This window comes from Ureibacillus yapensis (assembly GCF_003515775.1).
Classification (GTDB): Bacteria; Bacillota; Bacilli; order Bacillales_A; family Planococcaceae; genus Ureibacillus; species Ureibacillus yapensis.
The window spans coordinates 1-230,686 of record NZ_QWEI01000001.1 but is presented as its reverse complement, the minus strand read 5'-3'; the positions used below and the strand labels follow the sequence as shown (position 1 = coordinate 230,686).

222 protein-coding genes, 1 other RNA gene, 2 pseudogenes and 5 riboswitches are annotated in these 230,686 nt (G+C 40.5%); of the genes and pseudogenes, 183 read left to right on the top strand and 42 right to left on the bottom strand.

The window, feature by feature from the left end; all coding sequences use genetic code 11:
- The first annotated feature begins 56 nt into the window (after positions 1-56).
- The 7 genes from D1B33_RS01135 to D1B33_RS01105 are packed head-to-tail and all read left to right on the top strand — an operon-like array spanning position 57 to position 5,764.
- Entirely contained in the window at positions 57-530 is a 474-nt protein-coding gene (locus D1B33_RS01135) for a flavin reductase family protein (protein ID WP_118874490.1), read from the top strand.
- A gap of 12 nt (positions 531-542) precedes the next feature.
- Positions 543-1,316: a 2-keto-4-pentenoate hydratase gene (locus D1B33_RS01130; RefSeq protein WP_118874489.1), complete on the top strand. Its 774-nt coding sequence runs from the start codon at positions 543-545 to the stop codon at positions 1,314-1,316.
- Positions 1,317-1,344: 28 nt separating this feature from the next.
- Positions 1,345-2,220: an acetaldehyde dehydrogenase (acetylating) gene (locus tag D1B33_RS01125; protein ID WP_118874488.1), complete on the top strand. Its 876-nt coding sequence runs from the start codon at positions 1,345-1,347 to the stop codon at positions 2,218-2,220.
- A gap of 12 nt (positions 2,221-2,232) precedes the next feature.
- Positions 2,233-3,255 (top strand): 4-hydroxy-2-oxovalerate aldolase, encoded by a 1,023-nt coding sequence (gene dmpG / locus D1B33_RS01120; protein ID WP_118874487.1) that lies wholly within the window; start codon positions 2,233-2,235, stop codon positions 3,253-3,255.
- A gap of 13 nt (positions 3,256-3,268) precedes the next feature.
- Complete coding sequence (locus D1B33_RS01115) at positions 3,269-4,060, top strand: 2-keto-4-pentenoate hydratase (protein WP_118874486.1); 792 nt, start codon at positions 3,269-3,271, stop codon at positions 4,058-4,060.
- Between the two features lie 14 nt (positions 4,061-4,074).
- Positions 4,075-4,281 carry a 4-oxalocrotonate tautomerase gene (locus D1B33_RS01110; protein ID WP_118874485.1) on the top strand — a complete coding sequence of 69 codons (207 nt, stop codon included), beginning with the start codon at positions 4,075-4,077 and terminating at the stop codon, positions 4,279-4,281.
- A gap of 7 nt (positions 4,282-4,288) precedes the next feature.
- Positions 4,289-5,764 (top strand): aldehyde dehydrogenase, encoded by a 1,476-nt coding sequence (locus tag D1B33_RS01105; RefSeq protein ID WP_118874484.1) that lies wholly within the window; start codon positions 4,289-4,291, stop codon positions 5,762-5,764.
- Positions 5,765-5,909: 145 nt separating this feature from the next.
- Here D1B33_RS01105 and lexA read toward each other — a convergent pair whose 3' ends face one another.
- Positions 5,910-6,530, bottom strand: coding sequence for a transcriptional repressor LexA (gene lexA / locus D1B33_RS01100; protein ID WP_118874483.1), 621 nt, complete (start codon positions 6,528-6,530; stop codon positions 5,910-5,912).
- A 172-nt stretch (positions 6,531-6,702) separates the two neighbouring features.
- On the opposite strand from lexA, the gene yneA reads away from it, so the two are divergent.
- Together yneA and D1B33_RS01090 are read left to right on the top strand one after the other, a co-directional pair.
- Positions 6,703-7,044: a cell division suppressor protein YneA gene (gene yneA, locus D1B33_RS01095; RefSeq protein WP_118874482.1), complete on the top strand. Its 342-nt coding sequence runs from the start codon at positions 6,703-6,705 to the stop codon at positions 7,042-7,044.
- Positions 7,041-7,700, top strand: coding sequence for a YneB family resolvase-like protein (locus D1B33_RS01090; RefSeq protein ID WP_118874481.1), 660 nt, complete (start codon positions 7,041-7,043; stop codon positions 7,698-7,700). The genes yneA and D1B33_RS01090 overlap by 4 nt, the downstream gene beginning before the upstream one ends.
- 69 nt (positions 7,701-7,769) lie before the next feature.
- Here the strand turns inward: D1B33_RS01090 and D1B33_RS01085 are convergent, their stop codons facing one another.
- The 5 genes from D1B33_RS01085 to D1B33_RS01065 all read right to left on the bottom strand — a co-directional run bounded on the left by D1B33_RS01085 (position 7,770) and on the right by D1B33_RS01065 (position 11,285).
- Positions 7,770-8,291 carry a metal-dependent hydrolase gene (locus D1B33_RS01085; RefSeq protein WP_118874480.1) on the bottom strand — a complete coding sequence of 174 codons (522 nt, stop codon included), beginning with the start codon at positions 8,289-8,291 and terminating at the stop codon, positions 7,770-7,772.
- A 325-nt stretch (positions 8,292-8,616) separates the two neighbouring features.
- Positions 8,617-9,462: an energy-coupling factor ABC transporter ATP-binding protein gene (locus D1B33_RS01080; RefSeq protein WP_158582895.1), complete on the bottom strand. Its 846-nt coding sequence runs from the start codon at positions 9,460-9,462 to the stop codon at positions 8,617-8,619.
- A gap of 11 nt (positions 9,463-9,473) precedes the next feature.
- On the bottom strand, positions 9,474-10,253 hold the full coding sequence (gene cbiQ, locus D1B33_RS01075; RefSeq protein WP_118874478.1) for a cobalt ECF transporter T component CbiQ: 780 nt from the start codon (positions 10,251-10,253) through the stop codon (positions 9,474-9,476).
- On the bottom strand, positions 10,253-10,540 hold the full coding sequence (locus D1B33_RS01070; protein ID WP_118874477.1) for an energy-coupling factor ABC transporter substrate-binding protein: 288 nt from the start codon (positions 10,538-10,540) through the stop codon (positions 10,253-10,255). Before D1B33_RS01070 ends, cbiQ begins: the two co-directional genes overlap by 1 nt.
- 1 nt (position 10,541) lies before the next feature.
- Positions 10,542-11,285, bottom strand: coding sequence for an energy-coupling factor ABC transporter permease (locus D1B33_RS01065; protein ID WP_118874476.1), 744 nt, complete (start codon positions 11,283-11,285; stop codon positions 10,542-10,544).
- Positions 11,286-11,391: 106 nt separating this feature from the next.
- A riboswitch (cobalamin riboswitch) is annotated at positions 11,392-11,568 on the bottom strand.
- Between the two features lie 112 nt (positions 11,569-11,680).
- A riboswitch (cobalamin riboswitch) is annotated at positions 11,681-11,859 on the top strand.
- 270 nt (positions 11,860-12,129) lie between these two features.
- Here D1B33_RS01065 and cobJ point away from each other — a divergent pair.
- The 22 genes from cobJ (at position 12,130) to D1B33_RS00955 (ending at position 34,202) form a co-directional block, all read left to right on the top strand.
- Positions 12,130-13,776: a precorrin-3B C(17)-methyltransferase gene (gene cobJ, locus D1B33_RS01060; protein WP_118874475.1), complete on the top strand. Its 1,647-nt coding sequence runs from the start codon at positions 12,130-12,132 to the stop codon at positions 13,774-13,776.
- A 10-nt stretch (positions 13,777-13,786) separates the two neighbouring features.
- Entirely contained in the window at positions 13,787-14,554 is a 768-nt protein-coding gene (gene cobK / locus D1B33_RS01055; RefSeq protein WP_118874474.1) for a precorrin-6A reductase, read from the top strand.
- A complete protein-coding gene (locus D1B33_RS01050) occupies positions 14,547-15,221 on the top strand; it encodes a precorrin-8X methylmutase (protein ID WP_118874473.1) in 675 nt (224 codons plus the stop codon). Before cobK ends, D1B33_RS01050 begins: the two co-directional genes overlap by 8 nt.
- Positions 15,196-16,338, top strand: a complete 1,143-nt coding sequence (locus D1B33_RS01045; protein ID WP_118874472.1) for a cobalt-precorrin-5B (C(1))-methyltransferase — start codon at positions 15,196-15,198, stop codon at positions 16,336-16,338. The genes D1B33_RS01050 and D1B33_RS01045 overlap by 26 nt, the downstream gene beginning before the upstream one ends.
- Positions 16,313-17,515, top strand: coding sequence for a precorrin-6y C5,15-methyltransferase (decarboxylating) subunit CbiE (gene cbiE, locus D1B33_RS01040; RefSeq protein ID WP_118875187.1), 1,203 nt, complete (start codon positions 16,313-16,315; stop codon positions 17,513-17,515). The genes D1B33_RS01045 and cbiE overlap by 26 nt, the downstream gene beginning before the upstream one ends.
- The gene (gene cobI / locus D1B33_RS01035; RefSeq protein ID WP_118874471.1) at positions 17,508-18,215 is read left to right on the top strand and encodes a precorrin-2 C(20)-methyltransferase; all 708 of its coding nucleotides are present in this window, start codon (positions 17,508-17,510) and stop codon (positions 18,213-18,215) included. Before cbiE ends, cobI begins: the two co-directional genes overlap by 8 nt.
- On the top strand, positions 18,215-18,997 hold the full coding sequence (gene cobM, locus D1B33_RS01030; RefSeq protein WP_118874470.1) for a precorrin-4 C(11)-methyltransferase: 783 nt from the start codon (positions 18,215-18,217) through the stop codon (positions 18,995-18,997). Before cobI ends, cobM begins: the two co-directional genes overlap by 1 nt.
- Positions 18,990-20,114, top strand: coding sequence for a cobalt-precorrin 5A hydrolase (locus tag D1B33_RS01025; protein WP_118874469.1), 1,125 nt, complete (start codon positions 18,990-18,992; stop codon positions 20,112-20,114). The genes cobM and D1B33_RS01025 overlap by 8 nt, the downstream gene beginning before the upstream one ends.
- Positions 20,115-20,123: 9 nt before the next feature.
- Positions 20,124-21,482 (top strand): cobyrinic acid a,c-diamide synthase CobB, encoded by a 1,359-nt coding sequence (locus D1B33_RS01020; RefSeq protein ID WP_118874468.1) that lies wholly within the window; start codon positions 20,124-20,126, stop codon positions 21,480-21,482.
- Between the two features lie 58 nt (positions 21,483-21,540).
- The gene (cobA, locus tag D1B33_RS01015; RefSeq protein ID WP_118874467.1) at positions 21,541-22,305 is read left to right on the top strand and encodes a uroporphyrinogen-III C-methyltransferase; all 765 of its coding nucleotides are present in this window, start codon (positions 21,541-21,543) and stop codon (positions 22,303-22,305) included.
- Positions 22,302-22,862, top strand: coding sequence for a nitroreductase family protein (locus tag D1B33_RS01010; RefSeq protein WP_118874466.1), 561 nt, complete (start codon positions 22,302-22,304; stop codon positions 22,860-22,862). The genes cobA and D1B33_RS01010 overlap by 4 nt, the downstream gene beginning before the upstream one ends.
- 10 nt (positions 22,863-22,872) lie before the next feature.
- Positions 22,873-23,412, top strand: a complete 540-nt coding sequence (cobO, locus tag D1B33_RS01005; RefSeq protein ID WP_118874465.1) for a cob(I)yrinic acid a,c-diamide adenosyltransferase — start codon at positions 22,873-22,875, stop codon at positions 23,410-23,412.
- The gene (locus tag D1B33_RS01000) at positions 23,412-24,893 is read left to right on the top strand and encodes a cobyric acid synthase (RefSeq protein WP_118874464.1); all 1,482 of its coding nucleotides are present in this window, start codon (positions 23,412-23,414) and stop codon (positions 24,891-24,893) included. The genes cobO and D1B33_RS01000 overlap by 1 nt, the downstream gene beginning before the upstream one ends.
- 95 nt (positions 24,894-24,988) lie before the next feature.
- Positions 24,989-25,870: a class I SAM-dependent methyltransferase gene (locus D1B33_RS00995; RefSeq protein ID WP_233549353.1), complete on the top strand. Its 882-nt coding sequence runs from the start codon at positions 24,989-24,991 to the stop codon at positions 25,868-25,870.
- A complete protein-coding gene (locus D1B33_RS00990) occupies positions 25,821-27,032 on the top strand; it encodes a CbiX/SirB N-terminal domain-containing protein (RefSeq protein ID WP_118874463.1) in 1,212 nt (403 codons plus the stop codon). Before D1B33_RS00995 ends, D1B33_RS00990 begins: the two co-directional genes overlap by 50 nt.
- Positions 27,033-27,143: 111 nt before the next feature.
- Positions 27,144-28,097, top strand: coding sequence for an adenosylcobinamide-phosphate synthase CbiB (gene cbiB / locus D1B33_RS00985; RefSeq protein WP_118874462.1), 954 nt, complete (start codon positions 27,144-27,146; stop codon positions 28,095-28,097).
- Complete coding sequence (locus tag D1B33_RS00980) at positions 28,072-29,145, top strand: pyridoxal phosphate-dependent aminotransferase (RefSeq protein ID WP_118874461.1); 1,074 nt, start codon at positions 28,072-28,074, stop codon at positions 29,143-29,145. The genes cbiB and D1B33_RS00980 overlap by 26 nt, the downstream gene beginning before the upstream one ends.
- Positions 29,129-29,737: a histidine phosphatase family protein gene (locus D1B33_RS00975; protein WP_147370369.1), complete on the top strand. Its 609-nt coding sequence runs from the start codon at positions 29,129-29,131 to the stop codon at positions 29,735-29,737. The genes D1B33_RS00980 and D1B33_RS00975 overlap by 17 nt, the downstream gene beginning before the upstream one ends.
- Positions 29,738-29,862: 125 nt before the next feature.
- Positions 29,863-30,093, top strand: coding sequence for a DUF896 domain-containing protein (locus D1B33_RS00970; protein ID WP_118874459.1), 231 nt, complete (start codon positions 29,863-29,865; stop codon positions 30,091-30,093).
- Positions 30,094-30,224: 131 nt separating this feature from the next.
- Positions 30,225-32,219, top strand: a complete 1,995-nt coding sequence (tkt, locus tag D1B33_RS00965) for a transketolase (protein ID WP_118874458.1) — start codon at positions 30,225-30,227, stop codon at positions 32,217-32,219.
- A gap of 403 nt (positions 32,220-32,622) precedes the next feature.
- Complete coding sequence (locus D1B33_RS00960; RefSeq protein ID WP_325049384.1) at positions 32,623-32,844, top strand: aspartyl-phosphate phosphatase Spo0E family protein; 222 nt, start codon at positions 32,623-32,625, stop codon at positions 32,842-32,844.
- A 425-nt stretch (positions 32,845-33,269) separates the two neighbouring features.
- The gene (locus D1B33_RS00955; RefSeq protein ID WP_118874457.1) at positions 33,270-34,202 is read left to right on the top strand and encodes a hydroxymethylglutaryl-CoA lyase; all 933 of its coding nucleotides are present in this window, start codon (positions 33,270-33,272) and stop codon (positions 34,200-34,202) included.
- A 537-nt stretch (positions 34,203-34,739) separates the two neighbouring features.
- Here D1B33_RS00955 and D1B33_RS00945 read toward each other — a convergent pair.
- From D1B33_RS00945 to D1B33_RS00925, 5 genes are all read right to left on the bottom strand, one after another.
- Entirely contained in the window at positions 34,740-35,372 is a 633-nt protein-coding gene (locus D1B33_RS00945) for a response regulator transcription factor (RefSeq protein WP_118874455.1), read from the bottom strand.
- Positions 35,373-35,394: 22 nt separating this feature from the next.
- The gene (locus D1B33_RS00940) at positions 35,395-36,447 is read right to left on the bottom strand and encodes a sensor histidine kinase (RefSeq protein WP_118874454.1); all 1,053 of its coding nucleotides are present in this window, start codon (positions 36,445-36,447) and stop codon (positions 35,395-35,397) included.
- Positions 36,444-37,124, bottom strand: coding sequence for a cell wall-active antibiotics response protein LiaF (liaF, locus tag D1B33_RS00935; protein WP_118874453.1), 681 nt, complete (start codon positions 37,122-37,124; stop codon positions 36,444-36,446). The genes D1B33_RS00940 and liaF overlap by 4 nt, the downstream gene beginning before the upstream one ends.
- Positions 37,125-37,205: 81 nt before the next feature.
- Complete coding sequence (locus tag D1B33_RS00930; protein WP_118874452.1) at positions 37,206-37,859, bottom strand: PspA/IM30 family protein; 654 nt, start codon at positions 37,857-37,859, stop codon at positions 37,206-37,208.
- Positions 37,860-37,880: 21 nt separating this feature from the next.
- Complete coding sequence (locus D1B33_RS00925; protein ID WP_118874451.1) at positions 37,881-38,237, bottom strand: lmo0954 family membrane protein; 357 nt, start codon at positions 38,235-38,237, stop codon at positions 37,881-37,883.
- Between the two features lie 338 nt (positions 38,238-38,575).
- Between D1B33_RS00925 and sirA the strand changes: the two genes are divergently transcribed.
- Both sirA and D1B33_RS00915 read left to right on the top strand, forming a co-directional pair.
- Positions 38,576-39,004, top strand: coding sequence for a sporulation inhibitor of replication protein SirA (sirA, locus tag D1B33_RS00920; protein ID WP_158582893.1), 429 nt, complete (start codon positions 38,576-38,578; stop codon positions 39,002-39,004).
- 216 nt (positions 39,005-39,220) lie between these two features.
- Positions 39,221-39,439, top strand: coding sequence for a YneF family protein (locus D1B33_RS00915; protein ID WP_118874449.1), 219 nt, complete (start codon positions 39,221-39,223; stop codon positions 39,437-39,439).
- Positions 39,440-39,533: 94 nt separating this feature from the next.
- Here the strand turns inward: D1B33_RS00915 and D1B33_RS00910 are convergent, their stop codons facing one another.
- The 6 genes from D1B33_RS00910 to D1B33_RS00885 all read right to left on the bottom strand — a co-directional run bounded on the left by D1B33_RS00910 (position 39,534) and on the right by D1B33_RS00885 (position 45,989).
- Complete coding sequence (locus D1B33_RS00910; protein ID WP_118874448.1) at positions 39,534-40,520, bottom strand: alpha/beta hydrolase; 987 nt, start codon at positions 40,518-40,520, stop codon at positions 39,534-39,536.
- A gap of 273 nt (positions 40,521-40,793) precedes the next feature.
- Positions 40,794-41,561, bottom strand: a complete 768-nt coding sequence (locus tag D1B33_RS00905; RefSeq protein WP_118874447.1) for a 3-hydroxybutyrate dehydrogenase — start codon at positions 41,559-41,561, stop codon at positions 40,794-40,796.
- Positions 41,562-41,610: 49 nt separating this feature from the next.
- A complete protein-coding gene (locus D1B33_RS00900; RefSeq protein ID WP_118874446.1) occupies positions 41,611-42,948 on the bottom strand; it encodes a GntP family permease in 1,338 nt (445 codons plus the stop codon).
- A gap of 92 nt (positions 42,949-43,040) precedes the next feature.
- On the bottom strand, positions 43,041-43,700 hold the full coding sequence (locus D1B33_RS00895) for a CoA transferase subunit B (protein ID WP_118874445.1): 660 nt from the start codon (positions 43,698-43,700) through the stop codon (positions 43,041-43,043).
- A 3-nt stretch (positions 43,701-43,703) separates the two neighbouring features.
- The gene (locus D1B33_RS00890; protein WP_118874444.1) at positions 43,704-44,405 is read right to left on the bottom strand and encodes a CoA transferase subunit A; all 702 of its coding nucleotides are present in this window, start codon (positions 44,403-44,405) and stop codon (positions 43,704-43,706) included.
- 243 nt (positions 44,406-44,648) lie between these two features.
- Complete coding sequence (locus tag D1B33_RS00885; protein WP_118874443.1) at positions 44,649-45,989, bottom strand: sigma-54 interaction domain-containing protein; 1,341 nt, start codon at positions 45,987-45,989, stop codon at positions 44,649-44,651.
- A 207-nt stretch (positions 45,990-46,196) separates the two neighbouring features.
- On the opposite strand from D1B33_RS00885, the gene D1B33_RS00880 reads away from it, so the two are divergent.
- Complete coding sequence (locus D1B33_RS00880) at positions 46,197-46,466, top strand: YqkE family protein (protein ID WP_118874442.1); 270 nt, start codon at positions 46,197-46,199, stop codon at positions 46,464-46,466.
- Between the two features lie 70 nt (positions 46,467-46,536).
- Here D1B33_RS00880 and D1B33_RS00875 read toward each other — a convergent pair whose 3' ends face one another.
- The 3 genes from D1B33_RS00875 to D1B33_RS00865 all read right to left on the bottom strand — a co-directional run bounded on the left by D1B33_RS00875 (position 46,537) and on the right by D1B33_RS00865 (position 49,775).
- Complete coding sequence (locus D1B33_RS00875; protein ID WP_118874441.1) at positions 46,537-47,871, bottom strand: amino acid permease; 1,335 nt, start codon at positions 47,869-47,871, stop codon at positions 46,537-46,539.
- A gap of 189 nt (positions 47,872-48,060) precedes the next feature.
- Positions 48,061-48,138, bottom strand: a riboswitch (glycine riboswitch).
- 249 nt (positions 48,139-48,387) lie between these two features.
- Complete coding sequence (locus tag D1B33_RS00870) at positions 48,388-48,879, bottom strand: VanZ family protein (RefSeq protein ID WP_118874440.1); 492 nt, start codon at positions 48,877-48,879, stop codon at positions 48,388-48,390.
- A complete protein-coding gene (locus D1B33_RS00865; protein ID WP_118874439.1) occupies positions 48,876-49,775 on the bottom strand; it encodes an aldo/keto reductase in 900 nt (299 codons plus the stop codon). The genes D1B33_RS00870 and D1B33_RS00865 overlap by 4 nt, the downstream gene beginning before the upstream one ends.
- 82 nt (positions 49,776-49,857) lie before the next feature.
- Here D1B33_RS00865 and D1B33_RS00860 point away from each other — a divergent pair, with 82 nt between their 5' ends.
- The 13 genes from D1B33_RS00860 (at position 49,858) to D1B33_RS00800 (ending at position 63,142) form a co-directional block, all read left to right on the top strand.
- Positions 49,858-50,406 carry an NUDIX hydrolase gene (locus D1B33_RS00860; RefSeq protein ID WP_118874438.1) on the top strand — a complete coding sequence of 183 codons (549 nt, stop codon included), beginning with the start codon at positions 49,858-49,860 and terminating at the stop codon, positions 50,404-50,406.
- 83 nt (positions 50,407-50,489) lie between these two features.
- The gene (locus D1B33_RS00855) at positions 50,490-51,017 is read left to right on the top strand and encodes a hypothetical protein (protein WP_118874437.1); all 528 of its coding nucleotides are present in this window, start codon (positions 50,490-50,492) and stop codon (positions 51,015-51,017) included.
- Between the two features lie 102 nt (positions 51,018-51,119).
- Positions 51,120-51,572 carry a ferric iron uptake transcriptional regulator gene (gene fur, locus D1B33_RS00850; protein ID WP_118874436.1) on the top strand — a complete coding sequence of 151 codons (453 nt, stop codon included), beginning with the start codon at positions 51,120-51,122 and terminating at the stop codon, positions 51,570-51,572.
- Between the two features lie 311 nt (positions 51,573-51,883).
- Entirely contained in the window at positions 51,884-52,786 is a 903-nt protein-coding gene (gene xerD / locus D1B33_RS00845) for a site-specific tyrosine recombinase XerD (protein WP_118874435.1), read from the top strand.
- A gap of 235 nt (positions 52,787-53,021) precedes the next feature.
- The gene (deoB, locus tag D1B33_RS00840) at positions 53,022-54,200 is read left to right on the top strand and encodes a phosphopentomutase (protein WP_118874434.1); all 1,179 of its coding nucleotides are present in this window, start codon (positions 53,022-53,024) and stop codon (positions 54,198-54,200) included.
- Positions 54,201-54,213: 13 nt separating this feature from the next.
- Positions 54,214-55,518, top strand: coding sequence for a pyrimidine-nucleoside phosphorylase (locus D1B33_RS00835; protein ID WP_118874433.1), 1,305 nt, complete (start codon positions 54,214-54,216; stop codon positions 55,516-55,518).
- A 249-nt stretch (positions 55,519-55,767) separates the two neighbouring features.
- On the top strand, positions 55,768-57,492 hold the full coding sequence (locus D1B33_RS00830) for a SulP family inorganic anion transporter (protein WP_118874432.1): 1,725 nt from the start codon (positions 55,768-55,770) through the stop codon (positions 57,490-57,492).
- Between the two features lie 423 nt (positions 57,493-57,915).
- Positions 57,916-58,269, top strand: coding sequence for an STAS domain-containing protein (locus D1B33_RS00825; RefSeq protein ID WP_118874431.1), 354 nt, complete (start codon positions 57,916-57,918; stop codon positions 58,267-58,269).
- Positions 58,262-58,705 carry an anti-sigma F factor gene (gene spoIIAB, locus D1B33_RS00820; protein WP_118874430.1) on the top strand — a complete coding sequence of 148 codons (444 nt, stop codon included), beginning with the start codon at positions 58,262-58,264 and terminating at the stop codon, positions 58,703-58,705. Before D1B33_RS00825 ends, spoIIAB begins: the two co-directional genes overlap by 8 nt.
- Before the next feature lie 173 nt (positions 58,706-58,878).
- Positions 58,879-59,670 carry a SigF/SigG family RNA polymerase sporulation sigma factor gene (locus D1B33_RS00815; RefSeq protein WP_118874429.1) on the top strand — a complete coding sequence of 264 codons (792 nt, stop codon included), beginning with the start codon at positions 58,879-58,881 and terminating at the stop codon, positions 59,668-59,670.
- Complete coding sequence (locus D1B33_RS00810) at positions 59,667-61,127, top strand: spore germination protein (RefSeq protein ID WP_118874428.1); 1,461 nt, start codon at positions 59,667-59,669, stop codon at positions 61,125-61,127. The genes D1B33_RS00815 and D1B33_RS00810 overlap by 4 nt, the downstream gene beginning before the upstream one ends.
- A 102-nt stretch (positions 61,128-61,229) precedes the next feature.
- Entirely contained in the window at positions 61,230-62,549 is a 1,320-nt protein-coding gene (lysA, locus tag D1B33_RS00805) for a diaminopimelate decarboxylase (protein WP_118874427.1), read from the top strand.
- A gap of 221 nt (positions 62,550-62,770) precedes the next feature.
- Positions 62,771-63,142, top strand: a complete 372-nt coding sequence (locus tag D1B33_RS00800) for a GNAT family N-acetyltransferase (protein WP_118874426.1) — start codon at positions 62,771-62,773, stop codon at positions 63,140-63,142.
- A 51-nt stretch (positions 63,143-63,193) separates the two neighbouring features.
- Here D1B33_RS00800 and D1B33_RS00795 read toward each other — a convergent pair whose 3' ends face one another.
- Complete coding sequence (locus D1B33_RS00795; RefSeq protein WP_118874425.1) at positions 63,194-63,703, bottom strand: DUF309 domain-containing protein; 510 nt, start codon at positions 63,701-63,703, stop codon at positions 63,194-63,196.
- Between the two features lie 98 nt (positions 63,704-63,801).
- On the opposite strand from D1B33_RS00795, the gene D1B33_RS00790 reads away from it, so the two are divergent.
- The 14 genes from D1B33_RS00790 to D1B33_RS00730 all read left to right on the top strand — a co-directional run bounded on the left by D1B33_RS00790 (position 63,802) and on the right by D1B33_RS00730 (position 77,711).
- On the top strand, positions 63,802-64,581 hold the full coding sequence (locus tag D1B33_RS00790; protein ID WP_118874424.1) for a segregation/condensation protein A: 780 nt from the start codon (positions 63,802-63,804) through the stop codon (positions 64,579-64,581).
- Entirely contained in the window at positions 64,550-65,134 is a 585-nt protein-coding gene (gene scpB / locus D1B33_RS00785) for an SMC-Scp complex subunit ScpB (protein WP_118874423.1), read from the top strand. The genes D1B33_RS00790 and scpB overlap by 32 nt, the downstream gene beginning before the upstream one ends.
- 38 nt (positions 65,135-65,172) lie before the next feature.
- Positions 65,173-66,165 carry a D-alanyl-D-alanine carboxypeptidase family protein gene (locus D1B33_RS00780; protein WP_199677330.1) on the top strand — a complete coding sequence of 331 codons (993 nt, stop codon included), beginning with the start codon at positions 65,173-65,175 and terminating at the stop codon, positions 66,163-66,165.
- A 298-nt stretch (positions 66,166-66,463) separates the two neighbouring features.
- Complete coding sequence (locus D1B33_RS00775; protein ID WP_118874422.1) at positions 66,464-67,198, top strand: pseudouridine synthase; 735 nt, start codon at positions 66,464-66,466, stop codon at positions 67,196-67,198.
- A 113-nt stretch (positions 67,199-67,311) separates the two neighbouring features.
- On the top strand, positions 67,312-67,857 hold the full coding sequence (gene resA / locus D1B33_RS00770; RefSeq protein ID WP_118874421.1) for a thiol-disulfide oxidoreductase ResA: 546 nt from the start codon (positions 67,312-67,314) through the stop codon (positions 67,855-67,857).
- Between the two features lie 5 nt (positions 67,858-67,862).
- On the top strand, positions 67,863-69,509 hold the full coding sequence (locus D1B33_RS00765; RefSeq protein WP_118874420.1) for a cytochrome c biogenesis ResB family protein: 1,647 nt from the start codon (positions 67,863-67,865) through the stop codon (positions 69,507-69,509).
- Positions 69,506-70,693 (top strand): c-type cytochrome biogenesis protein CcsB, encoded by a 1,188-nt coding sequence (ccsB, locus tag D1B33_RS00760; protein ID WP_118874419.1) that lies wholly within the window; start codon positions 69,506-69,508, stop codon positions 70,691-70,693. Before D1B33_RS00765 ends, ccsB begins: the two co-directional genes overlap by 4 nt.
- A gap of 179 nt (positions 70,694-70,872) precedes the next feature.
- On the top strand, positions 70,873-71,589 hold the full coding sequence (locus D1B33_RS00755; RefSeq protein WP_118874418.1) for a response regulator transcription factor: 717 nt from the start codon (positions 70,873-70,875) through the stop codon (positions 71,587-71,589).
- Positions 71,582-73,357, top strand: a complete 1,776-nt coding sequence (locus D1B33_RS00750) for an ATP-binding protein (RefSeq protein WP_118874417.1) — start codon at positions 71,582-71,584, stop codon at positions 73,355-73,357. The genes D1B33_RS00755 and D1B33_RS00750 overlap by 8 nt, the downstream gene beginning before the upstream one ends.
- 118 nt (positions 73,358-73,475) lie before the next feature.
- Entirely contained in the window at positions 73,476-74,024 is a 549-nt protein-coding gene (locus tag D1B33_RS00745) for an RNA polymerase sigma factor SigX (RefSeq protein WP_118874416.1), read from the top strand.
- Positions 74,014-75,255 carry a hypothetical protein gene (locus D1B33_RS00740; RefSeq protein ID WP_118874415.1) on the top strand — a complete coding sequence of 414 codons (1,242 nt, stop codon included), beginning with the start codon at positions 74,014-74,016 and terminating at the stop codon, positions 75,253-75,255. Before D1B33_RS00745 ends, D1B33_RS00740 begins: the two co-directional genes overlap by 11 nt.
- Positions 75,256-75,351: 96 nt before the next feature.
- Positions 75,352-75,523: riboswitch (FMN riboswitch) on the top strand.
- A 269-nt stretch (positions 75,524-75,792) separates the two neighbouring features.
- Positions 75,793-76,371 (top strand): ECF transporter S component, encoded by a 579-nt coding sequence (locus D1B33_RS00735; RefSeq protein WP_118874414.1) that lies wholly within the window; start codon positions 75,793-75,795, stop codon positions 76,369-76,371.
- A 182-nt stretch (positions 76,372-76,553) separates the two neighbouring features.
- Positions 76,554-76,688, top strand: a complete 135-nt coding sequence (locus tag D1B33_RS18710) for a hypothetical protein (RefSeq protein ID WP_267897012.1) — start codon at positions 76,554-76,556, stop codon at positions 76,686-76,688.
- Between the two features lie 354 nt (positions 76,689-77,042).
- Positions 77,043-77,711 carry a peroxiredoxin family protein gene (locus tag D1B33_RS00730; RefSeq protein ID WP_118874413.1) on the top strand — a complete coding sequence of 223 codons (669 nt, stop codon included), beginning with the start codon at positions 77,043-77,045 and terminating at the stop codon, positions 77,709-77,711.
- Positions 77,712-77,752: 41 nt separating this feature from the next.
- Here D1B33_RS00730 and D1B33_RS00725 read toward each other — a convergent pair whose 3' ends face one another.
- The gene (locus D1B33_RS00725) at positions 77,753-78,529 is read right to left on the bottom strand and encodes an enoyl-ACP reductase FabI (protein WP_118874412.1); all 777 of its coding nucleotides are present in this window, start codon (positions 78,527-78,529) and stop codon (positions 77,753-77,755) included.
- 226 nt (positions 78,530-78,755) lie between these two features.
- Between D1B33_RS00725 and D1B33_RS00720 the strand changes: the two genes are divergently transcribed.
- On the top strand, positions 78,756-79,097 hold the full coding sequence (locus tag D1B33_RS00720; RefSeq protein ID WP_118874411.1) for a PadR family transcriptional regulator: 342 nt from the start codon (positions 78,756-78,758) through the stop codon (positions 79,095-79,097).
- The gene (locus tag D1B33_RS00715) at positions 79,081-79,749 is read left to right on the top strand and encodes a DUF1129 family protein (protein WP_233549352.1); all 669 of its coding nucleotides are present in this window, start codon (positions 79,081-79,083) and stop codon (positions 79,747-79,749) included. Before D1B33_RS00720 ends, D1B33_RS00715 begins: the two co-directional genes overlap by 17 nt.
- Positions 79,750-79,803: 54 nt before the next feature.
- On the opposite strand, the gene D1B33_RS00710 is transcribed toward D1B33_RS00715, so the two are convergent.
- Positions 79,804-80,052 (bottom strand): ferredoxin, encoded by a 249-nt coding sequence (locus tag D1B33_RS00710; protein WP_118874410.1) that lies wholly within the window; start codon positions 80,050-80,052, stop codon positions 79,804-79,806.
- A gap of 106 nt (positions 80,053-80,158) precedes the next feature.
- Between D1B33_RS00710 and D1B33_RS00705 the strand changes: the two genes are divergently transcribed.
- The 24 genes from D1B33_RS00705 (at position 80,159) to D1B33_RS00590 (ending at position 106,707) form a co-directional block, all read left to right on the top strand.
- The gene (locus D1B33_RS00705; RefSeq protein ID WP_118874409.1) at positions 80,159-81,202 is read left to right on the top strand and encodes a YpbB family protein; all 1,044 of its coding nucleotides are present in this window, start codon (positions 80,159-80,161) and stop codon (positions 81,200-81,202) included.
- Complete coding sequence (locus D1B33_RS00700; RefSeq protein WP_118874408.1) at positions 81,192-82,640, top strand: RecQ family ATP-dependent DNA helicase; 1,449 nt, start codon at positions 81,192-81,194, stop codon at positions 82,638-82,640. Before D1B33_RS00705 ends, D1B33_RS00700 begins: the two co-directional genes overlap by 11 nt.
- Positions 82,641-82,795: 155 nt before the next feature.
- Positions 82,796-83,491 carry a LysM peptidoglycan-binding domain-containing protein gene (locus tag D1B33_RS00695; protein ID WP_118874407.1) on the top strand — a complete coding sequence of 232 codons (696 nt, stop codon included), beginning with the start codon at positions 82,796-82,798 and terminating at the stop codon, positions 83,489-83,491.
- 479 nt (positions 83,492-83,970) lie between these two features.
- Positions 83,971-84,732: a metallophosphoesterase gene (locus tag D1B33_RS00690; RefSeq protein WP_233549351.1), complete on the top strand. Its 762-nt coding sequence runs from the start codon at positions 83,971-83,973 to the stop codon at positions 84,730-84,732.
- A gap of 259 nt (positions 84,733-84,991) precedes the next feature.
- Complete coding sequence (locus D1B33_RS00685) at positions 84,992-85,960, top strand: YpdA family putative bacillithiol disulfide reductase (RefSeq protein ID WP_118874406.1); 969 nt, start codon at positions 84,992-84,994, stop codon at positions 85,958-85,960.
- A 704-nt stretch (positions 85,961-86,664) separates the two neighbouring features.
- Positions 86,665-87,726 (top strand): phosphotriesterase family protein, encoded by a 1,062-nt coding sequence (locus tag D1B33_RS00680; RefSeq protein WP_118874405.1) that lies wholly within the window; start codon positions 86,665-86,667, stop codon positions 87,724-87,726.
- Between the two features lie 58 nt (positions 87,727-87,784).
- Positions 87,785-88,771 carry a phosphotriesterase family protein gene (locus D1B33_RS00675; protein ID WP_118874404.1) on the top strand — a complete coding sequence of 329 codons (987 nt, stop codon included), beginning with the start codon at positions 87,785-87,787 and terminating at the stop codon, positions 88,769-88,771.
- A gap of 97 nt (positions 88,772-88,868) precedes the next feature.
- Positions 88,869-90,032: a thiolase domain-containing protein gene (locus tag D1B33_RS00670; protein ID WP_118874403.1), complete on the top strand. Its 1,164-nt coding sequence runs from the start codon at positions 88,869-88,871 to the stop codon at positions 90,030-90,032.
- Positions 90,033-90,035: 3 nt separating this feature from the next.
- Positions 90,036-90,452, top strand: a complete 417-nt coding sequence (locus tag D1B33_RS00665) for a Zn-ribbon domain-containing OB-fold protein (protein ID WP_118874402.1) — start codon at positions 90,036-90,038, stop codon at positions 90,450-90,452.
- A gap of 118 nt (positions 90,453-90,570) precedes the next feature.
- A complete protein-coding gene (locus D1B33_RS00660) occupies positions 90,571-92,274 on the top strand; it encodes a CocE/NonD family hydrolase (protein ID WP_118874401.1) in 1,704 nt (567 codons plus the stop codon).
- A gap of 49 nt (positions 92,275-92,323) precedes the next feature.
- Positions 92,324-93,271, top strand: coding sequence for an MBL fold metallo-hydrolase (locus D1B33_RS00655; RefSeq protein ID WP_158582892.1), 948 nt, complete (start codon positions 92,324-92,326; stop codon positions 93,269-93,271).
- Between the two features lie 60 nt (positions 93,272-93,331).
- The gene (locus D1B33_RS00650) at positions 93,332-94,027 is read left to right on the top strand and encodes a 3-oxoacid CoA-transferase subunit A (RefSeq protein ID WP_118874399.1); all 696 of its coding nucleotides are present in this window, start codon (positions 93,332-93,334) and stop codon (positions 94,025-94,027) included.
- A gap of 13 nt (positions 94,028-94,040) precedes the next feature.
- A complete protein-coding gene (locus tag D1B33_RS00645) occupies positions 94,041-94,691 on the top strand; it encodes a 3-oxoacid CoA-transferase subunit B (RefSeq protein ID WP_199677345.1) in 651 nt (216 codons plus the stop codon).
- Positions 94,692-94,700: 9 nt separating this feature from the next.
- Complete coding sequence (locus D1B33_RS00640) at positions 94,701-95,450, top strand: GntR family transcriptional regulator (protein ID WP_118874397.1); 750 nt, start codon at positions 94,701-94,703, stop codon at positions 95,448-95,450.
- A 174-nt stretch (positions 95,451-95,624) separates the two neighbouring features.
- Positions 95,625-96,743, top strand: coding sequence for an FAD-dependent oxidoreductase (locus D1B33_RS00635; protein WP_118874396.1), 1,119 nt, complete (start codon positions 95,625-95,627; stop codon positions 96,741-96,743).
- 294 nt (positions 96,744-97,037) lie between these two features.
- Positions 97,038-97,967, top strand: coding sequence for an alpha/beta hydrolase (locus D1B33_RS00630; RefSeq protein WP_118874395.1), 930 nt, complete (start codon positions 97,038-97,040; stop codon positions 97,965-97,967).
- 346 nt (positions 97,968-98,313) lie between these two features.
- A complete protein-coding gene (locus D1B33_RS00625) occupies positions 98,314-99,174 on the top strand; it encodes an alpha/beta fold hydrolase (RefSeq protein ID WP_118874394.1) in 861 nt (286 codons plus the stop codon).
- A 22-nt stretch (positions 99,175-99,196) separates the two neighbouring features.
- Positions 99,197-100,396 carry an acyl-CoA dehydrogenase family protein gene (locus D1B33_RS00620; RefSeq protein WP_118874393.1) on the top strand — a complete coding sequence of 400 codons (1,200 nt, stop codon included), beginning with the start codon at positions 99,197-99,199 and terminating at the stop codon, positions 100,394-100,396.
- A 42-nt stretch (positions 100,397-100,438) separates the two neighbouring features.
- Positions 100,439-101,431, top strand: coding sequence for a VOC family protein (locus D1B33_RS00615; RefSeq protein WP_118874392.1), 993 nt, complete (start codon positions 100,439-100,441; stop codon positions 101,429-101,431).
- A 150-nt stretch (positions 101,432-101,581) separates the two neighbouring features.
- Entirely contained in the window at positions 101,582-102,061 is a 480-nt protein-coding gene (locus D1B33_RS00610; protein WP_118874391.1) for a flavin reductase family protein, read from the top strand.
- A gap of 18 nt (positions 102,062-102,079) precedes the next feature.
- Positions 102,080-102,871, top strand: a complete 792-nt coding sequence (locus D1B33_RS00605) for a 2-keto-4-pentenoate hydratase (protein WP_118874390.1) — start codon at positions 102,080-102,082, stop codon at positions 102,869-102,871.
- Complete coding sequence (locus tag D1B33_RS00600; protein ID WP_118874389.1) at positions 102,868-103,746, top strand: acetaldehyde dehydrogenase (acetylating); 879 nt, start codon at positions 102,868-102,870, stop codon at positions 103,744-103,746. The genes D1B33_RS00605 and D1B33_RS00600 overlap by 4 nt, the downstream gene beginning before the upstream one ends.
- A gap of 12 nt (positions 103,747-103,758) precedes the next feature.
- Complete coding sequence (gene dmpG, locus D1B33_RS00595; RefSeq protein WP_118874388.1) at positions 103,759-104,766, top strand: 4-hydroxy-2-oxovalerate aldolase; 1,008 nt, start codon at positions 103,759-103,761, stop codon at positions 104,764-104,766.
- Positions 104,767-105,510: 744 nt separating this feature from the next.
- A complete protein-coding gene (locus tag D1B33_RS00590) occupies positions 105,511-106,707 on the top strand; it encodes an MFS transporter (protein WP_118874387.1) in 1,197 nt (398 codons plus the stop codon).
- An 8-nt stretch (positions 106,708-106,715) separates the two neighbouring features.
- Here D1B33_RS00590 and D1B33_RS00585 read toward each other — a convergent pair whose 3' ends face one another.
- A complete protein-coding gene (locus D1B33_RS00585) occupies positions 106,716-106,934 on the bottom strand; it encodes a hypothetical protein (RefSeq protein ID WP_118874386.1) in 219 nt (72 codons plus the stop codon).
- Between D1B33_RS00585 and D1B33_RS18845 the strand changes: the two are divergent.
- The 15 genes and pseudogenes from D1B33_RS18845 to tcuA all read left to right on the top strand — a co-directional run.
- Positions 106,934-106,984: pseudogene (locus D1B33_RS18845) on the top strand (hypothetical protein); the annotation flags it as partial. The gene D1B33_RS00585 and the pseudogene D1B33_RS18845 overlap by 1 nt on opposite strands.
- 16 nt (positions 106,985-107,000) lie before the next feature.
- Positions 107,001-107,825: an SDR family NAD(P)-dependent oxidoreductase gene (locus tag D1B33_RS00575; RefSeq protein ID WP_147370368.1), complete on the top strand. Its 825-nt coding sequence runs from the start codon at positions 107,001-107,003 to the stop codon at positions 107,823-107,825.
- 629 nt (positions 107,826-108,454) lie between these two features.
- A complete protein-coding gene (locus D1B33_RS00570; RefSeq protein ID WP_118874384.1) occupies positions 108,455-109,411 on the top strand; it encodes a VOC family protein in 957 nt (318 codons plus the stop codon).
- A 26-nt stretch (positions 109,412-109,437) separates the two neighbouring features.
- Positions 109,438-110,226, top strand: coding sequence for an FAD synthetase family protein (locus D1B33_RS00565; RefSeq protein WP_118874383.1), 789 nt, complete (start codon positions 109,438-109,440; stop codon positions 110,224-110,226).
- A gap of 11 nt (positions 110,227-110,237) precedes the next feature.
- Positions 110,238-111,134, top strand: coding sequence for an isocitrate lyase/PEP mutase family protein (locus tag D1B33_RS00560; RefSeq protein WP_118874382.1), 897 nt, complete (start codon positions 110,238-110,240; stop codon positions 111,132-111,134).
- Positions 111,131-112,552 carry an FAD-binding protein gene (locus D1B33_RS00555; protein WP_118874381.1) on the top strand — a complete coding sequence of 474 codons (1,422 nt, stop codon included), beginning with the start codon at positions 111,131-111,133 and terminating at the stop codon, positions 112,550-112,552. Before D1B33_RS00560 ends, D1B33_RS00555 begins: the two co-directional genes overlap by 4 nt.
- Before the next feature lie 16 nt (positions 112,553-112,568).
- Positions 112,569-113,297: an SDR family NAD(P)-dependent oxidoreductase gene (locus D1B33_RS00550; RefSeq protein ID WP_118874380.1), complete on the top strand. Its 729-nt coding sequence runs from the start codon at positions 112,569-112,571 to the stop codon at positions 113,295-113,297.
- Between the two features lie 24 nt (positions 113,298-113,321).
- Positions 113,322-113,771 carry a GlcG/HbpS family heme-binding protein gene (locus D1B33_RS00545; RefSeq protein WP_118874379.1) on the top strand — a complete coding sequence of 150 codons (450 nt, stop codon included), beginning with the start codon at positions 113,322-113,324 and terminating at the stop codon, positions 113,769-113,771.
- A gap of 2 nt (positions 113,772-113,773) precedes the next feature.
- Positions 113,774-115,171 carry an FAD-dependent oxidoreductase gene (locus tag D1B33_RS00540; protein WP_118874378.1) on the top strand — a complete coding sequence of 466 codons (1,398 nt, stop codon included), beginning with the start codon at positions 113,774-113,776 and terminating at the stop codon, positions 115,169-115,171.
- 21 nt (positions 115,172-115,192) lie between these two features.
- Positions 115,193-116,035, top strand: coding sequence for an aspartate/glutamate racemase family protein (locus D1B33_RS00535; RefSeq protein WP_118874377.1), 843 nt, complete (start codon positions 115,193-115,195; stop codon positions 116,033-116,035).
- A gap of 362 nt (positions 116,036-116,397) precedes the next feature.
- Complete coding sequence (locus D1B33_RS00530; RefSeq protein WP_118874376.1) at positions 116,398-118,254, top strand: XylR N-terminal domain-containing protein; 1,857 nt, start codon at positions 116,398-116,400, stop codon at positions 118,252-118,254.
- Positions 118,255-118,477: 223 nt separating this feature from the next.
- On the top strand, positions 118,478-119,671 hold the full coding sequence (locus D1B33_RS00525) for an acyl-CoA dehydrogenase family protein (protein ID WP_118874375.1): 1,194 nt from the start codon (positions 118,478-118,480) through the stop codon (positions 119,669-119,671).
- Between the two features lie 112 nt (positions 119,672-119,783).
- Positions 119,784-120,746: a VOC family protein gene (locus D1B33_RS00520; protein ID WP_199677328.1), complete on the top strand. Its 963-nt coding sequence runs from the start codon at positions 119,784-119,786 to the stop codon at positions 120,744-120,746.
- Positions 120,747-120,769: 23 nt separating this feature from the next.
- Positions 120,770-121,609, top strand: coding sequence for an alpha/beta fold hydrolase (locus tag D1B33_RS00515; RefSeq protein WP_118874374.1), 840 nt, complete (start codon positions 120,770-120,772; stop codon positions 121,607-121,609).
- Positions 121,610-121,634: 25 nt separating this feature from the next.
- Positions 121,635-123,140 (top strand): FAD-dependent tricarballylate dehydrogenase TcuA, encoded by a 1,506-nt coding sequence (gene tcuA, locus D1B33_RS00510; protein ID WP_118874373.1) that lies wholly within the window; start codon positions 121,635-121,637, stop codon positions 123,138-123,140.
- A 225-nt stretch (positions 123,141-123,365) separates the two neighbouring features.
- Here the strand turns inward: tcuA and D1B33_RS00505 are convergent, their stop codons facing one another.
- Entirely contained in the window at positions 123,366-123,824 is a 459-nt protein-coding gene (locus D1B33_RS00505) for a lipocalin-like domain-containing protein (protein ID WP_233549349.1), read from the bottom strand.
- Between the two features lie 183 nt (positions 123,825-124,007).
- Here D1B33_RS00505 and D1B33_RS00500 point away from each other — a divergent pair, with 183 nt between their 5' ends.
- The 6 genes and pseudogenes from D1B33_RS00500 (at position 124,008) to D1B33_RS18840 (ending at position 126,923) form a co-directional block, all read left to right on the top strand.
- Entirely contained in the window at positions 124,008-124,877 is an 870-nt protein-coding gene (locus D1B33_RS00500) for a LysR family transcriptional regulator (protein ID WP_118874372.1), read from the top strand.
- A 347-nt stretch (positions 124,878-125,224) separates the two neighbouring features.
- A complete protein-coding gene (locus D1B33_RS00495) occupies positions 125,225-125,701 on the top strand; it encodes a helix-hairpin-helix domain-containing protein (RefSeq protein WP_118874371.1) in 477 nt (158 codons plus the stop codon).
- A gap of 338 nt (positions 125,702-126,039) precedes the next feature.
- On the top strand, positions 126,040-126,213 hold the full coding sequence (locus tag D1B33_RS00490; protein ID WP_118874370.1) for a Fe3+ hydroxamate ABC transporter substrate-binding protein: 174 nt from the start codon (positions 126,040-126,042) through the stop codon (positions 126,211-126,213).
- 265 nt (positions 126,214-126,478) lie between these two features.
- Positions 126,479-126,580, top strand: a pseudogene (locus D1B33_RS00485) (cold-shock protein); the annotation flags it as partial.
- Positions 126,581-126,666: 86 nt separating this feature from the next.
- The gene (locus tag D1B33_RS00480; protein ID WP_118874369.1) at positions 126,667-126,864 is read left to right on the top strand and encodes a cold-shock protein; all 198 of its coding nucleotides are present in this window, start codon (positions 126,667-126,669) and stop codon (positions 126,862-126,864) included.
- Between the two features lie 8 nt (positions 126,865-126,872).
- A complete protein-coding gene (locus D1B33_RS18840) occupies positions 126,873-126,923 on the top strand; it encodes a hypothetical protein (RefSeq protein ID WP_407656698.1) in 51 nt (16 codons plus the stop codon).
- A 207-nt stretch (positions 126,924-127,130) separates the two neighbouring features.
- Here the strand turns inward: D1B33_RS18840 and D1B33_RS00470 are convergent, their stop codons facing one another.
- Positions 127,131-127,859 (bottom strand): YwaF family protein, encoded by a 729-nt coding sequence (locus D1B33_RS00470; protein ID WP_118874368.1) that lies wholly within the window; start codon positions 127,857-127,859, stop codon positions 127,131-127,133.
- Between the two features lie 226 nt (positions 127,860-128,085).
- Here D1B33_RS00470 and D1B33_RS00465 point away from each other — a divergent pair, with 226 nt between their 5' ends.
- The 3 genes from D1B33_RS00465 to D1B33_RS00455 all read left to right on the top strand — a co-directional run bounded on the left by D1B33_RS00465 (position 128,086) and on the right by D1B33_RS00455 (position 130,763).
- On the top strand, positions 128,086-128,868 hold the full coding sequence (locus D1B33_RS00465; RefSeq protein WP_118874367.1) for an alpha/beta fold hydrolase: 783 nt from the start codon (positions 128,086-128,088) through the stop codon (positions 128,866-128,868).
- Positions 128,869-129,278: 410 nt separating this feature from the next.
- Positions 129,279-129,989 carry a DUF421 domain-containing protein gene (locus tag D1B33_RS00460; RefSeq protein WP_118874366.1) on the top strand — a complete coding sequence of 237 codons (711 nt, stop codon included), beginning with the start codon at positions 129,279-129,281 and terminating at the stop codon, positions 129,987-129,989.
- A 264-nt stretch (positions 129,990-130,253) separates the two neighbouring features.
- A complete protein-coding gene (locus tag D1B33_RS00455) occupies positions 130,254-130,763 on the top strand; it encodes a YfiT family bacillithiol transferase (RefSeq protein ID WP_118874365.1) in 510 nt (169 codons plus the stop codon).
- A gap of 212 nt (positions 130,764-130,975) precedes the next feature.
- Here the strand turns inward: D1B33_RS00455 and D1B33_RS00450 are convergent, their stop codons facing one another.
- Together D1B33_RS00450 and D1B33_RS00445 are read right to left on the bottom strand one after the other, a co-directional pair.
- Positions 130,976-132,532: a sodium/solute symporter gene (locus D1B33_RS00450; RefSeq protein ID WP_118874364.1), complete on the bottom strand. Its 1,557-nt coding sequence runs from the start codon at positions 132,530-132,532 to the stop codon at positions 130,976-130,978.
- 15 nt (positions 132,533-132,547) lie between these two features.
- Complete coding sequence (locus D1B33_RS00445) at positions 132,548-132,889, bottom strand: DUF485 domain-containing protein (protein ID WP_118874363.1); 342 nt, start codon at positions 132,887-132,889, stop codon at positions 132,548-132,550.
- Between the two features lie 436 nt (positions 132,890-133,325).
- Here D1B33_RS00445 and D1B33_RS00440 point away from each other — a divergent pair, with 436 nt between their 5' ends.
- Together D1B33_RS00440 and D1B33_RS00435 are read left to right on the top strand one after the other, a co-directional pair.
- The gene (locus D1B33_RS00440) at positions 133,326-134,915 is read left to right on the top strand and encodes a long-chain-fatty-acid--CoA ligase (protein WP_118874362.1); all 1,590 of its coding nucleotides are present in this window, start codon (positions 133,326-133,328) and stop codon (positions 134,913-134,915) included.
- 527 nt (positions 134,916-135,442) lie between these two features.
- Positions 135,443-136,711 (top strand): OFA family MFS transporter, encoded by a 1,269-nt coding sequence (locus D1B33_RS00435; protein WP_118874361.1) that lies wholly within the window; start codon positions 135,443-135,445, stop codon positions 136,709-136,711.
- A 110-nt stretch (positions 136,712-136,821) separates the two neighbouring features.
- Here the strand turns inward: D1B33_RS00435 and D1B33_RS00430 are convergent, their stop codons facing one another.
- Both D1B33_RS00430 and D1B33_RS00425 read right to left on the bottom strand, forming a co-directional pair.
- Complete coding sequence (locus D1B33_RS00430; RefSeq protein WP_118874360.1) at positions 136,822-137,904, bottom strand: alpha/beta hydrolase; 1,083 nt, start codon at positions 137,902-137,904, stop codon at positions 136,822-136,824.
- A 416-nt stretch (positions 137,905-138,320) separates the two neighbouring features.
- A complete protein-coding gene (locus D1B33_RS00425) occupies positions 138,321-140,231 on the bottom strand; it encodes a sigma 54-interacting transcriptional regulator (protein WP_118874359.1) in 1,911 nt (636 codons plus the stop codon).
- A gap of 318 nt (positions 140,232-140,549) precedes the next feature.
- Between D1B33_RS00425 and D1B33_RS00420 the strand changes: the two genes are divergently transcribed.
- The 5 genes from D1B33_RS00420 (at position 140,550) to D1B33_RS00395 (ending at position 146,453) form a co-directional block, all read left to right on the top strand.
- Complete coding sequence (locus tag D1B33_RS00420) at positions 140,550-141,794, top strand: dicarboxylate/amino acid:cation symporter (protein WP_118874358.1); 1,245 nt, start codon at positions 140,550-140,552, stop codon at positions 141,792-141,794.
- A 32-nt stretch (positions 141,795-141,826) separates the two neighbouring features.
- Positions 141,827-142,888: an alanine racemase gene (locus D1B33_RS00415; protein ID WP_118874357.1), complete on the top strand. Its 1,062-nt coding sequence runs from the start codon at positions 141,827-141,829 to the stop codon at positions 142,886-142,888.
- A gap of 36 nt (positions 142,889-142,924) precedes the next feature.
- The gene (locus tag D1B33_RS00410) at positions 142,925-143,965 is read left to right on the top strand and encodes a threonine aldolase family protein (protein ID WP_118874356.1); all 1,041 of its coding nucleotides are present in this window, start codon (positions 142,925-142,927) and stop codon (positions 143,963-143,965) included.
- 243 nt (positions 143,966-144,208) lie between these two features.
- Complete coding sequence (locus D1B33_RS00400) at positions 144,209-145,315, top strand: threonine synthase (RefSeq protein ID WP_233549348.1); 1,107 nt, start codon at positions 144,209-144,211, stop codon at positions 145,313-145,315.
- Positions 145,316-145,346: 31 nt separating this feature from the next.
- Positions 145,347-146,453 (top strand): D-TA family PLP-dependent enzyme, encoded by a 1,107-nt coding sequence (locus D1B33_RS00395; protein ID WP_118874354.1) that lies wholly within the window; start codon positions 145,347-145,349, stop codon positions 146,451-146,453.
- A gap of 121 nt (positions 146,454-146,574) precedes the next feature.
- On the opposite strand, the gene D1B33_RS00390 is transcribed toward D1B33_RS00395, so the two are convergent.
- The 4 genes from D1B33_RS00390 to D1B33_RS00375 all read right to left on the bottom strand — a co-directional run bounded on the left by D1B33_RS00390 (position 146,575) and on the right by D1B33_RS00375 (position 151,401).
- Positions 146,575-147,768: a NupC/NupG family nucleoside CNT transporter gene (locus tag D1B33_RS00390; RefSeq protein ID WP_118874353.1), complete on the bottom strand. Its 1,194-nt coding sequence runs from the start codon at positions 147,766-147,768 to the stop codon at positions 146,575-146,577.
- 134 nt (positions 147,769-147,902) lie between these two features.
- A riboswitch (purine riboswitch) is annotated at positions 147,903-148,004 on the bottom strand.
- A 262-nt stretch (positions 148,005-148,266) separates the two neighbouring features.
- Positions 148,267-149,889 carry a YndJ family protein gene (locus D1B33_RS00385; RefSeq protein WP_158582891.1) on the bottom strand — a complete coding sequence of 541 codons (1,623 nt, stop codon included), beginning with the start codon at positions 149,887-149,889 and terminating at the stop codon, positions 148,267-148,269.
- A complete protein-coding gene (locus tag D1B33_RS00380) occupies positions 149,876-150,490 on the bottom strand; it encodes a DUF4166 domain-containing protein (protein WP_118874351.1) in 615 nt (204 codons plus the stop codon). The genes D1B33_RS00385 and D1B33_RS00380 overlap by 14 nt, the downstream gene beginning before the upstream one ends.
- An 8-nt stretch (positions 150,491-150,498) precedes the next feature.
- On the bottom strand, positions 150,499-151,401 hold the full coding sequence (locus D1B33_RS00375; protein WP_118874350.1) for a DoxX-like family protein: 903 nt from the start codon (positions 151,399-151,401) through the stop codon (positions 150,499-150,501).
- A 371-nt stretch (positions 151,402-151,772) separates the two neighbouring features.
- On the opposite strand from D1B33_RS00375, the gene D1B33_RS00370 reads away from it, so the two are divergent.
- Together D1B33_RS00370 and D1B33_RS00365 are read left to right on the top strand one after the other, a co-directional pair.
- Positions 151,773-152,150, top strand: a complete 378-nt coding sequence (locus D1B33_RS00370; RefSeq protein WP_118874349.1) for a RidA family protein — start codon at positions 151,773-151,775, stop codon at positions 152,148-152,150.
- Positions 152,151-152,164: 14 nt separating this feature from the next.
- The gene (locus D1B33_RS00365) at positions 152,165-153,265 is read left to right on the top strand and encodes a threonine synthase (protein WP_118874348.1); all 1,101 of its coding nucleotides are present in this window, start codon (positions 152,165-152,167) and stop codon (positions 153,263-153,265) included.
- A 478-nt stretch (positions 153,266-153,743) separates the two neighbouring features.
- On the opposite strand, the gene D1B33_RS00360 is transcribed toward D1B33_RS00365, so the two are convergent.
- Positions 153,744-154,763, bottom strand: a complete 1,020-nt coding sequence (locus D1B33_RS00360) for a copper amine oxidase N-terminal domain-containing protein (protein WP_118874347.1) — start codon at positions 154,761-154,763, stop codon at positions 153,744-153,746.
- An 874-nt stretch (positions 154,764-155,637) separates the two neighbouring features.
- On the opposite strand from D1B33_RS00360, the gene D1B33_RS00355 reads away from it, so the two are divergent.
- The gene (locus tag D1B33_RS00355; protein ID WP_407656697.1) at positions 155,638-157,020 is read left to right on the top strand and encodes a M28 family peptidase; all 1,383 of its coding nucleotides are present in this window, start codon (positions 155,638-155,640) and stop codon (positions 157,018-157,020) included.
- A 454-nt stretch (positions 157,021-157,474) separates the two neighbouring features.
- Here D1B33_RS00355 and D1B33_RS00350 read toward each other — a convergent pair whose 3' ends face one another.
- Positions 157,475-158,446, bottom strand: a complete 972-nt coding sequence (locus D1B33_RS00350) for an asparaginase (protein ID WP_118874345.1) — start codon at positions 158,444-158,446, stop codon at positions 157,475-157,477.
- A 77-nt stretch (positions 158,447-158,523) separates the two neighbouring features.
- Here D1B33_RS00350 and prsW point away from each other — a divergent pair, with 77 nt between their 5' ends.
- The 6 genes from prsW to rpsA all read left to right on the top strand — a co-directional run bounded on the left by prsW (position 158,524) and on the right by rpsA (position 164,301).
- Positions 158,524-159,213, top strand: a complete 690-nt coding sequence (gene prsW / locus D1B33_RS00345) for a glutamic-type intramembrane protease PrsW (RefSeq protein WP_233549347.1) — start codon at positions 158,524-158,526, stop codon at positions 159,211-159,213.
- Positions 159,214-159,339: 126 nt separating this feature from the next.
- Positions 159,340-160,128, top strand: coding sequence for a spore cortex-lytic enzyme (sleB, locus tag D1B33_RS00340; RefSeq protein WP_118874344.1), 789 nt, complete (start codon positions 159,340-159,342; stop codon positions 160,126-160,128).
- 12 nt (positions 160,129-160,140) lie between these two features.
- Positions 160,141-161,436 (top strand): PepSY1/2 domain-containing protein, encoded by a 1,296-nt coding sequence (locus D1B33_RS00335; protein ID WP_118874343.1) that lies wholly within the window; start codon positions 160,141-160,143, stop codon positions 161,434-161,436.
- A gap of 136 nt (positions 161,437-161,572) precedes the next feature.
- The gene (locus D1B33_RS00330) at positions 161,573-162,232 is read left to right on the top strand and encodes a flagellar brake protein (RefSeq protein WP_118874342.1); all 660 of its coding nucleotides are present in this window, start codon (positions 161,573-161,575) and stop codon (positions 162,230-162,232) included.
- A gap of 137 nt (positions 162,233-162,369) precedes the next feature.
- Positions 162,370-163,044 carry a (d)CMP kinase gene (gene cmk, locus D1B33_RS00325; protein ID WP_118875178.1) on the top strand — a complete coding sequence of 225 codons (675 nt, stop codon included), beginning with the start codon at positions 162,370-162,372 and terminating at the stop codon, positions 163,042-163,044.
- Between the two features lie 111 nt (positions 163,045-163,155).
- Complete coding sequence (rpsA, locus tag D1B33_RS00320; protein WP_118874341.1) at positions 163,156-164,301, top strand: 30S ribosomal protein S1; 1,146 nt, start codon at positions 163,156-163,158, stop codon at positions 164,299-164,301.
- A gap of 14 nt (positions 164,302-164,315) precedes the next feature.
- On the opposite strand, the gene D1B33_RS00315 is transcribed toward rpsA, so the two are convergent.
- Entirely contained in the window at positions 164,316-164,495 is a 180-nt protein-coding gene (locus D1B33_RS00315) for a hypothetical protein (RefSeq protein WP_147370367.1), read from the bottom strand.
- A 182-nt stretch (positions 164,496-164,677) separates the two neighbouring features.
- Between D1B33_RS00315 and der the strand changes: the two genes are divergently transcribed.
- From der to D1B33_RS00165, 29 genes are all read left to right on the top strand, one after another.
- Complete coding sequence (gene der, locus D1B33_RS00310) at positions 164,678-165,988, top strand: ribosome biogenesis GTPase Der (protein ID WP_118874339.1); 1,311 nt, start codon at positions 164,678-164,680, stop codon at positions 165,986-165,988.
- A 184-nt stretch (positions 165,989-166,172) separates the two neighbouring features.
- The gene (locus tag D1B33_RS00305; protein WP_118874338.1) at positions 166,173-167,183 is read left to right on the top strand and encodes an NAD(P)H-dependent glycerol-3-phosphate dehydrogenase; all 1,011 of its coding nucleotides are present in this window, start codon (positions 166,173-166,175) and stop codon (positions 167,181-167,183) included.
- A 362-nt stretch (positions 167,184-167,545) separates the two neighbouring features.
- Positions 167,546-167,806 carry a DUF2768 family protein gene (locus D1B33_RS00300; RefSeq protein ID WP_233549346.1) on the top strand — a complete coding sequence of 87 codons (261 nt, stop codon included), beginning with the start codon at positions 167,546-167,548 and terminating at the stop codon, positions 167,804-167,806.
- 53 nt (positions 167,807-167,859) lie between these two features.
- Positions 167,860-168,615 (top strand): hypothetical protein, encoded by a 756-nt coding sequence (locus tag D1B33_RS00295; RefSeq protein WP_118874337.1) that lies wholly within the window; start codon positions 167,860-167,862, stop codon positions 168,613-168,615.
- Positions 168,616-168,807: 192 nt separating this feature from the next.
- A complete protein-coding gene (gene spoIVA / locus D1B33_RS00290) occupies positions 168,808-170,286 on the top strand; it encodes a stage IV sporulation protein A (protein ID WP_118874336.1) in 1,479 nt (492 codons plus the stop codon).
- A 404-nt stretch (positions 170,287-170,690) separates the two neighbouring features.
- Positions 170,691-170,963, top strand: coding sequence for an HU family DNA-binding protein (locus tag D1B33_RS00285; RefSeq protein WP_118874335.1), 273 nt, complete (start codon positions 170,691-170,693; stop codon positions 170,961-170,963).
- Between the two features lie 497 nt (positions 170,964-171,460).
- Positions 171,461-172,030, top strand: coding sequence for a GTP cyclohydrolase I FolE (gene folE / locus D1B33_RS00280; protein WP_118874334.1), 570 nt, complete (start codon positions 171,461-171,463; stop codon positions 172,028-172,030).
- Positions 172,031-172,092: 62 nt separating this feature from the next.
- Positions 172,093-172,314, top strand: coding sequence for a trp RNA-binding attenuation protein MtrB (gene mtrB, locus D1B33_RS00275; RefSeq protein ID WP_118874333.1), 222 nt, complete (start codon positions 172,093-172,095; stop codon positions 172,312-172,314).
- A gap of 284 nt (positions 172,315-172,598) precedes the next feature.
- Positions 172,599-173,342, top strand: coding sequence for a heptaprenyl diphosphate synthase component 1 (locus D1B33_RS00270; protein ID WP_118874332.1), 744 nt, complete (start codon positions 172,599-172,601; stop codon positions 173,340-173,342).
- 134 nt (positions 173,343-173,476) lie between these two features.
- Positions 173,477-174,181, top strand: a complete 705-nt coding sequence (locus tag D1B33_RS00265; protein WP_118875176.1) for a demethylmenaquinone methyltransferase — start codon at positions 173,477-173,479, stop codon at positions 174,179-174,181.
- Positions 174,182-174,199: 18 nt separating this feature from the next.
- Positions 174,200-175,174, top strand: coding sequence for a heptaprenyl diphosphate synthase component II (gene hepT, locus D1B33_RS00260; RefSeq protein WP_118874331.1), 975 nt, complete (start codon positions 174,200-174,202; stop codon positions 175,172-175,174).
- 415 nt (positions 175,175-175,589) lie between these two features.
- A complete protein-coding gene (ndk, locus tag D1B33_RS00250; RefSeq protein ID WP_118874329.1) occupies positions 175,590-176,006 on the top strand; it encodes a nucleoside-diphosphate kinase in 417 nt (138 codons plus the stop codon).
- Between the two features lie 126 nt (positions 176,007-176,132).
- Positions 176,133-176,393: a hypothetical protein gene (locus D1B33_RS00245; protein WP_118874328.1), complete on the top strand. Its 261-nt coding sequence runs from the start codon at positions 176,133-176,135 to the stop codon at positions 176,391-176,393.
- A gap of 113 nt (positions 176,394-176,506) precedes the next feature.
- Positions 176,507-177,277 (top strand): CheR family methyltransferase, encoded by a 771-nt coding sequence (locus D1B33_RS00240; protein WP_118875175.1) that lies wholly within the window; start codon positions 176,507-176,509, stop codon positions 177,275-177,277.
- 269 nt (positions 177,278-177,546) lie between these two features.
- Entirely contained in the window at positions 177,547-178,728 is a 1,182-nt protein-coding gene (gene aroC / locus D1B33_RS00235) for a chorismate synthase (protein WP_118874327.1), read from the top strand.
- A 2-nt stretch (positions 178,729-178,730) separates the two neighbouring features.
- Entirely contained in the window at positions 178,731-179,822 is a 1,092-nt protein-coding gene (gene aroB, locus D1B33_RS00230; protein WP_118874326.1) for a 3-dehydroquinate synthase, read from the top strand.
- On the top strand, positions 179,819-180,208 hold the full coding sequence (aroH, locus tag D1B33_RS00225) for a chorismate mutase (protein ID WP_118874325.1): 390 nt from the start codon (positions 179,819-179,821) through the stop codon (positions 180,206-180,208). Before aroB ends, aroH begins: the two co-directional genes overlap by 4 nt.
- A 70-nt stretch (positions 180,209-180,278) precedes the next feature.
- Positions 180,279-181,379 (top strand): histidinol-phosphate transaminase, encoded by a 1,101-nt coding sequence (gene hisC, locus D1B33_RS00220; protein WP_118874324.1) that lies wholly within the window; start codon positions 180,279-180,281, stop codon positions 181,377-181,379.
- Positions 181,376-182,473: a prephenate dehydrogenase gene (locus D1B33_RS00215; protein WP_118874323.1), complete on the top strand. Its 1,098-nt coding sequence runs from the start codon at positions 181,376-181,378 to the stop codon at positions 182,471-182,473. Before hisC ends, D1B33_RS00215 begins: the two co-directional genes overlap by 4 nt.
- A 29-nt stretch (positions 182,474-182,502) precedes the next feature.
- Entirely contained in the window at positions 182,503-183,801 is a 1,299-nt protein-coding gene (gene aroA / locus D1B33_RS00210) for a 3-phosphoshikimate 1-carboxyvinyltransferase (RefSeq protein WP_118874322.1), read from the top strand.
- A 144-nt stretch (positions 183,802-183,945) separates the two neighbouring features.
- Positions 183,946-185,181: a tetratricopeptide repeat protein gene (locus tag D1B33_RS00205; RefSeq protein ID WP_118875174.1), complete on the top strand. Its 1,236-nt coding sequence runs from the start codon at positions 183,946-183,948 to the stop codon at positions 185,179-185,181.
- 16 nt (positions 185,182-185,197) lie between these two features.
- Positions 185,198-185,755, top strand: coding sequence for a ReoY family proteolytic degradation factor (locus tag D1B33_RS00200; protein ID WP_118874321.1), 558 nt, complete (start codon positions 185,198-185,200; stop codon positions 185,753-185,755).
- A 238-nt stretch (positions 185,756-185,993) separates the two neighbouring features.
- Complete coding sequence (locus tag D1B33_RS00195) at positions 185,994-186,443, top strand: YpiF family protein (protein WP_118874320.1); 450 nt, start codon at positions 185,994-185,996, stop codon at positions 186,441-186,443.
- Positions 186,444-186,600: 157 nt separating this feature from the next.
- On the top strand, positions 186,601-187,104 hold the full coding sequence (locus D1B33_RS00190) for a QcrA and Rieske domain-containing protein (RefSeq protein ID WP_118874319.1): 504 nt from the start codon (positions 186,601-186,603) through the stop codon (positions 187,102-187,104).
- 20 nt (positions 187,105-187,124) lie between these two features.
- The gene (gene qcrB / locus D1B33_RS00185; protein WP_118874318.1) at positions 187,125-187,799 is read left to right on the top strand and encodes a menaquinol-cytochrome c reductase cytochrome b subunit; all 675 of its coding nucleotides are present in this window, start codon (positions 187,125-187,127) and stop codon (positions 187,797-187,799) included.
- A gap of 46 nt (positions 187,800-187,845) precedes the next feature.
- Positions 187,846-188,649 (top strand): menaquinol-cytochrome c reductase cytochrome b/c subunit, encoded by an 804-nt coding sequence (locus D1B33_RS00180; RefSeq protein ID WP_118874317.1) that lies wholly within the window; start codon positions 187,846-187,848, stop codon positions 188,647-188,649.
- A gap of 159 nt (positions 188,650-188,808) precedes the next feature.
- Positions 188,809-189,411, top strand: a complete 603-nt coding sequence (lhaT, locus tag D1B33_RS00175; RefSeq protein ID WP_118874316.1) for a lipoprotein heptaprenylglyceryl N-acetyltransferase LhaT — start codon at positions 188,809-188,811, stop codon at positions 189,409-189,411.
- Positions 189,412-189,470: 59 nt separating this feature from the next.
- Positions 189,471-190,145: a zinc metallopeptidase gene (locus D1B33_RS00170; protein ID WP_118875173.1), complete on the top strand. Its 675-nt coding sequence runs from the start codon at positions 189,471-189,473 to the stop codon at positions 190,143-190,145.
- A 150-nt stretch (positions 190,146-190,295) separates the two neighbouring features.
- Positions 190,296-192,491, top strand: a complete 2,196-nt coding sequence (locus D1B33_RS00165; RefSeq protein WP_118874315.1) for an outer membrane protein assembly factor BamB family protein — start codon at positions 190,296-190,298, stop codon at positions 192,489-192,491.
- A gap of 73 nt (positions 192,492-192,564) precedes the next feature.
- Here the strand turns inward: D1B33_RS00165 and D1B33_RS00160 are convergent, their stop codons facing one another.
- Together D1B33_RS00160 and D1B33_RS00155 are read right to left on the bottom strand one after the other, a co-directional pair.
- Entirely contained in the window at positions 192,565-192,858 is a 294-nt protein-coding gene (locus D1B33_RS00160) for an RNA polymerase alpha subunit C-terminal domain-containing protein (RefSeq protein WP_118875172.1), read from the bottom strand.
- Between the two features lie 27 nt (positions 192,859-192,885).
- Positions 192,886-193,734 (bottom strand): YitT family protein, encoded by an 849-nt coding sequence (locus D1B33_RS00155; protein ID WP_118874314.1) that lies wholly within the window; start codon positions 193,732-193,734, stop codon positions 192,886-192,888.
- Positions 193,735-194,145: 411 nt separating this feature from the next.
- Here D1B33_RS00155 and dapB point away from each other — a divergent pair, with 411 nt between their 5' ends.
- The 8 genes from dapB to panD all read left to right on the top strand — a co-directional run bounded on the left by dapB (position 194,146) and on the right by panD (position 201,677).
- Complete coding sequence (gene dapB, locus D1B33_RS00150; RefSeq protein WP_118874313.1) at positions 194,146-194,943, top strand: 4-hydroxy-tetrahydrodipicolinate reductase; 798 nt, start codon at positions 194,146-194,148, stop codon at positions 194,941-194,943.
- 15 nt (positions 194,944-194,958) lie between these two features.
- Positions 194,959-195,363 carry a methylglyoxal synthase gene (mgsA, locus tag D1B33_RS00145; RefSeq protein WP_118874312.1) on the top strand — a complete coding sequence of 135 codons (405 nt, stop codon included), beginning with the start codon at positions 194,959-194,961 and terminating at the stop codon, positions 195,361-195,363.
- Positions 195,364-195,528: 165 nt separating this feature from the next.
- Positions 195,529-196,665, top strand: coding sequence for an N-acetyl-alpha-D-glucosaminyl L-malate synthase BshA (bshA, locus tag D1B33_RS00140; protein ID WP_118874311.1), 1,137 nt, complete (start codon positions 195,529-195,531; stop codon positions 196,663-196,665).
- Positions 196,662-197,846: a CCA tRNA nucleotidyltransferase gene (locus tag D1B33_RS00135; protein ID WP_118874310.1), complete on the top strand. Its 1,185-nt coding sequence runs from the start codon at positions 196,662-196,664 to the stop codon at positions 197,844-197,846. Before bshA ends, D1B33_RS00135 begins: the two co-directional genes overlap by 4 nt.
- Entirely contained in the window at positions 197,824-198,807 is a 984-nt protein-coding gene (locus D1B33_RS00130; protein ID WP_118874309.1) for a biotin--[acetyl-CoA-carboxylase] ligase, read from the top strand. The genes D1B33_RS00135 and D1B33_RS00130 overlap by 23 nt, the downstream gene beginning before the upstream one ends.
- Positions 198,808-199,601: 794 nt before the next feature.
- A complete protein-coding gene (gene panB / locus D1B33_RS00125) occupies positions 199,602-200,438 on the top strand; it encodes a 3-methyl-2-oxobutanoate hydroxymethyltransferase (protein ID WP_118875171.1) in 837 nt (278 codons plus the stop codon).
- A complete protein-coding gene (gene panC, locus D1B33_RS00120; RefSeq protein ID WP_118874308.1) occupies positions 200,438-201,301 on the top strand; it encodes a pantoate--beta-alanine ligase in 864 nt (287 codons plus the stop codon). The genes panB and panC overlap by 1 nt, the downstream gene beginning before the upstream one ends.
- Positions 201,294-201,677: an aspartate 1-decarboxylase gene (gene panD, locus D1B33_RS00115; RefSeq protein ID WP_118874307.1), complete on the top strand. Its 384-nt coding sequence runs from the start codon at positions 201,294-201,296 to the stop codon at positions 201,675-201,677. The genes panC and panD overlap by 8 nt, the downstream gene beginning before the upstream one ends.
- Before the next feature lie 500 nt (positions 201,678-202,177).
- Here panD and D1B33_RS00110 read toward each other — a convergent pair whose 3' ends face one another.
- Positions 202,178-203,086, bottom strand: a complete 909-nt coding sequence (locus D1B33_RS00110; RefSeq protein ID WP_118874306.1) for an SDR family oxidoreductase — start codon at positions 203,084-203,086, stop codon at positions 202,178-202,180.
- Positions 203,087-203,313: 227 nt separating this feature from the next.
- On the opposite strand from D1B33_RS00110, the gene dinG reads away from it, so the two are divergent.
- The 7 genes from dinG to D1B33_RS00075 all read left to right on the top strand — a co-directional run bounded on the left by dinG (position 203,314) and on the right by D1B33_RS00075 (position 211,142).
- The gene (gene dinG, locus D1B33_RS00105; protein WP_118874305.1) at positions 203,314-206,130 is read left to right on the top strand and encodes an ATP-dependent DNA helicase DinG; all 2,817 of its coding nucleotides are present in this window, start codon (positions 203,314-203,316) and stop codon (positions 206,128-206,130) included.
- Between the two features lie 27 nt (positions 206,131-206,157).
- Entirely contained in the window at positions 206,158-206,643 is a 486-nt protein-coding gene (locus D1B33_RS00100; protein WP_118874304.1) for a cell wall elongation regulator TseB-like domain-containing protein, read from the top strand.
- 15 nt (positions 206,644-206,658) lie between these two features.
- The gene (locus tag D1B33_RS00095; protein WP_118874303.1) at positions 206,659-207,852 is read left to right on the top strand and encodes a pyridoxal phosphate-dependent aminotransferase; all 1,194 of its coding nucleotides are present in this window, start codon (positions 206,659-206,661) and stop codon (positions 207,850-207,852) included.
- A gap of 136 nt (positions 207,853-207,988) precedes the next feature.
- Complete coding sequence (gene asnS, locus D1B33_RS00090; RefSeq protein ID WP_118874302.1) at positions 207,989-209,284, top strand: asparagine--tRNA ligase; 1,296 nt, start codon at positions 207,989-207,991, stop codon at positions 209,282-209,284.
- A gap of 118 nt (positions 209,285-209,402) precedes the next feature.
- Positions 209,403-210,122, top strand: a complete 720-nt coding sequence (locus tag D1B33_RS00085) for a DnaD domain-containing protein (RefSeq protein WP_118874301.1) — start codon at positions 209,403-209,405, stop codon at positions 210,120-210,122.
- Between the two features lie 11 nt (positions 210,123-210,133).
- A complete protein-coding gene (nth, locus tag D1B33_RS00080) occupies positions 210,134-210,799 on the top strand; it encodes an endonuclease III (protein ID WP_118874300.1) in 666 nt (221 codons plus the stop codon).
- Positions 210,792-211,142, top strand: a complete 351-nt coding sequence (locus D1B33_RS00075) for a YpoC family protein (protein WP_118874299.1) — start codon at positions 210,792-210,794, stop codon at positions 211,140-211,142. Before nth ends, D1B33_RS00075 begins: the two co-directional genes overlap by 8 nt.
- 163 nt (positions 211,143-211,305) lie before the next feature.
- Here D1B33_RS00075 and D1B33_RS00070 read toward each other — a convergent pair whose 3' ends face one another.
- Together D1B33_RS00070 and recU are read right to left on the bottom strand one after the other, a co-directional pair.
- Entirely contained in the window at positions 211,306-214,008 is a 2,703-nt protein-coding gene (locus tag D1B33_RS00070) for a PBP1A family penicillin-binding protein (RefSeq protein WP_118874298.1), read from the bottom strand.
- A 23-nt stretch (positions 214,009-214,031) separates the two neighbouring features.
- Positions 214,032-214,649, bottom strand: a complete 618-nt coding sequence (gene recU / locus D1B33_RS00065) for a Holliday junction resolvase RecU (protein WP_118874297.1) — start codon at positions 214,647-214,649, stop codon at positions 214,032-214,034.
- Between the two features lie 250 nt (positions 214,650-214,899).
- Between recU and D1B33_RS00060 the strand changes: the two genes are divergently transcribed.
- From D1B33_RS00060 to D1B33_RS00005, 12 genes are all read left to right on the top strand, one after another.
- Positions 214,900-215,127, top strand: a complete 228-nt coding sequence (locus tag D1B33_RS00060) for an endonuclease (RefSeq protein WP_118874296.1) — start codon at positions 214,900-214,902, stop codon at positions 215,125-215,127.
- 19 nt (positions 215,128-215,146) lie between these two features.
- Positions 215,147-215,518: a YppE family protein gene (locus D1B33_RS00055; RefSeq protein ID WP_118874295.1), complete on the top strand. Its 372-nt coding sequence runs from the start codon at positions 215,147-215,149 to the stop codon at positions 215,516-215,518.
- Positions 215,508-217,784: a DEAD/DEAH box helicase gene (locus tag D1B33_RS00050; RefSeq protein ID WP_118874294.1), complete on the top strand. Its 2,277-nt coding sequence runs from the start codon at positions 215,508-215,510 to the stop codon at positions 217,782-217,784. The genes D1B33_RS00055 and D1B33_RS00050 overlap by 11 nt, the downstream gene beginning before the upstream one ends.
- 5 nt (positions 217,785-217,789) lie before the next feature.
- Positions 217,790-219,046 (top strand): ribonuclease H-like domain-containing protein, encoded by a 1,257-nt coding sequence (locus D1B33_RS00045; protein WP_118874293.1) that lies wholly within the window; start codon positions 217,790-217,792, stop codon positions 219,044-219,046.
- 167 nt (positions 219,047-219,213) lie between these two features.
- A complete protein-coding gene (gene gpsB, locus D1B33_RS00040; protein ID WP_118874292.1) occupies positions 219,214-219,513 on the top strand; it encodes a cell division regulator GpsB in 300 nt (99 codons plus the stop codon).
- Positions 219,514-219,595: 82 nt separating this feature from the next.
- Positions 219,596-219,978: RNase P RNA component class B (gene rnpB / locus D1B33_RS00035), an RNA gene on the top strand.
- 415 nt (positions 219,979-220,393) lie between these two features.
- The gene (locus D1B33_RS00030; RefSeq protein ID WP_118874291.1) at positions 220,394-221,530 is read left to right on the top strand and encodes a THUMP domain-containing class I SAM-dependent RNA methyltransferase; all 1,137 of its coding nucleotides are present in this window, start codon (positions 220,394-220,396) and stop codon (positions 221,528-221,530) included.
- Positions 221,531-221,687: 157 nt separating this feature from the next.
- A complete protein-coding gene (locus tag D1B33_RS00025; RefSeq protein ID WP_118874290.1) occupies positions 221,688-223,589 on the top strand; it encodes an ATP-dependent DNA helicase in 1,902 nt (633 codons plus the stop codon).
- Positions 223,590-223,849: 260 nt separating this feature from the next.
- Entirely contained in the window at positions 223,850-224,863 is a 1,014-nt protein-coding gene (locus D1B33_RS00020) for a TRAP transporter substrate-binding protein (RefSeq protein ID WP_118874289.1), read from the top strand.
- A 57-nt stretch (positions 224,864-224,920) separates the two neighbouring features.
- Positions 224,921-225,406, top strand: a complete 486-nt coding sequence (locus D1B33_RS00015; RefSeq protein WP_118874288.1) for a TRAP transporter small permease — start codon at positions 224,921-224,923, stop codon at positions 225,404-225,406.
- Positions 225,403-226,677 (top strand): TRAP transporter large permease, encoded by a 1,275-nt coding sequence (locus D1B33_RS00010; RefSeq protein ID WP_118874287.1) that lies wholly within the window; start codon positions 225,403-225,405, stop codon positions 226,675-226,677. The genes D1B33_RS00015 and D1B33_RS00010 overlap by 4 nt, the downstream gene beginning before the upstream one ends.
- 123 nt (positions 226,678-226,800) lie before the next feature.
- On the top strand, positions 226,801-229,992 hold the full coding sequence (locus tag D1B33_RS00005; RefSeq protein ID WP_158582890.1) for an AfsR/SARP family transcriptional regulator: 3,192 nt from the start codon (positions 226,801-226,803) through the stop codon (positions 229,990-229,992).
- Positions 229,993-230,686: the final 694 nt, after the last annotated feature.

Below are 230,686 nucleotides of genomic sequence, written 5' to 3'. Positions count from 1 at the left end.
GGTGAACACTGTGATATATATAGTTGGCTAGATGGCTATATATATCACAGTCTACTATGGAGGATCGATTATTTCGAAATGCGATGGGGAAGTTTGCTACCGGTGTAACAGTCATTACAACCACACTCGATGACGAAACATATGGCATGACGGCAAATGCTTTTATGTCTGTCTCGCTCAATCCACCCCTTGTCGTTGTGTCAATTGGGGAAAAAGCGTCCATGCTGAGCAGAATTGAGCAAAGCAATACATTTGCTGTCAGTATTTTAGAGGAAAATCAGAAAGCTTTATCGCAGCATTTTGCTGGTCAACGCCAAGAAGGGCAAGAAATTCCTTTTGGGGAATTAGAGGGCTATCCAGTGATCGATGGTTCGGTGGCTCAAGTTGTTTGTGATGTTGTCTCGACCCATGTAGAGGGAGATCATTCATTATTCATTGGAAAAGTAAAGGCAATCCATATCGAGGATTATAATCCACTCTTATTTTTCAATGGTGGCTACAAAAAACTTGCAGTTGACGAGCTTGTATAAGGAGGAACTAGAATGAACGAAACAGCCATTGCTCATGAATTGCTTGAGGCGTATAAAACACGCTGTCCCATACAGCCGTTAACGACAAACTATCCAACAATCAGTGTAGATGAGGCATATCGAATTCAACTGGCACAGATTGAAAGCCGAATTGCAAATGGCGATGTGATTGTCGGCAAAAAGATTGGTTTGACAAGCAAAGTGATGCAGCAAATGTTTAATGTAACAGAACCGGATTATGGCCATATTTTAGCTTCCATGGTGCTTCCGGATGGTGAGGAAATCGCAATTGAACAAATGATCCAGCCAAAAATAGAATTCGAGATCGCATTTGTTTTAAAAGAGGATGTAAAGGGACCAAATGTAACGGAAGAACAAATAGTCGCTGCTACGGAGTATGTTGTGCCGGCATTTGAAATTATCGACAGTCGAATTGAAGATTGGAAAATTCGGTTTGAAGATACGGTTGCTGACAATGGATCATCAGCTTATGCCATTTTAGGCGGCAAACCGACTCGTATAGAGGATGTGGATTTAGAAACAGTAGGCATGAATATTTTAAAAAATGGCCATTTTATCGACCATGCAGCAGGGGCAGCCGTCATGGGGAATCCAGTTCGGGCAGTAGTATGGCTGGCGAATGCCCTTAGTCGATATGATATTGGTTTGAAAAAAGGCGAGTTCGTATTGGCCGGAGCACTGACAGCGGCCTTGCCAGTTGAAGCAGGCGATACATTTACAGCCGATTTTGCTCACCTCGGTACAATCCAGGTGTCCTTTAAGTAACTTCAATAAACATTCAGGAGGGGCGATTATGAAAAAATTGAAAGTAGCGATTATCGGATCCGGCAACATTGGTACGGATTTAATGTATAAAATCGAACGCTGCGACCATTTGGAAATGAGTGTCATGGTTGGAATTGACCCACAATCTGAAGGGTTGGCGCGTGCAAAGGATCGCGGCTATTTAATAATTGAAAACGGCATCGATGGTTTATTGGAACACCCAGAAAAGTTTGATATCGTTTTTGATGCAACGACAGCCAAGGCACATAAAGAGCATACGGAAAAGGTGGAAGCCCTAGGCAAGCGTATGATTGACCTAACACCGGCTGCAATTGGACCTTACGTTATACCAGCTGCGAATTTATCGCAACATTTGGAAAAATCGAATGTCAATATGGTGACTTGCGGTGGGCAGGCAACAATCCCAATCGTATATGCCATCAATGAGGTTGTTCCACTGGATTACGCAGAAATTGTTGCAACAGTTGCGAGTAAATCTGCGGGACCTGGAACACGTGCTAATATCGATGAATTTACACAAACAACAGCTAATGCCATCGAACGAATTGGCGGAGCGAAAAAAGGAAAAGCGATTATTATTTTAAATCCAGCGGTGCCGCCGATTATGATGCGTGATACGATTCACGTTTTGACATCCGAACCGGGACATGAAGAAGCAATTACTGAGGCAATTTACGCTATGGTCAAAAAGGTGCAAGAGTATGTACCGGGCTATCACTTGAAAAATCGGCCAATTATCGATGGAAATCGTGTAACCGTAACGGTTGAAATAGAAGGGGCAGGCGATTTCTTCCCGCCATATTCCGGTAACTTGGATATCATGACGGCAGCAGCAGCCAAAGTCGCAGAAGAAATGGCAAAATCATTGGTAGCGACTACATAGGAAGGAGAATGGATGATGAATAAAGAAATTACAATGTTAGATGTAACATTGCGGGATGGCAGCCATTCCATGCGTCATGCTTTTACGGAGCAACAAGTTCGGGATGTTGCAAGGGGTTTGGAGAAAGCAGGAATTCCCTATTTTGAAGTATCGCATGGTGATGGTTTGGGCGGATCGTCTTTGCAATATGGTTTTTCAAGAGTGGATGAACTTAAATTAATTGCTGCTGCCAGGGAAGAATCAGCCAACTCAAAAATTTCCGTTCTTATTTTACCGGGTATCGGCACAAGAAAAGATTTGGAAAATGCAGCAAGTGCCGGCGCCAATATGGTGCGGGTGGCGACTCATATCACAGAAGCGGATGTGGCAAAACAACATATTGAGTTAAGCCGCAACTTGGGCTTGGAAACGGTCGGGTTTTTAATGATGGCCCATATGGCTCCGACTTCGGTGTTAATTGAACAAGCGAAGAAGCTGGAAAGTTACGGTGCCGAAATCGTCTATATGACGGACTCGGCAGGTGCATTGCTGCCTCACGAAGTAACGGAGAAAGTAACTGCATTGCGTGAAAATATCAGCTGCAAAATTGGCTTCCATGCTCATAACAACTTGTCGCTGGCAATGGCAAACACGATAGCGGCTGTAGAAGCAGGTGCCGAGTTTGTGGACGGCAGTCTTCGGTGCTTAGGTGCCGGCAGCGGCAATACACAAACCGAGGTAATGGCGGCTGTATTTAGCCGGTTGGGATATAAAACAGGTGTCGATTTGTATAGCGTGATGGATGCAGCAAATGATGTGGTCGCAAAATTTATGCCACGTCCACAGGAAATTACAGGATCTAGTTTGATCATGGGGTACTCCGGTGTGTATTCAAGCTTCTTATTATTTGCACAAGAAGCAGCAGAGCGCTATGGGGTGGATGAGCGCGAAATTTTAGTCCAGCTTGGCCAAATGCAAGCGGTGGGTGGCCAGGAAGATTTAATCTTCGAAGTCGCCCAGCAAATCGCAAAAGAACAAGCAATGCTAGTGAAGTAAAGGAGGTTTATGCATGCTGAAAGTGGATGTGCTCGAAGAAATGACGGATATCTTGTTTCGAGCTGAGAAAGAGCGCGTTGAAATAAAAAAACTGACCGAACAATATCCAGAGTTAACGATTGAAACAGCATATACCGTGCAGGAATCGTTAGTCGAGCGGAAGCGCCGCGAAGAAGGAACATCCTTTTCCGGATGGAAGCTTGGTTTAACGAGTAAAGCAAAGCAGCGGATGATGGGAGTTCATGAACCGTCTTATGGAAGGCTGCTAAGCAATATGGAAGTAAATTTAGAAGATCCGATTTCAGTAGCTCCATTTATCCATGGCAAAATTGAGCCGGAAATTGCGTTTGTAATGAAAAGAGATCTGGATGGGCCGGTTGTAACGGTAGCAGATGTGTTGAATGCAACGGAGTATGTCATTGCAGCAATGGAAATTATCGATAGCCGTTATGAAAATTTTAATTTTACCCTACCGGATGTCATCGCGGATAACTCTTCTTCTTCCCGTTATATTTTAGGAAAAGTTAAATGTGATGTGAGAGAAATAGATTTAGAACGTATGGGGTGTGTGTTTAAGAAGAACGGAGAAGTCTGCTCTACCACAACAGCTGCTTCGGTCATGGGAAATCCGGCCCGCGCAGTGGCATGGATGGCTAATAAGCTGCTTACGCGCGGACAAAAAGTACGGGCGGGTGAAGTGGTACTTAGTGGTGCATTGACGGGAGCAGAAACATTTAATGAGAATGATACGTTTTCCATTCGATTTGATGGGTTAAGCGGTTTTGATGTGACATTTACAAAATAAAGGAGGGGTATAATTTGCCATTTCTACAAGTAACGATGATTGAAGGCCGTCCAGCAGAAAAAAAAGAACAATTAATCGCTGAACTGACGAGCACGGTGAACAAAGTATTGGATGCACCATACGAAAATATTCGCGTATGCATTAACGAAGTGCCGGCAAATCATTGGGGCATTGCGGGTCAATCCGTCCAAAAACGATCAGAAGAACAAGGGAAGGTGTGATAGGCTTATGACTGAGGTAGCAACATCCATTCGAGAAGTCAAACTGTTTATAAATGGAGAATATGTAGAATCTTCCGATCACCAGCAGTTCGAAGTGAAAAATCCGGCGACGCAAGAGGTTATCGCAAAAGTCCATGAAGCCTCATATGCGGATGTAGATCGTGCATGCCGTGCTGCTCGCCAGGCTTTTGAAGAAGGTCCATGGCGCACAATGTCTGTTTCTGAGCGGTGCGCTAAAGTTCGTCGTATGGCGGAAATTATACTAGAACGCAAAGAGGAACTTGCACGCTTGGAAGCCCTTGATGTAGGGAAACCTTATCAAGTTGCTGTGGAGCGTGAAATCCCGCGAGCAGCGGAAAACCTGAAGTTCTTCGCTGATTTTATGGAAAAACAGGGTGGCGAGGTCTACCCGATGGATGATGAGTTTTTAAATTACACCCGCTATGAGCCAGTAGGTGTGGCTGCATTAATTACACCTTGGAATCTGCCATTCATGCTAACAACTTGGAAGCTTGGTCCATGTTTGGCAACCGGGAATACAGCAGTTATCAAGCCTGCTGAAGTGACGCCGCTAACAGTGTCTTTATTAGGCGAAATTGCGAAAGAAGCCGGTATTCCGGATGGGGTTGTGAATGTTGTCCATGGATTTGGCGGTGGATCTGCAGGGGAATATATGACAACTCATCCAGAAGTAGATTTAATTTCCTTTACTGGTGAAACGACTACAGGGAAAACGATTATGAAGAGTGGCGCGGACTCGCTAAAGAAGGTATCATTCGAACTTGGCGGCAAAGCAGCCAATATTATTTTCGAAGATGCCAATCTTGAAAAGGCAATTCCTGTCTCCATTCAAGCTGCATTCATGAACTCAGGCCAGGTATGCTTGGCAGGATCGCGTATTTTAGTGCAGCGTACAATATTAGATGAGTTTTTGGAACGCTTTAAAGCCGCTGCAGCGGAACTTGTTGTGGGTGATCCACAAGATCCAAAAACGAATATGGGACCAGTGGTAAGTGAAGAACATTATGAAAAAGTGTCAAGCTACCTTGATATTGCAAAATTCGAAAATGCAACATTGATATATGGGGGAAAACGGCCGGAATTACCGGAAAATTTAAGCACCGGCTATTACCTGGAACCAACCATTTATTTGCAGGAAAACCCGAACGCTCGAATCTGCCAGGAGGAAATCTTCGGTCCGATTGTAACGATCATTCCTTTCGATACAGAAGAAGAAGCGCTGGCAATTGCGAATGGTACGGATTATGGGCTGAATGGCATTATTTGGACTGAAAGTTTAACGCGTGCACACCGAATTTCCCATCATGTGCGTGCAGGTACGATTTGGGTGAATTGCTGGTTTGTTCGTGATTTACGTGCCCCATTCGGTGGTTTCAAGAAGAGCGGTGTTGGGCGTGAAGGCGGACATCATAGTTTGGAGTTCTTTACGGAAGCCAAAAATATTTGTATTGCTTTAAAATAATAGAAATTAAATAAATCGATTTGCCGCAATGCGTATGGCAAGTCGATTTTTTCTATGTGAGGACTATAGAGTTGTAGTTTGCATGAGTGGCACCGACAGACCTCAACAACCGAACTTTGCCGGTTGTCGGGTCACTAACTATTTTTTAATGAATATTTCTATATAACCCTACGACTTTACCCAAAATCGTCACTTGATTTACGAGGATTGGGTCCATACTTGAGTTCTCGGGCTGCAGACGGAAATGCGTTTTTTCTTTAAAGAAACGTTTGACTGTCGCTTCATCTTCCTCTGTCATCGCGACCACGATTTCCCCGTTTTCGGCACTTGATGCTTGTTTAACGATTACATAATCTCCATCCAAGATTCCCGCTTCAATCATGGATTCTCCCATTACTTCAAGCATAAATAGTTTTTCGTCACTTGTCCCATATGTATTTGGAAGAGGGAAGTATTCCTCGATGTTTTCGATAGCCGTAATAGGAAGCCCTGCCGTTACTTTCCCTACTAAAGGAACGTGAACAACCGGTTGTTTTGGAATCATGAGATCTTCCTGCTCCAACACTTCAATGGCACGCGGTTTCGTAGGGTCGCGGCGAATTAAACCTTTGCTTTCCAGACGCGCCAAATGGCCATGTACAGTTGAACTAGAGGCAAGACCAACTGCTTCGCCAATTTCCCGGACAGATGGCGGATAACCTTTTGTACGAACTTCTTCCTTGATGAATGTTAAGATGTCTTCTTGTCTTTTTGAAATCTTTTTCAACTCTATCACCTCTTTTTGTGAATATGTATCTCTATTGGTTACATATAGTATAGCAGTGGGAAAACGAAAATGCAAACATAGGTTCGAAAATGGTGTTGACAAAAAACAAATGTTCGGTTTAAAGTAAGAACATACATTCTACGAACAAACATTCGGAAAAGGGGTTATATTGATGATGAAATGGCTACAAAACAACACATATATTGTTCTACTATTCTTTGCATTCACTGCTATGGGCGCTTTTTTGCTCATAACAGATCATGGCGAAACAACATACGAACAAATTGAAATCGAACAAGGCGATACTTTATGGACTCTGGCGGAACGATATCGTGGTACAATGACAACGCAGGAATGGGTTGACCATGTAAAACGCGAAAATGGATTAACAGCAGAAATGATTGTGGCAGGACATGCCTTGACTGTTCCAATCAATGAAAATAGCATTCATATTGCAAATTTGGAGAATGAAGAAGAGCTTCATTCGGTAGAGGTAGCGATCAAGAACCAATGAGTAAAAATAACAAAGCAGTCATTTATGCACGGGTAAGTACCGAAAAAAATACGCAGGAAACTTCTCTTGTGAGGCAGGAAGAGGAATTGCGGAAATATGCCGCGTCCATGAAGTATCAAGTGTTGGAAGTTTTCAAGGATCAGCACAGCGGTTATGAAGTGGAGCGGGAAGGTTTACTTGAAATGCTGGATTACATAAAAGAAAAAAATGCAACCGCCCTTTTTGTGCAGGATGAAACACGACTGGGACGCGGAAATGCACGGATGGCCGTCTTGCATTTGCTTCAAAAAAGCGGGACAACGGTTTATTCACTGAACAATGCCGGTCCATTGACATTGAATGAAATGGATTCGATGCTACTTGAGATTTTGGCGATTGTGGAAGAATATCAGCGCAAAATTCATAATGCCAAAATTAAAAGGGGCATGAGGCGGGCAATAGAAAATGGCTATCGTCCGGAGTTGAACATTAAGAACCGCCACAATCATGAAGGACGCGAAAGAATAGAAGTGCCTATTGAAGAAATCGTGAAACTTCGCGACAAAGGGCTTACTTTCCAGGAGATTGCTTCCACATTAAGAGGGCTTGGCTTTCAGGTCAGCAAAGCAACTGTTCACCGAAGATATACAGAATATATAGAGGGGCTTGAAGGATAAAGGAAAAGAATAATATAGGATCGTACATTACATATTAAATTTTTAGTATGTAATGTACTTTTTTTATGCTCATTTTAAAAGAAAGACAATTAAAATAGCGCATCCTATGATAGAGATGGTATCGCCCATGCCACCGCCTTTAAAGTTGGCAATGCGAAAACTCTTTTTCGTAATTGGATAGAGGAGAGGGATGCCTCTTCTCGTCATCATGTCCAAAAGCAGATGACTCCACATCCCAGCGCTTAATCCCATGATAAAGTAACTGGATAAAACTTGGGATTGTCCTGTTAATTCCTTGGAAAAAAAGTAAAGCAGTGCTGAAAAAGCAAAGATGACCAATGGAGTATGTATGACGCTTCGATGTCCCAGTGTCTTGCTGATAATGAAAGAAGCGACTTTCAGCTTTCTGCCGATATAGCTATTGCGATGATCGATATCCGGGAGAAGGGACCCTAATAGTGCTCCGCAAAGTACAACTCCACCACTAACCATTGCATCTGTTAGCCCAATTTGTGGAACTGTTGATTCGATGTTTTTTAAAACAGCAATACCTGCCGTTAAACCACCCATTAAATGTGCCGGTTTATTCATATGATGCCTCCTTGAAATAAAAAAGATGGTCTGCCCATATTGTATACGAAAATATGTTCTGTGCCTTGAGTTTTATCAAATTTCTAAAATTGAGAATTTATAAATGGAGAGGCTGGCGGAATTTAATAGTTTGTTTTTAGCTATATTACTAAGAAACTTATAAATAGTAATACGAGGAGAATTAGTTAGAACAATAATTTCGTGGAGTTAATTGTGTGGACAATTAAGGGGATACTCTGAGATAAAAGAGCGTATTGGAGAACTTCTATAAATACACAATCGCACCCTCAAGTAGATAATTGAGAGTGCGTTAATGATGAAACAATTAAGGATTTTTAATGATGTTCTTTTCTTGAATCAACTTAAATAATTCGGCTTTATTAGAGGGAGGTGCAAATACTCCTGAATCTTTAACCAGCTCTTCATATACTTCAAATAACCAAGGTTTTTCAATATGTGCAAGTTGAAGCATATCATTATTTGAAAATAAACCTTGAGCGTTCCCTTCGTAAATAACTTTTCCATCGTGAAGCACAATATAATAATCAGCCCAGCCATATACCAAGTTAATTTGATGAGTGGCAAACAAAAATGTTCGATTATCATCCAAAAGAAGGTCTAAATACTTCATTAGCTGCTTGGAAAAATAATAATCCAAGCTGCTTGTGGGTTCATCCAAAATGAAAACAGAAGGATCCATGGCATATACTCCAGCAATCGTTGCTCGTTTTTTTTGCCCGCCGCTTAAAAAATGGACGGGTCGTTCTGCCAAAGGTGTTAGCTCTGTAAACTGGAGAGCCTCTTCAACTTGCTGTTGTATTTTCATTTTTGGCCATCCCAGATTAATTGGCCCATACATGACATCTTGCTCGACTGTTGATGCAAATAGTTGGTGATCCGCTTCTTGAAAGATTAATCCCACTTTTTGTCGAAGTAAAGAAGTTGTTGTTTTTTTATAGTTTAATGGACTGCCTTCGAAAATAATCTCCCCATGCGTAGGAGGAATCAGGCCCATCAATAATTGAAAAAGCGTGGATTTTCCCGATCCATTTTGACCGAGAATGGCGATTTTCTTATTTTTCGGTATAGTAAAGGTACAATTTGATAAGGCCATTGTACCATCAGGGTAGCAATAACCTACATCGTTCAACTGGAAATAAGGTGCTGTCAAGTAAACGCCTCCTAACATAGCAAGAGTAATAAGGTAATGGTAGTATACATTGCCATCACCCATCTCAGTTTTTTACAAGCAGCTTTCTTCTTGTAAAAGACTTGTGGAATTAAAAAAGAGTCGATATTTCGAGCTTTCATTGCCAATATCATCTGGCCGTTTCGCTTAAAAATCTCCCTGGCCAGTGCTGCAATCAGGAATGACAAAGCAAGAAAGCTGGATTTTGCTGTTTGATAACCTAATCTCGTTTTTTGGGCTATATAGATTTTTTGCATACAATCCAAAAATATAAATATAAAATGATAGGTTAAAGTCATTAGTTCAACGATTACATCGGGTATACGCAACTTCTTTAGAAAATGATTTATCTCATACATTGGAGTAGTTAAAATACAAAAATATAAACAAGCAACCATTCCAAATGCCGTATAAAATAATTGAAATGCCCGAAGAAGATTACTAGATAAGATAAAGATTTTTATCTGAAATATAGAGGTAACCCAAATAGCTTCACTAGGCAAGGTAGAAGCTAATGTAAATGAAATAGCGACTGCAAGAACCCCCAAAAGACAGAAGCTCGCTGGAGCCAATAATAACAAAAGGTAATAGCGAAAAGGGATTCGTGCAATACATACAATCAGAAAGGACATAAGCAGAAATGTCCATAAGGCAACGGCAAAATCACGTGTCAGCCAAACACATAAAAGAGCGCCAATTGATAAAACGATTTTTTGATTTGCGTTGATTGAAGCTAATTTATTGATATGCGCATATTGATCAATCGATAGCATTACGAATCAACCTTTGAATTTTTTGAACGCCCACGCATAAATCCAATGAAATATCCAATAAAGCCCGCCCCGATTATGGCCTGCAAGACAAATAATAAACTTTCCACTTCACCGCTTGGGGGTTCCCAAATTGCATGGAACCATGGTTCATAACTAACGGCAATGTCTGTAATTGCTTCTTCCGCTTTTCCATCGGCTCCATCAAAGTCCGCATCCTGTAAAAAAATAAGTGGAAATATTGTTAAAATTACAACAAAGGAAAATAGAATTATATTTTTTCTCCACATACTAATTCTCCTTTACTTTCAAAATATTTAGGGCAGTTAATTCCCGCTTATTGTATAGTTGCAGGAAATTCATAACAATAACGGTTAATATACCTTCACTAACTGCCAATGGAATTTGCGTTAAAGCAAAAATACCACTGAATTTTTGAAAAGAAGCAAAGAAACTGCCAACTTCAGAAGGGAATGCGATTGCCAATTGGAATGAAGTCATAATATATGTACCTATATCACCTAGCATAGCCGCCAAAAATACTGCAACTGAAAAAGATGCTCCAATTTTTGTTGCTCCTTTGAAAATGCCATAAGCAATGAATGGTCCGACGATAGCCATGGAAAATATATTTGCTCCCAAAGTAGTAAGGCCGCCATGGGCAAGCAGTAATGTCTGGAATAAAAGAACGATGGATCCCATAACACTCATGATAAAGGGGCCAAATAAAATTGTTCCTAATCCTATACCTGTGGGATGAGAAGAACTGCCGGTAACTGAAGGGATTTTTAACGCGGATAAAACGAATGCAAATGCACCCGATAAACCTAACAACATTTTACTTTCAGGATGTTCCTTAACCGTTTGCTGAATCGAACGTAAACCTATGAACAAAAATGGCAAACTTAACAGAAACCAAAAAATTGCCCATCCAGGAGGCAAGAATCCCTCCATAATGTGCATCGCATAGGCTTGTTGTGGAATAAACAATAATGCTATCCCAAAATAGAATAGTTTTGAAGTAAAGCTTTTCATGATTATCCTCCTCTTAAGCATTTGACGAAAAAATTTTGGAAGAAAAGTGCATGAAAGAAAGACACATTATTTTATATGCCTTTGTCCATACCTATCCTCGTAGGCTGAATTTACTTGATTATTGGCAGGTCTCCTGACTTTTCATCAACGCGTTCCAAACCTTCCCGTTATTAAAAACAGTGGTCATGTTGGGTTGCTCCGAATTACAGTTGCGGGACAGTGACGGAATTGCACCGTGCTTCCCTATTAAGCTAAAAATAGCGCCAAAAATCATTCAAATGTCGTCATATGGACATAATAGCAGTTATTCCATGCTGAATCTATATTTACCTAAATTTTTAAAAAATGGTTTGATTCTTAAATTTAATATGTTATAGTTTTCATAATTTAATATTAAAGTTTGAAAATTATTAAGTGCTCATAATTCAAATGAGGTAAAAGGGAAACTAGTGAAAGTCTAGTACAGCCCCCGCTACTGTAAGGCAGATGAACCCACAAAACCACCATAGCATTGGGAAGGTGTGGCAGTAAAATGAAGCCGAGTCAGGAAACCTGCTTAATAATGATAGTTATACTTTTCGGAGGGAAAAGATAAGGCTAGAGTTTTGTTAATTACATGAAGGTATTTAACTTTTTTGTTATGCCCACGTGATTTAAGCCTGTATTCCTTAAAAGAGTACAGGCTTTTTTATTTTCCCCAACATTTTTAACCTTCCAACCAGAGCGGAACAATCTAAGGAACAAAAAAGATTCCCTATTTTAAACCGGGGGCTGTTCGTGATGAGCACTTTCATGCAAGGAGAGAGCAAGTTTTCAGATAATTTTATAGTTTAGGAGGAGCGTTATGAAGAAAGGGAAAATTTATGTCGTTGGCTTTGGACCAGGCGATTATGAACATATTACCAAAAGGGCCGTTGATGCCTTGCAGGAAAGCGAGTATATCATCGGCTATAAAACATATGTGGAGTTAATTGCACATTTAGTTACAGCGAAATCGATCGTCAGCACGGGAATGACCGAAGAGGTTTCTCGTGCACAGGAAGCGGTTCGCCAAGCGGAACTAGGCAATATTGTATCTGTTATTTCCAGTGGTGATGCGGGTGTTTATGGAATGGCGGGACTTGTCTATGAGGTGCTCATAGAACTTGGTTGGACGCAAGACACCGGCATAGAAGTCGAAGTCGTACCCGGGATATCGGCGATAAATTCTTGTGCGAGTTTACTTGGTGCTCCCGTTATGCATGACTCCTGCACCATTAGTTTAAGTGACCATTTAACACCATGGACAGTCATTGAAAAACGGATTGAAGCCGCTGCCATGGCGGACTTCGTCATAGCATTTTACAATCCCAAAAGCGGCCGCCGTACAAGACAAATTGTTGAAGCACAGCGGATATTATTGCAATATCGCTCTCCGGCCACACCGGTTGGTCTAGTGAAAAGTGCCTTTAGAGAAAAACAACACATTGTCATGACCACTCTAGCAGAAATGTTAAACCATGAAATTGGCATGTTAACGACGGTTGTGATAGGGAATTCCTCCACATTTTTCTATGATAATAAAATGATTACACCTCGTGGGTATCAACGGAAATATACATTGGGGGAAGAGAAACAACCATTGAAACCACATCAGCGTTTGAAAAAAGAAGCTGAACCATGGGCGCTTGATCAGGAAACAGGTTATGCAAAAAGTGGTTTTGAAAAAATCGTTGTTAAAAAAAAGACTAATGAATCACCCCTTGAACTAGCCAATGAAGCATTGGCACTTGTAGGTGGACAACGGAATGAACCGTCAAAAGGACAGACTTTAGCAAAGCCAATTGTACAGCAGAAAATCGAATCCATATTCGAGATTGGAGTAAGTCCAGGCGTTGCGAACAAATTTTTTACCCCTGAACAAATGCGTACTTTGGCAGATGTCATCGGCGAAAACGGCACCATGGAATATACACCTGATCATAAAATTCATCTAAAGATCCCTACAGAAAATCCTCTCGAAATTATCGGAATCTTGGAAAATGTCGGATTCTTACTTGCTCCAACCGGTGATTATTTAAATCTAAAAGCATGTGATTTTTGCTATGGCGAAAAAACGGATGCTATTCCATATGCAGAAGCACTTCAACGAGATTTAGGCGGAATGAAATTACCCAAGGAATTACATATCGGCTTTAATGGGTGCGGCATGGCATGCTACCGGGCTGTATTTGATGATATTGGCATTGTCTACCGGAAGAAGAAGTTTGACTTGTTCATTGGGGCAAAGCCGGTCGGGCGTACTGCTCACGCAGCGCAGCCTGTTGCGGAGGGAATCGAGCCAGAGGCATTGGTTCCATTAGTGACAAGAATCATTGAGGAATATAAAGAAAATGCCCATCCAAATGAACGTTTGTTCAAATATTTTAAACGTGTTAAACGCATTTTGAATTACGACTATCAGGACATGAGCTGCAAAATAGAAGTTGAACCGGCACCATGCGGAGATTAGGAGGAATAGCATGATACTTTTCTTGGCTGGTACAAGTGATGCAAGAGAGCTTGCAGTTTATTTGCAGCAAAACGGCTTCTCTATACTTGCAACGGTTGTCACGCAATCTGCCGCTGATAGCTTACAGCAGGCGGGGATTAAGCATCATATTGGTCGATTGAAAATAGAAGAGATGCAGCAGCTCGCCACTCATATCGGTGCCAAAATTATTGTCGATGCCTCGCATCCATTTGCCGAAGAAGCTTCCAAAACAGCCATTGAAACAGCAAAAACTATTGGAATTCCGTACTTAAGATATGAGAGGGAAAACAGTGTTTATGATCACAAACTTATTACGGAAGTAGAGTCATATGAACAAGCTGCACTCGAGGCGAAAAAAAGGGGCGGCAACATCATGCTAACGACAGGCAGTAAAACGTTGGCAACCTTTACGAAACATTTATTGAATGAGGATATGAAATTATACGCTCGTATGCTGCCCAATGTAGAGAACATGCAAAAATGTGCAGATTTAGGGGTTCCTCAGAAGAATATCATTGCGATTCAGGGACCTTTTTCAAAAGAGTTAAATCAAGCTCTTTATAAACAATACGGTGTGACTTTGATGATTACAAAAGAAAGCGGGCAAGTTGGTTCTATGGATGAAAAAATTGAAGCAGCAATCGAACAGCATATAGAAGTAATCTTAATCAAACGGCCCCGCATTCATTACGGCCAGAAATATTCCACGAATGAAGGAATATTAAATCATTTAAAAGGAGAGTTAAACAATGGCTAATACAAATTTCAATACAGAGTTCACGCCTTTAACTGTGAATCCTGACAAAATTTATGATTATAGTTTTTCAATTATTGATGAAGAGATGGGTGCACACTCTTTTTCAGAGGAACAATGGAAAGTAGTTCGCCGTATTATACACGCGTCGGCGGATTTTGAATTGGGCCGCAGCGTATTAATCACGCCGGATGCTATAGAAGCTGGGATTCAAGCGATTCTGAAGGGCCGTCATGTTATTGCGGATGTCCAGATGATCCAAAGCGGTTCCGGACAAAAACGATTCCAAAAACATGGAGGGGACTTGCATTGCTATATCGCGGACCCAGATGTGGCGGCAGAAGCCAAAGAGTTAGGGACAACACGTGCCATTATTTCCATGCAAAAAGCAGTACGCAAACATGAAGGGGGCATTTATGCCATCGGGAATGCTCCGACAGCATTATTGGAATTAATCCGGCTTATTAAAGCGGGCATTGCAAAACCTGATTTAATTATCGGGATGCCGGTTGGATTTGTATCAGCAGCAGAGTCAAAAGAAGAGTTGGCGAAGCTTCAAGGAATTCCATATATTACGAATGTGGGGCGAAAAGGCGGCAGTACCGTAACAGTTGCTGCATTGAATGCCATTTCGATTTTAGCGGATGAACGTGCAAAAGAAAACAAATAAAAAAGATCCGAAAGATATGCGTCACGGCTATACAACGGGTGCCTGTGCAACCGCTATGACAAAAGCTGCTTTACTTACTTTGGTTACAAACGTAAAGCAAGAGCAAGTCACCATTTTTCTGCCTGCCGGGAAGTTTGCCACTTTTGAAATATCGGAGACAATGATCGCTCACGATACTGTTAGCTGCACAACGATTAAAGATGCAGGGGATGACCCGGATGTCACCCATTTGGCACGCATCGTTAGTTCCGTAAGATTTTTGGACGAACCGGGGATTCATCTTGATGGCGGGGTTGGCGTTGGACGTGTAACAAAACCGGGGCTGCCTGTGCCGGTTGGTGAAGCTGCCATCAACCCGGTGCCGCGAAAAATGATTTTGGAAGTCGTTCAAGAGTTGGTCAATACCTATCATATAGAAAAAGGAATTGAAGTCGTGATCTCGGTTCCTGATGGGGAAGAACTGGCAAAAAAAACATTGAATGGACGGTTGGGTATTATCGGAGGCATTTCGATACTGGGTACTCGTGGAATTGTGGTGCCTTTTTCAAGCTCGGCCTATATGGCAAGCATTGTACAAGCGATCAGTGTAGCGAAGGAAGTCGGTTGTGATCATTTAGTACTCACAACTGGCGGCAGAAGCGAAAAATTCGCGATGAAGCAATATCCGGACCTTCGTGAAGAAGCGTTTATTGAAATGGGGGACTTTGCCGGTTTTACCTTAAAACATATTAAGAAAAAGCAAATTTCAAAAGTTTCTCTTGTCGGCATGATGGGAAAATTTTCGAAGCTTGCCCAGGGAAATATGATGCTTCATTCAAAAAGTGCACCGGTTGACTTTGGCTTTTTGGCAGAAATCGCAAAACGAGCCGGTGCGTCGCAGGAAATACAACAGCAAATTAAAGAAGCGAATACAGCTTCTCAAGTTGGAGATTTAATGAAAGCTCACAACAATATTACATTTTTCGATTATTTATGCCGTAATTGCAGTTATCATGCCATTTCCCATGTTAAAGGAGATCTGGCTGTATCCACTGCATTTTATTCCATGAATGGTGAATGTTTGGGGAAGGTGGAGCATCTTGACACAATTGATGAAGATGATTGGTATCGGGGATAACGGGGCTGCCGGTTTGTTGCCTCAGTATATCGAATGGGTTGAACAAAGTGAAGTTTTGGTTGGTGGAGAACGCCAACTGGATTTTTTTCCATCCTATACAGGTCAAAAAATCGTAATTAAAGGGGGCTTGTCAAGACTAGTTGAACAATTGCAGGCAGAACAAAGGAAGACGGTTATTCTGGCATCCGGCGACCCTCTTTTTTATGGGATTGGAAGCTATTTATCGAAAAAAATCCCCTTGGAGATCTACCCATATGCAAGTTCACTTCAGCTTGCGTTTTCCAGATTGAAGGAATCGTGGCAAGATGCGTATATTGTTAGTTTGCATGGCCGTACAATAAAGGGTCTGGCCCAGAAGATAGATGGCCGCCAAAAGGTCGCGATTTTAACGGACGAGGACAACTCTCCCATTGCCATTGCGAATTATTTAAAGCATTTCGGCATGACGGAATACGAAATGTTTATAGCCGAAAATTTAGAAGGCGAACATGAGCAATGCCGGTTAATGACATTAGATGAAGTTACGGAGAGTTCATTTTCTCCATTAAATATTGTGATTTTGCGCCAAACAACGAGAGGTCCCGTTTATCCATTGGGGATTGAAGATGAGGAATTTTCACAACGCAAGCCAGATAAAGGCCTGATTACTAAAAAGGAAATTCGTGTTTTAAGTTTGCAGGCTATGAATCTTGAACCGACCAGTATTGTTTGGGATATCGGAACCTGCACAGGCTCCATGGCGATTGAAGCTGGCAAACTGGCGAAAGAAGGAGCAGTTTTTGCCATAGAAAAAAATGAGGGAGATTTGGCGAACTGCCACGAAAATCAGCAAAAATTCCGTGTCGATATCACGGCTATCCACGGGAAAGCACCTGACCGCCTAGAGGAGTTTCCAGATCCAAATTCAATCTTTATCGGTGGATCCGGCGGAGAAATGCAGCAGTTGCTGACTACATGTATTGAAAGGCTGCAGCCAAACGGTCGACTGGTTATGAATTTGGCTACAATCGAAAATTTATATGAAGCTGTCAATTGTTTAAAAGAATTGCAATGTGATGTTTCGATATTGCAGGCCCAACTTTCGCGCAGTAAGCCTATTTTACATATGACAAGGTTTGTACCGTTAAATCCAATCTACATTATCACGGCAAGTAAGAAAGGAATCGAAAATGCATAATTTAGGGAAATTATATGGATTGGGCGTTGGTCCGGGAGATCCAGAACTCATTACAGTAAAAGCATTCCGCATGTTAAAGGAGTGTCCGGTTATTGCTTATCCCAAAAAACTGCGTGGGAGCAAAAGCTATGCACACCGAATTATTGAAGTATACATTCAGCCGGAGGAAAAAGAAATGCTTGGATTAGTATTTCCAATGACAAAGGATGAAGAGACATTGGCAAGAGAATGGTCCAAGTCCGTGGAGCTGATTTATGCTTCATTGGAAAAAGGGAAAGATGTTGCCTTTGTAACGGAAGGTGACCCGATGTTATATAGTACATTCATTCATCTCATGAAGTTGATGCGGGAAAAATACCCGGCGGTTGAAATTGAAACAATCCCAGGAATTTCTTCGTTCAATGGCTCCGCTAACCGGTTGGGTATTCCCTTGGCTGACGGAGAGGACCATGTGGCGATGATTCCGGCTACAGATGATTATGAAAAAATGAAAAAGGCTTTGGAAGATCATGATGCCGTTGTTTTTATCAAGGTTGCGAAAGTAATGGATATGATGCTGGAGCTGCTAAAAGACATGAATCTATATGAAAAAGCTGCAGTGGTAACAAAAGTGACGTCAGATGAAGAAATCATTTGGAAGCTGGATGAGTTGGAAGGTGTCGAACTGAATTATTTATCGTTAATGGTGGTGCGCAAATAATGAAAAAAATATGGATTATTGGAGCCGGCCCAGGTGACCCGGATTTAATTACGGTGAAAGGCCTTAAGCTTATGCAGCAAGCTGATGTTGTGATGTATACGGACTCACTCGTCAACGAAGAGTTAGTTGCAATGGCAAAGCCGGGCGCGGAAATTATTCGTACAGCGGGTATGCATTTGCAGGAAATGGTTGATTGTATGGTTGGATTCGTGAATGAGGGGAAAATGGTCGTGCGCATGCATACAGGAGACCCGGCAATGTACGGAGCAACAATGGAACAAGTAGCTCTATTGAAAGAACATGGAATTGGCTACGAGGTAGTACCGGGAGTTAGTTCGGTATTTGCTTCGGCAGCTGCTGTTGGAGCCGAGTTAACCATTCCCGATTTAACTCAAACGCTGATTTTGACGCGTGCGGAAGGGCGTACCCCTGTTCCGGAACTTGAAAAATTACGTTTACTTGCAAGCCATCATTGTACAATTGCATTATTCTTAAGTGCAACATTGACCAAGAAAATAGTCAAGGAATTGCAAGAGGCAGGCTGGGCGGATGATACACCCGTCGCAGTCATTCAAAGAGCTACATGGCCGGATCAAAAAATTGTTCGTACAACGTTGATTGAACTTGATGAGGCGATGCGTGTAAATGGCATACGAAAGCATGCAATGATTTTGGCTGGTTGGACTTTGGATCCGGCGATTCATGAAAAAAACTATCGTTCTAAACTTTATGACGCTACTTTTACCCATGGTTTCCGAAAAGGTGTGAAAGTCGATGATTGAATTGCAGGAGGGGGTAATTCCTGAAATTGAAGTGACAAAGCCTTACGCATTAGTGGCCATTACCAAGCATGGTGTTCAAAAAGCGCGCCAAATGTTGCAGGATTTTCCTCATGTCGATTTGTATTATATGGAAAAATTCGAGCACGGCGACGAACAAGCGAAAGGCATTCAATTATTTAAAGGAACAGTTCGTTTGTTATTGCCGGCCTTATTTAAAAAATACAAAGGACTGATCTTAATCATTTCATTGGGTGCCGTCGTTCGCATGATTGCCCCTATTTTGGAAGATAAAAAGAAAGACCCGGGCGTGTTGGTGATCGACGATAAAGCAGAGCATGTTATTAGTGTATTGTCGGGACATATTGGGGGTGCCAATGCGTTAACGCATGAAGTGGCCAATGTGATTGGGGCAAAACCTATTATTACAACAGCTTCGGATGTGCAAAAAACGATTCCCGTTGACTTATTTGGGGCGCGGTTTGGATGGGTTTGGGACTCTGATGAAAAATTAACGCCGGTCAGTGCTGCTGTCGTTAATGAGGAGCATGTGGCGATTGTACAAGAAACTGGAGAGACAAATTGGTGGATGCATGATACACCAATACCTTCATCTATTAAACAATATCAAACGATTGAGCATGCCATAGAGGCCAAGCCGGATGCAGCCCTAATAGTTACGGACCGTATTTTGGAGAGGGACGAAGAAGTCATTTTAACGAATGGAGTCATCTACCGGCCAAAATCGATCGTGCTTGGAATGGGCTGCAACAGGGGAACATCTTTCGACGAGATAGAAGCAGTTATTGACGAAACGTTAGCTGAGCTAAAGTTATCGAAAAAAAGTGTCAAAGCCTTGGTGACAATTGATCTAAAAAAAGACGAACAAGCCTTGATCGATATTACGAATCGGTACGGGTGGAAGTTTGTCACATATACACCTGGGCAATTGAATGAAATGCCATTGCCCAATCCATCTGAAACCGTCTTTAAATATACCGGTGCATATGGAGTAAGTGAACCGGCTGCAATGAGATATGCCAATACGAGCGATTTATTGCTGGAAAAAAAGAAGAGCGGCAATGTGACGATTTCTATTGCCAGATTGAACTTTTGTTAGGGGGGAATTATGGTAAACCGTTTTGTGATTGCCGGAACAGGCAGTGGAGTTGGCAAGACGACATTCTCCATTGGTTTAATGAAAGCATTGTTGAATAAAGGGCTGCGTGTCCAAGGATTTAAATGCGGCCCTGATTATATAGATCCTTCTTATCATACAGCCGTTACCAAAAGAGTTTCGCGCAATATTGATAGCTGGATGTTGTCCCATGATGTGGTCAAAACCATTGTAAGCCGGGCAAGCGAACAAGCAGATGTGGCCATTATTGAGGGCGTAATGGGCTTTTATGACGGGAAAAGTCCGTTAAACGATGAGGGCTCCACAGCTGACATCAGCCGAATTACTTCAAGCCCCGTTATATTGGTCGTAAATGGTGCGAGCATGGCAAGAAGTGTAGCAGCGGTTGTAAAAGGATTCCAAACCTTTTCGCACGATGTCAATATCGTCGGGGTTATTGCCAATCAATTAGGCAGTAAAAGCCATTATGAAATTGTAAAAGCCGCCATTGAACAGGAATGCCAAATCCCTGTAATTGGCTACTTGCAAAAAGGAGCGGTACCTCCTTTGCGCAGTCGCCATTTAGGACTCATTCCAGCCATTGAAAGAGGCGAACTGGATCCATACTTTGAGGAACTTGCACAAGCAATTGAAGCAACCGTAGATTTGGAGCTATTGCTGTCGTTAACGGAGGCGCCGCAATTAGAGCAAACCACTGTACTCTTCAATCCGCAACAAAAGGAAAAAGTTCATCTTGCTGTTGCAAGGGATGAAGCTTTCAACTTCTATTATCCGGAAAACTTAGAATTGCTGGAGGCACACGGTGCTGTGCTGCATTATTTCTCTCCTTTAAGAAATGAAGCGGTACCCGAAATCGCCCAAGGGTTGTATATCGGTGGCGGGTTCCCGGAGGAATTTGCAGAGCAGCTATCCAAAAATGAACTTACCAAAGAATCGATTCGCAAAGTCATTGCGGCTGGTATACCGACTTTGGCGGAATGCGGAGGCTTTATGTATTGTACGGAAGCCATCGAAAGAAGAGATGGTGAACAATTTAACATGCTCGGTGTTATCCCGGGCAAAGTGGTCATGCAAGATAAATTAGCTGCCTTGGGATACCGGGAAATAACAGGGGTAGAAGGGAACTTTTTAATTAAAGCACAGCAGCAAGCGAAAGGGCACGAATTTCATTATTCGACTTACCAAGGCGACCACGGTTCCCCAGCCTATTTTTCCAAGGGAAGATTCCGTGCGCAGCAAGAAGGCTATTTAGGCAAAAATTTAGTGGCAGGTTATACTCATTTTCACTTTGCCTCTAATATCCAACTCGTTGAAAACTGGTTAAATGCATGTCTGGAGGAAACAAAATGAATCATTGTGAACAATGCGATAAATATGTCTGGAAAATCTCAACAGGAGTTCAACAAATATGACAGGTAAGGTTTATTTAGTTGGCGCAGGCCCGGGCGATCCGAAGTTAATAACCGTTTATGGAGCCGAATGCATAAAAAAGGCGGATATCATCGCTTATGACCGGTTGGTAAACAAAGAGTTGCTGAACTATGCCAAGGAAACGGCCGTACTCGTCTATTGCGGCAAAGAACCGGGTAAGCATTCTTTGATACAGGATGAAATACATGAGCTTTTGGTAAAGGAAGCAACCAAAGGAAAAATGGTTGTTCGATTAAAAGGGGGAGATCCTTTTGTATTTGGTCGTGGGGCGGAAGAGGCTGCTATTTTAAGAGAAGCAAATATCCCATTTGAGGTTGTTCCGGGAATAACTGCCGGTATTGCAGCAGCGGCTTATGCCGGAATTCCTGTCACACACCGCGACTACGCGACGAGCTTTGCCATTGTAACCGGTCATGGTCGTGCCGAAAAGGGAAATGACTTTTTACATTGGGAAGCCCTGGCGAATGGGATTGATACGCTGGCGTTTTATATGAGCGTCGGAAATATTGGACATATTGCAAAGCAGCTTATTGCCCATGGCCGGAATGAAAATACGCCAGTCGCTGTAATAGAGCGCGGTACAACTGTAAATCAGCGGACATTTACAGCAACATTATCAAACATAGATGAAAAAATTCAACAAGAAGAAATCGTCAATCCAGCATTGATCCTGGTAGGGGATGTCGTGAACGTTAGAGAAAAAATCGCCTGGTTTGAACAAATGGAGGAATCTATACGATGACACTCTACGAATCATTAAAAAAACGCCGTGCGATCCGACAATATAAAAATATACCCATAGAAAAACATAAAATTGAACAATTGCTTGAAGCAGCAACATTTGCACCAAATGATCGCAATCGTGAGCCATGGCATTTTTATGTACTGCAAGGAGAAGCATTAAAAAAATATGAAGAAGTTGCCACGGAATATTTAGTAGAACGTTTTCCAACAAAACCAAATTTGGTTGATAGTTCATTGAAGGTTATTCAAACCACGCCACTTGTTATTGTCGTAACTTCCGAAAAAGTCGAGAATGATGAAGCTGCTACAAAAGACAATGTATTCGCCGTTTGCAGCGCCATTATGTCAATGTGGCTGATGGCTGAGGAACTGGGTTTAGGTTTTGTATGGCGTACAAGAGGAGTTGGCCTGGTTCACGATGAGCGGCTGCAGACATTTATTGGGGCGAGTCAAAGCGAGCAGATAGTAGGAACTCTTTTTATTGGATATCCAGAGGACGAAAAATTGCCAGAGAAAAAGCGTACTTCATTTAAAGAAAAAACCACTTGGCTTTAGGAGGGGAAAAATGGACAAACGGGGTCTGATACTTGTTTATACCGGTGAAGGAAAGGGAAAAACGACTGCTTCACTTGGGCTAACTCTACGTGCAATTGGCCGAGGTATGAAAGTACAATTTCTGCAATTTATCAAATCGCCGGAGCGTACCTATGGCGAGCAAATAGCTTTACGAAAACTGGGTGTAGAAACACAGCAATTAGGCATCGGTTTTACGTGGACAAAAACACCTGAAGAGCATCGGGAAGCGCTCAACAAAGCTTGGCAAAAAGTAAAAAAAGCACTTCAGGATGAATCCGTCGACTTGCTGGTGCTGGACGAATTGAATAATGCCTTGGCCATCCAAAAGTTTCCGATTGATGATGTACTCCCTTTATCCGAGGTAATTGAGGCCATTAAAAATCGCCCTCCCCATATGCATGTAGTTGTAACTGGACGTGCAGCCCATTCAGCATTAATCGATATTGCCGATTTAGTATCTACCATTGAGCCTACAAAGCATTATTATTCAGATCAAAATATTTCAGCGGTTAAAGGACTGGAGTTTTAATGGCTAAAGCGATTATGGTTCAAGGGACGGCTTCAGATGTTGGGAAAAGTTTAATATGTACGGCATTATGCAGGATTTTTGCAAACGATGGGTATCGAGTAGCCCCATTTAAATCTCAAAATATGGCGTTAAATTCATATATCACAAAAGACGGCGGGGAAATAGGCCGTGCTCAGGGTGTACAAGCGGAAGCAGCAAGAGTGGATGCGACGACTGATATGAACCCCATATTATTGAAGCCAAAGGGTGAAATGATGTCGGAAGTAATTGTTCATGGGAAACATCGACAAAACATCGATGCAAAAACGTATCGTGAAAACTTTGTTGAACTGGTAATGCCGGAAGTACAAAAATCTGTCGAAAAACTCCAGCAGCAATATGACATACTCCTATTGGAAGGGGCAGGAAGTCCGGCAGAGATTAATTTAAAAGACCGGGATATTGCAAATATGAGGATGGCTCATTTGGCGGACGCTTCCGTGATTTTAGTAGCGGACATAGACCGTGGAGGCGTTTTTGCTTCAATCATCGGGACACTGATGTTGTTGGATGAGGACGAAAGAGCAAGGGTCAAAGGAATTATTATCAATAAGTTTCGAGGTATGGAGGAATTATTGACGAGCGGCATCGAATGGCTTGAAGAGAAAACAAATATTCCGGTGCTGGGGGTTATTCCTTATTTGGATGTAGCAATCGACGCGGAAGATTCTTTGGCGTTATCAAGTTTACATTTAAAAAAACCAAAACAAGACGAATTGAGTATTGATGTAGCCATGATCCGACTTCCGCATATATCGAATTTTACGGATGTGGATCCTTTTTATGATGAGCCGGGGGTGGGTGTTAGATTAGTAACAAATCTTCACCAACTTCTAACACCGGATTTGCTTATTCTCCCGGGCACAAAAAATACGGTAGAAGACTTGAACTGGCTGAAACATTCGGGCTTTGCACAGGCAATTCAGGTATTGGCAAGCAGAGGAACAAAAATCTTCGGAATCTGTGGCGGCTATCAAATGCTGGGAGAGCTTCTTATTGATTCAGAAGCCGTTGAAGGGAACGGTGGCATCTTTGAAGGGCTTGGGTTGCTCCCAATCGAGACAACGTTCGTTCATCAAAAGCAAGCTGTTCAAACAAGGGGCGTTTTAATGGATGGCCAGCAAGTTTCAGGATATGAAATTCACCTGGGGCGTTCTAAAAAAACAGCGGACATCCGTTCTTTCATTCGATTGAAAGATGGTCGCAGCGATGGCGCAATAACAGAAAATGGCCAAGTTATCGGCACTTATTTACACGGAATTTTTCATAACCGTTTATATACCCGAAAGCTGATCAATGAGTTGCGACAGCAAAAAGGATTGCCTCTACTTTCGGAGGATGTAAAAAGTGATGGAGAATTGCGGGAAGAAGCATATGAAATGCTTGATTATCATGTAAGGAAGCATCTGGATATGGAAAATCTCTATTCATTGATTCAGTAAAAAGATTCGTGGAAGTAAAGAGTCGGCTTTTGTGTTTATTATACATTAAAGGCGTGCTGTATGGATTGAACCTGCTTATGACTGGAGGGGATTTTTTGAGAGGGCCATTAGCAATAAATTTTGAATCATTATGGCAAGAGGGAATGCATGACTGGCAAGGTAATATGCCGGAACGAATGAAGGACGATACATTGGAGGAAGCTTTTTGGCGACAATCAATTGCCAAAAAAATCATTCGCCAAATAGATGACCATGCAAAACCAATTTTTGAAATCATTCAGCAATACATTCATCCAACTGATGAAGTACTTGAAATTGGTCCTGGGTGGGGAAATTATACATTTCCATTGCAAGCTTATGCAAGAAAAGTCACGTGTGTCGATAGTTCGGAGGCTGTACTGGATTATTTGAAAATGTGTTTCCAGGAAGCACAAAATGTACATTATGTTTATGGCAAATGGGAACAAGCGGATGTGGAGGCCCACGATATTGTTGTTGGCGTCAATTGTTTTTATCGCATGTATTACATGTTAAGTACCTTGAAAAAGATGAATGCACTGGCAAAGAAACGCGTCATTATCGGCATGACAACAGGTCCCATCCAGCCTCACTATAAAGTTCTGGATGAGGAATTCGGCTACGAAATTAAATATCCGCGGAGAGATTATATTCAAATCGTTAATATGCTTTACCAGTTAGGGATTTTTGCAGACTGCCAAATGTTGCAGTTAGAACGCACGTACCATTATGCAACGAAAGAAGAATTAATAGCAGCACAAAGCAAAAAAATCTTAAGTGGGCATTATGACCCGAAGCATGTTGAACAAGCATTGGAGCCATTTATCACTGTCGATGCAGAAGGCTATCATTATAAGCATACATTTAATGCAGCAGTTATTTCTTGGAAACCTGTAAAGGAGGTACTTAATGACGACGTGGAATTTGCAAGGAATGCAAAAACATTTGCTCATTTGTAACGGCAGTACATGCATGGGTGCCGGTGCAGAAGAGATTACATTGGCCATCCGTGATGAAATTGCTAAGCACAAATTGGATGAACAAATTCATACATCCAGAACACGATGCAACGGAAGATGCCGCGATAAATGTATCGTTATTTCTTATCCTGAAGGAAATTGGTTTAGTGTCCCCAACGACAATGTAGCAAGAGGAATTGTCACCGACTCAATTGATGAGGAACATAAAATTTATACGATGGGGCAGGATGGATTACAGCAAGTCAACGGCCAATATGGCAAAGGGATTTCGAAAAGCAAACACAGACAAAGAAAAAATGGGAAACAAACTGAGAAAAAAGCGGTGTTATTTGTTGGCCATGGCAGTCGACTTGAAAGAGGAAATGAAGAAGTTCGTGAATTTATCAAAAGAATGAAAAAACTTCTAGGTGCGTCTATTTTAGTAGAAACTTGCTTTTTGGAATTTGCATCGCCGAATATCGAAGAGGGCATTGAAATTTGCGTTGAAAAGGGTGCGCAGGAAATTCATGTAATCCCGATAATTTTACTTCATGCTGGGCATTCCAAGTTACATATCCCTGCTGAAATTGAGCATGCAAGAGAGCATTTTCCGGATGTCTATTTTACTTATGGCCAAACAATCGGTATTCATGATGAAATATTTGAAATCTTGAAAACTAGATTGATGGAAGTTGGTATTGATCCCGAAGCCAGATATGAAGAAACGGCCATCTTATTAATAGCACGCGGAAGCAGTGATTCAGGTGCAAAGGACGACTTTTACAGCATTTCACGTTTATTATGGGAAAAACTTAATATCCAATGGGTCGAGAGTGCTTTTATGGGAGTAACTACACCAACAGTAGAAGAAGGCATCGAGCGTTGTATAAATCTGGGGGCAAAAAGAATTATTATGCTGCCATATTTCTTATTTACGGGTATTTTAATGGAAAGAATGAACCAAATGCGGGAGAAATTTGCGGAGCTGAATCCACAAGTTGAAATTGAAATCGCAAGTTATTTCGGTTATCATGAAAAGCTTCAGCATATTTTGGTTGAGCGTGCCGAACAGGCAATGAACGGTACGTCAACAGGTATGCAAGATTTGGAAAATTATCGGGCCTATGCAAAAGAACATGGCCCGGTCCACCACCATCATTAAATATAACAAGGTTTTAAGACAAAGTTGAAGAGACTTTGTCTTACTTGCTTTTAACAAACTAATACAAAATTAATAGAATACAGTAGAATATATGATACAAGAGGTACAAGTATGAATGTAGTTATCTGTCTCTTCGCGTTGCTGATTGACCGGATCTTCGGTGATCCCCAAAAATGGACACATCCAGTCATTTTTATCGGCCGTTTGATAGAGAAACTGGAACAGAAATTAAATACCGGCCACCAGGGGAAATGGAAAGGGCTAATCTGTGTTATCGCAGTAATTGCAACGACTGCGGCAGTGGTTGGGATTGCGGTTTGGTTAAGCTACAAAATTCATTTACTGATGGGGGTACTGGTTGAAATTGTTCTGATCAGTTTAGCTCTTGCCCAAAAAAGTTTGCAGCAAGCTGCAATGCTGGTTTACGATGCACTCAATCAAAATGATTTCCAGACGGCACGGGAGAAATTAAGCTGGATTGTTGGTCGAGATACCGGGCATTTGGACGAGCAAGAAATTGTTCGGGGTGTTGTTGAAACAGTCTCGGAAAATACCAGCGATGGGGTAACGGCACCATTATTTTATGCGCTGCTTTTTGGTGCAACCGGTGCCTGGGTTTACAAAGCAATCAATACTTTGGATTCGATGATTGGCTATAAGAATGACAGATATGAACATTTTGGTTTTTTTGCTGCAAAAATCGACGATGTTGCCAATTATATTCCAAGCCGTATCACTGGATTTCTCATTTTATCTTTTACCAAACAAGCAAAACGGCAATCGTTCGTAAATCGATTTAAAAACTGGCGTAAGGATGCAGCCAAACACCCAAGTCCCAATAGTGGCTATTTGGAAGCTGCCACCGCTATTCAGCTCGGTATTCAATTGGGCGGCGAAAACCAATATGGAGGCATCAAGTCATTTCATGCTGTAATGGGAATGCCATATTTTCAACTGAATCGGCAGCATATTGTAGGTGTTATTCATCACATGTATGTGGCTACATTACTTTTTTATTTATTGATCGGAGGGATCCTCATTGCAATTACCATCGCATGGAGCTAATCCTGGCAAATTATATGAATCATTCAATATGGAAGTTCCTCAGAAAATTATTGACTTAAGTGAAAATGTGAATGCTCAAGGACTGCCCTTGGAGATTCAGGAAATGTGGCCTCAATTGGCCGATCTGCTACCGAGTTATCCGGATGAGCTGGCAGACCCCCTCAGAACAAAGCTCTCAGCGCATCATCGATTGCCGGTGGAAAATGTTCTTGTAAGCAATGGCGCATCAGAAAGCCTGGCGGTAATAGCAAGGTACTTTAGAGGAAAAAAAGCGTGCATCTTGCAGCCTTCTTTTTCCGAATATGAACGGACTTTATTGGCCGCAAATGTACAAGTGAGTTCTTTGCTTGTGGATGATATAACCCATTATTCCTTTTCCATTACAAAGGCTAAGCAAGCCATGAATGAGGCGGAGGTCTTATACATATGCAATCCAAATAATCCAACAGGTGTTTTAATTGAAGCGGATATAATTGAACAATTGTTGGAGTATGGGCAGAACAACAATTGTGCGATTGTGGTCGACGAGGCTTTTATGGATTGGGCAAATGAAGAGGAAACGATGATTCGTTTTGTCTCGGCTTATGAAAATTTAATAATTGTACGCTCCATGACCAAAATGTACAGCCTAGCTGGAATCCGGATTGGTTATATCTTGAGCCAATTAGCACCAAGTTTAAGACAGTTTTTGCCGCATTGGAATGTAAGCAATGTTGCCATAAGCATCGGTGAGCGTTGTTTGGAGCTGGATAATTTTGTTCAGCATTCTGTGCAATTGAATGAGAGCTGGAGAGAAGAGCTGAAAGCATTTTTAAAGCAATACAATTGTGAAGTATCCAATAGCCGGACAAATTATCTTTTATTTAAACTGCCTGAACCATTTCATCCTGATGACTTTTTCAAAGCGCTCTTAAAGCAAGGAATTGTCTTGCGGCACACTTATAATTTTATTGGTCTAGACGGACAATGGTTCCGTATAGCTATTAAAACACCTGCAAAGCTGTCAAAATTTAAAATTGCTTTTACTAATTATGTGCAAAGTCGTTAGGGTTTACCGCCACGGAGAAACTTTGTGGAATAAAGCAGGAATTCTGCAAGGTTGGCTCGATTCTCCCTTGACGGATAATGGTAAAAGGCAAGCTGAAAACCCCAATTTCCAGCCAGAGATTGTCTATGCAAGCGATTTAGGCAGAGCACTTCAGACGGCACAATTGATGTTTCCCGAGGTCGACATCAGAATCGATTCAAGATTGAGAGAAATAAATCTAGGTGAGTGGCAAGGGGAGAGCATACTCAATTTACAGCATGATCTGCACTATCAAATGTATTTGCAGCATCCGGAAAAGTTTATCGCAAATACCCAAGAAACATTTGGGCAAGTAACGGAAAGAATGCAAAGCTTTCTGGATTTCCTTATTCATAGACCTGAAAATAAAATTGCTGTCATTTCACATGGGGTGGCTATTGCGTGTTTATGTATTGCTTTGCAAAATAAACCTCTGTCCTCTTTGTGGGATGAAGGAATGTTAACAGGTGGGCAAAGTGTGACTCTCATATTCGATAAAGAGGGATGGACGATCCAATCATCGGGAAATATGAATAAAAATAAAACTTCCTGCGTTTATAGCAGCGATAGCTAGAGTTGTTTTTACTTGCACTCTCACCCTTTTTTCCTTACCTTTAAAGAGTTAACAATCATCATTAGTTTAATAAGAAGTTTAAAATATTCTTATCCTCAATGATTAAAATAGAAAGGTGAGAAACTATGTTATCACAAGAAAAAATTGCGCGGATCAATGAACTTTCCAAAAAGGCGAAAGAAGGCAAATTAACGGAAGCCGAAGCAAAGGAACGCAGCAGCTTACGCAAAGAATATTTGGACTCTTTCCGCAGTTCATTCCGCAATACTATCGAGAACGTCCAAATCGTTGATGCCAACGGAACAGACGTAACACCGGAAAAAATCAAAGAAATTCAACGCAACAAATTAAACTAAAGTGATATTGTGTCATAATTCAAAAAAGAGCGACAGAAATTTCGAAAATGTCCGGTGTTGGGATTGTTTTCTTAGAAATTCTTGTCTAAACTGTAAAAGAACAATATAAGCACGAGAAAGGATGTCACAACATGGCACAAACTGCTGATCTTTTAGCAATTAATGCAATACGAACATTATCAATCGATGCAATCGAAAAAGCAAACTCCGGTCACCCAGGATTACCGATGGGTGCAGCACCAATGGCTTATACGCTATGGACGAAACAATTGCGTCATAATCCACAAAATCCAAAATGGACGAACCGCGACCGCTTCGTTCTTTCGGCTGGTCATGGGTCGATGCTCCTATATAGTTTACTTCACTTAGGTGGATATGGACTGGACATGGAAGAAATTAAAAGCTTCCGTCAATGGGATTCAAAAACACCTGGACATCCAGAATATGGCCATACAGTTGGCGTGGAAGCGACAACCGGTCCACTTGGACAAGGGATTGCCATGGCTGTAGGGATGGCAATGGCTGAACGTCATTTAGCTGCTACATACAATAAGCCAGGCTATGATGTTGTGGACCATTATACGTATGCGCTATGCGGTGACGGCGATTTAATGGAAGGTGTTGCAGCAGAAGCGATTTCATTGGCTGGGCACTTGCAATTGGATAAATTAATCGTTTTATACGATTCGAACGATATTTCGTTGGACGGCGATTTAGAAAAATCCTTCTCGGAAAACGTACAAAAACGTTTTGAGTCTTATGGCTGGAATTACATCCATGTTGCAGATGGAACAGACATTGAAGATATCAATACGGCAATTGAAAAAGCGAAGCAATCCGAAGGCAAACCAACGCTAATTGAAGTGAAAACGGTAATCGGCTATGGTTCGCCAAATAAATGCGGTAAAGCGGATTGCCATGGTGCCCCACTAGGTGCGGATGAAGTGGCGTTAACAAAAGCGGCTTATTTATGGGAACACGAACCATTCCAAATTCCAGAAGAGGTATATACAACGTTCAAAGAAGCTGCCGAAAAGCAAGGGGTTCAACCAGAAGCTGAATGGAATGCAAAATTTGAAAGTTACAAAGCGGAATTCCCTGAACTGGCTGATCAATTCATCAAAGCGATGAACAATGAACTTCCTGCAGATTTTGATGCGGAAGTACCTGTTTATGAAGCAGGAAAATCGGTTGCAACACGCTCTTCTTCAGGTGAAGTAATCAACGCATTAGCGAAAAAAGTGCCATCCTTCTTTGGCGGAAGCGCGGACCTTGCCGGTTCAAACAAAACAACAATCAAAGGCGCTGGCGACTTCTTCCCGGACACACCGGAAGGCCGCAACATTTGGTTTGGTGTACGTGAATTCGCAATGGGTGCTGCATTAAACGGTATGGCGCTGCATGGCGGGTTAAATGTTTTCGGTGGAACATTCTTCGTATTCTCCGATTACGTTCGTCCAGCAATTCGTTTATCTGCATTAATGGGCTTGCCTGTAACATATGTATTCACGCATGACTCCATTGCAGTTGGGGAAGATGGTCCAACACACGAACCAGTTGAACATTTAGCATCTTTACGTGCGATGCCGAACCTTTCTGTAATCCGTCCTGCTGATGCAAACGAATCTGCTGAAGCTTGGAAATTAGCGGTATCATCGAAGGATGTACCAACGATTTTAGTTCTTTCCCGCCAAAACTTGCCAGTACTTGAAAAATCAGCAGAATTGGCTAAAGACGGTGTGGCAAAAGGGGCATACGTTGTTTCACCGGCATCAAAAGAAACACCGGATATGATTCTAATCGCTACAGGTTCTGAAGTTTCGCTTGCTGTAGAAGCGCAAAAGCAATTGTTGGCAGATGGAATTGATGCATCAGTCGTGTCGATGCCATCAATGGATCGCTTTGAACAGCAATCAGCGGAATACAAAGAATCCGTGTTGCCAAAAGCAGTTACAAAACGCTTGGCCATCGAAATGGGCTCTACATTCGGCTGGCATAAATACACTGGCTTCGAGGGCGATATCCTTGGAATCGACCAATTCGGTGCAAGTGCGCCTGGCGAAATCGTAATCGAGCAATATGGTTTCACAGTAGAAAACGTTGTAGCGAAAGCGAAAGCATTATAATTTTAGATGAATTAGAAAACCTTCGTGAACTTGCTTCACGAAGGTTTTTTCAGTGCTTGAAGATTAATTGCTGATTAAGCATAATGGGGCATGAGTAATAGAGCTCTGTTGAATCAATTTTTAATTTCTGGATAATATAATTCTTTACGTAGACAAACTTCACGGTGAGCCAGTGTTCCACCTTTAAATCGTATCCAAATTTCGTCATATGTCCATTACACCGTGCGTTTTAAGACCAAAACAAGAATGGCTATCATTGTCCTGATTGTGAGTCGGAACATATCGTTCGCTTTGGTAAATATTCAACAGCTAAATAAAAATATTATTTGATAACTTATATTTCAATTTTCCAGATTATTTAATATAATGAGTTTATTACATTTTATTGATTACGGGGGAATAAATGGTAATGATATCTTCTGAAGATCTATTGTTAATAGATCAAATTGTTGAGTTACAAAAGCATTTGATAGAGGTGGGTACCTCGAAGGGACTTGACCACCCCGAAACGTTAAAGTGTAGTGAAGAGATGGATCGGCTCTTGAATAAATTTAGAAGTATTTATTGGGAATCCCCGAATTATTTTCAACAACTGCTGGAAATAATTAAAAGTAAAGTACATTAAAAAGCAGATTTTTTTCTGTTTCTTAATGTGCTTTTTTGTTTGATGATACATATCAAATTGTGATTTGACGTTGATTCGATCATTTAACCTTTTTCATTCTTTTATGAATGCATTGCATCTTAAATCTGTAAGTTTATTATAATTAAATGGTTTTAAAGAATAAAGAATTTAATATGGCATTTAGAAGTAACTTTGCAAATTCCCACTTTTTCATTTTGGAAAGTATCAATTTTATTATTAGTAAGTTGATTGTTTACCAGTAATCAAGGAGAACCTACTCATTAGAAATCCCATAAAGGCCCGCTTTTCAGTAAGCTGACTCAAAAAAGTTTAATATACGAAGTACTTTAAATCACCCCCAACCATCCCCATGTAGAATGACTGAAAGCGCCCCCTCATATACATAAACTAGAAGGGGGTTGTACATGGTAAAAGACAGTCAGTTCAAAGGAAAAGTTCGTATAAAAGAAGTGGGGCCACGCGATGGCTTGCAAAATGAAAGAACTTTTATTTCAACCGCCGATAAGATTCATTTGATTGAAAAGTTATCGGAAAGCGGTCTTGATTATATTGAAGCAAGTTCCTTTGTCCGGCCAAGCTGGATTCCCCAACTGGCAGATGCATCTCCTGTCCTTACTAGATTAATTAGACGAAGGGGAGTCATGTATGCAGCACTTATACCTAATTTGAGGGGTCTCCAAAGAGCGTTGCACGTATCAATTGATGAAGCCAACATTTTCATGTCCGCCTCGGAAGGGCACAACAAAGCGAATATCAATAAAACAATAGAGGAGACTTTTCCGATACTTGAAGAGGTTGTAAAAGAGGCACAAGCAAATCATCTGACTGTTCGGGGGTATGTGTCCACGGTGATTGCCTGTCCTTATGACGGACCGGTGCAGCCGGAACAAGTCCTGTATGTAGTGGACCGATTGGTGGAAATGGGTGTCACGGAAATTTCACTGGGTGATACGATCGGTGTTGGGGTACCTCCGCAAATTGAGAGATTACTTGAACTGCTGTTGGAAAAATATCCTCCGACACTGTTCGCCATGCATTTTCACGATACTTATGGAACGGCAATTGCCAACATTGTGAAGTCGCTTGAAATGGGCATCAGGATATTTGATAGCTCGATCGGCGGTCTTGGCGGCTGCCCTTATGCAAAAGGAGCAACCGGCAATGTGGCTACCGAAGATGTGAATTACCTTTTGACGGCAATGGGCTATGAGACAGGCTTAGATCATGGGAAATTATTGGAGGCAGCTTTTTTCATTGAAAGCAAGCTAGGAAAGCCGCTTAAATCACGGCAATTGGAGATGGCCCGCGGTGAGGTGAAAGTGGATGAGTCTTGTTGAAATAGAGCGTTATGGTAAGCATATTGGGAGATTAAAATTAAACCGGCCAGAAGCTTTAAAATGCTTTGTCGTGTGAACTATTGCAAGAGTTCAACCGCTGTATTTTTGAAATATAACAAGTTTTTCAACACGGGTAGTCATTTTGACTGCGGCTGGAGATAAAGCTTTTAGTGTGTGGTCTGAGTTAAAAGAACACAAAACGCTGCCGCTATGCTGTTCAAAGCATTGGACAAACAGTTACCAATTTGGAAGCGCTGCCTCCGCCCGTGATTGCAGTAATGAACGGCGCAGTTTTCGGAGGAGGACTGGAACGAAAATCGCAAATAGAAAGTGAATTCGTAAATAGAAATGAGAAAATCGCAAATAGACGATAAGAATTCGCAAATAAAAATAGGAAAATCGCAAATAGAAAGTGAATTCGCAAATAGAAATAAGAAAATCGCAAATAGAAATCAAGAATTCGCAAATAGACATACAAAATTCGCAAATAGAACAGCTATCTCCCAATTAGCCAAAAACCATCATCCTAGAAATGCTCTACTTCACAAGTCCATTCTGAAATGCATAAACAACCGCCTGGGTGCGGTCCTGAACCTCCAACTTCGCCAAGATGTTGCTTACATGGGTTTTCACGGTTTTTAACGCAATAAATAATTCATCGGCAATGTCTTGGTTTGTTTTTCCTTGCGCTACCAATAACAAGACTTCCATTTCCCGTTCCGTTAGCTGTTCATAAAGGGGAGATTGGTTATGGTTTCTCATTCGGCTGATCATTTTCGTTGTTACTTCGGGTTCCAGTACTGTTTCCCCATTCATTGTTTTGCGAATGGCATCCGCAATTTGTTTGGCGTTCGATGTTTTCAAGATATAGCTGACAGCACCGGCTTCCAGCGCGGGGTAGACTTTATCATCATCTAAAAAGCTCGTAACCATCATGATTTTCGCTTGGGGCCAGCTTTCCAGAATTTTTGCTGTTGCTTCCGCGCCCGTCATGATGGGCATTACGTTATCCATCAATATGATATCCGGCTTTAGCTGGAGTGCTTTTTCAACGGCTTGTGCGCCATTTTCCGCTTCTCCCACGACCGTCATATCCGGTTGAGCGGTAAGGTAGGCAGCAACGCCGATTCGCACCATTTCATGATCATCCGCAATCAAAATTTTAATCATGCTTTTTCCTCCAATTCATCAATTAACCCAACTGCTTCTGTTCGTCCGTTTTTTCGCGATTCTCTTTGTTTCCAAGAGGGACCTTCACTTCCACGATGGTACCTTCGCCGGGCACCGAAACAATTTTGTACGTACAGCCGATTTCCACAGCGCGTTCCACAATATTTTTTAGCCCATAAGATGTGGATTTGTCGGTCTCCATATTAAAGCCTTGACCGTTATCCTGAATGCGCAGGATGCCCACTCCATCTCTTGCAATCAACAATAATTCCACTTCCGTCGCTTTAGCGTGACGCAATGTATTCGACAACCCTTCTTGTGCAATTCGGAACAAGTGGTCTTCTTCGGCTTTGGATAATACAATTTCTTCAATCGTATATTCAATATGAAAATACACTTTTTGCTGCAATTCGAGAATCAATTCGGTTAATCCTTGTGCCAGTGTATTGTTTCTAAGCGCAATCGGACGTAAATGGAGCAATAATGCACGCATTTCAAGTTGAGCCTGCTGCACGATTTTTTCAACTTGCTGCAATGTAGGTTTCGCCGTGCCGAGTTCATCTTCCTGCTCGGCAATGGCAGATAAAAGCATGGATGCCGCAAAAAGCTGCTGTGAAACCGAATCATGCAATTCACGGGCAAGTCTTTGGCGTTCCGCAATGATTCGTTCTTGAATGATTTTATCGCTTGCTTCAGCCTTTTCATTTGTCATGCGCTGCAAGCTATTGCGCTGAGTTTCGATTAATTCATTCGCTTGCAGCAATGCTTTTTTAAGAGGACGGGACACGGTTTTCTTTTTCACTGTAAAATCAGGTTCGATTAATTGTTTGACATGGCGAGTTGCTGAAAGTTCCCTTGATCTGCCGATAGCACCCATCCATAAACTGATAAGAAGGGATACAAAAAGTACACAAATCAAAATAATGGCAATCAATGGCGGTTGATTGGCATCGAACTCATATAAAAAACGCCACTCCGCTTCAAGAGGAGAACCTAAGAAAAGAAACAAAATCCCGAATGTCATGCTGCCCAGCAATAAAAATAAGGTGATAATACGGAAAGTAAACGAAATCATTTGCGAATCACCTCCACATCCCCAAGCCACGTTGCAACATGAATGATTAATTTCCGTTTGGCCTCGCTTGCCTCGCCATCTTCAAATACAAGTTTTTCATTAATCAAGCGCTTGGATGCTTTGCCAAACACTTTTGCTTCTCCTAAAATCGTGGAATATTGTAGCTTTAACGGTATTTCATAAGGCAAAATAATGGTTACTTTTCCGATGGACTGGCGAACGGAAATGACGGAAGTTCCAGCAGGCAAAATGGTATCCGTGACATCCAGCGTAATATCCCCAATTATTTTTTGAATTTGTACATCATTCCACTTATAGCTTTCAAGCGGGGAAGAAGTATTGCCTATTAGTTCATTTTGCGCAATGGTAGCTTCTAGATCGTGCATTTGTAGAGTGACCACTTTTTGTTCTTTCGTAACATGTTTATATAATATGTAGATGAGCACCCCGGCAATTAATAAACGCAAGCTCCAAATGCTCAGGATGGCAATAAAGACAAAGAAAATGCCGGCCCACAATAAATACTTCTTTCTTTTGGAAAAACTGAAATAGAGCAGAAGTGCGCCGAAAATCAGTAAAAAGGCGCCACCATTATTGAAAATTGTAAGCTCTACGAACACGATGAATAACAAGATGATCGCTAGAATCGTTAACTGGTTCGTACTGAATCTGTTCATAGATGGTCCTCCTTTTTACGTGTTCGCACAACACTAGAGGAGAAGACAATCGCCTTCTCCCAACAAATGTCATTATACCATTTACTTAGCTTCTATGGCTTCTTCTTTCGTTTCGATTGAAAGAGTTTGTGGTTGTGCTTTTTCAAGTTGAGCCAACCGAGCTTCCAATTGCGTTCGTTCATAATCTTCTTCGATTTTCTCGGCTAAGTTGTCAATATAAGTTGAAAGGTCGTCAAATGTGGATTCGTCTTTTGATTTTAGCACTTCATCCATTTTATGATGGGCGCGCGTGACATTTTCCTTGCCCATTAACTGCAGCTGGCGGACTTTCATATCCTTGATTTTATGTTTCATCGACTCGAACTTTTGTTCCAGCTCGACAAATTCCTTCGTTGTATTGGCGATTGATTCTAAAAGAGTGGATTGGCGTGTTCTGTAATTGTTTACTTCCTGGGAAGCAAAAGCAACCAAATCAAGTTCGTTTGCTTTTTCAGCCATTTCCAACTGTTTTGTTCTTTTTTCAAGCATGTTGGTTGTTTCTTTCAACTCGTTTTCAAGTTGTTCTTTTAATTGCGATTGTCTGTGAAGCAATTTGCCTGTTTGTTCAGTTTGTTTTTCTGCTTCTCGAATATATTGGTTCAGCATAGCGATTGGATTTTTTCTTTCTTTTTTGTCAAACATTTCATGCAGGTCCGCCTGCACCGTGTATTTAAATCTTTGTAATAAACCAACCATTTTTTTCTCGCTCCTTTAATATTATTTTGTCAACTTTGCCCATTCTGCTTCAAAGTTTGTAAATGGATCATCTTCCTTGATGATCGGGGACTTGCCAAATGAGATTTCTTCGTTGTTCCATTTTTTATATAGAACGTAAATCAAGTAAATTGCAGCCAATCCGATTAATGCAGGGACATTGGAGATGCTTGCAAAGATTCCAACTAATCCAACCGCAATCCAGAATACCTTGGCAAGAGTGGATTTTGCTCGCACATAATAGTGCATTCCCAAGAATACAAGCAATGCAGAGAATGCAAATGCAACCAATGGGCCCATTAGGCTTAGTGCAACAATTGCAGCAATACCTCCGACAACAATCAAGAATAATTTTTTCACTATTTCTCGCTCCTTTCACAATTTTTTTGCTCTTAAGAAAAAACAATGGTAATTTCATTTCTTTATGCCATCATGTTTTCTAATAACTTCATGTTACTCTTTTGGCAAATTTCCTAAAACGGCCTTCATCTGCATTTTCATCTAGGTCTCGGGGCTGAGAGCGCGTAGGTTCAAAAAAAAAAAACCATAGTTTGCTCTCTGTAAAATAGGGAAGGTTTATAGTAAGTATTATGGTTTCTCTTTAATGTGACAAAAATAGTGTAAGAATTACTCCGCCATTTGACAAAATATTCAAAATTTTTATTTTATAATACTTGGTAATGGGAGGAGGACGAAAGATGAGAACCTATTCAATCTTTAATATAAAAAAAGAATATCAATCTTTTGTATTTGGAAGAGAAAGATTGCTTCTTGAAATGGTAGCGACAAAAGAGCAAGCTCTGGAGTCCTCTGTTGGCAAGCAGCTTAGCTATTTGTGTGAACCGATTCAAGGTAAGATGGTACAAGGCTTCATATTTGAGCATCTGAAGAAAAGCTTTCCGACAATGGAAGCGGTGGACGAGTATTTGCAATTTGAACACCAATTTAAAGGTGGATTAAAATTAAAAGTCTATCCTTATCATATAGAAGCAATTTGTGAAGGGTCGCGTATGTTGGATCTCGATTTGTTCCATAGCTTAAGCCAAATGAATGATTCGTTTATCGCTTTCAATACAGATGAAGCGGAATGCGGTTGGCTGAAACCGATTAAACATGCCTCATATTAGGCGAGAGATAAGTTTTGCTATACAAATTTTTTGCCGAAAACACTAGAAAAAACGAGTTCAAAAGCTAGTAACAATGCCGTTTATAGTGTATAATCCTTCATGGGATGTTACAGATTTCTTGAGAGAAAAGAACAAATATTTTCTCGAAATCTGGACGCAATTACGTCTAGCGTAGTTAATCCGTAGTATACAGGCAGTGGAGGAGGTAGGCAGAAAATGGCTACATGGGTATGGATTCTCATCGTAATTATCGCTCTAGCAGGGGGCGTTGCATTAGGTTTCTTCTTGGCACGTCAATATATGATGAAATATTTAAAAGAAAATCCACCAATCAATGAACAAATGATTCGTGTAATGATGGCGCAAATGGGACGTAAACCATCCGAAAAACAAGTTCGCCAAATGATGGCACAAATGAACAAATTCCAAAAATAATGCAAGTTTATAACAACAGTTAAACCCAACTGTTGTTTTTGTTTTTAGACACAAAATAAAGGGAATGGCTCTTTGTAGCCATTCCCTTTAATCATTAGGAAATCTCTTTTTCATCTATTGGAAAGTTCTCTGAATCGGGCGGCATTTCCGGCTCTTTTGTATACACGTATTTTTCCAAGAATTCTGCAACGATCTGTTCATATTCTTGCGGGTTGACATTGAAGGATTCCGCATGGCCGCCTTTTTCAAAGAGTTTCAGCATTTTGGGCCCTTCTTTTTCTTCATACATTTCTTTTGTCATATAAGGCAAGATAAAGTCATCTTCTAAACTATGGATAAACAGAACAGGGGATTTTATATTTTTTACCGCTTCTTTTGGTGTCACGCTTTTAAATGAATAGCCATCTCGTATGCGCAAAAAAAGATTGGCTACGTGTACGGGGATCTTTGTTCGCAAAGCGGTTGCTCTATGGACAATTTCGGAAATCAGCTGCGCAAAATTCGAAAAGCCGCAATCCGCAATATAAAAGTCGGCACCATCTTCAATTAACCCGGCATATAAAATCATGCTCGCCGCGCCCATCGATTCACCCTGAATCCCGATAATGGCCTCTTCTCCCACAATGGATTTTAGGGTCTGGACCACGGCAGCGACATCAAATTTCTCATAATATCCATAACTTGTTGTCTTGCCGCCCGATTCACCATGTCTGCGGTGGTCAAAAACAAACGTATTGTAGCCAAGTCTTTCAAACATCCGTGCATACTTGACCATGCTTATTTTATTTTCAGTAACGCCGTGGCAGATGATGATGGTATTTTTTGTTTGGAGGGGTTTTAAGAATATGCCTTTTATAAAATAGCCATTGGGAGAATCGATCGTCATTTCTTCTTTTGGACATTGATTAAACCAGTTTTCATCAAAACGCTGTGCTTTTAATTCACGATCATAGACAAAATCGACGTCTTTTTTCTTGATATACATCAGGCGATTGGTCGCGGCAAAACCGAAGACAGCAGCGCTAGTAGAAAGGATGGTTGTAAGAATACTGGAAACCCACAGGAATTTTTTTCGTTTCATTAAAAACACCTCGATTCTTCTTTAGTATTTATCATAAATTTAACACTATTCACCAATTTTGATTGTACCACTAACTTTTGCATTTTTAGTGTGGCACGTTTTGAATTTTGTAGATGAAAGAAGGTGAAGGGACGCGTTAATACAGTATATTTTGGATTTTCCCATTTTGTTCATGCGCTTTGTACTTCAATCCTTAATTGTCCTGTTTATTAAAGATGGGCGCAAAAAAAGCGCCTCTTTACTAAAAGGCGCTCCTCAAAAATACATTTAATATTACTGAATCGTATAACCGCCATCCAATACAACTGCCTGGCCGGTCATTCCTTTGGATGCATCGCTTGCGATGAAGAGAGCCAGGTCCGCCACCTCGGACACGTCAAGCAGCCGTTTTTGCGGTACGAGCGGGTAAATCACTTCCTCGAGTACATTTTCCAATGGCACGTTTCGCGTTTCGGCTAAGTCCTGCAGCTGGTTGCGAACGAGTGGTGTGTCCACATAACCAGGGCAGATGGCATTCACTGTAATCCCGTCTGTTGCCGTTTCAAGTGCGGCTACTTTTGTCAGCCCAATTACGCCGTGTTTCGCGGAGTTGTAGGCGGCCTTGCCTGCAAAACCGATTAGTCCGTTGATGGATGCCATGTTAATAATCCGGCCAAATTTTTGTTTTCGCATATGCGGCAAAGCATGTTTGATTGCAACAAATGGCGCGGTTAACATAATTTTGACCAGCAACTCAAAACGCTCTGTTGGAAAGTCTTCAATCATCGCAACATGCTGCGTGCCTGCATTGTTGATGAGTACATCAAGGCGGCCGAATGTGTCAATGGCTGTTTGGATCACGTGTTGAATTTCTGCTTCCTGCGTTACATCGCATTTTAACCCGATTGCATTTTCACCGAGCGAAAGGGCAGCATCCTTTACTTTTTCTTCATTAATATCCGCCAATACTAATTTTGCGCCCTGACCATAAAAAGCTTGAGCGACTTGAAAGCCAATACCTTGAGCGGAGCCTGTTATAAGAACTACTTTATCTTGCACCATTCTCGAACCCTCCTATTTTTGCCTCATATAGGCTATTAAACTTTCTCAATTAAATTCCCAATCCTAGAGAGAATAGAATAATGGCAATTATTACACCAATCGCAGGTGTGACAACAGTTGTTGCTGCTACGGACCAATAAGCGTCTTTATGCTTTTCGCCACAGACGGACTGAATTGTCGTAACAACATAGCCGTTATGCGGTAAAGAGTCGAGTGCCCCTGAAGAAATCGCCACGACTCGGTGGAGTGCTTCTTGGTTTACCCCTGCATCAATATAGCCTGGCGCAATTAACGGCAGGGCGATTAATTGACCACCCGAAGCCGAACCGGTCATTCCTGCGATGACGGAAACGGCAACAGCTGCACCGATTAATGGAGAACCAGGAATGCTTGTCATTGCTTCAACTGCTGCATTAAACGCTGGCACGGCTTTTGCGACTCCGCCAAAACCGACCACCGCAGCGGTATTTCCGATGGCAATTATTGCACCAATTGTCCCTTCGGAAACCGCTCCCCAAGCGTTCTTGAAGTATTTCCAACTAACAATAAACGTAGCGATAATTCCACCCAACAATGCCAGGATTAGTGCAGATTGCTTTAACGAGTCGTGGAAGATAAATGAAATGATTAGTACGACAGCTAGTGGAATAAATGCCAATAATGGGTTTGGCAAAGCTCTTGCTGAATCAAATAATGGATCCGAATCACGAGCCACGAAACGCTCGCCTTTATCAACCGCTTTTTTAATAATTCGTTTTAACCACCAATAACCGAATACGGCCATAAATACGGCCACAATAATACTGACTTCCCATCCTGCATAAGGAGTCGTTTCCAGGAAATCCATTGGAATCCAGTTTTGAATTTCAGGAGAACCAGCCGATGTCATTGTAAAGGTAACCGAACCCAATGCCAACGTTGCCGGAATGAAACGGCGCGGTAAATCCGCTTGCTTGAATAGCGAAAGTGCCATTGGATATACGGCAAAGGCAACAACAAAGAGGGAAACACCTCCGTAAGTTAAAATCGCACAGGCAATGACAATGGCCAAGGTTGCGTACTTCATCCCCAGTTTATCGACGACGAATTTTGCGACCGAATCGGCAGCTCCGCTATCTTCCATCACTTTCCCGAATACTGCCCCCAGCAAGAACATCATATACCAGGACATGATGAACCCAGTAAAGCCTGTCATATAGTTTGTGACAAAGTTCGCTGCGCCCTCTTCTGCTAGTTGCGGAAATAATGGCATGCCTGATAAAACCGCAACAAATAGGGCAGATAAAGGTCCAACAATTATAATGTTAATCCCTTTCATTGTTAACCAAATAAGTAAAATAAGACCGCCAATCAAACCAATCATACTCAATGTAATATTTCCATCCATCCCCATGTACCCCCTTTAATCTCTAAACTTCTCCATCGTGAAGGTGTGACTGCCGATAACACTATCGCCACAGTAAAGATTGTTCAATGATGTTAAATGGAACGATTCTCCAATACATCCTCTACGATTAAATCCGCTTCCGTTGACTGCACAACATCTTCCACTGTAAAGCCGTCGAACACCTCCTTTAATCTCAATCCTTGTGGTGTTACTTCAATTAGCGCTCTTTCCGTAATGATTTGATTCACCACACCCTTTCCGGTTAAAGGCAATGAACATTCTTTCCTGATTTTTGGCGACCCATCTTTTGAGACGTGTTCCATGATGACAATCACCTTTTTCGCGCCATGAACTAAATCCATTGCACCTCCCATTCCCTTGATCATTTTTCCTGGAATCATCCAGTTCGATAAATCGCCTTTTTCAGAAACTTCCATCCCTCCGAGAATCGCGACATCAATATGCCCGCCGCGAATCATGGCAAAGGAATCCGCACTTGAGAAAAAGGCAGAGCCGGGAATCGTTGTCACCGTTTCTTTTCCGGCATTGATTAAATCAGGATCAACTTCATCCTCGGTCGGGTAGGGACCTATGCCAAGTAAACCGTTCTCGGATTGCAAGATGACAGATTTATTTGGTGAAATATAATTCGCTACCAATGTGGGCATGCCAATTCCAAGGTTGACATAATCGCCGTCTCTGATTTCTTTTTCCGCGCGTTTGGCAATGCGCTCTCTTATTGAAAATGTCATGTTTTAAACCTCCTTATAGCTTGAGATCGTTAAGCGTTCAATCCGTTTTTCCTGTGCTGCCTGTAAAAGACCTTGTACAAAGATGCTGGGTGTGTGCACTTCATTTGGATCAATGCTGCCCACTTCAACAAGATCTTCCACTTCGGCAATCGTAAACTTAGCCGCTTGCGCCATGATCGGATTAAAGTTTTGGGCAGTTTTGTTGTATACCAAATTTCCGATTGTATCGCCTTTTGCTGCGCGGATTAGTGCGAAATCTGCTGTCAAAGCCGTTTCCAATACATATTCTTTCTGATTGAAAGATCGTGTTTCTTTTCCTTCTGCCACGATAGTGCCTACGCCAGCCGGAGTATAGAAGGCCGGAATCCCTGCACCGCCCGCACGGATTCTTTCCGCAAGTGTTCCTTGGGGAATCAACTCTACTTCAATTTCACCGGAAAGTACTTGACGTTCGAATTCTTTGTTTTCTCCTACATAAGATCCAATCATTCTCTTAATCTGTTTTTTCTTTAATAGCAAACCGAGTCCCCAGTCATCTACGCCACAGTTGTTTGAAATGATGGTTAACTCTTTTACGCCCTTTTCGACAAGCGCAAGGATCAATTGTTCCGGAATGCCGACCAAGCCAAAACCACCGACCATGATAGTAGAGCCATCCTGAATGTTGTTCACTGCTTCTTGGGCAGAAGTAAATAGTTGTTTCATCAATCATCGCCTCCTTTGAAAATATAAAACTAACAAAAAAATGTATTTAAAGAGTTATTAGGTGTATTAAAACAGAACGGTACATTGTATGCAAGAGGGTGTGACAAAAATGTGACATCGAAGGATGTTATATTAATCCGAAAATTCGGAATAATTAGAAGTGAGTAAGGGAAGGAGAGAGATTTAGCGTAGAACAAAAAAATCCGAAATTCCGGATAATCGTCCGAAACTTCGGAATATAGTTCATAAGTTGTGTTTTTTAATTTTTTCATAAAGGGTAGAACGGCTGATGCCCAATTTTTTAGCGATGATTAATTTATCTTTTTCATTGTTTAGGTATTCCTGCAAAATTTGACCTTCTACCTGAAAAAGCATTTCATCCAAGGTGTTATTATTTTTTGAGAAGGTTGTTCGTTTTTGGCGGATATGGAGCGGAAGCACATCGACCGTAATCGTATCTCCTTCCGCTAAATGGACGATGGCTTGCAGCACATTCTGCAATTCTCTTACATTGCCGGGCCAATTGTATTGCTGCAGGGTGTACCAAGCTTTTCGCTCGATTTTAATGCCGCGTCTGCCTGCCTCCACGCTATATTGGCTTAAAAATGTATGGATCAACTCAGTTAAATCTTCTATCCGTTCACGGAGAGGGGGGATTTGCAATGTGATTGCTTGAATTTTGTAAAATAAATCATCCCGAAAAAGCTTATTTCTCACCATTTCCGCAAGAGAAGTATTTGAACTTAGTATAAAGCGCACATCCACTGAAATTTCTTCTTCCGTTCCAAGCGGTTGAACTTTATGCTCCTGCAATGTTTTTAATAGCTTTGCCTGCAGTGTAATAGGCAATTCATTAATTTCTTCCAAGAAAAGGGTACCGCCTTCTGCACGTTGAATTCGTCCCTTTTTGACGGATTGATTATCGACATATTTTCCAAAGAGCTCTTCTTCAAGCAATTCTTTCGGAATGGTTGAGCAATTCATTTTAACAAAGTAATTTTCTGCTCGATTCGATAAACTATGAATACTTTGGGCAAATATTTCTTTTCCTGTGCCAATCTCCCCTTCAATCAACACAGGCAGCTTAGTAGGGGCAATGGTAGTTATGGTTTCCTTGATTTTTCGAATGGATGGGGAAATGCCTTTAATATCCGAAAGATGATAAAACGATTCCCGGTATTGGTTACTGCTGGATTCAATTTTATCCATTGTTTGGCGCACATGGGAACTGAGTTTTTTCCAATCATTTATATCACGGAACACGACGCTTCCGAATGCGCCGACAATCTCGCCATCTACTATTATAGGAACGCGGTTTGGAAGCATATAGGTGCCCTTAATGTAATGCGGTGCAGCAATTTGCGCAATGCCTTTCTCCATCACAAGATGCATTTCACTATTTTCAATCACATCGGCTACATGCTTGCCAATAGCCTCTTCACGGCTCACTTCAAGAAAGCGGCAATATTCATCGTTAATATAAATGATTTTTGCCGCGCGATCGACTACCACAAACCATTGGAATGCCGTTTCTAAAATTTGTGAAATAACTTCTGGCGAAAGAAGTTTTAACTTATTTTCCATACACAACACCTCTCCTTCGATTCGTTTTTTTCTATTTTACCCTTAAAAATGTTTTAATTAGTAGAATTGAATGAAAATGAATGAAGATTTTTTATGTGCCGTCATGGTGAAAGTGGGGAAGCGATTGGTTTCCTCATTGGAAATCGTGTTTTTTACCAAAACATGATAAACTATAGGGTGAAATTTAATTTTTAGTAGGTGATCAGTGTGGGGAAAAAGAGAAATCAAAGCCAAACTTCAAAACAAACGTCGTCCTCTCAGTCTACACATAAAGAAGATGCGGTAACATTGCAAGACCAGTTGAACAGCGATGTACTGGCAAAGTTAAAAGCTGCAAAGAACAGCATGGTAGCAGAGGAACAGGCCAAGGAAGAAGAACGCCAAGCCAAATTGGCTTTTGAACGAAAACAGCGCGAAAAAAACATGAGTTTTGAAGAATTATTAGAAAAATATGGCAATCAGGGCTCGAAGTTTTAATAAAAAGCAATCGAAATACAAACAGCCAACCTCTTGCAGAAAAATCCGCAAGAGGTTTTTGTAATTTATGCTATTTCCTCATTCTATACGTAACAATCAAGACAATAAACCAAATAGGAGTAAGTATTAAAGCGGTTCTTGTCTCCGGAGCCACAAACATAATAATAAGAATCACGACGAACAATGTTAGCACGACATAGTTAATGAAAGGCGTGAAAGGTGCTTTGAATGTCGATTTTTTATGTAAATGCGGCCGCCTTTTTTGATAGCGAATGTGGGAAATTAAAATAATGCTCCACACCCAAATGAAACAAATGGCACTGATGGTTGTTACAATGCTAAAGGCACTATCCGGAATAGCGTAGCTAAGCAATGCTCCGATGGATACGACAATCGAAGAGATGACGAGAGCATTGGCGGGGACAGCGTTTTTATTCAACTTACCTAACGATTTTGCCCCTTGGTTATTTTTGCTTAAGTTGTACATCATGCGACTTGTTGAGAATAGTCCGCTATTGCCGGCCGATGCGGCAGAAGTCAGGACAACAAAGTTGATGATGCCGGCAGCAACCGGAATTCCGACCAAGCTGAATACTTGAACAAATGGACTGTTGGCAGCGCTTAGTTCCGTCCATGGGTTAATACATAAAATTACAAAGATTGCCCCTACGTAAAACAGTAAAATTCGTACAGGAATTTTATTGATGGCTGAAGGAATGTTTTTTTGAGGGTTCGCTGTTTCTGCAGCGGAAACACCTACTAATTCAACGCCCACAAAGGAGAAGACAACCATCTGGAAGGCGAATAAAAATCCTGACATTCCATTAGGGAAGAAGCCCCCATGTTCCCAAAGATTTGATACGGAAACTTGGCCTGCAGGAGTTTCAAATCCCGTCACAATCAAAATAATTCCGATGACAATCAACGCCACTATGGTAATCACTTTAATCAAGGCGAACCAAAATTCCAATTCACCGAAGAGTTTAACCGTCAATAAATTTAATCCTAGTAAAATGACCAAACATACTAGAGATGGAACCCATTGCGGGATATCGAACCAATATCTTACGTAAAGCCCAACAGCGATAATATCCGCCATCGCTGTCATAATCCAGCAGAACCAATACGTCCAGCCTGTCACATAGCCTGCCCATGGACCAATATATTCGGTTGCAAAATCGTTGAACGATTGATAGCCTGCGTTTGATAGAAGCAATTCTCCCAACGCACGCATGACAAAAAATAACGAGATTCCAATAATCAGATAAACAAAAAGGATGGATGGACCTGCTTTTTCAATGGCTGCCCCCGATCCCAGAAATAGGCCGGTCCCGATTGTTCCCCCGATGGCAATTAGCTGCACATGCCGATTTTTTAAGTCTCTTTTTAATTCTTTGTGTTCCATTTGTATGCCCCCTGTAGTTAGTGCGTATGCTTTTATACGCGAATCTAATAGAAGCTACAACTTAACAACGCTGAAAATAAAAAATGAGATGGGAAGCATCCCATCTCATTGACAATAAAATAACAAAAAATAAAAATCTTACTATCCTATGAAAACAATTGACCAATAGAATATACTGATTTTCTAAGTAGTTACTTTTCTGTCCTTTTGCCTGAGATTATGAACCCTTCGGCGTCGCTAAGATGCAAACTCTCCAGAAACCGCTCCTGCTATAGTAGACCCATAGCAATCACCGCTATCTAATTGTTGATTGGACCGAATATTCGGTCGATTTAAAATATCAGAAATTCAATATACGATCGTCCACTAAATCACTGATGAAATTATTATACCAAACTTCTTGGTTAAATCTAGTATTATTTTGGAAAAGTTTCCAAGCGGAAGATGGAAAAAAGGATACATCTTTTGATAATCAAGAAGTATCCTTAATTTCATTGCTTCACTACCCCAAAGCATTTACGATTTTAATGATGGTTTTTTCCTCCCGGGAAAAATCGCCTTCAACAGTTTGTAGAGGAAAATAAATGTAATGGCTCCCGCCGTATCGAGCAAGACATCCTGAAAGACGCCTGTCCGGCCCGGTACAAAGGATTGGCGAAGTTCATCGAGCGACGCCACCACAAAGGTTGTTAAAACCGCGTAAATCATAGAAACATTGAACTTAAACTTGCGATACAAAATGTAAAATAAAAGGGCAATTAATCCGTAGCCAACAAAATGAAGCCCTTTTCGAAACAGAAATTCAATAAAGTAATAATAGCCGCGCGTTTCCACCGAGATGGTTTGTCCCCAATAAGGAACCTCGATTTTACTAAGCAAATCATAGAATGGCTTATTTTCTAAATTCTCCTGTAATGCAGGGACAATGGTTTGTTGTTCATAGCTCATGCTGGAAAGGCAAAATAGGCCAAACAAAACGACCAAGATTGCTGCAATATATTTTTTCATCGATGGTCAGTATACAAATCTTTCTTTGTGATTCGTTGAACGGCTGCAAAATCCTGTATCGACTGTGCTTTTTCATATGCTTTCAGGTTCTCAAGAAATTGCTGCTTTGAGCTTGCCCCAATTACTGTAGAAGCAATTACGGGGTGGCTCAGGTTATAAGCCAAACTTAATGCGTGAATGTCTTCGTAATGATTTTGAAGTGTATTCAGTGCTTCTTTCAACTCTTCTTTTGTATAGCTTAAATAGCTATTTGATTTTTCCAGACGATTTTCCCATTCGTTTGTTAACAAGCCTTTTGCGATGGAACCGCGCGTTACAACCGAAGCGCCGGTTGACGCGATATCATCGAACCATTCTTCCGGACGGCGATCCAGCAGGTTATATTGCATCATGTTGGAAATGGCTTGGCTGTTTTGCAAGAAGGGTTTAAAAACGCTTGGACGAATGGAAGAGATCCCGTATTCTCTTATATATCCTTGTTTTTTCAACCGCTCGAACGTATCTATGATTTCATGCCATGAATCTTCTGTTGTGCCCCCATGAAGCTGATAAACATCCACATAATCTGTTTTTAATCTTTTCAAACTTTCTTTTAGTCCATTCTCGATATGTTCGGGAGAAGCATCCCAATGCCAGCCTTCCTTGCCTTCATTCCAGCGATTGCCGACTTTTGTTGCGATGAAGACATTCTGGCGAACCGGCTTCAGAAGCTCTCCTATTATTCTCTCGTTTTCCCCTCGATCATAAAGGTCGGCCGTATCAAAATAGTTTACGCCCGCATCAAGAGCCGCTTCCACAATCGGCTTTGCCTCCCGGATCGTTGCAGGAAGCGACATGCAGCCTAAACTTATTTCGGATATTTGCAGCGAACTGTTTCCCAACGTTCTTTTTTTCATCGAATCTCCCTCTTTTCCCAACAAATTCTTTCACTAATGGTACAATGAAAAGAACAATATCGACAAGCGGAGGCATTTGCAAATGAAAAAATTCGAGGAAAAATCATTCCGTTCCAATTCTATTTTTAAAGGAAAAGTCATTTCGTTAAAAGTAGATGATGTGATTTTGCCAAACGGCAAAGAAGCGAAAAGGGAAATTATAAATCACCCAGGGGCGGTTGCCATTATAGCAATCACCAAAGAAGGGAAGCTGGTTTTGGTCGAACAATATCGAAAAGCGCTGGAACGGTCGATCATTGAGATTCCGGCTGGTAAACTGGAGCCCGGAGAAAAACCTGAAATCACCGCAAGAAGGGAATTGGAAGAAGAGACGGGGTATGGCGCACACCAGCTGACTTATCTGCAAACGTTCGCTACATCGCCTGGTTTTGCGGATGAGATTGTTCATTTGTTTGTCGCACAGGATTTATATAAAATAGAGGAAAAAGCCGATCTTGATGAGGATGAATTTGTAGAGTTGATGGAAGTAACTGTTGAAGAAGCAGAGCAGCTTGTGCAGGAACAAAAAATTTATGATGCGAAGACAGCTTTTGCTGTTTTATGGATGAAGAGCTGCCTCACAAAAAAATAGATGATTAGATAAAAATCCAAACTAGTTCGAGGGTATATTGATAGAGAATGAGCATAAGCTGTAACAACGAAAGGAGAATGCTTATGTTTCGTTCCGTATTGTTTCTTCAATATGCTATCATTCTAGCAATTAGTTTTGTAAGCGGCGTGGTATGCTTTCAATTTTTTCCCTTGGACAAGTCCATGCAATTGATCGGTTATATTGATCCAAGGATATTGGAGTTAACGGATATTTCAAAGCTGGGGACCATCATACCTCTTGTTGCATGGATGGTGCTCGTCTTATTTTTTGCAACGCACTCGTATTTGCATGTGTTGGCTAAATTCGTGGTTGCCGTGAAAATTACCTTTTTTGGATTCAGCTCTGTGTTTCTATTAACACAACAAGAATCGCTGCTGGTGTATAGTGTTTGGTGGTTCCCGTTTCAGCTCGTATACTGTTTCTTGCTTTTTGTCCTTTGTTCCGTTTATTCGGCAAAAAAAGTGGGACCCCAGAAGAAGTATTTCTTTTCACAAAGATTATTTGTAACCGTTTTGGTGGCATTATCCGTTATCTGTGCAGGTGAAATTGCTGCAATTTCCTATGTGCTGCCACGTTTTCAATTACACTGATGGAATGATTCTTAAAGTGGAAGTTTTATAATCTATTTCATCCCTCTCTTGTAATCGCTTTTGCTCATTTGATATAATAGAATGAGTTTAGGAGGGCGTCTTATGGAAAGCCGTATTGATCGTATTAAAAAGCAGTTGCATAGTGCTGGCTATAAACTGACGCCACAGCGTGAAGCGACAGTTGCAGTACTATTGGAACATGAAGAAGACCATCTGAGTGCTGAAGATGTCTATTTGCTAGTAAAAGATAAAGCACCGGAAATTGGACTGGCAACGGTTTATCGAACATTGGAATTATTAACTGAGTTGAAAATTGTTGATAAAATTAATTTTGGCGATGGCGTATCCCGCTATGACCTTCGGCAAGAAGGTGCTAAACATTTCCATCATCACCTTGTCTGCATTGAATGCGGAGCAGTGGATGAAATTCAGGAAGATTTATTGGACGATGTGGAAGCGATTGTCGAAAAACGCTGGAATTTTATAATAAAAGACCACCGTTTAACATTCCATGGCATTTGCCACAGATGCCACAATAATGATGAAAAGAAATGATTAAAGGATGTACAATTCGTTTTAGCAAACAATTGTGCATCCTTTTTAACTTCATTCAGTAATAGTCATCTACTTCTGTAAGTATGTGAGATGAATGAAAAGATAAATCAATTAGATGTGTTCAACTCTAACTGAATGAAGTTTAACCCTCCGGCGGGTGCCCCAGATTTTCAAAGAAAGTTGATCGAGCGTTCTCGATTAAATCTGGACTAAATACGCCCGGGTGCATTTCATATACCTTCAGAAGACCATGCTCTTGTGTAGGATATTGAAAGAAATTATAGTTAAAGTTGGAAGGAATGGTGATAGATATGCAAGAGGCGAAAGAAGCGATATTGGATTATCTTCATTTTTTGAGAGTGGAACGGCAGTTATCGGATAACACATTAATGTCTTATCGTCGGGATTTGGAAAGTTATGTTGAGCATATACATACACAGCAAGCGCTTACATCCTTGAATGAAGTGGAAAGAACGAATATTTTGCTTCATTTGGAAACGTTAAGAAACACGGGGATTTCGGCACGTACGATTGCCCGCCATATTTCTTCCATCCGATCATTCCACCAGTTTTTATTGCGCGAAAAAATTACGGAAAAAGATCCGACGGTACATTTGGAAATGCCGCAAATTGAACAAAAGCTGCCGAAAGTATTATCCATTGAAGAAGTGGAAGCCTTGATTCAAGCGCCTGACCGCAATAAACCTCAAGGAGTTCGTGATATGGCCATGCTTGAACTTTTATATGGGACAGGCATGCGTATTAGTGAACTTATCGGCTTAAACCTTGATGACGTTCACTTAACCATGGGCTTTGTCCGTGTATTCGGCAAAGGCGGGAAAGAACGCATCGTGCCTTTAGGCAAAAATGCCATTCATGCAGTAAATCAATATTTGCAAAATGCCCGTTCAACTTTGCAGGGGACTTACCCAAAAACGGAAGCATTTTTTATAAATCGTAGAGGAAAGCGTTTAACTCGCCAAGGTTGTTGGAAATTATTAAAAGAGCATGCTGCGAACGCCAAAATCCAAAAAGAAATTACACCGCATATATTGCGCCATAGTTTTGCTACCCATTTGATCGAAAATGGCGCAGACTTGCGTGCAGTCCAGGAAATGCTTGGGCATGCGGATATTTCCACGACGCAAGTCTATACACATATCAGCAAAACAAGACTTTCCGAAGTGTATAAGCAATTTCATCCCCGTGCCTAGTAAACATATCATTCGATAAAACGGGTAATATACAAAAAACTAGTAATTTATTTGTAAGATGTCTGACCTTTGATTAAAATAGTAAATGGCACATTAATTTAAATAAATTAAATACTTCATGAAATAACGCTAAATTAAAGCGCTATCATTGCAAGCTGTGCATCAATCTAAATAGCGCGCAAATCAGAATTGGAGATTCTCTTTTCGGAGCTAGAAGAATGAGGAGGACACAAAAATGAAACCGTTTAAAAAAATACATGTTGTTGTATTGGATTCTGTAGGAATAGGTGAAGCGCCCGATGCCCAGAAGTTCGGAGATGAAGGGGCAGACACTTTAGGGCATATTGCTGAAAAAATGAATGGGCTTTCCATGCCGAATATGGGATCACTGGGACTATCGAATATCCGCGAAATAAAAGGAATTGACATAGCTGCACAGCCAAAAGCGTATTATGGCATGATGCAGGAAGCTTCTGTCGGCAAGGATACAATGACTGGGCATTGGGAAATCATGGGGTTGAATATTGATAAGCCATTCAAAGTTTACCCGGAAGGATTTCCAGCTGAATTAATCCAGAAACTAGAAGAGAGAACAGGCCGCAAAGTCATCGGCAATATACCTGCAAGCGGTACCGCGATTATTGACGAATTGGGACCGGAGCATATGGAAACAGGTGCGATTATTGTCTATACATCCGCTGACCCTGTTCTTCAAATCGCAGCACATGAGGACATTGTTCCTTTGGAAGAGTTATATAAAATCTGTGAAATCGCTCGTGAAATCACATTGGAACCCGAATTTCTGGTTGGACGGGTCATTGCACGTCCTTTCATCGGCACACCAGGTCATTTTACGCGTACATCAAATCGCCATGATTATGCACTGAAGCCATTTGGCCGCACAACAATGAATGCATTAAAAGATGCGAACCTTGATGTAATTGCCATCGGGAAAATTTCGGATATATATAATGGCGAAGGTGTGACGGAAAGTATTCGCACAAAAAACAATACAGATGGAATGGATCAATTGTCCAAAGTCGTTCGTCGCGATTTCCACGGAATCAGCTTCTTGAATTTGGTTGATTTTGATGCGAATTTTGGTCACCGTCGCGATCCAATTGGTTATGGAGAAGCGTTGGAGGAATTTGACCGCCGTTTGCCTGAAATACTGCCGGCCCTAAGTGACGATGACTTATTGATCATCACTGCGGATCATGGAAATGACCCTACTTTCCCTGGAACTGACCATACCCGGGAATATGTTCCTTTGGTGGTCTATTCGCCAAGATTTGAAACAGGCAATGAGTTGCCGCTGCGCAACACGTTTGCAGATATTGCGGCGACAATTGCAGAGAACTTTGATGTGGAAACACCGCCATTCGGCACAAGTTTCTTATCAAACTTAAAATAGGAGGTGCCAGCAGATGAGAATGGTTGATATTATTGAAAAAAAACGCAATGGGGAAGAACTGACTTCCGAAGAAATCCGCTTTTTTGTGCAAGGTTATACAGAAGGTTCGATTCCGGATTATCAAGTAAGCAGTTTAATGATGGCCATCTATTTCCAGGATATGAATGACCGGGAACGAGCGGACTTAACTATGGCGATGGTGGAATCGGGCGATCAGATTGATTTGTCCGGAATTGAAGGCATCAAAGTAGATAAACACTCAACTGGCGGTGTAGGTGATACAACAACACTTTCATTGGCAGCAATGGTCGCGGCATGCGGTGTTCCTGTTGCGAAAATGAGTGGACGCGGGTTGGGGCATACAGGCGGAACAATCGATAAATTGGAATCAATCCAGGGGTTCCATGTTGAATTAACAACCGAACAATTTACAAAGCAAGTAAACGACATCGGAACTGCCGTTGTCGGACAAAGCGGCAACTTAACACCTGCAGACAAAAAACTTTATGCACTTCGTGATGTAACAGGGACGGTGGCAAGCATTCCACTAATTGCTAGTTCCATTATGTCCAAAAAAATTGCCTCAGGGGCAGATGCCATTGTACTGGATGTTAAAACGGGCGATGGTGCTTTCATGAAAACGTATGAAGATGCACAACAATTGGCTCATGCCATGGTGCAAATCGGCAATAATGTTGGCCGCAATACGATGGCGATTATTTCGGATATGAGCCAGCCGCTTGGGTTTGCAATCGGTAATGCGCTTGAAGTGAAAGAAGCAATCGATACATTAAACGGAAATGGTCCGGAAGATTTAATGGAGTTGTGCTATACGCTTGGTTCCCAAATGGTTGTATTAGGCGGCAAAGCAGCATCCATTGAAGAAGCTCGCCAACAACTTCAAGAGGTCATTGCAAATGGAAAAGCACTAGAAGTGTTCAAGCGGTTTGTCGAGGCTCAGGGAGGAGACACTTCGGTGGTGGATGATCCAAGCCGACTGCCTCAGGCCAAGTATAAATTTGAACTGCCAGCGAAAAGCTCAGGCTATATTGCAAAAATTGAAGCCGATGATGTGGGCGTTGCGGCCATGCTGCTCGGAGCAGGCCGTGCGACAAAAGAGTCGACAATTGATCTGTCGGTTGGTCTTGTTCTCCATAAAAAAGTGGGCGACGAAGTGACAGAAGGCGAATCAATTTTAACAATCCACGCGAATAGCGAAAACATCGCGGAAGTAAAAGAAAAATTGTATCAACATATTGTGATTTCCGAAGAAAAAGTGGAAGCACCGCAATTGATTAAAGAGGTTATTACAAAATAACGCGTGACCGCTAGATTCACATGTTTTAACTGTATCGAAAGCGTTAGCGACAATCATAAATATATGAAGGCGAACTTCAATTTCTTATTGACGGTAACCCTTAATGAGAATAAAGTTAGTAGCATAAAAGTGCTGCTAACTTTTTTTGCTTTTTATTTCCAAATATTGTTTGAAAAGAGGTGAATTTTAACTATTTCGCGCTTGGAGTTTTTTTTTTAAGAAAGAAAATTTAACTAAAGAAGGGATACTATGAGCAAGTTTTGGACGGGGAGATTTGAAGGGTATTCATTTGATTATTTTAAAAAGGACTTATTGTCCGGTACGATTGTCGGGATTGTGGCCATTCCATTGGCAATGTCCTTTGCCATTGCATCTGGTGTAAAGCCGGAATACGGAATTTACACAGCCGTCATCGCCGGGATACTAATTTCTTTATTGGGTGGTTCAAAATATCAAATTGGGGGTCCAACTGGCGCCTTCGTACCAATTCTATTAGGTATTGTACTTTCCTATGGCTATGAAAATCTGCTGCTTGCCGGTTTGATGGCTGGGGTAATGCTTGTTTTGATGGGTGTCTTTAAATTGGGGATTCTTATTAAGTATATTCCCAGACCAGTAACGATCGGCTTTACTGCCGGCATTGCAGTTATTATTTTTACAGGTCAAATTGCCAATTTCCTGGGCTTAAAAGGAATGGAGCAACATGAGAGGTTCATAGACAATATGAAGGAAATCGGCAGTCATTTAGATACGATGAATGTTTATAGCGTAATGGTAGCGATCATTTGTTTTGCTGTGATGCTGATGACGCCGAAAATACTTCCAAAAGTGCCCGGTGCATTGGTGGGAATTGTGGCAAGTACGGTGGTTGCCGTAGTTTTCCTGAATGGGCAAGTTGCCACAATCGGTTCAACCTATGGCGCAATACCGAATACGTTGCCGCAGTTTGGCATACCGGATATCACTTTAGAAAAAATTACGATGTTGCTGGGTCCAGCCTTTGTTATTGCCATGCTTGGAGGAATAGAATCACTTCTGTCCGCGGTCGTAGCGGATGGCATGACAAATAGCAAGCACGATAGCAATAGAGAATTAATCGGACAAGGCGTAGCCAATATTGTAACGCCGTTATTTGGCGGAATCCCTGCAACCGGTGCCATTGCCCGTACTGCAACCAATATTAAATCAGGTGCAGTTTCGCCTATGTCGGGAATGATTCATGGTTTGTTTGTGCTTCTGACGCTGCTTGTATTTGCACCATTTGCGGTTCATATTCCGCTTGCCTCTTTGGCGCCGGTTTTAATGATGGTTGCCTGGAATATGAGTGAACGTAAACATTTTGCTCATATTCTAAAATTAAAAACGGGGGATTCCATCGTTTTGGTTGTCACATTTTTGTTGACAGTATTAACAAGCTTAACAATAGCCGTTGAAGTTGGTTTATTGCTGGCCATCATTCTCTTTGCGAAACGTATGAGTGAGATGCTCGTTGTATCAAAAGTGCTGCCTGATCATGAAAAATATAATGGAAAGGTAGTTCCACAAGCCGTGAATGCGGGCCATGATTGTCCGCAGGTGAGCATCTATACTGTGGAAGGTCCGCTTTTCTTTGGGGCAGCGCAAACGTTTGAGCAATCGATCTTATCCTCGATTCATGCGAAACCAACGACGCTGATTCTGCGGTTGGGAAGAGTTCCTTTTATCGATACGACCGGCGAGGAATATTTCCGAAATATTTTGCGCGATTTTAAAAGCCGAGGAGGCTCGGTTTTCGTGACTGGTGTACAACCCGCCTTAAAGAAAATACTCGATCAAAATGGACTATCCAAAGAGATTGGGGAGGGGAATTTTTACAGCCACACAGGAGAAGCGATCGATCGCGCTCTCGGATGCTTGAACCGGCATGCATGCATCGGCTGCAAGCATTACGCATTCAGGGAGTGCAGAGAGCTCTCGTCGAAGAAAATCAGTTGAATCCAGAATTGAAGCTGGGTGATTCTAAGAGAAATTTTTGGAATCACCTTTTATATTTATCTCGAATCAAGATTTTTCGTTATTCTTTGTATATATATAATTAAAAATGGCGATGATAGTATTCGTGTGTATTTTGGTAAATGATGCTAAAAAAGTGGTTATGACAAATGTTGGGGTCGTAGCCACTTTTTACGTTTAAAAAACTTATATTCCAACCATACTTAATTTTGGGAACCAATTTTATATTTTTTATCTTCCATCTGTATTTCTCGCTAAGTATTGTCCTGGAAAAAATGGAATTTCTCTCTCTTTTTGTCGTATTTTCACTAGTATCGGCGAAATTCTTCTAGTGTTGTCAGGTAAAAGGGTTTTGACGGCTTTATGTTGAATTAAGCTTTCTTGAGAGGGAGGCGAATTAACAGAATGAACTACGAAATCAATATGCATTTGAACGAAATAGCCGTAATAAGGCTGTATGGTGAATTGGATCATCATGCAACCGAAAAAATTCGCACACATATTTCAAAAACCATTTTACAGGGGAATTTAAACACCATTATCTGGAACTTGGAAAGATTGAATTTTATGGACAGTTCGGGTATCGGGTTAATTTTAGGCCGTATGAGAGAGTTGAATACAGTAAATGGACAAACCATTATTTTGAATCCATCCAATACGATGAAAAAAATCTTTCAATTTTCAGGGTTAGCATCTTTTATGATGACAGGTACAGAAGCAGATGCAATTTTACATGCAAGGGGGATTGTGAATGGATAACGAAATGACGCTTTCATTTGTGGCTGTTAGTGATAATGAAAGCCTGGCGAGAGTAGCCATTACAAGTTTTGTTGCTCAATTGGATCCAACAATTGACGAGCTTTCGGAGTTTAAAACGATTGTTTCGGAAGCTGTGTCCAATGCCATTATTCATGGATATGACGAAGATGGAAAAGGAATTGTTACCGTTCATGCGGTAAGAGACGGGGACTTGGTTTCCGTTGCAGTAAAAGACAACGGCAAAGGAATCTTTGATGTGAAAAAAGCAATGGAACCATTATTCACTTCAAAGGCTGAAATGGAACGTTCCGGAATGGGCTTTACTATTATGGAAAGCTTTGCCGATGATTTGCAAGTAGAATCGGAGCCTAATGTCGGAACGGTTGTGACTTTCACAAAAAAATTTTATTCGGTAAAGATGCCTCAAATTTCTTGATGAATACTTTGGTGAAACTTTGAAAAATGTTTCGCAACAAAAACTCTTATGGCTTGCGCATAAAACGCAAGTTCATATTGTCGTCGCTTAAATGGTAAAGCAGCTTGTGGATTTTATAAACACTCAATTTTATGTGGACGCAAATACGGTGGTATTTGGTAGAAGTTAGGGGGATGAGGACAATCGAACAGCCGTCCAATAATGTTTTATTGACACAGGAGGAAATGCGCGATCTGATTGGGAAAGCGCAGGCGGGTGATGTGGAAGCAAGAAAACTCATGATCGAGGGCAATACGCGGCTTGTATGGTCGATTGTTCAACGCTTTGCTTCTCGAGGGGTAGAGCTTGAGGATTTATTTCAAATTGGATGCATTGGGTTGATGAAATCTGTCGATAAATTCGATTTATCGTATGATGTGAAATTTTCTACTTATGCCGTCCCCATGATTATTGGTGAAATTCAGCGTTTTTTACGTGATGATGGCATGGTTAAAGTGAGTCGATCCATACGCGAGCTTAATTATAAAATCCGTCATGCAACCGATGAATTTTTGAAAACCAATGAAAAACCGCCCTCGATTTCGGAACTTGCCGAAATTCTGGGAGTTACGGCAGATGAAGTATTGGTTGCAACAGATGCCATGCGTGACCCGGCTTCATTGCATGAGCAGCTGTTTGAAAGTGAAGGGGATTCCATTACGTTAATGGATCAAATGAAAGACGAGAAATCCGAACTGCCATTTCAATATATCCCATTAAAAGAAGTTTTAACGAAACTGGATAAACGGGAACAAGCCATCATTTATTTAAGATATTACCTGGACCTTACCCAAACCGATATTGCAGAAAGGCTGGGGATCTCACAAGTTCAAGTTTCGCGTTTAGAAAAGAAGATTTTGGCGCAACTTAAGTCTTGGATGGAAACAAATTCATCACGAACTACAAAAAAGACGGTGAGTAAATGAGCAATCAAGTTTTTGCATCAATCGATGATGCAAAAGGGTTTTTGGAAAGCAGGTTCGGAAAAGATGTTTCCTATGATCTCTGCATTAAAGACGTTTACGTAAGAAGTTTGCCTGTACTATGCGTCTATATTAGTGGGCTTGTTGATGCGAACACGCTAACCATTCAACTCGCTCCACTTTTTCATGATGCCGGGAAAATCGATCATTTCGAACAAGAAATTGAAGATGAAGAAAAGTATTTTAATGATTTTTTTAATTTCTATGGAAAGTCTGAACCAAAGGATCGCGAAGAGTTTTTGCGGGGCATATTAAGCGGGGTCGTTGGAATCGTCACAGCAAGCGGCTTTAGTTATTTGCTGGAGCTTAGAAACTATCCCGGACGCCAGCCGGCTGAGCCGGATAATGAAAAAGTAATCCGCGGTTCCAGGGACGGCTTTGCAGAAAACATTATCTTGAATACTGGACTGATTCGAAGACGAATACGGGATCCTCGATTACGATTTGAGCTGAAACAAATCAGCACGATCGGTCAAACCGATGTGGCCATCTGTTATATGGAAGGAATCGTTAATCAGAAACATTTAAAGTGGATTAAAAAAAGATTATCTGAAATAAAGCATGATGGGCTAACCATGACGGATAAATCATTGGAGGAATGGATTTTCAAGCAAAGGTTCCATCCTATCCCATTTGTACGATATTCAGAGAGGCCTGATATCGTTGCAGCCCATTTACTGGAAGGACATATCGCGATTGTTGTGGATACCTCGCCTTCCGTCATTATCATGCCTATTTCCTTTTTCCATTTGCTGCAGCATGCAGAAGAATATCGGCAAGCTCCCTTTATCGGGACAACCATTCGAATTTTAAGATATTTGGCAGCGTTTTTAAGTTTAACCTTGTTGCCGGTTTGGTATTTACTTGCCACCAATGAACAATATTTACCGGACGCATTGTCCTTTATTGGCGTAAAGGAGCATTCCTCCTTGCCGCTCTTTCTGCAAATTATCATTGCCCAATTAGGGTTGGAGTATTTGCGAATTGCCGCGATTCATACCCCAATGCCCCTGTCGACAGCCATGGGATTAGTAGCCGGAGTCATTATAGGGCAGATAGCCATCGATGTTGGGTTGTTTTCCCCGGAAATTGTCCTTTACTCGGCAGTAACCGCAATCTTTGCTTTTTCGATTCCCACATTCGAGCTTAGTGTTACAACTAAATATTTCCAATTCATTATCCTGATCGCCACCGTTATTTGGGATATTAGCGGATTCTTTATTGCCGTATGGCTCATCTTCTCCTATTTCTGCGCGTTAAAACCGATGCAAGTGCCTTATATGTGGCCGCTTGTGCCATTTTTTCCGAAAGCATTTACCCGAGTGATGATTCGATTCCCAATGACGAATGATTCGGTAAGGCCTTATATTGTTGGCGCGAAGCAACGTAAACGTGCATAAATCAGCCGTTGCGCTAGAAATCTACCTATGATAAAGTTCATCATAAGGTGGTATTAATTGCGGAAGATTCTTATTCCCGCAACTGGCAATGGAGGAGAGAGAATGCATTTATACGGAACACAAGAAGTAAATGAAACAGGGCATTTAACGATTGGTGGAGTGGATACGATTGATCTTGCAAAGACTTACGGCACTCCACTTTTCGTTTATGACTTAGCGTTAATCAGAAAACGTGCACGTGGTTTTATCGAAACATTTAAGCAATTAGGCGTTAAAGCGGAAGTGGCATATGCCTCAAAAGCTTTTGCATGCGTCGGAATTTATCAATTGGCGCAAGAGGAACATTTATCGCTGGATGTTGTGTCTGGCGGGGAATTATTTACGGCTCTTCAGGCAAAGTTTCCGGCGGAGCGCATCCATTTTCATGGAAACAATAAATCCTATACAGAATTGGAGCTTGCGTTTGACTCTAAAATTGGCTGTATCGTGGTTGATAACTTCTATGAAATTCAGCTATTAAAAGAAATTTCGGAACGTAAGCAGCAGCATATGCGCATTTTGCTTCGTGTTACACCTGGAGTGGAAGCTCATACGCATGATTTTATCACAACCGGACAAGCGGACTCGAAATTTGGCTTTGATTTGAATAATGGCCAAGCAGACCAAGCGTTCGATGAAGTAAAAGACCATGAATACCTTGAACTTTTGGGCTTGCATTGCCACATTGGTTCTCAAATTTTTGAAACAGATGGCTTTAGTTTGGCCGCTGAAAAATTAATGAACAAAATTGGAGAATGGAAAGAACAGTCCAACTTCGAATGTTCCGTATTGAATTTAGGCGGCGGCTATGGAATTCGTTATACAGAAGAAGATCATCCTCTGGAGCCGCAAGATTATGTGTCGGAAATGATCAAAACAGTACAAGCATTGGCAGAACAATTAAGATTGGCGATGCCGGAAATCTGGATTGAACCGGGGCGTTCCCTTGTTGGCGATGCAGGGACATCTCTATATACGGTTGGTTCGCACAAAAACGTGCCGAATATTCGTGAATACATAGCAGTAGATGGTGGAATGAGTGATAATATTCGTCCCGCACTTTATGATGCTAAGTACGAAGCAGTTATTGCCAATAGAGCAAGTCATAACAAAACGAACACTTACACGGTGGCTGGCAAACTTTGTGAATCCGGGGACAAATTGATTGTGGATGCGCCATTGCAGCAAGCTGAACCGGGCGATGTATTGGCCATTTTTTGTACAGGTGCCTATGGCTACTCAATGGCTTCGAATTACAATCGAATTCCAAGACCCGCAGTGGTGTTCGTAGAAGATGGACAACATCAACTAGCAATCCAAAGAGAAAGTTACGAAAATATTGTGCAAAATGATCTCCCGCTTTCTCTAAAAAAGAGTGAGTAAACTATGAAGATTTCTAAATGGTGGCTTCTTGGAATCTTGGTTGCCCTCTGTATCATCTGGGCATTGGTTTATATTTTTCTCCTTATTCCGACTACGTCCATTGAATAAAAGCGTATAGTTCATACGGTTGTAAGTTTATGGTAATCGGGTTGCTTCCTTTACAGAAATCATGTAATATATGTGAAGATGCTGTACTGATAGAAAACGAGGGAATGTTATTCATGTTAATACGCTATAAAAAATCTTTCGAAAAGATAGCAATGGGATTGCTTTCGTTCATGCCGCAACAAAAGGACGTAAAGCGTTTAATGGAAACCATTCATGCTTACGAAGCAAACGAAGATTGGCATTTGTTTTTATGGAAAAAAGATGAGGAATATATTGGCATTGTTGGTGTGTACGATGAGGGGGCGGTTGGTATTATTCAACATATTACCGTTGTTCCTTCCTATCGCGGCGAAGGAATCGCCAAAACAATGCTTAGAGAACTACTCAATACCGGGCAATTTAAAGAGCTAAAAGCGAATGAAGAGACAGAACCTTTCGTAAAATACTGTTTACCGATAATTGAAGGGGCGGACAACTCGATCTGAGTGTTCCGCCTCTTTTTCCGTGTTCTGCTGCTGTTGCAGTCAATGTTAAGCCTATGAGCGTTCTCCGCTTTTCTTTATTTTAGCTTCCCTCGCTTGAAGAATATCCGAGCGGTCGCGTCGCATATGTTTATGAAGGAGAAAATCTTTTGAGATCGAAGGGAGCTGTGCTATTTTTATAGTTACGAGTTCAGCTAGTTCTTTATTTTGCAATGGAATCGAAAAGGCACGAAAAGGTTCGCCGCTTTCGATCGCCTTCGCGCTTTGCTCACAGTTTGTACATAAATCGTCAAACTCTATAAAATCGAAAAAAGGGGATTCTGGATTCTCGCAAAAATTATTGATGGCTTTCTTTAATATTCGCAAGGCACCTGACCTGTTATTTCGGCGCCAATGATACATGCCCACTGCCAGTTGGACATATCCTACCAATGGATGCATTTTATCGCCAGGAGCAATCATTTTCCAATATTCCTCCAGTACTTCGTGGCACTCAAAATAATCTTGATTGCCATTAAAATAAGCACAATAATCTACATATAATGGATGAAACAGCGGATGCATAACAAACCTCTTTCCTAAATAGTAAAAGTTGATTTAAAATACTTAAGTAAACATATATCACATTCGTAAGAACGAACAAAATGTCAGGGGGTTAACAGATGTATGAAGTAAAACTAGATGCCTTTACGGGACCTCTTGATTTATTATTGCACTTAATTCACCGTTTGGAAATTGATATCTATGATATTCCGATGGCGGAGCTAACCGCACAATATATTGATCATATTCATGCAATGAAAGAATTGGAGCTTAATGAAGCAAGTGAATATCTCGTGATGGCTGCAACACTGCTTGCCATAAAAAGCCGAATGCTGCTTCCGATTCATGAAGGAGAAATGGAAGAAGCGGAATTTGAAGTCGATGGGCCGGACCCGCGGGAAGAACTTGTTACCAAATTGATCGAATACAAAAAATATAAACAAGCCGCATCGGAATTGAAGGAACTGGAAGAATCGCGAGCCCAAGTATTTACCCGTCCGCCAAGCGATTTATCGGTCTATGTGCCGGACGAGCAGCTCGCCTTGTTTGATATGAATGTCAATGTCTATGATATGTTAAGCGCCTTTCAAAAGCTGATGCGTCGAAAGCAATTAAAGAAACCTTTGTCAACAAGAGTCGCAAGACAGGAAATTTCCGTTAAAGACCAAATGGTTGCGGTGATTGATTCATTGAAGCGTTTTGGCGGTAAATCCAGTTTTTCTGAGCTATTTCCATATGAAGATAAATCTACAATTATTGTAACGTTCGTATCTTTGTTAGAGTTAATGAAACGTCAAGTCGTTTTTGTAGAGCAAGAAAATAACTTCGAAGATTTAACTGTCACTTTGCAAAAGGAGGATATTGACGATGAACTTGAACAGTTTGATGAGCAAAATTGAAGCGCTGCTTTTCGTCGTGGGAGATGATGGATTGACCGTAAAACAGCTATCCCACTGGTTGGAAGTCGAACCAATGGAAATTGAAGCAGCTTTAAGTGAACTCGAAACCAATTACAGCAATGCCGAGGAACGCGGTATTACGTTAAAATCGCTGGCAGGTACATATCAACTTACAACAAAGCCGGAAATGGCGGAAACGATTAAAAAACTCGTTGAAAATCCAAATAGCCAAGTACTTTCCTCGGCGTCCCTTGAAGTATTGGCGATTATTGCGTACAAGCAGCCGATTACAAGAACCGAAATAGAGGATCTGCGCGGAGTGAAAAGTGAACGACCCCTTCAAACGCTAGCATCCCGGGCTCTTGTACAAGAGGTAGGAAGAGCGGAAGGGACAGGTCGTGCCATCCTCTATGGTACAACGAAAGAGTTCTTGAATTATTTCGGCTTAAAGGACATTAGCGAACTGCCGCCTTTACCGGAAGCGGCCGAAGAAGATGAACATGAAGAAACCGATTTATTTATGACAAAGTTTCAGGAAGCTTTTAACGGTTAAATATCTAGGATGACTTTATCAAAAGAAGGAGTGTCTGGTTGAAAAGGAGTGCAAAAGTCTTTTTTGCGTTTATTCTTTCCATTGTTGTTTTTTTCTCTGTTGTACAAGCAGCACAGGCGTCTTATGCCGTCATCGATGCAGATACGGGAAGGCTGCTGGAAGGGAGCAGTCCACATGACCGTATGCCCATTGCCAGCTTGACGAAAATCTGGACAGCCCTCATTGCCATTGAGAATAGCAATTTGGATGATGATGTATCGATCACACAGCGAGCAACACTAAGCGAAGGCTCTTCCATTTATTTAAAGGCAGGAGAAAAAGTAACGGTCGAAACGTTGCTTTATGGGCTGATGCTGCGTTCCGGCAATGATGCGGCATATGCACTGGCCGAACATGCCGGAGGGTCGGTTGATGGTTTTGTGGATTTAATGAATGAAAAAGCGGATTTATACGGATTGAATCAAACGGACTTTACGAATCCATCCGGTCTGCACAATGAGATTCATCTTTCTTCTGCTTATGATACGGCCCAAATGCTGAGAATCGCCCTACAGAACGAGAACTTCAAAAGGATTGCATCGACCATTAACTACAAAAATCCATCAACTGGGGTCACTTGGCAAAACAAACATCGCCTGATTCGTGAACAGGTAGGAGCTGTTGCAGGGAAAACAGGCTTTACAAAAGTAGCAGGAAGAACGCTGGCCACTTATTTCGAGCAAGGGCAAAAAAAGGTAGTTGTTGTCACATTAAATGAATCAAATGATTGGCAAGTACATAAAGAGCTTGCAGATAAAATATTTGAAAACTATGAGTATGTAACTGTCGTGGACAAAGGAAAATATAAGGCAACGGAAAATAAGGCAGTAGAATTAACGAAGCCTATCACGCTGCTATTGAATGAAGAAGAAGAAAAAGAGGTTCAAAATGTACTTCATTTATCAAGAAAACAACAAGAATTCGGCATTTGGCACGTATTCTTAAATAATGAAAGCATCTTTGCACAACGAGTCGATGTTGTGAAAGATTAATCTTAAGCATTTTATGGGACTGCGTGAAAGCAGTCTTTTTTTTATTGAAGGTGTTAAATTATTAATTTTTGTAGAAGGTGCCACGATAGTTTCCAATTTTACTAAAATTCGTTGTATTGTTGATCAATAATAACTTAAAACCTAAGCAGACCCCCCAGGAATCTATCTAATTACGAAGGTTCAAACTTAATATGACTAAACAGCTACCAAAATGAGCTGTTTTCCTTTTATAATGGAACAAAATGTGACATAATTTTCACTGATTGACAGTTTGCACATGGATGAACGAGGTGGAAGAATGGAAAGATTACAAAAAGTGATTGCATATGCGGGAATCGCCTCTAGGCGTAAAGCGGAGCAATTGATTTTAGAAGGAAAAGTAAAAGTAAATGGGCAAGTAGTAAAAGAGCTTGGCACGAAAGTATCGAACTCCGATACGATTGAAGTAAATGGCGTGAAGCTTGAAAAAGAAGATAAAGTTTACTTCCTTCTTTATAAACCAAGAGGCGTTATTTCTGCAGTAACGGATGATAAAGGCAGAAAAACGGTTACGGATATTTTCAAGAAACATGTGCACCAACGAATTTTCCCGGTCGGTCGTTTGGACTATGATACATCGGGCTTGCTTTTATTAACGAACGATGGGGAATTCTCTTATCAAATGACTCACCCGAAATTCAAAATTGATAAGACTTATATTGCCCGCGTGAAAGGTGTACCGACGATTGACGGTTTAAAAAAGCTGCAGCGCGGCATCAAACTGGAGGATGGCAAAACAGCACCGGCAAAAGTAAGCATGACGAGCTTTGATGAAAAAGCAGGAAAAGCGATTTGCGAAATAACGATTCATGAAGGCCGAAACCGACAAGTGCGACGCATGTTTGAAGCGATTGGAACACCGGTGGTCAAACTTAAACGCGAGCGTTTTGCATTCCTGGATCTAGGGGGGCTAATGCCGGGAGAATATCGGGAATTAACAAAGCACGAAGTGAAACTGCTTCGCGTATTGGCTGAAACAGGAAAAATCGATTAGCACTCTGTGAACAGTGGGAACGTTCATAATTCAGTCAAAATCCGAGGGGCTAATGCACAATGGTTTTGCTATAATAAAGAAGATTTTATAGTTTTTGGGGGAGGATACAGGAGATGGATAAGAAAAAGAAGCGGTCAATTACGCGTGGAGTTGTACTGATCGTGCTTTTGGCGGCCATCGTCTATACAGTTTATACTTCTGCTACAAAAGAAAAGGTAGAGGTACTGCAAGTCGGGGACAAAGCACCGGATTTTGAGCTTGTGGACTTATATGAAGGCGATTTAAAACACCGACTTTCGGATTATGAAGGCAAAGGGATTTTCCTGAATTTCTGGGGAACGTGGTGTAAACCATGCAAAAAAGAAATGCCCGCCATGTCTAACCAATATGCCATTTATAAAGATCAAGGTGTCGAAGTACTAGCCGTGAATATTGCCCAGTCGGAATTTGAAGTGAAAAGATTCATCGAAAGTCTGGATGTTCATTTTCCGGTGGCAATTGACCAAACAAAAAGCGTAATGACGGCATATAATGTCGATTTATTGCCGGCAACAATATTAATCAATCCTGAAGGGAACGTTGAAAAAATCATTACCGGCGAAATGAGTGAACAGCAAATCGCCTCATACATGGAATCAATTAAGCCGGAACAGGAGTAATGACTATGGAAAAACTGATTTGTGTTTGTGGTCATGAGAACCCGGCAGGTACCAAACTTTGCGGGAAATGTGGACGACCTCTAACAGAAGAAGCCAAGGAAAGCAAGATCGTCGATATGAAGTATGACGGTGCAGCCATTCGTTCCAAAACGCGCAATAAATCGATTGTCGACAAGGTTTGGAACTTCTTTTCGAGCGTAAAAGTAGGTATTGCCTTAATCATTATTAATCTCGTAGCAGCATCAATAGGAACCATTTTTCCGCAAGAATTTTATATCAGCGTTTCAACAGAAGCGGAAAAAGCGGCATATTATGAAGACACTTACGGTTCAATCGGGAAATTGTATTATGAATTGGGACTTTCCGACGTTTATAACGCATGGTGGTTCCAAATCCTGGTAGGTATGCTTGCGATTTCAATTATTGTAGCAAGTATTGACCGGGGAATTCCGTTGCATCGCTCACTTAAAAATCAGCGAGTTAAACGGCATGAAAGCTTTATGAAACGCCAACGTGTTGTTGCGGAGGGACCGGTTGCAAATGGTGATCCGGCACAAACGTTGAACATGATTGAAGAGAAAATGAAATCCCTGAAATACAAAGTACGCCGTGATGGCAATGCCCTATTGGCCGAAAGGGGACGCTTTTCTCGCTACGGCCCATACATAAACCACTGTGGATTAATTATTTTCTTGGCTGCCGTCATGCTTCGGCTCGTACCCGGCTTTTATGTCGACGAATCGATGTGGGTACGGGAAGGAGAAGTCCGTGCTGTACCGGGGATGGAAGGCTATTTTATAGAAAATGAAGCATTCATTCTGGAATTGCATGATAATGAAAAAACTGAAAATCAGGAACTTCAAGGTGTAAATGCTGTAGCGAAAAACTTCCAAACAAACGCCAAACTTTACAAGCAGGCGGAAGACGCAGTTCCTGGACAAACGGATAATCTGGAGTTGGTAAAAGAATACTCCATTCGCGTGAACCATCCATTGCAGTATGAAGGATATTCATTCTACCAAATGGATTTCCGCATGAATGAATTGAGCGTCATGAACTTTCAATTGACGAACAAAGAAACAGGCGAAGCGTTGGGACCGGTAAGTATTGATCTTACAAATCCACAAGACGAATACATTATCAACGAGCAAGCAAAAGTTGAATTGCTAGGCTATTATCCTGACTTTTCCGGATTTGAAAACGGCGAACCTCAAACGCTGACACCAACGCCGAATAATCCTGCATTTATCTTTAAAATGACAACACCGGAACATCCGGATGGGGAAGTAAGCTTTGTTGCCATTCAACAAACCATTGAACCGAACGGCGATAATGAGTATAAAATGGCTTTCCAAGGTGTTGAAACTCGAAATATGTCCGGTTTAACGGTACATAAGGATAGCTCGATTCCCCTGCTTGCAGTTGGCGGGGCAATCTTTATGATTGGTGTAGCGATCGGTTCTTACTGGAACCATCGACGCTTATGGGTGGAACAATTGGAAGATGGTACAATCCGTTTAGCTGCCCATACAAATAAAAACTGGTTTGGTATGAAAAAAGATTTAGATGCTGTTTCAGAATATGCAAAACTTCCAAAATATCTTGATCAGAGCGAAGAAATAGAAGAAAAGGAAGGTGACAGCGCCTTATGAGCTTAATTGATTTAAGTGGAAACTTCCTGTTTATTGCATTTATTGCTTATTTAGTCGGGACGTTGCTGTTTGGCGGGGCAATTAAAAATACCAAGCCTGATGGTGCAGCAAAACGTGCGGATAATTGGGGCAAATTAGCGATTATCGTTACCGTTGTTGGATTCCTGGCGCATTTAGCTTACTTTATTACACGCTGGATTTATACCGGCCATGCACCGGTGAGCAATATGTTTGAGTTTACAACGGCGTTTGGCATGTTTATTATTGGCGCATTTATATTAATCTATTACATGTATCGTATATCAGCGCTTGGTCTAATTGCTTTACCGGTTGCTATATTAATTATCGGTTATGCGGCAATGTTTCCGAGCGAGGCCGATCCGCTTGTTCCTTCGCTTCAAAGTTACTGGCTGACAATTCACGTGATTACGGCAGCGATGGGACAATCCATTTTGGCAATCAGCGCTGTAGCAGGATTATTGTATCTTTTAAAAGCGGTCGATCCAAAATCCAAGACAAAAAGCCGTTTTTGGATGGAAGCGGTTCTTTACTTCTGTTTCCTTGTAGTAGGATTTATCCTTGCAACGGTCATCTTTAAGGGAATGGGTTATGAAGCAAACTTCAGTTACGTTAATGCCCAAGGAAAAGAACTTGAAATAACTTACAACATGCCGGCCGTTTTTGGCATGAATGACTATACATTATTAACCGATGGCAAGATGGAACCACTGGTCGAAATGCCTCCTGTTATTAATGCGAAAAAATTGACAACGGTCTTCTGGTCATTTGTCATTGGTTCAGTTGTATATTTATTGGTGCGATTGATTTCCCGGAAACGAATTCTTGAAATGCTGCATCCTTTGGTACAAAAAGTAAACCTGAATTTACTGGATGAAGTTGGTTATCGGTCGGTTCTTATCGGCTTCCCTGTCTTTACGCTGGGAGCGCTTGTATTCGCCATGATTTGGGCTCAGGAAGCATGGGGCCGCTACTGGGGCTGGGATCCAAAAGAAGTTTGGGCTCTTATTACATGGTTGTTCTATGCCGCTTACTTGCATTTGCGGTTATCAAAAGGCTGGGAAGGGAAAAAATCGGCATGGCTCGCGTTGATCGGCTTTGCGATTATCCTGTTCAACTTGATTGTGGTCAACTTGGTCATTGCCGGCCTGCACTCCTATGCATAAACAACCGTGTATTTGCATCCAAGCGTAATTGAGAGATCGTGAGTTAATAAAGAAAGTTCTTCCCATACTAGGAGAAGAACTTTCTTTATAGACAAAAAGCGACAAATTGTATATCTCCTTTAATTTTCTTAGATGAAATTGTACAATAGTTAGTAGAAAGAATGAGAGGGGTAAAACCTATGTCTGAAAATATTTCTGTATTAGTAGTAGATGATGAAGATCGTATTCGCCGATTATTAAAGATGTACCTGGAGCGGGAAGGATACCAAGTAGATGAAGCTGAAAATGGTGAAATGGCCCTCGCGTTGGCATTGGACAAAGATTACCATTGCATTCTTTTGGATATCATGATGCCTGAAAAAGATGGGCTTCAAGTTTGTGAAGAACTTCGCGAAACAAAGATGACACCAATTATTCTGCTGACAGCGAAAGGCGAGGAAGCGAACCGCGTACAAGGGTTCGAGCTCGGGGCAGACGACTATATTGTTAAGCCTTTCAGTCCGCGTGAAGTCATCTTGCGTGTAAAAGCAATTCTGCGTCGCTCTTCCGCATTTTCACCCGTTTCAAGTCCGTCTACTTCAAAAGACTTAGTGGTTTTCCCGCACTTAACGATTGATCATGATGCACACAGGGTCACTGCAGATGGAACGGAAGTCAACTTAACACCTAAAGAATATGAATTATTGTATTTCTTGGCGAAGTCCCCCGATAAAGTATTTGATCGTGAACAACTTTTGAAAGAAGTTTGGCATTATGACTTCTTTGGAGATTTACGCACGGTTGACACGCATGTTAAACGTTTGCGTGAAAAGCTTAACCGCGTATCGGAAAATGCAGCCAAAATGATCGTCACGGTATGGGGCGTAGGATATAAATTTGAGGTTGTAAATGAATAGAATATGGAGCAGTATCGTCGGGAAGCTATGGTTAACCATATTGCTTCTCGTTTCCTTTGTATTGTTTGTCTTTACGGTGTTAATGCTGGAGTTTCTGGAAGACTATCATCAAGAACAAGCAGAAATTACATTAAGGCAAACCGCTTCAACGATTGCAAGCATCGTGGAAAATTACAATTTGGAACAATTAACGGATGAAATCATTAAAGAAATGATTACGGAAGACACGAGTGCGTTTATTGTCAACAAAGAAAAGAGAGTTGTTTCAGCTTTTCAGACTGGCATGAATAGCATCGAAATCCAAAATAATATTCTGGAAAGCGCAACATTCAATAAGATTTATAAATCCAATGACCCTATTTTGGAATCCATGATTTTGCCGTCCCAAACGGAGGAAAACAAAATGCAGACGTATGTTGTATTGAGTTATCCACTAAAGAGCAATGAGGAAGTCCATGGGGCGATTTTTATATACAAAAATCCAAGTGCTTTGCATCAAACATCGCAGCAAACCACAAAAATCGTCTTTTTATCAGCTTTTATCGCTTTTGTGTTAACGACGTTTTTTGCCTTTTTCCTTTCTTCGCGAATTACGTGGCCGCTTCGCAAAATGCGTGAACATGCCTTTGAACTGGCGAAAGGAAAATTTGACGAAACGCTGCCAACAGTGCAAAATGACGAAATTGGGCAGTTGGCCGTTGCGTTTAACCAAATGGGAAGACAGCTAAAACACCATCTGGAAGTAATCAATCAAGAGAAAGAACAACTATCCAGCATCTTAACCAGCATGACCGATAGCGTCATCACCTTTAATCGTGATCGGACCATATTATTAAGCAATCCTCCGGCGGAAAAGTTGATGCAAAAATGGTTTGTTGTCAATAAAAATGAAAACAATAGCCCGATTCCACAGGAGATTTTCGGGATGCTGGAACATGTACTGGATTTTGAAGATAAATTGGAAGAAGACATTGCAATCAATGGCTCTCATTATCGTATTACCATCAGCCCTCTAAAAAATAGCGAAAATTCGATTCGAGGGGCAATTGCCGTGATACGGGACATGACGGAACAAATTCGTTTGGAGAAATTGCGCTCGGACTTTATTGCCAATGTCTCTCACGAACTGCGAACACCGATTGCCATGCTGCAGGGCTATTCTGAAGCCTTGCTGGATGATGTGGTGACAAATGAAGAAGATAGAAATGAAATGACCCGCATTATTTATGATGAATCGCAGCGGATGAGTCGTCTGGTAAATGATTTGCTGGATTTGGCACGCATGGAAAATGGCCATACAACGCTATACAAAGAACCAGTACAGGCCGTCACTATGATTGAACGCATAACACAAAAATTTACGCAAGTAGCAAAAGAGAAAAGAGTGCAGTTGAAGTTTCAATCAGAGCTTTCGAATACGGTTGAAATCGATGTGGATGAAGATCGAATTGAACAGGTGCTGACGAATCTGATTGATAATGCCATTCGCCACACACCACAAGAAGGAAGTGTTGCCGTATCGGTTGAACATGAGTTGTCTTATGTAAAAGTGCAAGTAGCCGATACGGGCGAGGGGATTCCGCAAGAAGATTTGCCGTTTGTGTTTGAACGATTCTACAAAGCCGATAAAGCGCGAACGCGTTCAAAGAGCGGCACAGGACTGGGTCTGTCGATTGCCAAAAACATCATAGAAGCCCATAAAGGGCATATCCGCGTGTCGAGCGTTGTGGGAAAAGGTACTACTTTCACTTTCTATTTACCAATATAGGGAAAAAAGTTAAAATAAAGGGTGTCTCTTGAAGTGTGTAATAAAGCTTCAAGGGACACCCTTTTGAAACTTTTCAACTCCTTCAACGACAAATCTATTAAGGGCAGGGGTGGCGTGGATGAATGATAAAGAGTCCATATTCCATCGTTTATATGATTCATATCATCAAGATGTCTTTCAATTTTTAATCTATTTGGTTAAAAATCGTTCGATCGCAGAGGATTTATCGCACGAGGTATATGTGAGAGTGCTAAAATCATATGAACGATTTCAAGGAAGAAGCTCGGAAAAAACATGGCTATTTGCCATCGCAAAAAATGTTGCAATTGATTTTTTTAGAAAAAATGCCGTTCGTTCTTCGCACGCATTTGACGCTTTCAACTGGGAGACAGAGCAGCTCGTCTCACCTGCGAAATCACCGGAACTTTTACTGGGAGTACAAGATGAAATGCGGCAATTGTTAGAGGCGCTTGAAAAATGTACGGGTGACCAAAAAATGGTGATTATCATGCGCTATTTTCAAGAATTATCGATTGCCGAGACGGCGGAGATCTTGAATTGGACAGAAGCAAAAGTCAAAACCACCCAACACCGGGCGATTAAGCAACTTCGTGAATTACTGGCCACTCAAACTGACATAAAGGAGGTTAATCGCAATGAGTCATGAAAAATGGGACGACGACAAAATCGAAGACTTCCTTCATCAGGCACCAAAGCTGCAAGATTCACGTTCTAAAGAAGAAGTATTTAAGCGTCTAAAAGAAGATGGCTTATTTGATGAACAGCCTTTAAGTGTAGAGTCTACAAAACCGCAGCATCGCAGAAAGTTTTTATGGATACCAATCACTATCAGCATCGCCGCTCTTTTTATACTTGCAATTATCGTTCAATCGTTTATAAGCCAGTTGAATGATTTGGAAAACTCTACGGAACAAAGTGCTGTAATGGAATCAGCGGAAACAAAGAATCAGACTGAATCGGAGAGTGCAGACAATGCGGGAACAGCTACCGAAGAACAAAGCATTGGTATAATGGCTACAGAAAGCAATGTTTTGCGCACAGCGGTTTATCCGGAAGATTTGGAAGGCAACACATTGTTTACCTTAGGATTGGCCAGTGATGCAGCGGATAGCTTGCCTGTTACGGTTTTAATTCCTGACGAAAAAATCGAACAAGACTTTGGCAAAGAAAAGCCAACGGGAGTAGAACTGTATAATCGTTACGCACCTTTATTTAATGAGAGCGCAATTGGCTTTGCAGAATATCATCCGTATCAAGGGGAAATTTCGGAGCAGGGCGAACGCGTGATTCATCAATTGCCGGACAGTCAAAGCTATGATAATGGATCGGCCGCTTTGACAACATATTTTGCTTCATTAATTGATACATTCGGTCACGCATACAAAGAAGTTGCTTTTGAAACAGATGAAGGTACCGGATTTGAATTTAGTGAAGTGGGAGAGCCGAGCAGACCCCTTTCACTGAACAGCGAATCCACACAATATAATTACTTTAAGTTTACTCAATCAGATGGCCAAACCTATTTGACCCCGAACTTTAGAGAAGCTTACAACAATGTGGAAGAAGCGCTTGATGGGATGAAAGATGCAAAAAATGATATCTATCAGTCGGCAGTATTGCCGAACGTTGATTTTGATGTGTCGGTAGAAAATAGCGTAGCGGTTGTTTCATTTAAAACTGAACTTGACTTGGAGACAGTAGATGGAATGCAGGCGATGCAAATGATCGAAGGAATGTTGCTGACAGCTTCGAGTTTTAATATGAGTGTTCAGTTTGAAAATGTGAAACAAACACAATGGCAGGGGTTTGATTTTACGGCTGCCCTTCCAATGCCTGTCGGAGCAAATAAAATTCCATATGACTCTGTTTTTCAATAAAAAGTATTGGGAAAAAGATAGTAATTCAGTTGGAAATGCCTTTACATTAGTTCAAAGTCGAGATATAATTAGGGCAATTAATAAAATTAAATATTGATTCATCTTCGGGGCAGGGTGAAATTCCCGATCGGCGGTATTAGAAACCGCATTTTCCGACCATTCACTTGGAGGATTTTGCATAGCGTTTCTTCAGCCCGCGAGCTTTTTTAAAGCAGGATTTGGTGCGATTCCAAAGCCGACAGTATAGTCTGGATGGGAGAAGGTGAAGGTACGGTCTCTATTCGTATTTCGAAAGAAACTGTGCGCAAGGAGTAATGTTCTGTGCGAAATTCTCGTACTTGCTTTACTATTTTTCGAGTATCTAAATTTCAGATACTTGATTTGGCGTACAATCTTTTGTTTTTCAATGTGCCTTTTTTCTCCCTTATGCGAACGCTGCGTAAGGGATTTTTATTTTTACATTGAAAAGTGGAATGACTGAAAAAGAGGACTGTCCTTTCTTCTTGTGAGTTGAATCAGCAAAGAGGAGAGAATGATATGGTAAAGCAAAACCTAAAGCTGCGTTCATTCGTGGCGATTGCAATGTTAAGTAGTATTTCGTTCATTTTAATGTTATTAAACTTCCCGCTTCCTGGGTTCCCTTTGTTTTTACAAATCGACTTCAGTGACGTTCCTGCATTGATTGCTGCGATTACGATGGGGCCAATGGCTGGTATTTTAGTGGAGTTATTCAAGAATATTTTAGACTGGATTTTCTCTGGTACACCAACGGGGGTTCCGGTTGGACATATGGCGAATTTTATGACAGGTATTTTGTTCATCCTGCCTGTATATTATATCTATAAAAAAATCCCGACGATTAAAGGTCTAAGTACAGGATTGATTGTGGGAACAGTGGTCATGGCGGTTGGCATGAGCATATTAAACTATGTAGCCTTTTTACCGATGTACTCCTACTTCCTTGGAATGGAATCTTTTGATATGAAAGAAACGATTGTAATGGGTATTTTACCGTTTAATATGGTTAAAGGGATTATCCTTATGATCGTGGCCGTCTTACTATTCCGTACGATGAGAGTATGGATTGAAAACCAGAGAGCACAGTATTTATTATAAATGTATGATGATAGCCGTGCATTAAGTCGAACAAGGACTTAATGCACGGCTTTTTGTTTTGTGCTAATTGAGTGTGGAAGAAGTGCAGGTGATTTATTGGTTGGGAGTGATTGAGAGGCAGGTGGAGCGGGGGAGGTGGTTAGGCTGAATTAAGTAGGAGAAGTGCAAATGGGAGAGGCAGGATGCTGGAAAAGCGTTTCATCGGGTGTATGAAGTGCAAATCGGGGAGATGGGTTGCTGGAAAAGCGTTTCATCGGGTGGATGAAGTGCAAATCGGGGAGATGGGGTGCTGGAAAAGCGTTTCATCGGGCGGATGAAGTGCAAATCAGGGAGACGGGTTGCTGGAAAAGCGTTTCATCGGTTGTATGAAGTGCAAATTAAAGGTGGATGTTGCTGGAAAAGCCTTTCATCGGGCGTATGAACTGCAAATGAGAGAGGCAGATTGTTGGAAAAGCGTTTCATCAGGTGTATGAAGTGCAAATCGAAGTGGGAGTTTGCTGGAAAAGCGTTTCATCGGGCGAATGAAGTGCAAATCGGGAAGGTATCGTTGGAAAAGCCTTTCATCGCACTGTGGACTGCACACTCTGTAGTATTAACAATCTTTCTCTCATGTTATCAACCCTGCCACATATACTTTTAAGAAGATCTAGTTTGAAAGTGGGGGTTTGTATTTGCCCAACAAAACAATCTCAAAATTCTTAGTGATGTTCTTTCTGATTCTTTTCATATATATCATTTCCAGTAACCTGCTCCCCTCCAATTCTCAGCAAGTTAAAGAAAAAACGTTGCCAATTATACAAAGAGAGTTGAGCACTGGGGCACAGAATCAAGTGGAATATCGGCAAATTGAAGAACCAGATGAGCAACAACTTAATAGCGAAGAAGCGCATGACCATGACCACATAGAAAACGAGACGCAAGTCCATTCGCTTCAGGAGCAGGCACCGGATTTTGAATTAAAGACATTAAACGGAGAAACGATTCGATTATCACAATTTAAAGGACAGAAAGTGTTTATAAACTTCTGGGCAACCTGGTGCCCATCATGTGTAGAAGAAATGCCGACAATCCAACAGTACTATGAGAGGCATGCAAAAGATGTCATAATTCTTTCAGTAAATGCCACTGATCAGGAATGGAATAAAAAGGATGTTGCGGAGTTTTCCGAAAACCATAGCATTACTTTCCCTATATTGCTGGATGAAGATGGGGAGGTTTCCGTGAGCTACGAAATCCTTACGATTCCGACAAGTATAATCATCAATGAAGAGGGAATGATCAATGAAAAAATTGTCGGACCTGTTACCGAAGAAATGTTGATGGAAAAGTTAGGGCATTAAAAAGGACTAGCCCTGCACAATGCATCGCTAGTCCTCAATTATTAACCCATAATATTATAGCCGGAATCTACATAAATTGTTTCACCGGTAACACCACGTGAAAGTGCGCTTAGCATAACCAATGTCATATCGGCTACTTCTTCCTGATTTACATTGCGTTTAAGTGGGGAAGTTTCCTCGATTTTATGCAGAATTGTATTGAAGCTTGGAACACCTTTTGCAGCCAATGTGCGGATTGCACCTGCTGAAATCGCATTTACACGGATATTTTCAGCACCTAAATCAGCAGCAAGATAGCGCATTGAAGCTTCTAGTGCAGCTTTTGCCACACCCATGACGTTATAGCCGTCAAGCACGCGCTCTGCCCCTAAATAACTCATCGTAACGATCGATCCGCCCTCCGCCATATATGGACGAGCTGCGTTTGCAACCGCAACTAATGAATAAGCACTTGTATCTTGCGCGAAAGCATAGCCATCACGAGAAGTTTCTACAAAGCGGTTTTTCAGATCTTCAGCATGAGCGAATGCAACAGAATGGACAATACCGTGGATAGTGCCGTATTTTTCGCCAATTTGGGAAAAGGCAGCTCTAATGCTTTCATCACTGTTTACATCACATTCGACTACTGCTGTGTTGTATTCCGTATAGTTCTCCAAAACCTTGTCAATCTTACCTTTAGAGCGTTCTTTGCGGTAAGTGAAAATTACGTTCGCTCCGACTTCAAGAAGTCTTTTGGCAATTCCCCATGCAATACTGCGTTCGTTCGCAACGCCCATGACCACTACGTTTTTATCTCTTAATTGTAATAAATCCATCCGAAGGTCCCCTTTGTCCAATAAATTTTACATCAGTTATTAGTACCAACTACTAAAACGATTCTAGCAGTTATTCTCGAAAAAATCAATAAATGATTGGGTACATCCATACAAAATACTTGATTGCTATTATGTTATGCAATATACTGAGGGTAGCTAGTTTACTATACAAGATAGCTTGTTTATGGCATGGTATCTTGCTATGCAAGGTAAAGAGGTGAACAATTTGTCGGTTCGAAGCCAATTATTAAAAGGAATATTGGATGGCTGTGTGTTGGCGATCATTGAAAAAGAAGAAGTGTATGGTTATGAGTTATCGCAAAAATTACAGCAGTATGGTTTAAGGGATATTAGTGAGGGTACCATTTATCCGGTATTATTGCGTCTCCAAAAAAGCAATTGGATTATTGGAACGATGAGACCTTCCGAAAGCGGGCCAAATCGAAAATATTATTCTTTAACTGCAGAAGGGAAGGAGAATCTGGAGTTGATTCGAAAAGAATGGGAGTTGCTAAGCGTGCCGATTACAACTATTTTGGGAGGTAATAAGAGTGAACGTAACCGTTAAGGAGCTAATAAAAGAAAATAATGAAAAGCGAAAATTGCTGACTCCCGAAAACGAAACGTATTATGGAAATTTAATGGTATATATTCGGACCAATGCTCTAAAAAGTGAACGTGCAACTGAGGAAGTATTGCTGGAGATGCTGGATCATTTGCTTGAAGCGCAAAAAGAAGGCAAAAGTGCTGAAGAAGTTTTTGGAAAGGCTCCCAAGGAGTTGGCAGAAGAAATTATCCAATCTTTGCCGAAGGAACCATTGAAAAAGACGGTAGGATTTGCCTTTGAAGCGTTGCTGAACCTACTGGGATGGGCAATCATACCTTGGGGAATTTTTGCCTACTTTAAAGGCGAAGAGCAAACTATTTATTTAGGTTCTACTTTGTTATTTGGGATTATTCTAGTTTTGGGATTAGCATTGCTCATTTATTATGTATTTAGAATGGTTAAGCAAGAAGCTTTTGACTCAAGAAAGAAACTGAGAAGCTCCTTGGTATTTGGAACAATTTTTGGATTGTTGATTGTGCTGCTGGTTTTCCTGAATTTCTTTATAGATCCCTTTGGACCAACGATTCAGATGTCTTATTTTACTATTTTTGGATTAGGATGTTTCTTGATATTGGCTGCTTATCTTTTCAGAAAATCGAGGGAATCACAATAATCATTTACCCAGAAAAATAGCCACCTCATTGACGAGATGGCTATTTCTAATTAATTATTCGAATTTTAAAGCATCGCCTTCGAATGATTCGTCGGCTACTTTGATGGAATCCGTTGGGCAGCCTTCAAATGCGTCTTGCATGTCTTCCAATAAATCTTCTGGCACTTCTGTTGTACCCATGTTATCATCTAAAATAACGAAGGCAATCCCTTCATCATCGTAATCATAAATGTCCGGAGCGGCAGCACCGCAAGCGCCACATGCAATGCATGTATCTTTATCTACGATTGTATATTTTGGCATAATATTCTCTCCTTTTTCACGTGCGCTTCCTAATAAAGCTTCCTTATCATTCTAAAACTGTTTAATTGACTTTTCAACCTTATAGTTCGAAATGGAGGATTCTATTTTGATTTTCCAGCAAATTCTTTTGGAAATTTTCCATAAATTTAACGGGGAACGGACAATTTCCGCACCATACCATCTTTTGAAAGGCAAACGTTCGGGTCAAACGATTCAGGATGTCGGAATTTATCATTTACATAAATATTTTGGGGTATTGCCAAAGTTGGCAAGGCAAACATATGACAAGGCTATCTCGGCTTTGGTTGAAGAAGAAATTCTTATTGTGCTGCAAGATGGTTTTTATAAGTTAACAAACAAAGCAACTTCCCATTTACAAGAAAATAAAACCCTTCCTTTTGATGGATGGCATTATAGAGGAAATGAACATCTCTTTTTTGCCAGGTTATCCCTAGTGGTACAAAGCTTGTCTCATCAATCTGCCAAACAAATGTCCTTTATCCCCATTCAAAAGGACGAACAGGTTCAGCAATGGGTTCGGCACTTTTTAAAAACCAACCATTATCAAGATGGACATTTACAGCAAAAATTATTAGAAGAAATTGTGATGAGCCTCGAAAACCTAAATGTGGAGGAAGAGGCAAAGGAAATGGTGATGCTTAGATTAAGCGGCTACAAAACTGCCGGTCTTACATGGCAGCAAATTAGCTATAAAATGAAGTTAAGTGAAATGGATATAGGATTGATTTACATTTCAACACTTCACAAATGGCTAAATGAAATCTTGCAAAAAAAGGACGAGTATTTTCTTTTAAATCAGCTGACCGAAGCTGTCCGTGTAAATATCCCATTAAGCGGATCAGCTTCCCAAACTGCCGAACTATTTAAAAATGGCTATTCGGTTGAGGAAATCAGTAGAATCCGCAGGTTAAAAATGAGCACGATAGAAGATCATATTGTAGAATTGGCGATGAATGAACCTGAATTTAATATGGAACAGTTTGTTGCAAAAGCAGATATACAGAGAGTAATAGAAGCTGTGGATGAGACTCATACTCGGAAGTTGAAAGTGTTGCATCAGATGTTGCCGTATCTTACATATTTCCAAATAAGGCTTGTATTGGCTAGAGGTGAACGTTTTGAATCTTAAAGAACTTTTGCATAAGCATTTTGGCTACAATGAATTTCGGCCGGGCCAAAAAGAAGTGGTTGAGCAGGTGTTGGCGGGAAAAGATGTAATGGCATTACTCCCCACTGGAATGGGCAAATCGCTTTGCTATCAACTGCCTGGCTATATTTTCAATCAGCCGGTGCTGATTATTTCTCCTTTATTATCTTTAATGCAGGATCAAGTCGATCAGCTGAAAAAAATGAAAGAAAAGCGGGTAGTGGCGTTAAACTCTTTTTTGGATGTTTCGCAAAAGAGAATGGCTCTGCAAACGCTGCAAAATTACCGATTTATTTTTATCTCACCGGAAATGCTTGTCCAAGAGAATGTGAGGGAAAAATTAAATTCGATAAAGCTTTCTTTAATTGTAATTGATGAAGCGCATTGTATTTCACAATGGGGTTTCGACTTTCGGCCAGATTATTTAAGAATCGGAGAAGTAGTGGGGAAAGAAAATCGACCTCCTATACTGGCGTTATCGGCAACAGCGACGGAAAAGGTGCTCGGTGATATTGAACGTTATTTGAACATGAAAGAACCTTATACATATATTCATTCGGTAGACCGTCCGAACATTCATCTAGGAAGACGGATTTTCCAAAATAGAGAGGATAAGTTGGATTGGATGCTTGAGCATGTATCCAAAACAGAAGGTCCGGGGATTATTTATACACAATCGCGGTCAAAAACGGAAAAAATCAGTGAAAGGCTGCTTCAATTAGGGATTCGCTGTGCAAGCTATCATGGCGGCATGGAGACGCTTGACCGGCAATTTATCCAGCAGCAGTTTATCGAAGGATCGCTTGATTGGATTGTGGCAACAAATGCGTTTGGCATGGGAGTTCATAAGCAAGATGTTCGCCAAGTAATCCATGAATCGCTGCCATCCAATGTGGCAAATTATATGCAGGAAATTGGTCGCGCAGGCCGAGATGGGAAAGATGCCCTGGCATTATTGTTATATTCGGATGCAGACGAAGATTTTGCGAAATTTGTTGGAATGGATGATTTGCCTACCGAGGGGCATGTGGATCGTTATATGGAATTGCACTTCCAACAACTACAACCCGGCATGATGGTTCAAAATGGGGAAATTTCAGAAACCGCTTTTCGTGTCCTTGCTTATTGGATGCACCAACTCCCGGCACATGAAGTAAAGGAAAAACTATCCTCAATGAAAACCGGAAAAATAAAAGCGGTTGAAGAAGTAATGGAATTGGTTCATGCAAAAAGCTGCATGAGGGAAAAGCTAGTTCATTATTTTGGACAGACTTTAAATGCGAAGCCCAGCGATTGCTGCCAATGTTGCGGTTTGTCAATCGAAAATATAATCTTGCCCCGTCAGACTACTGAAAAAAATGTACAGGAAGAGTCCTTCAATTGGAAGGATCGAATCAAGAATTTACTGCTCCAAACTTAGTGATGAATTTAAAGACAAAAAGATAGTAGAAAAGCGATATTTTACTAAAAGTCTCATTTTCTCGACAAAATCTCTTGAATTTTCCAATCCTATCATTTACTTTTTAAAGAAATTTCGTCATAATTAGAGATAATCGTGTTAAAGAGGTGGTACTCATGAGTAACGAAGATTACAGAGAGAAAATTGAAGAACATCGTCAATCAATTGAAATAGCAGAACAACAACGCTCTAGAATGTCACGCTCAGGCCGTACTGTGAAAAAGAAAAAGAAAAAGAGAAAAAACCCTTTATTAAATATCCTATTGGTCGTACTTCTTGGTATACCATTTATCCTATTAGTCTATGTTTTCTTCTTCTATACGCCATCAGAAACGGAAGTAGCGGAAGTGGACGAAAATGGGTCGATTGTAGAAGTACAAAGAAATCAAACTGTTTCCGCAAGCAATAAAGAGCAGCAAGAACCAAAGATCGATAACAGCAATGAAGATAAGGCAGCAGCTGAAAAAGATGCGGAAGCTGAAAAGGAAAAAGCAGCAGAAGCAGCAAAACAAGCAGAACAAGCAAAAGCGGCCGAAGCAACGGAGGCAGCGAAACAAGCTGAAATGGAAGCTGCCAAAAAAGCGGAGCAAGAAAGACAAAAACAACAAGAGCTTGCTAGACAACAAGAACAACAGCAAACCCAAGCTGCTTCAAAAGCCAGCTCCACAACGCATACAGTTCAACCAAATGAAAACTTATTCCGTATTGCGCTAAAGTATTATAACGATGCAAGTGGCGTCGATAAGATTAAAGCTGCGAATAACTTGCCATCGAACAGCATTTCTGTTGGACAAACATTAATTATTCCGTAGATTTCTAGAGTGGACTAAACGAATGGATTTCCCATTCCTTTAGTCTTTTTTTATAGGCCTGCAGCGTATGATTATATTGGCAATGTGTTAAACTAATAAAAAAGCAATGCTTCTTTATGTTCTATTTAGTGAACAGAGTAAAGCGGTTAAAATTCGAGAGACTATATTAGCAAATGGACTTTGTTGTTCATGCCATCAATCAATAAACTTCTGCAATAAGGAAGGAGCCGTCTCACTTTTTGGAGGCGACTCTTTTTTGAATTTTTTTTGAGAAGTGCTGCGGCGTTCTTCGCTTTTTCAAATTGTCCAGCTCCGGCGCCCAGCCCCTCGAGGTCGCTTCGCCTCCTCCGATGAAGGCAAAAAGCGCCTTCATCACGGAGGCTCCAGCGCTTGTACCTGTCGCACGCTTTCGGTACAAAAAACATCTGTCGGGGCTAAGCGGGGCGCCTGTGCTTTTCTATTAGAGAGGGGATTTACTTTTGTTTGGTTTTTTTATTTTTGTTTTGGTTGTTCTAATAATACTGTTCTTATTTATGGTAAAGGAAGCATTTGAAAACAATGTGCTGCATCATGGCATTCCTTTACAAGGAAAACAGGAGCAGATTTCCTTATTTTTTATTTCCGATGTGCATCTAAGAAAAATTGATGAAAAAATGATAGATACTGTCGAACAACCGATCCATGCCGTGATTATTGGCGGTGATTTAGCGGATAAACGTACTCCGTTTTCACGAATTGAAGAAAATATTAAATTATTGAAAACGCTGGGTCCTGTATACTTTGTATGGGGAAACAATGATCGGGAAGTAGGGGAAGGGAATTTACGTGAGCTTTTTCATAAGTTGAATGTAACCATTATTGAAAATGATGCAATTTTAATTCCGCAAACTCAAAACGAATGCTGGATTAGTGCAATTGCTGATGCTACTTCCCAAAATGCGGATTATGAAAATGCTTTTCTGAAATGTAAAGGTGCAAAAAATGTAGTGTTTGTTTCGCATAATCCTGAAGTTTTCCGGATGGTACGAAGAAATTATAAGACGGATCTTATGATGGGGGGACATTTACATGGAGGCCAAATTCGCTTGGGACCTTTCGGGATGCATCCACATGGTTCATTTTCAATTCGGGAGGGAGTACCGACCTTAATCAGCAATGGCTATGGAACAACAGCCTTCCCGCTAAGGTTTGGTGCAAAACCTCAATGCCATATCATAACACTCAACTTCGAAGGACAATAAAATAGAACTGATTCAAGATTTAGCGTTATACTAGAATTAATATTGTGTTGAGCACGCTGGGTGTTCTTTTTTACTAAAGAAAATAGCGAAAGCCGCTATTTTCATAGCTTTTCTAATAATGTCTAGCGCAAGCCGCCCAGCCCCTCGAGGTCGCTTCAGTCCCTCGGTCGAAAGCTGGAAAGATGCTTTCGATTCGGGCCTTCCAGCGCTTGTCGGGGCTAAGCAGGGCGCTTGCGCTTTTCTAAAGGAGATGTAATAAATGCAACATGTTGAAGCCATTATCGTGGGGGGAGGTCCTTGTGGATTATCTGCTGCCATTGAATTGCAAAATATCGGGATAAAACCAATCGTGATTGAAAAAGGGAACGTCGTGAACGCAATTTATAATTATCCGACACATCAAACGTTCTTTAGTTCGAGTGAAAAATTGGCGATTGGCGATGTTCCTTTCTTGATTGAAGAGCGTAAACCGCGGCGCAATCAAGCGCTCGTTTATTATCGTGAAGTTGTGAAAATGAAGGAAATCCAGGTCAATCGATTTGAGAAAGTCGAATCTGTTGTCAAAGAAGATAGCGGACTATTTACCGTGAAAACCGATAAGGAAGTCTATTGTACTCCTTACGTGATTCTTGCAACGGGTTATTATGATCAACCAAATTATATGGATATTTCGGGAGAAGACCTGCCAAAGGTGTTTCATTACTTTAAAGAGGCACATCCTTTCTTTGATACAGATGTGCTGGTTATTGGCGGAAAAAATTCAGCTGTCGATGCTGCCCTTGAATTACGTAAAGCAAAAGCCCGAGTAACCGTGGCATACCGTGGAGGCGACTATTCTCCGAAAGTAAAGCCCTGGATTTTGCCTGAATTCGCATCATTGGTTAAAAACGATGAGATTGCCATGCATTTTAATACGCTGGTAAAAGAAATTCGTGAAAACGAGGTCGTCTTGCTAGTGGAAGGTGAAGAAAAGGTGATTACAAACGACTTTGTTTTTGCCATGACCGGCTACCATCCCAATCATGGATTAATTCGTTCCATGGGGGTTAATATAGACGAAGAAACTGGAAGACCCCACTTTGATCCTGAAACGATGGAAACCAATATCGAAAACTTGTTTATTGCCGGAGTTCTGGCAGCAGGAAATAATGCGAATGAAATATTCATTGAAAATGGCAGATTTCACGGTGAATATATTGCCAAGAGTATTATGTCGAAGAAAAACTAAATAACTTAATGTAGTGCAGGCGAAGTTGAAAGATATTTCGTCTGCTTTTTTTATTTTCCTCCTCTCAGTTTAGGTCCACCTATAAGTAAAATATAAGCGTTCTGTATTAGAACATACAATTTAAAAAAGTGGAATATGTCGAAAAAATTTTAAAAATCTTTTTATTATTTTAAAATATCTAAAAGGTGAATCAAACCATCTTGACGAGTCTCAAAAATCACCTTTTACCCTATTTAATAAATAATGTTTAAAAAATTACCTGCACAAGTAAAATGGTTCATAAAGCCAAAAAGACGTCTATTTTGATGGATTTTTTAATATTCTCCAATAGTTAATTCTCTATTACCTTATCTTTTTTACTAAGAAAAATAAAAATGTATACAATTATGAAAAAGTGAATTTAGTATATTCTAAAAATTCGAAATTGTGTTTGACTTTGGTATAACAATATTATAATATTTTCTTAACATCGCAAGCGTTTGCAGTAAGAGCAGTTTTTGTGACTAAAGCAGAAAAGAATTTCTTTAGCGATTGAAATCATATTGTTTTCGATGAACACATGTAGCTGGAATTCGAGGGTTTTTCGAATGGGTCTTTTGTGTTGTAAAACAGGATTGTACCTAGCTAGTATCTATGGAATGTTAGGTAGCATCATTAAATGCTTTGAGAATTAATTAAGTGATGAATTGATAGGAGGTATTACAATGCTAGAAAATGTACAAGAAAAAAATTCAGCAGTGGCACTAACGGTTCTGGGGCCGGTGCCGGTCCAGGAATTAGGGGTTGTACTGATTCATGAATCATTGCTTTCCGTATACCCAGGTGCTCAATATGCTCCTGAAATTAAACTCGATAAAAGCGAAATTTTTGAAATTTTAAAAAGAAAACTTACTGAATTCCGTCGAAATGGCGGTAAAACAATTGTAGATAGTAGCGGTATGTTTCATGGGCGTGACGTAGAACTTTATCGTACACTTTCAAGAACAACTGGGGTCCACATTATTGCTTCAACCGGATTGGGGCCAGAATCGTTGCTGGGTGGTTACTTTGTTACACCACAAAAAAATCCGCCAACACCTTGGTCTGCAGAACAATTTTCGGGGCTTTTCACAAAAGAAGTAACAGAAGGTATTGTCATTCCACGTGTTGAACGCTCGAGTTCGGCTGGTATTGTCACATCCACTGCAAGTAAAGCAGGCATTACGGAAGTAGAAAAAGGGTTATTCCGTGGAGCTGCCTTAACAGCGCTTTCAACGGGAGTGCCGGTTTCCGTGCAATTTGGATCAGAAGCGGTGAGTGAATTGGAACTGATATTAGGTGAAGGCATTTCGCCTGACCGTGTCATTATCGGTGGGCTAGATCGAATCGAAGCTCAAGAAAACAGAACAATATACGAAATTGCGGAGCGCGGAGCCTATGTGGCGTTGGATCATGTTGGCTGGGCTTCTACCGATGGTTATATAAATGATGCAGATCGTGCACGATTGGTAGCGGATTTAGTTGCCGAGGGACATGTTGAACGTATATTAATCTCAACAAATGCGGTTGGAGTAGCAAAAGGACATGAGGCAAAAGAACTTGCATTCGACTATTTGCTATCCTCGTTTGTACCAAAGCTGCGCCAGGCTGGTGTAACCAACGAACAAATTCGCGTACTGCTTGAAGAAAACCCGCAAAGAGTATTAACGGTAGACCCAGCAGCCAGAGAAAAAATTACTGGCTGGAACTTTGAATGGGACAAATTATATCATCCGGTTACTTATTAAGAGAAAAGTAGACTTACTAATAAAACACTAGCAAAGTTTAGCGTGAGGAGTGAAAAGCATGGGGAAAATTAATACTGTCTTAGGTCCGATTCCTACTGAAGAATTGGGAATTACGGCGATGCACGAGCATATTGGATTTGGTCTGCCAGGTTGCGATTTAGATACACAATGGTGGAAAAAACCGGAGGAAGCTTTTGAGGTTACATTGCAAAAGCTGCGCCGCTTCCGTGAGCATGGCGGAAAAACATTCGTTGACTGCACAGGGATTGGAAACGGTCGTGATGTTGAGTATTTCCAAGTACTTTCACGAAGAACAGGTGTGCATATCGTAGCGGTTACAGGATTTGTAGCAGCTGACTCAGCGCTGCCATATTTCCGCAACAAATCGATCGACTATTTAACGGATTTGTTTGTACATGAAATTACGGTAGGAATCGACGGTACTGATGCAAAAGCCGGTGCCATTAAAGTAGGGGTTAGCCGTGGCGGAAAGTTAAATGAATTGGATAAAAAGATCTACCGTGCAGCAGCGCGTGCATCTTTAAAAACAGGTGCTCCGATTATTACGCATTTATGCGTAGATGCAGACACTGCCATTGATATTTTCAATGAGGAAGGGCTGCCTCTGAATCGTATCCTTTTTGGACATGCCGATGATGGTTCATATTTAGATGAAGCTCGTGATTCGAAAATTGCTCAACTTGGTGGTTGGGTAGGATTTGACACAATCGGCTATGACAGCGAAGTAGAGGGTGCACCTTATTGGTCTCGTCCTCGCCAGGACCGAGTTGAACATTTCCTTCGTTTCCTTGAAAAAGGATTCCTGGACCGTGCTGTAATTTCAGCCGATGCGAATTGCTGTGCGCTAGGATGGCCGGGATTAAAAGGACATTCAGTCAACTACTTATTTGAAGAGTTTATTCCGGATTTACGAAAAGCGGGCGTTGGTGAAGAAGTATTTGAGCAATTATTGATTCACACTCCAGCAAAAATTTTAACGATGCAAGAACCTCGTCCGATTAGAGAGGCAGTAACAGCAAGGTAAAAGAATAGCAGACTTTCAAATTGAAACTCTGCTATACCATTAAATTCATTCATGTGGTTACTCGAAAACGGAAATTTTTGAATGGAGGTTATGCAAGATGAGCATTAAAGGAGCAGCTTATATTGCCGGCGCATTTGAGCATCCATTACGCAAGGCGCCAGATCTTTCAGTTGCTGCAATACATGCCGAGTGTGCTAGAGGTGCACTGGCTGACGCGGGGTTGACTTTTGGCGATGTAGATGGCTATTTCTGTGCAGGCGATGCACCAGGCGGCGTGTTATCAATGGTTGAGTACCTTGGTTTAAAGGTGCGTCATTTGGATGGGACCGATATTGGCGGCTCTTCCTACATTGCCCATGTCTCTCACGCGGCTCAGGCCATTGCCGCTGGTAAATGCAGAGTGGCATTGATCACTATGGGAGGTCGCCCGCGTTCAGAAGGACGCAGCGGGGTAAAGCAAAAAATCGTTGCAGCAAACGTACCGGATACCCCGTTCGAAATTCCCTATGGTCCAACTGCCGTAAATGAATATGCGATGGCAGCAATGCGCCATATGCATGATTACGGAACAACGAGCGAGCAACTGGCATGGATCAAAGTTGCAGCTTCGCATCACGCGCAGTACAACCCGAATGCCATGCTTCGCGATGTAGTGACGGTTGAAGAAGTGCTTGCATCTCCAATGATTGCCGATCCATTGCATCGATTGGATTGCTGTGTGGTAAGTGATGGCGGAGGAGCGTTGGTTGTTGTTCATCCCGATATTGCAAAAAATTTAAATCGTCCACTCGTTCGGGTAATGGGTGCCGGTGAAGCACCAAAAGGATTGCAGGGTGGAAAAACCAATCTTACATATTCGGGTGCGGTTTGGTCGGGACCAAAAGCGTTCGAGGAAGCAGGGGTTACCCCGCAAGATATTAAATATGCATCCATCTACGATAGTTTTACGATTACTGTATTGATGCAGCTAGAAGATCTAGGGTTTTGTGAAAAAGGACAGGGCGGAAAGTTCGTAGCGGATGGAAACTTAATCTCTGGTGTTGGTAAATTACCGATCAATACCGATGGCGGTGGGTTGAATAATAATCACCCGGCAAGCCGCGGGGGCATCGTAAAAGTAATTGAAGCTGTGCGTCAACTGCGAGGCGAAACAAATCCTGAAGTTCAGGTGAAAAACTGCGATCTAGCGCTGGTTCACGGAACTGGTGGAGGGCTTTCAAGCAGACATGGCAGTGCTACTTTAATTTTGGAAAGGGTGTAAATCATGGGAACGATCTATCAAGATAGAATAATGACAATCCCTGAAGTTCATCCAGAACATAAAGAGTATTGGGATGCAGCCGTAGAAGGAAAATTACTAATAAAAAAATGCGCTTCATGCGGAGAATTCCACTATTATCCACGTGTGATTTGTCCACACTGCCACAGTGACAAAACAAGCTGGTTCGAAGCAAAGGGAACCGGGCACATTTACACTTATAGCGTAATGCGGCATGGAAAACCGTATGCAATCGCTTTTGTTGAACTCGATGAAGGACCTAGAATGATGACGAATATTGTGGACTGTGATTTAGATGAGATTCGTATTGACCAAAAAGTAAAAGTGGTCTTTAAGCAAAGTGGAAATCAAGAAAATCCAGGTTCATTCATAGCTTGCTTTACACCGATTGAAAGTGATTAGCCAACCTACTTTATCACAAATTTTCTTTATCTTTTAAATTGATAGATTATTGCCGTTTGTTTGAATGGCATACAGACTATAGATGATGAACGGAACATAGAACAGGAGTGGAATTGGGATGATTATCACGAAAGATGTACGCATTAAAATGCGGGATGGCGTGCATATCGCAGCAGATATTTACCGTCCGGAAGGGACAGAAAAGGTTCCTGCTTTGCTGGCTCTTAGTCCATATGGTAAAGAACTGCAAGCGCAAAGTTTAACATTGCCTCCACAAGCTCGTCCAAGCCACCTTTGGAACGGTGCGATTGAAGCAGGCGATATTCGTGAAGTCGTGTCGCGGGGCTATGCCCACATCATTGCTGATGTTCGTGGTACTGGCGGATCGGAAGGCCAGATGTGCGGAAACTATAACTCTGGCGGGCATGGCGATGGCAAAGATATTTATGACCTCGTGGAATGGTTGGCCGAGCAAGAGTGGTGTGATGGAAATATTGGCATGATCGGTATTTCATACTTTGCGTCCGTTCAAATTTTAGGTGCAGCGGAACAACCGCCTCATTTAAAAGCGCTATTCGTGAATGGAGGCCACTTTGATCTTTACGAGCTTTGCTACCATGGCGGAATTATGTGGCTAATGCCTCGCGCTTCACGTGAAGGACGCGGTGGAGACAGCGGAAACGCATTCAATAATGTAGCGAGCAAAAGCTCAAAAGTATTTACACCTGAAGAGCTAAAAGAAAAAACATTGGAACGATTAAACGATCCGGATATTGCCCATTGGTCGGATTTCGTTCATCTTCTTCACTATCAAGATCGCCACGAACTATGGATGGATTATTTATTAAATCCATTGGATGGTCCGTTCTGGCAAGAAGGGCATGCCATGGATGTTGCCCATAAAGTAAAAATTCCAACATATTTACAAGCAAAATGGGGTCGTGGCTGGAACGTTGAAGGAACAATCAAAATGTTCCACCATTTAGGATGCGATATTAAGAAAATGGATATTCAAGCGTTGCCGCCTATGCTGGAGCGCCCATTCCATGAATGCCATGATGAAATGTTCCGCTGGTATGATTACTGGTTAAAAGGAATTGATACAGGCATCATGAATGAGCCGGCTGTTCAATTCTCGGTTGAAGGTTCTTATGAATGGCGTAAAGAAGAGCACTGGCCGTTGCCATATGAAGAAAAGAAAGATTTCTATTTGCGTCCAAGACATAAAATCAGTGAAAAACCGGAGCCTTTATCGGCAGAATTCGCGCATCCTGATGGATTCTATCAAGCGCCATTAACGGTGACGACAACTTCCGAAAAGATCAAATGGACGACCGATCAATTTCGTGAACCTGCTGAGTTCACAGGCACAGGTGCACTATATTTATTTGCTGAAATTGATACGGATGACACGAACTTTATCGCAAAGTTATACGACGTTGCACCAAATGGAAGCCGTACATTAATGACGTCGGGTTATTTAAAAGCATCTCATCGCGAGCTGAATGAAGAAAAATCAACATACGGTGAGCCATGGCATCCGCATAACCGGGCGATTCCAGTGGTGCCGGGTGAAATTAATGAGTATGCGATTCGACTGTATCCCTTCTCGTTCCTGCTTAAACCAGCACATCGAATCGAACTGGAATTAGCATGCAATGAACCGCTGGACGGGGAGGATGCAAAATTATTGCCGCCGGATAGTTACCATTTGCCGAGTGGCCGTGCAACAACACATAAAATTTACCGTGACAAGGATCATCCATCACGTTTGGTATTGCCATTTATTCCAAAAAAGCATAATGTTTTAAATAAGAAATAAGTCCGGACTCCTGCGCTCATCAACTTCAACCAATTAAGGAGGGATGCAAATGGAAAATTCAGTAAGGGTTATTCCGATTGAATGTAAATTTGGTCCGGTATCCGCTTTCGCTTATTATATTGATGCCCCCGAACCGGCAATTATCGATACTGGCGTAAATGCTTCCGCTGCTGCTGACATAGAGCCGGTATTAGCGGAGCATGGGATCAAAATAGAAGACATTCGCTGGATTTTATTAACACATGGACATGTTGACCATCTAGGTGGAGCTTATGCTGTATGGGAAAAAACAGGGCAGCGAGCAAAAGTTGCAATTCCCAAAAAAGAAGCGCGGCTTTTGCGGAACCGTGATGAACAGATTTTGGATTATAAAGCGCTTCAGGGCCAATACATTCATGATGCATCTATCCAGCAAAAGCATATTGCCATTTTAAAAGGTGATATAGGAGATAATCTCGAGCCTGCTCTTGAATTAGTAGAAGGCGACACCATCGATTTAGGCGGGGGTATTATTTTAAAGGTGATAGAAACACCAGGTCATTCGATTGGCTCCGTCACTTTTTTATTGGAGGAGCTGGGTTGGGCTTTCGCAGCAGATGCTGTGCAAATGTATGGCGGGTTGGGTGGTTTGCCGACAATTGAAAACCCGATTCGTTATCGTGGAAGTTTACAGAAATTACTGGATATTCGTCCGAAACGATTGTACTTGGGACATCCATTCCGCAATAAGCAAGGTGAACTTCAAAATGCCCAAATCGAAGGTGACGAAACGTCTGCCGTGTTGCAAGCGAGCCTTGACATGGATGCAAAGTTGCAGGACATCGTAAAGCGTCATTGGAAAGATGGAGCTCCAAACGATCAACACGAACTGTATGGACCTTTTGCTTCCGTGGCTGAAGAAATTGGCTATACAGGAGACCCAAGAAATTTACCTTGCGCATTCTTTGTCACAATGAATGGTTATAAAGAAGAACTATTTGGCGGTCGATATATATAATTGCTTAAATATGACAGCAATAAATGCGCCAAGGTGGATTTGTAGAAAGGAGATATCTTCATGATCGAGAAAAAGTTTGAAAGTGCAGTACAAGCGGTTTCTGATATGCAAGATGGTGCAACCTTGCTGGTTGGAGGGTTTGGAGGAAGCGGGCTTCCTTCACATCTTGTGGCAGCGCTTGCTGAACAAGGCGCCAAAGATTTAACCGTAGTATCGAACAATATCGGTGCGGTTAGTGATGGGGTAGCAGCCCTTATAAGCAACAACCAGGTAAGCAAGATCATTTGCTCATTCCCGGTTGGACCGCATGCCGATGACTTAGTTGAACGATTGCAAAAAGGAACAATCGAATTGGAAATTGTTCCACAAGGTACTTTGGCAGAGCGCATTCGTGCAGGCGGTGCGGGAATCCCGGCATTTTACACCCCGACAGGAGCCCATACCGAGCTTGGTGAAGGAAAAGAGACGCGCGAATTTAATGGCCGCTTACACTTATTGGAACAGGCAATTGTAGGTGATTATGCTTTTATCAAGGCTTCAAAAGCAGATCGTTGGGGGAATCTTGTGTATCGTAAAACAATGCGCAACTTTAACCCGGTAATGGCGACAGCAGCGAAAATCACGATTGCTGAAGTCAATGAAATTGTTAAAATCGGCGAAATCGATCCGGAAGAAATCGTTACCCCAAGTGTATTTGTACAACGTTTGGTACAAGTGGAAGCCCATGAGGAAGGGAAGGTGCTAGTACATGAGTAATGAACAACAAGCAATGGGTTGGACGATGCCTGAATTAGCATCTCGCGTAGCTTCCGACTTGGAGGATGGCTGGTTTGTAAACCTTGGAATTGGCTTGCCTACATTGGTGGCTGATTATATTCCGGAAGGCAAAGAAATTATTTTTCATAGTGAAAATGGACTTCTTGGATTGGGACCAAAACCTGCACCGGGTGAAGAAGATCCTGACTTGGTAAATGCAGGAAAAGAACCAATCACGTTAGTGCCGGGCGGTTCGTACTTCTCCCAAGCCGATTCATTTGCCATGATTCGCGGTGGCCATCTGGATGCAGCAATTCTTGGAGCGTTCCAAGTGTCTCAATTTGGCGATTTAGCGAGCTGGAAACTTCCGAATGCAACGCTTGGCCGTGTCGGCGGAGCGATGGACCTGACGGTTGGCAGCAAACGAGTATTTTTATTCATGCAGCATACGACCAAAAAAGGAGAAGCAAAAATAGTGGAAGAATGTTCTTATCCACTAACTGCAAAAAATTGCGTTGACCGAATTTACACGAATCTTGCTGTTATTGCGGTGACCGAAGACGGTCTTGTCGTTACGGAACTTGCTCCGAATGTGACGTTTGAATATGTTCAAGAGCACACAGCGGCACCGTTAAAATTGCGTTTAGCAACAGTAAGGGGTTAGGAGATAACTATGCAGACGAAAAAACTCACAATAGATCGCAGCTCGGCAATCCCACTATATAAACAAATCAAGGAAATCTTGATACAAGAATTGCGTGAGGTTGCCGGAGAAAAAGGGCGTCCTTTTAGTACAGAGCAGGAACTGGTTGAACGTTTCCGCGTAAGCAGGGCTCCAATCCGTCAAGCGTTAAAGGAACTTGCAAACGAAGGTTATGTATATCGTGAGCGAGCAAAGGGCACTTTTCCCGTTCAGGAAATGCCTGTTCACCCGCTTGGTTTAGAGCTGGGTGGATTAGTTCCTTTTCTTCGTGAACAGGGAATTGACTGCCATTCGAACATTCTGGGAGTGGAGCGTGTCTTTCCGCCAGAGCATCTTTGTTCTAGTTTGCGAATTAGCCCGGAAGAGATGGTTTTACGGGTTTCCCGCTTGATCCTATTAAAAGAAAATCCGCTTGGATGGACTCAGACATACTTGCATGTTTCGGATGATTTCCATCCATCCAAAAAAGAGCTTGAGGAAGTTGAAAGTGTCTTTGTTCTGTTGCAAAGAGATCAGGGGACTTACATTGCCAGAGGTGATCACCAAATTTACGCATTTGCGGCTACTAGCGAAGATGCTGAAAAGTTGGGAATTGCCGTTGGAGATCCCGTGCTGGTAATGGAAACAAAACTTTATACACGAAACGATCAAGTAATTGGATGGCGCAGAGCAGTCCATATAGCGGATGAATATAAGTTGGCATTCACAGTGAATCGTTAAAATACGGTTTACTGTGCTGGCCACACAGCCTAAGTAGCCAAAAGTAGCCATTTTTAAGCAATCTATTTTCTGAGTATTCCGTCTATTTTAGTTTGAACATCTTTGTAACGAATCAATCTTTATTGATTGTTAAATAAATTTTTTCAAAATTATAAAGTGTAAGGGGAGAAATTTATGGCAGCAAAATCTTTAAGAGTAGCAATTATCGGAAGCGGGATTGCGGGAGCTTCAGCAGCAGTAGCACTAAAAGCAAAAGGGATTCGTGCAGACGTATATGAGCAAGCGCCTGTTTTAGGGGAAGTGGGTGCCGGCATCGGCATTCGCCAGCCATCCATTCGCGCGATAAAAAAGTGGGGCATTTTTGAAGAATTTGATAAAGTAACTTGCGAGAGTCCTAGAATGCAGATTATTGCGGGTGAGGACAACGTAATTATCGAGGAGAATTGGCCAATCTTAACGGATCCAACAGAAAGATTCCCGCGTTTAATTCATCGTGCTGACCTGTTGGACAGTTTAACGGCTCAAATTCCGGCTGATCAGCTGCACTTGGATCATCGGTTGGTTGATGTAGAAGAAAAGGATGAGACAGTTGAAGTAACATTTGCTAACGGCAAAAAAATTGAAGTCGATGTATTAATCGCAGCTGATGGCATTCGCTCGCCGGTTCGCGACAAAGTATTGGGGAAAAAAGAACCTGTATTTTCCGGTTACGTAGCTCATCGCGCCCTAGTTCCATTTGACGATGCACTAGGTATGGCTTGTGAAGATAACACGTTGCGTATTTATGTAGATGGCGATAATTCTTACTATTTATTGCCGCTGTTGAATGGACGCCGCCAAGTATCTGTAGACATTACAATACCGGGTGAAAACGAATTGCGTCCAGTTTATACTAAGGAACAACTATTGGAAGGCATTAAAGGCTTTGGCCCAACATTGCAAAAAATTATCGAAAATATTGATATGAATAAAATAGTATCCCGTCCATTAAGCGATCTTGAGCCATTTGATGTATGGAGCACAAAAACAATCACTGTGATTGGCGACGCTGCTCATGCTATGCTTCACAACCAAGGTCAAGGAGCGAATATGGCCATTCAAGATGCAGATGTGTTGGCTGATGTTTTGGGAGAAGTAGCTGAAGGGAAATCAACAGTCGCAGAAGCTCTTAAAAGTTATGAAGAACAACGCAAACCGATTACAAAACTATACCAAAATTTATCGCGATTATTCCCAACTGAACAAGCGAAAACAGCGTTCCCGGAAAAAGAACACCTTGAAGTTGGAAAATAATCATTATTAAAAGAAAAATATACTCGAGTACATTTCATTCGCAATTTGATTTTAACATAGCTTGATATAAATTTGGGGAATATCGACTCAATTACTGAAAAGTTTTTCTTATTCACCAAAAAATCTAACTTTATTCAGCAGAATAAAGTTAAGCCTCCGGCGGGTGTCAAAGATTTTCAAAGGAAGTTTATCGAGCAGGCTCGATAAAATCTTGACACAAATACGCCAAGGCGCATTTGATTTAAGCAACAAAATTCGCATAATTAGTATTTCATTTTAAGGAGGTTATTGCAGGTGTCTGTACATCCCGAGATTAAGAAAGTACTAGATTTAATACCGCTAACTGATCCAGCATCTTTTAAAATCATTCCTGAAGAATTCCGGAAATCCGATGTTCCGATTTTGCCGGTGGAACAACGTGTTAGAGTACATGCTGTGGAAGAAACAACTATTCCAACAGCGGAAAGTGATGTGCCTGTAAGAATTTATACGGCTGAGGAAGCGGAGGAATATCCGATTTTGCTGTATTTCCATGGTGGAGCATTCTTTTCAGGAAATTTGGAAAGTTACGATGAAGTAGTTCGGCCGCTTTGCAAAGAATCCGGATACAAAGTAATTTCCGTAGGTTACCGTCTAGCGCCTGAACATCCGTTTCCAGCCCAGATTCATGATGGCTATAACGTAGCAAAATGGGTGACGGAACATAAGGATGAACTAAAATGGGATGGAAAGAACCTTGCCGTTGCCGGGGATAGTGCCGGCGGAAACTTGGCTGCTGTCGTTTCCATGATGGCCCGTGAAAAGAAAGAATTTTCGATTACGAAGCAAGTTTTGTTCTATCCTTCACTGGATCTTGATTTAAGTGAATTGCGCTACCCTTCTTTAACGGATAATGCCAAAGGATACTTTGTGGAAACGGCAGTGTTGCCAGAATTTAACTCCTTCTATTTAGCTGGAGGCGTAGACCCGAATAATCCGTTGGTGTCCCCAATCCGTGAGGGAAATTTGGAAAACCTTCCTGAAGCCTTGGTCATCACGGCGGAATATGATCCAATGCGTGACGAAGGAGAACTATTTGCTGAAAACCTTCGAAAATCGGGCGTTCCCGTTGAATTAAAAAGATATGAAGGGGTTACGCACGGATTTTTGGGCAAATGGACTCATCTTGAGGAATATAAAGATGTATACCAACGTACGGGTGATTTTTTAAAGAACAAATTATAATCATATAATTTAATAGAATTAGAAATTAGGTGATTCCAGAAAGCTTGTGGAATCATCTTTTTTATTGCATTTTTCCGTAATAAATTTACTAAAAACAACATGCGTTTAGGAAAGAATTTACCTATTTTCCAAAAAATATTGATTATTTAAAATATTGAATATAAACTTTGTTTAAGTATTGAAAGCGCTTATTCTTGCAGAAAGAGAGAATAATCTTGCGAAAGTAGTTAAGGTTTAAGCTTTGCCGATAGATAACTGCAGACATTAGGCAAACGTGCGTAAAACTGCAATTAAGGCAAATCTTGAAGAGTAAATGAAATTTCAATTCAAATAAGGGGTGTTTGTATTGTCAATCATTACAAGAAAAGTGAAAACAGGAAACTATGAAACTTTGCTTCACGAGGGCGGGGCACACAACGAGGAAACGATCCTCTTTTTGCATGGCAGCGGTCCTGGAGCAAGCGCCAATTCAAATTGGAAAGATGTATTGCCTCAATACGTTGATCAATTCCATGTTCTCGCGATTGATTTAGTAGGTTTCGGTGAAACGGACCATCCAACAGAATACCCTGCAAACGGAGCAGAATGGATGAACCTGCGCATACAGCAGGTCCTAGATTTAATGGATGTATTGGAAATCAAAAAGGCTAACTTGGTTGGAAACTCGCTTGGCGGAGTTATTGCTCTTTACCTGGTAATGGACAGTCCAGAGAAGTTTGAACGTATTGTTTTGATGGGAGCGGGCGGCGGATTAACTGAGCCAACGCCAGAGTTGGCAAAATTGGCAAACTTCCACAAAGATCCTACACCGAAAGCTTTCAGGAATCTATTAAGTTGGTTCTTGTATGATTTGACTGGCATGGAAGAAAAGTTGGATGAAATTGTAGCAGCGCGCATGGAGTTATTCAATCGTCCGGAAGTCCGCAAGTCTTACGAAGAGAATTTTACGAAGACTCATCTGAGTGATATGTTAATTCCCCCTTCAGCTTTAAAACGAATGAAAAACGACTTTTTATTGATCCATGGCCACCAAGATCGATTCGTACCATTAGCAAGCAGTTTATATGTGCTTGATTATTTGGAAAATGCTGAGCTTCATGTATTTAAACGTTGTGGGCATTGGGCGCAAATTGAGCAACAGGAGCAATTCCTAAAATTAACAAAAGACTTCTTCGAAAAATCAAAAACAGTAAGTCCAGTTCTTTAAAAACACAAAGGGGTGTGGGTGAATGGAACAAACGTTGATTGATACAAGAAAATTGCTGGTGGAACGAGCAAACGGCCTAATTGCCATGCTAAGAGAAAGTGGATTGAAGATCGATCAAAAAAGTGAATTGCCGCAAGAAATTGTTGATAAATTACGATCGGAAGGGTTGCTGAAAGTCTTGCGTCCCGAAATGTTTGGAGGCTACCAAACCGATATGAGAACGTATATCGAGGTAGTCACTGCCATTGCTAGGGGCAATGGGTCTGCAGGCTGGTTTGTAGCCTTAAGCAATATTCGAGATTATATGATTTCCTATGCTTTTGGACGCCAAGCATTGGATGATATTTTTGGGCCAAATCATGATCGCGATGTCATCTTGGCCGGCAACTTCAAGCCTATTAAATTTGAAATGAAAAAAGTAGAGGGCGGCTATTTAATCGAAGAGGCACAATGGCCTTTTGTGTCGGGTAGCCCCCATGCAGATTGGCTATATTTTGGATTCCCACTGGAAGATGGAAATGGTGGAATAGAGATGGCCATCATGGTAGTGCCTAAAGAAGACGCCATTGTTTTAAACGACTGGAACGTAATGGGCTTGCGAGGTTCCGGAAGCAACAGCGTGCGTTTGGAAAAGGTCTTTGTTCCCGAACATCGTGTATCCCTGGATCGACTAGCAAATCAAGGCTACTACATGATTGAAGAGCTTAAAAATGTTCCTCTTTATCAAACGCCATTTGTTCCTTCACTAACTTTATCGATTGTGGCACCTGCTTTGGGAATTACAAAAGGGGCCATGGATTTACACATGGAGCGTGTTCAAAAAGCAGGCATTGGCAACACATTCTATACGAAAATGAATGAAGCGCCAGTAACGCATCTGCAAGTCGCAGAATCTCAACTGAAAATTGACTTGGCTGAACTCTTATTGCACCGTGCAGTAGATTTGCTGGACGACTATTCGATAAAAGGCCAAAAACTGACTCTTCAGGAAGGCATTAAAGTGAAGGCAGACTTTGGTTACGTGAATCAGCTTTGTAAAGAAGCAATCGATTTAATGACTGCCGGAGCAGGGTCGATTTTCTCATACAACAATAATTTGTTCCAATTATTCTATCGTGATTTCCTATCCATGCATTTGCATGGGTTTATCACACCTTCAAGTTTAGTAGAGACATATGGCCGCGTAATGTGCGGCATGGAACCAAATACGTATTTTGTATAATTATTCATAATTTTAATAGGGAAAAATTAGGGGGGATTTTGGATGAGCAATGTTGTACAAAAACCGGAAATATCAAAATTAGGGCACTTTGGCTTAGTATCAAAGGATTTGGAAAAATCGCTATGGTTCTTTAAAGAAGTCGTTGGGTTGGAAGAAACAGAAGTAAAAGATGGGGTGCATTATTTACGCGCTTGGGGAGATTTTGAACACCATACCATGACACTTCGTCAAGGAGAAGAGTCACACGTCGATCATATTGCTTGGCGTACAAAAAGAGCGGAAGATGTTGAGCTCTTTGCAAAAAATCTAGATCAGGAAGGAATTGAGGTACGCTGGGTCGAAGAAGGTACTGAAGCTGGCCAGGGGAAGGCGTTCCGCTTTGAGTTGCCAAGCGGCCATACATTTGAAATATACTTCCAGATGGAAAAAACGTTGGCTTCCCCGGAAACACGCTCTGTCTTGAAAAATCAATCCCATAAATCCTGGACGCGCGGTGTATCGCCTCGAAGAATTGATCATGTCAACATCTTGACTTCATTGCTTGCGAATGATTTATCGGATTTTTTGCAAGAACACTTAGGATTCAACCTGCGTGAATGTGTACAAACGCCAGACGGAAATTTAGTGGGAGCTTGGTTAAGTGTAACGCCACTTGTCCACGATATTGCCATCAGTCACGATCCTTTTGCTGCATCTACACAGGAAATCCATCATGTATCGTATTGGTTGGATAATTCACAGGATTTACTCCGTGCCGCTGATATTTTAAAAGAAAATGGCATTTTCTTTAAAGGCCCAGGTAAACACGGAATCTCCCAAGCAATGTATATCTACGCGATAGACCCTGGCAGCGGCGTTAGATTAGAGTTGTTTACGAATGGCTACTTAATTTTTGAACCGGACTGGGAGCCGATTGTGTGGGGAATCGATGAGATGGATATTGGATTTACCTACTGGGGCGACCAGGTGGATACAAAGCCGGAAAACAATCCTACCATCAAGGTGTACGACGACAAAAAATTTATCAGGAGCTAATTTTTTAGGAAAGCAAGTATAAACTTTTGAATAATGTCTAGCGCAAGCCGCCCAGCCCCTCGATATGATGGCAACACGATAGGAAGTTGTGTTATTGCCGTCGCGGAGCTAAGCAGGGCGCTTGCGCTTATCTAACAAGGAGGGTTCATAATGGATGATCGTTTATTTCGGGATGCCATGGGGAAATTTGCAACGGGTGTAACCGTGGTAACAACGAAACATGAAGATGAAGCTTTTGGTATGACGGCCAATGCTTTTATGTCGGTGTCGCTTGATCCAAAGCTAGTCGTGGTTTCAATTGGTCATAAAGCACGTTTTTTGCCAAAACTGCAAAACAGCAAAAAGTTTGCGGTGAACATTTTAGCTAGTCATCAAAAGGATTATAGCATGGCATTTGCCGGTCAGTTAAAAGATGAAATTTCAATTGAATTTGAAGAGTTGGCAGGATTGCCGGTTTTGCCGGGTGCACTTGCACAAGTAAGCTGTGAAGTTGTTTCCGAGCATGTCGAGGGCGATCATACGTTATTTATCGGAAGAGTGCTGGATATTAGAGTAACTGAAGGGGAGCCATTAATCTTCTTTAGTGGCAAGTACCGGGAATTGGTTGAAAATAAATTGGAAACTGTCTAGGTCAGGGGAGTGTATAGGATGGATATTCAAGCGGCAGCAAATGCACTGTTAGTAGCTGAAAAAACGAAAGAGGCAATTTCGCCTTTCACTTCCACACATGAGCAGATCACTGCAGATGATGCTTACGGTATTCAACTACAGGTCATCCAAAGTAAGTTGGATCAGGGAGCAACAGTGAAAGGGATGAAAATTGGGTTAACGAGTAAAGCGATGCAGGAAATGCTGAATGTGTATACGCCGGATTACGGCCACATTTTGGATACCATGGTCTTTGATGAAAATCAACCGGTAGATCCATCGCAATTTATTCATCCGAGAGTGGAATTTGAAATTGCCTTTGTTTTAAAAGAAGATTTGAACGGGCCGAATGTCACGCTTGAAGATGTTTATAAAGCTACGGATTATGTTGTTCCTGCCATCGAAATAATCGATAGCCGCATAAAAGATTGGAAAATCAAATTTGAAGATACAGTTGCGGATAATGGCTCAAGTGCCGGGGCGATTTTAGGGGACAAAAAGACGGCTATCGGTGAAGTGGACCTTGCTTCAGTTGAAATGAGGGCCTATAAAAATGAGGAACTTTTTGATACAGCAACCGGAGAAGCTGTATTGGGAAATCCGGCAAATGCAGTTGTCTGGTTAGCGAACGAATTGTCCAAATATGATATTTCTCTGAAAAAAGGGCAATTTGTTTTAGCCGGCGCCTTGTCTAGAGCGGTGGATGTCGTGGATGGTGATTATTATGAAGCCGACTTTGGTGCATTAGGCAAGGTTTCAGCTTCTTTTGCGAAAGTAGGTGTCGTCAAGTGAAAAAATGTAAAGTAGGCATTATTGGTTCCGGTAATATTGGAACAGATTTGATGTATAAAATCGAGCGCAGCGAACATCTTCAAATGAGTGTCATGGTAGGGATTGACCCGGAATCGGATGGTTTAAAGCGCGCGGCTGATCGAGGTTATACGGCTATTGCCAATGGGATTGACGGTCTTATGGAGCAGCTGGATTTAGTGGATATTGTATTTGATGCAACATCAGCGTATGCGCATAAGAAACATAGTGATTTATTAACGGCAGCAGGAAAAAAGGTGATTGATTTAACGCCGGCAGCCATTGGTCCTTTCACTGTGCCACCGGTTAATTTAACTGAACATTTCGATAAAAATAATCTAAATATGGTCACATGCGGCGGCCAAGCGACGATTCCAATGGTAAAGGCAATTTCAAGGGTTGTAGAGGTTGAATATGCGGAAATTGTGGCAACGGTCGCAAGTTTAAGTGCAGGACCGGGTACCCGTGCGAATATCGATGAATTTACCCGTACAACGGCAAAGGCCATTGAAGTGGTAGGAGGAGCTCAAAAAGGAAAGGCGATCATCATCCTCAATCCGGCGGAGCCTCCAATCATTATGCGCGATACCGTACATGCACTAGTGGCGGAAGAAGGAAAAGAAGAGGAAATTATCGTTTCAGTTGACGAGATGGTCAATGAAGTTCAACAGTATGTTCCAGGTTATCGTTTAAGAGGAATACCACAATTTGACGGACGAAAAGTATCAATATTCCTGGAAGTGGAGGGGGCAGGAGATTATTTCCCTCCTTATTCCGGAAACCTGGATATTATGACGGCGGCAGCTGCAAAAGTAGCAAACGAACTGGCAAAACAATTAATCACTGCGAGTGTTTAGGAGGTGCAAAAATTGGGACGATCATTTGAGATATTGGATGTATCATTAAGAGATGGAAGCCATGCCATGCAGCATTCCTTCACGGTAGAGCAAGTACGGGCAACAGCCAGAGGTTTGGACGATGCAGGCGTTAGTTATTTCGAGGTATCACATGGTGATGGATTGGGCGGTTCATCTTTGCAATACGGTTTATCGAAAGTAGATGAATTGAAATTAATTGAAGCGGCAGCAGAAGAATGCCAAAATGCAAAAGTTTCGGTTTTATTGATTCCTGGCATTGGCATTAAAGAAGATTTGCAGGAAGCGGTAAAAGCGGGTGCAAAAATGGTGCGCGTTGCTACTCACGTAACGGAAGCGGATGTTGCTGCCCAGCATATCGCGTTAGGGCGCGAGCTTGGATTAAAAACAGTGGGCTTTTTAATGATGGCCCATATGGCACCTGTGGAAAAAGTAGTGGAACAGGCAAAGTTGTTTGAAAGCTACGGAGCCGAAATTGTTTATGTGACCGACTCAGCAGGCTATATGCTTCCTCAGGATGTGACGGCTCGTATAGCCGCGTTAAAACAATCAATAGGTTGTGAAATAGGGTTCCATGCGCATAACAATTTGTCCATGGCAATGGCCAATACGATTGCAGCGGTGGAAGCTGGGGCAACTTATATTGACGGTAGTTTAAGAGCACTGGGCGCGGGAAGCGGCAATACGCAGACGGAAGTCATGGCTGCTGTATTGGAGCGGCTTGGATATAACACGGGAATCGACCTTTATAAAATAATGGATGTAGCAAATGAAGTGGTGGCTCCATTTATGCAGCGTCCACAAGAAATTACCGGTTCCAGCCTGATTATGGGCTATTCGGGCGTCTACTCAAGCTTCTTATTGCATACACAAGCAGCAGCACAGAAATTTGGCGTCGATGAACGAGATATTTTAGTAGAATTGGGCCGTTTAAAAGCGGTTGGCGGGCAAGAAGATTTAATTTATGATGTTGCCCAGCAGTTGGCCTTAGCAAAAGTATAAGAATGAAAAGGTTAGTTTGGAAAACCTGTCGTTTCCAAATTGACCTTTTTTCTGTTCTCTTTGAACTTGGTGAAGCCAACAGAATGGAAATATACAGCTTCTATGTTCTGATGTGGCTTGTTTGAGCAAACAACAGGGAATTTATACAGCTTCTAGTTTCCCGTATGGGCTTCTTTAGTCATACAAAAGAGCATATATACGGCTTCTAATTTCCCTTTCAACTTGATTGATCCAACAGCAGGGAATTTATACTGCATCTAAATTCCTTTGTTGTTTATTTGTGTTGATAGAAGGGCATATACATGGTTTCTATATTCCCTTACTGGTTAATAGATTCAGCAAAAAGGAACATATTCTCCATCAAATTTTTCTTTGAGCATTGGTGACTTCCTCGTTTGACAAGCACCGCAACGCCACTTTGAAAATCCATTAAAAAATAACTTCAGGTATTTCTCTTTCATCATTTTTTATTAAATGGAAACACTCTTAACAGGGCAATTCCCTACATATTTTTGCAAGAAAACATATGTAGTAAAAAGTCCTAGTTTAGTGACAGTGAATAGTAAAAAACTTCTCGAGTTTCCAAATTATGTTGTAAATAAACATATAGCAAACTAATATTGAATTAGTAATTGAAAACGCTTCAATTCTCGTAAAAGCGAAAATTTTGTAGGAGGTGATTTGCCGGAAATCGTTGCTGCTGTGTTCAGGGGACAATGAAAAAGAAAAAGAGGGGGTTTTTGAATGGGTAAATCGATTAATCGGAATTTCTTGAAATTTTTAATTGTGATTATTGCATTCCAAGATGTTGCAGCTGGTGTTGCAGGATCCATCATGGCTGATATTATTGCAGCTTTTCCGGATTATAACCCAACAATCGTGATGCTTGTTGCGACATTCCCGGGATTGATTCAAATTGTTCCTGCTCTGTTTTACGGAAAATTAAGCGCTATTTTTAGAAAGAGAACATTGTTATTTACCGGATTAATATTATTTATGATTGGTGGAATAATGCCATTTTTCATCGATAGTCTACCTTTAATCATCGCATTCCGGGGTCTATTGGGACTTGGAGTGGGGATTACGATGCCATTATCGGTCGATATTATATCGGACTTCTTTGAAGGCAGGGAACGCGATTTCCTCATTGGCTTCGGTACTTCAACAATTGCTTGTATCGGGGCAATCTTCTTCCAACTGGTAGGAGGAATGCTGGCGGATGCATATGGGTGGCAATATGGTTTCCTAACTTACCTGTTCCCGATTTGGATTTTGGCGTTAACCTTCCTGTTCTTGCCTGAACCGGAGAGAAGAAAGCAAGAAGAACAAAAGACAAAGCAGAAAATTAAAACACCTAGAGTTATTTTTGGTGTATCGCTAGGGCAAGTATTCTTTTCTGCAATGATTTTCGGATATGTGACTAACATTTCAGTCGTCATTCAAGCCGAAAACCTAGGGACAGCTACACAAGCAGGGATGGCGATATCAGTATTTACATTTGGAACATTGCTGATTGGTTTCTTCTTTGGCAGAGTAAAACATTTACTGCCGCAATCTTATATTCCATTTGCTGTCTTTCTAACTGGGCTTGGAATGATGATCTGTTACTATTCGCATAGTCTGACGATGATTTTAGTTGGCAGTATTATCGGCGGTATGGGGATGGGGATTGGACTTCCAGGCGTATTTGCCCGGATTGCCGAAGCAACGCCTAAAAACAGTTCCACTTCCTATGTCGGATTTGCGGTTGCTGCTCAAGGAATTGGAGGCATCATGGGTCCATTCCTCTTCGGTATGATACTCGATGTATTAAGCAAGGATATTGGACGATTCCCGCTTTTAATAAGTGGTGTTGGTCTATTGGCATTGGCTTTAGTGTGGCTAGTTTTGGTGAAAACCACAAAACCAGCAAACTCACCCGATATTGAAGTAACGCTTTAAAGAAGACCTTATATGGTCTTTCGAAATAAAATAGCCACCATTACAGGCAGCACACCCGATAACTGGGAAGCAACTGCAAAGCTTTTTGCAAAAACATTGCGGTGAACGGAAATGTATGAAAACAATTCGATTATACCAATTTGGAGAAAAACATCCCGATTGGAGCATGTCCACTCAAAATGAGCAAGTGTAAGCACTTGCATTTCTAGCTTCGGAACAATCGTCATATATTACTGGTACAACCATTGTAGCAGATGGGGGAATGAGGGGAATATAAGGGGGGGTTTCTATTGTTGCTGGAAAATAAAGTTGCTATCGTGACGGGTGGAGCCAATGGAATGGGCGAAGCAATTGTAAGAAAGTTTGCTTCGGAAGGTGCCAAGGTTGTGATTGCAGATACTCAGTTCGAGAAAGCGAAACTTCTGGCTGATGTTATAAGTTTATCGGGCGGTGTGTGCGAAGCTTTCGATAAGGTTGATATTACCCATAAGGGACAAGTGCAGTCGACCGTTCAAGAGACCATTAATCATTTTGGCAAAATTGATATTTTGGTTAATTGCGCAGGCTGCGTATTAAGTGATTATGGGACTTCAGACAAAATTACAATGGATGATTTTAATGAAGTGATTGATTTAATTTTGCATGGAACAATGAACATGATTCTGGAAGTGCTTCCGTTTATGAAAGAGAGAAAGTACGGGAAGATTGTCAACTTTACTTCGATGGGAGTAATTCATCCAGATTCCGTTGCATTGCAATACCACGCGGCAAAAGGAGCGATCGAAAGTATAACGGCAAATTTGGCGTTTGAGCTGGCAACGCAAGGAATTTACGTAAATTCCATTGCCCCGGGTGCAATCAAGAGCCCGTTTGGGGATAAGCTAATGACGCCTAGTGAACAAAGAGACTTATTGAAGAATCGATTGGCTGAAAAGGAAATTCCACTAGGCAGAATGGGCACTGTCGAAGATATCGCGGGGGTTGCGTTATTCTTGAGTTCATCTCTTTCAGACTTCGTAACGGGCGAAAAGATTCATGTAGTGGGCGGAAAAGGAAATATCAACTCTCACAATTCATCTTTCTTATCTTCCAAAGAAAATAGCGTGATTAATAAATAAATGAGATTTCAGTTGATGAGGCTGCCGAATAAGGTAGTCTCTTTTTTTGCGTTTTTATGGATATTTACCCATTGAAACAAACAGACGTTAGCGATCATTGTGGAAGGGGCAGCAGGTCTAATTGTCGTAGACTAGTTCAAGCAGATATCGAGCTCCTGAGTCTCCGAACGTGCTTCTCATGGACTGGTACAAGTGGATTTTAAGCTCTTGAGTCTTTGAGAGGACCTTTCGTGGATACTTGCAATTAAAATTCATGCTTGCCAGTCTCCGAGCATGCTTCTCATGGACTGGCAAAAGTGGTTTTGGAGCTCCCGAGACTTTGAGAGGACTTCTCATGGACTCACGCAAGCGTATTTCATTGCCCGAAGTCTTCGAGTGATCTTTGTAGAAAAAGTGTGCGCTTTTTAAGGTATCTAGCTGAGATCTTCAGCTTGAACTTAGAATAGTTACTCTTCATAAAAAACCAATAAAAACTTACAGAAAAACACTCCTAAGACAGATAATTTATCCTCTAGAACCGTAAAAATTATTCTTGTAAGATTTCAGTATATTCAATAAACTTTTAATTCTTTCAAAAAAAAAGAGATTAATTTGAAACCGCATACAGCAAATCGGATGGGGGCGATAGAATGAGTAAACCTGAACTAGCAAAGCTTGGTTATGTGGCATTGGTAACACCGGACCTTGACAAGTCTTTATGGTTTTTCAAAGAAGTCATTGGACTGGAAGAAACGGCTAATCAAAATGGTGTGCATTATTTGCGTGCATACGGCGATTTTGGGCACCACACTTTAACACTGGAAAAAGGGGAATCCGGCCATGCAAAATATGTTGGCTGGCGTACAAAAAAACGTGAGGACGTACAACTTTTCAAAGAAGCCCTAGAGCTGAAGGGTGTCGATGTGGAAACTGTTCCGGCTGGCACAACAAAAGGAATCGGGGAGGCGATTCGCTTCCAGTTGCCGAGCGGGCATTCATTTGAGCTTTATTATGACATGGAAAAGCCGGCAGTCGAAGCGCACCGTCGCTCTGTCTTGAAAAATCAACCGTACAAAGCATGGGCAAAAGGCATCTCTCCTCGCCGTTTTGACCATGTGAATATTCACTCCACAATTAATGTTCAAGAAACCTACGACTTCCTTATGGAACAGCTTGGCTTTAACATGCGCGAGTATGTCGTGGATGATGATGGCAATACCATTGCCGGCTGGATGAGCGTAACGCCGCTTGTACACGATGTGGCTTTTATTGCGAAACCAACATTACCAACTCCTGCGAGGCTGCACCACTTATCCTACTGGTCGGATGATTCGCAAGATATTTTAAGAGCTGCGGATATTTTAAAGGAAAATGGCTTGCAGTTTATTGGTCCCGGAAAGCACGGTGTCTCTCAAGCGTTGTACCTATACGTGATGGATCCAGGCAGTGGTTGCCGAGTCGAACTCTTTACGGGTGGATACCTGATTTTCGAACCGGATTGGGAGCCAGTCAAATGGACATTGGACGAACGGGCATTAAGCAATACTTATTGGGGCGATACAGTTCAGGATAAAGAATTGAATAACATCACGATTGAAGCAAAGTAGAAATCTAGAAAGAGGTGAAAGCTGCAGTGAAGACCATTGTCATAAATCAAAAAGATTTATTGTATTGGAAAACCCGAATGCCGAATCATGTGATTGCATTGGGCTTCTTTGACGGACTTCATAAAGGACATAAAGAGGTAATTGCGGCAGCGAAAAAAGTAGCTAATGAAAAACAATACCCGCTGGCCGTTATGAGCTTTTTCCCGCATCCCAAAAGTGTGTTATCCCACGGAAAGATGGAAGTGGAGTACTTAATGCCGCTCGAGTATAAAGAACATCAGTTAGCATTGTTGGAAGTAGATTATTTTCTCATTGTCGAGTTTACATTGGAGTTTGCTGCACTTTCACCTGAACAATTTATTCAAGATTATGTTGTTGGATTGGGAGCAAAACATGCTGTATGCGGATTTGACTACACGTACGGCAAAAAGGGAGCAGGTACAGCAACAACTATTATTGAACATGGATTGGGCGAGCTCGGTGTTTCGATTATTCCTAAGGTTGATTTATGCGGAGAAAAAATTAGCTCTACTCGTATACGAGAGCTGCTCTCTGAAGGCAATGTATCGTTCATTACTGAGCTGATTGGAAAACCTTATTCAGTAGAATGGTGTCCGGAAAATGGATTATTGCCATATTTTACGTTGCCGGCACCAGGCCTCTATGAAGCAACAATAGCAAATCAACTTACAGTCATTGAAGTGATCAATAAATCAGAAATTGACTTTGGAGCAATCCAACTTCCTCCAAATGGAAGAATAACGATTAATTGGCATAGGCAATTACGTGATGAAAAATACAAAGCGATCAGCTAAAGGGTGAGGATATGACGAAAAATAAAATCTTTAAATCACTATTGAAACAGCCGAATGCATTTATATTGCCCGGAGCTTACGATGGGATGACGGCAAGAATGGTTGAAGAATTCGGCTTTCCGGCCATTTATGCAACGGGTGCAGGCATCTCTAATTCCCAATTGGGCTGGGCGGATGTCGGTTTAACAACTTTAACGGAAGTTGCGGATGTTGTAAGCCGCATGGCCGATGTAACGACGATTCCTATTGTTGTGGATGGCGATACCGGATTTGGAAATGCCATCAACGTCATTCGCACGGTTAAAAGTTTGGAACGCGCAGGGGCAGCTGCCATCCAGCTCGAGGATCAAGTATCACCCAAAAAATGCGGACATTTCAATGGAAAACAAATTATATCCAAAACAGAAATGGTTAATAAAATCAAAGCGGCAGTGGATTCAAGAACTGACGAAAACTTTACAATCATCGCACGCACTGATGCCACAGCCATTAATGGTATTGAAGATGCCATTGAACGTGCAAATGCTTATAAAGAAGCGGGTGCCGATGTCATTTTTGTGGAAGCTCCCACAACGATTGAACAGCTAAAAGCCATCACGGCCGGGGTGCCGAATGTTCCGCATATTTTAAATATGGTGGAGGGTGGCAAGACGCCGCTTGTGTCGTTGAAAGAGGCAGAAGAACTTGGCTTCCATATCATGCTTTGTGCAAATACAGTATTGCGTTCTGCCATCAAGGGAATTAGAGAAAGTTTGTCTGTATTGAAGCGCGATGAATCCCAGGAAAATATCCATGACTATATTTGTACTTGGGAAGAAAGACAGAATTTATTCAAATTACATGAAGTGAAAAAATGGGAAGAAAAATATTTGCAAGATGTTGAGGCAAAGGAGGTCAAAATAAGATGACGCAAGAAGTGGATTTTGATTTAGCTATTATTGGGTGTGGAGCTGCAGGAACTTCAGCGGCACTGGCTGCAGCTGAAAAAGCAAAAGAACAAAACCAGCATTTAAAAATTGCCATATTGGAAAGAGCGGATTTTGACCACCGTGGTGGAAATACGAGATGGACGGCTGCTTATATGCGTATGGAAAATATCGATCAGCCAGCTCCTAATTTCGTGGATGATATGCTTGCTTTTTCGGAAAATTATTCCGATCGACGCTATATCGAAACACTGCACGAACATGCTGGTCCAACATTAAGATGGTTGGAATCCAAAGGGGTGGACTTCGACTATTTGCCTACGATGTTCCTGACTTCTTCAAAACCCCGATTGCTGCCAGTAGGGGGTGGCCGTGCCATTATCGATACTTTATCCCTTCGTGCGCGCGCTCTGGGCGTAGAAATCATTTACGAAGCGACCGCTTGGAATCTTTCACTCGATGAAAGCGGTGCTGTGAATGGATTGAAAGTCCGGATTAAAGGTGGAGAAAGCATGGAGTTAAAAGTAAACGCAGTTATTTTAGCTTCGGGCGGTTTCCAGGGAAATCAAGAAATGATGGCTCAATATATTGGCCGGGATGCCCATAAAATCCCGCCGGTTTGTGAAGGCGGTTACTTTAATAAAGGAGAATCGATTCGAATGGCTCTTGCTTTGGGAGCAAAAGGAGCCGGCCAATGGGATTCTTTCCATGCCGAAACGGTTGACCCGCGAAGCAAGCGGGAAGAAGCGGGCGTTATGCTCTACCCCTATTTTATCTTGGTCAACCAAGAAGGAAAGCGTTTTACGGATGAAGGATGCACAACGATTGATGAGCAATACGAAGCCGTTGCGCGAAAAATCTTCTATGAATGTACCAATCACGTAGCCTATATGATTGCTGATCAAAAAATGTACGAGATTCCAAATTACGAAGAAGCACTTCAAACCGAACAACCACCAATTGTAGCAAACACCATCGAAGAATTGGCCCAAAAGTTAAAAATACCACAAGAAAATTTAACAAAAACAGTAGAAGAGTTTAACCAGGCAGTTCAGCCAGGAGGTTTTTTATGGAATAAAAAAGACGGGAAAAAGGCGGTTGGCATTTCTCCTGAAAAATCGAACTGGGCCATTCCGATTGATCAAGGGCCATTTATTGCGTATCCGGTAATCTCCTGCAATGTATTTACAAACGGCGGAGTTGCGACCGATACGGACGGACGCGTCATTTCCAATGACAATGAACCAATTCCCGGCTTATACGCAGCCGGTGAAATGACGGGATTATATTACGGGAAATATCCTGGCGGAACATCCGTGTTACGAAGTTTGGTATTCGGAAAGCGTGCCGGTGAACACGCGATAAATTATATTTCTTCTAAAGAAAAATCTTATTCATAGGAAAGGGGTGCTGTTCTTGGAGTTAAAAGGGAAAGTGGCACTGGTGACTGGTGGCGGAAGAGGAATCGGCCGTGAAACCTGCCTATTATTGGCTTCATATGGAGCCGAAGTTGCTGTTTGTGCACGCAGCAAGGAAGAATGCGATGAAGTTGTACAAACCATTCAAGAACGATATGGGACAAAGGCCATGACGGTTTTATGTGATGTCGGCAATGCTGAAGAAGTAAAAAACTGTGCGGAACAGGTCAAACAGCAATTCGGCAAGATTGATATTTTGATCAACAATGCAGGTGTCATGAGTTTAAAACCATTTGTTGAAACATCCATTGATGAATGGCAATGGGTTCAGGACATTAACGTGAATGCTCCCTTCTATTTGTGCAAGGAAGTGATTCCGGACATGATTTCAAGAAAAGATGGGGTCATCATTAATATTGCTTCCATTTGGGGAACAAAAGGTGGTCCAAATCGCAGTGCTTACATTACCTCCAAGCATGCAATTATCGGATTTACGAAAGCGCTTGGAGAAGAAATGAAACCATACGGCATCCGGGTGAATGCGGTTAGTCCGGGACCCGTTGATACGAAAATGATGAGTGATATTGCACCGAATTACGATAAATCAGCCTGGCTGCAGCCGATTGATATCGCACATGTAATTGTTGATTTAGTATTGCCGAAATCAGTCGCCGTGACTGCAACAACAATTGAAGCCTTCGGAAAAGGCCAACCAGTTTCAAATTAAAATAACTTAAAAGGGGTAATCAAAATGACGGAATTTGTAACAACAATCGAATCAAAAAATATTAGTCTGGAATTTTCAAATAAATTACTGGAAGCAGCGGTTCAAAAAGGAAAAGAATTGGGGATTCCTTTCAGTATTGCCATCGTCGACAAAGTGGGGAACTTAAAAGCCTTTTCAGCAATGGACGGAGCGCCTGTATTAAGTCTGGAAATCGCGCAAAATAAAGCTTTCTCCGCAGCTGCTTATAACCGGGCAACTCACGAATGGTACGACCGCTTAAAAGATGATCCACCGCTTTTGCATGGAATTGTTCATACAGAACGACTAATTATTTTTGGCGGCGGTTATCCAATTAAAATAAACGATGAATTAATCGGTGGAATCGGTGTGAGTGGCGGCCATTATACGCACGATATGCAAGTCTGCGAAGCTGCGCTAGAGGTAGTTAATGAAGTTAATTCAAAGGTTGTGTGAAAATGACGGAAGATTATAGTGTCATTATCGTCGGTGCTGGAATGGCCGGACTTTGTGCGGCCTTGGAGGCTGGGATAAATAACGCCAAAGTTCTAGTCTTGGAAAAAGAACCGGCAATTGGCGGCAGTTCGTTACTAAGCGGAAGGTTTATGGCTTTTGCCGGGACGGACTTGCAAAAAAAGAATAATTTAATAGATTCCACGGAACAGCTGATCAGGGACATGCTGGAAGTAGGGCAGGGCAAAAATGAAAAGCATCTTGTTGAAGCTTATGGGCAACACCAGCTGGATACGTACAATTGGCTGGTCGACAAGGGTGTCGAGTTTGATGCTGTCCGTGCTGCAAGCGGTCATAGTGTTCCAAGGGGACATACAATCATACCCATTCAAGCCATCACAACTTTATATAATAAATGCATTGAAACGGGAAACGTAACGTTTACTTTGGAGGCGTCCGTAAAAAGGCTGCGCAAAAATACAGAAGGACGTATTTCAGTTGTAATGTACGAAAAAGACGGCCTTGAATATTTTGCAAAAGCAATTCATGGGGTCCTCTTGACTTGCGGCGGTTTTTCGAAAAGCGAGGAAATGCTTCAACATTTCGCTCCGCAACTAAATGCTGCATTGCGAATCGGCGGCAAGGGAAATGTCGGAGATGGCATCAAGCTTGCTTGGGAACATGGTGCGTGGGTCAGGGATTTGCCTTATTTGCAAGGAACTTATGGATTCCACCCAACTGCAAGTGGCGAAAAAAAATCGCAAGCCCATGTTTTTTATAAAGGTGCCATTATTGTAAATAAGCTGGGCAGACGATTTGTCAATGAATCCATTTCCTATAAATTAATTGGCACTGAGGCATTAAAACAGCCGGACAATATTAGTTATCAAATATGGGATCAAAACATTATGAATGAAAGTGTCCCTGGAGATGCGCTATATGACTTTGATAATTTATTTGCACTGGGTTTGATTGAAAAAGCAGATACATTGGAAGAGTTGGCTAATATCATAAAAGTTCCGGAGAAAAACCTAAAAGAAACGGTATCTCAGTATAATCAAGGAATCCAAAATGGGACGGACAAGGAATTTGGACGATCAACATTAACTCATACCTTTGGAGAACCCAAATCAATTAGTCAAGCCCCATTTTATGCAATGGTTACGACCACAGCGATGTTGGCGACCTATGCCGGCTTGGCGGTTAATGCCGCTGCGCAAGTATTAAATGCATTCGATGAACCAATAGAGGGGCTATATGCGGCAGGCGAAATCGTAGGAGGATTCCATGGAGCAGGCTATATGACGGGAAGCTCCTTGGGCAAAGCAGCCATTTTCGGTAGAATTGCTGCGCGCAGTGCAAGCGTTGCTCCTATCAGGATAAAAGAGAATTTATCAATTTAACTTTTTAGGATGTGAATACTAATGAAAATTTGGCATCAAAGTTTAACGTCAATTGAAAATGTTCCGGCGTATCGGGATGCGGTGATCGCTCATATCCAGAAAATCGCCCGCCCGGATGTGGAAGTTGTCTTGCACGGTATGTCAAATGAAACCTATCCAACGGAATATCCGGGGCATTTTATCACCTATTCCTATTTGCAAAATCTGCACCGTGAGCAATTCATACGAAATGCCCTTATTGCGGAAAGCGCAGGGTATGATTGTATGTTTATTGGCACAATACCGGACGTTGGATTGCTTGAAGCAAGAACGCTTGTGGATATCCCTGTCATTGGCTATGGGCAAGCATCGCTTCATATGGCATCGATGCTCGGTGATCGCATCGGTATTGTCAACTTCCTGGCTCCTCTAGCGGATCAGTTAAGGTACAACGCAAGCCGCTACGGAATGAGCGAGAAGCTGGGACCGATTGTACAAACAACTGTTGGATTTTACGACATTTTGGAAGGCTTTAAAAATCCGCAGCCTGTGATTGATTCGTTTATCAAAAGTGCGGAGGAAGCAATCGCACAAGGAGCGGATGTGATTATTCCGGGAGAAGGACCAATGAATGTATTCCTGGCAACTCATGGCATTTCGCGAATTGGGGATGTACCGATTGTGGATTCTTTCGGCGCCGGTATCAAAATGTGTGAATCGTTGACGGATTTAAAGAAATTTTCTGGCGTAACGATGACAAGAAAAGGTTATTTTAATGCTAAACCGCCTGCAGAAGCGGTAAGTAAACTGCGAGAATTTTATAATCAAGAAAGCAACATCCACCCAGGGCTTGATTATGGGCTATCTGTCCGGGCAAAGGTTTAGACGACGAGGCAACCTATAGGTAGGTTGCCTCGTTATTTTTCCGAAATTTCTCAATTTAATTACAAATTCTCGATTTTATCTAGTATTTTCTCGTTTGTTATCATATTATGTCGTTAAGGTGAATAAAAAAAGTGCGGATTTTGGAGTTGAAGTCTAGCTCCAGCGCCCAGCCCCTCGAGGTCGCTTCGGTTCCTCGGTCGAAAGCTGCAGTGATGCTTTCGATTCGGACCCTCCGCCGCACATGGATGGGCAAGTGCCGACAATGCTACACGATGTAGCGTTGTTGTCGGCCAGCGCTTGTCGGGGCTAATCAGGGCGCTTGCGCTTTTTCTAATAAGGTTTGTATAGAATAGGGGGATTTTATGTACCATTCGGACACATTCAATGATTATGAAGATAAAAAAATATCGACAACCTCCGCAACCTTTGGATTATTAAGAAAAGAGCTGATTAGCAACTTAGGGATGAAGAGAGCCAAAGCGTTTTTATTGAGATACGGTTGGAATTTGGGGGTAGCCAACGCAAAAGAAGTATTGCAAAATCCAACCAATTTGGAGGAAATGCTAAGCAAGGGTGGCGAACTGCATTTACAAACCGGCCAAATTTCAAAGATGATTGCCGAAAGAACGCTCAAAACAGATGAACAAGGGCGAGTTGCGTATATTTATGCGACCGGAAAATGGATTGACTCTTTTGAAGTAAACGAGCACCTTAAAAATCATGGACTTTCCGACCATCCGGTTTGCCATACGTTGGCGGGACTTGGAAGCGGCTTCACTTCACTGATTACTAAACGGAAGGTGTTCCTGAAAGAAATCAGGTGTCGTGCAATGGGCCATGATGAGTGCTGCTACGAAATGCGCTTGGAAGAAGAGTGGCAGGATGACCCTGAAATGCTCGAAGAAATCAATTTGTATAATGAGAGCAGCTTTATCGATGAATTAAATTACACGTATGAACAACTGCTTGATCAAAAAAATTATATTGAAAAGGTATCTACTTTTCATGACACGTTGACAACAAAATTATCGGAAGGTGATAGCGTTGATGAACTCCTTCAAACGGTATCCCAAACATTGGATCTGCCTGTGACGATTGAAGATTTGAATTTTCAGGCAAGAATGTACGAAGGAATCGATCAGGAGGCCTACGAACTATTAAACCAGGACTTCCTGAATTTTATATCAAGAACTAGAAGCGGCAAAATCCAGTCTGCTGCCTATCATAAAACCTTCATTATACGAGGAAAAATGCATAATCGTTTAGTGACTCCCATTGTTGTGCAAAATCAGGCGATCGGGTATATGACCTTTATTTATATCGATCAGTCCGTAGAACTTGAGAAAGATATGATGTTTTTACAGCGAGCTGCCAATGCTGCTGCACTTTGCTTTCTCAACGAAAAGACAAGCCTTGAAGCAGTAGAAAATATGAAAGGCTATTTTTTGGAACAATTGCTTTTAAAACAATATTCCTCTCAGTCGAGTGTCATTTATCGCGGATATTACATGGGAATTGATTTAAAAGAACCGTTCTATATTGCAACTTTGCAGCTAACCTCCAATGTGCGGGATACCTCCAATATTGAATTTCATGACGAAGTGATCCAATCTATTACACGTTATTTAGAGATGCAAAGCTATAAAATTTTGATTACGCAATTTGAAAAGCAAATAGTACTTCTCTTGCCGAAAGTGGATGATTTTAGATTCAAGTTGGAAAATATCTTGCAGCACTTGAAAAATCAGTTTCGCCTTACCGAATTTCGAATCGGCATCAGCGATGAATGTGAGTCGATTGACAACATCACGGAAAGTTTGGAAGAATCACAAATTGTTTTAAAAATCAATAACCAAGATTCCATCATTCTTTTTGAAAACGCAAATATTATCGGAACGCTGATCAATTCAAAAAATATGTCCAGCATCCGTCGGAAAGCACGGAAAGAATTGCAGCCAATCTTGCAGCTGAAAGAAGCAAAGAGGGATGAGCTATTAAAAACCATGTATGTGTTTTTAATGAATGGCGGGAATTTGCAACAGTCAATCAGTGACTTATCGTTATCCATGAGCGGTTTAATGTATCGCATTTCAAAGATTGAAAAATTATTAAACAAAGAATTGCGAAACCCTATTGCCGCTTATGAGTTATTGCTTATGTTGGATGCTCTGAAAATCCTGGGGGATATCGATGTATCGGGTTTACCAAAAAATGTGTAAAAAATTATTGAAATTAAGGTGTTTTATCGGCTAGGGGTTTGCTGATAAAATACCCTTTTTTGTTTGAATTGAGGCATTATAACGTCTTCGCACCAGAATTTAAAACCAATAATTTTTATTGAATTTTCACTTCATTCTTGAAAGGTTTTTTACCTTACATTTCTTAGCAAAAAACAATAAATTTAGATTAAGAAATCATATTTCATAGAGGGGTGTGGGGCATATGAGTAAACTATTAAAAGAAAATCATCCAGTGGAAGCGGCACAATCACTGGTACCTAAATTGCGGGAACGTGCACAAAAAACAGAGGATAGTAGAAAAATTCCCGAAGAGACCATAAAAGATTTAAAAGAAGGCGGCTTATTTACAATGCTTCGGCCAAAAAGATACGGTGGCCAGGAATTGAATTTACGTACTTATAGCGAAGCAGTTGTGGAAATTTCCCGAGGATGCGCTTCAACAGGGTGGATCGTTGCTCTTTGCGCCATTCGTGAATTAATGGTAGCAGAATCGTTCTCTGAAAAAACCCACCAAGAAATCTTTGGACAAAATCCTGAAGATGTCTTGTTTGCCGGCGTTTATGAGCCGAGGAAATGTGTCGTGAAAAAAGTGGATGGCGGATATTTAATTGAAGAAGGTTTCTGGATGTTCTGTTCTGGGTCCTTGCATGCAACATGGGGGTATTTTGGATTCCCAATCTATAACGAAGATGGCGTGATGGTGGATCAAAAGTTGATGACCGTGCCTTTTAGTGAACTTGAGATACATGATGACTGGCACACATTAGGATTAAGAGGAACAGGAAGCAATAGCGTGACCATGACAAATGTTTTTGTCCCGGATCATCGTGTTACATCATTTAACGAAGCTTTGAACGGTAACTTTGAATCGTCACATTTGCGTGACATTCCACTTTATCATTCGGCTTTATTCCCGGGACTTATTTTATCTCTCGGTTTACCTGGTTTAGGCGTTTTGAAAAATGCATTGGATATTTTCAAGGAAGCCCTTCCTTTCCGTAAGGCAGTTCATATGGGTGTTGAATATGTAAAAGATGCCGCAAGCACACACGCACTACTGGCAGAAGCTACCTTGAAAGTTGAAACCGCAGAACATTATTTCTACAACCTTGCAGATGAAATTGATCGTTGGGCAAATGACAAAAAGTATATGGAACGGTCTGCGCGGGTAAAAGCTTTGGCGGATATTGGCTATGCAAACAAGTTATTGAAAGAAGCGCTTGACTTATTGCTTTCCGGCAGCGGTTCAGGGTTTGTGTATAATGGGCATTCAATGCAGCGAATTATCAGGGATTTCTTAACATTGCACTCGCACCGTTCATTATCCCCGATTATTACAATTGAAAACTATGGCAGGGTTTTATCTGGTTTAGAAACAAACGCTCTGAGATTTTAAAAGAAAGAATGGGAGCGTTTACAAGATCCATGAGGAATTGGAGATATTTCTAACCTCGGAATCACTTGATCTTTAAGAATAAAACTAGATTTTCAAGAGTGGGGGAAGTTGCATGATAAAACCAGAAATTGCGAAACTCGGATATGTTGCGCTTGTATCGAGCGATTTGGAAAAATCGCTCGTTTTCTTCAAAGAAGTAATAGGGTTGGAAGAAACGGAAGTAATCGACGGAGTGCATTATTTGCGGGCATGGGGAGATTTTCAGCATCATACGTTATCTATCGAACAAGGCGAAAGGGGCTATGTTCGCCATATCGGCTGGAGGACGAAGAGTAAAGAAGATGTTCATCTATTTAAAGAGGTTCTAGAAAATAAAGGAGTCCATGTTGAAAATGTTCCTGCCTGGGAAACTCCAGGTATTGGGGAAGCAATCCGATTCAAAGTACCAAGCGGCCACACATTTGAATTCTACTATGATGTCAAAAAGCCAAAAGCACAGGAACATAGGCGTTCCGTATTGAAAAACCAAACATATAAAGCGTGGGCTAAAGGCATCTCGCCGCGCCGAATTGATCATGTAAATCTTCATACATCGGAAGATTGGCAAGTCACTTATACGTTTTTCCAGGAAGTGCTGGGATTCAAGTTGAGGGAATATCTAAAGAAAGACGAAAGCAGCCAAATACTTGCGGGATGGATGAGCGTCACACCGCTTGTCCATGATGTGGCGCTTGTGTCCCGACAAAAAGACGAAATCCCGACAAACGCTCGTTTGCATCACCTTTCCTACTGGGTGGATGATTCGCAGGATGTTTTAAGAGCAGCAGATATATGCCGGGAACACGATTTGCCGTTTTGCGGGCCGGGGAAACATAGTATTTCCCAAGCGCTTTATCTATACGTTTCCGATCCCGGCAGTGGCTGTACAGTCGAAATTTTCACAGGCGGATACTTGATTTTTGAGCCAGATTGGGAACCTGTTGCTTGGAATGAATCGGAACGGGCATTTGGCAATACGTACTGGGGAGACAGCATTTCAAAAAAAGAGCTTGTCAAACATACGATTGAAGCTTAAGGATAAAAAGGGGGACAAACAAAATGGCAAACGTTAGCAGTGATGTGGTTAAAACGGAAGATTTCGAAACCTATTTAAATCGTTCAGGCGAAGGAAATCCGGAAACGGTTTTATTTTTACATGGTTCCGGACCAGGTGTTACATCCATTGCCAACTGGCGGCCTGCACTTGAAGCAATGGGGGATCAATTCCAGTGTCTTGCACCTGACTTATATGGCTTCGCAAACAGCAGCCATCCGGAAGTGCCGTTAAAAAACCGCCAAGCATGGATGGATGAGTGGATTAAGCAAACCATCCAGCTGTTGGATGAACTTAATTTAGAAAAAGTTCATGTGGTAGGAAATTCGCTAGGTTGCTCCATTGCGTTGGAGCTGTTGATTGAACATCCGGAGCGAATCAACAAAGTGGTACTGATGGGTCCAGGGGGCACGCCAAATACCAAATTAAGTTTAGAACTGGCACGCGCAAAAAGCTTCTATGACAATCCTTCCAAGAAAAAGCTTCAGCAAATTATGAGCTGGTTTGTGTATGATGTGGAGAAAATGTGGCCTGTCATTGAATCCCTAACGGATGACCGTTATGAAAACGCCATGAGACCGGAAGTTAGACGCTCAAACGACTCCATTTTTGCAACTGCTGCCGTACCTATTCCGACAGTGGCTTTAAACCGCATTGAAAATGAAGTGCTTTTGGTACACGGTTTAAATGACAAAGTATGTTCCATTGAGTCAAGCTATTATTTGGCTGAACATTTAAAGAATGTACAGCTGCATGTGTTTGGACAATGCGGCCACTGGACTCAACTTGAAGAAAAAGAGCGTTTTAATCATTTAGTTCACTCATTCTTCACGGATTCATTATAAGCGAGTTAGGAAGAGGGGCAAAAGAATGGATCATGAATTTCACTATGAGACGGACGTAGTTGTTATTGGAGCGGGAAATGCGGCGATGTGCGCGGCGATTTCAGCCAGGGAACAAGGTGCAAGGACCATTGTACTGGAAAAGGCGCCTGAAGAGGAAAAGGGCGGAAATACGACATATACACATGGCTCAATCCGTTTTGCTTATAACAATCAGGAAGAAATCAAGAGAATCATACCTGACTTGGGGGAAGAAGATTTTAAAATAACGGATTTCGGAAGCTACTCGGAAGAAGAATTTTATGATGATCTTTGCCGCATGACCGACTATCGTACTGATCCTGCGCTTGCAGGCTTGTTGACGGGAAAAAGCTTCGAGACAATGAAGTGGCTGACGGAGCATAATATCCGGTTTATCCCCATCTATGGAAGACAAGCCTTTAAAATCGATGGAATCTTTAAATTCTGGGGCGGCATGGTCCTGGAAGCGGTTGGTGGAGGGCAAGGCTTGGTGGAGGCTCTCCATCAGGAAGCAAAAACGAACGGCATTTCTGTTTTGTATGAAACAATGGCAACCGAACTGCTTCATACAGACGAAGGCATAGCGGGAGTTGTCATAAAGGAACAAGGAAAAACAAAACGCATTAAGACAAAATCGGTGGTCCTGGCATCCGGCGGTTTTCATGCAAATGTCGAAATGCGCACGCGCTATTTAGGGCCGAAATGGGATCTCGTTCATACAAGAGCGAGCAAGTACAACACAGGTGAAGGCATCCAGATGGCTCTTAATATAGGGGCGCTTCCAGCGGGAAATTGGTCCGAAGCACATTCGGTTACAGGGGACCGCTATTTGCCTGATTTTGAAGAAGGATTCCAAAAATTAAGCTATCCTTTTGGCATAATCGTCAATGCAGACGGCAAACGGTTTGTTGATGAAGGGGCAGATTTCAGAAACTATACGTATGCAAAATACGGAAAAATGATTCTGGAACAACCAAAGAATTGCGCATGGCAAATTTTTGATGCGAAAGTTGCGCCATTCTTGCGCGAAGAATATAAGGGAAGAAAAGTAACAAAGGTCAAAGCCAATTCATTGGAGGAGCTGGCCGACAAAGTCGGTGAAATCGATAAAGAAAAATTTCTCGAAGAAATAGCAGCTTTTAATGAATCCATTGATGACTCGGTACCATTTAACCCGAATATTAAAGATGGGCGTAAAACAAAGGGCTTAACCATTCCGAAAAGCAATTGGGCCAACAAAATCGACACGGCACCATTCGAAGCATATGCCGTCACATGCGGCATCACCTTCACTTATGGCGGCGTGAAAATTAACGAAAAAACGGAAGTGCAGAGTATCCTTTATGAAAAAATAAATGGCCTTTATGCAGCAGGAGAAGTGGTGGGTGGATTATTCTACAAAAATTATCCGGGTGGAGCAGGTTTAATGGCTGGTTCCGTCTTTGGCAAGATTGCCGGAGAAAATGCGGCCAAGTTTGCTTTAAACCAGGCCCAAATAATTGAAAATGCATGAAAAAATGGGTGTCTCTAAATTGAAGAGATACCCTTTTCGTGATGAAGTAAGTCAAAAAATTATAGGAATATAGAACCAAAGAGGATTTATACCTTTGTTCATTGAATATTTAATTAATATAATAAAAATTTTATTATAGATTTTTTGTATAAAATAAATGATTTCTATGGATAAAAGAAAAGCCACTTTGAAAGAGGAGCTTTTCAAAATAGCTTTGATTATTATCTAAATATCAAAATTATTTACGCGTTTCCAAACAAGCCGATCATTTGGATTTAATCCGTTGTATATGCTTAGGATTTCTCCTTCAATTGAACCAACACGTGGCTGTTGTTGGCCTAGCCAAGTTGGATTCATACTAACTTCCATATGATGTGTTAAAGTGTTTGTTTCTTCATTTACTTCATATTTTCCTGCGTATGCTAAGTATCCAAATGCTGCTTCAGCCATTTCATCCTTCGTTCCTTCGTGCAAGTCACCTGATGCATATACTGGACGCCCTTGTCTCATAAGTTGTGCAGACATATAACCTTCTGGATGATACATAATAAATCCGGTAGCATCTTTTCCGAGAGGATAAATAATATTCCCTTCATCATTTTGCGATTGATATGAAACAAGTGACCATACACCTATAACTTGTTCTTTTAATGACCTTCCTTGTTTTTCTTGCATCAATACCATTTTTTATTCCACCTTCCTGAATAATAGCCCTTTTCATTAACCTAATTCGTACCTTTTTGATATGAAAAAGTTAGGAAATTAACTTAAATATATATTGTAAAATGGATTTCATATTTAATAAAATATATAAATAAATATAAGTATATTGTATAAAATAAATGATTTTTAAGTAGGTGAACTTAAGTGGAACTGCTACAACTGAAATATTTTCAAACGGTTGCTTATATGGAGCACATTTCAAAAGCTGCAAAAAAGCTCAATATTTCGCAACCATCATTAAGCTTGATGATTAAAAGGCTGGAAGATGAAATGGGAACTCCATTGTTTGACCGAATAGGGAGAAATATTCAGCTGAATGAATCAGGGAAAATATTTCTTAAACATGTAAATACTATATTCTCTGAAATTGAAAATGCGAAAATGGAGATACAAGAAAATTACGATGAATCACATAAAAAAATTATGATTTCTATTACCAACCCACGATTTCTATCAGGCGTGCTCACTAAATATTTGAATGAATTTCCAGATGCTTATATTCAGCAATCACTTGAATCAAGGGAATCAATTATTGTACAGCTTAAAAAGGGAGAAATCGAATTGGGGATTGCAGGACCACCGATAGAAGATGATTCAATAAAAAGTAGTGTATTGATAGAAGAAGAAATCGTATTGGTTGTGCCTAAAAATCATCATTTATCCAATAGAGAGGTAATTGATTTAGAGGAGGCGGAGTTAGAATCATTTATATCATTAGCCGGATATGAAGAGTATAAAGATACAGTTAATCAGTTATATCGTACTGCTGGTTTCAAGCCGAAAGTAGTGTTTGAAGTAGACTTTAGTTTATTGTATGAAATTTTTCAAATTAATAAATGTTTGGGATTAATTCCGATCACTCTATGCAAAAAATACAATCTCAATTATGTGAAAATTTCAGACCCAAACGCAAGATTTGTCATAGGGTTATCGTGGTTAAAAGATAAACATCTTTCAAAAAATGCTAAGCAATTTAAGGATTTTATCCTGTCTTATTATAATAAAAATTATTAATGTCAGTTGCAGTTGAATACAGGTAAGGTTTACGTGGGATTTATTTTTAACCCAAACCTTGACATTCTTGCTGTAAGATAACGTTAACCAATGTGGTTGAGCCGCCTATCCCTCAACACTCAGTTTGAGGGACAGGCGGCTTTGTTAACTAAAATTCCCGATTATATCATTTTTATGGATATCTTCCATTCCCGCCTCGAAAGAAGTCTGATAATAATTACATTTATGATTGATAATCTCCATTGTCTTGTTAAGTTTGTTAAGCTCCTCCACCTTTTAATTGAAGAAGAACGATAAAAAATATTATAGTTATACTGATAAATTAGAGAAAGTTAGGGTAAATGAATATGAAAAAGTCATCTCCAAAGCTGCCTTTAACATCTGAAGAAAGAATGAATTTAAGAAAGTGCAAAGTGAAATTAAATGAAATCGCTTCTTTGGATGCATCACATTTATCTGAATGTCTACAATCTTCATTCAAGCGTGCCAAGTATCTTCGTGCATTAGCTCAATTTCAAGCTATTCCATCGATTGGTCCAAAGTTGGCTCAATGGGTTACTGAATTGGGTTGTTTTTCTCTGGAAGAGTTGAAAAACGAAGAAGGTGCTGATTTAACCAATCGATTGGAGGAACATTTCGGATATTGGGAAGATCCATGTGTAGAGGATTCTTTGCGATGTATGGTGCATCATGCTAACCATCCAGGTAGTGAAAAAAGTTGGTGGCATTTTACGGATGAACGGAAACAGTATCGTGAGAAAAATGGATATCCTGATACAAGACCTACGACACCTTGGTATGAGAAGAAAATTAAAAGTAAGTAGGTGCTTTTTTATGGATTTCCTATTTTAATGGATAGAATACACCATAATGAATAAACCGGAATACCAATTTACCTAATATCCTTATTTCACAAAATAGCGTTTCCTTGAATAGGGAGCTTTAGGGCAGAGGCCTTACTTTAGTTACTCCATAAAACGAGCTAACACACTGTCAATAAAATCTTGTAAATTAAAAATCGCTTCATGCTATACTAAAAATGCAAAACTTAAATAACTGTCCGAATTCAATTTGGAATATTTTTGTTTTATTTGAAAATATGGTTACTAAATAGTGGAACGGTGTTTTCGTTTTTATCATTGCGAAGGTAGGGGTTAATTTAATGGCACTTATAATTCCAAAATGCAAGAAATGCGATAAAGAAATTAAGGGCGATGAAGAAGTATATGTACAATTGCGATATCCGAAGCGAAAAGGAATTACTGAAATCACAGCTTATCTGAATTTAGAGGGCAAGTTTATCTGCAAAGATTGTTCAACGAAAATAAATATATAGTGCGTTGGTGAAGCAAATTAAAGAATTTGAAAGTAGATTGCAACAATGAAACAAGCTGGTTTTATCTGATGTTACAAAGTAGATATTAATATTTTCAATAGAATGAAAAGTGAAATATTTGCTATTCCATCACATATCTGTTATTCTAATTAAGAATTATTTTTGTTCTTTCTCAGATTGAGAATGGGATTTTGTTTTTCGTCTAAGGTATTTGAGCAAGGATAGTAACATATCGTGTGGATTTACACACTAGGAGGCAACAATAATGGAACAAGGTACAGTTAAATGGTTTAATGCAGAAAAAGGTTTTGGATTCATCGAGCGCGAAGGTGGAGAGGACGTATTCGTACACTTCTCAGCAATCCAAGNGAATAGGATTTTGTTTTTCGTCTAAGGTATTTGAGCAGGGATAGTAACACAATGTGCGGAGATTCGCACGAGGAGGCACCAATTATGGTACAAGGTAAAGTTAAATGGTTTAATGCAGAAAAAGGTTTCGGATTCATCGAGCAAGAAGCTGGCGAGGACGTATTTGTACATTTCTCAGCAATCCAAAGCGAAGGTTTCAAATCTTTAGACGAAGGTCAAAGTGTAACATTTGAAATTGAACAAGGACAACGTGGCCCACAAGCTNCGAAGGTCAAAGTGTAACATTTGACATTGAACAAGGACAACGTGGACCACAAGCTACAAACGTTCAAAAAGCTTAACAATAGCTATTAAAGACTCTACAATGTAGGGTCTTTTTTTTTTGCGTTTAAATTTTCATGCAAGAAGGGACATGACAGATTAATTATAAAATATCTTATGTCCTTTTTTACGTGATTATTAATTTTGGCATAATAAGGATTTTTTAGGGATGTAATGGAAATCGGTGAGAAGGATACGAAGGAAAATTTTTATTAAACTACTCTTAATCAATCGCTAACAGGCGGACGGTCCCTAACTGGCTCTCCCCGTCTAAATATTAGCCAAACTCCAAAGCTAAGCAATAACAATAATCCTTCCAACGTAAAAATATACCAAGGATAAGGTCCCAACAAATCAAAAAGACTGGGACTATCAGGTTTGTGGCGTAAAAACCAATAGTTCCCGTTATTGCGATTGTTCACATATAAAATTACTGGCAAAAGTAAATTGAGGAACACAATTACCTTTATGACGGACATGAAAGTTGGATAATATCCTTTAACCCACATGAAAAATAACACCACCCATACAACCATCATATGTGTGTAGAAAAAATGGAAAAATCGAAAGTGTGGGAAATTGTAAGTTAATGCAGGTGTTAAGATCGCTTGAGTAGCACCGAATAGAGCAATAAAAAATAGCATTTCAAAGAATATTTTTTTCCCTGTCAGCAATAACAGTACACAAAGTATGAGACCGATATTGCACAACTCCAGCGGCAGGGATCTTCCTATTTTCCAAGTTCCATTTTCAATCATCCAAAGGTGATAGATCAATTCAAATAAAATCAAAGAAACGGCTACTCCGATTTCAGCTTTTCTCCATTTGTCCTCCCTTAATTTAAAGCGATAATGGAAAATTGACCCTATAATGAGAATGAATAGTATCAATATCGTTAAATGACTTTCTGAAAATAAGCTGAATTTTGAAGAGATATTGCTTGGACCAAAAAGCATCTTTTTGCCACCTTTACTTTGTCTTATCAACCATAATGTGTGCAATTTAACGAGTTTATATCCGATATTAAATAGTCTTTTAGGCAACTCTTGAAGTCATATTGTAATTAAATGTTTAGCACCTTCCTTCCCAACTGACCAGGCATGCGAACAAGCAATGGGTATTCACCTATGTTTCCCTACATGAATAACTTGTTGAAAGAGCTATTTTTTGGGGGGAATCGGTGTGGGATACTATGTTCCTGTAGAATCAGGAGTAAAATTATATGTTGAAGATCTAAATCCCAATGGCAGCAAGACAATCGTATTTTTGCATGGTTGGCCGTTAAGCCATAAACAGTTTGAGTATCAATTTAATATTCTTCCCGCAATGGGATACCGCTGTATCGGAATTGACTGGAGAGGATTCGGAAAGTCAGATAAACCTATTAGTGGATACGATTTTAACCGCTTGGCAGACGATATACGTACAGTAATTGATGTACTTCAATTGGATAGCATTACACTTGTAGGCCACTCTACAGGTGGAGCGATCGCGATACGGTATATATCCCGTTATAATGGCTACGGAGTATCCAGCCTTGTCCTTGTAGATGCTGCAGCTCCTATAGGGTTTACTGAGGAAACGGCGGATCGCTTGCTTGAGCAAGCATTAAATGACCGTCCCAAGATGATGCGGGAAGTCACAGACACCTTTTTCTTTCAATATATAACTAGCTCATTCGCTGAGTGGTTTTTACAATTGGGGTTGCAAGCGGCAGGTTGGTCAACGGCAGCAATTATCCTTACTTTAAGAGATGAAGAGCTTTATGCAGATTTGCCCAAGATACATGTCCCTACCTTGATTGTTCACGGTATTCACGACAAAGTTATTCCCTATGCACAAGCACAGGAACTTAAACAAAAAATAAGAAATTCACAACTTGTTCCGTTTCATTACAGCGGTCATGGCTGTTTCTGGGAAGAACGCGACAAGTTTAACCAGTTATTAATGCAATGGATCGGTTGATCGACCTTTTCAGCTTGGTAGCTACAAAATGTTTCAGCCCCGTTTTTATGCAAATGGGGTTTTCTTCGATTGTATACTCATTTTTCAGCAATCAGGCGCTATCCTTTAACAAGGCACAGCGTCTATTTTTTATTTAAGGTAAAGAAATATGGATATTTATGTTGAAATTTCAGCTGTGATTATATTAAAAATATTCTTAAAAATGACTCAGTAAAATATAAGGGGATTTTATTATTGAATGATAAACTTTTTAATTTAATTATAGTAATTTGTTTAATTGTGATTGCGTTTATTGGTGTCATGATACTAATGCGACTTACAAGCATTGAACAATTGCTACATTCTCTAACGCATTAGAAAGTAAGAAATGGTAAAGTCTAAAAGTGATAAAAGTTAAATGAGGTGTTGAAATGACTGAATATTTTGAGGTTATTTTGCGATCAATAGCTTCTTTTGGACTGTTGCTAATAGGCACACGAATACTGGGTAAACAAACAATCTCCAGTATGACGATATTTGATTTCGTTGCATCCATTTCATTAGGCGCCATAGCTGCGAACGTAGCCTTCAATACATCTGTAAAAGCGTATCATGCTATGCTAGCATTTGTTATTTATGTCATTATAATTTTTACGATGGCTCTAATTTCATTAAAAAGCAGAAAAGCCAGAAAGTTTTTTGCAGGTGACCCGACCATTGTTATTGAAAATGGAAAAATAATGGAGAAAAATATGAAAAAGATGCGCTATACGATAGATTATTTAAATCAACAATTAAGGGAAAAGGACGTCTTTAATATCGAAGAGGTATTGTTTGCGATATTAGAGACAAATGGGACATTAACCGTTTTAAGAAAGCCTCAATTCAGAAATGTAACTAAACAAGATTTAGTGATCCCGATCACTCCCGAATCAAAACTACCCATTGAACTAATTATGGATGGAGAAGTAATAAAGGAAAATCTAGAACAGAACAACCTAACAGAATCATGGTTGCAATCGGAATTAAATAAACGTAGCTTAGTTCAACAGAATGTATTATATGCAGTTCTGTCCGCTAATGGAAATATGTATATTGATACATATGAGAATCATATCCATTCACCAATTGATAAAGAATAAAAAATAGATCTCTGAAAGAGCGTTTTTCTTCATGAAAAGGGTATATTTGAATGTGCCAAAATATATCCTTAATAGCATTCATATACTTCATACAAGGGATGTCTAGAGGCTTTAAAGTCGTACTTATTAATAATTCTGCGCCAATTGGCAAACTATTTAAAGGTTCTCGTAAACTGTCCTGTCTGTCAATTGTTCCTCTAATCATTACCATTTTTTGAATAGTCTTATATAATGAAATAAATAATAGGGAAAAGGGGATTGAAAATGGATGTAAGATACCCAATTGGCAAACTTGAGGTTTCTGAAAAAGTAACAATGGAAGATATTCAAGAATGGCTAAAGCAAATTGAAAACTATACGATTCGTTTACGGGAAACAGTCGCTTCATTAAATGACGAGGAATTAAGTAAAACTTATCGTGAAGGCAGCTGGACAGTTCGTCAACTTGTTCATCATATTGCGGACTCCCAGTTGAACATGTATCAGCGTCTGAAGCTTGCTTTAACGGATGAGGAGCCAACAGTTCCAGCTTTTGATGAAGAAAAGTGGGCAATTCAACCGGATACAAAACTTCCTGTAGAATGTTCCATAAAAATGCTGGAAGGTATTAATGAGCGAATCGTAGCTTTAGGCCATAGCTTAACGGAAGAACAATTAGATCGAGCTTTTGTTCACCAGGTGAATGGCAAAATAAAAGTCGCAACAAAAGTTGCAAAATTGGCTTGGCATGAAGAGCACCACTTAGCCCATATAAATATCGCATTATCTAAATAGAATACTATTTAAAGATCTCTGGCTGCCCTAATAATACGAATGGCTATATTGTTTACAATTCCTTTGCGGCTTCGATGATTTGCGCAATAGTAAGCAGTGGGGGAATGATATAGAAAAAAGGAGCGATTTCCTTTGCGGAATCATCGCTCCAGCCTTTTTAAATGTTCTACTAATTTAGTTTGGTCAGTAATAGACCAAACATACTGCGCGGCTTATTCTTTCGCATGAACCTTCCGCATGAACGAGTTCACGTCTGCCGGCACTTTTCCATCCAGTTTTGATACGATATAAACGGCTAAGAAGCCGATAGGGACAGTAATGATGCCAGGGACTCTAAATTGCAATGCTTCCGGCAGAACGGATGAGAAAAAGATCATGAAAAGGGAAGACAAAAGCCCCATAACCAGGCCAGCGATAGCTCCTTTTTCAGTGATGCCACGCCACCATATGCCAAGTATAAAAATGGGTGCAAATGTGCTTGCCCCGACGGTAAAAGCTAGGGCAACAAGGTGGCCGATAGACGCACCTTTAACAAGTAAACCAAGGACTGCGTAAAACACTCCGAGTAATATAATTGCCCATTTTGCGGCACGAACACGTTGTTTTTCAGTTAACTCTTTCTTTGAAAACTTTGCATACAAGTCATGGGCAATGGCTCCCGAGCTGGCAATAAACAGTCCTGACAAGTTTGAGAAAATTGCCGCAAATGCGCCCGCAATAACCAATCCTAGAAGCCATTGACCTCCAAGCGCTGTTGCAATGGACGGAACTACCATGTTATCGCCGCCGGTAACCAAGTTCTTCATAACCTCCGGACTTGCATTCCCTTCCAAAAAGATTGCCCGGCCAACAACACCGAGGTACACGGCAAGCCCAAAAAATAAACTGGCGATGCCAATTGACATAACTGCAGACTTACGTGCGGCTTTGGCATTTGGATTTGTGTAAAAACGCAATAAAATATGGGGCAACCCGATTGTTCCCAGTGCGAGCCCGATCACCATGGAAATGCTGTGCCAAAAGTTTGGATTAAATGACCCGGATTTGTACCAAGTTTCCCCGTTAAAAACAAGATCTTTTCCGTCTTCTGTAAAGGCCCCTGTGTTTATAATTGTTCCGCTGAACTCACTGATGGTTGCCAAAATCTTATCATAATGGAAACCGCCATAGATAGCGGCTGCGACCATAATGATAAAAGCGCCCAATCGGATCCAAAGCTCCAAGGCCTGATTTAATGTCGTTCCTTTCATTCCGCCGACCCCGACGTAGAAAATCATTACAATACTTGTAAATATAATTCCAAATTCATAGGAAGTCCCGAAAAACATGCTTAAAATGGATGCTGCCCCAAGCAGCTGCGGTGCTGCATAAAAACCTGAAATAGCCAACACAACGATTACTGCGATAATCCTGGCTCTTTTGCTGTGAAAACGATACGCGACAAAATCGGCTACAGTATACGCTCCCAAACGGCGCAATGGCCCGGCAACAAATAGTGCCAATAGTGTTAACCCGATTGAAAAGCTAAATGTGTAAAAGGCCCCGTCATAGCCAATAGAAAAGGTGAGACCGGCCAACCCTAGAAATGTCGCAGCACTCAAATAGTCTCCGGCAATCGCTGAACCGTTTGTAAACCATCCGAATACACGGCCTCCAACGAAAAAGTCGCTTGAATTTTCATTCCTTTTTGACAAATAGGTAATATAGACAATGGTTCCTAGCAGAATAATGGTAAAAAGATATTTTGGGTCAAGCAATACCTGCATCATATAACCTCCTTCTCTTTATTTTCGGCTGGAAGTGATTGTTTGAACTTTCTTTTCCCATCTTTCGTAGAGCTTTGTATGCACATAAGCGATAATAAAGGCCATAACCATTGCAACGATCGATGTTAAAAACCAGCTTGTGGAAATTCCACCAAATACTTTGGCAAATGCCCAATCCGGTTTAAACCAGTTCATCGCCGGGACCGAAAATACAAAAAGAAAATAAATAATGGTCAATGTTAAACCTGTTCTGAATTCCGACCTAATGATAAACCTTGTTTCCCCATCCAACTTTGGCAGTTTTTTGGCGTCAATTGTTTCACGCGGCTCATCTGTCATATCAAATTCTTTTTCTTTCATGTCGAGTCATCTTCCTTTCTATTTTATTGATTGGATTTATATCTTAAGATACATCCTAGCGTTCTTGAATATGACAATTTTATGAATATTCAAATAATTCATTTTGCGGGACATGCATATTCAATCCTTCCCTTTATTTCCTTGCATAGATAAAAAGTTTGTTTCAAAACCCACAGTGGATATAGACAAACCGAAGAATAAACTTTTATTCTTCTTTAATAGAAGTACAAGCAGCCCGATTAGAGACTTACAAACTAGAGCATTCCGAATGAAATAAAGGATAATGGAAGGACGTGGGTGCCTGTTTATCGATACAAAGCTGGAAAATTGTTGGCGAAGGCATAATACCTATGATGGGAATTGAATATTTTAAATATTTAAATAATAGAATGCGATATGATATTTCCTACTATTAATTTTTATTGGAGGGGTTAACCTGTTCGTACAGTTACTATTGACAGATTTTTTAGATCGAGCCGTTAAGCTATATGGCGACAAGACGGCAGTCATTGATGATGAAAGGGTTTTAACTTATTTCGAACTGAATGAAAGAGTAAACAGGCTTTCCCATGGGTTGAAAGAACTGGGAGTCGAAAAAGGTGACCGGGTTGCTTTCTTGGCACCGAATACATTGGAATTGCTTGAAGGGTTTTACGGTGTATTTCAATTGGGAGCAATTACCGTCCCACTTAACATTCGGTTAAAACCAAATGATTACTTGTTTATTTTAAACCATAGTGAAACCAAGGTGTTATTTGTAGACTGGGAATTATACAGTCTGATCGGCCCGGTTCGAAATCAGTTAAATGTTGAAAAGATCATCATTCACGGGGGCAGCAAGATTCAACTCGAAGAAAACGATCTTGACTACGATGAGTGGCTGACCCAGTTTCCGGTAAAGCCGTTTGACCGAGCAGAAATGGACGAAAAGGATATTGCGAGCCTGCTTTACACTAGCGGTACGACAGGAGATCCAAAGGGCGTAATGCTCACTCACCGAAACAATTACCTGCAAGCCCTTCAAGTGATGCATCATTTACGTGTAAGTGATCAGGATGTGTTGCTTCATGTTTTGCCCATGTTTCACGTTAATGGTTGGGGCTCGATATTTTATTATACAAGCAACGGTGCTACCCAGGTTATGTTAAGAAAAACCCGTCCCAATATTATTTTCGAGAAGCTGCAAAAACATGGCGTAACTGTTATGCACATGGCCCCTACCGTACTGAATTCACTGCTGCAGTATTATGATGAGAATAAACCGAATATAAATCAAAATGTAAGAGTTGTCATTGGCGGCTCTGCGCCACCTATTACATTTATTGCTAAAGTGGAGGAAGAAATGGGCTGGGAATTCATACAGGTGTATGGAATGACAGAAACGTCCCCGTTGACCTTAGCATCCATTATCCGCGCCCAACATTTGGATAAGCCTAAAGAAGCAAAATACCGGATGAAATCAAAGGCGGGCTATCAAATGAGCTTAACCGAAGTGAAAGTAGTCAATGAAAATGGTGAAGAAGTGGCGGCTAACGGTCAGGAAATCGGAGAACTTGTCATCCGGAGCAACGGTGTGATGGAAGGCTATTGGAAAAATGAAAAGGCGACAAAAGAAGTCATCAAGAATGGCTGGTTTCATACCGGAGATATGGGAGTCGTCGACCATAACGGAAATATTGAAATTGTCGACAGGAAAAAAGATGTTATTATCAGCGGCGGTGAAAATATCTCGTCCATTGAGGTTGAAAATATCCTGTACGAACATCCAGCGGTAATTGAAGCGGCCGTGATCGCTATCCCTCACGAAAAATGGGGAGAGACTCCGCATGCGGTTGTGGTTGTCCGCGAAACAGAAAAGGTAACGGAAGAGGAAATCATTGCTTTTGCAAGAGAGCGGCTCGCACACTATAAATCCCCAACATCTGTCAACTTTGTAAAAGAACTTCCTAAAACAGGTTCAGGCAAAATCCAAAAGGCACATTTACGAAAAGAATTTTGGGAAAGCATGAACAAGATGATAAATTAGGAAGGAAAGTGGCGCATTGGTATTTAGTTTCAATTATTATTAAGATACACTGCGATTGATATACTGCCTAAAACACTATCAACATTTAGAGTGTTTTTCGGTCAGTTTATTTCAGAGTCGTACAGAAGAACGCGTTCTGCGCTGCATTGATAGACACCAATTTATATATCCCAAAGAGTTTTCTGCCTAGAAGCAGTCTAATCCATTTGATTAGGCTGCTTTTTTATTATGGATGAGAAAGGTAGGACATAGATAAATCTTTCCAGGATGTTATTCTAGAAAACTTAAGAAATCTAGTTAGAATTTCTAATCTCCTTGATGCTAGGGGGAAAAATATTATTAAAATATAATAATTACCCTTTATTTATTTTCAAAGATGATATATAATCGTTTTATTCGTAAATTAGTAAAAAATAACCCTAATTTCTTTAAAAAAAGTTAATTTTATGTTCAAAACACGAATTATTTATTTATATTTTTAATAATTGTTCGTGAAGTGGGTTAAATGAAAGTAAAGGAGTTTTTTTATGAAAAAGTTTGATAATAAGTGGATTCGGGCTGTAATACCTGCTTTATTGATTCACTGCAGTATCGGTACAGTTTACTGTTGGTCATTGTTTAAGGGTGATATTGCCTCTTATATCGGGAGATCTGTTGGTGAAGTGGAATGGGCATTCAGTATAGCTATTTTTGTTCTGGGTATGTCTGCCGCTTTTGGTGGAAAGTTGGTCGAAAAAGATATACATAAGTCTTCCATGCTCGCGGCAATATTTTTCATAGCAGGAATGGCGGGAACTGGTTTCTTTATTTATCAAAAGTCATTGATTGGTATTTATCTTTCTTATGGAGTTGTGATGGGAATTGGGCTTGGTATCGGTTATTTAACACCGGTAAAAACCCTAATGCTTTGGTTTAAGGAGCAAAAGGGGTTGGCGACCGGCCTTGCTGTTGCCGGTTTTGGCTTGGCGAAGGTAATTGCCAGTCCATTAATGGAAAAACTGCTTGGAGAACGAAATAATGAAGGCCTTTTGGTGAATCCCGCAAATATCTATACAATGTTTTATATTTTAGCAGGGATCTATTTAGTAATGATGGCTATCGGTCACTTAACTTTAAAAAAACCAGCTGGTTATGAAGAAGAAAGTGTTCAAGCGCAAAGCTTTAGTTATAGAAAAGTATTAACCAATAAAACGTTTATCGGTATTTGGTTGATGTTCTATATTAATATTACATGCGGATTAGCTTTAATTTCACAGGAAAAAGGAATCCTAGCATTCATTGGTTTTGGGGCAATTGGTTTAGTCAGTTCATTAACAGCGATTTTCAATGCAGGCGGACGAATCGTTTTCTCATCATGGGGAGATCGGTTGAAGGACCGCAACTCAATCTATAAAATTATTTTTTCTTCGTCGATTGCAGCAATTTTATTAACAATTGTTTTTGATGGCATTAATAATTCTATGGCAATCCTTATTATCACCATGCTTTGTATCGTAAATGCAGGGTACGGTGGTGGATTTTCATCTTTGCCGCCACTATTATCCGACCGTTTTAGTTTAGATCATATTTCTACTGTGCATGGATTAGCTTTATCTGCCTGGGCATTTGCAGGACTTTCTGGCAACCAGCTAAGTGCATTTGTTCTGGAAAAGACACAATCCTACGACATGGTGCTATATGTCATTATGGCTCTTTTCACGATGGCCACTTTAATTAGTATTTTCGTGGTTAAGCCTGAAAAGGTATACTTGGAAAGTGAAGAAGTAAATAGCAAAGAAGAAATGGCAATCAACTAATTGAGGTATTATTAAAACTGAATGCTTTATACGCAAACGAACCCTAATTCCAGTTTCGGAGTTAGGGTTTGTTTTTGCAATCCTTGTATCCATTAGAAAACTTTATTTCATTAATGATCGTTTAATTGGACGATCGATTCTATTAAAACGTCAAAATCTTCTTCATTGGGCATATGAGCCGAGTTTTCAAGAGTGATAAATTTTTTCTTCGGCGCTTCAATTCGATTGAAATAATCTTTTGCTAAGTCAAAGTTTGCTACCTTATCATGTTTTCCTTGAATCAAATAAATCGATGTCTTAAAAATCCTCATATCATTATAATTGGTATTAATAATTTCCTGTTGTAATTCCTTGCTATCGATCAAGCTGAAAGTTGCACCCGAAAAAAATCCTGCATAAATATCTTTCAAACTATAGTCCGGAGAAACAAGCGATCTGCCTGCTAATTTAAGAATATTTGCACCTTTCGTTTGGTCATCCTTATAGTTGAAACCATAGTGCTTGTTAATCAAGTCGCTATATTTAGATTCTACATCGCCATAATAGGGCGGTTCTCCAAGGGACTCGATTTTGTCCAGCACTTCCTGGTCGTCTTTTGCGATTTCCTTTAACCATTGCTTGCCTAGTACTTGGCTTTCTTTCATATTGACAATCTGATCCGATCCAATGTACCCAAAGAATTTTTCTGGATATCGATTTGCCAAATGCAATCCGATAATGCTGCCCCAGGACATTCCAACCAAGTATACCTTTTCCTGATTGTATTCTTTACGTACAAAATCAATTACTTCATTTGCATCGGAAGTGAATTGCTCAACGTTCATGGATTTCAGATCAATATTTTTATGATAACTTTTCCCTGAACCTCTTTGATCAAAATAGACAGCATTAAACTTTTCAGTAATAACCGGAAATTGATTTCGTGAACTCACCCCAAATGGAAAGGGCTGCCCAGGACCCCCATGCAAAAATATAATGAAAGGATTCTCTTTATTTTGTCCATCTACCAAAATATATTGAGAGATCCCACCAATGGTTAATTCCTTAACTTCACTGATTCCTCCATTCTGGATAATTCTTTTGGATTCCTTGTTAATCTGATACTGCTTAAATTCCCTGAGTAGCAACAACAATAAGAAGATACTGACCAATGTTATGACAACAAATAAAACAATCTTCATGGCTAATTTCATACCCGACCCCTTTTTCCAATATATAACATTAATATTCTAGTTTATTTTTGAAATTCACTCAATTTTTTATGAGAACAATCTATTGGAAATTAAAAACCTCATTAGCCTTTTACGATGAACCATATCAGAAGTGAGTGAAGTTTTTATGTTTAGATGGTTTGAGTGAAGTAATCATTCAAATTCTACGATTTCTATGTCGACAAAAAAGGTAGGCTGATCAAATTGTAAGCAAGCCGTGTATCAAATCTCATTGTATTCCCAAGTTTTTTCTTCAAAAGTACAGGCTTGTTTATTATTTGACCAGAGGGTATTCATATTATAATTATGTTGCAAAAATATACTAGAACTCAAACAAATAATAGAAGGGATGCTTGTAAGACTTTCTTTTAATAAAACCAGTACTTCATCAAGGAGATTTAGTTATTTTCCTTATTATTAAGCTTTCTCCATAAAGTACTTCTCGATATACCTAATTTTTCAGCAACTTCTTTTCGATTCCATTTATATTGATTTAAAAAGGCAACGATAATTTCACGTTCCATATTTTCTAATTTGTCTTTTTTAATCATAATACCAGAATAATCATCCACGCTTTCAGGATGGGTAACGTTGTAGTTTGAAATAAAATCACTTGTCAGACCATTTCTATTAGTTTGATTGAAAAGAATAACATACCTGTGAATAACATTCTCTAGTTCTCTAATATTCCCTGGCCAATCATAACCTTTAAGTAAATTGATTTCATTTTGATTTAATTTAGGAATTTTTTTATCATATTTTTCAGAGTAAAAATCTATAAAATAGTTCGCAAGTAACCCAATATCGTCAATTCTTTCTTTTAAGCTCGGTATCTTAAGGGTTAGAGTATTGATTCTATGGAATAAATCGGATCTAAATTCATTTTTTTGAATGAGTAAATCAATGCCCTTATTTGAAGCTGATAAAATTCTAATATCGATAAAGGTCTCAGTCTCCGATCCGATTCGTCTTAATGTTTTTTCCTGAATGACTCTCAATAGTTTGCCCTGTAAAATAAACGGCAAAGAATTAATCTCATCCAGAAAGATGGTTCCTTTATGAGCTAACTCGAATAGGCCTGCTTTTCCCCCTTTTTTTGCCCCTGAAAAGGCACCATCCACATACCCGAATAATTCACTTTCTAAAAGATGGTCGGGTATTGCTCCGCAATTCACTGCGATGAAGGGATTATCCTTTCTTGAACTGGCATTATGTATACTTTGTGCAAAAAGTTCTTTACCGGTACCTGTTTCCCCTTCTATTAATACCTCAGCGTCTGTTTTTGCAAAAATCAATGCGGTGTTAACAATATTTGTTATTTTAGTATCATTACCAATTATATTTTTAAAAGTTTCCTTAGCGAAAAACTTATTAGCATGTAGTTTCCTTCTTACTTTGACCTCGTTGTCCTGTAACTCACTTACATTATGAAAAATAATAATATTATCTGCAAAACTCACTTGATTATTTAATTTCTCAACTAAATAGTTTTTCCCGTTTATCTTGATAATGTCCTTTGTTAATTCCTTTTGATTAATAAAATTGCCAATGTCTTCATTTAAAGACTTCACATTTTGATTATAGTACTCACTAACAGGAATGTTTATTATATTATCAAGCTTTAAATTGGATATTAGCACTCTATCGTCCTTTGTTGCTAATAATCCCTCATTCATGCAATTTATCAACGAAAGAATATTATCTAAAAGCTCTCTATCTTTCTCCCTGGATTCAATAATGGATATAGATTGTTCAATCGCATTTAAGATATAAGAACGGTTTACCTCAATAAAAGTAGCAGGAAGATGATGAGACATTGCTATTTCATAAGCAATAGTTCCTCCTCCAATGATTGAATCCATTTCGTCTTTTTTTGCTTTTATAACCTGATTTTCAATATCGATTTGATTCTCAAATAAATAAATCCTAATCTCTTTGTAATCAAGAATTTCTTTAAGGATACCTATATTTTCGTCAATTCCTTTTGATGAATATGCTATTATACCAACTTTATTTCCATGATGCCGAGCGGTTCTTAATGCATATAAAATATCGGTAAAATTGGGCTCTATGCGCACAACAGCAGCACTTGTAAAAAACTTGCTGGCATAAGTTGTAACGACTCCTCGACCTATTATTACATCTGGTTTGTAATGATTATTTACTAGAGTATTTAGCTTATTTATAAATTTATTATCCAGTTTTTCTCCATCTATAATGAGAGGTTCATAGGAAAATTCTGCTGCAATCTCTTTAACTGCCTCTTCAAATTTTTTATACGGAGATATCACCATATATTTTTCCTTCATAAAAAACCCTCCTTTTACCTTTATAAATTAAATGTATGCTCTGAGTGTTCTAATATGAAACAAATTGTTTCACTTAAATAAAACACGCCAATTTTTTTTTAATTCTCAAAATATTTTTTGGTTACAAAGAAGTAAACATAAAAATTAAAAGACTTCATCTAAATACAATGCTGAAACTTTAGAACAGGCCAATTTAGCAAAAGATAAATCAGAATTTATAGAGTTGGCACGATACTTGCTTTTAATTATTGAAAGGGGGTGCAACATTTCAAGCATTCTTAGAGAAGGTGGCTGTAAAAAAAAGAGGAGGAATGAAGAATGGTAAAAATAATTAAAAACACAACCATAATGACACTTATTGCCATGGTGTTGGGGGCCATTTTTGGAATCGTTTTCGGGGAAACAATGGGTCAGTTCAAATTTATAGGAACAATTTGGCTTGATTGTATAAAGATGATTATCATACCACTTGTTTTATGTATGATGATTACAGCGATTGCGGACCAAGAAGATGCGATAAGTCTAGGACGTATTTCGATCAGGACATTAATTTATTATTTAATTACAACGGTTCTTGCTGCAATTATTGGTATCGCCGTTGCATTATTGATTAAACCGGGGTTAGGCGTAAGTTTGGAAGGTCTTACAGCAGTAGAAATTCAAAACCCTGATGAGCTTACAATTCAATCTATTATTACAGGTCTTTTCTCTAATAATATGTTTGGAAGTTTCTCTAGTGGAAATGTTATCCAGACTTTGGTCATTGCTATTTTCTTGGGCATAGCGATTCTCAAAATGAATAATAAGGAAAATAAGGAAGTAGTGCTGAAATGGTTCCGCTCGATAAATGATATGATTTCCCTTTATATTACAATGATTATTAAGCTTGCTCCAATTGGTGTTTTCTTCCTCATGGCCGATACATTTGGATTGTACGGATTATCTATTTTTACTTCAGTCGCAGGGTTTATAGGAACATTCTGGGTTGGCATTATCTTGCTCATGCTGATTGTTTACGGAGGTTCTCTTTGGATATTTGCAAAAATGAATATTTTTACGTTTCTTAAGAAGTCAACACCTGTTTGGATGTTTACACTGGCGTCTTGCTCAAGTTCAGCAAGTGTTCCTGTAGTGATTAAGTCGGCAAAAGAAGCCTTTAATATTCCTGATCGTATTGCAAAATTTGGGCTTACCCTTGGGAGTCAGATAAACTCTGGTGGTAGTGCTATCCTTTACCCTGCAGTTCTTATTTATATCAGTCAGCTTTACGGAATGACCTTCGACCTTGGAACATTTATTCAGATGGTAATTGTGGCAACATTGCTTTGTACAGCTAGTGGGGGTGTTCCTGGAGGAGGAATCGTTTTAATGCTTGTGATTGTGGAGACTTTTGGAATGCCAGTTGAAGTTGTTGGTATCATTGCAGGTTTTTATCGCTTCATAGATATGGGAACAACTACTTCCAATGTCCTTGGCGACCTAGTTGGTACGATATGCGTTTCTAAATGGGAAGAACGCACGTTAGCGAAGGTGAAAACTGAAGAAATTGTAGAACAAGCATAATTTGAAATAGTTTTACGGGGGGAAAGGAAACTATGAAAATATCCCAACTCGAAACACCAGCTTTATATCTAGATTTAGATGCTTTCGAGAGAAATCAAAAAAAAATGGCTCAACGATTAAATAAATTCAAAATCGACATGTTTCCTCATTATAAATCAGTAAAATGTACAACAATCGCACATATGCAGATAGCTGCTGGAGCAAAGGGCATTAGTTGTGCAAAAACAGAAGAAGCTTGGGATCTTGCACATGCTGGTATAGAGAATATACTGATAGCCAATCAGGTGACTAGTTTAGAAAATATATCTCGTGTAGCTAGTCTGGCAGGATGTTGTAATCTTACTGTTTGTATCGACGACGAGAAGAACATTGACGACTTGTCGGCGGCAGCATCTTTTTATGGAACGGTCATTCATTGCCTTGTTGAATGTAATGTTGGCGCCGACCGTTGTGGTGTTAACAGCAAGGAGGAAGTTTTAGCATTAGCCAATAAGATAGCGGAGAGTCCAGGGTTGGAATTTCAGGGTATTCAAGCTTATGCTGGTCAAATTTCTCACGAGCTTGACTTCACAATTCGAGAGAAGGTATCTATTGAAAAAGAAAACTATTTAAAGAGTATCATATCTTTTCTTAATGAGAACCAAATTTTGGTTAAAAGAGTCACCGGAGTCAGTACGGGTTCTGTACAATTTAGAAATGCTGATACTGTCTATACAGATGTACAGGTCGGAAGCTACGCTTTTATGGACGCCTCATATGGAAAACTTGGTCTCGAATATGAACACTCGTTATTTGTCCTTTCGTCTGTAATGACGGTAAACGAGAAATTTGTAATTATGGATACTGGAAGAAAATCTGTTGGTGTAGATCAGGCTATGCCCCAAATTCCTGGATGTAATTGTGAAGAGATAAATGTAAGCGAAGAACATACCAAATTACCAGCCGATGTTTTAAATGCAAAAGTAGGAGACAAGATCCCAATAATTCCCGGCCATTGTTGTACAACAATGAATCTTCATGACTATATCTATTTTGTTAGAGATGACAAGATTATTGATCGGGTGGAAATAACGAGCCGGGGGAGAAGCCGCTAGATAAACAGAAATTTAATAGAATAAAGGGGAATTATAATGATCGACCTAAGAAGTGATACTCTAACCATGCCTGATCAAGAAATGTTGGTTACTATTCTTTCTGCAAAATTAGGTGATGACGGAAGAGTAGATGGAAGCGGAAAAGGTGAAGATGCGACTGTTAATGAGCTGGAAGACATGGCAGCACAATTAACTGGGAAAGAAGCGGGGCTACTTACTCCAACTGGAACCTTTGGAAACACTCTGGCCATACTAAGTATGATTGACCCAGGAGATTCCATTTTAGTAGAAGAACGACAGCATATTTTGATAACTGAAAAAATCTTATTTGATGAAAAATATGGTCATTTAAAGCCTATAAAATATAAATTGAATGAAACTATGACACCGGATATTGAATCAATCGACAAGCTTTTGTATGAAAGTAATGCAAAACTAATTTGTATTGAGAACACTCATAATTATGAAGGTGGTTATTTTATTCCGGTTGAAGAAATGAAAAGAATTAGAATGGTTGCTGATCATCATGAGGCAAAAATTTTTATGGATGGCGCTAGAGTATTTCATGCTGCAGCAGGACTAAAGGTTGCTGTTAAAGACATCACGCAATATGTCGATTCAGTAATGTTCTGCATTTCCAAGGGATTAGGAGCTCCTGTGGGTTCATTGGTTTGCGGGTCGAAAGAAATGATAAAAAGGGCCAGGGAATTAAGGAAACTATTTGGCGGGGGCATGAGGCAGGCGGGGATAATTGCTGCTCCTGGAATCTATGCTTTAAAAAACAATCTTGAGCGACTATATGAAGATATTGAGAATGCAAAATATGTTTTTAACAAGCTGAATGGAAAACTTACTAAAATTCATATGCAAAAGGAAGTACAAACTAATATTTTGAACTTATACCTGACAAACACAAAAGTTATAGCTTTGGAGTTTTGTAAAAAGGCTGCAGAAAAGGGACTATTGATTGGCCCTGTATCAAATGATTCGGTTCGGCTCGTTTTCCATAAAGGAATTGATCAATCAGCAGCAGAGGAAGCTGCTGAAATCATATTAACTTTAGATAAAATGATATAAGGTGCTCTGAAGACAGCAAGCGAGAGTAAATAAAGGAATAGTTTGCTATCGCTTGTTGTTCTATTAATATCTTTCTATGCTTCATTAGAGGTACAGAAAATAATATTACAAAGAAGAAAAGACAGTAATATTTTGGTGAGCATAAGCCAGCAAGGTCCGTGGTTCCTACAAATCAATTTCACTATGGATTTCAAATTGAATTAGAAGCTATCGCAATCATCGATAATGGAAAGGAAGATTGATATGAATTATGTTTGTTCAGCTTGTAAGTCCAGTTACACTCTTGAAAGTAATAAATGGAAATGTGATTGTGGAGGCTTGCTGCATCTTGAATACGAGAAGAAGAAAGTAAATTTTTTTGAAACAGCCCACTCTCAAGAAATGTCATTATGGAAATATGCCGATTCCATGCCTTTTGAGAAAGATGATGTTTGGCGGGAAATTACATTGGGCGAGGGGAATACACCTCTAATTAGAATATCGGAAAATCTCCTGGCGAAAGCAGAATACTATATGCCTACTCTATCATTTAAAGATAGAGGAGCAGTAGTACTTGTTGCCATGGCAAAAAAACTTGGTATCGATCGAGTTGTTGCGGATAGTAGCGGAAATGCCGGAACTTCTATTGCAGCATATGGTGCGAGAGCGGGCATTCAATGTGATATTTTCGTTCCTGAGTCAACATCTGAAAAAAAACTAAAACAGATTGAGGCACATGGGGCAACAGTTCATAAAATACCGGGAAACCGGGAAAATACCTCCAACGCTGCGATAGCCATGGTGGAGGAGAGAAATTTGTTTTATGCGAGTCATATTTTTAATCCATTATTTTGGGAAGGAACCAAGACGTATATATATGAAGTGTTTGAGCAATTGAATGGCAAACTGCCTGGGGCATTTATTATTCCGGTAGGAAATGGTACATTGATAATGGGCGCTTTTATTGCCATCCAGGAACTGATGAGTAATGGCCATATTCAAGAAATGCCCAAAATTCTCGCTGTTCAAGCAGCTTCATGTGCCCCTATTTTTAAAGCCTTTGAGGAAGGAAAAACATCGGTTGAAGCTGGCGAAAATAAAGGAACAATAGCTGAAGGAATTGCAATTGCAGCGCCCGCGCGAGGTACGGAAATACTAGAAGCCATTCGGGCTACCGGAGGAGATATTATTGGTGTCTCTGAGGAAAGTATTCTTCAGGCGAGAAATGAGCTTGCTTTAAAAGGAGTATATGTTGAAATAACTTCAGCAGCTAATTATGCAGGCTATTTGCAATATCTTGAGAAATATCCAAAATTAAGAGAACAACAAGTCGTCATGCCTTTATGTGGTGCCGGCATTAAGAGTAATTAGATTAATTCCGACGAAAAAGAGGAGAAAATAAATGAAAATTAAAGATTTAGCTACGCCAAGTTTACTTTTTGATAAAGAAATCATGCTGGATAATATCCATCACATGCAAGCATACGCCAACAAATATAATGTGGCGCTTCGACCGCATACAAAAACCCATAAATCACCGAAGCTAGCCAAATTGCAGGAACAAGCCGGAGCAAAGGGGATTGCCGTTGCAAAGGTTGGCGAAGCTGAAGTAATGGCCGAGAACGGTCTAACCGATATTTTTATAGCCAATGAAATAGTCGGAGAAGATAAACTGAATCGCATTAAAAAGCTAGCTGAAACAATTGATATTTCCTTTGGAGTGGATAGTGTTGAACAATGTAGAATGATAGAGAAGGTTTTTAGTAATAGCCAAAAACCCGCCCAGGTATTAATTGAAATCGAAGTGGGCGAAAATCGGTCCGGTGTTATTGAAGAAAATGATTATATAGAGCTGGTGAAGTATATTATGGAATGCACGAATGTGAACTTAAAGGGAATCTTCTCGCATGATGGCCATACTTATAAAGCGAAAGATATTGAAGAGTGCCGTGCACTATACAATGCTGCTCAAATTCGTACCCTGCATTTTTCAAAAATTGCAACGGACTTGGGCTGTCAGCTAGAAACGATCAGTATCGGGTCCACACCGCCAATGATGCACGATTTTGGGGTAATGGAGGGTATTACTGAACTACGCGTTGGGACGTATATTCTAATGGATGTTTCACAAGGAAATGCTATAGAGTCCTATGACCGCTGTGCAGCAACCGTTTTAACAACCGTTATAAGTAAACCAACACATGAGCGAGTGATTACCGATGTAGGCGCGAAGGGATTAACCATGCAATCCCGAAGCCAAGGCATTTGCGCAACTACCGGCTTAGGTTATATAAAGAACTCTGATGATGTCTACATTGACCAAGTTTATGATGAGCATGCTATTATCTATAATGAAAAATTCAGAAATGAAGTCTCGATCGGCGACAAAGTGGAAATCATCCCAAACCATATCTGTCCAGTCTGCAACCTATACGACATTGCATACCTAATATCTGGTGATGAAGTTATTGAGGAAATTCCCATCCTATGCAGGGGTAAATTACAATAGCAAACCTCTAATATGTGGTTCGTCCTTCTGTTTGCTAGCTTCATTGAGGATAAAAATACAAGCCTGAGAGATTACTTAATCTCCCAGGCTATTAATTTCCTTTTAAATTGCTCGATTGTGTCTAGATAAACATATTTACAAAAATGGCTGTAATAAAGCTTGCCATAGTACCGGCAATAATGGCCTTGAAACTTAGAGAGGCAATTTGTTTTTTCTTTGATGGTGCTAGAGAACCAAGACCTACAATCAATTGTCCGATTGTAGCAAGGTTTGCGAAGTTGCATAAAGCCACGGAAAGAATGGCAACCGTTTGAGGATTTAGTTCCTCTTGAATTTTAAGCAGGTCCTGGAATGCAATCAGTTCATTCGCTGTAAGCTTTGTTCCGATGATGGACGCAGCTCGGAAAGCATCCTCAACCGGAATACCAACAAGTAAAGCAAAAGGAAAGAATACGTAACCGAATATGGTTGCTAAATCTGTACCGATGAAGCCCAGCATCCCGTCTACAAGGGCCAAGATACTAATGAACGCAATCAGTAAACCACCAATATTGATGGCAAGCTTCACGCCGCTTACTGCTCCCTCAGAAATCGCTTCGAATATATTTGTATATCCTGCACTTTCCATTTTGATATCTTCACTAGTTTGTGACTCTTCTGTTTCGGGTTCCATGATTTTCGACATGACAATCGCAACAAATGGGACCGAGAAGACAGAGATGAGTAAATATTTAATATCGATGCCCATTTGAGCATATGACAAAAGGATTGCTCCGCTGGCTGAAGCCGTTCCTCCAACCATAACGGTGAATAATTCCGAACGAGTCAATTTTGCCAGATAGGGCTTAATGAGCAGGGGAGATTCCACTACACCCAACATTGTATTAGCAACCGTATTAAAGGATTCAACGCGAGTAGTACCAAATACTTTACCGACAATCCAACCGAGACCGCGCACAACGAATGGGATAATTCGCAAATAATACAGCGCTGATACCAGTGCCGAGATAAAGATGATCACAGATAACACCTGAATGGCAAATACAAATCCTACATTCGTTCCTTCTGTGAAAAAACCGCCAAATAAGAATTCGATGCCTTCTTGGCTATAGTCAAGGATGTTTTGCACGCCTTCTGCCGCTTTTGTCAAAATCCAACGGCCAAAGGAAACGTTGAGCATAAAGTAAACGAAAATCCCTTCTAATACGACACCGACTAGAATTGTACGCCATTTGATGGCTTTTTTGTTTTTGCTTAGTAGCCAAGCTAAAAATAGTAACCCAATAAGGGATAATAAGCCGAATAAAATATTCATCATTAACCTCCTGAAAGATCTTTATGAACAACCATCATTAGTCAGATGTCTGACTTCTATTCTGTAAAAATAAAAAAGTGCATCCGCTTCATCTATAAAGAAAGAAGAGAATGCACCGTAGTTTTTGCATAAAATAATACTCTAACTTTCCTTATAGTCCGGCACTTTACGGCTGCCAGGTAGAAACGTATGGACCATATTTCCATAGATATATAAGGATTGTATGAAGTTGTTTTTTGAATTCTAACAAAGGTTTTGCGAATAAACAATAGACCTATAAAAAGTAATAAAATACTGAATTTTATAATTGGCATTTATTGCACGGAAATTCATTTGCTCTGCTATGAAAGGGTGTATAAATCATATTCTGCAGCCCCTTGAAACGAGCAAGGCAGCTAAAGCCAGACACAGGAAAAGACGCTTCCTGGATGACTCCGGAAATCGCCTTTTATGGTTTAAATAACCTAGCGCAAAAAAGGTGGTGTTTATACGTTTTATTTATTTCCTTGGTTCTTCTAAATTGCGGCGGTCAATTTGATAGGTGATGTTTAAGAAAGGAATCGAAAAAATCCACATATTATGCTGAGCATATAGTCTTCCATCTCCCGTTTCTTTGACATGGAAGGTTTCTTCTATGGGCAATAACAGAAGGCGCTTGTTCCAGGCTAAATAGATCCCCGCATCGGAATTAGGCTGTTGTTTTTTGCTGGATAAGGTGAGTTCATGTCCAATTTGATTTAATTCCAGAATCCCTATCATGGAAGAGAAGGGAAGCGGTAAAGCAATGTTCATATAGGTGCGTTTTTTCGTTCGGTGCCATGAATAGAGAGCGACGAAGGTGACTTTATTATTAATTTTTCTCACCCATGCCCGTGGGCTGCTCCTTCCATCAAAATCTTCGTTGATTTTTACAATATCGCCAGTCATTTCAATCGATTTACTGGATAAAGGAAGATTGATTTGTTGCACGAATGAACTGATCAAACGATAAACGACAGCAAATGGAATGAACCAAGTTTTCCATTTAACCTTGGCATATAGTCGATAGTCAAGTGTATTTTCATAGAAATCCCGAATCGTCGGTGAGAGCGTATTTAGATTAAGATGCGGCACATAAATCTCCATTTTGTCCACTAATCCTTTATATGAATCCAAAGCTTGCCTGTCCGTGATTTTGGGAAGTATCTTTTCCCCAATAGTCAGGTTTCCTCGTATTTTACTGATCGGGAATGTCCATTTTTCGATTTTTGCCGACGGAACGAAAACAGACCATCCGATTACCCCCAATAAAGCAAAGATTACGCAATTCAAAACTCCATGAAATCGGAGCATAAAATCGATGCTGAGGGAGAATTTGTTCGATAAACGCCCTAAAGCATATAAAAAGGAAAAAAGAATGGTAATGCCTAAGGAGCCGAATGAACAAACAATCAGCCATTTTTGCAATCGATGCTTAAATGGCGTTTTCAAACTATAGAAGAAAAACGCATAGATTCCCATTATATAAAACACAACCGAAATCCATTCAATCCATACAGAAAATGTTATGCCAATCGCCAGGATGAACGGTGAAAGCAACAGGATTCCTGCAGCCAAAGGGTAAAAGGGAGGCTTATAAATTCTGCCTAGCAATCCTATGAAAATCGGCAATAAAAAAGCGGCATAATGAAAATGGATAGCAGTCAGCCAAGTAATGATTGGTGAAAATCCCGTATTGATATTCTTAATATGAGCGAAGAACCACATTCCCCCTATATGTAGGTTTATAAGGGCCACGTCAATGCAAAATTCCTCGAAACGAACAAATCCCCTTGTTAAAAATCGACTTATGCCATAGCCAGCTACGATAAGAGTAAATATCAAGTATATGGCTGCAAGGAAGACTTCGAATCCTGATTGATCCGTCATAGGTAAAAGAATCACAGAAACAGAAGCTGGAATGGATAAATAAGAATAATAGCGGCTAAACCAATCATTCTCTGTTGCAACCATTTGCAAGGTAAGAGGAACATAGACAACTTGGGCCACTGTCAGCAATAAAAGATAAGGGGAGTCTTGTCCCAAAACGACAGCAATTAGAAACAAAACAATCGAAAAAAGTGCATGTTTATTCCATATCATGGGGATTGAACTCTCCTTCATACGAAAAAATATGGCCGATTAAAGGGTTTCGGACATCCACCGAGATTTGAAACGCTCTCTTTTCTTCGCAGTATTTTTCAGTTACGGTTGCCAAGCCTTGAAATAGGCTAGGTAACGGAATTTCAAATTTTCCAATGACCAATCGTTGTTTTCTGGATTCGATTTTCAAGGAACCTTCAGAAGAAACCGTAAAGGCTAAATCGGAATAGAGAATACTTGGCTCACCTAAATAATCTTTGATCAGCATACGATCGGAATCGAAACTCATGAGTGCGTTAAAATATCTTACCTTCGTCCCAAAATAAAAGATTCTTTCCCAATGGATTTGTTCTTCGCCGTTAGGTCCTGCCAATGGTGTATTTATAATTTTAAAAGGAATATCCGTTCCAGATTCAGGGAATAGAAGTTTGATTTTTATGCCTAGCCACAATAAAGGGTAGAGAAATTTCGGTCCCGCTTTAATGGTTTTCATCACTCCTGTTGCGTGAAAAGGCGCTTGATTTAAAAAGTTATATCTTTTCTGCAACATAGGGTGCAATCGATCGTACTGTTGATTTAAAACTTTTTTGTATATTGACATTCATCTCTTCACCTCTTTCTCTTGCAGGTAGTTGCTGTAGGTAAATCTTTACTCATCCAAAAGCCTATTAAGGAAATAATCCAAAGACTGCTATTAAAAGTTAAAGGGTTAAAAGGGTCGATTAACGAACTTGGTTCAGCGATTATGGCTGTAATCGTAAGAAACGGAAATAGGATAATCTGCAAACAAAATAGATGTCTTTTATTTTTATAGTAGAGCCAGATTACCCCAAAGGTTATTTCGATGATTCCAGTGATAACTACTATCCAAAAAGCCTTTCCATCAGGTACTTGAAATGCGTTTTTTACCATCAGCATCTCTTCTGGATGCATGTAGATAAGCTTCGGGATGAGCCCGTGGTAAATCCATATAAAGCAAAATAGGATAGTGGCGAAGCAGCTTGCAAAAAAACGAAGGTATTGAGAGAAAGGAGCTTCTCTTTTTTCCAACCATCTTTTTAATACATCAAAACTAAGCGCAGTACCCCAGCCAATAAGGGGACGAAAAAGGATTCGGTCCAGGATTTGGCCAAATTTACCGAAGTTTGCATCATAGTCATATTGAGTTAAAAAGGTAATGGACTTTTCATTCGGTATATACTTCCAATATCCTTTTCCTTCCTTAATAGGGGAAATAGGATGATCTGTACCGAAATGTAAAGAGGACGTTCTCGAACCATTGTTCCCCTCATGGCTGCCGGCGGTAATACCCCAACCTTCTATTCTTTGGCCGAATCCCAGTTTTCGTTGATATGAAAAATGCTGCGGCTCATTTTCTTTTTTGGGCAAGTATGTAATAGAAGAAAAACGAAGATCCCACTGTTCATGTAAATCGGGTGTTTGAGTTGCTCTCCATAACTTATCCATTTGGGTATCGATCTCTATTTCGACATAAACCGGCTTGTTCTTCATTCAGCTCATTCCTCCTTTCATTTTCTTGGGTTATTTCCAAGCAGGAGTTATTGGATAATTATTGCTTCAGTATAACATGGGATTTATATATATTTCAGGGATTTACAGGTAATAAAGAGGTCGATGCAATCACTTATTAAATACTCTTTCATTTATCAATAAAAACAAAAATTCCTCTAGATAATTTTCAAACAGTTTTTGAAGATTGGCTGGTTGAAAACAAATGAAACTGATTCCTATAGTGCATTAATGCCAGAACATATTTACAGTTCACGAAAAGTTAGTTACTATTAAGGTAGTAACTATTTTTCGCTTATGTTGGGCAAATTCAGTTAGCAGTAAGGAATATGGGATAAGGGGATGGTTTACACATGAAAAGCTTATTTGAAGTAGGGAATTTAAAATCAAATGGCCACTATGCTTTGGCGACGATTCATCAGGGTACTGTGTATGTTTCAGGACAGTTTGCGATTGATCCTGAAACAGGAGAAAAGAAATTTGGGACAATTGAAGAAGAAACGTTGCAAGCGTTGAAAAATGTCGAAGCCATAATCGCTGCAGCTGGAAGCAAGAAAGACCAAATACTGCGGATGACCTTATACATTCCGGATGTGGCACTTTGGGATAGAGTAAATGAAGTTTATGAACAATTCTTTGGAGCGCATAAGCCGGCAAGAACGGTTGTGCCAACGAACGAGCTGCATTTTGGTTTTCAAATTGAAATTGAAGCAATCGCTTATATTGAATAATGGAGACGATGAAAATGACAAAATATATTTGTTCTATATGCAATAAAACTTATCCGATTCAGGAAACGCGCTGGAAATGTGAATGCGGCGGGCTGCTTGACTTAGAAAAATCAACTGGGAACTCGCAGATTGATCACTGGACAAGCCATCCATCGATCTGGCGATATGCCTCTTCAATGGATGCCGGAGATGATTTAACGGGATGGCCTTCCATTACTCTCGGGGAAGGGCAAACCCCTTTACTAGTCTTGGATGAAGATCGGCCCAATACATTTGTTAAGGTAGAATATATGATGCCGACACTTTCATTTAAAGACCGTGGCGCTGCTGTTTTAGTAACACTGGCGAAGAAACTGAGCGCAAAAAAAATGATTGCGGACAGCAGCGGGAATGCAGGGACGGCGATTGCTGCCTATAGTGCAAGAGCAGGCATTGAATGCGATGTCTATGTGAGTGCTGACACTTCTCCTAAAAAACTTGCTCAAATCCAAGCACATGGAGCAAATGTAAAAGCCATTAAAGGGACAAGGGAAGATGTGGCAGCTGCTGCCCACTTAGCTGTTGAAGAAGAGCAAGTTTTTTATGCCAGCCATGTCTATAACCCCTATTTTTACGAAGGAACAAAAACATACGCTTTCGAAATTTTTGAGCAATTGAAAAAAGCTCCGGATACTTTGATTGTTCCGGTTGGAAACGGAACGTTGGTATTGGGTGTTTATTATGGGTTCAAAGAACTTTTGGAGGCAAAGAAAATTGACCGGTTGCCGAAAATTGTAGCGATTCAAGCTGAAAACTGCGCACCACTTGCCAAAGCATTCGAAAATCAAGAGCTGGTCGCAAAGCCGGTTAAAAATAGAGGGACTTTAGCAGAGGGGATTGCCATTGCTGCACCAGCTAGGTCAAAGCAAATATTGGAAGCAATACGGGCAACGGAAGGTACGATCATTACCTTCGGCGAAGAAGCAATAGCGGAAGCTCGCAGCAAACTTGCAGCCAAAGGATTTTATGTAGAAATCACTTCTGCTATTAATTATGCAGGGTACTTAGAGTATTCAGAATCGAAAGATGAAGCAGTGATTATCCCCTTATGCGGAGCAGGAATTAAGTCGAATTAGGGTAACAGGAAAAAAGGCATAGCATATTTGTTCCTTAAAAATATGCTATGCCTTTTTTTTATTGAAATACTATGAAATGGCACGATTAACATGGAATCTATATCGAAAATAGAAAAGTTGCAGTCGATAAAATCCCTTCAATCGACAATCCGTAAGCTTGAGGAGGCTTTAGGGCAGATGACTCAGAAAGGTGCTAATACAACCTTGGTAGAGAATGCGTAGAGTACGCAGAAAGAAGGGCATTAGTTAAACGATAAGTTCAATCTCTTCAGTTCCGAGTATTTATTTAATCTTAGCGTATAATATTTTTTCATTATGTGAATCCAGTCATTATTTCATTTAATAACTAAATCGTAATCAGCTTTTGAGATTGCAACTAACTAAGATTCATTTCGCAGAAACCTAAAACGCCTCATTTGGAGATAATCAACACACCGTATAAAACGGAATGCTGATTATCGACACTTACATGGTGTGACTAATCTATCATGTTATTAATTTCATATTGATTCTGTACATTGAAAATAATATTGCTAACTATCCATGTGTAACCATCTTTTTTCAGAACTATTCTTCTTTCCACATGGTCTTGCTTATCCTCGCCTACGTTGTTTACCTTTTGCTCAATATACATTACATTTGGGTTATTCTTATTATGTATAACCTCGTACTCTTTCACATTCTTAAATAGTTTAGCATATTCGCTATTCTTATTTTGACGAATAATATCTCTTATATATGATTGAGTGAAGTAAGGTCTAAAGTGAGTTTGTTTTTGACTGATTGACAATAGGTTCGCCATATCATTTGCTCTACCGATAATATTCTTCGCTCTAGCATCAGATAATCCACCTTTGTTTACAACAATTGGATTATTATCGTCTACAGACACTTTAGTTTTACCAGTGCCTACGATAACTTGTCTGCCACCAAGAATAATTGTCGCAACTTTAGTCTTGTTGTTCCAGTGAACCTCAGCGTTACCTAGTATAGCCGCAGCTATAGGAACATAAATCTTTCCGTTGAAATTTTTAACTGGCACATCAAGAGTTCTAACTGGATAGTTAAACCTCTGTATCTTATTGGAATCTTGTGTCATAACTACTTCTTCGAAAATACGATCTGATACAGTAACTTGCTTCTCCCTTTGATCCCATTTAACCTCTAATCCTAATCCTTCTGAGATTGCACGTAATGGCACTAGAGTTCTGCCTTTATAAAGTTTGCCATCATTGATAGCGGTAACTTGCATTGGCTTTGCTTCTGGCAGTGGTGTAACCTCAACCGGTTTTTCCTCTGTTTTAGGAGCTTCTTCTATAGTTCCAGTATTTGTTTCTGTACTAGATTCTGTCGTAGCAGGTATTGGAGTTGTATCTTCGATTACTGCCTCTGTTTGTTCAGTTGGAGTTTCTGCTATAGGTTCTTCTGCATAAACTCCATTTACTGGCAATGTCAATCCGATCAATAATGTAGGTACTAATAATATTCCTTTTTTCATTTCCTAATTTCCTCTCATTGTAGAAAAATTTTACAATATAATAATAAGATAGATTACTCGGAAATGATATTTATTTATGATAATTGAGCCATATTTACTAAACCTATTACTTTATCCATTTATCAATGTAGTTGATGATTTTCTGTAGTTCCTTGAAATGGGAATGGTCGGGCAATACTGCCCAGAACAATTTCCTAATTCATTTACAACCTCAATTTTTGATTCTACTGAACATGAAGAAAAATCTTCTTAATTTTACTTCCAGTTAAAAAGAAGGGGAATCGCTTTGACTACAACCGAACCTAATTTAGAAGAGCAACTCCAAACTGAACCATATTATACTAAAGCGTAAATTATGGAAATGTTAAGCAGATCTGAAAATCAAGTTTACAGCTATGTGAAGAAACAGAAAATACGCCCCTTTACCGAATCCCTATAAAATGCGAGCCTGGGCTTATTTAAATAAATAATAGTTCTAGAGAAGCGATCAATCATTTTTTGGTTGGTCTCTTTTCTTTTTATATATGTAGGTTTATTTACACGTTCTTATTTTTACATCAAGAAAGGCTTTTCTGCTTCTAAAGTAACCAATAGATACAAAAACCCTTATTTTATAGGACTTCTAATATAGAAATTTGATAAAAAGTTTGCAACGCAGACTTTTGGGTGATTTTTATTTGTGGAATTTATTCTGTTAAAGAAGAACAATAGATTTATTCATATTATTTTGTTTGAATTTTAATAGAGTTGGGTAAAACTATAGAGTTAAATGTCTGAATTTTTAGAATTATAGTTTCGGATAAGTAAAAATAATTTAATGTTTTTATGTAAGTAATAAATTTCCAAAAATCAGAAATAAGGAGGAATCACATTGATAAGAAAAAGATCTCTATCCATTTTACTTGCAGCTAGCCTTTCCTTAGGGGCAATTACTGCATCGGCGGCACCGGTAGCACCAGCAGGAAATCAAGAATCCGAACAAGCATTTGACAACAAAATTGTAAAACGGATTAAAGTAGAAAACATCTACAATCATATTGCTGAGCTTGCAAAGAATCCACGTGTTGCTGGAACACAAGGTGAGAAAGATGCGGTGGATTATATTAAGAGCCAATTTGAGTCTTATGGATATGAAACGGAATTACAGCCATTCAATATTTATAGTTATACAGCACCTAGTTTAATAGAATTAAGTATTGATGGTAATGAACTTGCAACAAATAGCTTTACCTATGGTGTAAATGGGGAGGTTACTAGTGAATTTGTTGACGCTGGTTTAGGGGCACCAAGTGATTTTGAAGGAAAAGATGTTTCAGGAAAGATTGCTTTAATCCAACGTGGTAGCTTTACCTTCGCTGAAAAAATAATGAATGCTCAGAATGCAGGAGCTTCCGCTGTTATTATATATAACAATGGGGTTGGCGTAATTAATGGAACACTAGGAGAACCGAATGATTATGTACCAGCTGTAGCTATCACACAAGAGCAAGGATCAGCTTTAAAGGCACGTCTAGATGACGGTGAAACTGTAACAGCTACCTTAAAAATAGAGGGAGCTAAATCAGAAGAGGCAACTTCTCACAATGTAGTGGCAACAAAAAAAGCGACTCAAAAATCTACAAATCAATTAATTCTTGTTGGTGCACATCATGATTCTGTTGACGGGGCTCCAGGAGCAAATGACGATGCTTCAGGCACAGCGACTGTACTTGAGTTGGCACGTGTATTCGCAAATTCTCCAACGGATACAGATATTCGCTTTGTCACTTTTGGAGCTGAAGAGAATGGGTTATTAGGATCATATGAATATGTATCCAAAATGACTGATGAAGACTACGAACGTACAGTAGGCATGTTCCAAATGGACATGGTTGGAAGTCAAGATGCTGGTGAATTAATTATGTACACAAATGATGGAGAAAAAAATATCGTGACGGATTTAGGAGCAGCTGCGGGTGCTCGTTTAGCAAATACGGGAGAAGCTATTCCTTACGGGGAGGGCGGGAGAAGTGACCACGTTCCATTTGAAGAAGCGGGAATTCCTGCTGCATTGTTTATCCATGCACCAGTAGAACCTTGGTATCACACGCCAGAAGATAACTTAGACAAAATTAGTTTAGATAAGTTAGAAGAAGTATCTAATATTGTAGGTTCTGCTGTATATCAAGTGGCTCGCCCTGATACTCCGGCATTAGAAAAAGCTAAAGTTGCGCCAAAAGAAGTAGATTATGTATTTGAGGATAGAGAACTCGAATAATCAAAAAAACAATTGGCTATAAGTTAATTTATGCTATCTATATTTTATAAAAATCTCCAAGAGGGCGTTAATCTGAATAGGATTAATGCCTTTTATTATTGAACTCCTGTTCAAATTGCAATAGCATCCTTAATATTGTGGTAAATTCCTAATGGCCTTTTATGTTAATCATACCGAAAATATCAAGACGAAATAAAATCACTTGAGAAACATAACATTGTTGTTTCCAACCAAGTATATGGCTTTTCCCATCATGATATAAGCAGTATTCATTTAGTAGGAATAGATATGACAGATGGGATAGTATTAAATGGTGACGCACCAACGTTGCAGCGATAGACGAATTTTCCAATCATTAATTTCAAGCGCGGATGTAGAAGGAATTCATTATTTAATCTCTTTCAAAAGAATTCCTTCGCAGCAAGATCGGCTCTAATCAATGATAAAATCAATATCATGAATAAAAATATTCCTTCAAATCAACTGGATTATGTTCCTGATTTAGGCCGATTAACAGCTTCAAGCGTGCTTTTTGGCCATTGATTCCGTTGGCAAAAATCACGCCCATATCCTCCAGGCTTTTTCCGCCGCCTTCATAGCCATACACGCCTTCCGCGATTCCATTAAAGCAGCGCGAAACGAGGATGACCGGAATGTTTGCCTTGATCAATTTCTCGATACCAATTGCTACATCCGGCGGCACATTGCCTTGTCCGAGTCCTTCCAAAACAATTCCGTCATATTGCAAATCCAGAATCGCTTCAATCAAATCCCTCTCCATCCCTGCATACACTTTTAATAAAGCCACACGTTTTTTGATGGAATTCACTTCTACATACGATCTATTGACTGGCGCTTGATGAATATGCACCGTTTTTTTCGTTACCAATCCAATAGGTCCGTATTGGGGACTCTGGAAGGTGTTGACACTTGAAGTTGAAGTTTTCGTAATATTGAATGCTTGGTGGATTTCGTCATTCATGACCACCAACACCCCTTTATCGCGAGCGTCATCACTGCAAGCAACCCGGACGGCTTCCACCAGGTTATAGATTCCATCCGCTCCAAGTTCATTGGAAGAACGCATTGCACCGGTCAACACAATGGGAAAAGAAAATTTTGTAGTCAAATCCAGAAAATAAGCCGTTTCTTCCAATGTATCTGTTCCATGCGTAATGACGACCCCATCCACCTCGTTGTCATTTGCATATTGAACTATGACATTGCGCAGCTCCAACATTACTTTAGGTGTAATGTGCGGAGATGGGTAATTGAATACTTCCTTCTCTTTTACGTTTGCATATTTTGCAAGTTGTTCACTCACACCAATAAGAGGGTTTCGATCATTGGGAAGTACCGCGCCTCCTTCGTCCATCTTCATGGAAATGGTTCCGCCTGTGTGCAAGATTAAAATGTGTTTCTTCACGTTGAAAAACCCCTCTAAAAGAATTTTTTTCATATAGATTAATGATATAATAACATTATTATTACACATAGGAAGGAGTGTCACTCATATTTAGTATCGTTTTGCTCTCGGCGGCCATCGCTCCTGCATTGGCGCTGCTCAGTTATTTTTATTTGCGCAACCAAATGGCGACGGAACCCAGAAAAACGTTGCTGCAAGCATTCGTCTTCGGCGCCCTGATGACTTTTCCAATCATGTTTATTCAATACGTAGTAAAAGAAGAGGAAGCAATTCTGGATCCTTTTTTGTCGAATGTCTTGTTTTCAAGCGTGCTGGAGGAATTTTTCAAATGGCTAATCATCTTTATACTGATCTTTCGCCATGTTGAATTCGATGATCCATATGATGGTATTCTTTATGGAGCAAGTGTGTCGCTGGGTTTTGCTACAATGGAAAACATATTTTATTTGCTTTCCTTTGGAATTAATACAGCCTTTTTGCGGGCGCTTTTACCTGTTTCCAGTCATGCCTTGTTCGGAGTGGTGATGGGGTATTATTATGGCAAAAGTAAATTTGCAAAAAATGACAAACAAAATGAATACCTGCTGCTCTCCTTGATCGCTCCTTTAATCTTACATATTATATATAATTCCATTTTAACTTTTGAAGGCTACTGGGTATACTTAATTGCTCCTTTTATGCTGTTCCTGTGGTGGTTGGCACTGAAAAAAGTGAAACTTGCCCACCGGCATCTTGTGCAGCATTTGTTTGAACAAAATAAGATATAAAGCTTCTATTTTCAATTCTTCAAGCGAAAATAGAGGCTTTTTTTAATGGTTCTTTTTTTCATTTTTCTCAAACCAAACGTATAAAAACAACTCTTTTTTACATGCTATGAGAAAGGAGTGAAATCAATGGTTAGAACAATCTTAATATCTGTCATTTTAATTTTTGGAACCATTTCAATTTTAAAGCCGAATGAAACCTTTGCCTTTTCGGGACAAATTGTAGAACGAGGCGCTTTTGGCGATGATGTTATTGAATTGCAGGCACGTTTGCAATACTTGGGATTCTACAACGGAAAAATTGACGGGATTTTTGGTTATGGCACCTATTGGGCACTGCGCAATTTCCAAGATCAATATGGTCTTGATATCGATGGAATTGCAGGCCCGGGAACAAAGGATCAATTAGTGAGAGTAACAGAATTCAATGAAGATTGGGTCCATCAGCAAATTGCTCAAGGCAATCGTTTTACACATTACGGTGGAATTCCTTTAGCCCAACAAACAACTGCGGCGGGGGAGGGCTACTCCTCAACGACAACCGTGCAATTGCCGGCAAAATATTCTGAACGCGATATTCAGTTAATGGCTAATGCTGTTTATGGTGAAGCGCGTGGCGAACCCTATGAGGGACAAGTAGCAGTAGCAGCGGTTATTTTGAATCGTCTGGAGTCGCCTGATTTTCCAAATTCAATTTCGGAGATTATTTTCCAGCCAAGAGCTTTTACTGCGGTGGCAGATGGGCAGATTTGGCTGGAACCAAACGAAAGAGCGAAACAGGCAGTATTGGATGCGATGAATGGCTGGGATCCTTCCGAAAATGCACTTTACTATTTTAATCCAGTCACTGCAACAAGCGAGTGGATTTGGACAAGACCGCAAATCAAGCAAATTGGTGAACATATATTCTGCTACTAAAGGAGGGGCAACATGAAAAGTGCAATCTATTTACTATCCATTGCCGTATTGGCGTTAGGATTATATTCATATGAAGTAAAACAAAATAACAATCGACTTGAGCGAACAGTTCAAGCCCACTATTCGAATTCATTATCCAATGCGTCTGAAAAATTATCGAATCTTCAACATTCTGTCTCTCAATCATTGCTTTTTCAAGATGAGAAAGCGCTTGAAAAAGAACTTGATAATATTTGGAGAACAAGCAACGAATTCCGTTCATCCATTGGGAGCTTGCCGGTAAGTCAGGAAGTCGCCAATGAATGGATGCGATATGTCGGAAATATCGGGGAAGAAGCAAAGTATGCTGCGGATTTCGGGAATTACGATTCTTGGCATAATCGAATGACCAAGGTTAATCAAAAACTGCAAACTTTATCAGATGAGTGGGCAGTAGCTACATCAAATTTCTATCAAAATGACCCGAGTTTTGCGGATTGGGCTGCGATTACTGGAAAAGAAACCAACGAAACGCCGTTCAGAAACGTTGCAACCAATTTAAAGAGTTATAGCGAAACCGATTTTCCTTTAACAGCGAGTGAATCGGATTGGCAAAAGAAAAAAGAGCTTCAAAATCTGAACGATAAAGAGATTACCAAAGATCAAGCGATTCAACGTTTGGAAGTCCTTATTCCCGGCATAAAAGATGCAACTTATACAGTAACCCAAAGCAGAAGAGACGCAGCGTATCCTTTTTATCATATTCAATTTGTAAAAGGAAGCCGAATCGGCTATGCCGATATTACGGTAAAAGGCGGACATCTGTTATCTTTCTTATCTGAACGTCCTGTACAAGAAGGAAACAGACTTTCTCAACAAGACATAAGAAAGGCTGCAGAGCAATTTTTGGCGCGCGGCAATTATAAAGATGTGGAAATTGTAGAAATGAGGGAAAACCATGAGGCATGGCACATCTCTTTTGCTCGTGTAGTTGGTAAAGGCAAGGAAAAAGCTTATGTTTATCCGGATGGAATTCAAGCAAAAGTTTCGAAGGATAGTGGGGAATTGCTTGGTTTGAATGCAATGGAATATGTGCAGAAAGAAACAATCAACAAAGATCAAAAAGTCGTTCCAGTCAATTGGGAAAACTTCTTCCGTCCAGGGACAGTCGTTGAGGAAGAAAGACTAGTGTACACGGAAAATGAAACACTCCAATTGAGAGAATGTTATGAAGTAATTGCGCGATTTGATAGTGAGATGAATGAGACCTTTAGAGTGGTAGTAGATGCGGAAAATCATGATGTAATAAAAGTGGAATCCATGCATTGATTAGTAAATAGGACCTACAATCCATCTTCGTCTTGTAAAAAACTTTGTAAATGGCCTGCAAAATGTTTTGAAGGATATGGAAAAAAACTAAATTTCATGCCATAATTACATTATCATAAAGTGCGAGGCGAAGAGTATGCAACTAAAGATAGGGACTGCACTGACTTTAGAACCAACCTACACTGAACGAGTGGAAAAATTTCGCTGTAAAGTGATCGAGCAGGATAGCCATACGCTGTATATTGACTATCCCATCAATACACAAACAAACAAAACCGCTTTTTTAGTGGATGGTTCTCAATTTCGTGCTACATTCATCACGGAAAATAACATCAGTTATGCATTCAATACGGAAGTAGTCGGGCGCAAAATGGGCAATATTCCAATGATTAAGCTTTATTGCCCGCCTGAAGAGGAGTTCATTAAAATACAAAGGCGCGAGTTTGTCCGCGTCAATACCGCTGCAGATGTGGCTGTCAAAATTCGAAATAACTTCCATCAATTTGTGACGGAAGATATAAGTGCAGGCGGAATGGCTCTTCACTTGAAAAATGAACCTCCTTTTAAAGAGGGGGACGAAGTAGAGCTGACGATTGTATTGCCCTATATAAATGGTGATATTCGATATGTGCAGACAAGTGCCAAAATTGTAAGGATTTTTGAAAAAAATCAACAGAAACTAGCATCCATACAATTTTTGGATACTGCTCAGGTGGATAAGCAACTTATCGTCCGTTTCTGTTTTGAAAGACAGCTGATGGTTAGAAAAATACAGGATGCACATTCAATTGTTTAAAAGCCCTATTATATAGCGGCTTTTTTTTTACATCGATAAAATCACTTTTATTGCTCAAAAAGGCACTTTTTCGAGGGTGTGAAACAACGTAAATAAATTAGGAATATGGTACAATGTTCGAGGAAAGTAGGGATTTTATGGTCAAACAAATTCAAATTGCGATTGATGGTCCAGCTGGGGCCGGAAAAAGCACGATTGCAAAAATTGTAGCGGAAAAGTTAGGCTTTACGTATATTGATACCGGTGCAATGTATCGAGCAGTAACGTATAAAGCATTAACTCATAACATAAAATTAAATGATGCAGATTCTTTGGAAAAAATGCTGCTGGATACTATGATTGTTTTAAAACCATCACAAAATGGACAACTTGTTTTTGTAGATGGAAAGGATGTCACTCAAGAGATCCGGTCCAATGAAGTCACTTCAAATGTCAGTGAAGTAGCTGCACATGCCAATATCCGTGAAATCTTGGTGGCCAAGCAACAGGAACTTGCTGCAAATGGTGGAATCGTAATGGATGGCAGGGACATTGCAACACATGTCTTAAAGGACGCCGAGTTGAAAATCTTCATGTCAGCCTCTGTAGAGGAACGCGCAAAACGCCGATTTTTTGATAATGAAAGAAGAGGAATTCCTTCAACGATGGAAAAATTGCGCGAAGAAATTGCTCTTAGAGATAAACTTGATAGCGAAAGAGAAGCGTCTCCATTAGTTCAGGCGGAGGATGCCATTTACCTCGATACAACAGAACTATCGATTGAACAGGCTGCGGATGCTATATTAGAGCTAGCAAACGAAACAGGAAAATAGAAGCGATTTTAAAAAAAACCCATGAAATTTTTGCTAATAAAGGGAAAATTTTTGTTTTTATGAACTGTTTCGAATAAAATAGAAATTGGAAGATGCGAAGGAGGGTTACATATGTCTGAAGAAATGAACTTAGGATCAAACCAAGAGTTTCAAGAAGGAGATATTGTGAAAGGTGTTGCTGCGCAAGTAGATGAAAAAGCAGTAACAATCTCAATTGAAGGTGCACCTTTCGATGGGATTTTACCAATCAGTGAACTTTCAAGTTTGCACATCGAAAAAGCTTCTGACGTAGTATCAGTGGGTGATGAGCTGGAGCTGATGATTACAAAAGTTGAAGAAGAAAACTTTGTGTTATCCAAACGCAAAGTAGATGCACTTAAAGCTTGGGATAAGCTTGAAGAACAATTTGCATCAGGAGAAATTTTTGAAGCAGAAGTAAAGGATGTTGTGAAAGGTGGCCTGGTGGTTGATTTAGGCGTACGTGGCTTCGTTCCTGCATCTTTAGTGGAAGACCATTTTGTCGAGGATTTCCAAGATTATAAAGGCAAAACTTTAACTTTTAAAATTACGGAATTGGATAAAGAAAAAGGCCGCTTGATTCTATCGCATCGAGCTGTCCTGGAAGAACAAAAAGAAAAGAATAAAAAGCAATTGCTGGAACAAATTCATGCCGGCGATGTACTGGAAGGCAAGGTTCAACGTTTGGCGCCATTTGGGGCATTCGTTGATATTGGCGGAGTGGATGGATTGGTTCACATTTCACAAGTCTCCCATGACCATGTAGATGATATTTCAACGGTTTTAGCAGAAGGGCAAACCGTAAATGTAAAAGTTTTATCGGTTGACCAAGAAAACGAACGAATTTCTTTATCCATTAAAGATACTTTGCCTGGGCCTTGGTCTAACGTTGAACAGCAAGTTTCTAAAGGAGCAGTTTTAACAGGAACGGTGAAACGTTTAGTTTCCTTCGGTGCCTTTGTGGAGGTTTTCCCTGGTGTGGAAGGGCTTGTTCATATTTCGCAAATTTCACACAAACATATCAATACACCTCATGAGGTCTTAAAAGAAGGCGATGAGGTTGAAGTGAAAGTGTTGGACGTAAATGCTGAGGAAAAACGCCTTTCTTTAAGTATCAAAGAACTGCAAAACAGTCCGGTGAAAGAAGAAGAGGCAGATTATGAACTGCCTGAAGAAACATCCGGTTTTTCTTTCAAAGATGTGATTGGCGACAAGCTGAAAAATTTCACAAACAAATAATTTTGAACGATTCCTTAAAAGGGCGTACCAATTGGGTGCGTCTTTTTCTGTGTCCAGCGCAAGCCGCCCAGCCCATCGAGACGCGGTCTGCTGCTGTCGCTTCGCTTTCGCGCAAAAAACATCTGTCCTCGGTCGAAAGCTGTAAAAGCTTCACGATTCGGACCTTCCGCCGCACATGGATGTGGTGCCGACAATGCTGCTGTCGCTTCGCTTTCGCGCAAAAAACATCTGCCACACGACGTGGCGTTCTTGTCGGTCAGCGCTTGTCGGGGCTAACAGGGCGCTTGCGCTTTTCTTGAAAAGCAATGAAAAAATGATATAATTTCCTTTTTCGTGTATAATACTAAAGATAAGAATTTGGAAGGATGAAGTACAGATGACAAAACCAGTAATCGCCATCGTAGGTCGTCCGAACGTTGGAAAATCAACAATATTTAACCGTATTGTTGGTGAACGAGTATCAATCGTGGAAGATATTCCCGGTGTCACACGTGATCGCATCTATAGTTCGGCAGATTGGTTAACACATGAATTCAACATTATTGATACAGGCGGAATTGAATTAGGAGACGAACCATTCCTGGAACAAATTCGTTCACAAGCGGAAATTGCGATCCGGGAAGCGGATGTGATCATCTTTATGACGAATGGTCGTGAGGGTGTGACATTGGCAGATGAACAAGTAGCCAAAATTTTATATAAAACAAAAAAACCGGTCGTATTGGCAGTAAATAAAATAGATAATCCGGACATGCGTGAAATGATGTACGATTTCTATTCGCTAGGGTTTGGCGATCCATTCCCAATCTCGGGGTCACATGGTTTGGGAATCGGGGATTTATTGGATGAATGTGCAAAACACTTCCCAAAAGAAGATGAAGCAAATTATTCCGAGGAGACGATTAAGTTTAGTTTAATCGGTCGTCCGAATGTAGGGAAATCCTCATTGGTCAATGCCTTTTTAGGACATGACCGTGTTATTGTCAGTGATATTGCAGGCACAACGCGCGATGCCATTGACACACCATACTCTTACGAGGGACAAGAGTATGTCATTATCGATACAGCGGGTATGCGCAAAAAAGGGAAAGTTTATGAAACAACCGAAAAATATTCCGTTTTACGTGCATTAAGAGCCATTGAACGCTCCGATGTTGTATTGGTTGTGTTAAATGGAGAAGAAGGCATTCAAGAGCAAGATAAAAAAATTGCCGGGTATGCACATGAAGCTGGAAAAGCCGTTGTTATTGTTGTAAATAAGTGGGATGCTGTGGAAAAAGATGAAAAAACAATGAATTTATACACACAGCAAATCCGTGAGCATTTCTTGTATTTACATTACGCGCCGATTATCTTCGTATCAGCCAAAACAAAACAACGCGTACACCAAATTTTAAGCATTGTTCAACGTGTGAGCGAAAATCATGCAATGCGTATCCAATCGTCGATATTGAACGAAGTAATTGAAGATTCAGTAGCGCGAAACCCGGCTCCATCCGATAAGGGAAAACGTTTACGCATTTACTATACGACTCAGGTTGCCGTCAAGCCGCCAACATTTGTTGTCTTTGTGAATGATCCGGAACTCATGCATTTCTCATATGAACGATTCCTTGAAAATCGAATTCGTGAAACCTTTGACTTCGAAGGGACACCAATCCGTTTAATAGCACGTGCGCGGGAGTAGCCATTTTTCAATTTCATTCAGTTGGCTAAATCCGACTGAATGAGTCTGTAGGAGTGGCTTCAGATTTGAAGAGGTCGAACAGGCCTAATCGAGGATAAATCTGGACACACTTGTTTTGACTGACGACAAACAGGTTAGCGGCAGTCATAATTAATTTGGCGCATTTGTTTAAGGGGGAAGTTAATTGGAAAATGTAACGGTTTTAGGTGCTGGTTCCTGGGGGACGGCGTTAGCCCAAGTTTTAGCTGAAAATGGACATCGCACACTTGTTTGGACACATCGTGAACAGCAAGCAAAAGAGATCAATGAACAACATACGAATGAAAAATACTTGCCGGGCATCCGATTACCTGAAAATCTAGTGGCCACAAGCAATCTGCAAGAAGCCGTCAACCAGACTAACATGATTATTGTAGCTGTTCCAACAAAGGCGATACGTGAAGTTTGCGCCTCTATGCAACCTCATTTAACAAGCAGGAAAATCTTTGTACACGTATCGAAAGGAATTGAGCCAGATTCGTTAAAACGCATTTCTGAAATGCTGCAAGAAAGTTTATCTCCGGATGCAATTGAGGAAATTGTGGTCCTTTCTGGTCCAAGCCATGCAGAAGAAGTTGTCTTGCATCATCCAACGACTATAACAGCGGCATGCATAAATTTAGATGCTGCTGAAAAAGTGCAGGATTTATTTATGAATAATTATTTCCGCGTCTATACAAATGATGATGTGGTAGGTGTAGAACTGGGCGGAGCATTAAAAAATGTCATTGCATTAGCAGCCGGTATTTCGGACGGTTTGGAGTATGGGGATAATGCGAAGGCGGCCCTTATTACGAGAGGGTTAGCCGAAATCACCCGTCTTGGCGTGAAAATGGGCGGCAATCCGTTTACTTTTGCGGGGTTAACAGGTATGGGAGACTTAATCGCCACATGTACAAGCATTCATTCGCGAAACTGGCGGGCAGGAAATATGCTCGGAAAAGGCATGAAATTGCAAGAGGTTCTAGATCAGGTTGGCATGGTTGTGGAAGGTGTAAGAACAACAAAAGCAGCCTATCAATTATCTGAAAAATATGATGTGCCGATGCCGATCACCACTGCCCTTTACGACATTTTATTTACGGATAAAGAGCCTAAAGTGGCCGTTGATGAACTGATGATTCGAATGAAAAAACGTGAGATTGATCTTTATTAAGTGATTTTGCTATTCAGCTCAAGCCTTGCCATGAACAAAGAGAAGGCCGGCGTACCAGGAACAAGGGTGTTGCGCCGGCCTTCTCTTGGCTTGCGCTTTTCTATACATGACTAGCGTAAGCAGCCCAGCCCGTTCTGAGGTCGCGGTCTGCCTTCGGTCGAAAGCTGGAAAAGCTTCGCGATTCGGGCCTTCCGCCGCACAGGGATGTGCAAGTGCCGACAATGCTACACGACGTAGCGTTGTTGTCGGCCAGCGCTTGTATCTGTCGCTACGCTTTCGATACAGTAAACATCTGTCGATGGCTAAAGCGGGCGCTTGCGCTTTTCTATACATAATAGGTTATAAGTAAAGGTGGTTTAAACTTGCGAAACATACTATCTTCGATGGATTATGTGACGATGTTGTCTGCAAGGGGCCCACTCGCCAATATGCATGCTCTCGATGTTATGTGGGTTTCTTTTTATTCAATCGGCGCTATGTTGTTGTCTGTATTAATGGTGGCAGCCACACGAAAGTGGGTTAATAATGGTTGCTTATCCATGGTTTTGAGGTTCCTCGCATTTGGCATTTTTCTGATTGGCTCTATCTTAATGGTGCTCGTTATCTTGACATGGCCCAACTAAAGTACACAGTTAAAAGAAGGAAATTTTAAGTGAACATACTAGAGGTGAGTAGAATGAAAGGACATGTCAGATTAGTGTTCGTCCTAGCTCTTGCAACGCTTATTTTATCGGGTTGTTTATTTCCGGAAGATCAAAAAGCAGAAAATCAGGTGCCAGATGAGGTCCAGCTAGCCTCAGTTCAAAAGGCCATCGATGAGTACCAAGCGGATACCGGTGTATTGCCGATTAAAACGCGTGATATGGATACCGATATTTTCATTAAATATCCGATTGATTTCGAAAAATTAGTACCGAACTATTTAGCCAAATCTCCCGCCAATTCATATGAACAAGGCGGCTTATTCCAGTATATAATATGGAATCCGGAAGAGAAGCCTACTGTGAAGTTAGTGGACTTACGCACTGCGGAAACAATCCGGGAGCTTAAAATTCGATTCATGGGTACCTATTATCCGACATTCAAAGAAAAAATCACGGATTATATCTATTCCATCGATTTTGAGAAAATCGGCTATAAAGAGGACTTAACCGTTCCTAGTCCTTATTCCAACAATCTGTTGCCATTAATCGTGACAACAGAAGGGGAAATTTACATAGACTATTCAGTGGATTTAAATCTTTTCTTGAAGGAAAACCAGTTAACGCCTACACCAGGGGAAGATATTCGAATACTTCTGGTAGATGCTTATCCGGTTGTACCGGCCTATTCCTTGCCGTATACCGTTGATGAAAATAACGAACCTGTCTATATGTATGATCCCGCGAAAGAAAAGAAAGAAACAGTCGAGCAGGAAACTTCGCAGCGATAATGAATGCAAGTGTCTAAAAAGTATGTGGTTTTTACATATTTTTTGGACACTTTTTTCATATGTTGAAGTAAGCGATTCAATGTACGTTTGATTTCTTCGAGAAAACAGCCAAATAATTAAAGAAAACCGAATGGCGTTTTCATAATTGGAGTAAATCGTACATAGATTGAATTACGTAAAGGAGGAGCTACAATAGGCGAAGAAATCTATCATCAAATAGCAGAAAGAACGAATGGGGACGTATATATCGGTGTTGTAGGGCCTGTCAGGGTTGGTAAGTCTACTTTTGTGAAGAAAATGATGGAGTCGATTGTGCTCCCGAATATCCTGAATGAAGAAGATCGCAAAAGAGCACTGGACGAGCTGCCTCAAAGTTCACCGGGTCCTGTGATTATGACGGCCGAGCCAAAATTTGTTCCTGCGCAGGGAACAGAAATCACCATTGGCGAAAGTGAAATCCCATTCCGAATTCGGTTTGCAGATTGTGTCGGATATGTAATTGACGGTGTCAGGGGTTATGAAGACGAGGATGGACCAAAGTACGTCCACACGCCATGGCATTCAGAAGCAATTCCATTTCAAGAAGCGGCAAAAATCGGCACGGATAAAGTAATCCGCGACCATGCCAATATTGGAATTGTGGTGACTACGGATGGAACGGTAAACGGCATCCATCGGCAAGCAGCAGAAGTTGCTGAAGAACAAATTGTTCAACAACTTAAGGAAATTGGAAAACCGTTTGTTATTGTGTTGAACTGTCACATGCCAACACACAGTAATACAATGGCACTTCGTCATGAGTTGCTGGAAAAATACGGGGTTCCTGTTATTCCGGTTGCGATCGATCAGATGACGACAAAAGATATGGAATATATTCTTCAAGAGGCGCTTTATGAATTCCCGGTTGAAGATATTGAGGTTGAAAAGCCGGATTGGCTCGATGTGCTGGATTATACTCATCCACTTAACGTAACGCTTTCGGATGCAGTAGGAAGTGTGTTGGATTCCGTAACGAAAATTCGCGATGTTTCCCTTGCTGCTGCAGAATTGCGCAATATCGATTTTGTTGAAGAAAGCGAAATCGAGAGAGTGGACGCCGGTTTAGGGGTAGCTACGGTTCGAATTACCTTCAAGCCGGAAGTTTATAAAGCTGTTTGCAACGAATGGCTGGATGCCCCTATCGATACGAAGAAAGATTGGCTGTTGTTCATTAAAGAAGCTGCTGAAGCAAAACAAGCGCAAAGAAGATTCCGCCAAGCTATTGATGAAGCAAGCGATAATGGGTACGGCATTTCATTGCCTACTTTGGAAGAATTCGAGCCTAGCGAACCGGAAATCATTAAACAAAATAATTTCTATGGTGTACGCATGAAAGCAAGCGCACCTTCCTACCACATTATACGCGTAGATATGGAAACGGAATTTGCTCCATTAATTGGGACTGAGTTTTATGCCAACCAACTTTTAAAGGATCTGCAATATTCCTATAAGCATGATCGCGACCAATTATGGCAAACTCAATTGTTCGGTACAACGCTTCACGAAGTGCTGCAAGAGGGAATCCGATACAAGATGAACGCTGTGCCGCCAAATGCGAAGAAAAGAATGCGACAAACAATCGAAAGAATGGTAAATGAAGGCGAAAGAGGATTAGTCACGTTTATCATTTAAGGTGTTTTTACTTGAAAAGTGAAAATGAATATTTATTCGCACTTATTCAATTTGATTGATTGAAAAAAATATTCGTTTTTCCTCTATCTTTATTGGCCAAATGTCATAGAAAAAATTAAGATTTTCCCTTTCCAAATTAACCGATTTTAGCCCGAGGCATTGCCGGAAACTCTCTAATGGCTTGCGTTGGAAAAGAATTGGAAGTCTGAAAAAATATATAAAATGGAATAAATTAGGGACAGGACTTTTCATTTTGCAGGTGAAAAGTCCTGTTCTTTTTAATTTAAAAGAAAAAATACAATTTATTGTAGAAAAACATGGATAAATACAGTTGCGTCGCGGTTTTCTATATGTTACTCTTTTTACATGATTTAGCTTCTACCCTTTGAGAGGAGGTGAATGGTGTGAATAAAACAGAATTAGTAAACTCTGTTGCTGAAGCTGCAGGTCTTTCTAAAAAAGACGCTTCTAAAGCAGTTGAAGCTGTATTTGATACAATTCAAGAAGCTCTTGCAAAGGGTGACAAAGTACAATTAATTGGTTTTGGTAATTTCGAGGTGCGTGAACGTGCCGCTCGTAAAGGGCGTAACCCACAAACTGGCAAAGAAATCGAAATCGCTGCTAGCAAGGTACCTGCTTTCAAACCAGGTAAAGCTCTTAAAGATGCCGTGAAATAATCAACGGGATCTAGCAGTTACATAGAGCAGTCGTCATGGACAAGCATGATGGCTGCTCTTTTTGCTTATGGCAAAGAAAAAATTACCCATACTAACGGAACAATGAATTTGATATTATACATAAAGAAATAGTTTTTTTATGAAGTAGTCACCCCATTTTGCGTTAAGGCAAAGTATGTGCTACGATTCTTTTTGAAGTTGCGCCTGCGCATCTTGTATAGAAGATAAAAAAGTATAAATTATTGCAATCTTAGCAGTGTCTGGCGCAAGCAACCCAGCTACTTCCGAGCCGCGGTTTGTCCTCGGTTCGAAAAAAAGGAAAAGCTCCAACATGCGAGCCTTCATCCGTTAATGTACAAATATCGACAAATCACGGTGTTTTGTCGGACGGTGCAACAAACTCACACATTATGGGTGATGTTGGCAGGTAAGGGACGTTGCGTTTTCGCCGCGCGGGGCTGAACAGGGCGCTTGCGCTTTTCTTAGGAGGATAAAGGATGTCGAAAGTAGATTTAGGAAAAATAGAAGAAGCAGTACAGATGATTTTGGATGCGGTTGGTGAAGATGTAGATCGTGAAGGATTGCTTGATACTCCAAAACGCGTAGCCAAAATGTATGCAGAGATGTTTAGTGGGATAGAAGAAGACCCAAGAGAATATTTTAGTACCGTTTTTCATGAAAACCATGATGACCTGGTACTTGTTAAAGATATACCGTTTTATTCAATGTGTGAACACCATTTGGTTCCTTTCTATGGAAAAGCGCATATCGCGTATTTACCTTCAGGAGGACGAGTGGCGGGACTTAGCAAGCTTGGCCGCTGTGTTGAATCGGTAGCCCGCAGACCGCAGCTCCAAGAACGGATTACATCCACTATAGCGAATACAATCATGGAAATGCTTGAGCCTCAAGGGGTATATGTGGTAATCGAAGCGGAGCATATGTGCATGACGATGCGTGGGCTTAAAAAACCAGGCTCAAAAACAGTTACTTCTGTTGCCCGCGGGGTTTATGAGGAAAATGACGTTTTACGAAGAGAAGTTATTTCATTTATTCAAATGGCTTAAAACTCTAGTTTGATTATGATATGATGTACAAGAAAATGATTTATTAGGGAGACTCGGGAGTTATGACACAACCAGATTATATTATTATAGAAGCGCAGGAAGATGGCGTGCATGTAATCGGTTTAACACGCGGAACGGACACAAAGTTTCACCATTCGGAAAAGTTGGATGCTGGCGAATTAATGATTGCCCAATTTACCGAACATACATCTGCTATGAAAATTCGCGGGAAAGCCAAAGTCTACTCATCGCATGGCGTTGTTGAAAGTGGTTCAAAAAAATAATTCAAGGTTTGATTGGTCGCCAATCAAACAAAGCAATGGATATCTCCATTGCACTTTAACTTCATTCAGGAGAAGTTTTTCACTTCTATCAATGGTGAGAAGATTGCAAAGTCAGTCAATGGTTCACATCCTGGCTGAATGAAGTTAGCCTTAAGGCGGATGCCGCAGATTTCAACAGAACCTTTCGAGATTGCTTGAGGAATCTGGGCACATTGTTTTGCTGTGACGAAAGCGCCAGCTGGAAATACGCCAAGGCGTATTTGATGTAGAATGGAGTAATATCTATGAATGCAACATACATTCAACAAGCAATAGAAGAATTCAAAAATAATATTTCTTTGCATGTTCGTCATAGAACGTTGGCTAGGTACACTGGATTGCCGGTCAGCGATGAAAGTCAATTGTTTTATTTGTTGCTGCCTTTTCTAAATGGTGAACAGTGGGATGGCCAATTAGAAGAAAGCGCTATTACGGTAGGGATCGTGCATGCATCCCTAAATGAACATGATAAAATTGACGAAAAAAACGCCACAAGCAAAGAACAGCAGCTAACTGTGCTTGCAGGTGATTTTTACAGTGGCCGTTATTATGAAATATTAGCCCGTTTGGGAAATATTCCTTTAATTCGACAGTTGTCTGAAGGAATCGCAATTCGATGCGAGCACCAAATTAAAATATACGAATCAACTCACTATACCCTCGAGGAATGGTATCAATCAATTTCCGTTAAGCACACGGAATTGATTAAACGATTTTATCAGGTGTATCAATTTGAACACTACACTACATTCATGCATACAAACTTATTGTTGCTGCAATTGCAAAAAGAACTTCAGCAACTTCAAAATGGCAAACCCTCGAACCTATTTATGAAAATGGGGGAAAGCGTTTCAAATGATGAAAAACTATTGGAGTTGAAAGTACTAGAGGAAATCAATTCCCTCCGTAGATTGCTAAACGAATATCTTCAATCGTCAACTTTCTTAAAGGACGAGTTAAAGTTATACATACAGCAGCAACTAGTTTAAGGAAATAGCCTTTGTTCGTCGCGTCTGCATCAGGTAAAGATGTTTTGCCTGTATCATGCAGGTCTGAACTAGGGTGAACTTGGATGTAAATATGCCAAGCGCATTTGAGAAAGCGCGAGAAAGGTTTTGGAAAAATGGCAAAATCGAAGGAAGAACACGTACACGAGGTATTTGAGAGTATCTCGGAAAACTACGACAAAATGAACTCGGTGATTAGTTTTCAACTGCATGTTAAGTGGCGGGAAGACACAATGAAACGAATGTCTGTAAAACCTGGTTCTAAATGTCTTGATGTATGCTGCGGGACTGCGGATTGGACAATAGCCCTTGCCGAAGCAACCGGTGAAAAGGGAATCGTGAAAGGATTGGACTTTAGCAGAAATATGTTGAAAGTGGGAGAGGAAAAGGTGAAATCCTATCCTCAAATCGAGTTGATTCAAGGAAATGCCATGGAACTCCCATTTGAAGATAATACATTTGATTATGTCACGATTGGATTTGGCCTGCGAAATGTTCCGGATTATATGCAGGTTTTACGTGAAATGAATCGTGTATTAAAGCCCGGCGGAATGGCTGTCTGCTTGGAGACTTCACAATCCGAAATACCAGGCTATCGCCAACTATTCCGTTTTTATTTTAAATATATAATGCCGATCTTCGGTAAACTCTTCGCAAAGAGCTATAAAGAATATTCTTGGCTTCAAGAATCGGCAAATGAGTTCCCGGACATGAAAAAATTAGCCAAAATGTTTGAGGAAGCCGGTTTTGAAAAAGTGGCTTACAAGGGCTATAGTGGTGGAGCTGCTGCCATGCATATGGGCATTAAAAAAGAAAATTAGGGGGAGAAGGTTTCACGTTTGGAAAAGATGAAGTTAAAATTACTCTACACCGATTTAAAATCCGATATTGACATCATCGAAAAAGAATTGGAAAATGCGTTAAACTCATCTTCGCACTTAATCAATGATGCCTCTCTCCATTTGTTGCAAGCAGGCGGTAAACGAATTCGTCCTGTTTTTGTTCTAATAAGTGCAAAATTTGGGAATTATGATATCGACAACATTAAAAATATTGCCGTACCTTTGGAGTTAATCCATATGGCTTCACTGGTGCATGATGATGTCATCGATGATTCGGATTTGAGAAGGGGTAGACGTACGGTCAAGGCACAGTGGAATAATCGAGTGGCCATGTATACGGGCGACTTTATTTTTGCGAGAGCTTTGGAGTATGTGACAGCAATTGAAAATAAAAGAGTCCATCAGATTTTGGCGAAGACAATGGTCGAAATTTGTAATGGCGAAGTCATTCAGATTGAAGATAAGTTTCGGGTCGATCAAAATTTAAAAGATTATTTCCGCCGCATTAAGCGGAAAACAGCATTGTTAATTGAGTCAAGCTGTGAATTAGGAGCAGTCGCAAGCGGACTTGATGAAAAAAACATACGTCATTTAAGACGCTATGGATATTTTGTGGGCATGAGCTACCAAATTGTTGATGATATATTGGACTTTACAGCATCCGATAAAGAACTTGGAAAGCCCGCGGGAAGCGATTTATTGCACGGCAATATTACGCTGCCCATTTTTTACTTGAAGGATCATCCAATCATCAAGCAATTTATCGAAAAAGCCTCTACAGGTAAAGTGGTAGAGGAAGACCGGTTGGCCATGCTGAAGGTAGTGCGGAATTCGGAAGCTATTAAACAGTCGATTGCATTGAGCAATCAGTATCTTCGAAAAGCACTAAAAGAAGTAGAAGCACTGCCAAACCACCAAATGAAGAAAAAACTGCGAGACATCGCACTATTCATCGGAAAACGCAAATTTTAAAAAGAAAAGCGGAGAACGCTTGCCAGCTCCGACAACAACTGGAGGGGCTGACAAAAGGGCGCTTTTTGCCCTTGCAGGAAGCACCGAAGTTGTCGAGGAGCTAGCGTTCGCAGCTGGACAAGAAAAGCGGAGGCGGCTCGCTCAGCTCCGACGGAAACTGGAGATTCTGACAAGAAGGCGCTTTTTGCCTTCGTGAAAAGAGTCGAAGTTGCCAAGGAGTTAGCCGCCGCAGCTGGACAATAAAAAAATCGGAGGCGGCTCTCGACTGGTTGACTCAACCAGAATCCACCCCAAAAAAGCTTTCTTGTTCGTAAATAAACTTGCCGGATAGTAAAAGTTGCTGTTTTACAGTTATTTTGGTAAGATTTATCGGTGGGTGTAACGCCTTATTCAAACTTAAGGAGTGTTTATAATAATGGCAATCGAAAAAACTTATTTAATGATTAAACCAGATGGTGTGAAACGTCAAGTAATCGGAGATATCGTTGACCGCTTTGAACGTCGCGGCTTTGAATTAAAAGCAGCTAAATTAATCGTTCCATCTCGCGAAGTTGCAGAAGCACACTATGCAGAGCATGCAGACAAACCTTTCTTTGGCGAATTGGTTGATTTCATCACGTCCGGTCCAGTTTTTGCTATGGTATGGGAAGGCGAAAGCGTAATTTCTTTAGCTCGAATCATGATGGGTGCTACAAAACCATCTGAATCTCTACCTGGTACAATCCGCGGTGATTATGCTGTAACAATTTCAGAAAACGTAATCCACGGTTCTGATTCACCAGCATCTGCAGAGCGTGAAATCAACTTATGGTTCGGTGGAGAATTAGCGTAATTCTTAAGAATTGAATAAGACATAAAGTAACTATTGCACAACTCGCAGTAGTTACTTTTTTTAAAATTAAATGGAAATATAATACAAATATGTCACGATAAATCTATTTCTGGGAGTGTAGAAGCAATGGAAGATTACGTCATTTTAGTTTTGGGCATTGTCTTATTGGGTGTCTCGATCCCAATTACCGCTATACTAACTAGTTACTTTGGGAAGCAATCAAATCTTAAATTAGAAGTATTGAAACAAGAAATTGAACTAGAGAAAATAAGAAAAGAAAGCTATGTGATTGAGTCCGAAAAACTGCGTTTAGAAATCGAACAAATGAGGCAAAAACTTTCGGTGAGCCATCAACCTCAGCTGAAAATAGAAGAAAAACTAAAATGATGCTCCACATCTTTCTTCTTACCTATTTAAAAATCAATAACATGATAGTTATTTCCCATTTCCTTTCTTTCATATATAATGTAGTTACAATGATCGAGGGGAAAGATTTAAAAATGTCGGATTATGAACAATTTATTGCAGGTATCAAAAAAAAGACGGGTATTGATCTTGCATTATATAAAGAAGCGCAAATGAAAAGACGTCTTACTTCACTATACGAAAAAAAGGGTTATCGAAATTTTGTCGAATTCCTGCACGCTCTCGATAATGACCGCGATTTAATGAATGAATTTTTGGATCGAATGACAATCAATGTTTCAGAGTTTTATCGAAACGGCAAACGGTGGGAAGTATTGCAAAAGAAGATATTTCCGAATCTTATGAAATCGAATAAAAGGCTCAAAATCTGGAGTGCGGCTTGTTCAACAGGGGAGGAGCCATATACCATTGCCATGGTTTTATCTCATCATATGCCACTTTCGCAAGTCAATGTATTGGCTACCGATCTGGATGAAAATGTTATTCAAAAAGCAAAATTAGGCTTATATCCTGAACGTTCATTGGCAGAAGTGCCGTCAGAAATGAAATCGAAATTTTTTATTCAAGAAGGGCCCTTTTATAAAGTCAAAGATGAAATTAAACGAACTGTTACTTTTAAGAAGCATAATCTGCTCAATGACAAATATGATGCTAATTTTGATTTAATCGTTTGCCGGAATGTGATGATCTATTTTACAGAGGAAGCAAAGGACCAAATTTATCATAATTTTAGTAAGGCGTTGCGTCCAGGAGGAGTGCTGTTCGTTGGTTCAACGGAACAGATTTTCAACCCGGCGCGCTATGGCTTTGAAATAGAAGATACATTTTTTTACCGGAAGATGTAAAAAACAGATCTTATCACTTTTCAAAAGAGCAGCTTCCACACGAATGGCGCTTTTCGTAATTAGAACGGAAAGCGTTTTTTACTTGAAAATATACATTTTTTCAAGGAAGATTGAACATCATAAGGGAATTTTCCAAGAAATCATATATAATAGAATTTCTGAATATTCGGTACTATATTGGTAAACTGCAAAATAGCACTGTTTTTTGGATGAGATTATGTTATATTAAGAAATACATACTTTAGCGAGTTGAAGGGAGAAAGTGTTTTATGCGTTACCTTACTGCAGGAGAGTCTCACGGACCTCAATTAACTACTATTATCGAAGGGCTTCCATCCCTTTTGCCATTAACTTCCGATCAAATAAATTATGATTTAAAAAGACGACAAGGCGGACATGGCCGCGGAAGAAGAATGCAAATTGAAACAGACACTGTTGAAATTATGGGCGGTGTGCGCCATGGGAAAACATTGGGTTCGCCAGTGGCATTGGTTGTTAAAAACGACGACTGGAAACATTGGACAAAAATAATGGGGGCTGACCCATTACCGGAAGATGTAAATCCGGATGAAATAAAACGCCAAATTTCCCGTCCGCGCCCGGGTCATGCAGATTTAGTCGGGGGAATTAAATACGGACATCGAGATTTGCGCAATGTCCTAGAACGATCAAGTGCCCGTGAAACAACTGTTCGAGTTGCTGTCGGTTCCGTAGCGAAAGCTTTATTAAACGAATTGGGTGTTTCGATTGTTTCCCATGTAACGGAAATTGCGGGCATTAAGGCCGATACAACCAAGGTTGAAGGAAAATCGGCAGACGAAATCCGCCACATTGTAGAACAGGACCCTTGTTACTGCGTGGACCCGGAAGCGTCTCAGAGAATGGTTCAAATGATAGACGACACAAAAAAAGCCGGAGACTCAATTGGTGGAGTCGTGGAAGTGATTGTGGAAGGCCTTCCTGCAGGGATCGGTTCTTATGTACATTACGATCGCAAACTGGACGGAAGACTTGCGCAAGCCATGTTATCGATTAATGCTTTCAAGGGCGTTGAATTTGGCATCGGCTTTGAAATGGCCCGCCGAAAAGGCTCTGAGGTGCACGATGAAATCACATGGGATGAAGAAAATGGCTATCGCCGGGCAACAAATCGTTTAGGTGGTCTTGAAGGCGGCATGTCGACAGGTATGCCAATCGTGGTGCGTGGTGTAATGAAGCCAATACCTACCTTATATAAACCATTGCAAAGTATTGATATTGAAACGAAAGAACCATTCAAGGCAAGTGTAGAGCGATCGGATAGCTGTGCTGTACCAGCTGCATCCATTGTTGCAGAAAATGTTATCGCATGGGAAATTGCGAGTATTTTAGTGGACCAATTCCATAGTGATCAGTTGCCGCAGTTAAAAGAGCAAATTGATGCAATGCGAAAATACTCAAAGGAGTTTTAAGTATGAGAATTCCGGTGAACACGGCATCCCATCACTATGAAGTGGTGATTGGGAATCATGTTTTAAAAGATGCTGTTGAAACGCTATGCAATAACTTGCCGAAAGTAGATAAGATGGTTGTTTTTACGGATAAAAACGTTTGGGAAGCGAAAGGGGACTATTTCCAGGCGAATTTCCCTTATGCTTTTGATGTGTTCGTCATGCCTCCTGGAGAAGAGTGTAAAAGCTTCGAGAACTTCAAACAAGCACATTCCTTTCTAATTGAACATCAATGCACCCGCAAATCGATTCTCTTTGCATTTGGGGGCGGGGCAGTGGGTGATGTGACCGGTTTTGTGGCAGCTACTTATATGCGCGGGATTCCGTTCGTTCAACTGCCAACAACGATTTTGGCGCATGATTCTGCAGTTGGCGGCAAGACAGCAATCAACCACCCTGAAGGAAAAAATTTAATCGGTGCTTTTTATCAACCAGAAGCGGTAATTTATGATATTGAATTTCTTAATTCCCTAAGTGAAAAGGAAATTCGCTCGGGGATGGCGGAAGTAGTAAAACATGCCATGATTTCTGACAATGCATGGTATGAACAACTCTTATCCCTACCTTCGATTACAAACATTCCAAGCGAACAGCTTGCCAACCATTTGAAATCCGGAATTGAAGTAAAAGCGAAAATTGTTGCAGAAGATGAGACAGAGCAATCCGTTCGCAAATATTTGAATTTCGGCCATACATACGGGCATGCCATAGAAGCAGCAGCGGGTTATGGAGGATTGGCACACGGAGAAGCAGTAGTAATCGGCATGGTCTATGCGCTGCTGCTCAGTGAAAGATACGGAAAGATCACTCGTGAAACGACAACTGCATTTTTGCGTTTTGCTTCAAGCAATGGCTATCCTTTGGATGCCGTTTTCAATTACCCGTTTGAGACACTCGCCCAATATTTGGTGAAAGATAAAAAGGCGGATTACGGTGAATTGAAATTTGTATTGCTTCAAACGATTGGTGAGCCGTTCATTCAACCAATCGAACTATCAGAATGTAGAGAAGCAGATAAAGAATATCGTGCTCTACTAACGGAGGTATTGTCATGATTAGAGGAGTTAGAGGAGCCACAACGGTTATGGCGGATGAAGAACACCAAATCTTTAAGGAAACGGAAATTTTGGTGAAGGAGATTGTAAAACTGAATAATCTTGAGCCCGAAGATATTATCTCCGTGTTAATATCAACGACTACTGATCTCACATCGGGATTTCCCGCCAAAGCCGTCCGCTCGATTGAAGGATGGCAATTTGTCCCTACCATGTGCACCCATGAGATGAGTGTGCCAAATGCATTGCCGCTATGCATCCGTGTCTTGATGCATGTGAATACATCTTTAAGCCAGAAAGAAATTCGCCATGTCTACCTTAACGAAGCAGTAAGACTGCGTCCGGACTTGGCTACATTGAGCGGGTCTCAACTCATGGCCGAATAAATTAGCCTTGAAGGCAAATGCGTTAGAGTCAATGGATTAGAAGAAACGAATAAGTAAGGAGAGAGCAAACATGAAATGGAAACAACAAATTTTCGGGATGAAGGCATATCAACCGGGAAAACCGATGGAAGAAGTAAAAAAAGAATTTGGATTGGAAGAAGTCGTAAAACTGGCATCCAATGAAAATCCCTATGGTTTCTCTCCAAAAGTAAAAGCATTTCTAAATGGCGATGACACAAATCATGCCATTTATCCGGATGGTTACGCCCAAAATTTACGCACAGCAGTGGCGAACCATTTAAATGTTGCTGAAAAACAATTATTATTCGGGAATGGTTCCGATGATTTGATTGCCATTGTCACACGTGCCTTGCTTTACCCGGGTGTCAACACGGTAATGGCAACTCCGTCCTTCTCCCAATATCAACATAATGCGGAAATTGAAGGAGCGGAAGTCCGACAAGTTCCTTTAAAAGATGGTAAACACGATTTAGATGCAATGTTGGCAGCAATTGATGAAAAGACATCGATCGTTTGGGTATGTAATCCAAATAATCCTACAGGAACAATCGTCAATGATGAGGAACTGCAAAACTTTATCGAAAAAGTGCCTTCTGATGTATTAATCGTGTTGGATGAAGCTTATTTTGAATATGTGAATTCTCCAGAATATAAAGATACTCTTCATTATGTAAATGAATATCCTAACGTCCTTATTATGCGTACGTTCTCGAAAGCATACGGGCTGGCTTCTTTCCGTGTAGGGTATGCTATTGGTAATGAGGGAATCATTGCTAAGCTGGATCCTGTGCGCGCACCGTTCAACAATACCGTTTTAAGTCATAAAGTTGCCATCATTGCCTTGCAAGATCAGGCTTTTATTGAAGAATGCAAAACGAAGAATGAAGAAGGCAAAAAGCAATATTCGGCGTTTTGTGAAAAGCATGGGTTGAACATTTATCCTTCGCAAACGAATTTTGTATTATTCGAAGTGAAAGCGGATAGCGATGTTGTCTTTACGGAAATGATGAAGCGCGGATTTATCATTCGAAGCGGAAATGCACTCAGTTCGCCTGGCTATATTCGTGTTACAATCGGGACAGAAGAGCAAAACGATAAATTTTTATCTTTGCTGGAAGAAGTTTTGATTGAGCAAGGGGTCTTTGCATGACACGCAATGTTCTAGTCATTGGGCTGGGATTAATCGGGGGCTCCATTGCCCTTTCCTGCCAAAAAGCACCCAACACCAAAATGTTTGGGTACGATGTTTACGATAAAACAAGAGAACAAGCCTCTCAGCTAAACATTGTTCATGAAGTGGTGGAGGATATAGAAGAAGCTGCCAAGAGCGCGGATATTATCATTTTCGGGACTCCTGTTAATGCAACGCTTGACTGGATGGAAAAGTTGAAAAGTTGGCCTTTAAAAAAAGGCGTCATTGTGACGGATACAGGAAGTACTAAAGGGATGATTATGGAAAAGGCTGCGGATTTGCGTTCCCAAGGCATTACCTTTATCGGCGGCCACCCGATGGCAGGTTCGCATAAAAGCGGTGTTCAAGCTGCGAAAGCGCATCTCTTTGAAAATGCTTATTATATCTTGACACCGTTAAATAATGAAGATGGAGCTGCTATTGAAAAACTTGAAGATTTATTAAAATTCACTTTAGCAAGAATCGTAAAATTGGATGCTCATGAACACGATCATATGACAGCGGTAGTAAGTCATTTCCCTCATATTGTGGCAGCTTCACTCGTTCACCAATTGAATCATGAGCAGCAGGAATATCCGCTGACGAGCATGCTTGCAGCAGGCGGATTTCGTGATGTAACGCGGATTGCCTCTTCCAACCCGCTCATGTGGAAGGATATCGTCCTTCAAAATCGTGAAGAACTTTTGCGGCAGTTGAATGCTTGGCAAGAGGAAATGGATCGGGTGAAAACATTGATTCTCAGCAATAATGAACAATCCATCGAACATTATTTTGCCTCCGCCAAAGAAGTGAGGGACAAACTGCCTGTCAATACGGGAGCATTTTATACAACTTACGATTTGTATGTGGATATTCCGGACTATCCGGGGGTCATCTCGGAAGTGACGGGATATTTGGCAGAAGAACGAATCAGCATTACGAATTTACGGGTAGTTGAAGCGCGAGAAGACGTCTTCGGTATTTTGGTTATTAGTTTCCAAAATGCAAAAGACCGCCACAAGGCTGAAAAGTGCTTAAGCAAGCGAACAATTTTCGAAATGTACCAGTCGTAATGGACAATAGCTTTGAAGGGAGCATTAACATGTCTTCGGCAAAAAAATTAGATTACAAGAATACAAGTCTGAATGGAACCATTTTAGTTCCTGGGGACAAATCCATTTCTCATCGTTCTGTTATGTTTGGAGCCATTGCTCAAGGGAAAACGACAGTGGAAGGCTTTTTGCTGGGCGAAGATTGTTTAAGTACGATTGACTGTTTCCGCAAGCTTGGTGTAGAAATTAAAGTAGAAGGCACGAATGTAACGATTGAAAGTAAAGGAATCGACGAATGGGTAGAGCCAAAAGAGATTTTATATACTGGAAATTCAGGAACAACGACAAGACTTATGCTTGGCATTTTATCAGGGACTACCTTACATACCATTTTGACGGGCGATGCTTCAATTGGAAAACGCCCAATGCGTCGTGTTGCAGATCCGCTTCGTTTAATGGGAGCAAAAATAGCCGGCAGAGAAAATGGCCAGTATACGCCATTGGCAATTCAAGGGTCAAAGCTTCAAGCAATCGACTATACGATGCCAGTGGCGAGTGCCCAAGTTAAGTCAGCAATCTTGCTAGCTGGACTTCGTGCAGAAGGTACAACGGTCATTAGGGAAAAGGAAGTTTCCCGCGATCATACAGAACGGATGTTAAAGCAATTTGGCGCAACAATTGATGTTGAAGGTGGCGTTATATCATTCGAAGGTGGACAGCAGCTTCAAGCAACTCATGTAAATGTTCCGGGCGATATCTCATCCGCTGCCTTTTTCCTGGTTGCAGGCGCCATTGTTCCGAATAGCGACATCACCATGAAAAATGTAGGCGTTAATCCCACTCGTTCCGGCATTATCGAGGTGCTTGAGAAGATGGGGGCGAATTTATCGGTCGTCATTGAAGACGAAAATGCCGCTGAACCGACGGCAACGATTAATATTCGAACGTCCGATTTGAAGGCAGCAACAATTGAAGGCGATATTATTCCGCGGTTAATTGACGAAATCCCGGTTATTGCATTATTGGCAACACAAGCGGATGGAACAACGGTTATTCGCAATGCTGAAGAGTTAAAAGTAAAAGAAACAGATCGCATTACCGCTGTAGTAAATGAGCTCCAAAAACTTGGGGCCAATATTGAAGCAACAGATGATGGTATGATTATTCACGGACCGTCAAGACTTCACGGCGGAAATTTACAGTCATACGGCGACCACCGCATTGGCATGATGGCGGCGGTGGCAGCATTGATTGCTTCTTCGCCAATTGAAATCGATGATGCAGACTGCATTTCCGTATCTTATCCAACATTTTTTGAGCATGTAGAAGAACTTTTGAAAAATTCTTAAGCCATTAAGGTACAATTGAAAAGGACTGCCCTTTTTTTGGAAAGGGGCAGGTCCTTTTTCTTGTTTCTAATAAATAAGTGAAGTAGCATAGTATAAACTACATATAAAAAAAGGTGAATAAATTTGACAAACGCAGCGAATGAAATGATACAAGCAATACAAGATGGCGATTTACAAAGAATCGATGAATTACTGGAAAGTTTTTTGTTGAATGAACAGCCGGAAGTTCAATATGAAATGGCTGATTTATTGATGCAATATGGGTATTTGAATGAAGCGGCTCGTGTTTTCGAACATTTGCATTTCTTATATCCGGAAGAGGCCCAAATTGCCATTGATCGGGCATCTGTTTTAATTGAACTCGGGGAGGAAGATGAAGCTCTTGGATTATTAATGGAAATTGATAGGGATGCCCCTGAATACCCACAAAGTTTATTAGTGCTGGCGGATTATTATCAAATGCAGGGGTTATATGAAGTAGCGGAATTACGTATTAATGAAGCACTGGATTTATTGCCGAACGAACCATTGCTGCAATTTGCAAAAGCTGAATTATTATTTGAAACAGGCCGTTTTACGGAAGCTGTCCGAATCTATGAAGAACTCCATGCAAAAGAAAAGGAAATAGCAGGAGTCTTGCTAGCTTCCAGACTGGCGGAAGTCTATCGTGCAGGGGGCGGATACGAAACCGCATTGCATTATTATATGGAAGCATTGGAAGAAACGGTTACCCCTGATTTATTATTTGGTTCTGCTTATGCTGCCTTCCAGTCCGAACAATACGAATTAGCAACAAAACAATTGGAAGATTTAAAGGAGCTGGATCCTGATTATTTCAGCGGATATTTATTATTGGCAGAAAGTTATGCCATGATGGAGGATAATAAAAGGGCACTGAAAACAATCGAAGAAGGCATCCAACGCGATGAATACGAAAAATCATTTTACTTGTTTGCGGGGAAAATTGCCCTGAAAAATAATCTCCCGGTTGATGCTGTTCGCTATTTGCAGCAAGCCATTGCACTTGATCCGGAATATATGGAAGCGATTTTGGTGCTTATGTCGATTTTTGCAAATGAAGAGCGATATGAAGAAATCATTGAATTGTACGAAGAATTAATACGCAATGATTTTAACTGGAGTTCCCTAAATCCACTTGTTGCGGACGCTTATGCGAAAGAAGAACAATATGAACGCGCATACGAAATTTACAAATCTGCATATAATGATTTTAAAGACGAACCGTCGTTTTTGGGGAAATATTGTTATTTCTTGATAGAGGAAGGAAAAAGAGAAGAAGCGCGGGAAATTGTTCAGCGGTTAATTGCTTTAGAGCCTACAGAGCAGCAATGGTTAGATCTTCTTTATACTCTTGAATAAAAGGAGGGATAGCAAAATGACTTCTTCCATTCCGATATTAGATAAAAAAACTTTTGTCCGTTGGTTTCTCAAAAATTACCAATTGAAAAGAAGAGAATGTGTATGGATTTTAAATTATTTGTTGAGCAATGATAGTTTACTTGAAAATATTCATTTTGTAGAAGAAGCACATTATTGCCCACGAGCAATTGTTATGTCATCGGTTGATTCAACCGGAGTTCCATTTCGTTTTTACAAAGGCAACATCATGACAAGCGACGCAGAGAAGTCTTTTCACGATTTGCGTCTGCATCCAAATGAAAGTATGTATATTCAATTGAATTTCCCGAATGTCCCCCCCAGCCAGCAATATTTGGCCGTACTCGAGGAAAATCCATTCATGCCAAAATATCTTCATATTAGTGAAAAGGACCGTTTAATCGCTGAAGAAATGCTGAACAATAGTCTCTTGGCATTCCAGGAGGAAAAATTATTAAAAGAAATTGACGATGCGTTAGATAAAGGGGATAAGGAAAGATTTTATTCGCTATCCAACTTGCTTCAAACATTACAACAAACAACCAAAAACGTTTAACTTCATTCAGAGTTAAAATGGTGAAAGCGTTGCAACAGGTATAATTAAGCCATGGCGCAGTTGATTATATATGACAAAAGTTTTCAAGTCTCTTTCAGCCCAAGTGTGCTGAAGGAGACTTTTTTCTATTAAAATAAGAATATTCCTATATCTTTAAAGTTTATTAAGTAATAAAATAGTACTGTTGATTTTTTGGAAGGAAATAGAATAGCGAACAACAACAATGGAGGAGAGTTTTATGTTTTTTAATGTTAACGATGTACAACAATTTCAGCAGCAGAAGGATTTTATCGATACTGCGCTGGTTCCGCTGCTTTCACTTGATTTTAAAGAAGCAAAAATAAAACAAAGCAGTTCAGCGGCAGAATTCTTGATGTCTCTCACTGCATTTATAGAACAGCAATTTAAAGGTAGATTGATGCTTGTTCCTCCCTTTTCTTATACGGAGCAAACCAGAAATGGCGTGTCTGTGGAATTGTTGAAGAAAGAAATGGAAGATGCGGGCTTCAAACATGTGTTTTTTATTACATGCGACCATTATTGGACAAGTTTCCAGGAACAGCTGGATGTCATCTGGCTGCCATCAATCCCTTTGGAATCAATGGATACAGGAGTGAAGCAATCAATTTTGCAAAATCAATTGAATCAGGTTATACCAACATTCACTTCCAAATGGTTTCAAGTCTAGCAAATTCTTTCATCAAATGTTCACAAATTTGTCGAAATATTGGAAACCCAATATTGACCAATCTTTTCTATTGATATATCATTGAAATGTCCTAGTAATTTACTATTTGTAAAAGTATGTCCGTTGGACTGACCTTTTAGTTAGAGGGGGGAAAAGGATGAGTAACAATCGAGTTTCCAGACGTCAATTTCTTAACTACACTTTAACTGGTGTTGGTGGATTTATGGCGGCAGGCATGTTATTGCCGATGGTGCGTTTTGCAATTGATCCGGTTTTACAAACTAAAGCAGAGGGTGACTTTGTGCAAACTAGCCAAAAAGTTGCAGATCTTACAGAAGAACCCGTAAGAGTTGACTTTTCTTATGAACAAGTTGATGCGTGGTACAAGTCTGAAGTGACTGATACTGCATGGGTTTACAAACAGGGAGATCAAGTTATTGCACTTTCGCCGGTATGTAAACATTTAGGTTGTACAGTAAACTGGGCTGGTGATTCAGCTCACCCAGATCAATTCTTCTGTGCTTGTCATGGCGGCCGTTATGAAAAAACTGGTAAAAATATTCCAGGAACACCACCAACTGGTCCGCTAGATGAGTATGAAGTAGCTGAACAAGACGGCCTTGTAATGCTTGGGAAAAAAATCGCAAACACTTTAGTTTAATAGTTAGGGGGTAAACATCAGTGCTAAATAAAATTTATGATTGGGTCGATGAGCGACTAGATATCACTCCAATCTGGCGTGATATTGCCGACCACGAAGTGCCAGAGCACGTTAACCCTGCACATCATTTTTCAGCATTTGTATACTGTTTCGGCGGATTGACATTCTTTGTTACAGTAATTCAAATTTTATCGGGTATGTTCTTGACAATGTATTATGTACCGGACGTGGAAAATGCATGGAAATCAGTTTATTACTTACAAAACGAAGTTGCATTCGGTGAAATTGTACGAGGGATGCACCATTGGGGAGCTTCATTGGTAATCGTCATGATGTTCTTACATACGCTCCGTGTGTTCTTCACAGGTTCATACAAGAAACCTCGTGAGTTAAACTGGATTGTAGGGGTTTTAATCTTCTGTGTCATGTTAGGTCTAGGATTTACTGGATATTTATTGCCTTGGGATATGAAAGCGCTGTTCGCTACTAAAGTAGGGATCGAGATTGCCGCTTCTGTTCCATTTATTGGTGAACTTATCAAAATTTTACTTGCTGGGGATGCGACAATAATTGGTGCCCAAACGTTAACTCGTTTCTTTGCAATTCATGTATTCTTCTTACCTGCAGCATTATTCGCATTACTCGCAGCACACTTTATCATGATTCGTCGTCAAGGTATTTCCGGACCACTATGATTTAGAGCGTTTTATTGGTCCATGATTTCTTAAAGGAGGGGACTCTATGCATCGCGGAAAAGGAATGAAATTCGTAGGCGATTCCCGCATTAAAGCGAACAACCGTATGGTGAATATGCCTAAAGATTATTCCGAGTATCCAGGTAAAACGGAAGCTTTCTGGCCGGATTTCTTATTGAAAGAATGGATGGTTGGTGCCGTTTTCTTAATCGGATATTTATTATTGACTGTCGCACATCCTTCGCCACTTGAAGGTCCGGCAGATCCAACAAATGCTTCATATATTCCATTACCGGACTGGTACTTCTTATTCTTGTACCAATTATTAAAATACACATATGCATCCGGACCATACAATGTTATTGGTGCAATTATTGTTCCTGGTATTGCAATTGGTGCATTATTATTGGTGCCGTTCTTGGACAAGGGTCCGGAACGTCGTCCATCAAAACGTCCATTGCCTACTGCATTTATGTTATTGGCTCTTGCTTCCATGATTTACTTAACATGGGAATCCGTTGTAAACCATGACTGGGAAGCAGCGAAAGCACAAGGCGAAATTACGGATGAACATTTGGGGCTAGTGCCTGAAGTTGAATTGGATAAAGAAGCTGAAGGATACCTTATCTATTCGGGAGAGCAAGGCAAATCATGTATTGCTTGTCATGGTACCGAAATGGAAGGTGGAGGTGCAGCACCTCGTCTATTAGGTAACGAATTAACAGCTGAAGAAGTTGCAGAAGTGATCAAAAATGGCCGTGGGGCAATGCCATCCGGTCAATTTGCAGGAACTGATGAAGAACTTCAAGTTTTGGCTGAATTCATCGCTAGTTTGAAACCTGAAGAATAAGATTAATATTTTATTGCCAAGAGAGTCAGGAAACTGGCTCTCTTCTCTTTTATATTCTTTTCTTTCTAGTATGATTAGTTTAGTAAAGAAATACATAAAATATTCATGAAATATACATAAAATATCTAATTTCAAATGAAATAAAAGGGGATATAAAAGATGAATACTTTTTTTGCACAAATTTGGTTTCTTTTGCAGCATCGCTCTTTTTTGGTTTTGCTTTTTATTATTAATTTCCTGGGTACAATATATGGGTATATTTGGTATGAATCTCAATTATCAAGAACAGCTCCGCAGTTTTTGATTTTTGTACCTGACAGTCCCACAGCGAGTTTGTTTTTTTCCATTGCGGTACTGGGCTGGATATTCGGGAAACACTTCAAGCTGATGGAGGCATTGGCTCTAGTTACACTTGTTAAATACGGCGTTTGGGCAGTTGCCATGAACTTATTGACGTTGGCTGAAGCCGGTTCGATTGGCTGGTCAGGCTGGATGCTGATCGCTTCCCATGGTTTAATGGCAGTGGAAGCTATTTTATATATGGGTAAATACAAATTTGAGATGGTCCATCTTGTCATTGCGGCCATTTGGACATTGCATAATGATGTGATCGATTATATTTACGGCCAGATGCCAACCTATAGCGTCATCAATGAATATGCCAGCCATGTGGGCTATTTTACTTTTTGGCTTTCCATTGCATGCATTTCCATCGCTTATGTTGCTTATACTAAGCGCGAATATTTGCAAAAGCATTTTTAAATCATTAAAATTAGTATTATAGCAAATTATTAGAAAGGAAGATGGTATTGACAGCTGGAATGTATATTGTGTACTTTCTAATTATCTTAATTGTGCCGATTTATGCGCAGTTTAAAGTTAAAAGCACCTACCGTAAATTTTCACAAGTCTCGGCTTCGAAAGGGATGACAGGTGCTCAGGTTGCACGTATGATCCTGGATCACCATGGATTATTTGATGTGCGCGTCGTGCCAACACAAGGTGTGTTATCCGACCACTATAACCCGGCAACCAAAACGGTGGCTTTATCTGAAAGCAATTTCTATGAGTCATCAATTGCAGGGACAGCGGTAGCTGCACACGAAGTCGGACATGCAATTCAACATAAAGAAGCTTATTCATTTTTAACTTTGCGTTCAAAATTAGTGCCTGTTGCGAATATTTCATCAAATGCTTCTTGGATTTTCGTGATGATTGGTATTTTTGCTTCGAGTTCTGGAATGTTATTATTAGGAATTGTGTTGCTTGCAGCAGGTGTTTTATTCCAAATTGTTACGTTGCCAGTAGAGTTTGACGCATCCAAACGAGCAATGAATGAAGTCGTTTCACTGGGTATAATATCTAACAATGAAGAACGCAGTGCGAAAAAAGTATTAAGTGCAGCAGCCATGACTTATGTGGCAGCAGCAGCGGTAGCTGTTCTTGAATTGCTTCGTTTAATTTTAATTTATACAAACATGCGATCAGACGATTAAGGATTGCAACCCGTAAACCGGCCATTTTGGTCGGTTTTTTTTCTTTTCCCCAAAAGATAATATCTTATTCATGCAGTTAATAGAATGAGATATAAGCAGTTATGAAAGCGTAATCACGCTTGACATAAGAAAACTTTGGGGGGGAGAGAAATGCGCGTTAGTTTTTCCAAGATGGTATTGTTTGGTTTTCTTGCTTTCATCATGATTTGCGGATTGGCTTTTTATGCTGGTGTATTAACAAAACAAAGCTTGGAAGATTACAAGGAAGATGAAAAAAGTCCTCATCTAGTTGTTCGTGACACTGCTGAAGAAAAAACATCGGATAGTAAAAGTTCCAGTCAGCCTCATATTAAAGTGGATTATGCCAATGAAGAATGGACCACACACGGCGGTGATTATTTTAACAGACGTTTTTCGGAACTCGATCAAATAAACATAGAGACAATCAATCAATTAAAACCTGAGTGGGTAACGAGTTTAGGGTCAAGCTTGGATATGAAATTTTCAGGTGAAGCAACACCAGTCGTTGTGGATGGCGTCATGTACATTGCAACCGCGGAAAATGATGTGTTGGCGCTTGATGCAAAAACAGGAGAAAAGATTTGGGAATATCGCCCGCAAATTGAAGAAAAACTTGATACGGTCTGTTGTGGCTGGACGACAAGGGGAGTCACGGTAGGAGAAGGACTTGTCTTTGCCGGTCTTTTGGATGCTCGATTGGTAGCTTTGGACCAAAAAACGTGGGAAGTTGTGTGGGAAACGGAAGTTGCGAATTGGGAAGAAGGATATACGATTACAAGTACACCTCTATATTATAATGGAAAAGTTTATACGGGCGTTTCGGGTGGAGAATATGGAATTCGCGGTCGAATCATGGCGTATGATGCGGAGTACGGCCATGAAGTGTGGAGATGGTATACAATTCCTGCACCAGGAGAAGAAAACGGTGATACGTGGCCGGATGATGAGCATAAGAACTGGCTTCATGGAGGAGCGCCTGTTTGGAACACGCCGGCTGTTGACCCTGAACTTGGCTATATCTATTTTGTAACAGGAAATACATCTCCGGATCTTGATGGAAGCAAGCGTGAAGGAGACAATTTATACGCAAACTCCATTGTCGCATTAAATGCAGAAACAGGAGAATATATCTGGCATTTCCAACAAGTTCATCATGACATTTGGGATCTTGACCCTACAAACCCAGTCATTTTGTTTGATGTAGGGATTAACGGCGAAACAAGAAAAGCTTTGGGGGAAGCGGGTAAAACAGGCTGGATTTATTTCTTGGATCGAACAAATGGGGAACCGTTGATTGGAATTGAAGAAAAAGAAGTTCCTCAGCTCGCCGAACAAAAAACCTCACCAACTCAGCCGTTCCCTAAGGGAGATTCGTTTGTCCCTCAAGGGCTCACGGAAGAGGATGTTAAAAGAGACTTGGGAGAAGCATTTGAAGGTAAGTTTGGTTCGATTTTCACGCCTTTCTGGGATGAACCGATTACTTTGAAACCATCGGCATTCGGGGGAGCGAACTGGCCGCCTTCAGCTTATTCGCCTGAAACGGAATATTTCTATGTACTGGGGACAGATGCTTATGTTGCATTATCAAGACAGGATGAAGACGCTTATGAAGAGGGTGGTATGTGGATTGGCAGTATCTTTGTCCCAGTGAACGATGCACCAGTAAAGGGAACGATTACTGCCATGGATGTAAAAACAAACACCGTTGCATGGCAAGTTGTTTGGGATACAAACGCATACTCGGGAGTTCTTGCAACTGCCGGTGATTTAATCTTCGTTGGCCATAATGATGGGCGTTTAATTGCGTTCAACGCTAAAACTGGAGAAGAAGTATGGAGCTACAAAATGGATGCGGGGGCAAATGCACCATCTGTCACTTATGAAATCGATGGCGAACAATATTTATCCATTTTTGCTGCCGGGAACTCCCTCGCTGGTTCTGTTCACGGTGATAAAGTGTATACGTTTAAGTTGGATGGAAAGTGGAATGGGAAACCGCTTGATGCCTCAGAGGTCAGTAAAGGACAGCAAGCGGCAAAAGCAGAAAAGGGTGAGGATACAACTGGTAAAACAGCGGACACATATGATTTGGGCTTCTCCGTCTATGAAGGAAACTGTCTATCATGCCATGGCAATATGGGTGAAAATGGGCATAACGGACCTAACCTTCAGCTAAGTGAGTTTGCGGAGAGCTACGCTAACGTAATAGACCGAGTGAAAAATGGGGGAACTACGATGCCTGCATTTGAAGCCAATTTGTCCGAGGAAGAGATAGCGGCAGTGGCTAAAAATGTGAATGAAGTTCTTACAAAGGCGGACGAATAGAAAAAATTCCAGCGTAAGTATAAAAGGCAGCACAGAAAGTCAAAAGCTTTCTGTGCTGCCCAACTTTAAATGCTTATTGTCGAAAGGCTAGTCCGCTTGCGGAAAGAGCGGCTTTTAGCTTTGGAATAGAACTGGGACCGATTCCGTGCAAAGATAATATTTCTTTTTCGCTATAAGCCGAAAGTTGTTCTAAAGTAGTAATGTCTCGATGCAATAGTGCTCTGCGGGCAGGTGCAGATAACAAAGATAGAAAACCGTTGTCCGGCCGATTTGCCTTTTCGCATGTCGGGCAAGTATTACAATCGCTGCTTTTATAATATTGATGCCCATTCTTGCAGATTCTTGGCACTTTCTCCGAGCTGGCTATTTGTACCACTCCTTATTTTTTCGATGCTTACTCATCGATTCTGAATCCTTCGCCGGTAACATCCTTGACCTCAATAATCGAAACAAAAGCATTTGGATCAATGGAGCGAATAATGGATTTTAAACGAACAATTTCATTGCGGCCGACGATGCAATAAAGCACGTCTTTTGATTGCTTTGTGTAGTGACCGTATCCGTGGAACACTGTAATTCCTCGTTCCATCCTTTCCGAAATTACATTGGCGATCTCATTAGGATTGTTTGAAATGATTAGTGCCGCTTTCGCCGAATAAGCGCCCTCCTGCACCATATCAATTACCCTAGCCCCGATATACACGGCAACCAATGTATACATCATCGAACGAGCGTCCAGGAAAGTAAGCCAGGAAGCAACAATAACACAGAAGTCAAACATAAACATGGTTTTACCCATACTCCAGCCAAGCTTCTTATTTGCAATACGGGCAATAATATCTACGCCCCCAGTTGTCCCTCCACAGCGGAAGATGATTCCAAGACCCACACCGACAAAAACCCCAGCGAATAATGCGGCTAAAAATAAATCATCTTCAAGGTTTAAATTTACTTCATACACTTGGAAAATTCTTAAAAAGACGGAAACTGCCACAGTTCCAATGATGGTATAAATGAATTCCTTGCGTCCGAATTGTTTCCAGCCCAGAATAAACATCGGTATATTCAAGATTAAGTTCATGATAGCAGGATCCCAATGGAGCGTAAAATATAAAATTAACGTAATTCCACTAAAACCGCCTTCTCCAAGTTCATTTTGCATATTAAAATGAACAAAGCCAAAACTATAGATGGCAGCCCCGAGTAATATGCCGACTATATTTTTTAATTTTAACCCTTTCAATAAGAAAACCTCCAAACCTGAACAATCGATATCTCGATTTTTCTCCTAATATTGACGCTTTTCCCTAGATTAACTTGCAGTAAAACCCTCAGTTCAATATTATAAATATAGAAAACACCACTTCTTTAAGAATTGCGTGAAACCTAAGCATATGAGGGCAAGATAATATCATAGAAGCGGTAACTTAGGTATGATATAGTTAGCTTGCTTTCTGTAAAAACGGAAGAATATATCACTTCATTATGTTTTATTTTTCATCTTTTGACAACTTGCTCCGGGATTTTAAACGATTATTTAACAATTGGTACATAATAAGAGGAGTATCTTGTGATATGTAGTATGTTTTAAAACACGCAACATATCCAATGGTTAAACGCAATTTTGGCGATAGAGAGAAAGGACGAATAGAAAATGAAAATTAAAGTGGCAATTGCAGGCAGTAGAGGGAAAATGGGATCGGCAGCTGTAAGAACAGTTTATAACCATGATGGATTGGAACTTGTCGCTGCATTGGATTACAAGCAAGTAGGAGAGAGTTTGGCGGAGCTTGAAATGTTTCCTCCGAATTTCGATGCACCGATCTATACGGATTTAACTCAATTAATTACGGAAACAAAACCGGATGTATTGATCGACTTAACAAATCCAGAATCAGTATATGAGCATACAAAAGTTGCCATGTTACATAATGTACGTACAGTTGTTGGAACAACAGGATTCACAGATGAACAATTAGAAGAACTAACGAATTTGGCCAAAACCAATAAAGTCGGCTGTATCATTGCACCAAACTTCGCAATTGGGGCAGTTTTGATGATGAAATTTGCCCAAGAAGCGGCTAAATATTTACCGCACGTTGAAATCATTGAGCTGCATCATGACCGCAAATTGGATGCACCATCCGGCACGGCTAAAAAAACTGCGCAAATGATTGCGGAAGTACGGGAAGCCAGAAAACAAGGCCATGAATTTGAAAAGGAAACGATGCCTGGTGCAAGAGGCGCTGATTTTGAAGGCATGCGAATCCATTCTGTTCGATTGCCTGGTCTTGTTGCACACCAGGAAGTATTATTTGGCGGAGAAGGCCAGATGCTTACAATTCGCCATGATTCCTATAATCGTGAATCCTTTATGGATGGCGTGGTATATTGTGTTGAAAAAGTGATGAATTTGGAAGAATTGGTTTATGGGTTGGAAAATATTCTTTAAGAATGGAGTTTTATCATGAAAATTGCGCTGGTTGCTCATGATCGAAAAAAAGATAGTCTAGTTGAATTTGCGATTGCATATAAAGAGATATTACAAGAACATGACCTATATGCAACAGGAACAACTGGACAAAGAATACAAGATGAAGTTGGATTGAAAGTTACAAGGTTTCGGTCAGGACCATTAGGCGGCGATCAGCAAATTGGAGCGATGATTGCCAATAACGATATGGACATGGTCTTCTTTTTCCGGGATCCTTTAACTGCACAGCCGCATGAACCAGATGTAGCTGCGCTGGTAAGGCTCTGTGATGTATACCATATCCCGCTGGCTACAAATATGGGAACCGCCGAAATACTGCTGAAAGGTCTTCAAGAAGGGTTTGTTGATTGGAGATTAATTCAGGAAAGACGTAAATAGTGGTTTCAAAAAATAAATTTAGTCGTTAATTATCTAAATATAGAGAACTTCTGACGGATGCTTTTTTGCGTTTTAGCTAAAAACAAGCATACATGAATCTACACATATTTGATTAATTAATTCTAAAAATAATTAAATATCTTGGATAGAGAGGATGAACGTCGGATGAGAAAATTAAGAATTGGAATTACATGTTATCCAACAGTGGGTGGATCTGGGGTTTTGGCTACGGAACTGGGAAAAAAGCTTGCAGAAAGAGGGCATGAAATCCATTTTATAACGTCCAGTGTTCCATTTCGATTAAATAAGATTTATCCTAACGTATTTTTTCACGAAGTGGAGGTAAATAATTATTCCGTATTTCAATATCCCCCGTATGACATTGCTTTGGCCAGCAAGATGGCGGACGTGATCAAAGAAAAACAGCTCGATGTGATTCACGTCCATTATGCTATTCCCCATGCTGTGTGTGCGGTGTTGGCGCGTGAAATGTGCGGTGAAAATATCGGAATCGTAACCACATTGCATGGAACGGATATTTCAGTATTGGGGCAAGATTCTACGATGGCCCCAGCCATTAAATATGGAATTGAGAAATCGGACATTGTGACAGCTGTTTCCGATGCTTTAAAGCAGCAGACGTATGACTTGATCGGGACAACAAAAGAAATCGAAACAGTTTATAATTTTGTGGACGAATCCGTATTCAAACCGATCGATACAGGAAATCTCAAAGAGCAATTTGGCATACGGGAAGACGAGCGCGTTTTAATCCACGTTTCGAACTTCCGTAAAATTAAAAACCTGCCCGATGTGGTTCGCACCTTTTTCAAGGTTCGTGAAAAAATGCCGGCGAAATTGCTTCTTGTTGGTGATGGGCCTGAAAAACATCGAGTGCTGGACTCCATACAAACATCCCCCTTTAAAGACGATGTGCTATTTTTAGGAAAACAAGAAAATGTAGCCGAACTTTTTGGAATTAGTGATTTGAAACTATTATTGTCCGAAAATGAATCGTTCGGTCTGGTTTTGCTGGAAGCTCTTGCGTGCGGGGTACCGGGAATTGGTACGAACGTTGGGGGAATTCCGGAAGTCGTTTCCCATGGAGAAAATGGTTTTGTTGTTGAATTGGGAGATACTGATGCGGCCGCTCAATATGCAATTGAATTACTGCAGGATGAAGAAAAATTAATCCAATTCCGGCAAGCCGCCATTTCCACAGTGCAAACTAAATTTTTGGCAAAACCGATTATAGATCATTACGAACAATTATATGAACGATTGGTGGCACTGCGTGTATGAATGTGAACGAGGAATGGCGCGTTGCATTGCGCGTCATTGACAAAATAGAAAGAGCTGGTTTTGAAGCGGTGATTGTAGGTGGTGCTGTTCGAGACTTTCTTCTGGATCGGACAGTCAATGATGTGGATGTTGCAACGAGTGCATTGCCTTCCGAGGTAAAACAAATATTTTCAGCCACGGTCGATGTGGGCATTGAACATGGCACCATTCTAGTGCTCGATGAAGGAGAACCGATCGAAGTAACCACTTATCGAACGGAAGGTACATATACTGATTATCGCAGACCGGAAGAAGTAACTTTTGTTCGCAGCCTTGAACAAGATTTGGAAAGACGGGACTTTACCATCAATGCCATGGCCATAAAAAAAGATGGGACCATCATTGACTTGTTTGGCGGAAAACAGGATATTGAACAAAAAGTCATTCGTGCGGTAGGAAATGCCACTGTACGTTTTCGCGAGGATGCGCTTCGTATGTTAAGAGCGATTCGTTTCAGTGCGCAATTAGGCTTTTCGATTGAACAGAAAACCCTCGAGGCCATTAAGGTTGATAGCGATTTGATTGATTTTATCGCGAACGAACGAATAGCAATGGAAATGGCGAAAATGTGGAAAAGCGACTATGTTTATAATGGTCTAAGATTGCTGATCGATAGCAGGTTGGCGCGTTACCTAGTGGGGAATTTCCCGGAACAGATTAATCAGTGGAAACAATTTAAAACAGCAAAACCAGAGGTGGGATGGGCTTATTTATGTTTGCTTAACCGACAGGACTTTCAAAAGATTGCCGATTTTTATCATTTTTCCAGAAAGGAAAAAACGTTTATCCGTGACGTGTTGAATGCTTATGATGCATTGCAGTCAAAATGGACGGCAATGGATTATTTTTCAACAAATTTGGATGTTCTTGAGACTGCATATGATTTTGCAATCTGGCAAAACCTAGATGTTCCTTTCGCCAAAGAGTCCATCCAGAAAGTGAAAAACTCCTTGCCTATTCAATCGCGCGATCAGCTGGCGATTAACGGAAATGATTTAATCGCCTGGACATCGCGAAAGAAAGGACCATGGATTAAAGTGGCTCTTGACGCCGCAATCATCGCAGTATTGCATGGATATACAGAAAATAACGCAGAAAATTTGAAGGAATGGTTCTTAAATGACTTTATCAATGAAAGATAGAATATTAAAGCGTTTTCTTCAAGCTCCCGGAGAACCGATTTCAGGCCAGGCGCTGGCAGAAGAATTGGGCATCTCCCGCACTGCTGTATGGAAACACTTACAGACCTTGCAAGAAGAAGGATATACTTTTGAAACATTGAAGAAAAAAGGATATCTCTTAACTAATAAACTGGACAAAGTGGATGCAGCAAGTATTGCATCCTTTTTATCTACAAATCGTTTCGGACACACGATTCACTATTTGGAGGAGTGCGACTCCACACAAATCATTGCTCATGAGTTAGCTCAAAATGGCGCAATGGACGGCACAGTCGTTATTGCGGAAAGCCAGATAAGAGGAAAGGGACGTATGAGCCGCCCTTGGGAGTCCACAAAGGGAAAAGGAATATGGATGACGGTCATTATTAAGCCGGATGTTTTGCCGCACCAAGCACCTCAATTTACATTGGTGGCTGCCGTTGCCATCGTGAATGCCATCAAGTCTCAATGCAAAAATTTTACCCCGACAATCAAATGGCCGAACGATATTTTGATTAATGGACGAAAATGTACGGGCATCTTGACTGAAATGATAGCAGAAGTCGATCGAGTGCAGGCGCTGCTGATTGGAATTGGGATTAATGTGAATCAACAACGCAAAGATTTCCCGGAAGAACTTCATTCCATTGCAACGTCATTAAGTATAGAAGAGGAAGGCCAACTAAATCGTGCAGAACTGGTAGCGGAAATTCTAAACAATTTAGAGCACTATTGCGATCAATATGTTTCGGAAGGTTTCAGTCCTATCAAGAAATTATGGGAAGAAGCTTCAGGAACGATTGGCAAAAGTATAAAAGCTACTACGTTAACGGAAGTGATCGAAGGAAAAGCAATCGGCATCACGGAAGGCGGCGTATTGGAAATCCAACTAGGCAATGGCGATATCAAGCAGATTTACTCTGCAGATATTGAATTGAAATAACCAAAATAATCTTCTCACCCATATACAATTAAATAACTATTTTGATAGGAGACTTCTTTTCGTAGGTGAAAAGAAGTCTTTTTGCTTTTGGTTATATAGTCACGAAAAATGGCATATAGATTATTTAGCGAGGTAATTTTTTCCAAATGAAACCTTTTCTGTTTAAGGTTGCAAAGTTTTAAATAAAATATTACAAGAGGAGACTAAGCCCTGTGAAAGTAGTGAAATCATTTGTTTGTCGTATGCTTGGCTATCATAAGTACAGTTATTTTACAGATTGTTGTGTGCGGTGCGGAAAAGTGCGGTCATCCTCCAATCCATCCACTCCTGCCCAAACAGAAAAAGAGATGACAATCCAAAAGTAATATGATTGATTCTATGAAAAAAGCTGAAAGTTCTTAAAAAATATTTTCTTTTAAAATTTATATGTACGTTTTCTTCCAAAATTGTTATAGTAGCGGTATGGACAGTATCATTACTGAACTGTACCTTTCTACAATGCTACTAAAAAAGATCTGCCTTGATCGTATATGACAGGGACGGAAGAAAACAAAATGCGCAATCTACTTTAATCAGCAAAAAGCTTGTGACGAAAGCATTAGCGTAGTCACAATTGCTTGATGCCTGAAAGCTTGCAACATGTACAAAGCTAGGATGAAAGCTTTTGTCAGTCGCAAATACACCTATGCGCATTCTATGTGATTCGTTAAACGCAATCCTTCTGTCTATTTTTAGATAGGAGGATTTTTATCGTTTTTCGATTGTTTTCTTCTTAATAAAAGGAGGAGAAAATGGTGAAAAGTACGAGTGATTTTTTAAAAATGAAAAACCAAGGCGAAAAAATAGCCATGATTACTGCGTATGATTATCCAGCTGCAAAATTTTCCGAACAAGCCGGTGTGGATATGATTTTAGTCGGTGATTCGCTGGGCATGGTCGTTCTTGGCTATGATTCTACTTTACCGGTGACGGTAGACGATATGATTCATCATGCAAAAGCGGTACGGCGCGGGGCAAAGGAAACGTTTATGGTGGTTGATATGCCTTTTGGCTCTTACCATGGTGATTTGAATGATACGTTGAAGACTGCTGTAAAGATGATGCAGGAGACGGGAGCCGATGCGTTAAAGCTTGAAGGTGCCGGAGATGTTGCAAAAGCCATTGAAAAATTAACCAATACGGGAATTCCGGTGGTTGCCCACTTAGGTCTCCAACCACAGTTGGCAAACGTTTTGGGTGGATATAAAGTGCAAGGCAAAACAGCAGAACAAGCAATGCGGTTAATTAAGGAAGCCAAAGAATGTGAAGAAGCGGGGGCTTGTGCAGTGGTACTTGAATGCATTCCGCACCAGCTAACGGAAGCCGTTACGAAAGAATTGGCCATTCCGACAATTGGAATCGGAGCAGGCCCTTCTGCAGATGGGCAAGTTCTTGTTTTTCATGATTTATTGACCTTTGGCGGGCACCATATTCCTAAGTTTGTAGAAAGTTTTGCCTTTGTCGGTGAAGAAATTGAACGCGGCATCAGCAACTATACAGCAGCAGTAAAAGACAATTCGTTTCCAACATTAAAACATAGTTTCACGATGAAGGACGAAGAATTAACCAGGGTTTATGGAGGCGTAAAATAATGAGGGTTATCGAAACCATTGCCGAATTAAAATCGATCGTCAAAGAAGAAAAAGCAGCTGGAAAGTCCATTGGTTTCGTGCCAACGATGGGCTATCTGCATGAAGGGCATTTAACTTTAGCTAATGCGGCCCGCAAGGAAAATGAATTGGTCGTGATGAGTATATTCGTTAATCCTACACAATTCGGGCCAAATGAAGATTTTGACTCCTACCCTAGAGATTTGGAGAGAGATACACGTCTTGCCGAGTCCGTTGGTGTAGATTTCATTTTTGCGCCGTCCGTTAAGGAAATGTATCCATCGAACGGCGGCATCAAGATTGTAGCTGGACGACAATCAGAGATTTTGTGCGGCGCGTCCAGACCTGGACATTTTGATGGCGTCCTGCAAGTAGTGGCAAAGCTTTTCCATTTGGTTGAACCAGACCGGGCTTACTTTGGCCAAAAGGATGCACAGCAAGTAGCGCTGATACAGACGCTTGTAAGAGACTTTAATTTTCCCCTGGAGGTCCGGACAGTGCCGATTGTTCGGGAAGAAGACGGGTTGGCCAAATCTTCCCGCAATGTTTACTTAAGTGAACAAGAACGCGCGAATGCACCTGCCATATTTGAAGCATTGCTTTTAGCAAAAGAAGAGTTTTTGAGCAAAGGTGATGTGAAAGGCGCAGTTGAAATCGCTTCAGCGCATATTTTGTCCAAGACGGACGGGAACATTGATTATTTGGAAATCTACTCTTATCCGGATTTGCAGGCGGTGACTGAGGAAACGGAGCATTTTCTGCTGGCCGCTGCAGTCTATATTGGAAAAACGAGATTAATTGATAATATTATCTTTTCTTTAAAAGGAGAAACAGCCAATGTTTAGAATGATGATGAATAGCAAAATCCATCGTGCACAAGTAACACAAGCAGATTTAAATTATGTTGGGTCCATCACGATTGATGAAGATTTGCTGGATGCTGTGGGAATGCTGCCAAATGAAAAAGTGCATGTGGTCAACAATAATAACGGTGCCCGCTTTGAAACGTATATCATTGCCGGAGAGCGCGGGAGCGGGGTTATCTGTGTAAATGGCGCGGCAGCGCGTCTTGTCCAAAAGGGAGATATCGTGATCGTCATCTCCTATGTGTATGTATCCAACGAAGAAGCAAAAGATCATAAGCCAACAGTAGCCATCATGGGCGAACAAAACAGGGTAAAAGAGCTGATTTCGTACGAACCCGAAGCTACGGTTCTATAAGAAAAGCGCAAGCGCCCTGCTTAGCCCCGCGTCGACGAAAGCGCAACGTCCTGTTGCATCGTCGACATGACTCACATCGTATGAGCCTCAAGCGCTGGAGGGCCCGAATCGAAAGTGTCTTTCCAGCTTTCGACCGAGGACAGACCGCGCCTCGAGGGGCTGGGCGCTGGAGCTAGACACTGTTCAAATTCCAAAACACTATTGCTATTATGAAATATTTTTGTTATAATAATTTTCGGTGCCAAACCAAGTAAAGTTTATACTTTACAACCAAAGTACTCATTACGACACGGATTTGTCGGAGTACTTTGTTTTTGTGAGCAGGGAGATGAGCCCCTGCTCTTTTATTTTGCCTTTTTTTAGTACAATCTTTGCTTTGCATTTACATATCGCTTTCGCGAAAAAAACATCTGCAGCAAAAGCATTTTGCGACGAGTAATCGCAGGAGCAGGACGTTGGGTTTTCGTCGACGCGGAGCTGAACGATTCGCCTCGTCTTTTTTATGAATAGCGTATTTTCCCACCGTTTACATGTAGAACTTGTCCTGTTACGTACAGCGACTCGTTTGTTGCAAGATATACAAATGGAGGTGCAATTTCAAAGGGTTGCGCGGCACGTCCCATCGGAATGTCTGTACCAAGTGTAGAAACATGTTCTGCCGAATAGGTACTCACAGTAAGTGGTGTCCATGCCGGACCCGGAGCAACAGCATTGACGCGTATTCCTTTGTCTGCAAGTGATAATGCCATGGAACGTGTGAAGGAAACGACAGCACCTTTTGTTGCGGAATAGTCGATGACGTTTTTATCTCCTTCATAGGCAACTCTTGAAGTGGTATTAATGATTGAACCCCCTTGTTTCAGGTAGGGAAGAGAAGCTTTTGTCATGTAGAAAAGCGGAAAAACGTTTGTTCGAAACGTGTCCTCAAGCTGCTCATTGGATATGTCCAGAATATCTTTTGTGAATGGCTGGACCGAGGCATTATTTACCACAATATCCAAACGGCCATAATTTTTAATTGTTTGAGCCACAGCAAATTCAGAAACTGTTGGGTTCCGCAAGTCCCCCTCTATAAGTAAACAATTAACATCAAATTGCTCTACATATTGCTTTGTCTCTTTTGCATCCTGGTCCTCATTTAGATAAACAATTGTCAAATCGGCACCTTCTTTGGCGTAAGCAACTGCCACTGCACGTCCAATTCCACTATCTCCACCAGTGATGAGTGCCGCTTTTCCTTTTAATTTTTCACTGCCTTTAAATCCTTCATAATCAAATATCGGCCTTGGATCCATTGCCCATTCGAATCCCGGTGTCTGTTGTTGATGCTGTGGCGGAAAAGCAATCGGCTGCTCCACAACTTTTTTCTTAACGTCAAGATAAGGGTAAACTGGATAGTCCTTCACCATATGAATGTATCTCTCCTTCATTAATTTATATCTCAATCAATAATTCCTTCTAAATTGTTTCAATGCTAATATTGTATCGTTTAGCCATTGTCTAAAGTATCTTCCCTAATTTCCATGGTCCTAACATGACCTAGCTCTCATTTATATGATAAAATTCGCTTATCTAAATGGACTTAAATTAAGTTAACGTCCTTGTGAAATATCTTTAAAATTGTGAGTTGAGAAATATGATGGAAAGTAGAGAATATGCAATTGTTGATATTGAAACGACCGGTCATTCTCAAGCAAATGGAGATCGCATGATTCAAATCGCAATTGTCCTCATGAAAGATTGGTGTATTACAAAGACTTTTACATCATTCATTCAACCGGGGAAACCAATCCCGCTCTTTATTCAAGATTTGACGAATATTACAGATGCCGATGTTCAGGATGCTCTTCCATTTGAGGATTACGCTGAAACTATCTATGAACTTTTGCAGGATGCAATTTTTGTAGCGCATAATACGGATTTTGATCTATCGTTCTTGCAGGGGGAATTCAAGCGTGTGGGTATGCCTGTTTGGAAAGGGAAAAAAATAGATACCGTGGAATTAGCAAAAATTCTATTTCCATCTGCCTTGAGTTATAAACTGGGCGATTTGGCTGCGGAATTGAATATCCCTCTGGATAATGCCCATCGTGCAGATGATGATGCACTGGCCTGTGCACTGCTGTTGAAAAGGTGCTGGGAAGAACTGCTGAAGCTTCCGCTTGAAACATTGGAAATCATGCATAAGAAATCTTTCCGTCTTAAAACAAATATAGCGCATTTATTATTTGATGCATTGCAAATCAAACGAAATTCCGTTTCCAACGATCAATCCGTCGTTTATTATAACAAATTAGCTTTAAAGAAGAGTCACGCATCAAAAAGAACCGTGCAGGATCAGATCGCTTATCCTGTTGCGAGTTCCGATAAAATAGCAATGTTTAAAAAAGCGATTCCTGGCTTTGAAGAACGTCCCAAACAGTTTGAAATGATGGATACCATTTGGGAGCATCTAAACCAAAAAACGGAAGTACTGATCGAAGCGTCTACGGGAATTGGAAAAACAATCGGCTATTTAACGCCTTCCATCATTTATGCAAAACAAAAAAATCGCAAAGTTTGTATCAGTACGTACACTACTCATTTACTGGAACAGCTTTTGCTGAACGAAATTCCAAAAGTAGAGGAAATGATTGGCCGTCCGATCAAGGTTGCCTTGCTAAAAGGAAAGAAAAATTATATTGATGTGGTGCTTTTTGAACAAATCTTAAAAAATCAGGAATTATCTTACGATGAAACGTTAATTGTCCTTCAGGTACTTGTCTGGTTATCCAAAACGGAAACGGGAGATTTGTCCGAGCTTAATAGTTCGGGCGGAGGACAATTGTTTATTGATAAAATCCGAAAAAATGGGGAGTACACTGGAGAAAACCATCCGTTTGATTTTTATGATAAGGCGATAAGAGAGAGCGAAGAAGCTGATTTGATCATAACAAATCACTCCATGCTTCTTGCCGACCTTGCACGACATGAACCCATCTTTGAAAAAATCGATGGCTTGATTATTGATGAAGCGCATCAGTTCATTCAGGCTGCGGTCCAGCAGAATCAGGCAGTTTTTACCTTTACCAATTGGAAATATATTTTTGGCCGAATCGGAATGGCGAGCGATGAGGAACTATTTGCGACTTTTCAAAAAATTGCTTTAAAAAAACACCGGGTTCCCTTATCCTACTTCCATCAATTGGAGAAAATCTTTAATCAATTAACTGGTCTGTTTGATCAAACCATGCAAATGATCGTTCAACAAATGAAGCAAATTTCAGCCCAATCCAAAGCCAATTCAAAACGGACAGTTTTTCTTCAGGAAATCGCATTAAACCATGATCTGATCGTTGACTTCTCTAAAGCCATGCAAAACTGGATCGACCTAGCGGAACAAATGTCCTCCCAGTTTAAAAAAGATATCGAACAAATTGCGCCACAACATCTTTTAATCGTGGAACAATGGGACTATTGGATTCGGCAATTTAAGGTGAAAGTGAATGAATGGGATGAAATCTTCTTGAATGTTCGCGAAGATTATACAACCTGGGTCGAAATCGACGTAAGAAACGTGCCAGGCAGCATTCGAATTTTAAAGAAACCGATTCGAATAAAGACTGCTATCGAGCAACTTCTCCAACCTTTCCGAGAACAAGCAGCCGTAATCTGGACTTCAGGCACATTGTCTGTACCAAATAATGAACGTTTTGTTGCCAATCAACTGGGCATCCCAGCGCAGGTGCCGATGGAAATGCTTCAGGCGCCAAAAGAGTATTATCAAGGAGCGAAAGCATTTATCGTCAATGATATGCCGGATATCCAAGGGGTCTCCCAAACGGATTATGTGGAGTCCGTTGCATTGGCCATCACGCAAGTTGTAAGAGCGACAAAAGGACGATGTTTTGTCTTATTTACTTCTCAGGAAATGCTAAGAAAGACAGTTGAGTTAATACAGGAAAGCGAGCTCCTTTTCGACTATATGCTTTTTGCCCAAGGCATTACAAACGGAAGCCGAATGCGTTTGTTAAAATCCTTCCAAAAATTCAGCCAGTCAGTATTATTTGGAACAAATAGCTTTTGGGAGGGTGTAGATGTACCGGGAGAAGGTTTATCAACGGTTGTGGTCGTTCGTCTGCCATTTTCGGCACCCGAGGAACCAACGTTTAAAGCCAAGTCTGCACTTTTGCAGCAACAGGGAATAAATGCCTTTACGGAACTGTCACTGCCCGAGGCGATCTTGCGCTTTAAACAGGGCTTTGGCCGCCTGATCCGCTCCTCCCAAGACAAGGGAGTATTTGTGGTATTGGATCGGCGAATTGAAACAAAATCATATGGAGTGGAGTTTTTAAGGGCTTTACCGCAAATTTCGGTTCATAAACTACCATTACAAGATATGGTGTTGGAGATTGAACATTGGTATAATAGCAAGGAAGAGGAAAGAAAGCAGGTAGACGAAAATGAGAAATAAATCAGCAACACAGATGAAGGTGATTCGATGAAAAACTGGATAATTTTCATTTCCGTCTTTTTTGTATCATTGGCACTTGTTATTTCTGTACTCGTAATTTGGAAATCCGACGAACCATTCGATGACATCGAAAAGCAAGCGGAAGAACTTGCTCTTTCAACAAAGTCTTTGGCGGTAGTATCGGACTCTTATGTTTATAATGGTAATAAACCGTACGTTACAGTGTTCGGGGAAGACGAGGAAGGTAACGAAAAAGCAATATTTGTTCCAATCAGTCTAGAAGAGAATTCGATTCAGGAAGTGTTTTTGCAGGACGGTATTACTAAAGAGCAAGCTTTGTCGGTTTTAAATAATGAAAATGTAGAAGTGAAAGAAATTCTTCACACGAAATTGGGATATGAAGAAGTTGGCGCTGTATGGGAAATTACCTATACAAACAAGGCGGAAAAACTGAATTATGTCTATATTATTTTTGAAGACGGGCAATGGTGGAAACGTATTTTGAACTTGTAGAGGAGTAGATTTTTTATGAAAGATTTATTAGCTAACCGTGTAAAAACTTTAACGCCATCAGCAACTTTGGCCATTACAGCAAAAGCGAAAGAGCTGAAAGCACAAGGAATCGATGTGATCGGCTTGGGAGCGGGAGAGCCTGACTTCAATACACCGAAAAACATTCTGGATGCCGCAGCAGAATCGATGTACGCTGGCCATACGAAATATACTCCTTCAGGCGGGCTTCCAGCTTTGAAACAAGCGATCATTGATAAATTAGCACGCGACAACAACCTTGAATACAAACAAAACGAAATTATTGTCGGCATCGGGGCTAAACATGTTCTTTACACTTTATTCCAAGTTATTTTAAATGAGGGAGACGAAGTAATCATCCCGATTCCTTATTGGGTTTCATATCCTGAACAGGTGAAACTGGCTGGCGGCGTTCCGGTATACGTGGAAAGCACAAGCAAACAAAACTTTAAAATCACTGCAGCACAATTGCGTGATGCTGCAACGGAAAAAACAAAAGCCGTAATCATCAACTCGCCAAGCAACCCATCCGGCATGGTTTATACGCGCGAAGAATTAGCCGAGTTGGCACAAGTGGCGGTTGAAAAAGATCTATTAATCGTTTCGGATGAAATTTATGAAAAACTTCTATACAATGGTTTAGAGCATTTTTCTATTGCCGAGCTTTCGGAAGAAGTAAAAAAACGTACAATTGTCGTTAATGGAGTTGCTAAATCACATTCCATGACAGGATGGCGGATTGGGTACGCTGCTGGGGACGCAGACATTATCAAACCGATGACAGATCTTGCATCGCACTCTACTTCCAACCCAACAACTACATCTCAATATGCTACAATTGAAGCTTACAACGGTCCGCAAGATTCCGTGGAAGAAATGAGAAAAGCATTTGAAGGACGCTTGGAAACAATTTATCCAAAATTAAATGCCATTCCCGGTTTCCACGTGATTAAGCCACAAGGGGCATTTTATTTATTGCCGGATGTAGCGGAAGCTGCGCGTAAAACAGGTTATGGGTCGGTAGATGATTTTGCAACAGCGCTCTTAACGGAGGCAAATGTTGCAGTTGTGCCAGGCTCCGGTTTCGGGGTACCTTCTACTGTTCGTTTAAGCTATGCGACTTCCCTGGAATTATTGGAAGAAGCGGTTCGTCGCATGGATAACTTTGTAAAATCAAAATGGCAAGACTAATTATTAATTATTCGTTTACCTTTTTATGATATCGATTGTAGGCATGGCAGAGACGTGCTGGCCTACAATCTTTTAATTATTCAAGCTCGGGCTCGAATTGAACGATAACAAAATTAGTTCTTTGTGGAGGATTAATATGAAAAAAATAATGATTCAAGATATGCCAAATCATATTGGCGAAACTGTAAAGTTAGGCGCTTGGTTAGCAAACAAACGCTCAAGCGGCAAAATTGCATTTTTGCAATTGCGTGATGGTTCAGGATTTGTACAGGGTGTAGTTGTTAAAGAAGAAGCAGGAGAAGAACTGTTTGCAACAGCAAAAAGTTTAACGCAAGAAACGTCCATGTATGTTACGGGAGTTGTGAAGGAAGATTCACGCTCAAGCTTTGGCTGCGAATTGGCGGTTACGGGAATTGAAGTCATTCATGCAGCTGTGGACTATCCGATTACACCAAAGGAGCATGGTGTTGAATTTTTAATGGACCACCGACATCTTTGGTTGCGTTCACGAAAACAGCATGCCATCATGAAAATTCGGAACGAAGTAATTCGTGCAACATATGAATTTTTCAATAATAACGGTTTTGTTAAAATCGATCCGCCAATTTTAACAGGTTCGTCCCCAGAAGGAACTTCCGAACTTTTCCATACAAAATATTTTGATGAAGACGCCTATCTTTCTCAATCTGGTCAATTATATCTGGAAGCGGCGGCAATGGCATTGGGGAAAGTATTTTCTTTCGGTCCGACATTCCGTGCAGAAAAGTCAAAAACGCGCCGTCACTTGATTGAGTTCTGGATGATTGAACCGGAGATGGCTTTCGTGGAACATGACGAAAGCTTAGAGGTACAGGAGCAATATGTATCCCACATTGTTAAATCTGTGTTGGAAAATTGCAAACTGGAATTGGAACGTCTTGGCCGCGATACTTCGAAGCTTGAAAAAGCCCAAGCACCATTCCCGCGTATTTCTTATGATGATGCGATTAAGTTCTTGCACGAAAAAGGATTTACAGATATTCAGTGGGGAGACGACTTTGGGGCACCGCATGAGACGGCAATTGCAGAGCATTATGACAAGCCGGTATTTATTACATGCTATCCTACAGGCATCAAACCATTTTATATGCAGCCACATCCAGATCGAGATGACGTCGTTTTATGTGCAGACTTAATAGCACCGGAAGGATATGGCGAAATTATCGGCGGTTCCGAGCGTATTTATGATTATGACTTAATGAAACAGCGTATTGCCGAGCATAATCTGGATGAAGAGGCTTATGCATGGTATTTGGACTTGTGCAAACAAGGTGCTGTACCGCATTCAGGCTTCGGTCTAGGTCTGGAACGTACAGTCGCTTGGATCAGTGGGGCGGAGCATGTTCGCGAATGTATTCCATTCCCGCGCCTTTTAAATCGTTTATATCCATAATAAGAATGCTTCAAACAATACACTATGGAAAAGCGCTCGTATTTGCGGGCGCTTTTCATTGCTATGAACAACATTTGTGAGATTTTCCCATTGTAGTGGGTGGAAAGGGGTCCTTTGGATGAAAAGCAAGAATCAACGACTCCGATTATGGATCGAACAAGGGAATGTCACGATACCGCAAGCTTTTTTCCAGCATTATAAAAAAATGAAAATATCGGATGACGAAGCGCTTCTTTTATTGCATTTAATCGCTTTTCATGATGAACAAAATTATTTTCCGACACCAAGTGATCTTACCAAAAGGCTTTCTCTTAGTGATAATGACATCAGTGTCAAACTGCAAAGGCTTTTGCAAAAGGGGTTTCTGGAAATCACGCAGGGAATTGATGTGAACGGAATTGTCTATGAACGCTATTCCCTCTACCCTTTATGGGAAAGATTATTGGATTTGCTGGAGACCTCTTCCATTGATCAAGAGATTCAAGATGAAAAAAAAGAAGAAGGCGAAATTTTTACTATCTTCGAACAAGAATTCGGTAGGCTTTTGTCGCCAATGGAAATTGAAACTATTTCCATGTGGTTAGATACGGATCATCATTCTCCCGCAATTATTAAAGAGGCTTTAAAAGAAGCCGTGTTAGCAGGAAAATTGTCATTGCGATATATTGATCGCATTTTGTTTGAATGGAAAAAGAAAAATATCAAAACCGTCAAGCAAGTTGAAAAGATTACGGGGGAATTTCACCAAAAAACGACTGCAGTTCAGCCAAAACGAACAGCTTCTGCAGAAAAAACGCAAAAAGTATCATTTTATAATTGGTTAGAAGAAAGAGAATAAGAGGTGCAACTATGCTTACGAAAAAACAGTGGGAGCATTGTTTGGACGAGATGGACAAAATGTTCCCTGATGCACATTGCGAGCTCGTTCACGATAACCCGTTTGAGCTAACAATTGCAACATTATTATCAGCACAGTGTACAGATGCCCTAGTAAATAAAGTAACGAAAACATTATTTCAAAAATATAAAACACCGCAAGATTATTTGGCTGTTCCTTTGGAAGAGTTGCAAAATGATATTCGCTCGATTGGACTTTACCGCAATAAAGCCAAGAACATCCAAAGCTTATGTCAAAAGCTGCTCACAGAATATAACGGGGAAATTCCGCAAACCCGGGCCCAGCTAGTCACGCTGCCTGGCGTTGGCCGTAAAACGGCAAACGTGGTTTTATCGGTAGCCTTTAATATTCCGGCACTTGCTGTGGATACGCATGTGGAACGTGTGACAAAAAGATTGGGCTTATGCCGTTTGAAAGATTCGGTATTGGAAGTGGAAGAAACGGTAATGAAGAAGACACCGATGGAAAAATGGTCAAAAACGCATCATCAATTGATTTTCTTCGGTCGCTATCATTGTAAAGCGCAAAACCCGCAATGTCATGTTTGTCCGCTTCTGGATCTCTGCAGGGAAGGGCAAAAACGTTTGAAAAAAGGACTGGTAAAAGGTCATGAATAAAGCCAAACGGGAATTAATCGATAAAGAGATAGTGGAGCCATTTTTTGAACAATGGCAAAATCTGAGTGCCAAAATTTATCAATCCCATGAAGTGCGGGATGGACAAGCAAAGAGTTTAATGGAACAGGGAATTGAACTTTTCGAAAGATGCGTTGTCCATTGTTCCGACACTTCCGAGACTGCTGTAAGTGAGCGGGAAGAATACGAAGTTTTGCCCATCAATGGCAAGGAGCGGCTGCAATTTATTAAAGCAAGGCCAGGCCAATATGCATGCTACCGTCAATTGGATGAGTTGTTTAAAGAACTAAAAAAGCGCTTGGCCCGGCTGCGATTAAAAGCATGAGAACAAGGAGCTATCGAAAGAAATTTCAAAGCCAAAAAGAGGGAAACCTTTCTTTCAAAAGTTTTCGAAGGAAATTCAGTTCTCAAGGACAACAATTCTTAATGCTTTAGCAATCATAAAAAAACCAGGTGATTTTATTTTCACCTGGTTTTTTATTTCCTTTTTATTCAGTTGTTTCGGCCGGATTGGTCGGTTGGGTTGGTGTTTGCACTTCACCTTGATTTTCGGTTTCTGAGTCTTGATCTGGTACTACGGTATCCTCCGCATCATCATGTTGATCATTGTTGTTGCCATTGTTGCCGTTGCTATTCCCGTTACCGTTGGAGTTACCATTTCCGTTGCCATTACCATTGTTGCCGTTTCCGTTGTCATTGCCATTATTTCCGTTTCCGTTGTCATTCCCGTTTTCACCGTTATTCTCGTCTTCGCCATTTTCGCCGTTATTGTTATCCTCGCCATCTGTAGGTTCCTCTGGCTCTTCGACTTCAGGTTCTTCAACTTCTTCTTCAAGGAAAAGGGATGTTGACGCAGCGCCACTTCGGACTTCTCCTGAGACTGCAACTACCGAGAAGGCATAGTTGCGGCCTGGTTCTATATTTGAAACCGCTGCAGAAGTTTCGCCGGTTGTAGTAACCACTACAGGCTGTTCGTTGTCGACAGTCACGGAAACTTCAAAGGCAATATCCATATCCTCCGGTGTATTATAGCCCCATGTTAAATCGACCACTGCTCCTTCGGCATTGTAATTCGCTTGTAAGTTCGTTGGTGCAGCCAATTCCACCACTTCGTATTTTTCAGAAACAGCCGTTGGTTCAGTTCCTTTAACAAATAATTCTGTTCGGCGCATATTCGATGGTGTATATTCACTTGCCAATTTTAATGGGCTCGATCCCACTTCGATTGTCGCCTCTACAACAGAACCTGGTTTTTTAAAGTTTTGAGTTTCTACATTAGAAGAAATCTCGGACATAATTGACTTAAATAGATACTGAGGCAGGCGTCGTTCAACCCAAGACGTAATAGGATTCTTTCGCTCTGCATATCCACTCCAAACTGCAATGGAATAATTCGTTGTATATCCTGCAAACCAACTATCCGGTACACTACTGGCTGGTAAACCGAAGTTTCGGAAATCGTCTGCTGAATAGTTTGTTGTTCCAGTTTTACCTGCAATATCAAGACCTGGGATAGCGGCACTTGTGCCTGAAGCGCCAGGTTTGTTGCTCACAACATCACGCAAAATATCTGTTACCATATAAGCGGTGTAGTCGCTCATTGCTACGACTGGTTTGGATTTATAAGATTTTTTCGACCCATCACGATATTCGATTTCTTTAATTGTAGTAGGATCATTATAAACCCCGTTATTTCCGAATGCCGCATACGCAGCAGACATTTGAATTGGGCTTATATTGATATCTCCGCCGCCAAGCGCATCCGATTCATAGACATTTTCGGCTTGGATTCCGAGTCTGCCGATAAATTCCTTCGCTTGTTCAGTTCCAACTTCCTTCAAAGTTTTCACCGCCGGTACATTTCGTGAAGTATATAAAGCTTGTCGAACCGTCATCGCCCCAAGATATTTGTTATCCCAGTTTGAAATCACTTGATCTGAACCAGAATAAGCCATTGGTTCATCGACAATCGTTTGGCCGGTTGACCATTTTAAATTTTCAATGGCCGGGCCATAATCAAGCAATGGCTTGATCGTTGAACCAGGTGAGCGCTTTGTCAAATCGTGGGCAAAGTTAAAGCCCCGGTTGCTGTAATTGCGGCCTCCGCCGATTGCTGCAATTCCACCTGTTTTCGTATCGATTACCGATACCCCGGATTGAATATTCTCCGTCGGGAAGTTCGCAGGGTTGTTCATAATATTTTCAACCGTTGCTTGTGCGTTTGGATCAAGCGTTGTATATACTTTGATACCTTCGGCAAGCGAATCGCCATCGCCGTTTTCTTCAAGTTCGTTTAAAACAACATCCAGGAAGGCTTCGTATTTTACGCCTTCAACTTCTGGACGGTTCTCTTCTGGAAGGAGACGGGAAGTTACATCCACTTTTTTGGCTTCAGCAGCTTCTTGTTCCGTAATCTTTTCATGCTGAACCATTAAGTCCAGCACCAAATCTCTTCTTTGCTGTGCTCGTTCCGGATTTTTGTAAGGATTATAGTTATTAGGACTTTGCGGAATTCCGGCAAGCAATGCCATTTCATCGAGTTCCAGTTCGCTTAGCTCTTTGCCGAAGAAATATTCTGCCGCAGTTCCGAACCCGTAGATTCTTCCGGACATGAGCACTTTATTGAAGTACATTTCGAATATTTCCTCTTTTTCATAATGCTGTTCCAGTTGGATGGCAAGCCACGCTTCCTGTGCTTTACGTTTTAACTGTTTATCGTTGCTCAAGAAAGAATTTTTTACTACTTGCTGAGTGATCGTACTTGCACCCTGAGCGCCAAATCCTTGTGTAAGGTTGGCAATGACCGCACTGCCCAAACGCCAAATATCAATTCCAAAGTGATCAAAGAAGCGAACATCTTCCGTAGCGAGAATGGCATCTACCATGTCTTGCGGTATATCTTCATATTCGACATATTTGCGGCTTTCTGATCCGATTGTTGCAAAAAGTTCTCCGTTTTTATCATAGAATTCTGATGAAATCGGGTCTTTCAATAGTTCTTCATCCAATTCTGGGGCCGAACTCGCATAGTAGGCAAACAACCCGCAGCCGCCAAGCAAGCCTACAACCCCAATTAGGACCAGTGTTAACAGTGTGCGTTTAATCCAGGACGATGCTGGTTTTTTTTGTTTTTTCTTTTGCTGTTCACGTTCGCGTTTTAATTGCTCGCGTGTTCGACGTTTTTCTGCCAAAATGATCTCCTCACTTTAACAAACTAGTATTCTTTGTTTGTTATCATTTTATTGATCGCGGTGATATAGTCAATCCGCGGATTGAAACCGGTTTTGATTTCGATTGTTTTTGTTTCGAATATAGATAGGGGTATTGATTTTCTGCCACCGTCCAGCATAGCCAACCATGCTTCATGAAGTACGGAGAAAGGCAGAACGAAATAGCGATTCAGACTTGAAAATCTCACGATTGTAAATGCAATCCCTTTTTGGTCTGTCACATCTTTCATATGGGCAACTTGATGTTCATGGATATTTTTCAAGGGGAAGCTAGTTTTGCTCTCCGTTTCCTTTGCTTCAAAATCAATATAATACCCATTCCAGACACCATTATAATCCGTTGTTGAAGGGGTACGGAAGTAGGCTTCACGAATGACGGCCGCACTTCGTGACGGGTACTCTACTTTGACGATTTGCACGGGAACAGGTTTCTTATGGACTATGGCGATTTGATGAATTAAATAGTACGTGTTTGTTTCATTTAACTCATCCTCAAGTGTTTTACCTCGATTACTGAAGGAGAAATCTTTCTTCTTCCGAGCAGATTTTGTTTTCGTTGATTCGGCTGGCTTATACGGTTTGCCATTGGGATAATGGATCATCGAAAAACACTCCTTTTAAGAGGATACCCACTTTTGTGAAGTACCCATTGTAAATTATAAAACAAAAAAGGCCATTTTATAAAAAATAAAAACTATATTTTTAATCAGTTTTGTTAAGGCGCCAATAAGAGTTCCATTCTATGAAAAGTTATCGAAAATCTACTTGTTTTAGCAACCTATGTCTAGTTTTGGCAAGCGCAAAGGAATTTGAATACTAGCACGGAAATTAAACATCTAAGGAGGAATGACCATGCATAGAATTCAAATGTTGCTTTCGCAAATAGAATGTATCGATCAAATCATGACAGCCAAAATTGAGAATGAACGTACGAACATCCACGGCGAAATGTTCTCTCAATTAGGAACTACTTATCAGAAAGTAAGCTTAGCAGAAAAGCAGTTTCATGTAAAGAATGCTTGTTCCCCTATTGCTAGTGTTCATAGCGAGAATTTGGTACAATTAAAAGAAGATTATTAGATTTCAAGAGGGGAATAACATGCAACTAATCGAATTATCAAAGCGTTTGTTAAATGAGTGTGATGCGTCAATCAGTCGCTTTCATAAGCAGCGTGAACTTGACGCAACGCCTCAATTTTATGAAGAAGTCAAGCCGCATGCTGATACTATTCATTCTCTTTTAAATGAATGGCAAACACTTGCCTTAAACTGGATGGAACGCAGCCGTCCCAAATATATACATCCATCCCAAATTGAGAACGTCGTGGATGCGATGAATCAATTTACCGTGCAATCTTTTTACAAGGAAACAAGCAAAAAGCGCTTTATACAATCGGTTCAATCCGTCCATTATACATTATCTTTCTTATTGCGACATTTAGAAGAGGAGAGTGGGAAGGATGTTCAGTAAAAAGCGGACAATCGATGAGTTATTGAATGAATGGCAATATGACGAAGAATTAAAGCAAAATATTCTTCACTGGCACACGCTGGAAGCTGCTCCGGCCAGTTTTGCTCCCTTTCCGGACAACTTGCACCCATCAATTCGGAAAGCGTTGGAGTCCCGAGGAATTAACCAACTTTATACACACCAAAGGGAGGCTTTTGATTATGCAGCTAACGGCAAATCATTTACGGCAGTTACCCCCACTGCGTCGGGGAAATCGCTGTGCTATCATTTGCCTGTGCTGCAAAAAATATTGGAGGACCCATCCAGCAGGGCGATTTATTTATTTCCTACAAAAGCACTTGCGCAAGATCAAAAATCCGATCTCAATGAGCTGATTGAAGCAATGGGCGTGGAAATTCTGAGTTATACATATGATGGGGATACTGCACCAGCTATCCGCCAAAAGATTCGTAAAGCGGGGCATATCGTCATGACGAATCCCGATATGCTGCATTCCGGAATTTTGCCGCATCATACGAAATGGGTGTCTCTCTTTGAAAATCTAAAGTATATAGTCATTGATGAATTACATACATATAAAGGTGTATTTGGCAGTCATGTTGCACATGTCATTCGAAGACTAAAAAGAATTTGCGCATTTTATGGAAGCGACCCAATTTTCATTTGCACATCCGCTACCATTAAAAATCCAAAGGAACTTGCAGAGAAGTTGACCAATTCAACTCATGAACTAATCGCTAAGTCTGGAGCGCCGGTTGGCAAGAAAACATTTCTATTCTATAATCCACCGATTGTCCATCCGACGTTTGGCGTAAGACGCAGCAGTATTCTGGAAGTGAAAGATTTAGCATCGCGGTTATTTGAGGCCGGCATTCAAGCAATCGTTTTCGCAAAATCACGTGTTAGGGTAGAAATGCTCGTTACCTATTTAAAGAACTTAACAAAAAACAAAATTCATGATGAATCGATCCGCGGCTACCGAGGCGGCTATTTGCCAACAGAACGCCGAGCCATTGAAAAAGGGCTAAGAGATGGCACAATTCAAGTGGTTGTAAGTACGAACGCCCTGGAATTAGGGGTTGACATCGGTCAATTGCAGGCCTGTATTATGACGGGATATCCGGGCAACATTGCAAGCGCGTGGCAACAGGCGGGCCGGGCTGGTCGTCGTCAAGATTCTGCATTAATCATCTATGTGGCGAATTCGACGGCGCTTGATCAATATGTGGTCAATCATCCTGCGTATTTGCTGGGCAGCTCTCCCGAAGAAGCGCTGATTAACCCGGAAAATATCCTTATTTTAATGGATCACCTAAAATGCGCTGCTTTTGAATTGCCATTTAGCACTGCGGATTCATACGGCGAATTCGAAGTTCAGGAATTGCTTGAGTTCCTGCAAGAAGAGGGCGTTCTAGTAAAAACGAGTTCTACATGGTATTGGATGAGCGAGCGATTTCCTGCTCATGAAGTCAGTTTGCGTTCTGCTTCCCAAGAGAACGTGGTTATTATTGATATGACTATTCCAGCCGGCACAAAAGTAATTGGGGAAATGGATACTTATAGTGCCATGACGCTTTTGCATGAAGAAGCGATCTACCTTCACCAAGGAACGCAATTTCAAGTCGAGGAACTGGATTGGGAAGAAAAGAAAGCATACGTGCGGGAAGTGGATGTGGACTACTTTACAGATGCAAATTTGGCGGTAGAATTAAAAATATTGAATGAAGACCGAAACGCCGCTTATAAATCGGCTACCGTCAGTTACGGGGATATCAGTTTGTTGGCCATTCCGACCATCTTTAAAAAAATCCGTTTCGGGACGCACGAAAATATCGGGTCAGGGAAAATTCATATTCCCCCACTTGAAATGCATACAAATGCTACGTGGATTTCCTTTAACTTACCGGAAAATTGGTCGGAGGAAATGCTGACGGACGCACTAACCGGAGCAGCCTATGCGACTGGTTCATTTATACCGCTGTATATACAATGTGATCGAAGTGACGTATCCGTAGTGCCGCAAGTAAAGTCGGCCCATAATGAACAACCAACCTTATTTATCTATGATAGTTATCCGGGTGGAATCGGATTGGCGGAAAGAGTCTATCATATTTTGGGACCGATTTTGGAAGAAACAATCCAGCATGTGCGCAGTTGTCCATGCAAAAGCGGCTGTCCATCTTGTATTGGCGCTCAAGATAGTTTGAATGAAAGCAAGGATAAAGTAATAAAAGTACTAACCATTTTAAAGAATGAAATAGGGTGAAGCCCATGTCTTACGAAAATAAAATGCTGCAGTTAAAACAAAAGCTTGGCAAAAAGAAAGAACCATCAAACGTAAAGCCCGTTTTTAATAAACCTGAAAAACCGTTCTATCTTGACGATTGGGAAAGAGCAGGGCTTTCGGTGGTAGAAAATGAGTTCGGCGTATTATTTAAACGGGAAGTGACTTATCCGCTCCATTACCAGCATGGTACCTATCAGTTAGGTTTGTTTTTTGAGGCAATCGAAAAATGGCAGAATGCAACGATTGAACATCCCTATGCCCTCACATTTGATGAATCGATTGTTTTTTTTGATACCGAAACAACTGGCTTAAAAGGGGCAGGGACAAATATCTTCCTGTTGGGTTTACTGGATGCTGCTGAAGATCAATTTGTACTGACGCAATATATTTTGGCAGATCCAGCAAACGAAGCAGCTTTCTTATTTGAATCCAAATTTTGGCAAAACACAAAGACGATTGTTTCTTACAATGGAAAAAGTTTTGATTGGCCACAGGTTGAAACGAGATGGACGCTTAATCAACATGTCTTGCCTAAGTTGCGTAAACAAAAACAAATCGATTTATTACATAGTTCAAAAAGAATATGGAAAAATAATTTGGAAAGAATGAAATTAACGAAAGTGGAGGAAGAAAAACTGGGATTTAAAAGAAATGGCGATATTCCTGGTTTTTTGGCACCCATTATTTATACTGATGCAGTAAAAAGCGGAAATCCTGACGCCCTAATGAAAGTATTGCATCATAATGAGTGGGATTTGCTATCGTTGGTCACTCTCTATATTCATTCTACAAATCTATTGCTCGAAAAAAAATTAAACGAATCAGCTGCTACTTATACAAACATCGGCAAATGGTTCGGAGATTTAAAACACTCGAATGAAAGCGAGCAGCTGCTTGCTGCGGTAACGACATCTTATGAAAATGTTGAATCGGGATTGGCGCATTATTATCTGGCATTCCAGCTAAAACGCAAAGGCCGGTATATCGAGGCAAAAAATTCTTTTGAAAAAGCCTTATTATTTATAGAAAATAGAGAAAAACTAAGAGCATTCGAACAGCTCGCCATGATCTATGAACATCAAATGAAGGATTATGAAAAAGCTTTGAATTATATAAATGAAGGGCTAGTCTTTTTGGAACATAATTCGTTTATGAAAATGGAACAGAGAATTAAACAGCGTGCGAACTGGCTAAAAAGGTTTCAAAGGGTTGAAAACAAACTGTTGAACAGTGAAAAATAATTTCCCAGGGAAGCGCATATTTTGACATTCTTCACAAGTTCTATTTGTGTCGAATTTCGTCAGAATATGGTATAGTTATTTTTCGAAATGGTGACTTTAAATCCCTTTTACTGCATTCATATGATATAATTGGAGTATGTACCGTATCGGATGGAAGGGCGATGTGAATGGAAATTAAATTAAATTCAAAAATCATATTAGAAAAAGAATTTAAAAAATCAATGAAAGGTTATAGTGTTGACCAGGTTGATCAGTTTTTGGATCAAATCATGGAAGATTACGATAACTTTGAAAAAATTGTGGAAGAATTACGAGCTGAAAATAATCGTTTAAGAGAAGAACTAGAAAATAATGCGGCAAGACGTGCTCCGGTAGCCCCTCAGGCAACGGGAAATACAAATTTCGATATTTTAAAACGTCTTTCGAATTTGGAAAAGCATGTTTTTGGAGCTAAGCTGTTTGAATAATTTAATTCTTTAAAATAAATTGATTTTCATTTATTTATTGAAATTGTAATGATTTTTTAGTATAATAAATTTTGTCATAGTTCAATTCGAGTAATCGCTGCAGCTCTTGAAGTTGTAGAGGAAAGTCCATGCTCACACGGATCTGAGATGACCGTAGTGTTCGTGCTTACTGAAAAAATAAGGTAAGGCAAGCTATATGCTTGACGGCGGAAGGATAACCTAAGTCGATTCGATATGGTTAACACTTCCTGAAAGTGCCACAGTGACGGAGCTTTATTGGAAACAATAAAGGTGGAACGAGGTAAACCCCACGAGTGAGAAACCCAAATTATGGTAGGGGCACTCTCCAGAAGGAAATGAACGGATGGAGGGACGTTGGTATTCCAGCGTAGATAGATGGTTACTACCCGATTCGTACGAGACTTCGGTCGTTTGAGTACCCGGGAACAAAACATGGCTTATGAATTTTCTATGATTTAAATTTGGTACTAAGAATAAACAAGAGTGAATTTAAAATTAAGAGGCTCTCCATTTCAATTGGAGGGCTTTTCTTTTAGTGATAAGATGGAAATCGAAGGAGAAGTTCCCTTATTTAAGACAGTAATGGGACAGTAGGTATGGCAATGAAGCTGAGGTTGTCCCATAAAATGCAATAATCAGACAGCAAAGTGGAAAGTAACGCACGAATTGTCTTGAATAAGCAACTTTTTAGAGAAGTAAATTCAAGTAGAATGTGTCAAACCAATGCAAATTGTAGGACACGAAGCTCATACTTATATAATAACATTGATTAATTTACCAAAGATAGGTAAATATTAAATAACACGAAGGTTTACTTGAAAATAATTATGGAATTTGAAGGCCAAGGAGAAATTGAATGATGTCAAAATTTCAATTAGTAGCAACTGCTGCAATGGGGCTTGAAGCAATCGTTGCACAAGAAGTACAAGATTTAGGTTATGAAACAAGAGTAGAGAATGGAAAAGTTTATTTTGAGGGCGATGAAACGGCCATTGCGCGATGCAATCTTTGGCTGCGCGTGGCGGATCGGGTCAAAATCGTGGTTGGCGAATTTCCTGCTTATACATTTGATCAATTATTTGAAAGTACAAAAGCGATTAATTGGGAAAACTATTTACCGGTCGATGCGAATTTCCCGGTTTCGGGTAAATCGGTGAAGTCCAAGCTATATAGTGTGCCGGATTGCCAAGCAATCGTAAAAAAAGCAATCGTCGAACGAATGAAATTCCATTATAAGCGCTTAGGCTTTCTTGATGAGTCTGGTGCAGTCTATAAGATTGAAATATCGATCTTAAAAGACGTCGCCACTTTAACCATTGATACTTCCGGTACGGGTCTGCATAAGCGCGGCTATCGACAGCACCAGGGGGAAGCGCCGCTGAAAGAAACGTTGGCGGCCGCTTTAGTGAAAATTTCAAAATGGAATCCGAACAGACCGTTTGTCGATGTATTTTGTGGTTCGGGAACAATACCATTGGAAGCGGCGATGATCGGACAAAATATCGCACCAGGCTATAATCGTGAGTTCATCTCCGAGGAGTGGCCATGGATGAAAGCAAAATTATGGGAAGATGCCCGCAACGAAGCGGATGATCTGGCAAACTATGACCAGCATCTGGAGATTATCGGCTCTGATATTGATCATAAAATGGTTGCCATTTCCCAAGAAAATGCACTGGAAACTGGTTTTGGCGATTTAATTACATTTAAGCAAATGCAGGCAACCGACTTTACTACAAGGCTGACGGATGGCGTGATTATCTCGAATCCTCCATACGGCGAGCGGATTGGCGAAAAAGAAGAAATTGAAAAAGTAATTCGCGACTTTGGAACATTGATGAATCAATATCCAACTTGGTCTGTTTATATGCTGTCTTCGATGGAAAACTTTGAAGAATTATATGGCAAAAAAGCTACAAAGAAACGAAAATTATTTAATGGTTTCATCCGAACGGATTTATATCAATACTGGGGCCAAAAATCTAACCGCGAATAAAAATAATTGAAACCATCACACGTAACATATATTGAAGTATATACTTTTAATAACGGAAGGGGCTTTACCCTTCCGTTTCAATGTGTAATTTCCCCTTATATTTGACCTATAGAATTTCATTTGATGTATGTGAGGTACTATGAAGGAGATTAAATAAATGAGACAATCTTTACCTTTTGAATTATCGAAGGACCGTTCCTTTTTTGATTCGCTCGGCGACTGGATGGGCGATGTGCTGTATGATGAATTGCCTGAAAAGGGATTTGAATGCCGTGATGAACAAATTTTCATGGCCTACCAAATTGAACAAGCGCTAAAAGAAAAAAATGTTTTATTTGCCGAGGCAGGGGTTGGGACAGGAAAAACGATCGCATATCTGCTGCCTGCCATTTCTTATGCGCGTTACACGGGTCGTCCGGCATTGATTGCTTGTGCGGATGAAACATTAATCGACCAGCTTGTTAAAGAAGGCGGCGATATTTATAAATTAACAGAGCACCTTGGTTTAACGATCGATGTTCGACTGGCAAAATCGAGAGACCAGTATTTGTGTTTAAAAAGATTTGAAGAAACGGAAAAAGTAGTAACGGAAGAGTGGATCGATGACATTGCCATGACCATCCCGGAAGCTGTATATGCACAGGGTTCTATGCTAACGGTAAGTCCTTATGGGTCCAGAAGCGATTATCCTTCCGTAAGTGACGAAGATTGGCAGAGCGTCAATTATAATGCCATTATGCAATGTTCTGTATGCGATTTGCGCAACCGTTGCGGTCAAACTTTGCATCGTGCACACTATCGCAAGTCTTCCGATTTAATCATTTGTTCACAGGATTTCCTGATGGAACATTTAGCTACGAAAGAATCCCGTGAACGTGAAGGTCAGTTGCCTTTGCTTCCGGAAGTTTCAATGATTGTCCTGGATGAAGGGCATTTATTGGAATATGCAGCGCAAAAAGCCATGACCGTGAAAGTACAAAGCTATACGATTGTTAATCTGCTGGAACGGTTGATGGTCGATGGCGTTCGGGAAAAAACGCTGAATGCAATGGAAAGACTGCAGGACCATCATGAACTGTTTTTCGATCAATTGCGTGATGATGTAGTACCATCGCAGGAAGAACGAAAAACGATTAAAAAGTCGGAACGCCTATTAGCCATTGGGAAACAATTAATACTGGATGTAGAAAAGCTCTTAGAAGAATTTGTCTTTGAATCCGAGTTATATATGATTCCAGAATATGAATTAAATATGGCTGAAGAATTCCTGGAGCAATATGAAGCGGCCATTCGGATCTTTGTTGCACAAGGAGATGCAGTAGATTGGCTGGAGGAAACGGACGGGGAAGAAACGCTTGTCATCATGCCGCGCTTGATCACGGATGTGCTGGAAGAAAAGCTGTTTTCCAAGAAGTTGCCAATTGTCTTTTCATCCGCTACTTTGTCGGTGAAGAAAGACTTCTCTTATATCGCCTATAGTTTAGGAATCAAAAAATATCAATCATTCAGCGTTCCTTCGCCGTTTGATTATGATGAAGTAATGAAGGTCTATTTACATGAATGCACTCAACAGGAAAAAGTGTCAAAAACTGAACAACTTTTGAAAGACGGAAAGCAAACGCTGATTTTATTTAAATCCAAGCAGTCCATGCTGGATTTCAAATCAGACTTATCCATGCTGTCGAAGTTAACGGTTGCTTTTGAAGGCGATCGTGAATTATCTGCGATTGTTCGGGATTTCCAGGAAGGTTCCGTAAAAACATTGTGTGCGTATCATTTGTGGGAAGGCCTTGACTTGCCGGAAGAAGCATTAACGCGCGTGGTGATTTATGATTTGCCATTCCCGCCACATGATCCATTGTTTGATGCAAAAAGAGCATTTGCCGAAGATCCATTTGAAGAAGTCGAATTGCCGTTTATGCAATTGCGCCTTCAGCAAGGGATCGGGCGATTGATACGTACTTCCAGTGACTATGGGGATATCCATATTCTTATGAACGAGGAAGAATCACGATACAAAGAACAATTTGTCGACATTTTGCCGGTTGACCCGAAGTAAATGAAAAACAAAAGCTCCCTGTCGGGCTTTTGTTTTTTTTTTTTGAAAATATATAATTTTCGCTCCCAGTGTTTTTTCGAAAAAAATAAAAATTTTAATATAGTAAATTAGATAATTTATATTGAACTTTAATTCTAACTTACAAACATTTTTCGGGTGAAATATAGCGCTTCCACACATAAAATAAGAAATCAATATATTTAAGCAGCAGGAGCAATAGTCAGTGTTATAAATGTAGATTGATTAAAAGGAGTGTATTTATGAAAAAGCAATCAATTATTCTACTGTTTGTCGTGTGCCTTACTTTGCTGTTAGTTGCTTGTGGAAATTCGGACGAAACTTCTAAGGAAGCTAGTGAAGAGAAAATTGTCTATCGACTTGGACATGCTGCTCCTGAAACAGATCCGGCGGGATTGCTATCCGATAAAATGGCGGAAGATTTAAAAGATTCTACTTCCGAACAAATTTCATTGGAAGTTTTCCCTGGTGCTCAACTAGGTGGGGAAGTGGAAATGGTAGAGCAAGTGCGTTCGGGAACAATTGATATGGCCATTGTAACAGGCGGTGCATTATCCAATTTTGTAGAAGAAGTGGCATTCCTGGATCTTCCCTTTTTATTTGAAGATTTAGAACATGCTAGAGAAATTTTAAAAGGGGAAGTCGGAGATAAATTAAAGGCAAAGGCAGAAGAAAAGGGACTTAAAATACTAACCTTTTTTGATTATGGTATCGCCAACATCTCAAATAATAAAAGGGATATTTACACGCTTGAAGATGTGAAAGGATTGAAAATAAGAACCTTGGAAAATGAAATTTTCATGGACACGTTCCGTGCTTTGGGAGCCGATCCAGTGCCGATTCCTTTCCCAGAGCTTTATACTTCGATTCAACAAGGGGTTGTGGATGGTACCGACCCATTAAATGTAACCATGACAGGCGGCAAGATTTATGAAGTAAATAAACATCTATCTAAAGTGGGAATTAGCTATCGTGCAGGTGTAATTGTGATGAATCTGGATAAATACAACCAATTAAATGATGAGTTGAAATCCAAATTGGATACTGTAATTGCTGAAAGTGAAAAATATTATCACGATACCATTAATCCTGAGTATGAAAAAAGCGCCGAAAAGTTAATGACAGAACATGGCGTGAAAATTATTGAAAAAGACGAAATCGATATCGATGCATTTAAAGAAGCAGTAAAACCTGTATATGATAAACACGAACCTAAATACAGTGAATATATTTCAATCATAAAAGAAAGCCGATAAAAGAATTTCAGGTCCCTTCCTTTTGGGGACTTTTCATCTTATTCTTTGGAGGAGACTATGTATCATAAACTTGTTCTCAATGTAAACCGATGGACACAGTATCTGACAATGGCATTATTAGTGATTATGGTTGCTCTTGTATTTTTGCAAATACTGATGAGGGAAGTGGTGGATTATTCATTTTCCTGGACTGAAGAGGTGGCTAGATATTTATTGGTCTGGGTTTCCTTTTTGGCTAGTGGGTTTGCCTATCAATTTGGCGCACATATTAGTATCGAAGTCTTTGTGAAAAAATTTAATGACCGATTCAATAAAATGATTAAAATTATTGTCTCACTCATCGCGATTGTTTTTGCAATCATCCTAATCATTACAGGGATGGAACTGGCTCTGGAAAATTCAATGAACAAATCACCGGCACTGCGTTTGCCAATGGGAGTCGTCTATTTAGCAATACCCATTGGAGCTTTTCTGCAGATTCTCAATATAATAGATTTGCTGTTTAGCAAAAATTCAACTAGCGATGCCGAGGTGAGTGAATGAGTCTACTTTTATTTATCCTATTGCTATTTTTATTTATCATTAATGTCCCAATTGCAATAGCTCTTGGGCTGTCTACAGTTATCGTCATACTGATTACTGGAACTATTGAGTTAAGCACATTGCCGCATCGGATGTTTACTACACTGGATTCATTTCCTTTATTGGCTGCACCTTTTTTCATTCTGGCAGGCAAAATCATGGAGCATGGTGGAATTTCTGACAAGATTGTTGAGTTTGCCTCAAGTTTGGTAGGTCACTTAAGAGGCGGTCTTGCTCATGTATCTATTGTTGCTTGTATGTTTTTTGCAGCGCTTTCAGGATCGGCTGTTGCAACAACGGCAGCAGTAGGGGCTCTCATGATTCCCTCAATGGTAAAAGCCGGATATAGCAGGGAATTTGCTGCATCCGTTCAGGCAGCTGGAGGAACAACCGGCGTCATTATCCCGCCGAGTGTGCCTATGGTAATGTTTGCGGTAAGCGCAGGAGTCTCTGTCAGTGATTTATTTATTGCCGGAATTATTCCCGGAATCTTTATCGGATTTTCATTGATGATATGGGTGTATATTTATTCGTTAAAGCATAATATACGAAGCAATGAAAAATTTGAGTTCAAGAAAGCAGTCAATAGTGGGTTCAGCTCATTCTTGGCGCTATTGATGCCGCTGATTATTTTAGGGGGTATTTACAGTGGTACTTTCACCCCCACGGAAGCTTCCGTGATAGCTGTTGTATATGGATTTGTTATTGGAAAATTTGTCTATAAAAAAATTACAATGGAAGTTATGAAAAAAATAATCCTGGATACCGTTGTTGTGGTTTCCACCTTATCTGTTATTATTGCATCAGCTTCGTTCTTTGGATTTTACATCACAATCGAAAGGTTGCCACATGAATTAGCTTCAATGATTTCCAATATGAATCTCCAACCAGTTGTTGTCATGATGGTCATTATCATCTTCTTGTTAATTGTTGGAATGTTTATTGATGAAATTTCCGCCATTATCATCTTAACGCCAATTTTACTGCCTATTGTCACGGCAGTGGGGATTGATCCAGTTCATTTTGGGTTATTAATGATTATTAATTTGACAATTGGTCTTTTAACGCCACCTGTGGGCTTAAGTTTATTTGTTGCATCAAAGGTGGGAAATATATTACCGGAGAAAATGATCAAACCACTTATTCCATTTATTGTTATCATGACTTTGGATGTAGTTTTGCTCTACTTATTGCCGCAATTAAGTATAGGTGTTGTAAATATTCTTTCTTAAAAAAATATTTAACTGGTTAACATTTTGAGATAAAATATCTTAAAAGTTAACCTTTTTTCTGCTTTTTAAGCATATTATTCTACTAATGACATTTACTTTCACATGAAAGGGAGGGCAGAAATCATGCAAAATGTTCTTATTTCAAAGCTGATCCCACCTGATCCATCCATCTATTATTTAAGGAGAAGCAAACTATTAAAAAAACTATCAAAAAGCAAATTTGCTAAGTTAACGATTGTTCATAGTGGTGCGGGTTTTGGGAAAACCTCTGCCGTGGCCCAATTAATGGCAGACAGCCAACAGTTGTTCTCGTGGTATCAAGTGTCGGAAGAAGATGATGATGCCATTCCTTTCTTTAGACACCTATTCTTCAGTATTCAGCACATTTTCCCGCCGTTTGGTAGCGCGATGGGGAAATGGGACAATTTTTCGGGGTTCTTGAAACTGGAAGAATTAAATAAATTAGCCTTGCTCTTTATAAATGAACTGCATAAAATCAAAAACCCTCTATTTATCGTGATTGATGATTTTCATGTTGTGCATCATGTTTTTCAAATCAATTATGTACTTAATAAAATCATCGAAAATCTTCCACCCGAAATCCATGTGGTGGTCGCATCAAGAATTTACCCCAATTGGAATTGCATTTTACCGTTAAAGATGAATGGAAAATTAATAGAGTGCAAAGAGGAAGACTTTATTTTTACAAAAGAAGAAGTTGCTGTGCTATTCGAGGATTATTACAATCGAAGCTTAACGACGGAAGAAGTGAATGATGTTCTTTCAATAACCGAAGGCTGGGCAATAGCTGTTTGCTTATTGGCGCTGCAGTCAAATGATTCTTCCCTTGCAATTGAAGAAATCAAGAATTTATCTTTGCATGATTTTTTTTCATATCTTTCCGAAGAGGTGTTTGAGAATTTAAAAGCAGAAGAGAAAGAATCGTTATTAAAATGCAGTATTTTTCAAACCTTCACGTTGGAATTGCTGAAAGAATTTTATGAAGAAGAAGTGGCCGGACAAATTAAGGCAATTGTCCAACGGCAATCGTTTATCCAACCATTGGTGGGATTCCAGGAATTTCGTTTTCATGCATTATTTCATCAGTTTTTGGAAATCAAATTGCTTGAAAGAAACAAAACGGAATATCAGGAACTGCATAAAAAAGCAACCGTTTATTTTACAAGGCAAAACCATGCAGTAAAAGCGCTATACCATAGCATGAAATCAAAAGATGAACAGTTGATCACGACTAGCTTGGTGCATTTTGCTAGTTACTTTATAGAAGCGGGCCAATTCGATTATTTTTTGGAAAGACTTAGAGAGCTGTCATTAGAGAATAAGAACACCAGTTATATCCTGTACTTTTACGAAGGCGAGTGTCAGCGCTTTAAAGCTCAATACGAAAAAGCAAAAAGAGCGTATGAGGAATGCTTGAGGCTAGCGGAGAAATCCAACGACAATTTTGCTGCTTTTAAAGCCAATGCAGGGATGGCCCATATTTATCTAGACACGATTCAGCCCGGTTTAGCCGAAAATTATTTAATCGAGGCGCTAAAGCTTTCCGAAGTGGTGGAATTGGAACAAGGGGAATACTATCAGCTGGAACGCCAATATGCCGAAAATTTAGTGAACCTGGGAAGAGCGGGAGAAGCGGAACGGCGCGTGTATGCAAAAAAGCTGCCAGAGCATGTGTTGATGCAAGGCAATTTAGATGTGCGCATTCTTCTTAGACAAGGGAAGTTGGCTGAAGCAAATCGTCTGATTCGAAAGAGGGAGGGGCGGGAATCCCTGGCATTGGATGCCCATCGCGAGACCGATGTATTGCATGCCTTAATCCTGACGTTGATGGGAGACCTGGAACAGGCCTTTGAATATGCCATAAAAAGCATCAGAAATAGCGTCAAGGACCATGCCCAATATTCGGAAGCCGTTGCTTATTTGCGCAAGGGACATGCCATGATGCTATTATTTCCGGATTCATTGTCTTCAGCAGAAAGCTGCTATCTAAAAACAAATGATTTAATGGACCATATTCAAGTTACAAGAGCGAAAGCGGAAAGTTTTATGGGTTTGGCCATTGTAAAATCAAGACAAGGATTGATGCAAGAAGCCATTTCTTCTGTGAGCCAAGGTTTATATGAAACAGAAAGAGTTCAGGATCAATGGGTTTCAGCACTGCTCTTTACTGCGTTGACTCTCATATATGTTGAAAATGGAGAATTTGAAAAAGCGAATCATAGTGCGCAAAAAGCAAATGAACTTTACTTAAAGAGCCCTGATCATTTTGGTGAAATGGTAAGCAATTTTTGGCTTGCCTACATTGCCTGCAAACAAGGGAATGGTGATGAGTTTAATCATTATTTTTTACAATTCCTTACGCTCTGCAATGAACACCATTATTATTTTTTCATCAAAAAACAGACACTTTTTGGACCGAAAAGCTTCCATGTATTTTTGGAAATGATCAACGAATGGTTGAAATTTAATCCCAAAGAACAACAACAAGCACTGTTATCACTTTTTCAGATAAAAAAAGAATCTGTCATCCCCAAAACCTCATTTTCGCTGCAATTATTCGGTCCTTTTACAATGGTCCGGAACCATGAAGAAATCATCCAAGATAAAGAATGGAAAAGGGAGAAAGCAAAAGAACTCTTTATATACTTGTTTATGAACCAGCATCGCTATGTATCGAAAGAAGAAATTATGAATACATTGTGGCCGAACAGTGAAGAACAATCGATGAACCGCGATTTTAAAGTTGCCTATAATGCGTGCTTAAAGGTAATCGAGCCAACTCGCCTGGCAAGGGATGAAAGTGCCTATATTGGGAGAAAGCAGAGCATGTATCAATTGCATCAAAACAAAGCCTTTACAAGTGATGTGGACGATTTTAAGAGGTTTGCGGCGAGAGGATTGGAAGAAAAAGATCCGGCAATTGCTCTGGAATGGCTGTTAAAAGCGGCTTCTTTGTACAAAGGAGATTTACTGGAGGATTTATCATCGATAGAATGGCTGACTCGGGAAAGAGAACAATTACGACGAACAAATATCATGGTGATTGAACGGATTGCCCAAAATTATACAAGGCTAAAAGAGTTTCAATCCACCATTGATTGGGCAGAGAAGCTCATTCTTCTTGAGCCAACCTGGGAAGAAGGCTACAGACTTCTGATGCTTGCTTATTATTATCAAAATAATCGGGCGCAAGCCGTAAAATGGTATGAAAAATGTGTCGAGGTGCTGGACGATGAGTTAAGTATTGCACCTATGGAAACGACCAATGAAATATTTGATATGATCACGCGCTAATTGTTTTATACAGTTGGCGTTTTTTTATGAGGCAATAGGGCGAAAATTTCCTTAATAACTATAAAAGCAGTGTGTTCATTTTTTGTGCTGACAAAGAGAAAAGTTTACTAACGGATTCGTTGTTGAGAATATCAATTAATAGATGCTTGAGAGTGAAGCGAAATAGTATGGGATTTAATTCGCAATGATTTGAAAACTTTCAAAGATAGAAAAGATCTATACTAAAAAAGTTTATACTAACATCAAGATAATAATTAGTTAGAGGAAAAAAAGTAACACAAGAATTAAAATGTATTTTGATAAACTTCGCAGAGACCTTAATTTTGTTTTTTATATAGTAGGCAATTAAAAGATTGATTTTAGATATATTTTTTGTTGACCAAATTATTATTTCGTGATACTATTGTTTAGCGTCGTTAAGAGACGTTAATAATTTAAAAGCATAATACAAAATGACTTTTAATAAGTTGTTGACAAGATGTAAGTTATTTTGATATAATAAATTCGTTGTTGCTTCGGCAATGAAAAATATTATAAAAAATAGTGATTGACAAAAAGTGATTCTATTTTATATAATAAAGTTCCTGTCTCGGATAAAGACGGGTAACAAATGAACCTTGAAAACTGAACAACAAAACGTTAATGAATATAGTTTCTTCTATAATAAGAAACAAAAAATTTGGACATCAAAATT

Excerpts from the sequence above, each read along its gene's own strand:
- D1B33_RS00755 (WP_118874418.1), top strand. The coding sequence starts at position 70,873 with ATGTCTGAAAATATTTCTGTATTAGTAGTAGATGATGAAGATCGTATT.
- D1B33_RS00885 (WP_118874443.1), bottom strand. The coding sequence starts at position 45,989 with ATGGAAAATAAGTTAAAACTTCTTTCGCCAGAAGTTATTTCACAAATT.
- D1B33_RS00045 (WP_118874293.1), top strand. The coding sequence starts at position 217,790 with ATGTCTTACGAAAATAAAATGCTGCAGTTAAAACAAAAGCTTGGCAAA.
- D1B33_RS00815 (WP_118874429.1), top strand. The coding sequence starts at position 58,879 with ATGAGGACAATCGAACAGCCGTCCAATAATGTTTTATTGACACAGGAG.
- cbiQ (WP_118874478.1), bottom strand. The coding sequence starts at position 10,253 with ATGCTATCGATTGATCAATATGCGCATATCAATAAATTAGCTTCAATC.
- D1B33_RS00200 (WP_118874321.1), top strand. The coding sequence starts at position 185,198 with ATGACTTCTTCCATTCCGATATTAGATAAAAAAACTTTTGTCCGTTGG.
- D1B33_RS01010 (WP_118874466.1), top strand. The coding sequence starts at position 22,302 with ATGACACTCTACGAATCATTAAAAAAACGCCGTGCGATCCGACAATAT.
- D1B33_RS00095 (WP_118874303.1), top strand. The coding sequence starts at position 206,659 with ATGAAAGATTTATTAGCTAACCGTGTAAAAACTTTAACGCCATCAGCA.
- sleB (WP_118874344.1), top strand. The coding sequence starts at position 159,340 with ATGGTTAGAACAATCTTAATATCTGTCATTTTAATTTTTGGAACCATT.
- D1B33_RS00655 (WP_158582892.1), top strand. The coding sequence starts at position 92,324 with ATGGAAAATTCAGTAAGGGTTATTCCGATTGAATGTAAATTTGGTCCG.
- cobM (WP_118874470.1), top strand. The coding sequence starts at position 18,215 with ATGAAAAAAATATGGATTATTGGAGCCGGCCCAGGTGACCCGGATTTA.
- rpsA (WP_118874341.1), top strand. The coding sequence starts at position 163,156 with ATGTCTGAAGAAATGAACTTAGGATCAAACCAAGAGTTTCAAGAAGGA.
- cmk (WP_118875178.1), top strand. The coding sequence starts at position 162,370 with ATGGTCAAACAAATTCAAATTGCGATTGATGGTCCAGCTGGGGCCGGA.
- cobA (WP_118874467.1), top strand. The coding sequence starts at position 21,541 with ATGACAGGTAAGGTTTATTTAGTTGGCGCAGGCCCGGGCGATCCGAAG.
- asnS (WP_118874302.1), top strand. The coding sequence starts at position 207,989 with ATGAAAAAAATAATGATTCAAGATATGCCAAATCATATTGGCGAAACT.
- D1B33_RS00170 (WP_118875173.1), top strand. The coding sequence starts at position 189,471 with ATGTATATTGTGTACTTTCTAATTATCTTAATTGTGCCGATTTATGCG.
- D1B33_RS00535 (WP_118874377.1), top strand. The coding sequence starts at position 115,193 with ATGAAAATTTGGCATCAAAGTTTAACGTCAATTGAAAATGTTCCGGCG.
- yneA (WP_118874482.1), top strand. The coding sequence starts at position 6,703 with ATGATGAAATGGCTACAAAACAACACATATATTGTTCTACTATTCTTT.
- D1B33_RS00900 (WP_118874446.1), bottom strand. The coding sequence starts at position 42,948 with ATGGATGGAAATATTACATTGAGTATGATTGGTTTGATTGGCGGTCTT.
- D1B33_RS18710 (WP_267897012.1), top strand. The coding sequence starts at position 76,554 with ATGCTGGAAAAGCGTTTCATCGGGTGTATGAAGTGCAAATCGGGGAGA.
- D1B33_RS00205 (WP_118875174.1), top strand. The coding sequence starts at position 183,946 with ATGATACAAGCAATACAAGATGGCGATTTACAAAGAATCGATGAATTA.
- panD (WP_118874307.1), top strand. The coding sequence starts at position 201,294 with ATGTTTAGAATGATGATGAATAGCAAAATCCATCGTGCACAAGTAACA.
- D1B33_RS00650 (WP_118874399.1), top strand. The coding sequence starts at position 93,332 with ATGATCGAGAAAAAGTTTGAAAGTGCAGTACAAGCGGTTTCTGATATG.
- D1B33_RS01020 (WP_118874468.1), top strand. The coding sequence starts at position 20,124 with ATGGTAAACCGTTTTGTGATTGCCGGAACAGGCAGTGGAGTTGGCAAG.
- D1B33_RS00490 (WP_118874370.1), top strand. The coding sequence starts at position 126,040 with ATGGCACTTATAATTCCAAAATGCAAGAAATGCGATAAAGAAATTAAG.
- D1B33_RS00875 (WP_118874441.1), bottom strand. The coding sequence starts at position 47,871 with ATGGAACACAAAGAATTAAAAAGAGACTTAAAAAATCGGCATGTGCAG.
- D1B33_RS00855 (WP_118874437.1), top strand. The coding sequence starts at position 50,490 with ATGTTTCGTTCCGTATTGTTTCTTCAATATGCTATCATTCTAGCAATT.
- lhaT (WP_118874316.1), top strand. The coding sequence starts at position 188,809 with ATGAATACTTTTTTTGCACAAATTTGGTTTCTTTTGCAGCATCGCTCT.
- D1B33_RS00585 (WP_118874386.1), bottom strand. The coding sequence starts at position 106,934 with ATGACGATTGTTCCGAAGCTAGAAATGCAAGTGCTTACACTTGCTCAT.
- scpB (WP_118874423.1), top strand. The coding sequence starts at position 64,550 with ATGAACTTGAACAGTTTGATGAGCAAAATTGAAGCGCTGCTTTTCGTC.
- cobO (WP_118874465.1), top strand. The coding sequence starts at position 22,873 with ATGGACAAACGGGGTCTGATACTTGTTTATACCGGTGAAGGAAAGGGA.
- D1B33_RS01090 (WP_118874481.1), top strand. The coding sequence starts at position 7,041 with ATGAGTAAAAATAACAAAGCAGTCATTTATGCACGGGTAAGTACCGAA.
- D1B33_RS00645 (WP_199677345.1), top strand. The coding sequence starts at position 94,041 with ATGGGTTGGACGATGCCTGAATTAGCATCTCGCGTAGCTTCCGACTTG.
- D1B33_RS00010 (WP_118874287.1), top strand. The coding sequence starts at position 225,403 with ATGAGTCTACTTTTATTTATCCTATTGCTATTTTTATTTATCATTAAT.
- D1B33_RS00890 (WP_118874444.1), bottom strand. The coding sequence starts at position 44,405 with ATGAAACAACTATTTACTTCTGCCCAAGAAGCAGTGAACAACATTCAG.
- D1B33_RS00640 (WP_118874397.1), top strand. The coding sequence starts at position 94,701 with ATGCAGACGAAAAAACTCACAATAGATCGCAGCTCGGCAATCCCACTA.
- D1B33_RS00335 (WP_118874343.1), top strand. The coding sequence starts at position 160,141 with ATGAAAAGTGCAATCTATTTACTATCCATTGCCGTATTGGCGTTAGGA.
- D1B33_RS01000 (WP_118874464.1), top strand. The coding sequence starts at position 23,412 with ATGGCTAAAGCGATTATGGTTCAAGGGACGGCTTCAGATGTTGGGAAA.
- D1B33_RS00240 (WP_118875175.1), top strand. The coding sequence starts at position 176,507 with ATGTCGGATTATGAACAATTTATTGCAGGTATCAAAAAAAAGACGGGT.
- D1B33_RS00385 (WP_158582891.1), bottom strand. The coding sequence starts at position 149,889 with ATGATATGGAATAAACATGCACTTTTTTCGATTGTTTTGTTTCTAATT.
- D1B33_RS00895 (WP_118874445.1), bottom strand. The coding sequence starts at position 43,700 with ATGACATTTTCAATAAGAGAGCGCATTGCCAAACGCGCGGAAAAAGAA.
- D1B33_RS00685 (WP_118874406.1), top strand. The coding sequence starts at position 84,992 with ATGCAACATGTTGAAGCCATTATCGTGGGGGGAGGTCCTTGTGGATTA.
- D1B33_RS00005 (WP_158582890.1), top strand. The coding sequence starts at position 226,801 with ATGCAAAATGTTCTTATTTCAAAGCTGATCCCACCTGATCCATCCATC.
- cbiB (WP_118874462.1), top strand. The coding sequence starts at position 27,144 with ATGAATGTAGTTATCTGTCTCTTCGCGTTGCTGATTGACCGGATCTTC.
- D1B33_RS00835 (WP_118874433.1), top strand. The coding sequence starts at position 54,214 with ATGAGAATGGTTGATATTATTGAAAAAAAACGCAATGGGGAAGAACTG.
- ccsB (WP_118874419.1), top strand. The coding sequence starts at position 69,506 with ATGAGCTTAATTGATTTAAGTGGAAACTTCCTGTTTATTGCATTTATT.
- D1B33_RS00825 (WP_118874431.1), top strand. The coding sequence starts at position 57,916 with ATGAACTACGAAATCAATATGCATTTGAACGAAATAGCCGTAATAAGG.
- D1B33_RS01085 (WP_118874480.1), bottom strand. The coding sequence starts at position 8,291 with ATGAATAAACCGGCACATTTAATGGGTGGTTTAACGGCAGGTATTGCT.
- D1B33_RS00370 (WP_118874349.1), top strand. The coding sequence starts at position 151,773 with ATGAAAAGCTTATTTGAAGTAGGGAATTTAAAATCAAATGGCCACTAT.
- D1B33_RS01070 (WP_118874477.1), bottom strand. The coding sequence starts at position 10,540 with ATGTGGAGAAAAAATATAATTCTATTTTCCTTTGTTGTAATTTTAACA.
- xerD (WP_118874435.1), top strand. The coding sequence starts at position 51,884 with ATGCAAGAGGCGAAAGAAGCGATATTGGATTATCTTCATTTTTTGAGA.
- D1B33_RS00555 (WP_118874381.1), top strand. The coding sequence starts at position 111,131 with ATGACGCAAGAAGTGGATTTTGATTTAGCTATTATTGGGTGTGGAGCT.
- D1B33_RS00740 (WP_118874415.1), top strand. The coding sequence starts at position 74,014 with ATGAGTCATGAAAAATGGGACGACGACAAAATCGAAGACTTCCTTCAT.
- D1B33_RS01045 (WP_118874472.1), top strand. The coding sequence starts at position 15,196 with ATGAACGTGCAAAAGAAAACAAATAAAAAAGATCCGAAAGATATGCGT.
- D1B33_RS00745 (WP_118874416.1), top strand. The coding sequence starts at position 73,476 with ATGAATGATAAAGAGTCCATATTCCATCGTTTATATGATTCATATCAT.
- D1B33_RS00110 (WP_118874306.1), bottom strand. The coding sequence starts at position 203,086 with ATGGTGAAGGACTATCCAGTTTACCCTTATCTTGACGTTAAGAAAAAA.
- D1B33_RS00060 (WP_118874296.1), top strand. The coding sequence starts at position 214,900 with ATGCATAGAATTCAAATGTTGCTTTCGCAAATAGAATGTATCGATCAA.
- D1B33_RS01105 (WP_118874484.1), top strand. The coding sequence starts at position 4,289 with ATGACTGAGGTAGCAACATCCATTCGAGAAGTCAAACTGTTTATAAAT.
- D1B33_RS01050 (WP_118874473.1), top strand. The coding sequence starts at position 14,547 with ATGGCTAATACAAATTTCAATACAGAGTTCACGCCTTTAACTGTGAAT.
- D1B33_RS00360 (WP_118874347.1), bottom strand. The coding sequence starts at position 154,763 with ATGAAAAAAGGAATATTATTAGTACCTACATTATTGATCGGATTGACA.
- dapB (WP_118874313.1), top strand. The coding sequence starts at position 194,146 with ATGAAAATTAAAGTGGCAATTGCAGGCAGTAGAGGGAAAATGGGATCG.
- D1B33_RS00810 (WP_118874428.1), top strand. The coding sequence starts at position 59,667 with ATGAGCAATCAAGTTTTTGCATCAATCGATGATGCAAAAGGGTTTTTG.
- D1B33_RS00495 (WP_118874371.1), top strand. The coding sequence starts at position 125,225 with ATGAAAAAGTCATCTCCAAAGCTGCCTTTAACATCTGAAGAAAGAATG.
- D1B33_RS00365 (WP_118874348.1), top strand. The coding sequence starts at position 152,165 with ATGACAAAATATATTTGTTCTATATGCAATAAAACTTATCCGATTCAG.
- fur (WP_118874436.1), top strand. The coding sequence starts at position 51,120 with ATGGAAAGCCGTATTGATCGTATTAAAAAGCAGTTGCATAGTGCTGGC.
- D1B33_RS00395 (WP_118874354.1), top strand. The coding sequence starts at position 145,347 with ATGAAAATTAAAGATTTAGCTACGCCAAGTTTACTTTTTGATAAAGAA.
- D1B33_RS00680 (WP_118874405.1), top strand. The coding sequence starts at position 86,665 with ATGCTAGAAAATGTACAAGAAAAAAATTCAGCAGTGGCACTAACGGTT.
- D1B33_RS00425 (WP_118874359.1), bottom strand. The coding sequence starts at position 140,231 with ATGAAGGAAAAATATATGGTGATATCTCCGTATAAAAAATTTGAAGAG.
- D1B33_RS00670 (WP_118874403.1), top strand. The coding sequence starts at position 88,869 with ATGAGCATTAAAGGAGCAGCTTATATTGCCGGCGCATTTGAGCATCCA.
- D1B33_RS00665 (WP_118874402.1), top strand. The coding sequence starts at position 90,036 with ATGGGAACGATCTATCAAGATAGAATAATGACAATCCCTGAAGTTCAT.
- cobJ (WP_118874475.1), top strand. The coding sequence starts at position 12,130 with ATGAAGAAAGGGAAAATTTATGTCGTTGGCTTTGGACCAGGCGATTAT.
- D1B33_RS00570 (WP_118874384.1), top strand. The coding sequence starts at position 108,455 with ATGAGTAAACCTGAACTAGCAAAGCTTGGTTATGTGGCATTGGTAACA.
- folE (WP_118874334.1), top strand. The coding sequence starts at position 171,461 with ATGTCGAAAGTAGATTTAGGAAAAATAGAAGAAGCAGTACAGATGATT.
- D1B33_RS00520 (WP_199677328.1), top strand. The coding sequence starts at position 119,784 with ATGATAAAACCAGAAATTGCGAAACTCGGATATGTTGCGCTTGTATCG.
- aroA (WP_118874322.1), top strand. The coding sequence starts at position 182,503 with ATGTCTTCGGCAAAAAAATTAGATTACAAGAATACAAGTCTGAATGGA.
- lysA (WP_118874427.1), top strand. The coding sequence starts at position 61,230 with ATGCATTTATACGGAACACAAGAAGTAAATGAAACAGGGCATTTAACG.
- D1B33_RS00525 (WP_118874375.1), top strand. The coding sequence starts at position 118,478 with ATGAGTAAACTATTAAAAGAAAATCATCCAGTGGAAGCGGCACAATCA.
- D1B33_RS00775 (WP_118874422.1), top strand. The coding sequence starts at position 66,464 with ATGGAAAGATTACAAAAAGTGATTGCATATGCGGGAATCGCCTCTAGG.
- D1B33_RS00020 (WP_118874289.1), top strand. The coding sequence starts at position 223,850 with ATGAAAAAGCAATCAATTATTCTACTGTTTGTCGTGTGCCTTACTTTG.
- D1B33_RS00590 (WP_118874387.1), top strand. The coding sequence starts at position 105,511 with ATGGGTAAATCGATTAATCGGAATTTCTTGAAATTTTTAATTGTGATT.
- D1B33_RS01135 (WP_118874490.1), top strand. The coding sequence starts at position 57 with ATGGAGGATCGATTATTTCGAAATGCGATGGGGAAGTTTGCTACCGGT.
- der (WP_118874339.1), top strand. The coding sequence starts at position 164,678 with ATGACAAAACCAGTAATCGCCATCGTAGGTCGTCCGAACGTTGGAAAA.
- D1B33_RS00990 (WP_118874463.1), top strand. The coding sequence starts at position 25,821 with ATGACGACGTGGAATTTGCAAGGAATGCAAAAACATTTGCTCATTTGT.
- D1B33_RS00865 (WP_118874439.1), bottom strand. The coding sequence starts at position 49,775 with ATGAAAAAAAGAACGTTGGGAAACAGTTCGCTGCAAATATCCGAAATA.
- D1B33_RS00085 (WP_118874301.1), top strand. The coding sequence starts at position 209,403 with ATGAAAAGCAAGAATCAACGACTCCGATTATGGATCGAACAAGGGAAT.
- D1B33_RS00265 (WP_118875176.1), top strand. The coding sequence starts at position 173,477 with ATGGCAAAATCGAAGGAAGAACACGTACACGAGGTATTTGAGAGTATC.
- D1B33_RS00050 (WP_118874294.1), top strand. The coding sequence starts at position 215,508 with ATGTTCAGTAAAAAGCGGACAATCGATGAGTTATTGAATGAATGGCAA.
- D1B33_RS01115 (WP_118874486.1), top strand. The coding sequence starts at position 3,269 with ATGCTGAAAGTGGATGTGCTCGAAGAAATGACGGATATCTTGTTTCGA.
- D1B33_RS00445 (WP_118874363.1), bottom strand. The coding sequence starts at position 132,889 with ATGAAAGAAAAAGAATTTGATATGACAGATGAGCCGCGTGAAACAATT.
- D1B33_RS00830 (WP_118874432.1), top strand. The coding sequence starts at position 55,768 with ATGAGCAAGTTTTGGACGGGGAGATTTGAAGGGTATTCATTTGATTAT.
- cobI (WP_118874471.1), top strand. The coding sequence starts at position 17,508 with ATGCATAATTTAGGGAAATTATATGGATTGGGCGTTGGTCCGGGAGAT.
- D1B33_RS00135 (WP_118874310.1), top strand. The coding sequence starts at position 196,662 with ATGAATGTGAACGAGGAATGGCGCGTTGCATTGCGCGTCATTGACAAA.
- D1B33_RS00450 (WP_118874364.1), bottom strand. The coding sequence starts at position 132,532 with ATGATGCAGGTATTGCTTGACCCAAAATATCTTTTTACCATTATTCTG.
- D1B33_RS00620 (WP_118874393.1), top strand. The coding sequence starts at position 99,197 with ATGGAACAAACGTTGATTGATACAAGAAAATTGCTGGTGGAACGAGCA.
- resA (WP_118874421.1), top strand. The coding sequence starts at position 67,312 with ATGGATAAGAAAAAGAAGCGGTCAATTACGCGTGGAGTTGTACTGATC.
- panC (WP_118874308.1), top strand. The coding sequence starts at position 200,438 with ATGAGGGTTATCGAAACCATTGCCGAATTAAAATCGATCGTCAAAGAA.
- D1B33_RS00515 (WP_118874374.1), top strand. The coding sequence starts at position 120,770 with ATGGCAAACGTTAGCAGTGATGTGGTTAAAACGGAAGATTTCGAAACC.
- D1B33_RS00190 (WP_118874319.1), top strand. The coding sequence starts at position 186,601 with ATGAGTAACAATCGAGTTTCCAGACGTCAATTTCTTAACTACACTTTA.
- D1B33_RS01125 (WP_118874488.1), top strand. The coding sequence starts at position 1,345 with ATGAAAAAATTGAAAGTAGCGATTATCGGATCCGGCAACATTGGTACG.
- D1B33_RS00735 (WP_118874414.1), top strand. The coding sequence starts at position 75,793 with ATGGTAAAGCAAAACCTAAAGCTGCGTTCATTCGTGGCGATTGCAATG.
- D1B33_RS00380 (WP_118874351.1), bottom strand. The coding sequence starts at position 150,490 with ATGTCAATATACAAAAAAGTTTTAAATCAACAGTACGATCGATTGCAC.
- D1B33_RS00915 (WP_118874449.1), top strand. The coding sequence starts at position 39,221 with ATGGCTACATGGGTATGGATTCTCATCGTAATTATCGCTCTAGCAGGG.
- D1B33_RS01065 (WP_118874476.1), bottom strand. The coding sequence starts at position 11,285 with ATGAAAAGCTTTACTTCAAAACTATTCTATTTTGGGATAGCATTATTG.
- D1B33_RS00375 (WP_118874350.1), bottom strand. The coding sequence starts at position 151,401 with ATGAAGAACAAGCCGGTTTATGTCGAAATAGAGATCGATACCCAAATG.
- D1B33_RS00635 (WP_118874396.1), top strand. The coding sequence starts at position 95,625 with ATGGCAGCAAAATCTTTAAGAGTAGCAATTATCGGAAGCGGGATTGCG.
- tkt (WP_118874458.1), top strand. The coding sequence starts at position 30,225 with ATGGCACAAACTGCTGATCTTTTAGCAATTAATGCAATACGAACATTA.
- D1B33_RS00030 (WP_118874291.1), top strand. The coding sequence starts at position 220,394 with ATGTCAAAATTTCAATTAGTAGCAACTGCTGCAATGGGGCTTGAAGCA.
- D1B33_RS00015 (WP_118874288.1), top strand. The coding sequence starts at position 224,921 with ATGTATCATAAACTTGTTCTCAATGTAAACCGATGGACACAGTATCTG.
- D1B33_RS00295 (WP_118874337.1), top strand. The coding sequence starts at position 167,860 with ATGAAAGGACATGTCAGATTAGTGTTCGTCCTAGCTCTTGCAACGCTT.
- D1B33_RS00430 (WP_118874360.1), bottom strand. The coding sequence starts at position 137,904 with ATGAAATTAGCCATGAAGATTGTTTTATTTGTTGTCATAACATTGGTC.
- aroB (WP_118874326.1), top strand. The coding sequence starts at position 178,731 with ATGAGAATTCCGGTGAACACGGCATCCCATCACTATGAAGTGGTGATT.
- D1B33_RS00025 (WP_118874290.1), top strand. The coding sequence starts at position 221,688 with ATGAGACAATCTTTACCTTTTGAATTATCGAAGGACCGTTCCTTTTTT.
- aroH (WP_118874325.1), top strand. The coding sequence starts at position 179,819 with ATGATTAGAGGAGTTAGAGGAGCCACAACGGTTATGGCGGATGAAGAA.
- D1B33_RS00055 (WP_118874295.1), top strand. The coding sequence starts at position 215,147 with ATGCAACTAATCGAATTATCAAAGCGTTTGTTAAATGAGTGTGATGCG.
- D1B33_RS00460 (WP_118874366.1), top strand. The coding sequence starts at position 129,279 with ATGACTGAATATTTTGAGGTTATTTTGCGATCAATAGCTTCTTTTGGA.
- dmpG (WP_118874487.1), top strand. The coding sequence starts at position 2,233 with ATGATGAATAAAGAAATTACAATGTTAGATGTAACATTGCGGGATGGC.
- D1B33_RS00695 (WP_118874407.1), top strand. The coding sequence starts at position 82,796 with ATGAGTAACGAAGATTACAGAGAGAAAATTGAAGAACATCGTCAATCA.
- D1B33_RS00560 (WP_118874382.1), top strand. The coding sequence starts at position 110,238 with ATGACGAAAAATAAAATCTTTAAATCACTATTGAAACAGCCGAATGCA.
- D1B33_RS00270 (WP_118874332.1), top strand. The coding sequence starts at position 172,599 with ATGAATGCAACATACATTCAACAAGCAATAGAAGAATTCAAAAATAAT.
- cbiE (WP_118875187.1), top strand. The coding sequence starts at position 16,313 with ATGAAGATGATTGGTATCGGGGATAACGGGGCTGCCGGTTTGTTGCCT.
- D1B33_RS00130 (WP_118874309.1), top strand. The coding sequence starts at position 197,824 with ATGACTTTATCAATGAAAGATAGAATATTAAAGCGTTTTCTTCAAGCT.
- D1B33_RS00960 (WP_325049384.1), top strand. The coding sequence starts at position 32,623 with ATGGTAATGATATCTTCTGAAGATCTATTGTTAATAGATCAAATTGTT.
- D1B33_RS00180 (WP_118874317.1), top strand. The coding sequence starts at position 187,846 with ATGCATCGCGGAAAAGGAATGAAATTCGTAGGCGATTCCCGCATTAAA.
- D1B33_RS00765 (WP_118874420.1), top strand. The coding sequence starts at position 67,863 with ATGGAAAAACTGATTTGTGTTTGTGGTCATGAGAACCCGGCAGGTACC.
- hisC (WP_118874324.1), top strand. The coding sequence starts at position 180,279 with ATGAAATGGAAACAACAAATTTTCGGGATGAAGGCATATCAACCGGGA.
- D1B33_RS00675 (WP_118874404.1), top strand. The coding sequence starts at position 87,785 with ATGGGGAAAATTAATACTGTCTTAGGTCCGATTCCTACTGAAGAATTG.
- D1B33_RS00750 (WP_118874417.1), top strand. The coding sequence starts at position 71,582 with ATGAATAGAATATGGAGCAGTATCGTCGGGAAGCTATGGTTAACCATA.
- D1B33_RS00545 (WP_118874379.1), top strand. The coding sequence starts at position 113,322 with ATGACGGAATTTGTAACAACAATCGAATCAAAAAATATTAGTCTGGAA.
- dinG (WP_118874305.1), top strand. The coding sequence starts at position 203,314 with ATGATGGAAAGTAGAGAATATGCAATTGTTGATATTGAAACGACCGGT.
- D1B33_RS01130 (WP_118874489.1), top strand. The coding sequence starts at position 543 with ATGAACGAAACAGCCATTGCTCATGAATTGCTTGAGGCGTATAAAACA.
- bshA (WP_118874311.1), top strand. The coding sequence starts at position 195,529 with ATGAGAAAATTAAGAATTGGAATTACATGTTATCCAACAGTGGGTGGA.
- gpsB (WP_118874292.1), top strand. The coding sequence starts at position 219,214 with ATGGAAATTAAATTAAATTCAAAAATCATATTAGAAAAAGAATTTAAA.
- D1B33_RS00870 (WP_118874440.1), bottom strand. The coding sequence starts at position 48,879 with ATGAAAAAATATATTGCAGCAATCTTGGTCGTTTTGTTTGGCCTATTT.
- tcuA (WP_118874373.1), top strand. The coding sequence starts at position 121,635 with ATGGATCATGAATTTCACTATGAGACGGACGTAGTTGTTATTGGAGCG.
- D1B33_RS00455 (WP_118874365.1), top strand. The coding sequence starts at position 130,254 with ATGGATGTAAGATACCCAATTGGCAAACTTGAGGTTTCTGAAAAAGTA.
- D1B33_RS00075 (WP_118874299.1), top strand. The coding sequence starts at position 210,792 with ATGAATAAAGCCAAACGGGAATTAATCGATAAAGAGATAGTGGAGCCA.
- D1B33_RS00215 (WP_118874323.1), top strand. The coding sequence starts at position 181,376 with ATGACACGCAATGTTCTAGTCATTGGGCTGGGATTAATCGGGGGCTCC.
- D1B33_RS00530 (WP_118874376.1), top strand. The coding sequence starts at position 116,398 with ATGTACCATTCGGACACATTCAATGATTATGAAGATAAAAAAATATCG.
- D1B33_RS00100 (WP_118874304.1), top strand. The coding sequence starts at position 206,158 with ATGAAAAACTGGATAATTTTCATTTCCGTCTTTTTTGTATCATTGGCA.
- D1B33_RS00245 (WP_118874328.1), top strand. The coding sequence starts at position 176,133 with ATGGAAGATTACGTCATTTTAGTTTTGGGCATTGTCTTATTGGGTGTC.
- ndk (WP_118874329.1), top strand. The coding sequence starts at position 175,590 with ATGGCAATCGAAAAAACTTATTTAATGATTAAACCAGATGGTGTGAAA.
- sirA (WP_158582893.1), top strand. The coding sequence starts at position 38,576 with ATGAGAACCTATTCAATCTTTAATATAAAAAAAGAATATCAATCTTTT.
- mtrB (WP_118874333.1), top strand. The coding sequence starts at position 172,093 with ATGACACAACCAGATTATATTATTATAGAAGCGCAGGAAGATGGCGTG.
- D1B33_RS00420 (WP_118874358.1), top strand. The coding sequence starts at position 140,550 with ATGGTAAAAATAATTAAAAACACAACCATAATGACACTTATTGCCATG.
- D1B33_RS00905 (WP_118874447.1), bottom strand. The coding sequence starts at position 41,561 with ATGGTGCAAGATAAAGTAGTTCTTATAACAGGCTCCGCTCAAGGTATT.
- D1B33_RS00390 (WP_118874353.1), bottom strand. The coding sequence starts at position 147,768 with ATGAATATTTTATTCGGCTTATTATCCCTTATTGGGTTACTATTTTTA.
- D1B33_RS00470 (WP_118874368.1), bottom strand. The coding sequence starts at position 127,859 with ATGCTTTTTGGTCCAAGCAATATCTCTTCAAAATTCAGCTTATTTTCA.
- D1B33_RS00410 (WP_118874356.1), top strand. The coding sequence starts at position 142,925 with ATGATCGACCTAAGAAGTGATACTCTAACCATGCCTGATCAAGAAATG.
- D1B33_RS00725 (WP_118874412.1), bottom strand. The coding sequence starts at position 78,529 with ATGGATTTATTACAATTAAGAGATAAAAACGTAGTGGTCATGGGCGTT.
- D1B33_RS00660 (WP_118874401.1), top strand. The coding sequence starts at position 90,571 with ATGATTATCACGAAAGATGTACGCATTAAAATGCGGGATGGCGTGCAT.
- D1B33_RS00955 (WP_118874457.1), top strand. The coding sequence starts at position 33,270 with ATGGTAAAAGACAGTCAGTTCAAAGGAAAAGTTCGTATAAAAGAAGTG.
- D1B33_RS00800 (WP_118874426.1), top strand. The coding sequence starts at position 62,771 with ATGTTAATACGCTATAAAAAATCTTTCGAAAAGATAGCAATGGGATTG.
- D1B33_RS00930 (WP_118874452.1), bottom strand. The coding sequence starts at position 37,859 with ATGGTTGGTTTATTACAAAGATTTAAATACACGGTGCAGGCGGACCTG.
- D1B33_RS00505 (WP_233549349.1), bottom strand. The coding sequence starts at position 123,824 with ATGGTATTGATGCAAGAAAAACAAGGAAGGTCATTAAAAGAACAAGTT.
- D1B33_RS00415 (WP_118874357.1), top strand. The coding sequence starts at position 141,827 with ATGAAAATATCCCAACTCGAAACACCAGCTTTATATCTAGATTTAGAT.
- D1B33_RS00540 (WP_118874378.1), top strand. The coding sequence starts at position 113,774 with ATGACGGAAGATTATAGTGTCATTATCGTCGGTGCTGGAATGGCCGGA.
- D1B33_RS00975 (WP_147370369.1), top strand. The coding sequence starts at position 29,129 with ATGTGCAAAGTCGTTAGGGTTTACCGCCACGGAGAAACTTTGTGGAAT.
- D1B33_RS00435 (WP_118874361.1), top strand. The coding sequence starts at position 135,443 with ATGAAAAAGTTTGATAATAAGTGGATTCGGGCTGTAATACCTGCTTTA.
- D1B33_RS00940 (WP_118874454.1), bottom strand. The coding sequence starts at position 36,447 with ATGATTTCGTTTACTTTCCGTATTATCACCTTATTTTTATTGCTGGGC.
- D1B33_RS00945 (WP_118874455.1), bottom strand. The coding sequence starts at position 35,372 with ATGATTAAAATTTTGATTGCGGATGATCATGAAATGGTGCGAATCGGC.
- D1B33_RS00615 (WP_118874392.1), top strand. The coding sequence starts at position 100,439 with ATGAGCAATGTTGTACAAAAACCGGAAATATCAAAATTAGGGCACTTT.
- mgsA (WP_118874312.1), top strand. The coding sequence starts at position 194,959 with ATGAAAATTGCGCTGGTTGCTCATGATCGAAAAAAAGATAGTCTAGTT.
- D1B33_RS00970 (WP_118874459.1), top strand. The coding sequence starts at position 29,863 with ATGTTATCACAAGAAAAAATTGCGCGGATCAATGAACTTTCCAAAAAG.
- recU (WP_118874297.1), bottom strand. The coding sequence starts at position 214,649 with ATGATCCATTATCCCAATGGCAAACCGTATAAGCCAGCCGAATCAACG.
- D1B33_RS00330 (WP_118874342.1), top strand. The coding sequence starts at position 161,573 with ATGCAACTAAAGATAGGGACTGCACTGACTTTAGAACCAACCTACACT.
- D1B33_RS00610 (WP_118874391.1), top strand. The coding sequence starts at position 101,582 with ATGGATGATCGTTTATTTCGGGATGCCATGGGGAAATTTGCAACGGGT.
- D1B33_RS00195 (WP_118874320.1), top strand. The coding sequence starts at position 185,994 with ATGTTTTTTAATGTTAACGATGTACAACAATTTCAGCAGCAGAAGGAT.
- D1B33_RS01025 (WP_118874469.1), top strand. The coding sequence starts at position 18,990 with ATGATTGAATTGCAGGAGGGGGTAATTCCTGAAATTGAAGTGACAAAG.
- D1B33_RS00860 (WP_118874438.1), top strand. The coding sequence starts at position 49,858 with ATGAAAAAATTCGAGGAAAAATCATTCCGTTCCAATTCTATTTTTAAA.
- D1B33_RS00710 (WP_118874410.1), bottom strand. The coding sequence starts at position 80,052 with ATGCCAAAATATACAATCGTAGATAAAGATACATGCATTGCATGTGGC.
- spoIIAB (WP_118874430.1), top strand. The coding sequence starts at position 58,262 with ATGGATAACGAAATGACGCTTTCATTTGTGGCTGTTAGTGATAATGAA.
- D1B33_RS00605 (WP_118874390.1), top strand. The coding sequence starts at position 102,080 with ATGGATATTCAAGCGGCAGCAAATGCACTGTTAGTAGCTGAAAAAACG.
- cobK (WP_118874474.1), top strand. The coding sequence starts at position 13,787 with ATGATACTTTTCTTGGCTGGTACAAGTGATGCAAGAGAGCTTGCAGTT.
- D1B33_RS00165 (WP_118874315.1), top strand. The coding sequence starts at position 190,296 with ATGCGCGTTAGTTTTTCCAAGATGGTATTGTTTGGTTTTCTTGCTTTC.
- aroC (WP_118874327.1), top strand. The coding sequence starts at position 177,547 with ATGCGTTACCTTACTGCAGGAGAGTCTCACGGACCTCAATTAACTACT.
- D1B33_RS00400 (WP_233549348.1), top strand. The coding sequence starts at position 144,209 with ATGAATTATGTTTGTTCAGCTTGTAAGTCCAGTTACACTCTTGAAAGT.
- D1B33_RS00795 (WP_118874425.1), bottom strand. The coding sequence starts at position 63,703 with ATGCATCCGCTGTTTCATCCATTATATGTAGATTATTGTGCTTATTTT.
- deoB (WP_118874434.1), top strand. The coding sequence starts at position 53,022 with ATGAAACCGTTTAAAAAAATACATGTTGTTGTATTGGATTCTGTAGGA.
- liaF (WP_118874453.1), bottom strand. The coding sequence starts at position 37,124 with ATGAACAGATTCAGTACGAACCAGTTAACGATTCTAGCGATCATCTTG.
- nth (WP_118874300.1), top strand. The coding sequence starts at position 210,134 with ATGCTTACGAAAAAACAGTGGGAGCATTGTTTGGACGAGATGGACAAA.
- D1B33_RS00910 (WP_118874448.1), bottom strand. The coding sequence starts at position 40,520 with ATGAAACGAAAAAAATTCCTGTGGGTTTCCAGTATTCTTACAACCATC.
- D1B33_RS00790 (WP_118874424.1), top strand. The coding sequence starts at position 63,802 with ATGTATGAAGTAAAACTAGATGCCTTTACGGGACCTCTTGATTTATTA.